Annotated in this window: 163 protein-coding genes, 3 tRNA genes and 2 pseudogenes (1 of these 168 running past the window's edge); 60 read left to right on the plus strand and 108 right to left on the minus strand. The window is 47.6% G+C overall.

Annotation, left to right across the window (positions count from 1 at the left end; genetic code table 11):
• On the plus strand, window positions 1-859 hold the 3' portion of the coding sequence (locus M1L52_RS04370; RefSeq protein ID WP_248613618.1) for a sodium-dependent transporter. Its footprint begins 503 nt before the window's first position; 859 of the gene's 1362 nt are visible here — the last part of the coding sequence; its start codon lies beyond the left edge, outside the window; the stop codon is at window positions 857-859.
• 3 nt (window positions 860-862) lie between these two features.
• Here the strand turns inward: M1L52_RS04370 and M1L52_RS04375 are convergent, their stop codons facing one another.
• The 12 genes from M1L52_RS04375 to prfB all read right to left on the minus strand — a co-directional run bounded on the left by M1L52_RS04375 (window position 863) and on the right by prfB (window position 11395).
• Window positions 863-1174: a type II toxin-antitoxin system RelE/ParE family toxin gene (locus M1L52_RS04375; RefSeq protein ID WP_248613620.1), complete on the minus strand. Its 312-nt coding sequence runs from the start codon at window positions 1172-1174 to the stop codon at window positions 863-865.
• On the minus strand, window positions 1171-1413 hold the full coding sequence (locus tag M1L52_RS04380; protein WP_248613621.1) for a hypothetical protein: 243 nt from the start codon (window positions 1411-1413) through the stop codon (window positions 1171-1173). The genes M1L52_RS04375 and M1L52_RS04380 overlap by 4 nt, the downstream gene beginning before the upstream one ends.
• Before the next feature lie 628 nt (window positions 1414-2041).
• Window positions 2042-3130 (minus strand): hypothetical protein, encoded by a 1089-nt coding sequence (locus M1L52_RS04385; RefSeq protein WP_248613623.1) that lies wholly within the window; start codon window positions 3128-3130, stop codon window positions 2042-2044.
• A gap of 36 nt (window positions 3131-3166) precedes the next feature.
• Window positions 3167-4150: a fimbrillin family protein gene (locus M1L52_RS04390; protein ID WP_248613629.1), complete on the minus strand. Its 984-nt coding sequence runs from the start codon at window positions 4148-4150 to the stop codon at window positions 3167-3169.
• Between the two features lie 204 nt (window positions 4151-4354).
• Window positions 4355-5380, minus strand: coding sequence for a fimbrillin family protein (locus M1L52_RS04395; RefSeq protein ID WP_248613631.1), 1026 nt, complete (start codon window positions 5378-5380; stop codon window positions 4355-4357).
• A 42-nt stretch (window positions 5381-5422) separates the two neighbouring features.
• Entirely contained in the window at window positions 5423-6316 is an 894-nt protein-coding gene (locus tag M1L52_RS04400) for a fimbrillin family protein (protein WP_248613632.1), read from the minus strand.
• A gap of 33 nt (window positions 6317-6349) precedes the next feature.
• Window positions 6350-7312, minus strand: coding sequence for a FimB/Mfa2 family fimbrial subunit (locus tag M1L52_RS04405; protein ID WP_248613646.1), 963 nt, complete (start codon window positions 7310-7312; stop codon window positions 6350-6352).
• A 20-nt stretch (window positions 7313-7332) separates the two neighbouring features.
• Window positions 7333-8553, minus strand: a complete 1221-nt coding sequence (locus tag M1L52_RS04410) for an OmpA family protein (RefSeq protein WP_317231471.1) — start codon at window positions 8551-8553, stop codon at window positions 7333-7335.
• A gap of 505 nt (window positions 8554-9058) precedes the next feature.
• Window positions 9059-9541: a CYTH domain-containing protein gene (locus M1L52_RS04415; RefSeq protein WP_248613648.1), complete on the minus strand. Its 483-nt coding sequence runs from the start codon at window positions 9539-9541 to the stop codon at window positions 9059-9061.
• 102 nt (window positions 9542-9643) lie between these two features.
• On the minus strand, window positions 9644-9802 hold the full coding sequence (locus M1L52_RS04420; protein WP_248613650.1) for a hypothetical protein: 159 nt from the start codon (window positions 9800-9802) through the stop codon (window positions 9644-9646).
• A 62-nt stretch (window positions 9803-9864) separates the two neighbouring features.
• The gene (locus M1L52_RS04425) at window positions 9865-10224 is read right to left on the minus strand and encodes a four helix bundle protein (RefSeq protein ID WP_248613652.1); all 360 of its coding nucleotides are present in this window, start codon (window positions 10222-10224) and stop codon (window positions 9865-9867) included.
• Window positions 10225-10276: 52 nt separating this feature from the next.
• On the minus strand, window positions 10277-11395 hold the full coding sequence (gene prfB, locus M1L52_RS04430; RefSeq protein ID WP_248613654.1) for a peptide chain release factor 2: 1119 nt from the start codon (window positions 11393-11395) through the stop codon (window positions 10277-10279).
• A gap of 606 nt (window positions 11396-12001) precedes the next feature.
• On the opposite strand from prfB, the gene nadA reads away from it, so the two are divergent.
• The 4 genes from nadA (at window position 12002) to M1L52_RS04450 (ending at window position 17208) form a co-directional block, all read left to right on the plus strand.
• A complete protein-coding gene (gene nadA, locus M1L52_RS04435; protein WP_248614570.1) occupies window positions 12002-12973 on the plus strand; it encodes a quinolinate synthase NadA in 972 nt (323 codons plus the stop codon).
• A gap of 32 nt (window positions 12974-13005) precedes the next feature.
• Window positions 13006-14106: a redox-regulated ATPase YchF gene (ychF, locus tag M1L52_RS04440; protein ID WP_248613662.1), complete on the plus strand. Its 1101-nt coding sequence runs from the start codon at window positions 13006-13008 to the stop codon at window positions 14104-14106.
• A 402-nt stretch (window positions 14107-14508) separates the two neighbouring features.
• On the plus strand, window positions 14509-15339 hold the full coding sequence (gene lgt / locus M1L52_RS04445) for a prolipoprotein diacylglyceryl transferase (RefSeq protein WP_248613664.1): 831 nt from the start codon (window positions 14509-14511) through the stop codon (window positions 15337-15339).
• Between the two features lie 39 nt (window positions 15340-15378).
• Window positions 15379-17208 (plus strand): sensor histidine kinase, encoded by a 1830-nt coding sequence (locus M1L52_RS04450; protein ID WP_248613667.1) that lies wholly within the window; start codon window positions 15379-15381, stop codon window positions 17206-17208.
• Here M1L52_RS04450 and mutS read toward each other — a convergent pair.
• Window positions 17205-19925 (minus strand): DNA mismatch repair protein MutS, encoded by a 2721-nt coding sequence (gene mutS / locus M1L52_RS04455; protein WP_248613669.1) that lies wholly within the window; start codon window positions 19923-19925, stop codon window positions 17205-17207. The genes M1L52_RS04450 and mutS overlap by 4 nt on opposite strands.
• A 135-nt stretch (window positions 19926-20060) precedes the next feature.
• Between mutS and M1L52_RS04460 the strand changes: the two genes are divergently transcribed.
• Window positions 20061-20666 carry a DUF4254 domain-containing protein gene (locus M1L52_RS04460; protein ID WP_248613671.1) on the plus strand — a complete coding sequence of 202 codons (606 nt, stop codon included), beginning with the start codon at window positions 20061-20063 and terminating at the stop codon, window positions 20664-20666.
• Window positions 20667-20768: 102 nt separating this feature from the next.
• Window positions 20769-21884 carry a glycosyltransferase family 9 protein gene (locus tag M1L52_RS04465; protein ID WP_248613673.1) on the plus strand — a complete coding sequence of 372 codons (1116 nt, stop codon included), beginning with the start codon at window positions 20769-20771 and terminating at the stop codon, window positions 21882-21884.
• Here the strand turns inward: M1L52_RS04465 and M1L52_RS04470 are convergent.
• The 3 genes from M1L52_RS04470 to M1L52_RS04480 all read right to left on the minus strand — a co-directional run bounded on the left by M1L52_RS04470 (window position 21829) and on the right by M1L52_RS04480 (window position 26011).
• The gene (locus M1L52_RS04470; RefSeq protein ID WP_248613675.1) at window positions 21829-22356 is read right to left on the minus strand and encodes an RNA methyltransferase; all 528 of its coding nucleotides are present in this window, start codon (window positions 22354-22356) and stop codon (window positions 21829-21831) included. The two genes, M1L52_RS04465 and M1L52_RS04470, sit on opposite strands and share 56 nt — an antisense overlap.
• A gap of 196 nt (window positions 22357-22552) precedes the next feature.
• Window positions 22553-24250, minus strand: a complete 1698-nt coding sequence (locus tag M1L52_RS04475; RefSeq protein WP_248613676.1) for a mechanosensitive ion channel family protein — start codon at window positions 24248-24250, stop codon at window positions 22553-22555.
• A 75-nt stretch (window positions 24251-24325) separates the two neighbouring features.
• Window positions 24326-26011, minus strand: a complete 1686-nt coding sequence (locus M1L52_RS04480; protein ID WP_248613678.1) for a hypothetical protein — start codon at window positions 26009-26011, stop codon at window positions 24326-24328.
• 221 nt (window positions 26012-26232) lie between these two features.
• On the opposite strand from M1L52_RS04480, the gene leuS reads away from it, so the two are divergent.
• The 4 genes from leuS to M1L52_RS04500 all read left to right on the plus strand — a co-directional run bounded on the left by leuS (window position 26233) and on the right by M1L52_RS04500 (window position 32959).
• Window positions 26233-29121 carry a leucine--tRNA ligase gene (gene leuS, locus M1L52_RS04485; protein ID WP_248613680.1) on the plus strand — a complete coding sequence of 963 codons (2889 nt, stop codon included), beginning with the start codon at window positions 26233-26235 and terminating at the stop codon, window positions 29119-29121.
• On the plus strand, window positions 29122-30036 hold the full coding sequence (locus M1L52_RS04490; protein WP_248613682.1) for a YitT family protein: 915 nt from the start codon (window positions 29122-29124) through the stop codon (window positions 30034-30036).
• 40 nt (window positions 30037-30076) lie between these two features.
• Window positions 30077-30736, plus strand: a complete 660-nt coding sequence (locus M1L52_RS04495; protein ID WP_248613684.1) for a non-canonical purine NTP diphosphatase — start codon at window positions 30077-30079, stop codon at window positions 30734-30736.
• A 117-nt stretch (window positions 30737-30853) separates the two neighbouring features.
• Entirely contained in the window at window positions 30854-32959 is a 2106-nt protein-coding gene (locus tag M1L52_RS04500; RefSeq protein ID WP_248613686.1) for a Por secretion system protein, read from the plus strand.
• Between the two features lie 50 nt (window positions 32960-33009).
• Here M1L52_RS04500 and M1L52_RS04505 read toward each other — a convergent pair whose 3' ends face one another.
• Both M1L52_RS04505 and polA read right to left on the minus strand, forming a co-directional pair.
• A complete protein-coding gene (locus tag M1L52_RS04505; protein ID WP_262917934.1) occupies window positions 33010-34011 on the minus strand; it encodes an acyltransferase family protein in 1002 nt (333 codons plus the stop codon).
• Between the two features lie 87 nt (window positions 34012-34098).
• Window positions 34099-36867 carry a DNA polymerase I gene (gene polA, locus M1L52_RS04510; protein WP_248613688.1) on the minus strand — a complete coding sequence of 923 codons (2769 nt, stop codon included), beginning with the start codon at window positions 36865-36867 and terminating at the stop codon, window positions 34099-34101.
• Between the two features lie 138 nt (window positions 36868-37005).
• Between polA and M1L52_RS04515 the strand changes: the two genes are divergently transcribed.
• Window positions 37006-37983 carry a polyprenyl synthetase family protein gene (locus M1L52_RS04515; protein WP_248613690.1) on the plus strand — a complete coding sequence of 326 codons (978 nt, stop codon included), beginning with the start codon at window positions 37006-37008 and terminating at the stop codon, window positions 37981-37983.
• A gap of 220 nt (window positions 37984-38203) precedes the next feature.
• On the opposite strand, the gene deoC is transcribed toward M1L52_RS04515, so the two are convergent.
• From deoC to M1L52_RS04555, 8 genes are all read right to left on the minus strand, one after another.
• The gene (gene deoC, locus M1L52_RS04520) at window positions 38204-39136 is read right to left on the minus strand and encodes a deoxyribose-phosphate aldolase (RefSeq protein WP_248613695.1); all 933 of its coding nucleotides are present in this window, start codon (window positions 39134-39136) and stop codon (window positions 38204-38206) included.
• Between the two features lie 115 nt (window positions 39137-39251).
• A complete protein-coding gene (locus M1L52_RS04525; RefSeq protein WP_248613701.1) occupies window positions 39252-39599 on the minus strand; it encodes a nucleotide pyrophosphohydrolase in 348 nt (115 codons plus the stop codon).
• Window positions 39596-39844, minus strand: coding sequence for a hypothetical protein (locus M1L52_RS04530; RefSeq protein ID WP_248613704.1), 249 nt, complete (start codon window positions 39842-39844; stop codon window positions 39596-39598). Before M1L52_RS04530 ends, M1L52_RS04525 begins: the two co-directional genes overlap by 4 nt.
• 56 nt (window positions 39845-39900) lie before the next feature.
• The gene (gene dtd, locus M1L52_RS04535; RefSeq protein ID WP_248613707.1) at window positions 39901-40353 is read right to left on the minus strand and encodes a D-aminoacyl-tRNA deacylase; all 453 of its coding nucleotides are present in this window, start codon (window positions 40351-40353) and stop codon (window positions 39901-39903) included.
• A 97-nt stretch (window positions 40354-40450) separates the two neighbouring features.
• Window positions 40451-42310, minus strand: coding sequence for an excinuclease ABC subunit UvrC (uvrC, locus tag M1L52_RS04540; RefSeq protein ID WP_248613708.1), 1860 nt, complete (start codon window positions 42308-42310; stop codon window positions 40451-40453).
• Window positions 42311-42377: 67 nt separating this feature from the next.
• Window positions 42378-42905 carry an adenine phosphoribosyltransferase gene (locus tag M1L52_RS04545; RefSeq protein WP_248613709.1) on the minus strand — a complete coding sequence of 176 codons (528 nt, stop codon included), beginning with the start codon at window positions 42903-42905 and terminating at the stop codon, window positions 42378-42380.
• A gap of 130 nt (window positions 42906-43035) precedes the next feature.
• Window positions 43036-44931, minus strand: a complete 1896-nt coding sequence (mnmG, locus tag M1L52_RS04550; protein WP_248613711.1) for a tRNA uridine-5-carboxymethylaminomethyl(34) synthesis enzyme MnmG — start codon at window positions 44929-44931, stop codon at window positions 43036-43038.
• A 126-nt stretch (window positions 44932-45057) separates the two neighbouring features.
• Entirely contained in the window at window positions 45058-45627 is a 570-nt protein-coding gene (locus M1L52_RS04555; RefSeq protein WP_248613714.1) for an NUDIX hydrolase, read from the minus strand.
• A gap of 200 nt (window positions 45628-45827) precedes the next feature.
• Here M1L52_RS04555 and M1L52_RS04560 point away from each other — a divergent pair, with 200 nt between their 5' ends.
• Window positions 45828-47933: a S46 family peptidase gene (locus tag M1L52_RS04560; protein WP_248613716.1), complete on the plus strand. Its 2106-nt coding sequence runs from the start codon at window positions 45828-45830 to the stop codon at window positions 47931-47933.
• A 38-nt stretch (window positions 47934-47971) separates the two neighbouring features.
• Window positions 47972-49141, plus strand: coding sequence for an aspartyl protease family protein (locus tag M1L52_RS04565; RefSeq protein WP_248613718.1), 1170 nt, complete (start codon window positions 47972-47974; stop codon window positions 49139-49141).
• Window positions 49142-49189: 48 nt separating this feature from the next.
• Here the strand turns inward: M1L52_RS04565 and M1L52_RS04570 are convergent, their stop codons facing one another.
• The 3 genes from M1L52_RS04570 to M1L52_RS04580 form a co-directional block, all read right to left on the minus strand.
• On the minus strand, window positions 49190-51430 hold the full coding sequence (locus M1L52_RS04570; protein WP_248613720.1) for a DUF4842 domain-containing protein: 2241 nt from the start codon (window positions 51428-51430) through the stop codon (window positions 49190-49192).
• 171 nt (window positions 51431-51601) lie between these two features.
• On the minus strand, window positions 51602-52390 hold the full coding sequence (locus M1L52_RS04575) for a CPBP family intramembrane glutamic endopeptidase (RefSeq protein ID WP_248613723.1): 789 nt from the start codon (window positions 52388-52390) through the stop codon (window positions 51602-51604).
• 34 nt (window positions 52391-52424) lie between these two features.
• Window positions 52425-53381, minus strand: coding sequence for a bifunctional riboflavin kinase/FAD synthetase (locus M1L52_RS04580; protein ID WP_248613726.1), 957 nt, complete (start codon window positions 53379-53381; stop codon window positions 52425-52427).
• A gap of 117 nt (window positions 53382-53498) precedes the next feature.
• Here M1L52_RS04580 and M1L52_RS04585 point away from each other — a divergent pair.
• Window positions 53499-53572 (plus strand) — tRNA-Ile (locus tag M1L52_RS04585).
• A 66-nt stretch (window positions 53573-53638) separates the two neighbouring features.
• Here M1L52_RS04585 and M1L52_RS04590 read toward each other — a convergent pair.
• From M1L52_RS04590 to M1L52_RS04635, 10 genes are all read right to left on the minus strand, one after another.
• Entirely contained in the window at window positions 53639-54646 is a 1008-nt protein-coding gene (locus tag M1L52_RS04590; RefSeq protein WP_248613728.1) for a type II toxin-antitoxin system HipA family toxin, read from the minus strand.
• A gap of 2 nt (window positions 54647-54648) precedes the next feature.
• On the minus strand, window positions 54649-54957 hold the full coding sequence (locus M1L52_RS04595; protein WP_248613730.1) for a HipA N-terminal domain-containing protein: 309 nt from the start codon (window positions 54955-54957) through the stop codon (window positions 54649-54651).
• The gene (locus M1L52_RS04600) at window positions 54944-55165 is read right to left on the minus strand and encodes a helix-turn-helix domain-containing protein (RefSeq protein WP_248613731.1); all 222 of its coding nucleotides are present in this window, start codon (window positions 55163-55165) and stop codon (window positions 54944-54946) included. Before M1L52_RS04600 ends, M1L52_RS04595 begins: the two co-directional genes overlap by 14 nt.
• A 378-nt stretch (window positions 55166-55543) precedes the next feature.
• Window positions 55544-56053: a DUF4252 domain-containing protein gene (locus M1L52_RS04605; RefSeq protein ID WP_248613733.1), complete on the minus strand. Its 510-nt coding sequence runs from the start codon at window positions 56051-56053 to the stop codon at window positions 55544-55546.
• A complete protein-coding gene (locus M1L52_RS04610; RefSeq protein ID WP_248613735.1) occupies window positions 56050-56604 on the minus strand; it encodes a hypothetical protein in 555 nt (184 codons plus the stop codon). The genes M1L52_RS04605 and M1L52_RS04610 overlap by 4 nt, the downstream gene beginning before the upstream one ends.
• Window positions 56594-57100, minus strand: a complete 507-nt coding sequence (locus tag M1L52_RS04615) for an RNA polymerase sigma factor (RefSeq protein ID WP_248613737.1) — start codon at window positions 57098-57100, stop codon at window positions 56594-56596. The genes M1L52_RS04610 and M1L52_RS04615 overlap by 11 nt, the downstream gene beginning before the upstream one ends.
• A 40-nt stretch (window positions 57101-57140) precedes the next feature.
• On the minus strand, window positions 57141-58079 hold the full coding sequence (locus M1L52_RS04620; protein WP_317231472.1) for a CapA family protein: 939 nt from the start codon (window positions 58077-58079) through the stop codon (window positions 57141-57143).
• Entirely contained in the window at window positions 58048-60465 is a 2418-nt protein-coding gene (locus tag M1L52_RS04625) for a DUF3160 domain-containing protein (RefSeq protein ID WP_248613739.1), read from the minus strand. The genes M1L52_RS04620 and M1L52_RS04625 overlap by 32 nt, the downstream gene beginning before the upstream one ends.
• Entirely contained in the window at window positions 60462-60989 is a 528-nt protein-coding gene (locus M1L52_RS04630; protein ID WP_262917935.1) for a hypothetical protein, read from the minus strand. The genes M1L52_RS04625 and M1L52_RS04630 overlap by 4 nt, the downstream gene beginning before the upstream one ends.
• Before the next feature lie 24 nt (window positions 60990-61013).
• Entirely contained in the window at window positions 61014-62150 is a 1137-nt protein-coding gene (locus tag M1L52_RS04635) for a TlpA disulfide reductase family protein (protein ID WP_248613741.1), read from the minus strand.
• Between the two features lie 190 nt (window positions 62151-62340).
• Here M1L52_RS04635 and M1L52_RS04640 point away from each other — a divergent pair, with 190 nt between their 5' ends.
• From M1L52_RS04640 to M1L52_RS04665, 6 genes are all read left to right on the plus strand, one after another.
• Window positions 62341-64701, plus strand: coding sequence for a polyribonucleotide nucleotidyltransferase (locus tag M1L52_RS04640; protein ID WP_248613742.1), 2361 nt, complete (start codon window positions 62341-62343; stop codon window positions 64699-64701).
• Window positions 64702-64950: 249 nt separating this feature from the next.
• Entirely contained in the window at window positions 64951-66678 is a 1728-nt protein-coding gene (locus M1L52_RS04645) for a tetratricopeptide repeat protein (protein ID WP_248613744.1), read from the plus strand.
• A gap of 224 nt (window positions 66679-66902) precedes the next feature.
• Window positions 66903-67895 (plus strand): hypothetical protein, encoded by a 993-nt coding sequence (locus tag M1L52_RS04650; protein ID WP_248613747.1) that lies wholly within the window; start codon window positions 66903-66905, stop codon window positions 67893-67895.
• A complete protein-coding gene (locus M1L52_RS04655) occupies window positions 67883-68071 on the plus strand; it encodes a hypothetical protein (RefSeq protein WP_248613749.1) in 189 nt (62 codons plus the stop codon). Before M1L52_RS04650 ends, M1L52_RS04655 begins: the two co-directional genes overlap by 13 nt.
• A gap of 261 nt (window positions 68072-68332) precedes the next feature.
• A complete protein-coding gene (locus M1L52_RS04660) occupies window positions 68333-69031 on the plus strand; it encodes a hypothetical protein (RefSeq protein ID WP_248613751.1) in 699 nt (232 codons plus the stop codon).
• 39 nt (window positions 69032-69070) lie between these two features.
• Window positions 69071-69655: a hypothetical protein gene (locus M1L52_RS04665; RefSeq protein ID WP_248613754.1), complete on the plus strand. Its 585-nt coding sequence runs from the start codon at window positions 69071-69073 to the stop codon at window positions 69653-69655.
• Between the two features lie 404 nt (window positions 69656-70059).
• Here M1L52_RS04665 and M1L52_RS04670 read toward each other — a convergent pair whose 3' ends face one another.
• A complete protein-coding gene (locus M1L52_RS04670; RefSeq protein ID WP_248613756.1) occupies window positions 70060-70863 on the minus strand; it encodes a gluconate 5-dehydrogenase in 804 nt (267 codons plus the stop codon).
• Between the two features lie 141 nt (window positions 70864-71004).
• Between M1L52_RS04670 and M1L52_RS04675 the strand changes: the two genes are divergently transcribed.
• Window positions 71005-72033, plus strand: a complete 1029-nt coding sequence (locus tag M1L52_RS04675; RefSeq protein ID WP_248613758.1) for an acyltransferase family protein — start codon at window positions 71005-71007, stop codon at window positions 72031-72033.
• 311 nt (window positions 72034-72344) lie between these two features.
• On the opposite strand, the gene secDF is transcribed toward M1L52_RS04675, so the two are convergent.
• From secDF to M1L52_RS04690, 3 genes are all read right to left on the minus strand, one after another.
• Window positions 72345-75401 carry a protein translocase subunit SecDF gene (gene secDF, locus M1L52_RS04680; RefSeq protein WP_248613759.1) on the minus strand — a complete coding sequence of 1019 codons (3057 nt, stop codon included), beginning with the start codon at window positions 75399-75401 and terminating at the stop codon, window positions 72345-72347.
• A gap of 200 nt (window positions 75402-75601) precedes the next feature.
• A complete protein-coding gene (locus tag M1L52_RS04685) occupies window positions 75602-76690 on the minus strand; it encodes an endonuclease/exonuclease/phosphatase family protein (RefSeq protein WP_248613761.1) in 1089 nt (362 codons plus the stop codon).
• 20 nt (window positions 76691-76710) lie between these two features.
• On the minus strand, window positions 76711-77559 hold the full coding sequence (locus M1L52_RS04690) for a rhomboid family intramembrane serine protease (protein WP_248613763.1): 849 nt from the start codon (window positions 77557-77559) through the stop codon (window positions 76711-76713).
• Between the two features lie 236 nt (window positions 77560-77795).
• Here M1L52_RS04690 and M1L52_RS04695 point away from each other — a divergent pair, with 236 nt between their 5' ends.
• Window positions 77796-78065, plus strand: coding sequence for an HU family DNA-binding protein (locus M1L52_RS04695; protein WP_248613764.1), 270 nt, complete (start codon window positions 77796-77798; stop codon window positions 78063-78065).
• 204 nt (window positions 78066-78269) lie between these two features.
• Here the strand turns inward: M1L52_RS04695 and M1L52_RS04700 are convergent.
• The 9 genes from M1L52_RS04700 to prmC all read right to left on the minus strand — a co-directional run bounded on the left by M1L52_RS04700 (window position 78270) and on the right by prmC (window position 84153).
• Window positions 78270-78354: transfer RNA gene (locus M1L52_RS04700), tRNA-Leu, on the minus strand.
• A 165-nt stretch (window positions 78355-78519) separates the two neighbouring features.
• Entirely contained in the window at window positions 78520-79095 is a 576-nt protein-coding gene (locus M1L52_RS04705) for a hypothetical protein (RefSeq protein WP_248613765.1), read from the minus strand.
• Window positions 79092-80423, minus strand: a complete 1332-nt coding sequence (argH, locus tag M1L52_RS04710; RefSeq protein WP_248613766.1) for an argininosuccinate lyase — start codon at window positions 80421-80423, stop codon at window positions 79092-79094. Before argH ends, M1L52_RS04705 begins: the two co-directional genes overlap by 4 nt.
• Before the next feature lie 137 nt (window positions 80424-80560).
• Window positions 80561-81052: a hypothetical protein gene (locus M1L52_RS04715; RefSeq protein WP_248613767.1), complete on the minus strand. Its 492-nt coding sequence runs from the start codon at window positions 81050-81052 to the stop codon at window positions 80561-80563.
• A gap of 44 nt (window positions 81053-81096) precedes the next feature.
• A complete protein-coding gene (locus tag M1L52_RS04720) occupies window positions 81097-81477 on the minus strand; it encodes a GxxExxY protein (protein WP_248613768.1) in 381 nt (126 codons plus the stop codon).
• A gap of 183 nt (window positions 81478-81660) precedes the next feature.
• Window positions 81661-82077, minus strand: a complete 417-nt coding sequence (locus M1L52_RS04725; protein WP_248613769.1) for an SRPBCC family protein — start codon at window positions 82075-82077, stop codon at window positions 81661-81663.
• A gap of 3 nt (window positions 82078-82080) precedes the next feature.
• Window positions 82081-82713, minus strand: a complete 633-nt coding sequence (pyrE, locus tag M1L52_RS04730) for an orotate phosphoribosyltransferase (protein WP_248613771.1) — start codon at window positions 82711-82713, stop codon at window positions 82081-82083.
• 75 nt (window positions 82714-82788) lie between these two features.
• Complete coding sequence (locus M1L52_RS04735) at window positions 82789-83253, minus strand: regulatory protein RecX (protein WP_248613773.1); 465 nt, start codon at window positions 83251-83253, stop codon at window positions 82789-82791.
• A gap of 27 nt (window positions 83254-83280) precedes the next feature.
• Entirely contained in the window at window positions 83281-84153 is an 873-nt protein-coding gene (gene prmC / locus M1L52_RS04740) for a peptide chain release factor N(5)-glutamine methyltransferase (RefSeq protein WP_248613775.1), read from the minus strand.
• Between the two features lie 230 nt (window positions 84154-84383).
• On the opposite strand from prmC, the gene M1L52_RS04745 reads away from it, so the two are divergent.
• Window positions 84384-85259, plus strand: coding sequence for a helix-turn-helix domain-containing protein (locus M1L52_RS04745; RefSeq protein WP_248613777.1), 876 nt, complete (start codon window positions 84384-84386; stop codon window positions 85257-85259).
• Between the two features lie 101 nt (window positions 85260-85360).
• On the opposite strand, the gene M1L52_RS04750 is transcribed toward M1L52_RS04745, so the two are convergent.
• The 5 genes from M1L52_RS04750 to M1L52_RS04770 form a co-directional block, all read right to left on the minus strand.
• The gene (locus M1L52_RS04750; RefSeq protein ID WP_248613785.1) at window positions 85361-87496 is read right to left on the minus strand and encodes a C10 family peptidase; all 2136 of its coding nucleotides are present in this window, start codon (window positions 87494-87496) and stop codon (window positions 85361-85363) included.
• Between the two features lie 5 nt (window positions 87497-87501).
• Entirely contained in the window at window positions 87502-88905 is a 1404-nt protein-coding gene (locus M1L52_RS04755; protein ID WP_248613786.1) for a sensor histidine kinase, read from the minus strand.
• Window positions 88906-88979: 74 nt separating this feature from the next.
• Window positions 88980-91433 (minus strand): glycoside hydrolase family 127 protein, encoded by a 2454-nt coding sequence (locus M1L52_RS04760; protein WP_248613789.1) that lies wholly within the window; start codon window positions 91431-91433, stop codon window positions 88980-88982.
• 56 nt (window positions 91434-91489) lie between these two features.
• Window positions 91490-94201, minus strand: coding sequence for a glycoside hydrolase family 97 protein (locus M1L52_RS04765; RefSeq protein ID WP_248613791.1), 2712 nt, complete (start codon window positions 94199-94201; stop codon window positions 91490-91492).
• 68 nt (window positions 94202-94269) lie between these two features.
• Window positions 94270-97218 carry a beta-L-arabinofuranosidase domain-containing protein gene (locus M1L52_RS04770; RefSeq protein WP_248613793.1) on the minus strand — a complete coding sequence of 983 codons (2949 nt, stop codon included), beginning with the start codon at window positions 97216-97218 and terminating at the stop codon, window positions 94270-94272.
• Between the two features lie 260 nt (window positions 97219-97478).
• On the opposite strand from M1L52_RS04770, the gene M1L52_RS04775 reads away from it, so the two are divergent.
• The 3 genes from M1L52_RS04775 to M1L52_RS04785 all read left to right on the plus strand — a co-directional run bounded on the left by M1L52_RS04775 (window position 97479) and on the right by M1L52_RS04785 (window position 104486).
• A complete protein-coding gene (locus M1L52_RS04775) occupies window positions 97479-99344 on the plus strand; it encodes a CotH kinase family protein (RefSeq protein ID WP_248613795.1) in 1866 nt (621 codons plus the stop codon).
• 2 nt (window positions 99345-99346) lie between these two features.
• A complete protein-coding gene (locus M1L52_RS04780; RefSeq protein WP_248613797.1) occupies window positions 99347-101536 on the plus strand; it encodes a DUF6055 domain-containing protein in 2190 nt (729 codons plus the stop codon).
• Window positions 101537-101666: 130 nt separating this feature from the next.
• Window positions 101667-104486 (plus strand): family 43 glycosylhydrolase, encoded by a 2820-nt coding sequence (locus tag M1L52_RS04785; RefSeq protein ID WP_410896775.1) that lies wholly within the window; start codon window positions 101667-101669, stop codon window positions 104484-104486.
• 746 nt (window positions 104487-105232) lie between these two features.
• Here the strand turns inward: M1L52_RS04785 and M1L52_RS04790 are convergent.
• Window positions 105233-107683 (minus strand): DUF4859 domain-containing protein, encoded by a 2451-nt coding sequence (locus M1L52_RS04790; protein WP_248613800.1) that lies wholly within the window; start codon window positions 107681-107683, stop codon window positions 105233-105235.
• 441 nt (window positions 107684-108124) lie between these two features.
• Between M1L52_RS04790 and M1L52_RS04795 the strand changes: the two genes are divergently transcribed.
• The 9 genes from M1L52_RS04795 (at window position 108125) to M1L52_RS04835 (ending at window position 129940) form a co-directional block, all read left to right on the plus strand.
• Window positions 108125-110761, plus strand: coding sequence for a fasciclin domain-containing protein (locus M1L52_RS04795; protein WP_248613801.1), 2637 nt, complete (start codon window positions 108125-108127; stop codon window positions 110759-110761).
• Between the two features lie 21 nt (window positions 110762-110782).
• Window positions 110783-114115, plus strand: coding sequence for a SusC/RagA family TonB-linked outer membrane protein (locus M1L52_RS04800; protein WP_248613802.1), 3333 nt, complete (start codon window positions 110783-110785; stop codon window positions 114113-114115).
• A 66-nt stretch (window positions 114116-114181) separates the two neighbouring features.
• Window positions 114182-115927 carry a RagB/SusD family nutrient uptake outer membrane protein gene (locus tag M1L52_RS04805; RefSeq protein WP_248613804.1) on the plus strand — a complete coding sequence of 582 codons (1746 nt, stop codon included), beginning with the start codon at window positions 114182-114184 and terminating at the stop codon, window positions 115925-115927.
• A gap of 29 nt (window positions 115928-115956) precedes the next feature.
• Window positions 115957-118014, plus strand: coding sequence for a fasciclin domain-containing protein (locus M1L52_RS04810; protein ID WP_248613806.1), 2058 nt, complete (start codon window positions 115957-115959; stop codon window positions 118012-118014).
• Between the two features lie 50 nt (window positions 118015-118064).
• A complete protein-coding gene (locus M1L52_RS04815; protein WP_248613807.1) occupies window positions 118065-119699 on the plus strand; it encodes a fasciclin domain-containing protein in 1635 nt (544 codons plus the stop codon).
• 35 nt (window positions 119700-119734) lie between these two features.
• Complete coding sequence (locus M1L52_RS04820; protein WP_248613808.1) at window positions 119735-122920, plus strand: SusC/RagA family TonB-linked outer membrane protein; 3186 nt, start codon at window positions 119735-119737, stop codon at window positions 122918-122920.
• 23 nt (window positions 122921-122943) lie between these two features.
• Window positions 122944-124698: a RagB/SusD family nutrient uptake outer membrane protein gene (locus M1L52_RS04825; RefSeq protein ID WP_248613809.1), complete on the plus strand. Its 1755-nt coding sequence runs from the start codon at window positions 122944-122946 to the stop codon at window positions 124696-124698.
• Window positions 124699-124713: 15 nt separating this feature from the next.
• Entirely contained in the window at window positions 124714-125958 is a 1245-nt protein-coding gene (locus M1L52_RS04830; protein WP_248613810.1) for a DUF6055 domain-containing protein, read from the plus strand.
• 7 nt (window positions 125959-125965) lie between these two features.
• The gene (locus tag M1L52_RS04835) at window positions 125966-129940 is read left to right on the plus strand and encodes a two-component regulator propeller domain-containing protein (protein ID WP_248613811.1); all 3975 of its coding nucleotides are present in this window, start codon (window positions 125966-125968) and stop codon (window positions 129938-129940) included.
• Here M1L52_RS04835 and M1L52_RS04840 read toward each other — a convergent pair.
• The 5 genes from M1L52_RS04840 to M1L52_RS04860 are packed head-to-tail and all read right to left on the minus strand — an operon-like array spanning window position 129937 to window position 138299.
• Window positions 129937-131310: a sodium-dependent transporter gene (locus M1L52_RS04840; RefSeq protein WP_248613812.1), complete on the minus strand. Its 1374-nt coding sequence runs from the start codon at window positions 131308-131310 to the stop codon at window positions 129937-129939. The two genes, M1L52_RS04835 and M1L52_RS04840, sit on opposite strands and share 4 nt — an antisense overlap.
• A gap of 37 nt (window positions 131311-131347) precedes the next feature.
• Window positions 131348-132637, minus strand: a complete 1290-nt coding sequence (locus M1L52_RS04845) for a DUF2264 domain-containing protein (RefSeq protein WP_248613813.1) — start codon at window positions 132635-132637, stop codon at window positions 131348-131350.
• A complete protein-coding gene (locus M1L52_RS04850; RefSeq protein ID WP_248613814.1) occupies window positions 132634-134220 on the minus strand; it encodes a DUF6055 domain-containing protein in 1587 nt (528 codons plus the stop codon). Before M1L52_RS04850 ends, M1L52_RS04845 begins: the two co-directional genes overlap by 4 nt.
• Before the next feature lie 8 nt (window positions 134221-134228).
• Complete coding sequence (locus tag M1L52_RS04855; RefSeq protein WP_248613815.1) at window positions 134229-135332, minus strand: hypothetical protein; 1104 nt, start codon at window positions 135330-135332, stop codon at window positions 134229-134231.
• A 24-nt stretch (window positions 135333-135356) separates the two neighbouring features.
• Window positions 135357-138299 carry a family 43 glycosylhydrolase gene (locus M1L52_RS04860; protein WP_248613816.1) on the minus strand — a complete coding sequence of 981 codons (2943 nt, stop codon included), beginning with the start codon at window positions 138297-138299 and terminating at the stop codon, window positions 135357-135359.
• Between the two features lie 135 nt (window positions 138300-138434).
• Here M1L52_RS04860 and M1L52_RS04865 point away from each other — a divergent pair, with 135 nt between their 5' ends.
• Window positions 138435-139739: a DUF2851 family protein gene (locus M1L52_RS04865; RefSeq protein WP_248613817.1), complete on the plus strand. Its 1305-nt coding sequence runs from the start codon at window positions 138435-138437 to the stop codon at window positions 139737-139739.
• 84 nt (window positions 139740-139823) lie between these two features.
• Complete coding sequence (coaD, locus tag M1L52_RS04870; protein WP_248613818.1) at window positions 139824-140270, plus strand: pantetheine-phosphate adenylyltransferase; 447 nt, start codon at window positions 139824-139826, stop codon at window positions 140268-140270.
• Between the two features lie 49 nt (window positions 140271-140319).
• Here coaD and M1L52_RS04875 read toward each other — a convergent pair whose 3' ends face one another.
• The 6 genes from M1L52_RS04875 to M1L52_RS04900 form a co-directional block, all read right to left on the minus strand.
• Entirely contained in the window at window positions 140320-142374 is a 2055-nt protein-coding gene (locus tag M1L52_RS04875; RefSeq protein ID WP_248613819.1) for an alpha-1,6-glucosidase domain-containing protein, read from the minus strand.
• Window positions 142375-142417: 43 nt separating this feature from the next.
• Entirely contained in the window at window positions 142418-144592 is a 2175-nt protein-coding gene (locus tag M1L52_RS04880) for a glycoside hydrolase family 97 protein (protein ID WP_248613820.1), read from the minus strand.
• Window positions 144593-144594: 2 nt separating this feature from the next.
• Window positions 144595-147063, minus strand: a complete 2469-nt coding sequence (locus M1L52_RS04885; RefSeq protein WP_248613821.1) for a 4-alpha-glucanotransferase — start codon at window positions 147061-147063, stop codon at window positions 144595-144597.
• 106 nt (window positions 147064-147169) lie between these two features.
• Entirely contained in the window at window positions 147170-148489 is a 1320-nt protein-coding gene (locus M1L52_RS04890) for an MFS transporter (protein WP_248613822.1), read from the minus strand.
• A 120-nt stretch (window positions 148490-148609) separates the two neighbouring features.
• Complete coding sequence (locus tag M1L52_RS04895) at window positions 148610-149635, minus strand: LacI family DNA-binding transcriptional regulator (protein WP_248613823.1); 1026 nt, start codon at window positions 149633-149635, stop codon at window positions 148610-148612.
• Window positions 149636-149637: 2 nt separating this feature from the next.
• Window positions 149638-150915, minus strand: a complete 1278-nt coding sequence (locus M1L52_RS04900) for a glycosyl hydrolase 53 family protein (protein WP_248613824.1) — start codon at window positions 150913-150915, stop codon at window positions 149638-149640.
• A gap of 347 nt (window positions 150916-151262) precedes the next feature.
• On the opposite strand from M1L52_RS04900, the gene M1L52_RS04905 reads away from it, so the two are divergent.
• The 4 genes from M1L52_RS04905 to M1L52_RS04920 are packed head-to-tail and all read left to right on the plus strand — an operon-like array spanning window position 151263 to window position 158719.
• Window positions 151263-154352 (plus strand): SusC/RagA family TonB-linked outer membrane protein, encoded by a 3090-nt coding sequence (locus tag M1L52_RS04905; RefSeq protein ID WP_248613825.1) that lies wholly within the window; start codon window positions 151263-151265, stop codon window positions 154350-154352.
• A gap of 24 nt (window positions 154353-154376) precedes the next feature.
• Window positions 154377-156116 carry a RagB/SusD family nutrient uptake outer membrane protein gene (locus tag M1L52_RS04910; protein ID WP_248613826.1) on the plus strand — a complete coding sequence of 580 codons (1740 nt, stop codon included), beginning with the start codon at window positions 154377-154379 and terminating at the stop codon, window positions 156114-156116.
• Window positions 156117-156151: 35 nt separating this feature from the next.
• Window positions 156152-157105, plus strand: coding sequence for a SusE domain-containing protein (locus M1L52_RS04915; protein ID WP_248613827.1), 954 nt, complete (start codon window positions 156152-156154; stop codon window positions 157103-157105).
• 33 nt (window positions 157106-157138) lie between these two features.
• Complete coding sequence (locus M1L52_RS04920) at window positions 157139-158719, plus strand: hypothetical protein (RefSeq protein ID WP_248613828.1); 1581 nt, start codon at window positions 157139-157141, stop codon at window positions 158717-158719.
• A gap of 58 nt (window positions 158720-158777) precedes the next feature.
• Here the strand turns inward: M1L52_RS04920 and M1L52_RS04925 are convergent, their stop codons facing one another.
• Entirely contained in the window at window positions 158778-158879 is a 102-nt protein-coding gene (locus tag M1L52_RS04925; RefSeq protein WP_248613829.1) for a smalltalk protein, read from the minus strand.
• 115 nt (window positions 158880-158994) lie between these two features.
• Window positions 158995-159492: a hypothetical protein gene (locus M1L52_RS04930; protein ID WP_248613830.1), complete on the minus strand. Its 498-nt coding sequence runs from the start codon at window positions 159490-159492 to the stop codon at window positions 158995-158997.
• A gap of 570 nt (window positions 159493-160062) precedes the next feature.
• On the opposite strand from M1L52_RS04930, the gene M1L52_RS04935 reads away from it, so the two are divergent.
• The 3 genes from M1L52_RS04935 (at window position 160063) to glmS (ending at window position 163689) form a co-directional block, all read left to right on the plus strand.
• Window positions 160063-160239 (plus strand): hypothetical protein, encoded by a 177-nt coding sequence (locus tag M1L52_RS04935; RefSeq protein WP_248613831.1) that lies wholly within the window; start codon window positions 160063-160065, stop codon window positions 160237-160239.
• Between the two features lie 145 nt (window positions 160240-160384).
• Complete coding sequence (locus M1L52_RS04940; protein ID WP_248613832.1) at window positions 160385-161629, plus strand: hypothetical protein; 1245 nt, start codon at window positions 160385-160387, stop codon at window positions 161627-161629.
• 215 nt (window positions 161630-161844) lie between these two features.
• Window positions 161845-163689, plus strand: a complete 1845-nt coding sequence (glmS, locus tag M1L52_RS04945) for a glutamine--fructose-6-phosphate transaminase (isomerizing) (RefSeq protein WP_248613833.1) — start codon at window positions 161845-161847, stop codon at window positions 163687-163689.
• Between the two features lie 5 nt (window positions 163690-163694).
• Here glmS and M1L52_RS04950 read toward each other — a convergent pair whose 3' ends face one another.
• The 16 genes from M1L52_RS04950 to M1L52_RS05025 all read right to left on the minus strand — a co-directional run bounded on the left by M1L52_RS04950 (window position 163695) and on the right by M1L52_RS05025 (window position 183050).
• Window positions 163695-165737: a glycosyltransferase family 2 protein gene (locus M1L52_RS04950; protein WP_248613834.1), complete on the minus strand. Its 2043-nt coding sequence runs from the start codon at window positions 165735-165737 to the stop codon at window positions 163695-163697.
• 5 nt (window positions 165738-165742) lie between these two features.
• Window positions 165743-168214: a TonB-dependent receptor domain-containing protein gene (locus M1L52_RS04955; RefSeq protein WP_248613835.1), complete on the minus strand. Its 2472-nt coding sequence runs from the start codon at window positions 168212-168214 to the stop codon at window positions 165743-165745.
• Window positions 168215-168241: 27 nt separating this feature from the next.
• Window positions 168242-168535, minus strand: coding sequence for a hypothetical protein (locus M1L52_RS04960; RefSeq protein ID WP_248613836.1), 294 nt, complete (start codon window positions 168533-168535; stop codon window positions 168242-168244).
• Window positions 168536-168583: 48 nt separating this feature from the next.
• Window positions 168584-168655: transfer RNA gene (locus tag M1L52_RS04965), tRNA-Arg, on the minus strand.
• 137 nt (window positions 168656-168792) lie between these two features.
• A complete protein-coding gene (locus M1L52_RS04970; protein ID WP_248613837.1) occupies window positions 168793-170265 on the minus strand; it encodes a DUF5723 family protein in 1473 nt (490 codons plus the stop codon).
• 55 nt (window positions 170266-170320) lie between these two features.
• Window positions 170321-172219, minus strand: coding sequence for a hypothetical protein (locus M1L52_RS04975; protein ID WP_248613838.1), 1899 nt, complete (start codon window positions 172217-172219; stop codon window positions 170321-170323).
• Window positions 172220-172396: 177 nt separating this feature from the next.
• A complete protein-coding gene (speA, locus tag M1L52_RS04980) occupies window positions 172397-174289 on the minus strand; it encodes a biosynthetic arginine decarboxylase (protein WP_248613839.1) in 1893 nt (630 codons plus the stop codon).
• A gap of 8 nt (window positions 174290-174297) precedes the next feature.
• Complete coding sequence (locus M1L52_RS04985; protein ID WP_262917936.1) at window positions 174298-174900, minus strand: shikimate kinase; 603 nt, start codon at window positions 174898-174900, stop codon at window positions 174298-174300.
• A gap of 71 nt (window positions 174901-174971) precedes the next feature.
• The gene (locus tag M1L52_RS04990; RefSeq protein WP_248613840.1) at window positions 174972-175343 is read right to left on the minus strand and encodes an endonuclease domain-containing protein; all 372 of its coding nucleotides are present in this window, start codon (window positions 175341-175343) and stop codon (window positions 174972-174974) included.
• An 89-nt stretch (window positions 175344-175432) separates the two neighbouring features.
• The gene (gene topA / locus M1L52_RS04995) at window positions 175433-177742 is read right to left on the minus strand and encodes a type I DNA topoisomerase (protein WP_248613841.1); all 2310 of its coding nucleotides are present in this window, start codon (window positions 177740-177742) and stop codon (window positions 175433-175435) included.
• Window positions 177743-178786: 1044 nt separating this feature from the next.
• Window positions 178787-179029: a membrane protein insertion efficiency factor YidD gene (gene yidD, locus M1L52_RS05000; RefSeq protein ID WP_248613842.1), complete on the minus strand. Its 243-nt coding sequence runs from the start codon at window positions 179027-179029 to the stop codon at window positions 178787-178789.
• 22 nt (window positions 179030-179051) lie between these two features.
• Window positions 179052-179483 carry a ribonuclease P protein component gene (locus M1L52_RS05005; RefSeq protein WP_248613843.1) on the minus strand — a complete coding sequence of 144 codons (432 nt, stop codon included), beginning with the start codon at window positions 179481-179483 and terminating at the stop codon, window positions 179052-179054.
• Window positions 179483-180232 carry a uroporphyrinogen-III synthase gene (locus M1L52_RS05010; protein ID WP_248613844.1) on the minus strand — a complete coding sequence of 250 codons (750 nt, stop codon included), beginning with the start codon at window positions 180230-180232 and terminating at the stop codon, window positions 179483-179485. The genes M1L52_RS05005 and M1L52_RS05010 overlap by 1 nt, the downstream gene beginning before the upstream one ends.
• A gap of 11 nt (window positions 180233-180243) precedes the next feature.
• On the minus strand, window positions 180244-181023 hold the full coding sequence (locus tag M1L52_RS05015) for a DUF4271 domain-containing protein (RefSeq protein WP_248613845.1): 780 nt from the start codon (window positions 181021-181023) through the stop codon (window positions 180244-180246).
• 49 nt (window positions 181024-181072) lie between these two features.
• Window positions 181073-182359 carry a methionine adenosyltransferase gene (gene metK, locus M1L52_RS05020; RefSeq protein ID WP_248613846.1) on the minus strand — a complete coding sequence of 429 codons (1287 nt, stop codon included), beginning with the start codon at window positions 182357-182359 and terminating at the stop codon, window positions 181073-181075.
• A gap of 508 nt (window positions 182360-182867) precedes the next feature.
• The gene (locus tag M1L52_RS05025; protein WP_248613847.1) at window positions 182868-183050 is read right to left on the minus strand and encodes a hypothetical protein; all 183 of its coding nucleotides are present in this window, start codon (window positions 183048-183050) and stop codon (window positions 182868-182870) included.
• Between the two features lie 413 nt (window positions 183051-183463).
• Here M1L52_RS05025 and M1L52_RS05030 point away from each other — a divergent pair, with 413 nt between their 5' ends.
• The 9 genes and pseudogenes from M1L52_RS05030 (at window position 183464) to M1L52_RS05070 (ending at window position 191577) form a co-directional block, all read left to right on the plus strand.
• The gene (locus tag M1L52_RS05030; protein WP_248613848.1) at window positions 183464-184903 is read left to right on the plus strand and encodes a hypothetical protein; all 1440 of its coding nucleotides are present in this window, start codon (window positions 183464-183466) and stop codon (window positions 184901-184903) included.
• Window positions 184904-184958: 55 nt separating this feature from the next.
• Complete coding sequence (locus M1L52_RS05035; protein WP_248613849.1) at window positions 184959-185681, plus strand: hypothetical protein; 723 nt, start codon at window positions 184959-184961, stop codon at window positions 185679-185681.
• A gap of 149 nt (window positions 185682-185830) precedes the next feature.
• Window positions 185831-186334, plus strand: a complete 504-nt coding sequence (locus tag M1L52_RS05040; protein WP_248613850.1) for a hypothetical protein — start codon at window positions 185831-185833, stop codon at window positions 186332-186334.
• Between the two features lie 70 nt (window positions 186335-186404).
• A complete protein-coding gene (locus tag M1L52_RS05045; protein WP_248613851.1) occupies window positions 186405-186761 on the plus strand; it encodes a hypothetical protein in 357 nt (118 codons plus the stop codon).
• 58 nt (window positions 186762-186819) lie between these two features.
• Complete coding sequence (locus M1L52_RS05050; RefSeq protein WP_248613852.1) at window positions 186820-187767, plus strand: HIRAN domain-containing protein; 948 nt, start codon at window positions 186820-186822, stop codon at window positions 187765-187767.
• A gap of 167 nt (window positions 187768-187934) precedes the next feature.
• Window positions 187935-188123, plus strand: a pseudogene (locus M1L52_RS05055) (exonuclease); the annotation flags it as partial.
• A 192-nt stretch (window positions 188124-188315) separates the two neighbouring features.
• Window positions 188316-189638: a DUF723 domain-containing protein gene (locus M1L52_RS05060; RefSeq protein ID WP_248613853.1), complete on the plus strand. Its 1323-nt coding sequence runs from the start codon at window positions 188316-188318 to the stop codon at window positions 189636-189638.
• A 21-nt stretch (window positions 189639-189659) separates the two neighbouring features.
• Entirely contained in the window at window positions 189660-190871 is a 1212-nt protein-coding gene (locus M1L52_RS05065) for an RES domain-containing protein (protein ID WP_248613854.1), read from the plus strand.
• An 88-nt stretch (window positions 190872-190959) separates the two neighbouring features.
• The gene (locus M1L52_RS05070) at window positions 190960-191577 is read left to right on the plus strand and encodes a hypothetical protein (RefSeq protein WP_248613855.1); all 618 of its coding nucleotides are present in this window, start codon (window positions 190960-190962) and stop codon (window positions 191575-191577) included.
• A 536-nt stretch (window positions 191578-192113) separates the two neighbouring features.
• On the opposite strand, the gene M1L52_RS05075 is transcribed toward M1L52_RS05070, so the two are convergent.
• From M1L52_RS05075 to M1L52_RS05095, 5 genes are all read right to left on the minus strand, one after another.
• Window positions 192114-193784 carry an RNA-binding domain-containing protein gene (locus tag M1L52_RS05075; RefSeq protein WP_248613856.1) on the minus strand — a complete coding sequence of 557 codons (1671 nt, stop codon included), beginning with the start codon at window positions 193782-193784 and terminating at the stop codon, window positions 192114-192116.
• A gap of 90 nt (window positions 193785-193874) precedes the next feature.
• Complete coding sequence (locus M1L52_RS05080) at window positions 193875-194621, minus strand: phage Gp37/Gp68 family protein (RefSeq protein WP_248613857.1); 747 nt, start codon at window positions 194619-194621, stop codon at window positions 193875-193877.
• Complete coding sequence (gene tcmP, locus M1L52_RS05085; protein WP_248613858.1) at window positions 194621-195787, minus strand: three-Cys-motif partner protein TcmP; 1167 nt, start codon at window positions 195785-195787, stop codon at window positions 194621-194623. The genes M1L52_RS05080 and tcmP overlap by 1 nt, the downstream gene beginning before the upstream one ends.
• 253 nt (window positions 195788-196040) lie before the next feature.
• Window positions 196041-197054, minus strand: coding sequence for an IS3 family transposase (locus tag M1L52_RS05090; protein WP_248613859.1), 1014 nt, complete (start codon window positions 197052-197054; stop codon window positions 196041-196043).
• Between the two features lie 35 nt (window positions 197055-197089).
• Window positions 197090-197536 carry a hypothetical protein gene (locus M1L52_RS05095; protein WP_248613860.1) on the minus strand — a complete coding sequence of 149 codons (447 nt, stop codon included), beginning with the start codon at window positions 197534-197536 and terminating at the stop codon, window positions 197090-197092.
• 198 nt (window positions 197537-197734) lie between these two features.
• Here M1L52_RS05095 and M1L52_RS05100 point away from each other — a divergent pair, with 198 nt between their 5' ends.
• Window positions 197735-198154: a hypothetical protein gene (locus M1L52_RS05100; protein WP_248613861.1), complete on the plus strand. Its 420-nt coding sequence runs from the start codon at window positions 197735-197737 to the stop codon at window positions 198152-198154.
• 89 nt (window positions 198155-198243) lie between these two features.
• Here the strand turns inward: M1L52_RS05100 and M1L52_RS05105 are convergent, their stop codons facing one another.
• The 5 genes from M1L52_RS05105 to aroQ form a co-directional block, all read right to left on the minus strand.
• Window positions 198244-201060, minus strand: coding sequence for a M16 family metallopeptidase (locus M1L52_RS05105; protein ID WP_248613862.1), 2817 nt, complete (start codon window positions 201058-201060; stop codon window positions 198244-198246).
• Window positions 201061-201225: 165 nt separating this feature from the next.
• On the minus strand, window positions 201226-201987 hold the full coding sequence (locus M1L52_RS05110) for a LytR/AlgR family response regulator transcription factor (protein WP_248613863.1): 762 nt from the start codon (window positions 201985-201987) through the stop codon (window positions 201226-201228).
• A gap of 54 nt (window positions 201988-202041) precedes the next feature.
• Window positions 202042-204192, minus strand: coding sequence for a tetratricopeptide repeat protein (locus tag M1L52_RS05115; protein ID WP_248613864.1), 2151 nt, complete (start codon window positions 204190-204192; stop codon window positions 202042-202044).
• A 16-nt stretch (window positions 204193-204208) separates the two neighbouring features.
• A complete protein-coding gene (locus tag M1L52_RS05120) occupies window positions 204209-204835 on the minus strand; it encodes an O-methyltransferase (protein ID WP_248613865.1) in 627 nt (208 codons plus the stop codon).
• Entirely contained in the window at window positions 204832-205266 is a 435-nt protein-coding gene (gene aroQ, locus M1L52_RS05125; protein ID WP_248613866.1) for a type II 3-dehydroquinate dehydratase, read from the minus strand. The genes M1L52_RS05120 and aroQ overlap by 4 nt, the downstream gene beginning before the upstream one ends.
• A gap of 49 nt (window positions 205267-205315) precedes the next feature.
• Between aroQ and xerD the strand changes: the two genes are divergently transcribed.
• Both xerD and M1L52_RS05135 read left to right on the plus strand, forming a co-directional pair.
• Complete coding sequence (gene xerD / locus M1L52_RS05130) at window positions 205316-206230, plus strand: site-specific tyrosine recombinase XerD (protein WP_248613867.1); 915 nt, start codon at window positions 205316-205318, stop codon at window positions 206228-206230.
• A 176-nt stretch (window positions 206231-206406) separates the two neighbouring features.
• On the plus strand, window positions 206407-207951 hold the full coding sequence (locus M1L52_RS05135) for an ATP-binding protein (RefSeq protein WP_248613868.1): 1545 nt from the start codon (window positions 206407-206409) through the stop codon (window positions 207949-207951).
• A gap of 98 nt (window positions 207952-208049) precedes the next feature.
• Here the strand turns inward: M1L52_RS05135 and M1L52_RS05140 are convergent, their stop codons facing one another.
• From M1L52_RS05140 to M1L52_RS05155, 4 genes and pseudogenes are all read right to left on the minus strand, one after another.
• The gene (locus M1L52_RS05140; protein ID WP_248613869.1) at window positions 208050-209627 is read right to left on the minus strand and encodes an MBG domain-containing protein; all 1578 of its coding nucleotides are present in this window, start codon (window positions 209625-209627) and stop codon (window positions 208050-208052) included.
• Between the two features lie 18 nt (window positions 209628-209645).
• Window positions 209646-213254 (minus strand): leucine-rich repeat protein, encoded by a 3609-nt coding sequence (locus M1L52_RS16515; protein WP_410896765.1) that lies wholly within the window; start codon window positions 213252-213254, stop codon window positions 209646-209648.
• A 339-nt stretch (window positions 213255-213593) separates the two neighbouring features.
• Window positions 213594-213710 (minus strand): annotated as a pseudogene (locus tag M1L52_RS16520) (hypothetical protein); the annotation flags it as partial.
• Between the two features lie 23 nt (window positions 213711-213733).
• Window positions 213734-214036 (minus strand): nucleotidyltransferase family protein, encoded by a 303-nt coding sequence (locus M1L52_RS05155; protein WP_248613872.1) that lies wholly within the window; start codon window positions 214034-214036, stop codon window positions 213734-213736.
• 119 nt (window positions 214037-214155) lie between these two features.
• Between M1L52_RS05155 and M1L52_RS05160 the strand changes: the two genes are divergently transcribed.
• Window positions 214156-215283, plus strand: a complete 1128-nt coding sequence (locus M1L52_RS05160) for an AAA family ATPase (RefSeq protein WP_410896766.1) — start codon at window positions 214156-214158, stop codon at window positions 215281-215283.
• Window positions 215284-215452: 169 nt separating this feature from the next.
• Here M1L52_RS05160 and M1L52_RS05165 read toward each other — a convergent pair whose 3' ends face one another.
• A complete protein-coding gene (locus M1L52_RS05165; RefSeq protein WP_317231474.1) occupies window positions 215453-222301 on the minus strand; it encodes a BspA family leucine-rich repeat surface protein in 6849 nt (2282 codons plus the stop codon).
• Between the two features lie 341 nt (window positions 222302-222642).
• The gene (locus M1L52_RS05170) at window positions 222643-222963 is read right to left on the minus strand and encodes a hypothetical protein (protein ID WP_248613874.1); all 321 of its coding nucleotides are present in this window, start codon (window positions 222961-222963) and stop codon (window positions 222643-222645) included.
• Between the two features lie 227 nt (window positions 222964-223190).
• Between M1L52_RS05170 and rbfA the strand changes: the two genes are divergently transcribed.
• On the plus strand, window positions 223191-223526 hold the full coding sequence (gene rbfA, locus M1L52_RS05175) for a 30S ribosome-binding factor RbfA (RefSeq protein WP_248613875.1): 336 nt from the start codon (window positions 223191-223193) through the stop codon (window positions 223524-223526).
• Between the two features lie 24 nt (window positions 223527-223550).
• Window positions 223551-224780 carry an FtsX-like permease family protein gene (locus tag M1L52_RS05180; RefSeq protein WP_248613876.1) on the plus strand — a complete coding sequence of 410 codons (1230 nt, stop codon included), beginning with the start codon at window positions 223551-223553 and terminating at the stop codon, window positions 224778-224780.
• A gap of 8 nt (window positions 224781-224788) precedes the next feature.
• Here the strand turns inward: M1L52_RS05180 and M1L52_RS05185 are convergent, their stop codons facing one another.
• The 5 genes from M1L52_RS05185 to M1L52_RS05205 all read right to left on the minus strand — a co-directional run bounded on the left by M1L52_RS05185 (window position 224789) and on the right by M1L52_RS05205 (window position 230602).
• Entirely contained in the window at window positions 224789-226801 is a 2013-nt protein-coding gene (locus tag M1L52_RS05185) for an AsmA family protein (protein ID WP_248613877.1), read from the minus strand.
• A 19-nt stretch (window positions 226802-226820) separates the two neighbouring features.
• A complete protein-coding gene (locus M1L52_RS05190) occupies window positions 226821-227585 on the minus strand; it encodes a UDP-2,3-diacylglucosamine diphosphatase (protein ID WP_248613878.1) in 765 nt (254 codons plus the stop codon).
• Window positions 227586-227624: 39 nt separating this feature from the next.
• The gene (locus M1L52_RS05195) at window positions 227625-228005 is read right to left on the minus strand and encodes a four helix bundle protein (RefSeq protein WP_248613879.1); all 381 of its coding nucleotides are present in this window, start codon (window positions 228003-228005) and stop codon (window positions 227625-227627) included.
• Window positions 228006-228099: 94 nt separating this feature from the next.
• Window positions 228100-228417: a metal-sulfur cluster assembly factor gene (locus M1L52_RS05200; protein ID WP_248613880.1), complete on the minus strand. Its 318-nt coding sequence runs from the start codon at window positions 228415-228417 to the stop codon at window positions 228100-228102.
• Between the two features lie 43 nt (window positions 228418-228460).
• Window positions 228461-230602, minus strand: a complete 2142-nt coding sequence (locus tag M1L52_RS05205; protein WP_410896767.1) for a M3 family metallopeptidase — start codon at window positions 230600-230602, stop codon at window positions 228461-228463.
• Window positions 230603-230686 lie beyond the last annotated feature (84 nt).

The raw sequence follows: 230686 nt of genomic DNA on the forward strand, positions 1-230686 counted from the left end.
TGAGCGGGCGTCAAAAGTGCTCATGCCTACCCTATTCATCCTGCTGCTCATCATCGTCGTGGCATCGTGCATGCTCCCCAACGCCGAGGCAGGCATACTTTTCATGCTGAAGCCCGACTGGTCGTCAGTAACCCACGACGTGTTCCTCTCCGCACTGGGACAGTCGTTCTACTCGCTCTCCATTGCCATGGGCTGTTTGTGCACCTATGCCAGCTATTTCACACGTAAGACCAACCTCTCTAACTCTGCCATTCAGATAAGCGTCATAGACCTTTTCATAGCCATTCTGGCAGGTCTCATGATCTTCCCCGCAGCATTCTCCGTGGGTGTAAGACCCGACAGTGGTCCGTCGCTCATCTTCATAACCCTTCCCAACGTGTTCCAGCAGGCTTTTGGAGCCTCACAGGTGCTTCAGTACAGCATGTCACTGATGTTCTACTCGCTGCTAACCCTTGCCGCCCTCACGTCGCTAATGTCGCTCGTAGAGGTAGCTACGGCATTCTGTCATGAAGAGCTGAAGATCTCGCGTCGCAATGCCACACTGCTCGTCGTAACATCGGCCTCGCTCATCGGTGTGTTCTGTTCGCTGTCACTGAGCGGCTATGACGGTCTCACGGTTCTGGGAATGTCTCTCTTCGACCTCTTTGACTTCGTCACTGGTCAGATATTCCTGCCCATCGTAGGTTTCCTCACATGCATCTTCATTGGCTGGGTGGTGCCCCGCAAGGTGGTATATGACGAGTTCACTAACGACGGTACTCTGCGCGACACGTTCTTCCGTCTCTTCCTATTCCTCGTGCGCTTCGTCTGTCCGCTCTGCATCCTCGCCATCTTCCTCCACCAGTTAGGAGTGTTCTAGGGATCACTTTGTCTGTCTGGCTTGTGCCTTTGGCTCACGTCTGGTGTCCCAGAAAGCGGCTATGTAGAGGGCATCGCCTTTGACATAATAGACAATCTTGTTGAGCCGACGTACTATGATGCTTCGGTAGCATTGTTTACGATGGGCGAAAAGAGGGTCTATCTTGCCCATCGTGGGCATGTCGGCCAAGGCATGCGTAGCCTGTTCAACCTCGTCCATGAATTCCTGACGGATGCGCTCGCCAAAATCCCGCAGGACATATTCCTCTACCTGATGCAACTGGGCGGCAGCTTGCTTGTGCCAGTGAATCTTCATACGCTTACTTTTTCCTTGTGGTGGAACACTTCGTCGTTAGTCAGGTACTCACCGGCCTCAAAGGCGGCTTCTGCCTCGTCAAGCATTTCGTCAATCTCCTGCATCGTGTAGGGGCGCAACCGCTCGTTTTCCTCTTTCTTTGCTTGCTCTATGAGGTGTTCCCCCACCCAGCGCATATTGTTCGGCGAGAGTGTGCCATAGAGATAGTCAAGAAGACTTGTTAGTGTCGCTGTACTCATAACATTTCCTTTATGTTAATTGGTTTCGATGGTGCAAATATACAACAATTTCCCGATAATCCTGCGCTTTCAGCGGTTTTTTAACGCGTCACGGGATCATGGGGACAGATACTGTTTTTGAAGTGAATTCAACGAATTCATTCAAAAACCTGTCCCCATGATCTCCGCGTTGTATTCGGGGACAAAAGTACTTTTTTTCTGAATCCCCAAAGAAAAAGCTCGAAAAAAGCTAGAAGTTGAGGGCTTCTGGCTTTGTTTTTTTTTGTATTAGAAAATGTAGTTCTGCCAATTTCGTAATCCGTTATTGGCAGTTCTGTAATCCAAATATGACTAAGCCAAAAACCAAACTCGTCGACTTTGGTCACCAAACTCGTCGACTTTGGTCACCAAACTCGACGAGTTTGTAAAATAGTATCGTCAGAACCACATCGCAATTCAGTTTTGGCTATGCTACAGTTCAGTCTAAACAATGCCATAGCGTAGTCAGTACTATGGATCATGGGGACAGGTTGTTTGAAGTGAATTCAACGAATTCATTCAAAAACCTGTCCCCATGATCTTGTTTGTTCAAAGAACGATATCGTTTACCTCACGCGGGGTACAGAACCCGAGCGGGGAGCGTTCAGTTCTACGGCTCAATGGTGAACACAAACTTGATGCCATTGCCATCACCATAAATATCTCCGATGAACGATACGCTGGAGGCATTGCCGGTCCAGGTCCTTTTTACTTCGTTGCCCGACCAGCCTGTGCCTGATACGTCACAAAACCCATTAGTCACTACTACTTCAATCTTGGTGAAGTTGCCGAGGGTGGTGGTAAATGTTCCGTTTTCCTCGAAACTCTTTTCGTCGAAGTCTATAGAGCCGGCATTTATAGTGACACCGTCCTTGGTGAAAGAATTTCCACTGCCGGTTATATCATCGTTGTTCCACGTTACGGTGATGGGGGGAGCCATCTTCAGCATGCTCTGGTAGTATTTGCCGGCAGCAAAGGTCACGCTGGCCTTAGAGCAGGTGTAGGTCTTGCTGTCGCTGCCTGTGGCAGAGAATCTGACGGCCTGATCGCTGACGGCGGGCAGGGCGACATAGAGCTCGCTCGTAGCCAAAGCGGGGGTGATGACGTAGTTCTGCGCACCAATGGTGATGGTCAGCGAATTCACGTCGATGGTAGCCGAGCCGTTGGCATTCTTGGTGGTGAACTTGAAGATAGCATTCTGTGCGACCAGCTTCGTGACGCCAGCCAGGTTGTGATTATCCTTGTCTATAGTGGCCGTGCCTACGCGCACTTCGGGGCAGTTACCGATGGTGCCGCCCTGCGCGGCCAGTGCTGTTGCGACATCAGCACCCGTGTTGGCGGCGTTGGCAGCCGATGCAGGATAGACTATCTTACATGCTGTGTTGTTGGCCAGCGATGAAGGAATGGTGAACGTGATGGTAACGGTCGAACCGTTGATGCTCGATACCGTAGCTACGCGCTTCACGTTGCTCGTTCCGTCGTTGTACAGGATGGCAAACTGATCGTCAGCTTCCCACGTCGAGGCGATGTTGCTTCCGTCGATGCTCAGGGCGCGGGTCGTGGCGTCGTCGGAGCTGACGGTTGCGGTGATGGTTATCTCGTTGTTATCGGGTTGCTGGGCGATGTCGTTGTCGTCGTTGCTGCAAGCGGCAAATGTCAGAGCCAGTGCAGCCATCATGAAAATCTTTGTTGCTTTCATTGTCGTTTCATTTTTATGGGTTCTACACTGTGTGGATTAGAATGAGAAGGGATCGCCCCCAGGTGTGTATGGATCACTGCCAGGAATGACATCACCGCTACCAGCCTGCTCCTGTGCCTGTCCGCCTGCGAGTGTCTCGCCGGTGGTCCAGTCCTGTACGGTGACGCTTGCCACCTCAATCCTGTTCTTACCCACTACGAGGTTGAAGGTGTAGCTGTTGCCTGCCTCCAGTTCGGGGATGCCCTTCACGAGGAGGGTGCTGCCTTCGCCGTCGCTCAGCTGGATGAAGCGGGCGCCGCTGTCACCATAGCCAGGCACTACGAGGGCGGTGAAGGTGGAGTTCTGACTCCAGCCCCACCCATCGTTGCTGCCCTGTGCGTATGGCTGGATTTCGGTGCTGCTGCCCGTGGGATTGCCGTCGGCAATGCCGCTGGCTTCGCTGTAGATGCGTACGTTGTCGACGGTCTTCTGGTCGTCACGGTACTGGCTACCGAAGCCGCTGATGCGTACGATGACGCGGGCCATCTTGCGCTCCAGCTGCATCTGGATGTCGCTGCCGCCCTCGGGACGTGAGATCACCTGCTGGCGGGTCATGTAGTCGGCGAGGGCTATCTTTGCCACGCTGCTCTGGTCGGTGGGCACGGTGAAGGTGGTCATCGACGTGCCGGTGGTTGCAGGATAGTAGGCCGAGAAGGTGAGCATGTTCTGTGTCCAGAGGAGGAACTTGTTGGGCACTGCCTCAGTCCATGTCTGGTCTTCGGTTGACGTACACTGGAAGAGAACGGCCTCCTGGTCGTTGGTGCTGACGGCAATCTGGTCGCCGGCGTTGAACTCGCGCTGCGTGTCGTCGGTGGCGATGGCGTTGCTGCGGGTGGTGCCCTGGAGCGAGCCTACGGAGAAATTAAGACTCACGGCATTGTCGGGACGGAAGCCTGTTGTGACCTCGTCGTCGCTCTGGCAGCTGGCGAGGGTGCCCATGAGGGCGAGGGCTGCCATGGAAAGATATTTTGTTGCTTTCATATTGTTGTTTTCTTTTGACATAAATTACTTACTTTCTTTTTTAACATGTAATTGCCATGTAATTGACCATGTAATTTCTCATATAATTCTATTCGTGAATAATTAATGGATAATTCTTCGCTCATTGCTTTCTTCTTATAGGTGCTCAGGCGAGCTAGCTCGGAGCGTGGTAATTCGTGTTAAAATAATAAATTCACGCTTCACTTACTCCGTGCCGAGGTTGTCGCCGGGCTGGTCTTCCCATGAGCTGGCGCTGAAGGCGCGGGCATTGAGGGTCACGGTGTCATAGCCTACGGTGAGGGGCAGCGTGTAGTGCTTGCCCTGCTCCAGGGTGATGGCCTCGGTGTTGGTCCATGAGAACGAGCGCGTGCCAATCTTGAACGATACGGTCAGGGCACCGGCGGCAATGGTTTGCGGCACGACGATGGCCTCGTAGGTGGCATGGCTGTGCATGTCGGCATCGGTGCCAGCGGTGAAGGCGCACTGGTTAGCGAGGATGTCGGCAGCAACGGGAGTAGCGGCGGCGGTCACGGTGCCGTAGTTCTCGTTGGCAGTCTCCATGGCATTGAACTGGTAGCCGGCGTTGGTGCCCTTGATGGTGAACTCGGTGATGTCCGAGGCGTTGTTCAGCTTCGGGGCAACCTTGTAGAACTCGTTGGCCAGGTCGAGCGTCACGTCGAGCTTGGCCAGGGCGTGGTAGAAGTTGATGACCAACTTGCCGTTCTGCATCAGCGTCTCCTCGATAGAGGGGTTGGCGATGGTCTTAGTCGGCATGGTCAGCAGGTCCTGCTGCTTCAGCTTGGCCTCGGTGCTCTGGTCGGCAGCCACGGTGAGGTCGGCACCGACGATGAATTCATAGTCGCTGAATGTCTTGCCCTGCTTGTAGGCGGCAGTCACGGTGATGCTCTGCTGGTCGTTCTGCCAGAGCATACGGTTCACGGGTGTCCACTCAGTGCCGTCAAACTGTACGGTATTGAAGTAACTGTAGGTGGCTGATGTGGGGTTGACAATCTTCACCTGGAACTGCTGACCGTTCTGGTTCACGTCGCTGCCAGTGATGCTGGCGCGGGTGGTGGCGATGGTGGGGTCAACGAGGTTGGTGGTGAAGCGCATCACGCCGTCCTCGGGGAACTGCGACTGCTGCTGTACGGTCTCGATAGCGTCGTCGCTGGAGCAAGCCGTCAGCACCATGGCTGCTGCGGCTGCGAAGAAAATGTTTTTGATTTTCATAATACTTTAATTTGATTTGATTATAAATAATGAAATAAAATGTTACTGCAATGCCTGTCCGCCGCTGATGGTAGAGCCTTCAGTCCAGTCGTTGATGCTGACGGAGCCGAACTCTATCTTGTTGCGGCCCACGATGAGGTTGACGATGGTATATTTGCCTGCCTCGAGGGGGATGTCCTCAGCGTGGGTATAGACGTAGGCCTGGCCACCGATGGTGAGCGTGACGGTGCGGAAGCCCGTCTGCGGAATCATCAGGCCGCTGAAACTGCGGGCATAGCCCTCGGCAGCATCCTTGGCAGTGAGGGCGACAGCGTCCTGCTCACCGGCAGCGTAGGTCTTAGCCAGATAGTCGATGGTGCAGCTCTTGGCAGCTGTAGCCTCACAGGAAGTCACCTCGGGGGCAGCATCCCACTGGTTGCGGAAGTTCATGTTCACGTAGAGCTTCGCCATGGCGTGGTCGAAGGTCAGCGAGACGGGGTTCTGCGTGGCAGTGAGTCCGCTGAGTTGGCGGGCCACGAGCAGGTCACTCTTCTCATAGTCGGTGTTGTCCACCGTGTAAGGGTCGGCGGTGAAGTCGCTGACCGTACGTGCCGGATAGATGCCGAGGAAGTAGTGGGCTGTCACCATGTCGGCCCAGAGCATGGGCGTGGCGGGTGTCCACTTGCCGTCGGTACCGAGGCTATTGACAACGCCGTTGACCACCTTGTCGGCGGGAACCGTCGTAGCCGAGCCTGTCCAGGCGTAGATGCTGACACCATCACCAGCGTTGAACACCGTGGTATTGCCCGTTGTCGTGGCGCGGGTCAAGTCACCGATGCTCGCCTCGATGGTGATGTTTTTTGCGGCTTGCTGACCGGCAGAAGTCGCGTCATCGCTGCTGCACGCTGCGGCCAGGAGACCGAGGGCAGCCAGAGGGATGAATCTGAGTTTTTTCATCTTGTTGTTGTTTTTATTGTGATACATTGTTTATTATTTATTGGTGGGATTCAGGATTTCACCGCTAATGGTCCAGCCCTCCGTCCAGTCGTTGATGGTCATGGCCTCGAAGCGCATGTAGGGAGCGAGGGCGGCATACTGGAAGTCGAGCGTGTAGTAACGGCCCAATTCCATGCGGGGACAGTCGGCGGTAGAGACGAGCACATTGCCGTCGGCCTCGGTGGTGGTGATGCGCAGCAGCGAACGGCTCTGGCTGGCGGCGGTGGGCATCAGGCGCTTCTCCATTCCGAAGGCGGAACCGTCAGCCACGGTGGCGAGGGTGCCGAAGTCTGCCGCTGTCTGGTTTGCCATGGGTACGCCATAGCGACCGGCGGCATCCTTCTCAGTGAGCATGACACTCTCTGCCACCTGCTCTACGGCAATCGCCACGGTGGTGCCAGCGGGAACGCCCGTCACGTTGACGGTGAGCGTGGGCAGCAGGCGCTGGAGTTTGAACTCGGCCACGGTAATCTCGTCCTCGCGGATGGTGACGTGGGTCACGGCATACCACGACTGGCGGGGCGACGAGGCGGGGGCTTTCAGCGAGACGCTGGTGGGCACGAGCATGTTCTCGCTGGGTGCGCCCGTGGCGGTGAGGATGTAGCCCGACGGCTCGTCCATGTCGGCAGTGACAAGGATGTCGTACTCGCCTACGGGCAACTGCTGTAGCCAGTCGGCACTCTCCTCAATGGATGAGAACGAGCGGGCGCGGTTCACGCCATTAGCACCCTGCACCTGAAACGAGAGGGCGTTGACGGAGCCAATGGCAGCGGCATCGGCGGGGTCTTCCCACAAGAGTTGCGGAGCGACATAGCCCACGGGCTTGCCGTCGTACTCGTTGGGGGTAAATTCATGCTTGTCGTGATAGCAGGCGCAAAGAAGCCCTCCCCCAACCCCTCCCAAGAGGAGGGGAGTCAGGATGAGGGACTTTAAAATATAAGCTATCTTCTTTATCATTGTTGTTTTCATACGCTGACTTATTTTTGTTCGTTCATAATCAGTTCCACGCGGCGGGCCTGTTGGCTGTCGGCAGCATCGTGGTCGATGCCCCTGCCCTTGACAGGCTTCAGACGACTGGCATCAATGCCACGGCGCACAAGCTGACGCTTCACGCTGTTGGCGCGACGCTGAGAGAGCTTGCGGTTGTACTGCTTGCTGCCTATGTTGGAGGCGTGGCCGACGATGCTCAGCGTCACTTCGGGCTGTGCCTTCATCATGTCGGCTACGGCATCGAGCTTCGCAGTCTCGTCGGCAGAGAGGCGGCTGCTGTTGTGGGCGAAGTAGATGACGGGCAGTTCTGCAGGAGCGGCTTCCTCTACCTCGGGTTTCTGCTCTGCCACGGCAGTGGTCTCTGCTACAGGCTGCGCCTTCTCCACAACGGGCTGCGGCTTTTCTTCCACCACTGGCTTTTCCTCAACCACGGGTTGCGGCTCAGGCTCTGCAATGACAGCGGCTTCTTCCACGACGGGAGCGGCCTTGCCCTTCTTCCCGAAGTGATACGACAGTTTCAGACCGGCCTCATACATGAGGTTGCTCTTGTGGCAGTACTTGGGGATGTTGTCGAAGCGGTCGCCCGTCAGGCAGGTGATGCCGCCGTAGAGTTGTAGGCCAACGTTCTTGGCCACACGGTAGCCCACGGCAGCCTGACCGCCCAAACCGAGGTGCCACTGGCGGTCGAACTCCTGCTCGTAGCCCGTGGCAAGATGCTTGGTGCGCGTAGTGACGGCAGATAGTTGCGGCGACAGCGTGACAGACCACTTGCAAGTCGGCTGGGTCAGCAGCGACAGCACGTCGAAGTTGGCCTGCAGCCCGAAGCGCATCCAGCGGGTCTTGGCTTCGAGGTCGCGGTAGTAGTTGCCCTGCTTGCCCAGGACGGGGGCGAAGGTGAACTCGCCGTCGGTAGCGAGCCAGAACGGGTCGCAGTCGAGCGACGTCTGCTTCTGTCCGCCCATCGTGGCGAGGGCTTCAACTGATAACAGGCGGCTGAACTGATAGCCGCCGAAGACACCGAACTGAGCACCCCAGTGGGTCTTGCTCTCGGTGATGCTGCGGAACGTGGCCTGACCGAAGGAGGTGCCGCCGCTCAGCCCGGCATACCAACCGCGATCGTAGTCGCGGCTGTCGGTTTGGGCAAAGGCCGTCTGCACCCCTGCGGCCAGCATCGCCAGCAGCATGAGGATAGAAGTTGCTTTTTTCATAATAATAAAAATTGGATTAGATATAGACAAAAAACAATGAGGCTTCCCATGGCAGAAAGCATGGAAAGCCGTATATTTACACGCGCGGGCGCGAATTTTAATAAAGGTGGACTGGCTGTTAAGTACCTGAGAGAGAGAGAGAGAGAGAGAGAGAGAGAGAGAGAGTAGCAAAATTATTGGAATGGCCAAAAGAATCGGTCATTCTTTTCACTGCGTTGGCATTATTTAACTCTCTGCGGTACATAAAAAAAAAGGAAATTACAATGTGTCTAATATTAAAGCATACCAGCTTTGCTCTGTATATTTCATACTCGTCGTTCGTTTCTTCGTGGGGCAAAAGTACGTCTTTTTTTTGAATTTCCAAAGAAAATGTTCAAAAAAAGCCAGAAGTTTGGGGCTTCTGGCTTATGTTATTGGTGTTATGTGCAGGGTGGAAAACGGGATCATGGGGACAGGTTGTTTGAAGTGAATTCGACGAATTCATTCAAAAACCTGTCCCCATGATCTAAAAAGTCGGTGTTCCCCAGTCCTTGAATGGATTTTTGCGCAGATGTGAGTTGTAGTAGCGATGGTCGCCAGTTACCTCCTGACCAATGAACGAGGGCGCGAGATATGGCTCGTCGGGTGATGACAGTTCTACCTCAGCCATGACGAGACCTTCGTTGTCGCCATAGAACTCATCTACCTCGAAGGTATGACTGCCTGATGGCACGAGATAACGGGTCTTATCGATGATGCCTGGCTCACAGAGCTGAAAGAGATGGTCGGCCTCGTCGAGCGTTATCTCTTTCTCAAACTCATAGCGGGAGAGACCGCCATCGAGTGACGGTCCCTTGATGGTAAGATAGCCTTTGTCACCACGCTGGCGCACACGTACAGTCCGCCCATGGCCACTGCATATATAGCCTTGGCGTATGCGACTATGGCTCGTGGCAAGCTGCTTGTAGCTTTCGTCGGTGACAAGGAATTTGCGTTCTATTTCAATCATTTCTTTTCAATGTTTAGAGATAATACTCTAACCTCTTGCCTCTCGCTCGGCACGAAGTGACGCTTTGCTTGCAAAGAACTTCTCACCTCTAACCTCTAATTATTACACTCCCATCATGAACATCACCCATCCGATATAGGCGATAGCCAAAAGGATAAGTGCACCGATGATAGTCTTTACTACTGTTTCAGCCTTCTTTGACTGTTTAGCTTCGTAAGCCTTCTGCTTAGCATTGAGATGCTGTTCTTCTTTCTTTGACATAATGTTAATTAGTAATTAGTAATGAGTAATTAGTAATTATGATTACCTTTGCTCATTAATTGTTATTTTGTTTTTATTGTTTTGGTAATACTTGTTAATAACTTTATTATTTCAACACAATCATCATTAATAGAATTATATTCTTTATCATTAAGAGCGTCTTCTGAATGTAAACGACCTAACCAAAACTTGGTTTCGTTAGCCTCTTTTAAAGCAATAGTCATTTTTGTAAGAAAATCGGCTCTGCTTTGTGCATATTGACTCTCTGCAGTGTTAGCACCAACACTAGTACCGCTTCTATATATTTGTCTGATAGCGTCTTTTTCTCCCTTATCTTCATCTGTGAGGTATCTGCACATACGAATAATCCTATCAGCAAATGCTTCTGTTTTTATGATAATAGTATTCTCAGGTCTTTTCATATTGCAGAACTAATCATAATTACTAATTATTCATTACTAATTACTAATTAAATTACTCCTCCGTCACTGGAAACTCCATCAAATACGCTTTTATGAACTCATCTATCTTACCGTTCATCACTCCATCAACATCGCTGGTCTGATAGTTTGTGCGATGGTCCTTCACGCGCTTGTCATCGAAGACATAAGAACGAATCTGACTACCCCACTCTATCTTCTTCTTGCCAGCCTCAATCTTTGCCTGAGCTTCGAGACGTTTCTTCATGGCGCGGTCGTAGAGCTGTGAGCGGAGCAGAGCCATAGCACGCTCCTTGTTCTTTGGCTGGTCGCGCGTCTCTGTGTTCTCGATGAGTATCTCTTCTTCTTCGCCAGTGTCAGGGTCGGTGTACCAATAGCGCAGACGCACACCCGACTCCACCTTGTTCACGTTCTGACCACCGGCACCGCTCGAGCGGAAGGTGTCCCACGACAGTTTCGCAGGATCGACATATACCTCGATGGTGTCATCGACAAGTGGTGAGACGAATACTGAAGCGAACGATGTCATGCGCTTGCCCTGAGCGTTATATGGACTGACGCGTACCAGACGGTGAACGCCGTTCTCTGACTTCAGGAAGCCATAGGCATACTCGTTGCCCTCTATCTGCATAGTTACACTCTTGATGCCTGCCTCTTCACCATCGAGAAGGTTGGAGATAGACACCTTGTAGCCATGAGCCTCGGCCCAGCGCATATACATTCGCATGAGCATCTGTGCCCAGTCCTGTGCCTCGGTGCCGCCGGCGCCAGAGTTTATCTTCAGCACACAGTCCATAGGGTCTTCCTTCTGGCGTAGCATATTCATAAGCTCAAGTTCTTCAATAGCAGCCATCGCATGCTGGTAGTCGGCATCGACCTCTTCCTCGGTTACGAGCTCGTCTTTGTAGAAGTCAAAGGCCAGCTGCAGCTCGTCGGCCTTAGCACGGCAGTCGTGATAGCAGTCTATCCATTTCTTGATAGCCTTAACCTTCTTCATCTGTTCCTCCGCGCGCAGGCGGTCATCCCAGAAGTCGGGTGCCTGTGTACGAAGTTCTTCTTCTTCATACTCCACCTGTTTCTGGTCAATCTTCAGATAGTGATAGAGTTTCTCTGTCCTATCCAGTACGTCTTTCAGTTGATCTTGTGTAATCATTATTATTAATTATGGTGCAAAGGTACAGCGAAAATAATTATCCACAAAATTTTTTCGTATTAAAGACAACTTACAATTCTTATTAAACTATGCTAGTGTTCTTACTAAACTATGGTGGTGTTCTTACTAAACTGTGGTGGTGTTCTTACTAAACTATAGTGCAGTCTAGTCAGAGCTGTGGTATAGTCTAGTCAGTACTACAGCATAGTTTAATAAGAATTGCAGCTGTTGAAAAGTGTGGATAACTCTGTGGATAAGTGTGTGGATAAACACTTAATAACTGGTGAAAACAAATGAACGGAAGGGATGGGTGTGCAAATTAACAGTGTTTTGCACGGGTTTTTCATCACTTTTCCACTCTTTTTTGATGAAAAAAGATATAAACTTATTAATTTTGCACCGAATTTCGAAACGGTGGATAAAACATGCATCGTTCTCATTTTCAAAGAATAAGAGTTAACAGTTGGTGTGGATAACATGTTGACCATGGGTTGATAACTTTCCAGGCAAGAAAAAGCCAAAGAAGTTATCAACTTATCAACGTCACATCATACTTAACATTCTATTTTAAAAAGAAAAGAAAAAAATAATTAATAAAATAATGTGATGTTGAAAACCCCTACAAACGTTTCAGATCTGAAGGCTGCCATACGTGACCTTTGTCGTGAGAAGCAGGCAATAATACTTGCACACTACTATACTACTGGAGACATTCAGGAAGTGGCCGACTTCATTGGCGACTCGCTGGCTCTTGCTCGCAAGGCTGCTGCGACCTATGCGAAGGTTATAGTGATGTGTGGCGTTCACTTCATGGCTGAAACATGTAAGCTGCTGTCGCCTGAGAAGCTGGTGCTCTGTCCTGACCCTGCAGCAGGTTGTTCGCTGGCTGACTCTTGTCGTGCCGAGGACCTGAAGAAGTTCAAGGATGAACATCCTGGCTATATGGTTGTGTCTTATGTTAACACCACAGCTGCTGTGAAAGCTCTGACCGATGTTGTTGTCACTTCTGGCAACGCGAAGAAGGTTGTTGACCAGTTGCCAAAGGACGCGAAGATTATCTTTGGTCCAGACTATAACCTCGGCTCTTATATAAATGAGGTGACAGGACGCGACATGCTGTTGTGGAATGGTGGCTGTCATGTTCACGAGCGTTTCAGCGTTGAGCAGATAGTACGCCTGAAGAAGGAGCATCCTGAGGCAGTGGTTATGGCCCATCTGGAGTGTAAGGCTCCTGTGCTGGCTGTTGCTGATGTTAAGGGTTCTACTGCCGACATGCTGAAATATGCTAAGCAGAATAGCGCCAAGCAGTATATTGTGGCTACTGAGGCAGGCATATTGCACGAGCTTCAGCGTCAGTGTCCTGACAAGGAGTTTATTCCTGTTCCGCCAGAGATTCCAAGTGAGGAGTGTGACTCTCATTCATCTTGCACTTCTTGCAACGAGTGTCAATATATGAAGATGAACACTCTGCAGAAGATATATGATGCTCTGAAGAACGGACAGCCAGCTGTAGAGGTTGACCCAGAGATAGCTGAGCTTGCAGTGAAGCCAATAGAGCGAATGCTGCAGATGAGTTAAACAATAAAGAAAAATAAATTTAGGATAAAGATATGGCATTAAAATGTGGTATTGTTGGACTTCCCAACGTAGGTAAAAGCACACTATTCAACTGTCTGTCGAGCGCTAAGGCTCAGGCAGCAAACTTCCCTTTCTGTACGATAGAACCAAATGTTGGCGTGATTACCGTGCCTGACGAGCGTTTGACAAAGCTCGCTGAGCTGGTGCATCCAGGACGCATCGTTCCTGCAACATGTGAGATAGTAGATATAGCAGGTCTTGTTAAGGGTGCCTCAAAAGGTGAGGGGCTGGGTAATAAGTTCCTTGGAAATATTCGTGAGACCGACGCCATAATCCATGTGCTTCGTTGCTTCGAAGATGATAACATCACCCATGTCGATGGCACAATCAACCCTGTGCGCGACAAGGAAATCATAGATACCGAGCTTCAGCTGAAGGACCTCGAGACGATAGAGAGCCGTCTGGCAAAGACTGAGAAGGCTGCTGCTGCTGGCAACAAGGATGCTAAGGTGGAGGTGACCGTTTTGAAGGCCTATAAAGAGGTGCTTGAGCAGGGTAAGAATGCACGCATCGTGGAGTTCGAGTCAAAGGAAGAGCAGGACTGTGCCCGCAACCTGTTCCTGCTCACAGCAAAGCCTGTGCTCTATGTATGTAACGTAGCCGAAGAGGATGCCAAGGACGGCAACGACTTCACCAAGAAGATCGAGGAGATAGCCCGTGAGGAGGGTGCCGAGACTATGGTCATCGCAGCTAAGACCGAAGAGGATATTGCTGAGCTGGAGTCTTATGAGGACAAGCAGATGTTCCTTGAGGAGCTGGGCTTGAAGGAGAGCGGCGTGAACCGTCTCATCAAGAAGGCATATGCTCTGCTGAACCTCGAGACATTCATCACAGCCGGTGAGATGGAGGTGAAGGCATGGACCTATAAGAAGGGCTGGAAGGCTCCTCAGTGCGCAGGTGTCATTCACACCGACTTTGAGAAGGGCTTTATTCGTGCCGAGGTCATAAAGTACGAGGACTATCTGAAGTATGGTTCAGAGGCTGCCGTGCGCGAGGCTGGCAAGATGGGTGTCGAGGGCAAGGACTATGTTGTTCAAGACGGAGACATCATGCACTTTAGGTTTAATGTGTAAGACCCATCCCCCTGAACCCCGTCTCCTAAAACCCACCCCCTACCCCTCCCGAGGGGAGGGGAATAAAATAGAAACGAACATAATATTTCAAGAAACGAATTTGTCTAATTAAATTTAATTTGGCCCACGAATTATACTAATTATTATCATGCAATGATAAAATATAATTATAAAAATTCGTGAAAAAAATTAGGCCTAATTAGGATAATTCGTTTCAAGAAAAAAAAGCATTCGTTTGAAAGAAAAAAACAATTTGAGAAACTTGAATAAATGATAGCATCATTATTTGATATAATAAATACAGTAATCTATATTGTTTCTACGATATCAGACACCTTACCGTCTATATCATCTCCCCTCCCCTCGGGAGGGGCAGGGGGTGGTTTTTGGGGTAGTGGGTTTTTGTTTATTAACTGGAACCCCGACCTTGAAGCCTTTAAGATAGGCAGTTTCGCCTTCCGCTGGTACTCGTTGTGCTGGCTGTTGGGCTTGCTGCTGGCATATCTTGTGGTAAGACAGCTGTTTAAAGATCAGAAGATAAAAGACGAGCTGTTTGAACCGCTGTTTCTCTACTGCTTCCTGGGCATATTGATAGGCGCCCGACTGGGCCATTGCATCTTCTATCAGCCCGACTATTTCCTCACCTCGTGGAAAGGAGTTGTAGAGATGTTCCTGCCAATACATTTCGATAGGTATGGCGACTGGCAGTTCTCTGGCTATCAAGGACTTGCGTCGCATGGCGGTACGCTCGGACTTATAATAGCGCTGGTGCTCTATGTGAAGCATACAGGCGTGGGACTGTGGCGCGTGCTTGACAATATAGCCATAGCAACAGGCACCACAGCGTGCTTCATACGCCTGGGCAACCTGATGAACTCAGAGATAATAGGTCGTCAGACCGATGTGCCCTGGGCGTTCATCTTCGAGCGTGTAGATATGGTGCCACGTCATCCAGGACAGCTCTATGAGGCCATAGCCTATGCCGTGCTGTTCGTGATAATGATAGTGCTCTACAAGAACCGCATGGCGAAATATGTTGGCACAGGCTTCTATTTTGGACTCTGTCTGACATATATCTTCACCTTCCGCTTCTTCATAGAATATACTAAGGAGGTGCAGGAATCATTCGAGGAAGCCATGCTCTTCGACATGGGACAGCTGCTGTCAGTGCCGTTCATCGTCGTTGGAGCGTGGTATATGGTTAAAGGATTCAAGAAAGGACAAAAACTGTAATTACACATACTGACTAAATTATAACTAAAACTGTTTCTTATGCTAAAAAAACCATCTCTCTACAGGACTTTTTCATTGCTGTCGCTGCTGTTTGTGATGCTGTTTGGTAGCATTACCACTGTTGCTGCGTCGGAAGATGAAGATCTTCAAAATGACTCTTTACATGCACAGCTATACCGTAAGTTCCTCGATGCCTACAACCAGATAGGCCATGAGAAGGCATTCTATAAGATTGCCAATGAGATGTGTGACTTCTACAGACAGAAGAACATGCCGTCGCGCTATTATAAGATGCAGTTGAACATTTGTCTCTACGACACAGAGAATAACCACAGCGACCTCGCCATGCAGCGTGCAAACAAGATGCTGCAGGATATGGAGGAAGAGGGATTTGATGCCTATTCCATGGTTTATATGGCGCTTGGAACAGTGTTCGAGAACCGTGGCAACTACCACATGGCGCAACACTACTACGAACAGGCTCTAAGCAACCTGCCGTCGGACGATAAGGGCAGTCGCATGGCTATATACTCTCGTATGGCCTATCTGCTTATGTTCCGTGACCCTGTAGATGCCAAATATTGGAACGACAGATACGAGGAGGAGAGTATCATATTCCCTGAATACCGTCAGGTATATCTGTTCCTCGACTGTATGATAATGTTTGCCCTCAACGATGAGTTCCACTTCAGGAAGAGCTATGCTGAATACATGAAGTATCACAGCGATAACCAGGAGCGTCTGGATAATTATGGTATGGAGACTCTGCGACTGGCTAACATGGCTATGGACAAGAATTATGACGAGGCTCTTACACAGCTGCGCCATTCGCGCACAGGCGACCTGAACCTGATTACCACCTACGACATGCGCATCACCATACTGAAGATGAAGGAAGACTTCAAGGAGGCGCTAAGAGTGACAGAGCAGCGTGCTGTGACTGTTGACTCACTAAACTCTGACATGCTCTTCGCCAATCTTAACGAGATGAGTGCCCAGGTAGGTGTGTCGCGCACGGAGTCAAAGGCTGCCCATGACCGTCTGGTGATGCTTATCATAGTTATAGTGCTGGCAGCAGCAGTCATTGGTATTCTCTTCTACTTTGTAATGTATAACCGAAAGGTAACTACTGAACTGAAAGAAAAGAATAAACAGCTGGCATCGACGCTCGCCATGGCCGAGGAGAGCCAGAAGATGAAACTTGAGTTTGTGCGCTCGGTGAGTCATGAGATACGTACGCCTCTTAATGCCATCAACGGCTTCAATGACATTCTGAATACTCCTGGACTGGACCTGCCTGAAGAAGAGCGTAAGGACCTTCTTGAGCGTATCAAGGAGAACGTGGAAGCCATTACAAAGATTGTTGATGAGATGTTGCGTGTGGCCGACAAGGAGTCTAACGAGTATGCCGACCAGAGTGAGCAGTTCTACTGCAACCAGTTCTTCTCGTCGCTGCTCTATGCTTATCGCAATCAGGTGAGTGGTGCCGTTGAGCTGAAATACACCACGAAGGTAATAAACCGCGTGCAGTTCAAGTCCAACGAGGAAGGTCTGCGCAAGATTATGGATAACCTCATACAGAATGCCATTAAGTTCACAAAGGAAGGGTTTATTCGCGTACATTGCGAACAGTCAACTGATGGTAAGCTACTGATAGTCAGCGTGGCAGACTCAGGAAAGGGTATCAGCAAGGATATGCAGGACAAGATTTTTGAAGGCTTCGTCAAGGAAGACTCCTTCCAACAGGGCATTGGTCTTGGTCTAACCCTTAGCAAGCAGATAGCAAAGAAGCTCGGTGGCGACCTTACCATCGATAAAGAATACATCGGTGGCGCACGATTCGTGCTCACCTTGCCGATGGTAGATTAACTTTTTACAATTTTCTTAATTTCGTTGAGCTTGTTAAGAGCTTCCACGGGTGTGAGGTTATTGATGTCGAGCCCTAGAATCTCGTCGCGAACCTGACAGAGCACAGGATCGTCAAGTTGGAAGAAAGAAAGCTGCATGCCCTCGCGAGAGTTAGCAATCTCCTTAGTAGGTTTGGAAACACGACCCTCCCCTCCTTCGGAGGGGCCGTGGGAGGCTTCCAGCTGTTTCAGTACCACACCTGCCCTCTTCACTATGCTACGTGGCATTCCAGCAATGTCGGCCACATGGATACCAAACGAGTGTTCTGATCCGCCACGCTCCAGTCGGCGCAGGAAGATCACCTTGCCATCAACCTCTTTAACCGATACATTATAGTTCTTTATTCGCGCAAACGACTTCTCCATCTCGTTAAGTTCATGATAGTGGGTGGCGAAGAGGGTGCGCGCACGTGCCTTAGGCTGTTCATGCAGATACTCCACTATGGCCCAGGCGATGGAGATGCCGTCATAGGTAGATGTGCCACGGCCCAGCTCGTCGAAGAGTACCAGCGAGCGTGGCGACACATTATTAAGTATGCTTGCCGCCTCGGTCATCTCTACCATGAATGTTGACTCACCAAGAGAAATGTTGTCAGAAGCTCCCACACGAGTGAAAATCTTATCCACCAGACCTATTCTCGCGCTCTCTGCGGGCACATAGCAGCCCACTTGGGCAAGTAGCACGATGAGGGCCGTCTGACGCAGCAGAGCGGATTTACCGGCCATATTCGGACCAGTGATAATCATTATCTGCTGGTGTTCGTTGTCGAGGTGTATGTCATTAGGCACATAGCTCTCGCCAAGTGGCAGCTGTGTCTCGATGACAGGATGGCGTCCCTGACGGATGTCTATCACCTCGCTCTCGTCTATGACAGGACGCACGTAGCGATGCTCCTCTGCCGTCTTAGCGAAGCCCAGAAGCACGTCGAGACGCGCCAGAAGAATGGCGTCGGACTGTATCTGACTGATATATTTCTGAATGTCGATGACGAGCTGGTTGAAGAGCTGCTGCTCAAGTGAGATGATGCGGTCTTCGGCACCGAGAATCTTCTCTTCATATTCCTTCAGCTCCTGGGTGATATAACGCTCGGCATTGGCAAGTGTCTGTTTGCGCACCCACTCCTGTGGCACTTTATCCTTATAGGTGTTACGCACCTCGAGATAGTAGCCGAAGACATTGTTATAGCCTATCTTCAAAGACTGTATGCCTGTTAGTTGTGCCTCGCGCTCCTGAATCTGCAGCAGGTAGTCCTTGCCGCTATAGGCGATGTGGCGCAGTTCATCGAGCTCAGCGTTGACACCGTCGGCGATCACCCCACCCTTCTGCATGAGCTGTGGCGGGTCGTTCTTTATCTCGCGGCGTATGCGCTCGCGAAGCTCAGAGCAGGGGTCGAGACGCGAGAGAAGCTGAGAGAGAGGGCTTTCTTTTTGATGGGCGATTTCTTTTTGATGGGCGATATGGGCAATTTGGGCGTTTTGGGTCCCATCCGGCCCATTAAGCCCATTAGACCCATTAACCCCATTAGACCCATTAACCCCATTAAGCACCCCCACTGCCTCGAGCGCTACCCTCAGCTGCACCACCTCGCGTGGTGATACGCGTCCTGTGGCCACCTTAGAGATGATGCGCTCTAGGTCGCCTACGCGCTTCAACTGCTCGTCGATGCTTTGGCGCAGGGCCGGCTCACGGAAGAACTCGTCAACCATATCGAGACGCTCTTCTATAGGTGCCTTGTCCTTCAGCGGGAACACCAGCCAGCGACGCAGCAGGCGCGAGCCCATGGGCGAGACAGTGTTATCTATCACATCGAGAAGCGAACGGCCGTCCTCCTGCATGGGTTGCAGAATCTCAAGCGAGCGCAGCGTGAACTTGTCAAGACGCACATATTTGTCTTCCTCTATGCGCGACAGGTTTGTGATATGTCCTATCTGCGTGTGCTGGGTCATCTCTAAGTAATGGAGAATGGCACCTGCAGCAACGATGCCGCTGTGCATGTGGGCCACTCCGAAGCCTTTCAGTGACTTAACACCGAAATGGCGTAACAGCTTCTGTTGGGCTGTCTCCTCGGAATAAACCCAGTCGTCGAGCTGGAAGGTACAGAAACGGTTGCCGAACAAGCGCTCAAAGTCCTGATGGCGGGAGCGTTCGAACAGCACCTCCTTCGGCTGGAAATTGCCAAGCAGCTTCTCTACATAGTCGGGTGTCCCCTCCCCTACCAGGAACTCACCGGTAGAGATGTCAAGGAAGCTAACACCATAGACGGCACGGCCGAAGTTGACCGAAGCAAGGAAGTTATTCTCTTTATAGGAAAGGACATTGTCGCTCATAGCAACACCTGGCGTCACCAGTTCGGTGATGCCTCGTTTCACGAGCTTCTTCGTCAGTTTGGGGTCTTCCAGCTGGTCGCAGATGGCGACACGCTTGCCGGCACGTATGAGTTTGGGAAGATAGGTGTCGAGAGCATGATGGGGGAAACCCGCCATCTCGTCACCTTTATTATAACCGTTGTTACGCTTGGTGAGTGTGATACCTAAGATGCGCGACGCAATGACTGCATCGTCGCAATAGGTCTCATAGAAGTCACCACAACGGAACAGCAATATTGCATCGGGATGTTTCTTCTTCAGGTCAAAAAACTGCTGCATCATGGGCGTCAGTTGCCCTTCTTTTTTTGCCATCTTTTTAGTATTTTGTCTGCAAAGATACAAACTTTTTAAGTAATAATGCTTAAATAATAGGACGTTTTGTTGCAGAATTAAAAAAGTTTGATTAGTTTTGCATACTAATTTGCTTACATGTAACAAAAAATATATATGACTTTTACAGAACATGCCAACAAAATCTTCCAACAAGTGATTGCTGATTACCACTTGACGGACAATGTGGACACACCAATACGTAACCCTTATGAGCGCGAGTCGATAGACCACAGCCTCTATCTGAAATGCTGGATAGACACCGTGCAGTGGCACTATGAGGACATCATCCGTGATCCGCACATCGACCCGACGGAAGCTCTCGCTCTGAAGCGCCGCATTGACCGTTCAAACCAGGACCGCACAGATCTCGTGGAAGAGATTGACACGTATTTCCGTACCGTTTATAGCGACGTTACTCCCCTACCCGACGCACGTCTGAACACAGAGAGTCCGGCGTGGGCTGTGGACCGTCTGTCAATACTTGCACTGAAGATCTATCACATGCAGGAGCAGGTGGACCGTAAGGATGCCGACGAGGAGCACCGTCAGCGCTGTGCTGCGAAGCTCGATGTGCTGCTGGAACAGCAGAAAGACCTGTCGCTCGCCATTGACCAGCTTCTCGACGACTATAAGGCCGGCCGCAAGGTGATGAAGGTATATCGTCAAATGAAGATGTATAACGACCCAAGCACAAACCCGATACTCTACAAGAAAAACTAGGAAAAGCTAGGAAAAACTAGTTTGAACTAGTTAAACTAGTGGAACTAGTTAAACTAGTGGAACTAGTCAGACTAGCTAAAACTAGAAAAACCAAAAACACCCGTGAAACACGAGCACATACTCATAATACGTTTTTCGGCTCTTGGCGATGTGGCCATGACGGTGCCTGTAGTGTGGGCACTGGCACGGCAGTATCCTGAGTTGCGCATAACAGTGCTAAGCCGTCCTATCTCGCGTACGTTCTTTGAGGACCTGGCACCAAACGTTAACTTCATGGCTGCCGACCTGAAGAACGAGTACCATGGACTGAAAGGACTTAACGCGCTGTTCCGCAGACTGGTAGCGAAACAGTTCACTGCCATTGCCGACCTGCATAGTGTGCTTAGGAGTGAGTATCTGCGTTTCAGGTTCAAGCTCGGCAACTACAAAGTGGCTCATCTGAACAAGCACCGTAACATGAGGCGGAATCTGGTGGCTAAACAGCCTAAAAAGGTGATGAGACCACTGCCAACACCCTTCCAGAACTATCTCGATGTGTTCGCAAAGCTGGGCTATCCCATAGATCCGAAATACCTTAATTTCCGTTCTATCTTTGACGTTATGCCAGCCCCTGCCGACGGCGATAATGCTGCCGAGTTGGTGAGAGGCACAGGTAATCTTAATATGCTGCCGAAGAGCATTGGTCAGAAGCGCTCATGGGAGCAGTGGATAGGCATAGCTCCTTTCGCCACATACGAGGGAAAGATATATCCTCTGAAGAAGATGGAGGAGGTCATAGAGAAGCTCATTGAGCGCTATCCGAAGGCTCGCATATTCTTCTTCGGAAGAGGCGAGAAGGAGGAGGCTGCATTCTCTGAGTGGACAAAGCGCTGGAAGCAGAGCCTATATGTTGGTGAAAACACAGAAAACCTCTATCAGGAGCTTATACTGATGAGCCATCTGGACGTCATGGTGTCTATGGACTCATCAAACATGCACATGGCATCGCTGACGGGCACGCCTGTAGTAAGCATCTGGGGCGCAACGCATCCCTATGCCGGCTTCCTCGGCTGGAAGCAGAGTCATGACAACATTGTGCAGTGTGCCGACCTCGACTGCCGTCCGTGCAGCATCTACGGTAAGCAGCCATGCATGCGCGGCGACTATGCATGCATGAACAACATCACACCTGAACAGGTGGTTGAGAAAATAGCAGGTCTTTTGCAAACTGATAAATGACGATACCTGTGGTGACACTGACATTCATTGAGTGTTTTGTGCCAAACTGAGGTATCTCAAGACAAGCATCTGAGGCGTCTATCACTTCCTGATGGACGCCTTTTACTTCGTTACCCATCACTACAGCGTATTTACAGCCTCGCTGAGCGTGGAAAGAGGGTAGGGAGGTGCTACCTTCCGCCTGTTCCACAGAAAAGACCGTGTAGCCCTCTTTATGCAGTTTTTCAACGGCTTCAAGTGCAGTATCATAATATTCCCAGCTGACACTGTCCTCGGCACCGAGTGCTGTCTTGTGGATCTCGGCGTGGGGCGGGGTAGAGGTGATGCCGCACAGGCATATCTTCTCTAAGCGGAACGCGTCACTGGTGCGGAACACTGATCCAACGTTATACATCGACCGCACGTCATCAAGAACGATGACAAGCGGCATCTTCTCTGCCTCCTGGTATTCCTCAACCGTGAGGCGATTCATTTCTATGGTGCGTAACTTCCGAAACCCACCTCTAACCCCTCCTGAGGGGAGGGGAATTTGGTTAGTACTTCCGTCTGTTGTTTCAAATTTATTATTCATATAATTATTTAATCTATTTCAATTTCTCTCCCTTTTACGCTTGTGACGCTTGACTAATTCAATCTCCCTCCCCTCGGGAGGGGTTAGGGGTGGGTTTTTATTGATTGACCTTTACAAAATGACTTGATGTTGGTTCGAGGTTATTCTCGCGGAACACATCTAGGATGTTCTTGTGAAGTTCGCTATAGACCTCGAAGAGACGCTGTGACTCAGTGGTGTAGGCATTAATCTGATAGCGAGTGTAGAAGTCCTCCAGCTGAGTGACAAGCACGAAGGGTGGGGGAGTCTTCATGAGCAGCTTACAGCGAGATGCAGCCTGAAGGAGCAACGGCTCTATCTGTTCGCGGAACACCTTGTAGGTGAACGTGAAGTCGCTGTGAACGATTGTGCCGCCAGCAGCACGTACCGCCGCCGTATAGTTCACCGTGGTCTGAGAGAGTATGGAGTTGTTGGGCACGGTGATGATGTTCTCCTTGATGTCGCGCAGACGAGTGATGAAGGCATTCTTCTCGATGACCGTTCCCTCGCGGTCGCCAATCTGCACGTAGTCGCCCACGAGGAACGGACGCATATAGGTGATGATGATGCCCGAGATAAGGTTGCCTATAGATGCAGTGGAACCCAGTGAGAACAGGGCAGCTACGAAGATGGAGACACCCTTGAACACACCCGAGTCAGAGCCTGGAAGCAAGGGCCAGATGACGATGAGTGTGAAGGCAATGATGAAGATGCGTATGATTTGATAGGTAGGCTGAGCCCAGTCCTGATAGAAGCTGTCTATCTTCAGTCGGCCGGAAGCTATCTCGTCGCTCATGTGTCTCACCGCACGCAGCAGCCAGCGGACGACATAGATGATGACGATAATCTTCACCAGGTTAGGGAAGTAGTTGACAAAGGAGATGAAGATGTCGCGCAGCGGTGACCACACGTAGTTGATCATGTTCCATGTGAACTTCTCCGTCTCTGGGAAGATGCTGAACAGCACTGGCAGTGAGATGGCGAGCTGAAATACGATGAGCAATACCTGAAGGATGCGCACCGTGATGAGCAGTATGCGCTTGGCGTTGTTGACATTCAACAGCTCGTAACCCTTGATGACGACAGGCTTCATGCGACCGCGCAGACCTCCCATCACCTCGTTGCGCAGCCAGTGGATGAAGCGTGTGGTGAGCACGAAGAGCACTATCTGGACAATGATGAGCAACAGTGCCCATGCCAGTCCGTGGAGCTTCGCCTTAAGGCCATATTCCTCCTGTAGCTGTTCTATCTTCACCTGGATGATACGGGCATGATTGGTGGCCAGGTCATGGCGTGACAGACCGTTCCAGAGACCATCGTAATCGCTGACACGTACCAGCACAATCTCACCACACATCACGTCGCTGGTAAGCTCGGAATCAAACACATGGATGCTGTCGGTGGTGGTGCGGAAACTCTTGCCTATCTGTACTATCTTACGCTCCATGGACTCCACACGGTGAAGGGCATCTTCGCCACCCAGCTTGGCATAGACCACGAAGAGCGTGTCACCCTCTACAATAAGGGGCACGCCAGGTGTTATCTGTCGCAGTGAGTCGATGTGTTGGCGCTGGTGTTCACGGCGCATAGAGTCGTCGCGTGCCGACTGTCCGGTGGAGTCGAGCTTGTGTTTCATCACTATCTCCTTCAGGCGCAGTTCCTGCACTTCGCGGCGCAGCGAGTCCATCATCAGCTGAACGGAGTCAACATCTTGTGCGATGCTCTTCAGTGGGAGCAACAGCAGCAGTAGTAGAAATGTTTTCAGGCTTTGTCTCATAATCAGCTGCAAATATAAAAAAACACCGCAACAGAACGCGTCTGCTGCAGTGCTTTTTTTATTTTTTTAATGCTTTTACTTCACGAAGAACTTCTTGCCGTTCATGATGTAGAGACCCTTTGAAGGAGTCATCACACGCTGGCCACGGAGGTTGTAGATAGCACCCTGGAGGCGGCTGTCAGCCTTAACAACTGCGATGCTGTTTGTGCTTTCGCCATTGATTTCCATGATAAGAGCATCCTTAGTCTCAGGAATAACATTTTTACTCTTGTCAACATACTTCTGGAGCTTGCCCTTTACAAGAACCTTATCGCCTACAGTCAGCACATCCTCAGTGAACTTCTGATTGGCAGCATTCTTTGCACGGAATACCTTTAGAGTTGCTGTAGCGTCCTTAGTGTCACCAATGTTGGCGGTGTAGTTGCCATACTGAGGATTGAATGCCTCGTCGAGAGATACTACAAAACCTTCAATCTCATAGACTGTAGTAGTTACAGCGCTGCTATCAAGAGCGGCAATAATATCAAGTGCCTGTGCTACGGTAATCTTCTCTGACTCAGGCTGTGGAGTGCCTCCGTTCTTGGTTACGCCGTTGAGAGAGTAGATATAAGCCTCCTTGTTAGATGTCTCAAGAGTACCATTATAGTTCATAAGTTTACCGTAGATGATTACTTCATCGCCAACCTTTATCTGGGTGTTGCCATCTACCCATGCTTGGTTCTCAAGATAGTAGATACCATAGCACTGGAACACATCCTGACCAGTCTGTCCGTCATCAGAGATGTTGAACGTAGCGGTGCCATATTGAGCAGAGAATGTGTACTTAACAGAACAAATTATACCCTTTACAAATACATCATTAGAAGTCTTTGCACCTTTCTCCAGAGTGCCTGCTACTATGAGAGCGTCAGCAACGGTATAGGGGCTCTCCAACGTACCATTACCGGTAGTCTCACCGCCTTCTCCACCTTGGCCTTCACCGCCTTCTCCACCTTCAGCAGCCTTAACGGTAACTTCAATTGAAACGCTCTGAGCCTCATATTCATCGTTACCGGCAAAAGAAGCGGTAAAAATGGTCTTTCCTTCAGCTTTAAGAGTGATGACACCCTCTTGACTGATGGTAGCTACACTGTCTTTGCTACTGCTGTAGGTGACAGGCAGATTGTTTTCATTTGAAAGAGTCAATGTAATTTCTTCACCAATAGTCAGAGTGGTAGAAGCCTTGCCCCAAGAGAGACCAGCGGCCTTCTTGGCTGTGCCCTGATAGAGCTTGATGTTGTCAAGACGGGCATTGTTTGTTAAAGAGTTAGAGAATGTTAGTCCAAGTGTTTCTGTTCCTTCTGGGACAGTAACTGACAATTCATAACAGGTACCTGTAACTGTGGCTTCGCTTAATGTTACATCTTTGTTAGCAGCAAGGACTTCAATATTCTTATTGCAGTAATAAGATAAATGCATAACACCAGACTTACCATTCAGACTGATAGTTGCAGTGAAAGTACCACCGTTCTTTGCAATCAAAAGTTCAGGGGCAGTGCCACCAGCAAGATTGGCATCATAGAATTTGGTGCCACTTTTTACAGTTTGATCTTCTTTTAATTCAAATCCTGTGAAAGTGTAATTACTCTTGAAATTGTTAGGATTCATGGTGAAGTCGGTAACCTCGCTCCAGTCCTCCTGCCAGATGATGTCTTCAGCATAGGCAGACATACCGAACATGACGAGCATGCTCATCAAAACGTAACGTAAATTTTTTACCATAAATGAGTTGATTTTAAGATTAAACAAATTGTAAATTTCATTAGATTGCTGCAAAATTAGGTAATTTAAATTGAAATAGCAAGCGATTTAATACAAATTATAGGCAGTGGAATAAAAAAAGTAATCAAGAGAAGAAAAATATTTGTCGGAAAATTGTAACTTTGCAACTTTAAAATGTCATTCTTAAATAAGAACAGGAAAACAAAACAATATAAAACGATATGGAATACAACTTCAGAGACATTGAGAAAAAATGGCAGAAGCGATGGGTAGAGAACGGCACCTATCGTGTTGTGGAAGACGAAACGAAGAAGAAATTCTATGTACTTAACATGTTCCCTTATCCCAGTGGAGCAGGCCTGCATGTAGGTCATCCTCTGGGATATATAGCATCAGACATATATGCACGCTATAAGCGTCTGTGTGGCTATAATGTGCTGAACCCCATGGGATATGATGCCTATGGACTGCCTGCTGAGCAGTATGCTATACAGACCGGACAGCACCCTGCCATCACTACTGAGCAAAATATCAACCGCTACCGTGAACAGCTGGACAAAATTGGCTTCTCGTTTGACTGGAGTCGTGAGGTGCGCACCTGTGAGCCAGGCTACTATAAGTGGACACAGTGGGCTTTCCAGCGCATGTTCCGCAGCTATTTCAGCACATCGTCGCAGAAGGCACAGCCCATCATAAAGCTCATTGAGCACTTTGAGCTGATGGGTACTGAGAACTGTGGCGCACTGGGCACAGAGGAACTGCATTTCACAGCTACTGAATGGGCTGCCTTCACGGAGAAGAAAAAGCAGGAGGTGCTCATGAACTACCGCATAGCCTATCTGGCAGAGACAATGGTGAACTGGTGTCCGGCACTCGGCACCGTGCTTGCCAACGACGAGGTTATCAACGGTGTCAGCGAGCGCGGCGGCTATCCTGTAGAGCAGAAGAAGATGCGTCAGTGGTGTCTGCGTGTATCAGCCTATGCAAAGCGCCTGCTCGATGGTCTCGACACCATTGACTGGAGCGACTCAATAAAGGAGGCACAGCGCAACTGGATAGGTCGTTCAGAAGGCACAGAGATGGAGTTTAAGATAGCAGGCCCTGTTCCCGAGGGTTCTCCTGAGGGCTTCACCATCTTCACCACCCGCGCCGACACCATCTTCGGCGTTACGTTCATGGTGCTGGCACCTGAGTCAGAGCTCGTTCAGCAGCTGACGACACCTGAGCAGAAGGCTGCCGTAGATGAATACTTAGCTTATGTGAAGAAGCGCACAGAGCGTGAGCGTCAGATGGACCACAGCGTCACAGGCGTGTTCTCTGGTTCGTATGCCATTAACCCATTCACTGATGAGAAAATTCCCATCTGGATTTCTGAATATGTGCTTGCCGGCTACGGCACAGGCGCCATCATGGCAGTGCCTGCTCACGACAGTCGTGACTATGCCTTTGCAAAGCACTTCAACCTGCCTATCATCCCACTTATCGAGGGTGCCGACGTCAGCGAGGAGAGCTTCGATGCGAAGGAAGGAATCGTGATGAACTCACCGAAGACCTCTCCCAACCCCTCCGAGGGAGTGGAGCCGTTTACCCTCAACGGTCTTACCGTCAAGGAGGCTATTGCCAAGACAAAGAAATATGTCACGGAGACAGGCATTGGCCGCGTGAAGGTGAACTATCGTCTGCGTGACGCTATCTTCTCACGTCAGCGTTACTGGGGCGAGCCGTTCCCTGTTTACTACAAGGACGGAATGCCTTACATGATTCCTACGGAGTGTCTGCCTCTGCAGCTGCCTGAGATCGATGACTACAAGCCAACGGCAACAGGTGAGCCACCACTCGGCCACGCAAAGAAATGGGCCTGGGACACGAAGACCGACACAGTGGTCGATTGTTCAGCAATCGACAACAAGACAGTCTTCCCACTGGAGCTGAACACCATGCCTGGCTTCGCAGGAAGCAGCGCCTACTACTTACGCTATATGGATCCGAAGAACGACAAAGCACTCACCGACAAGGCGAAGAACGAGTACTGGCGCTCAGTGGATCTCTATGTGGGCGGCTCAGAGCATGCTACAGGTCACCTCATCTACTCACGCTTCTGGGATAAGTTCCTCTATGACAGCGGCTACACCTGCGAGGACGAGCCATTCAAGAAACTTGTTAACCAGGGCATGATTCAGGGACGAAGCAACTTCGTATATAGAATAACCTCTCCCAACCCCTCCGAGGGAGGGGAGACAAAAGTCCCAACTTTTGTTAGCCTCGGGTTGAAAGACCAGTATGACGTCACTCCTATCCATGTGGATGTGAACATCGTAGCTAACGACGTGCTCGACATTGAGGCCTTCAAGGCTTGGCGTCCTGAGTATGCCAACGCAGAGTTCATTCTGGAGAACGGACAGTACATCTGCGGATGGGCTGTAGAGAAGATGTCGAAGTCGATGTACAACGTGGTGAACCCCGACAGCATCGTGGAGAAGTACGGTGCTGACACTCTCAGACTCTTTGAGATGTTCCTCGGTCCTGTGGAGCAGGCTAAGCCTTGGGATACCAACAATATTGAGGGCTCACACCGCTTCCTGAAGAAGTTCTGGAACATGGTTAGCTCAGCATGTGAGAGTGCTGACGCCAGTGCTGCAGCAACGCCAGAGGAGCTCAAGAGCCTCCACAAGCTGATAAAGAAAGTGACAGGCGACATAGAGCAGTTCTCTTACAACACTGCCATCTCGGCATTTATGATATGTAACAACGAGCTGGCACAGCTGAAGTGCAAGAACAAAGAGGTGATGAAGACTCTCGTGGTGCTCATCGCTCCATTTGCTCCTCACATGGCAGAAGAGTTGTGGGAGATGCTTGGTGGCGAAGGCAGCGTCTGCGATGCACAGTGGCCTACATGGAACGAGGAGTATCTCGTGGAGAGCCAGATGAAGATGGGTATAGCCTTCAATGGTAAGGCCCGCTTTGAACTGCAGTTCCCTGCCGATGCCGACAACGCCACCATTGAGGCTGCCGTCCGTGCCGACGAGCGCACTGCGAAATATGTGGAAGGCAAGCAGATTATGAAGGTTATCATCGTCCCTAAGCGTATGGTGAACATCGTATTCAAATAAATGACAATAGATCACAAGCTTATTCTTAAGGAGATCCAGGATTATGTTGGCATAACCCTTGGTCTCCTTCTGTATTCCTTTGGTTTCACCGTCTTCCTCATGCCCTATGAGATAGTGACGGGTGGTGTGGCAGGTATCTCGGCCATCATCTTCTATGCCACAGGATTCAACATTGAGTATAGCTATTTCCTCATCAATGCGTTGCTGCTCATAGTAGCACTGCGCATACTGGGATGGAAGTTCTTGTCGAAGACCATCTATGCCATTCTGGTGCTTTCGTTCCTACTGGGATTCTTCCAGACGCTGATGCCGCGCGACGAGGCAGGAAATTTCGTGAAGATACTGGGTGAGGGACAGAACTTCATGTCGCTCATCTTAGGCTGTACGATGACGGGATCTGCACTGGGTATAGTGTTCCTGAACAACGGCTCTACGGGCGGTACCGACATCATTGCTGCGTCGGTGAACAAGTACCATGACTTCTCCCTTGGCACGGTGCTCACATTCCTCGACTTGCTAATCATTGGCTCCTGTCTGTTGATACCTGCATTCGGAGACATGCTGCAGCGTACATACATGGTTGTGTTCGGCCTCTGCACGATGGTCATAGAGAACTTCATGCTCGACTTCCTGATGAACCGTCAGCGACAGTCGGTGCAATTCATGATATTCTCCAAAAAATGGCAGGAGATAGCTAATGCCATAGGCACACAGCTGGAACATGGCGTCACCATACTCGATGGTCACGGATGGTACACAGGACATGAACAGAAGGTGCTCTGTATCCTGGCAAAGAAGAACGAGAGTACCGTCATCTTCCGTATCATAAAGAGTATAGACCCGCAGGCGTTCGTGTCACAGAGTGCCGTAATAGGTGTCTTCGGTGAGGGTTTCGATCAGATAAAAGTGAAATAAGTGGAAGCTTCGACTTGGAACTTTGAAGGAGAAAGAAGATATGAAAATAGTTTTTGCAACGAATAATGCCCATAAGCTGTCGGAGATACGTGCCATACTGGGCGACAAAATAGAGGTGCTGTCACTGAAAGATATTGGCTGTGACGCGGATATTCCTGAGACAGGCACCACGCTGAAGGAGAACGCGCTGCAGAAGGCACGCTATGTGTGGGAACACTACCACATGAGCTGTTTTGCCGACGATACCGGCCTTGAAGTGGATGCACTGGATGGTGCTCCTGGCGTCTATAGCGCCCGCTATGCTGCCGTAAGGTACACTGCGACACTGCCGCAGTCTACAGATGAACAGCTCGCTCCCGCCTCCCACGACAGCGAGGCAAACATGACACAGCTGCTCGCCGATTTAGGAAATAATAACAACCGTAAGGCACGATTTCGTACTGTCATTGCGTTAATACTGAAGAAGGATGTGTGTCCCTGTGGCTGTACCAGCATCAAGCAGGAGCATCTCTTCGAAGGTGTCGTTGAGGGCGAGATAACTCGTGAGAGGAGTGGGGCAGAGGGCTTCGGCTACGACCCAATCTTCCGTCCCGATGGCTACGACAAGACATTTGCAGAACTGGGTGCTGACATCAAGAACCAGATAAGCCACCGCGCTCGTGCAACAGCAAAGCTCGCTGACTATCTGATGAGATTATAGAGGGTTTTAGACTATAGACTTTAGATTTAGACTTTAGACTACAGACTTTAGACTATTCTCTTACCTCTTACCTCTCACCTCTCACTTCTAACTTCTCACTTCTAAATAATGATGATTATGATGAAACAAAGTATTACAAAAAACTGGATTAAGATATTGATGGTTGTGGCGTTTTGTCTTCAATTCTCATTGCTTAGTTTTCAATCATCAGAATGTAAGGCACAGACAGGCTTGTGGCGTGCCTATATGGCCTATTCTGAGCCACAACAGATAGTAAAGGGAGGGAATAAACTCTATGTGAGAGCTTCTACAAACCTCTATAGCTATAACCTCAATGACCATAGCATCACTACTTATGACAAGATAGGTATCCTCAGCGACACACGCATCACACATATTGCATGGTCGGACGAGGCGAAGAAGCTGATCATCGTCTATGAGAATAAGAATATAGACCTATTGGCGGCCGACGACGAGGTGTTTAATCTCAGCTCCTACTACTCTCGTTCCATGACACAGGACAAGACAATAAACACCATCTATATCAATGGTCATATAGCCTATCTTTGCACCCGTTTCGGACTGGTGAAGATTGACATGCGTGAGAACGAGATAGCAGAGTCTTATATTCTGAGGCATAACATCACCGGTATGGGTATCGTAGGCTCTGCAATCTATGCAAAGGTGGAGGATGCTACGACTTATGTCATCACGGCAAATACTGGTGCAAACCTCATTGACCCGAGCAGTTGGACAACTACAACAGACTATCCTGCAAACATTTTCGACGTAAGCACTGCCGACTGGGATAACTATATAGAGATAGTGAAGACGCTGAAGCCTGGCGGACCAATGCACAACGTGTTTGAGTTCATGCGCTTTAAGAATAATACACTCTACAGCTGTGGCGGCGGCTTTAAGTCTGCACAGCTGTTGGATCTGGAGACTCCAGCCAACATTCAGATTCTCTCGAGCGACCGTGAGTGGACAATCTCCGAAGGAGAGAACGACATCCGAGGCCGTTTTGAAGATACAAAACATGAATCTTGGCAATTTATAGATATGATGGCGTTCGACGTTGATCCTGCTGACCCAACCCACATCTTTGGTGGCGCACGCTCAGGACTCTATGAATTCAAAGATGGAAAAGTTGTGAACTATTACAATCTGTCGAATTCTATTTTAGAAACGGCAGTGGCGGGTAATCCTAGCTACGTTTTGGTGGAAGGAGTAATGTATGACTCAGAAGGAAATCTGTGGATATTGCAGAGTATAACTCCTAATAACTCACTTTTGGTTATAACTAAGGACGGTGAATGGAAAAAGTTGAATCCATCAGAACTCATTTATAATGAAAAGCGTGTGCTTGGGGCTCTTCAGTTTCTCCTAATGGACAGCCGCGGACTTATATGGTTTGTCAATAACCACTATGACCGTCCGTCATTCTTCTGCTATGATCCGAAGACTAAAGAGGTTATTAATACGTTCACTAAGTTCACCAATCAGGACGGCACATCCTATGGTTCCGACACTTACTATCCTCGCTGCTTCGCAGAGGACCTCGACGGCAATATATGGATAGGTACGAGCATCGGTGCCTTCATGATTGAGGCAGCCAATATTTATACTCCTGGCACTTATCTCACACAGGTGAAGGTGCCTCGTAATGACGGTTCCGATCTTGCCGACTACCTCCTCTCGTCAGCTAATGTCACCTCGATAGTCATCGATGGTGCCGGACGTAAATGGTTCGGAACGATAGGTAGCGGAGCTTACCTTATAAGCAGGGACAACATGGAGGAGATACACCATTTCACTGCAGAGAATACACAGCTGCTATCAAACGACGTGATGTCGATAGCTGTTGATGATCGTACGGGAGAGGTGTTCTTCGGCACAGAGAAAGGACTGTGTTCATATATCAGCGATGCTACCGCTGCGGTGGATGAAATGAAGAAAGATGATGTCTATGCTTTCCCAAATCCTGTTCCATCGGGCTATAAAGGCCTTATAACGGTCCGTGGGCTGTCTTTTGATGCTGATGTGAAGATACTTACCGTCAGCGGCAAACTCGTGGCTCAGGGACGCTCTAATGGCGGCACATTCACTTGGAACGGTCGTGACCTCAAGGGACGTCGTGTTGCATCAGGTGTATATATGATTGCCACAGCAACCAGCGACGGCAAGTCGGGCGTGGTGGCAAAGGTGGCTATCGTTAACTGATGGGACAACAGATACTTTCCGTATATTGCTGGAAGAAGATAGGATATGTGTTATTTGATGCCGATACAGACTTTCAGCCATTTCCAGTTGCTTTTCTCTACTGCTTTTGTAACAAGTACTGGCAGAAATATGCCTGAAAGCACATTCAACACATAGAATAAAAGGAAGAGGTCTTCGTTGTAGAAGATTCTTTTCCACAGAAGTAATTCTACGAAAGGTTGGAAAATAAAAGACATGAGGAAAATCTGGTAGATGTACTCCCTAAAATAATGGAATAACTTGGGCTGTACCAATGCAATTTGCTGGCTGACAGCAATCATCATCAAAATACCGATCATTGATGTGAGCAATGGTATCTCCATCCAGAACGAGAGGGCATATAGAGCGATTGTGGCCAGACAGATTATGCGATTCCTAAGATACTGGTAAAGCTCATAGCGGAAGATGAAGATTCCGAAAAAGAAGTAGACTAGGTATTTGTTTAGCGTGAAGAAGAAGAAATAGTTTTCTGGAGTTAGCGGCAAAAAATCTGCGAAATAGAATGCTGCTGTCAGCAATAGGAAAGACGTCATCCTTACTATGCTTTTACTGAGCCATACGAATAGCGGATATAGCATCATGAACCAGAGCAGTACAGAAAGAAACCACAGATGAGCTGATGGGTGTTGATAGAAAATGTAGAAAGACTCCAAGTAGTTTCCAATTGAAAAGACAACTTTCGTCTTTGTAAATGGATTAAATAATAATTTGAAGAAATAGAAGAAAGTGACAAAGAAAAGAAATGGATATAGAATTCTGTTTACTTTGTCAACATACAGATCCTTGACGCTCCATCCTTTACGAATTCTGCTCAGATATAGTAATCCACCAGAACAAAAGATAAAGAGAGGCATTCTAATGGGGTTAAATGGTTCGCAAACGCTTGTGCAAAAGGTATGATTTTCCCCTGTGGACAAATCAATAAGATTTACGTGAAACATGACAACAAGGATGATGTTTAATCCGCGTAGTAACGATAGCCACTCAATCCGATTAGAAATGTGTATAGTCATGTTATACTTATAACTTTAGCTCCTTAGTTTATATTATCAATAAGTTCCTAAACAATCATGATGTAATTAACAGTGCACTCTGTTAGTTTAGTGGGCCTCTAACCAGTTCTGTCCGAAGCCTGAGTCTGCTATGAGGGGAACGCTGAGAGGGAAGGCTGCCTGCATCTCTTCCATCACGATGCGCTCCACCTGCTCTTTCTCTTCGGGATAGACTGAGAAGTTAAGTTCGTCGTGTACCTGCAGAATCATCTTTGAACGGATACCTTCCTTCTTGAAGCGTTCGAAGATGTGTATCATTGCAACTTTTATTATGTCGGCTGCCGTTCCCTGGATGGGGGCGTTGATGGCGTTGCGCTCAGCAAAGCCGCGAACGGTGGCGTTCTGAGAGTTGATGTCGGGCAGATAGCGACGACGACCGAAGAGGGTAGTGGCATAGCCTTTCTCTCGCACCATCTGTTTAGAACGTTCCATGTAGTCGTGTACCTGTGGGAAGGTCTCGAAATAGCCGTCAATGAGCTGTTTAGCCTCGTCGCGACTGATGTCAAGACGCTCTGCCAGTCCGAAGACGGTGATGCCGTAGATGATGCCGAAATTAGCGCGCTTAGACTTCGTTCGCTCGTCGCGGGTAACATCTTCTATAGGTTTCTTGTAGATGTTAGCAGCGGTGGCAGCGTGCAGGTCCTTGCCTTCACGGAAGACGCGCACCATGTTCTCGTCCTGCGACAGATGGGCCATCACACGCAGTTCTATCTGAGAGTAGTCAGCAGAGAAGAACAGACAGCCAGGCTCCGGCACGAAGGCTTTTCTTATCTCCTTGCCGTCCTCACCGCGGATAGGTATATTCTGGAGATTTGGATCGCTGCTCGATAGTCGTCCAGTGGCGGTGATGGTCTGGTTGAACGATGTATGGATATGTCCTGTACGAGGGTTGATGAGCTTCGGAAGGGCATCGATATATGTGCCGATAAGCTTTTTTAAGCCTCTGTGTTCAAGTATGTCGGCTACTATCTCATGCTTGTTCTTCAACTGCATGAGCACCTCTTCTGAGGTCACATACTGGCCGGTCTTGGTTTTCTTTGCCTTCTCAACAATCTTCAGCTTGTCGAAGAGAATCTCGCCAACCTGCTTTGGGGAGGCTATGTTGAACGACTGTCCTGCCAGCTCGTAGATACGTCGCTCTATCTCATTCATTCGGTCTGTGAACGCCTTCGATGTCTCGTTGAGTGAGGCTGTGTCAAGGCATACACCGTTCATCTCCATCTCTGCCAGCACTGGCATGAGAGGCATCTCTATGTCGTAGAACAGACGCTCGCATTCGAGACGTTTCAGCTCTGGCTCCAGCTTCTCCTTCAACTGTAGTGTGATATCGGCATCCTCGCATGCATATTCATAGACCTCGCTTGGTTGTAGGTCGCGCATAGACCGCTGATTCTTTCCCTTCGGACCAATCAGTTCGTCAATGTGGACTGTCTGATAGTTGAGATAGACCTCAGCCATATAGTCCATGTTATGATGAAGCTCGGGCTGGATGAGGTAGTGGGCTATCATGGTGTCCCACATGGGTCCAGAGAGGTGAATGTTATAATTCCTTAAAACTTCTAAATCGTATTTAATGTTCTGTCCGACCTTCAAAATTTCAGGGTCTTCATACAACGGTTTAAAGATATTAACAATTCGCAACGCTTCTTCACGATTGGCAGGAATGGGAACATAAAATGCCTCGTGAGGTGTCACTGAGAAGCTCAAACCCACCAATTCGGCATCGATTGGAGAGGTAGAAGTGGTCTCTGTATCTAAACAGAGAATATTTTTTGTCTTGAAAATCGAAAAAATTTCAAGCATTTTCTCCTCAGTATCAATGAGTTGGTAATTATGAGCCACTGTTTTAACGCTCTCAAAACTCGTGTTTTTTTCTTCAGTCTGGCTCTCGGCCGAGAAGAAATCAAAGAGAGAAAGCTCTCCGTTAGCAGGTTTTGGCTTCTTTTCAACTTTTTTAAGAACTCTGTCTTTTAAGCTCTTAAACTCCAGTTCGGTGAAAATCTTGTCGAGTTTCTCTTCATCAGGATTCTGAAGCTTCAATGAGTCGAGTGTGATGTCTGTCGGCACATCGGTTTTTATCGTTGCGAGGTAGTAGCTCAACTTGATATCGTCAATATGACTCTCTACTTTTGTCTTCAGCGCGCCTTTCAGTTCACTGGTGCGCTGAAGGAGCTGTTCCACGGAACCGAATTCATTGATAAGTTTCACGGCGGTCTTTTCGCCTACGCCAGGACAACCGGGGAAGTTGTCGGCAGAGTCGCCCATGAGTGCCAGCAAATCGATGACTTGGGCTGTTTTTTCAATTCCGTACTTCTCACACACCTCGGCAGGGCCCATTGTTTCATAGCCTCCACCATGGCGAGGACGGAAGATCTTCACGTTATCACTGACAAGCTGTCCATAATCCTTGTCGGGGGTGAGCATGAAGACTTCAAGGTCTTTTTCGTCACTTAGCTTTGTTGCCAATGTGCCGATGACATCGTCAGCTTCAAAGCCATCGACCTGTATCACTGAGATTCGATAGGCTTCAAGCAACTCTTTGATGATGGGTATGGCACGACGAATATCCTCTGGTGTTGCCTCACGTTGTGCCTTATATGCAGGGTAGGCCTCACTGCGGAATGTGGGGCCGTGAGGGTCGAAAGCTACGCCTATATGTGTGGGCTTCTCTTTTTCCAGCACTTCCTGCAGGGTGTTCACAAAACCTATAATGGCTGAGGTGTTCAAGCCCTTGGAGTTTATACGTGGGTTCTTTATGAACGCATAGTAAGAACGGTAGATGAGCGCGTAGGCATCAAGAAGAAACAGTTTGTTCATTATCTTATTATTGTTTGTTTCGGGTGTGGTAAAGTACATTGTGAATGTGCCCTACAATATAATTTTCGTGTAAAATTACTAAATTATTTCTCATATACCGAACTTTTTCACTAATTTTGTCACAAATTTTATTTTGACATGGATTACTTGCACCTTATCAAACAGCCTATTGAACAGGAATTGCTCGATTTCATCGAACTATTTAATTCGTCATTACAGCATGAGGATGGACTTCTTTCAAGTGCCCTTTCACACATTCGTCAGCGTGGTGGAAAGCGCATGCGTCCGATGCTCATACTTCTTATGGCAAAGAACTATGGTGAGGTGACACAAGTTTCACAGCATGCTGCAGTAGGTCTTGAGTTGCTTCACACGGCATCTCTCGTTCACGATGATGTTGTTGATGAGAGTCAGGAGCGTCGCGGACAGGCAAGTGTGAACGCATCCTATAACAATAAGGTAGCTGTTTTGGTTGGTGACTATATCCTTTCTACGGCTCTTCTCCATGTTGCTAAGACCGGTAATAAGCGTATAGTAGAATATCTGGCTGAGCTGGGTCGTACGCTTGCAGCAGGTGAGATTCTGCAACTGACAAACATCCGTAATCAGGAGATATCAGAAGAGGTTTATTACCAGATAATAAAGAATAAGACGGCAGCTCTTTTTGAGGCCTGCGCAGCTATTGGTGCCCTTTCCGCCGGTGCCGGTGAGGACGATGTGTTTAAGGCCGGTCAGTTTGGACAGGACCTGGGCATAATGTTCCAGATACGCGATGATATCTTTGATTATTATGACTCTCAGGAGATAGGTAAGCCAACAGGTGCCGACATGGCAGAAGGAAAGCTCACTCTTCCAGTTATCTACGCTCTGAATTCGAATAAGATGGACTCAATGATGAACCTCGCGCTGAAGGTTAAGCAGGGTGGGGTGAACGCAGATGAGATTGCCGTTCTTGTGGAATTTTCAAAGAAGGCAGGAGGCATAGAATATGCTGAGCAGCGTATGCGCGACTATCATCGGCTCTGTCAGAAATATATTGATGAAAACGTGAAGGACAAGAGCATCAGTGATGCCTTGACTGCCTATATAGACTTTGTGATTGAAAGAAAGAGCTAATATCTAAACTTTCAAGCAAGATTTTGGGAAATAAAAGAGTATCTGTCAAAACACAAGATTTCTTTTAAGAACAACGGATTTCACGGATTAAACGGATTTTCTAAGTTACTGATTATCAGTAGGGCTTAAATCCGTTTAATCCGTGAAATCCGTTGTAGTAATTTTGAAACGTTCTCTTGTCTATAAACATCCCTCCCCTCTGGAGGGCTTGGGTGGGTTTTTAGAAGAATTTTACTTCTTCACCTACAACCTCGCTCAACAGCAGGTTTGCCAGACGACTGGTACCCATACGGAACCAGTGGTTGGTAAGCCATTTCTCGCCCAGAACTTCTTTCACGATGGTGTACATGATGAGGGCGTCCATGACGCTGTTAAGACCACCGGCAGGCTTGAAACCAATCTGTATGCCTGTCTCATTGTAGTACTCCTTGATAGCCTGACACATCACATAGGCAGCCTCTGGTGTAGCAGCAGGCTCGAGCTTTCCTGTAGATGTCTTGATATAGTCGGCACCGGCATACATTGAGAGAATAGAGGCAATCTTGATGTTCTTTGCGGTCTTCAGACAGCCTGTCTCAAGGATGACCTTCATGTCATGCTCACCGCATGCTTCTTTCTGCTGCTGAATCTCATCTACAACGGTCTCGTAGTCGCCTTCAAGCATAGAACCTACAGGCAGCACGATGTCAATCTCTGTGGCACCGTCCTTAATGGCGAGCTGTGTCTCGATGGTCTTTACCTCAATGAGGCTCTGGCTGCTGGGGAACGAACCGCTGACGCAAGCAACCTCTACACCTTCTACCTCGAGGGTCTCGCTAACGGTCTTAGCGAAGCGAGGATAGACGCAGATTGTTGCCACGTGGGGCAGGGTGGGGTAAGCCTCTTCAAACTGGTTCACCTTCTCTGTGAAGGCCATAACAGAGGTCTCAGAGTCAGTGGTCTTCAGGGTGGTGAGCTCAACACTTCCCAACAGGAATTTCTTTACCTCTGGTGTATCGTTCTCATGTACTTTCTCTGCAATGATTTTCTTAACTGCTTCCTTCACTTCCTCGTCAGTGATGTCGAGGTTATACTTCTTCAGAGCCTCTTCAATGCGGCTCGTTGGCTGTGCATGATTGTGCTCATGCTCGTGATCATGATGATGTTCGCTCATAGTAAATGATTTTTTATTATATCAAGAATTAGAGAATTGGAGAATTCTTTTTTCTGGAATTATTTGAATTTGAGACTCGACCTGTGGTCGAAATATTAGCTTATATTTTGTATTTTTATTCTTTGAGTTTGGGGTTATTATGATGTCTGTCTTTATCGCGAGAGGTTTTCTTTTCTATCGATTTCTGAAGCTCTTCGGTGAGGTCTATTCCAGTTTGGTTTGCCAGGCAGAGGAGCACCCAAAGAACGTCGGCCATCTCGTCGCCTAACGCTGCCTTGCCATTATCCTTTGCACGCTCGTCGGTGGCTTTCCACGACTGTTCGCCATAGCGACAGGCAATGATCTTTGCCAGCTCGCCCACCTCCTCTGTGAGAACGGCCATGTTGGTCAGTTCAGAGAAGTAGCGCACACCATATTCGTGTATCCACTGGTCAACAGTCTGTTGTGCTTCCTGTATTGTCATCGGTTCAATAATAGTACTATGAATAACGTTACTGTGCAGACAAGCATGATGATGATGTTTTGGGTATTATCTCGTCGGTAAGCCTCCCAGTGGAATGCCTTATAGATGACTTCTGTTACCCATATTGCTATGCCAATCAGGATAACCCATGTAGCCCATGATGGTTTCCCTACGACGTAGAGAATAACACCAATCATCATAAGAATCATGCTCGATACTTCTATCTCTCTTAGATATTTCTTCATTACCGTTATTTATCTAATTTAATCCCACTCCCTTGGGGAGGGGTTAGGGGTGGGCTTCATTCTTTGTTCTTAGTATCCATGCATATTGTTACTGGACCGTCATTGATCAAGGCGACCTTCATGTCAGCTCCGAAGATGCCAGTTGCAACAGTGCGTCCCATCTCTTCACTCAAACGACCGCAAAAGAGCTCGTATAAGGGCACGGAAATCTCGTGACGGGCTGCTCTAAGCCAAGAGGGACGATTACCCTTCTTGTAGCTTGCAAATAGCGTGAATTGGCTAACGACGAGGCAGTCACCGCCCACATCCATTATGCTTCTGTTCATCACGCCATTTTCATCGTCGAAAACACGCAGGTTAACTATCTTTTTCACCAGCCACTCCACGTCGTCTTGATTGTCCTCTTCACATACGCCCAAGAGTATCATATAGCCATTGCCGATGCTGCCATGTACGTTGCCGTCAATGGTCACAGATGCTTCTGTTACGCGTTGAATTACAGCTCTCATATAGTCTTGTAAACTGGGATTATCTTATGGATTTTTACTTGTTTTGGCAAAGATAGTTATTTTTATTGTTTTCGCAAAACTATTTATGTGTTTTTGACTATTTTGCTTCTCTTTCTTTTGACTCTAGTCCTTTATCGGTGTGGAAATAATCATAGATTATCTGTGCTTTAGAAGCTCCTAAGACATCTGTAAGTGCCTGTATATCAGCCTCTTTTATGCGCTTAACACTCTTAAGTTTATTGAGAAGGAGTTCTTTCGTCTTTGGACCAATGCCATGTATATCGTCAAGTTCTGAGTGTAATGCATGTTTTGAGCGCTTGTCACGGTGGAAAGTGATGGCAAAACGATGCACCTCGTCCTGTAGTTGGGTGAGCACATGGAATAGCTCTGACTCCACTTTCAGCTGTATGGTGCGGGGAGGAAATCCATACAATAGTTCGTTAGTACGATGCTTGTCGTTTTTGGCAAGACCGGCTATAGGAATGTTGATGTTCAGTTCGTCCTGTATAACCTCACGAATGACTTCCATCTGCCCTTTACCACCATCGGCAACGATGAGGTCGGGTAGGGGTTGCTGTTCCTCAATGAGTCGCTCATAACGACGGCGTACAACCTCTTTCATCGATGCATAGTCGTCTGGTCCAACAACTGTCTTTATGTTGTAATGCTTGTAGTCTTTCTTTGAAGGCTTCATCTTTTTGAACACCACACAAGCTGCGACAGCATCCGTTCCTGAAATGTTGGAGTTGTCAAAGCACTCTATCTGATATGGCATCTTTGGTAGCCCAAGCTTCTCCTGAAGCTCTTTCATCAGACGTACTTGTTTCTGTTCAGGATTGAGCTTCTCAGCTTGTTTCAAACGGTCAAACTTATATTGTTTTCCGTTCATCTCTGAGAGCTCTAACAGCGTCTTTTTATCGCCTTGTTTAGGTATGGTGAATCTTACTCCCTCAAGCTCCATCTCTGGGTCAAAAGGCACTATAATCTCCTTTGAATTGCTCTTGAAACGCTCACGCATCTCTACTATTCCTAGCTGCAGAAGTTCCTTTTCATTCTCGGCAAGACGCTTCTTGAACTCAAAGGTAAACGACTGGTTTATGCTGCCATTCGACACATGCAGATAGTTTATGAAAGCCGTATTCTCGTCGTTGGTTATAGTGAATATGTCAACGTCTGTTATGGTGTGCGAGACCACTTCACTACGTGCAACAAACGAGTCGAGAGCCACGAATTTCTTCTTAAGTTCCTCGGCTTCTTCAAAGCGAAGATCTTCTGCGAGGGCCATCATTTCCGCTTTCATGTCACGCAAAATCTGTCGAGTGTTTCCTTTTAGAATCTCACGTGCCTGAGCAATGTTTTTTTGATAGTCTTCGTAGCTCTGTTTGTTGACGCAAGGTCCGTAGCAGTTCTTGATGTGATACTCCAAACAAACCTGATATTTGCCGCTTTCAATGCCCTCTTTTGTCATTGGCTGACGACATTTTCGCGGCTTATAGAGGTCGTTTATCAATTCAAGAATGGCATACATCGTGCCTATATGACTATATGGCCCATAGTATGTACCCCATTTTTTATTTATGTTTCTTGTCTTGAAAATACGAGGAAGATATTCGTTGGTGATACAGATGGAAGGGTAGGTCTTACCGTCTTTAAGTAAGACATTGTATCGAGGGTTGTATTTCTTTATCAACGAATTTTCGAGTAGCAAGGCGTCCTCTTCGGTGTTTACGACCGTATAGCTAATGTCCCATATCTTTGACACCAGCACTTTAGTTTTGAATCGGTCAACCTCCGTGTGAAAATATGAAGACACACGAGACTTAAGGTTCTTTGCCTTTCCTACGTATATTATCTCGTGTTTATCGTCATAGTATTGATAGCTGCCTGGCTTTTCAGGCAGACGACTTACAATACTTTTTAGATAAGCCAAGCGCTTCTCGTTTTCTTCCTTTGTCATCTTGCTTTTGTTTCACGTGAAACTTTTCAACACAAAACCCCTCTCTTTTTAAGGGAGGGGTAGGGAATTATATCTTCAAAAGTGTTGTCAGCTCGATTCCTTCGAACAGATCACGACCATGAAGTCCTTCGTCAGTAATTTCTATAATAAAGTTCATCATTACCTTCTTTGGCTTGAAGTGCTGTACGAGGTTATATGCAGCTTTTGCGGTTCCACCGGTAGCAAGCAAATCGTCATGTATTAAAACAACATCATCGTTGTCGATGGAATCGAGATGCATCTCAATTGTATCTACTCCATACTCCTTTGAGAATGATTCTTTGATGACTGCATAAGGAAGCTTTCCTGGTTTGCGTGCGAGAACAACTCCACAACCTAGTCTGCCAGCCAATGCACTTGCCATTACAAATCCTCTACTCTCGATTCCAACGATTTTTGTTATGCCCTTGTCCTTATAAAGCTCATACAATTCATCGAGCATAATTTGCATACATTCACCACTCTTGTAAAGTGTTGTTACGTCGCGGAAGTTAATTCCCTTTTTCGGAAAATCTGGTATACAACGCAGATTATCCATTAATACTTTGTTATTCATATTTATTATTTTATGTTGTTAAACACTCAAAAAGTTTCACGTGAAACAACCATGAATTGTTTCTTATAACTCTCAATTCTCACCTCTCAATTCTCACCTCTCAATTCTCACCTCTCAATTCTCACCTCTCTCATCTGCCCATTAATACAAGAAGTGCGTTGATGTCGCTCGGGCTTACGCCAGGTATGCGGCTTGCCTGGGCGAGTGACACCGGACGTATAGCTGTTAGTTTCTGTCTTGCCTCGGTAGAAAGACTGTTTATTGCATTGAAATCAAATGATGCTGGTATTCGGATATTCTCCAAGCGATGCATCTTCTCTGCAACGATTTTCTCACGTTCTATATATCCTTTATATTTAATTCGTATCTCTGCTGCTTCAGCAATTTCTTCCTGTCGTTCGGTGATATGATTAATACGTTCGTTTAATTCTGGAATTATTGTTTTCAGATTGTTGAAGTTAAGCTGTGGACGAGCGATAAGTTCTTCGAGTTTAACGCCAAACTGTAGTGGGGTGGTGCCCAGTGCTTCCAGTTTTGGATTAATCTCCTTTGCCTTGATGGGGAGGTTCTTACAAAACAGTTCCATTTCTTCGATTTCTGTCTTTTTCTTCATCCAGTAATCGTAGCGTTCTCTTGTCGCAAGACCTATTTCGTAGGCACGTTCAGTTAGTCGTGCGTCGGCATCATCCTGTCTGAGAAGTATGCGATACTCGGCTCTTGAGGTGAACATGCGGTATGGTTCGTCCACGCCTTTTGTCACGAGATCATCAATTAGAACGCCAATATAAGCTTCATCACGAGCGAGAGTAAATGTCTTTTTGTCTGAACCATCGCCGCCAATTGAACCCGCTTTCAGCGCTGCATTGATGCCTGCCACGAGTCCTTGTCCGGCAGCTTCCTCATAGCCCGTTGTGCCGTTCACCTGTCCTGCGAAGAACAATCCGCTCACCACTTTTGACTCCAGCGTATGACTCAGCTGTGTGGGATCAAAGAAATCGTATTCTATGGCATAGCCAGGACGATATACATGTGCCTGTTCCAGTCCTGGTATAAGTCGTAGAGCGGCTATCTGTACGTCCATTGGTAACGAAGAAGAAAAACCGTTAAGATACATCTCGTTGGTATCGCATCCCTCTGGCTCAAGGAAGAGCAGGTGCAGGTCACGGTCGGGGAAAGTGACAAGTTTTGTCTCTATCGATGGACAGTAGCGCGGCCCTATGGACTGTATCTGTCCGTTATATAGCGGCGAGTCCGCCAGTCCTGACCGGAGCATCTCGTGAACGGCAGTGTTTGTATAGCATTCCCAGCATGGCAGTTGGGGTAGGGGCTCTCTTTTCTCGTTTAAATAAGAGAAACGATAGGAGCGCTGTTCGCCATCCTGTTGGCGCAGTTTTGAGAAGTCCACACTACGCTTGTCAATACGTACCGGTGTGCCCGTCTTCATGCGTGCTGAGCGTATGCCGTGACGTGTGATGCTCTCGGTGAGATGCAGCGCTGCAGGCTCTGCTATACGTCCGCCAGCAACCATCTTACGACCTATGTGCATCAATCCGTTGAGGAATGTGCCGGCAGTGATGACGATGCTTGGAGCACGAAGCTCACAGCCCCAGATGGTCTTAACCCCCATCGCTTTCCCTGACTCTAGAATTAATTCATCTACTTGATCCTGCCATATGTCAAGATTGTCGGTTTCATCAAGACGGCGGCGCCACTCCCAGATGAATTTTCCACGGTCGCACTGTGCACGTGGGCTCCATACAGCGGGTCCCTTGCCCACGTTGAGCATGCGGAACTGTATGGCAGTGGCATCGGTAACAAGCCCCATCTGTCCACCCATGGCATCTATCTCGCGCACAATCTGTCCTTTGGCAATGCCGCCTACAGCAGGGTTGCATGACATCTGTGCTATTTTGTTCATGTCCATAGTCACCAGACAGGTCTTTGCTCCCATCCTTGCTGCGGCACTCGCTGCTTCACAGCCTGCGTGACCGCCACCAACAACTATTACGTCGTAATTGAATATCATTTTATCTTCTTATTGTTATATATTTAGAGGTTAGAGGTTAGAAGTGAGAGGTAAGAGGTTAGCTCTTTTACTCCTTTTTCTCTTAGTTTTCTGCGTTTATCCAACTATCCTCTCACCTCTTACCTCTCACTTCTCACCTCTTAAAAACCGTTCTCTCTCCGCTATAAATCGATGCACTCCCTGGCTTATGCTTCGCAAGCCGAAGAGTGACGGGTCAACCTTATTGAAAGGTATCCATTGCAGTTCGGCAACATCGTCGTGGGCATGTGGCTCTGCATCGGCATCCACACGTACGAGATAGAACATGTCGAGCGTATGGACGGTCATGCCGCTATATTCGTATAGATTAGGAATGGAGAAAAGATATCTCACGTCTTCCATTGTAACGGTCATGCCAGTCTCTTCAGTGATCTCGCGAAGCAGTCCTTCCTCGGCCGACTCCTCCATGTCCACGAAGCCGCCAACGATGTCGAGAGTGCCTTTAGCAGGCTCTTTTCCGCGGCGTGCCACGAGCAGTTCGTCGGGCTTGCCCTGTCCGTTCTTTGAACGTACTATGAATGCCACGGTGGCAGAGCACGCGTTGGCATAATAGACAAAACCGCATGAGCGGCAACGCTTGCTCTTGATGTTGTTCTCTTCGAACTCATGACTGCCACAGACGGGACAGTACTGAAACGTCTTTAGAGGGTGTTCCATTGAAAAACGATTACTTATGGCCTATTAAAAAATAGAAACTGTTTGCTTAGAATTTGCAATATTACTAAAAGTTAAGGGTAAAACAAAGAAATGTTTTTTCTTTTTTCACTATGACAGAGCATTTTCCCAAACTTTGATGGTATTATTGCGAAAAAAACAGTAATTTTGCAAACAACACTAACAATTTAATCTGTATTAAGATGAAGAAACTATTACTGACAGCTGTCTGCATGCTGTCGTTGGGTGCCTATGCCGATGAAGGCATGTGGACACTCTACAACCTGCCACAGGCTGTCTATGAGAAAATGAAAAGCGAGGGCTATGAGCTGCCCTATGAACAGCTCTATCAGGCTGATGATGCCATCATGAAGTCGGTTGTTAACTTCTCTGGCTATTGCTCAGGCGTGGTGGTATCGCCCGACGGTCTTGTCTTCACCAACCACCACTGCGGCTTCGAGGCTATACGCTCTCACTCTACCGTGGAACATGACTATATGCTCAATGGCTTCTGTGCGAAGTCTTACGAGGAAGAGCTGCCAAACAAGAACATGTTCGTATCGTTCATGGTGGAACAGAAAGACGTCACCGACAAGGTCATTACCAACGCTTTCAAAAAGATGACCCATGCTCAGCGTGAGACCTATCTTGATTCGCTTGAGAACGCATGGTCGAAGGATGTGAAGAAGCAGGACTCCACACTGCGCCTGGAGCTGAAGCCTTTCTACGAGGGCAACCGCTATTTCGCCACTACCTATCGTGACTTCACCGACCTGCGTCTGGTGTTCACCATTCCTAAGTCTATGGGTAAGTTTGGTGGTGAGACCGACAACTGGATGTGGCCGCGCCAGACCTGCGACTTCTCCGTGTTCCGCATCTATGCCGACCCCAAGACTAATGGTCCGGCAGAATACTCCAAGGACAATGTGCCCTATCATCCAGAGCACTGGGCTCGTGTGTCAGACGAGGGATATAAGGAAGGCACATTCTCTATGACCATCGGCTATCCTGGCTCTACGTCGCGCTATCTCTCCAGCTATGGCATCACTGAGCGCTATGCTGAGAATGCCATCCGTGCACAGGTGCGTGGCGTGAAACAGGAGGTGATGAAGCGCCACATGGATGCCTCTGAGGCAGTACGCATAAAATATGACTCGAAATATGCGCACAGCTCAAACTACTGGAAGAACTCCATTGGCATGAACAAATGTATTGACTCCATTGGCCTCATTAAGCAGAAACAGCAGTTCGAGCTTCAGCTGAAGGCGTGGATGGACTCCACTGGCCACTATAGCGGACAGCTCGACTTCGACAAGATGGCTAAGCTCTATGAGAAGCGTCTGGAGCTGAGAAAGCTGCGTATGTACTGGATGGAGACTTTCCGTGGCAATGACGAGTTGACAACACGTGCCATGGCGGTGTCTAGGGCTGTGTCTAACGGTGAGCGCTATTTCACAGTAAAAGACAATCGTGAAACGTTCGATGTCGATACCGACAAGGACATACTCGTGGCATTGCTGAAGAATTATCGTGCCAAAGTTACTGACGAGGCCTATCTGCCCGACTTCTATAAGACTATAGAGGGAAAATACAAGGGTAACTACGAGAAGTTCGTAAACCATCTGTATAAGAAGTCAAAGGTGATGAAGAGCGGTAAGGTGCTCCACACCCAGAAGCCTAATATGTACCGTGAGGTGGGTGTTGCCTATGGCCGCAGCGTGTCAAAGATTATCAGCAAGATAAACAAGGAGCTGAAGAAGCTCAACGATGACATTAACCGTCAGGAGCAGTTGCTCTGTGCTGCCAAGCTGCGCATGGAGGAAGACCTGCCACACTACAGCGATGCCAACTTCACCATGCGTCTGAGCTATGGTCAGGTAAAGGAATATAAGTTAGGTGGCTGGAAATCAGGCTATTACACCGCTGCGTCAAGCATGTACCAGAAGATGGTACTGGGTGACAAGATCGAGGACTATCGCGTGGAACCTGAGATGAAGACCCTGCTCTCTGATGCCTCTGACGCAAAGAAGGCTAACCCATACCGTGACACGAAGACGGGCGAGATGCAGCTCTGCTTCCTTACTACCAACGACATCACCGGTGGTAACTCCGGTTCACCTATGTTCGATGGTAAGAACCGTCTCATCGGACTGGCCTTCGATGGCAACTGGGACTCACTGTCGAGTGACATCTTCTTCGACTCTCAGCTTGCACGCTGCATAGGTGTTGACATACGCTACGTGCTCTTCATGATGGACCGTTGGGGACATGCCGATCGTCTGTTGAGAGAGGTGAGAGGTGAGAAGTGAGAGGTTAGAGGTTAGAAGTTAGAGGTGAGAAGTAAGAGGTGAGAAATCTAATTATTATAATGGCCGCCTGGCTGTGTGTCGTTGCTGATGCACAGTCAGGCGGTTATAATTTGGATTTCACTGTCTCTGAGCGCAATTTCGCTGACACGCTTAGCATCGAGTTCGACCACGACCGCGTGATGGTACCCGTCGTCGTAGGTGGCGACACACTGCGCTTCCTGCTCGACACCGGTGCCAGTCAGGCGGTGGTCTATGACGATAGCCCTATCAGCGGCTGCGTGCCCGACGGTTTTATTCTCTCCCACGATGCAGTAGGCCACACCGACACCGTTGCTGTGATGAAGCTCCCATCAGTATATCTCGGACGTATCACGTTTACCGGATTGCGTGCCACGTTGCAACATCGTGCCGTGAAACGTAGCGGCATCGATGGCATCCTGGGCTTTGACATCGTGAACCGCGGACTGCTGATGAAGGTTGACGTGGAGCACCGACGGCTCATCATTACCGACCGGAAGAAGTTCTTCGACAAGGAAAAAGGCTATTCTTTGCGATATAAGCTCAACTATCACGTGCCATACATCACCATAGAGCCGTTTAGAGGCTTCAAGGAGCGCGTTCTTTTCGATACTGGTAGCAGACACCTATACGCCATGAAATGGGCGAGCTACGAGGCCGCAGAGCGTTTCTGTGTGGCTCAGAACCCTAAACAGGTAGAAGGACGCACCTATGGGCGCTATGCCATAGGTCTTCATGGCACCGAACCGTCAGGACCTGTGGCATTTCTTGCTTTAGACCGTCTTGCCTTCGGAGAGTTCGGATTCTGCGATGTGCATACTCTTACCACGCAGGGCGGCTCCCATATCGGTGCTCCTCTGTTGCGATATGGTGCCGTGGTGTTCAATCCGCGCCGTAAGCGTGTCATCTTCCAGCCATATACCGACAATGACTATTGTGTTGTTGCCAATGAGCAGCTTAAGAAGGCCATTGTCAACGAAAAAGGTAAGCCTGTAGTTGGTCTCGTGTGGGACAAGAGCGAGGCCTACAAGGCAGGTCTCCGTCAGGGAGACATTATAATAAAAGCCGACGAAAGAACTATTAATTCTTTCGCCGACTATATTTCTTTCCGTCCGATAATCGGACATGTCTATCGTGTTATCGTGCGCGACAGGCGCGGTTTCCAGAAAGAGGTTTACATGGAGTGGTAACCACTCACCTCTAACCTCTCACCTCTAGCTTCTAACCTCTCACCTCTCCTAATAATTCACCACCGAACCGCTTGGTGTGCGATACCAGTCCTTATAGTTGCTTACGTTAGCGCCCCATTCACCGAAGTCTGCATAGGCAGCGGTGATGTTCACGCGCTCTGTAGGCCAGAACCACTTGCCGTTCTCGTCGCCGCTGACTACGATGACGAGTGGTGACTTACCTGTTTCCACCTTGCGTGTCACTCTGACGGTCTCGCCTTTGCTGCCTTTCACCTCGATGCCGATAGGCAGCTGGTCAACCTTTGCATTGTCGCTGATCTCGATGGTGCCCAGTATGGCGAAGTGGTTAGTATCTACCTTGTCGGTGTTGACCATCGTCTTTACTGAGCTGGCACCCATGGCGCTGTGTACTTCTGCACCTACGCGTATAGGCTCACTGCCCTCGCCATAGGTGACATAGGTCTCCATAGTACCACCTGCAGCAACAATCTCCAGTGTTGACTCGCCTTTGACAGGTGCTGACAGGCGTACAATGACGTCGTTGAAGTCGAAGTCGTCGGTAGTACCCAGGTCCTCAAATGCGTAGTAATAGTACATTGTTGGCTCCTCTATTACGATGGCGCTCTTTCCGCTGATGCCTGCGTTACACTCGGTAGCCTCTATGGTCTCGGTGATGTCGTCCTTGCTCTTCAGTGACATCTTCACGTTGTCACCCTGATCCCAGTAAGGATAGTTGCCGTTGACAGAGCTGTCATACTTGTCGCACTGCTCCCAGTGGTTGTTAGTAGCCACGATGAGGTAGTTACGGTATGTGATTGAGCGGCGCTGTGTGAGGCTTGTGGCAGTAATCTTCTTTGCCTGTACGACAGCATAGCCGTTGGCATCGGTCTCAGGACCGTAGAAGCCGAAATAGCAGCCGTCAGCATCAGCATGGCAGGTGATGGTCTCTGCTATCTTGAAGATTGACTTTCCTGTCATCTTGGTGTAGCCAATGCCGTGGAACATGTTCTTTGCCTCCACGCTTCCGTCGAGTTTGAACTCGCCCTGGTTCTGACCGAGGTTCATATAGAAGTCCTCGTCGCAAACAAGCTTACAGTTGTTGATGACGTTCCATGAGCCACCCTCATACTTGAAGTTGTTACAGTGGTAGTAACCGTTGTTAACCCATGAGTTGTTGTTGCTGTTCACAAAGGCCTGACCGCTGATCTCACACTTGCCTGTGTTGAGGAAGTGACCAGAACCTGCTGTGTGCATGCTTCCGGCAGTAATCTCGTTGTCATTGACAATGACAGATTGGTTGTTCTCTACGCTAATCTCACCGTCAACCTTCACTATGTTTGCGTTGTAAAGCAAGCTGGTGTTGTTGACGCTGAGCTTCGGAGCCTCTATGGTACCCTTGTTATACATGTGAAGACCGTTGTTGACCTTCAGTTCGCCTTTGGCAATAATCTTTGCGCCCTTGGCAAGGTAGTAGTTGTCACCGCCCTGAAGGTTACCTGCATCGCCAGCACTGATAATAAGTGTTGCACCCTCAATGAGATACACTTCGGTGTTGGAAGCAACATAGAATTGGCGGTTGCTGTAGTCGTTGTAGCCCTTGATATAGAGCTTACCGCCTGAGGTCTTCGAACCGTCCCATTTTCCCCAGATGTTCACGCCGCCAGTGTGACTCTCGTCGATATAGCTGGTGCCGATGTCATAACCCCACTGACCCACTTCGTCGTAGCTCTTCACTCCTGCAGGCACTGCGCTGAGGAAGTTCTCGTCGTCAGCCATTGATGGGAAGTTGAAGCTGCTGCTATATGACTTTGCCTTGAACACGCCGCGTGTCATGTTGCGTGCTGCTGCCTCCTCGGCATCGAAGCTTACCTTCAGGTCGCTGCCAGTAACGTTTACGGTCTCGTAGCGCATGTAGTTCTGTGAGTCATAGACAGCAACATACAGGCGTGTCACGTCGTTAGGACATGCCACGGTGATGGTCTTCTGCTCCTGCTTGGCAATCGTTCCAACATAGATTGGAGCGACATTCTGACCAACAGGGCTTGCAGCATAGACCTTAAGTGTTCCTTCAGCAATCACAGAGTTTATTGTCAACTGAACAGAACTGCTTGTGCTCCATGTCTGATTGGGGTCAACCTCGCGACCGCCAAGCACAAAGTTCTTAAAGTTTTCAGTGCTTTCCTTTTCTTTACGGCTCTGGTCGTAAAGGTCGGTTTCGTGTGAACAACTTGCAGCGGCAAAGGCTATTGCCATCACAGTCATTCCTTTTGCAAAAGAGAAATAATTCATAAATTCTATTTGATTTTCGGGGAGATGTCATAGGCTTGAATCCCCGTAATTTTTATTGTGTTAATTAATCAACCGCTGCAAAATTACTATATATTATTGTGTGAATCAACTATTTGTCAGTTAATAATATTTAAATTGTCCTATTTCTTAACATTGCAGCCCAGTTTTTGATTACCCTCTCTTCATCCAAAGGTGCAGCTGATAGAGTGATGGGAGAAGAATAAGCAGCGAGAACAGGACGGCAAGGATGACGTGATGCTGAGTAGTAAAGATGTCTATAAGACGAATGTCGTCACTGGGATAGAAGATGTAAAGCACGAACGCCACGGTGTTGTTGACCCAGTGGAACACTACGCCTGGCACGATGCTATTTGTGCGATAGTACATCCATCCAAGGAGCAAGCCGATAAAGAACGCGTGAATCATTTGCGCCGGATTGAGGTGGGCCAACGAGAATAACAACGCAGAGATGGCTATCATGATCCAGTGGCGCCTGTTCTCAGCCGCACCGTCGAGCTTTGGCTTAGATGCCAGCAGAGCACGAAGCACGGCTCCACGGAACACCAGCTCTTCAACCAATGGCACGAGCAGACACACTATAAAATATCCTCCACGGGTGCTGAATATCTGACTCATCTCATCCTCGATGAAGTTGGGTAGCTCGGGCAACTGCTCCTGGAATGCTATGGAAGGAATAACTGAGCCAAGGGCAGCCAGCACCGACCAGAAAACCACGAACCACGGACGCGAGAGAAGATAGTCGCGAGTGGGAGCGGCCCATCCCAAGCGGATGAACACCATCAGGCTGACAACTGAAAACACGAGCATTGACACTATGGGTACGTATGGAGACTTCAAAAGGCTACCGCCATCAATGAACTGTAATGCAACTGTGATGATGCCTGACACCAGCAACTGTATGCCAAGGAAGATAAGTGTATAACTAATGGCTTTTTTCATCGTATTCTATTCAATAATTTCGTAATAATACAAATCATTTGTTTAAGATAGCGCGAGCTTTTGCCACGTCGATAGTCATCTGATTGACAAGGGTTTCACGCGAACTGAAATGCTTCTCCTCACGCAGACGACTAACGAAACTCACATTGATGTGATGACCGTAGATGTCGCCCGAGAAATCAAGGATGTTCACCTCAAGTGTTTGGTTATGAATGCCGAACGTGGGACGACAGCCAATATTCATTACACCAATATAGCCTTTGCCATCAACATCGACACGCACGGCATATACACCTGATGCAGGGATGAGACGGTTCTCATCGGCAACCTCCATATTTGCAGTGGGGAAGCCCAAGCTGCTGCCTATCTGCTCACCGTGGACAACAGTTCCCATAAGACTGTAGCAGCGCCCCAAACAGACGGCAGCCTCATCGACACGCCCTTCCTGAAGCATGCGTCGCACAACCGACGAGCTGACACGCACAGAATTGCCAGCGCCATCAGAACCGGTAGTTGTTACATCGACGGCATCGGCACAAAGTACGCTGATACCTAGTTCACGGCCATAACGTACATAGTCTTCAAAACCCTCCGTACGGTCGTGGCCGAAGCGATTGTCATAACCAGTAAGCAACACGTCGGCATGGAGGTCACGGAGAAGTACCTGCTCCATGAACTGTCGGGCAGAGAGAGCCGCCATAGACTTAGTGAAACGCAGTACTACAAGCACGTCAATATCCATGGCAGACAAGAGAGCCTGCTTTTCTTCAAGCGAGGTGAGCAGTTGCGGCTGCCAGTCGGGACAGACCACCTGTCGCGGATGGTGCTCAAAGGTTATTAGCATCGACTGTTTATGCTGTTCGCGAGCCATACTTTTCAGCCGCTCCACCACATGGCAATGACCACGATGAACACCATCGAAAAAGCCAATAGTTGCCACATAGCGACCATTGGGAACAGGTGTCTCGGAAGGATAGAAAACTGTTATCATTGCACAGACGATGCTGGAAAAACGGTGCAAAGGTAGCTAAAAAGCGGCGTTTTTGAGTCTTTTTACAAAAAAAATTTGGAAGTATCAGTTTTTTGCCTTACCTTTGCACTCGAATTCGGGCTTTTAGCTCAGTTGGTTAGAGCAACAGACTCATAATCTGGAGGTCCTAGGTTCAAGCCCTAGATGGCCCACTTCAAAAACAGGGAGTTACGCAAACAGCGCAACTCCTTTTTTCGTATCGAAAACGATTTTACGAATCAGTCAAAAGTCAATGAAGCCCGTCGATAGTTGTACGAGAGCCAATAACTTCGTTTCAGTGATTCAGAAAGGAAAGAACGATCAATAAGTTCCTTTGCCAGAAGATGTTCCGTGGCAAAAAAGTCCAGTTCTCGCTTTATCAGTCTGTCTGACAATCCAATACGATGAGCGAACTCTTCAAAGTCCTTTCGTCCGACGGTTCTTGTATCGGATAGCTGCATACCCTCTTTGAACAATCCCTTGTCAAGAGCGAAGATGCGAGGCATGCTTAGATGCAGACTGGTATTTATGAGGTCATAAGCGGGAGCAAGGTGATATTCCCCATCACCACGATTGATAAGTGAGAAGTTTTTCAAGTGTGCATCATCGTTTAGTGTAAGATAATTGAACACTATAATGCGGAAGAACTTAAGTATTTCTACAGGTGCTGCTTTGACGAATTTACGGATGATGTCAGCGCATTCCTCGTAACTCAGATTGTTGTATTTGTAGTCGCTGCCACCATTGGCATTTGTCAGTCCTGCAAGAGAAGCAAAATCTTCCTGACTGTATTTCTGTCCATTTGGCCCAACGTCAAATCGCCGACAAAGATAGGCAGCTTCACCGTCTCGGAAAAAGCAAAGGGCATTAGCCGCAGTTTCAATATGATATATTTGTGAGGCCAATTGCATAGTCAGGTGCTCGTTGGACGGACAGTACATGCGGTTGAGCAAGGCATAAGACGATGGAGCAGGTTTTAAGATGTATGTGCCTCGCTCATCTTCGGTGGGCTTCACCAAACGACCTTCTTCATTTACCACTAAACTGGCCTTGGGTTGTACACCAGATAGCGAAATGCGCCCTACATTTTTCAGGTAGGCTTCATTGTCGGCACTGTCGTTATTAGGACTGTCAAAGTCAAGTATATGAGAAACATCTTTTCCGTCAAACAGTAGTTTTCGAGCTGCAGGAGAATAAGTTGTAAAACCTTCCTGCAAGGTAGATGGACATATGTTTATCTCTATCATAATTAAAAGGGCTTAACTGTTACGGCTCCAATGGCATCGTGCTGAGCGGTTGCCAGCATTATACCAAAGTCATCGTTTTCATCGATGTGAAGCAACATAGACTGAACTTGACGGTTAGAACCTTCAGACAGCATATTATAAAAATATGGGAAAAGATGATCGGAGCGATATGACTCTTTCCGTAAGGGCATGGCCAAACATACAGGATCACCATGGTAGTCCTCGCTATAAGTGAACACGTATTCTCTTGCGTCCGTCTCTTGCAGAATGCCAGCTTCTACATCGTGAACATAAACCTTACATTGTCTCATAATCCAGCTGTTTTATGTTAATATCTGCCTGCAGGCCCAAAGTGTCTAATATCGTAAGCAAGGTAGCAAGTTGTGGATTGCCGTCTCCTCTCTCTATAGCTACAACAGTATTGATAGCCACATTAGTCAAATCAGCCAATGTCCGTTGGTTTATTCCGAGTTTTTTACGTCGTTCTTTAATTGCATTGCCAATTTCTTTTCGTGTCATACCTTTTCCCAATATATTGCGATTTTGGCTACAAAGATAGAAATTATTTTTCAAACACAAAGCAAAAATCGCAATAAAATGGGATTTTTTGCTATGTGTTTTACTCGGAAAGCTACTAGACCATAGTAAAATACCAATATATTGCGATTTTTATCTGTCTGTTCTCGCGTTGTTCTGACTAACCTATGGTGTAGTACTGACTAAGCTATGGTGCAGTACTGACTAAACTGTACCACAGTTCTGACTATACTGCACCACAGCTCTGACTATACTACACCATAGTTCTGACTAAATAAAAAAAGACCATTCGCAAATCGGTGGAATGGTCTTTTTTGTTCAGGATGGAGTCTTCACAGACACTCCTGATAGATGATTGTTTTAATTTTTGAATGTTTTATTATTATAGAGAAAGCATAGAAATTCCTCGTCAATATCGCCTGTCAGATTGATTATCGTGAACAGTTTTTTCTCTGGTTCGGCATAGAGCATTATCAGCTCCACCGTCTGTCCCTTCTTGTCTTTTCTTGTGTAGAAGGCACCCCGTTGCTCTTCCGTCTGGTAGTCCTGCCCTGGCAGAAAGCGTTTGTTGTTTTTTATCAGCAGCTGTTCGGCCTTTTCGTAGTAGTCGGCTTTGCCGGTGACTATACGTGCGCTTTTCAGCTTTGATATGGCCTGGAGAATGTTTTCCGGGCGCTTCTCGTCACAGTCTTTCTCGTCGTTTTTCTTGACGAGCTGCATCATCATCTTCGGACTTATGGTGACGCATGCCAGTGTCGAGTCGTTGTTATATATGCTCATGAACTTTTCTGCAAAGTCTGGCGAGTGTTGTGCGAATGCTGTCAGCTGCATGAACACTGCCACGAGCGTCATTATCACCTTTGTCTTCATTTCAGCTCTGTGTAGAGTGAGTCAGTGCTCATGGAGTCTGCCCTGTGTGCGTGGCTGAACCCTTCTGATATCAGCTCCAGTGCGTTCTCCATCTTCTCGTATGCCACGGCAGGATCGTTATATGTATCCTTGTATTCGGCATAGTTGATGTCGTCGCTCTGCTGCTGTTGCTGCATGGTGATGTTCATCGCGTTGCTCAGCGTGAGCACTATTGCCACAGCGGCGGCGGCGCGGAATAGTGGCTGCAGACGGTCTCTCATGGTGATGACGCGGGCTTTCACCACTTTCTGCTCTGCTTTCTCGTCAGAGCCGATGGCCGTTGCCGTCTTCTCCTCGCTCTCTTCTATGAGTGCAAGGATGCTCTCATCGAAGTCGCTGCCCAGTGCTGGTTCTTGCTCCATGGCTGCGAAGAGCGGCTTATACTGGCTTAGCTCCTGAGGCAGTTCGTTCTCATCCTGTGAGAAGAACGTCTTCAGTATCTGCTCTTCGTTCAGCGTTGTCTCGCCTTCGAAGTAGCGTTCCAGCAGTTGTTCTATATACTTATAGTCCATATTTCTCTGTTTCGATGAATTTCTGTTTTATTGCTTGTCGCGCTCGGAAGATGTTTATCTTCACCTGTTGTTCGTTAATGCCCATCACCTCGGCTATCTCTTTGTAGCTTTTCCCCTCAATGTCGCGCAGTTGCATGCAAGAGCGTTGTTTCTCGGGCAGTGTGTCAATGAGTTGTCTCACCAGTGCCACCCGGTCTCGCTGTACGGCTTGTTCTTCCGGGTTTGAGGCGTATGAACTGTCAGGTGGGTCGTGGGTGTCGTTGAGCTGTTCGTTCTGGTTCTCCGCGCGCCTTGTCTTGTCGAGTGCCAAGTTGCGGCAGATTGTCAGGCAGAAAGCCTCTATCGACTCTATCTTGTCCCATTGCTCCCGCTTTTTCCACACCTTTATCATGGTGTCTTGCACGACATCTTCTGCCTCCGCAGGATTGAGAGTGATGCGGAGTGCCAGTCTGTATAGCTCGTTTTTGAGTGGCAGTATGTCGGTGCGGAAGTCCATTATCTTTTCATCCTCTCTAAATATAGAGACGTTTGTGATTTTAAAAAGTTACAGTTGTCGAAAAATTTTTATCTATTACCTGTGGCGCACATCTTCTTATTTCTATAGGCACCGTCTCTACCGCAATGCAGTCTTCGCCCACTTGAAGCTTCACCACACACGCCTCGGTGTTCATAGGTTTCTGTTGGTCGAAGATGAAGTTGCCTATGCTGTAGTATATCATGCGTCCGTGGTATTCCTCTACTGTCTGCAGGGTGTGTGTGTGATGACACACCAGCAGGTCGGCACCGGCATCAATGAGTCTGTGAGCATCTATGCGCTGACTGGGCACAGGTTTCAGCGTATGTTCGCCTCCCCAGTGGAGCGACACTATTATCACGGCAGTGGGGTCGCTCTTCCTCAACTGTTTTATGCGCGACAGCAGTCTTTCGAAAGGCTCCTGACTCACCGTTGGTCTATTATCCAGATAAGCCCAGTTTTCCAGTGCCAGTCTTAGCGACGCTATGAGCCACACGTTGCGCGGACTCCTTGTTAGCAGCACCGGTTGGGCAGCCTGTTCCATTGTGGTGCCTGCCCCTACGGGCGTCATACCAGCCAGGGCAATGTTCTTCCAAGTGTCAGCGAGACCGCCGCGTCCCTGGTCTATGGAGTGGTTGTTGGCAAGGTTAAGATGCGTTATGCCATGCCTCTTCAGTGCATAGAGCCACTCAGGTTCGGCGCGGAAGATGAAACGCTTCTGCACAGGCGACTCAATCTTTGTGGCAGGACACTCCAGGTTGCCCACCACGACATCAGCCTCACGGAAAAGGGAGTCGATGCTCCTTGAGAAAAGAGCATCCACTCCCCGGTGGTCTATCACCTGGCGCACACCGCGGTCAAGCAGTATGTCGCCAGTCATTACTATGGTGCATTGGGCGTTGGCACAAACCATCCATGCCCCAATGACGCTAACAGCCAGAGCTGTAAAAAACCTCTTCATTATCTACAGGTGCTTCTTCCATTGGCACTATTATCTCCTTCATCCATTCAGGAATGCCCAGTCGTGGCTCTGTCTCCAGTTTCTTCTGCCATTCCTCGTCGTTCATGCGCTGTTCACCGTAGGGACGGGTAAACTCTCTGTAGGAGAACACACCTCCGCGCATGAGGTAGAGATAGCCCTGCAGTTCGATGATGACATATATCTCATCGGCATTGCCCACACCCTCGTAGAGTATGGTCTTCTGAGGGTTGTTGTCGGCATTGGCAGTATATACATCGGCAACGAGAGCCACGCTTCGCTCAGGACCTTGCACAGCACTCCATTCCCAAAGCTGCTGATCGTCGTTTTTTATCAGTTCGAGCGATATGTTCTCAAACGAGGCACCTATGTATTTCAATTGGTCATATTCCTCCTCGCTGAGCAGTTTGCCTTTCAGTTCCTTCTCGCTTGCTTGCAAGAGAAACTCTGCCATCTCCTTGATGCGTGTTGTGATGGTCTTTGAGCGCTCTGTGGTGAGACCGTAGGTGTTGAGCAGTGTCTCGGTAGATTCCAGCAGACTTATGGCGCGCTGCCAGAACTTAACGTTTGGCTCCACATAGCCCCTTACCACAGGGTTGGGAGGTCCGGCACCGCCACACTCGGCACCCATGGGCTGTTTGGCATAGAGAATGGCATCGTGCTTGAGTTCTGTCCATGAGGCAAGAGCGGCATTAAGACTCTTCTTCTCCCACTGTGGAGTGAGCATGAAATAGGGTGCCGACGTTTCCTGCTGGTTCAGTAGTTTTAGCGCAGAGAGCCACACGTTGCACACATTGTCGTTCCAGTTTATGGAGTCCATGCGCAGCTTCATCTTCTTCAGCGCATCCTTATATCCCTTCCATCGCTGAGGCTCGTTCTGCTCGTCGAGGAGAATCTTCTCTGCCTTGCTCACGCCCATAGCGGCAAAGACATCGAGACCTGTGGGTGTGGGACGTTTAGAGGTCTCCGATTTGTAGTCAACCATCTCCTGCAGCACCTCGGCATCGGGCTGATAGCGCTGAGGCATGAGGCGCACCTTGTTACGGCTGGTATGCGCGAACTTTGGGCGTATGCGTGTTTGTTTCTCCGCTATCTCGTCAATCTTTTTACCCAAAAGGTTGGGGTCAACATCACATGTCTCCATGATGTCGAGCTTGCTCACCTGCATCACGCTCACGTCGTCGGGCTGTCCCATGAGGAAGTCCATGGGCTCGGTGAGCTTTCTATATAGGTCTTTTAGCAATGGGTTGTTGTTTAGCTTAGAGGCAAGAACAGTCACCTTGAGCATGTCCATAGGCACATCGGTGCTGAAAGGCACTGTCTGCAGCCACATCATAGTGCGGAAGTAACGCTTCAGAGTGTCGTTGCGAGTATAGTGTCCGCGCGGACGAAACAGACTATATTCAAAAGGAACACTCTCGTAGCCAAGGAACTTCGAATAGCCGTTCTCGCTCTTCATCACGCGCTCATATTCCGTCAGAGCATCGGCATCGCCGTTAGGTGCCTTTTCGTGGAGCAGGGCTCTCGCCACTGTGAAGTAGGTATTGAGCCAGTCCTTAGCAGCCTTCGTGTCGTAAGCACTGTCGTCGGGCGTTTGGTCGTTGGTGATTACCTGCTGTGTAAGTTTGCAGAACTTGTCAAGCAATGGGAAGAACCTATGCTCCTCTACATTGCGCAGCATGGCGTCGAAGTAGAGGTGATAGAGTTGCAGGTAGAGGTCGGTGGTGACAAATGCAGGAAACTGATGGTAGTCGTTCTGCTCATATACATGAAACAGTTGCTGGTGCTTTGTAGGAACAATGGCAAAGCCGTTGCGTGCCAGCTGTTGCTGTAGCAGTGGGTCGAAAGTCTTTAGTAGTCCGGGATTGATGATGTTCTGCACGTTGACACGCTTGTCGGCACCAGCGTTGAAGTTATCCTTCAGCAGCTCGTCTTCGCGCTCCTTCACGCGCTTCATGAAGTCAAGCTCCTCCTGGGTGTAGTCGAGCAGATGCAACTCGTCGCCTATCCTGTAGTAGTTGTCGCGCCATGTCTCGTCGTCCTTCTTCTCAAATTTCTCATAGTTCTCTTCTATCTTACCATCGAAGAGCCACACCAGTGAGTCGTACCACGTTGTCTGGGAGTAGGTGCTTCTCAAGTAGGAGTCGCGGAAAGGATAGCCGCGCTTGGCAGCCGGAGCATTGCGCAGTATGCGCAGTTCGCTTACCGACAGATTGGTAATGTCCATCTGTAGGTCCAGACTGTCTTTCAGCTTTTCCACTTCAAGCACCGCAGGCTTCACTATGGCTTCTGCTTCTGTGGTAGTGGTTTGCTTGCATGCAGAAGTGACGAGCAGTGATAATAGTGCTAATAGAACAGTTTTTTTCATTGGTAAAATTTGATTTGGTTTTGGAATATCCTGGTAGCCGTTGCTTTGTCGGTGCGATGAATAAGGAATCGTTCAAACTTAAGACCGAAGTCGCTCCATTGCCAGTCTGCCACGGAGTAGAGACTGTCCGACGAGGCTTCAAGACTTCTCACACGTCCGTTAACATATCGGAAATCCTTCAGTATGCCTCCGAGCTTAGAGCCCAACCACAGCGGACGAACTTTCTTGCCGTTTACAAGTTTGAAGATGAATATGCGTCGCGCTTTCTCTGGATAGAACCGAGTGCTTTTTATCACACCAACCAGAGCTTCGGCTTTGCCGTCGCCGTTCACGTCGCCTGTGCAGAAGCGGTAAACGGGGTAGGGCAGGCGCCAGTCATTGAGGAAATAGAGAGAGTCGTGGGTCTTGGTGAGAGTGAAACCATTGTCCGCCTGCAAGTCCGTCAGAATCTCTTCCGGCACAGTCCCACGGCATATTTCTGTGTTTAGAAAGAGAGCAAACAGAAAAAGAACGAATCTAATCATATCTTTCATCTTTCATCTTTCACCTCACAGCATCGCCTTTATCTCCTCTTCCAGGTCTTTCATCTGGCTGCTGCGTTTCTGCAGCTGACAGTTGCGGTCTATGGTGAAGAACTCCGGCAGCGATGAGACGTTATATTTGATTGCGCTCTCTCCATCGGCATCGCGCACGCAGATCCATGGCAGGTGCTGAGTCTTCTGGCGCCAGAAGTGTTCGTCCTGGTCGAGTGCTATCTGATAGATCTCCAGTCCGCGGTCGTGGTATTTGTTGTAGAGGTCGCGCAGCATCAGTATGCGCTGTGTTGACTCTTTCATAGTGAACGTGTGGAAGTCGAGCAATACCACCTTTCCCCTCAGCGAGCTGAGCTGCTGAGGCGTGCCGTGGTTGTCGTCATACACAAGGTCTATGATGCCCAGCTCTGTTATCTGTGTGTTGTTGCTGTTCATCATGCGGGCAATGGCTTTGCGGCGCTCTGTCTGCTTCTCAACAACTATGTTGTGAAGGTTCTGTGCGCGCTCTGAACCAGGGTAGAACGTGTCCCACGATGTGGCAACGGCGGCAAAGGTGCGCAGGTCGTCATAGTTCGTCTGAGGGTCGAAGATAAGCCAGCGGCCGAGTGTCTGGAACAGGGCGAAATAAGAGTAGGTCTTGTTAGGCTCCTGATAGATGAACTGCTCGGTGACCATCTGCTTATAGACATTGATGAGGCGTGTTAGAGAGTCCTGTGCCACGCTTGGAGCCAGATAGCGGTTCTCGTCGATGGCTATCGCCTTGCGCAGCAGCTCCTGCTGAAGCAGCGACAGCTGACGTATCTTCTCACAGTTGTCAGAGCCTTCCACCTCATAGTCGGCTGCCATGTTGGGGTAGTGGGCTTTCACCGTAACCGTCTCCGTGGAGTCTATTGAGATGTTGATGATCTGGTTGTCTATGCGCAGACGGTAGAACTCCGGCGCGGCGGTGGTGTCGGCCTTGAAACAGAAGGCACCGTCTTCGCTAAGCTTAACGCTGTCAAGCAGTTTCATGCCCGACAGGGCCATGTGCTCAAAGTAGAGCATTGAGTCCTTGGCACCTTCCACGGTGCCTTCCACAGTGAACTTCACACTATTGTTGTCGCAGGCTCCAAGTGTCAGCAGACAGAGTGCGGCTAAAATGATTTTTCTCATGTCTTTTCTTGTTTTTGCAGGCAAAAGTACTAAAAACCACACTATTTCTTGCACAAAGAAGGGTTTAAAATCATAAAAAACTGAAATAATTGGTTTATATTTCGTTGATTTATATATTAATGTGTAACTTTGCCCGACTTTTTGCGCCAAAAGCGCACATTTTATTTATTTTTTAGATGTTTTAAACAAGATGAACGTAATTACAAAGACCCTTCAATTGGCTGATGGACGTACCATCACCATTGAGACCGGGAAAGTGGCAAAGCAGACCGATGGTGCTGTCATGCTGAAGATGAACAACACTGTACTTCTGGCCACTGTTTGTGCCGCAAAAGATGCAGTTCCCGGAACAGATTTCATGCCTCTGCAGGTAGATTATCGTGAGCAGTACAGTGCTGCCGGCCGTTTCCCCGGTGGATTCACCAAGCGCGAAGGCAAAGCCTCAGACAATGAAATCCTTACATCGCGACTCGTGGACCGCGTTCTTCGTCCACTCTTCCCCAGTAACTATCACGCAGAAGTTTTTGTCAATGTCATGCTGCTCTCAGCCGACGGCGTTGACCAGCCCGATGCACTGGCTGGATTTGCCGCTTCAGCAGCTTTGGCATGTTCAGATATCCCCTTCGAGTGCCCCATCAGTGAGGTGCGTGTGGCTCGCATAAACGGCGAGTATGTCATCGATCCTACCTTCGAGCAGATGAAGCAGGCCGACATGGACATCATGGTTGGTGCTTCTGCTGAGAACATCATGATGGTGGAAGGTGAGATGAACGAGGTCTCTGAGCAGGACCTGCTCGGTGCCCTGAAGGCTGCCATGGAGGCTATCAAGCCTATGTGCGAACTCCAGAAGGAGCTGTCAAAGGAGCTTGGCAAGGACGTTAAGCGTGAGTACAACCACGAGGTTAACGATGAGGCTCTGCGCGAGCGCATGAACAAGGAGCTCTATCAGCCCGCCTACGACATCACAAAGCAGGCTCTGCCAAAGCAGGACCGTGCCGATGCATTCGAGAAGCTTCTCGAGGACTTCAAGGAGAAGTTCTTCGCAGAGCGCGCTGAGCTGGCTGAGGACGCTAAGGGCGAGATTAGCGACGACGAATACAGCGCAATGATGGACCGCTACTACCACGACGTTGAGCGCGACGCTATGCGCCGTTGCATCCTCGACGAGGGCATACGTCTCGATGGTCGTAAGACTACCGACATACGTCCTATCTGGTGCGAGGTGTCTGCTCTGCCAATGCCTCACGGAAGTGCTATCTTCACACGTGGTGAGACACAGAGCCTTTCTACATGTACTCTCGGTACAAAGCTCGACGAGAAGATGGTTGACGATGTGCTCGACAAGAGCTATCAGCGCTTCCTCCTCCACTATAACTTCCCTCCATTCTGCACAGGCGAGGCTAAGGCTCAGCGCGGCGTAGGCCGTCGTGAGATTGGTCACGGCCACCTGGCATGGCGCGGATTGAAGGGTCAGATTCCTGCTGACTTCCCTTACACTGTGCGTCTCGTTAGCCAGATTCTTGAGTCTAACGGCTCTTCATCAATGGCTACCGTTTGTGCCGGCACACTGGCTCTGATGGACGCAGGTGTTCCTATGAAGAAGCCTGTCTCTGGTATCGCAATGGGTCTTATCAAGAACCCTGGCGAGGACAAGTACGCTGTATTGAGCGACATCCTTGGCGACGAGGATCACTTGGGCGACATGGACTTCAAGACCACTGGTACAAAGGACGGTCTGACAGCTACACAGATGGATATCAAGTGCGACGGTCTGTCGTTCGACATCCTTGAGAAGGCTCTCATGCAGGCAAAGGCTGGTCGTGAGCACATCCTGAAGTGCCTCACCGACACCATCGCTGAGCCACGCGCCGACTTCAAGCCACAGGTTCCACGCATCGTACAGATCGAGATTCCTAAGGAGTTCATCGGTGCTGTCATAGGCCCTGGCGGTAAGATCATCCAGCAGATGCAGGAGGACACCAAGACCACTATCACCATCGACGAAGAGGAAGGTGTAGGCAAGGTACAGGTGTCTGGTCCAGACAAGGAGTCTATCGACGCTGCTCTGGCAAAGATCAAGGCTATCGTTGCCATTCCTGAAGTAGGCGAGATCTATGAGGGCACCGTACGCTCTATCATGCCTTACGGATGCTTCGTAGAGATCATGCCTGGCAAGGATGGTCTGCTCCATATCTCTGAGATCGACTGGAAGCGCCTCGAGACCGTTGAGGAGGCTGGCATCAAGGAAGGCGACAAGATTAAGGTTAAGCTCCTTGAGATTGATCCAAAGACTGGCAAGTACAAGCTCTCTCACCGTGTGCTCATCGATAAGCCAGAGGGCTATGTAGAGCGTCCTGCACGCCGCGAGCGTGGTGAACGTCCTGAGCGCGGCGAGCGCCGTCCACGTCCTGAGCGTGGTGAGCGTCGTCCACGTCCTGAGCATGGCGACCGCCATCAGCATCACGACCACGGACAGGAGGAGTATCGTGAGCCACAGGCCGACCGCGAGCCAAAGGACTTCAGCGATGCCCTGGATCACATGGACTTCTAAAAAGCCGACCCCTAAAAACCCACCCCTAACCAATTCTTGGACAAGCCAAGCGTCGCAAGCGCCGAGCGCCCGAGGGGAGGGGGATTGAAATAGCAAAGCTTTGCAAGCAACAAGTGCTATAGTGGAGATTCAATAATAATGAGGATACATCGAAAGGTGTGTCCTCATTTTTTGTGTTTCGTGTGTTTTCTGGTAATTATTTTATATCTTTGCATCGCAATTGGATTATTGATAATTCGAAATTAATATATGTTGAAACGCAGTCTATTACCTATTATTATATTATTAGCATTTATCTCGTGTGGAGAAAAGCGTTATCCGTCAGAATTAGTCATGGCAGATAGTGCCTATATGCGTGGTGACTATAAACGTGCAGACAGTCTGTTGGACGTCTATATTGTGAATTCTTCTGTAAATAACGACGAAGATTCTTATGCATATTCGCGTCTGCTGTGCCTTTGTAAAAAATTTGTTAGGTCGGGAATAACAGGTAGTGATTTGCCATTAGCGGACTCCCTCAGTTCGTATTTCAAAAACCGTGGTGCTATACGGAAATATGGTTTATCCTGCATTTTTCTTGGAAATGCATTCCAAAATGGTGAGGACTATCCGTCGGCAATGGAATGTTATTTGACATCAAGGCAGATTTCTATGGAACTAAACGATAGCGTTATGTTAGGATGGGTAGAGAAAGCTATAGGTAATCTCTATTTTGATCAACGAATGTTAGATAAGTGTATTCCGTATTATCAGCATTGCTATGAAATCGCTCATGCGATGAAAGATACACTTCGTATGGCCCAGACTTCTTATAAGATGGCTTTTGTTAGTACGATAAAGAACGATGCTGATAGTGCTATATATTTTTATGAAAAGGCGATTGACCTTGGACAAAATTCGCAACTTGCAAGCCTAATATTGCCTGCTGCCAAGCAGCAAATAAGTGATATTTATATACAGATTGAGGAATATGGCAATGCACTTAAATATATGTCACGCGACTCTATGAATAGTGCTAATTGGGGCTATTTCCATTATGGTCAGCATCATTTGGATTCAGCTGCGTTCTATTTTAAAGAAGTCTATGAAAACGAGAAGTTGCGTGGACGTGCAGATATGCTATTTATGCTTAGCGCTATTGAAGAGGAAAAGGGTAACGTTGTCAATGCTATAGATTACTTGCATAGGTATGTCTCTACATTGGATTCTTTGCAAGCTCAAACACGAACTGAAGAAACTATGCGCGTACAGGCTCAATTTAATTATAACAACATTAATACAAAGTTACAAAAGACTGTTCATGAAAATGAAAAGTTGACAAATACGCTAATTATAATTCTATTTGTAATAATTGTATTGTCGTTGATTTCTTTAATTGTTTTTAAAGAATATCATCATAAGAAATCAAGCGAACTGGAACGTGAGCGGCTGTTTCGTATGGAGGAGCAGAGAAAATATATGCAGAGCGTTGATAGAATAGAAGAGAACAATAAACGTATTGCCGTATTAGAAAAGCAGTTGTCTGAAGCACTTGATAATCATGACTTAAATGCAATAGAACGTATAAAGCTTGATAAAGCATGGTTATATTCCGAGAATGAGTCTATTCAGAAAATACAGGAGCGAAATATAGCACTTCGAAATCTTCTTTTGAATTCCAATGTATATTGTAATATCACGAGAAGCAAAGATAATTGTGATATTCGAATGAGTGATAATGACTGGAAAGAATTAGAACGTCTTATAGATGATGTGTATGATGGTTTTACAAGTCGTCTGTTAACTATTTGCAATCTAAGTGAGATAGAATTGCGGACGTGCTATCTAATAAAGGTTGGTGTTCCTTTGAAAAATATTGCACAAATCCTGTGTTTGTCGTTACAAGGAGTTAGTATGACTCGTTCACGTCTTTATGAGAAGATACTGAAAAAGAAAGGTAGTGCCCCAGAATTTGATAACTTTATAAAGAACTTCTAATATTTTATAGTTGTATTAATTGTCTCCTTACTGGTTCTTCTCGATGGAATCGGCAATATTGAATTGTGAAGTTTTTGTGAAGTTAATTGTTTGCAAGAATTTGGTAACGAGAGTAATTTTGCAGATGTGTTTTTGTTAACTTCAAAATTCAAAATTCTTACAAATTTGCAAAATAATAACTATAGTTACTACGTTGTTAAAATAGTTAATGAGGAGATGAAATTATGAAATATTTGTTTTTAATAATGTTTTCAATGTTGTGGTCTTATGGTAGTAGAGCACAGAATATTATTGGTGAATATGAAGATGGAAGCTCATATTTAGAATCAGATACATTAACGGAAGGTGTGAAATGCACCTTCCGTTATGCAGATAACAGACACGCTTCATGGAAGATTATGATTGATCCGAACGGAGAACCATTGAATGCTGTGGAAGACAGTTGCTGTATCGACTTACATGTAAAATCACCATCAAATATCGAATTGTGGCATACTTGGCGTTATTCGGAAAAGTTTATTAAAGGTGATGCAAAATATATAATAGGGCATGTTTATGCAGAAGATAAAGCCGGAAATAGAGACACAGTGAGGCTCGTTTTTGATGTACTTCCACGAAAGCCTAAACTAATAAGAGGAACAGTGGAAAATTTGGATATAGAGCGTGGAGAAGCTAATGGCATTCCATATTTTGCAGCAGGCGGTGATACAAAAATAGAGTTTGACCTTGTAAATACCCATGATGTTGCATTCCACGTGTATGAAGATTATAGAGAGTATAGAATAATTTTTGATGGACAGTATATCTTTCCAATAAATGATTTTACGGGACCGTTTACATTTAATCTTTTGTTTTTGGATTTTGCCTATGTTGTTGCAGAACCAGAAAATCGGTTTGGCAGAGGCGTTCCTTCAGATACCATTGATACGATGGACTTTATAGAAGATGAAGAACTTAGGGAGTCATTAAGAAATGGCTATCGTTTAACATCGGTTGAGTCTAACGTTGTCAAAGATGTAAAATTCAGAAGAGACGGACAATATATATGTGTCGATGATGAAGAGGTAAATGAAATACTCTTAATTAATATGCATGGCATTGTAATTGCAAAAGCCTGTGGTAATAGATTACAGCTGCCTGTCAATGTTGCGCATGGATGTTACATCGTTGAAGTAAGAATGCCTGATAGAAAGATTACTAAAAAATGGAAATTGTAATATCAGAAATCATTTACGAAGCGAGCACCGATGATACTGACAAGAAAGCTGGCGTAGAGGTAACGCAGATGGACGAGGAATTCGCCGACATGGACAAGGAGTTGTACACACCCGAGGAGGCCTACGAAATGACGATGAAGGATGTTAAGGCTATCTACGACGATGCAACAATATAACCTTTATTAAGAGAAGAATAAGATCTCTTTAAGAGAAGTGTAAGATCTCTTGGAGAGAAGTTAAACTTTACTCCGAGAGAAGTTAAACATCTCTATAGATGTAGTTTTTAATACAATTGAAAGTTGTATAAGCAGAAAATATCGTTCGATGAAATCGGGCAGAATCTGTTCTGTGTAATCTTGTGAACTTTTTGTGAACCAAATTGCTTGCTTCTTATTTTCTTTTTCTTTATCTTTGCAACATCCCAAACTACAAAACCTATGAAGCGAATCGTCATATTTGTAGCGTTTTTGGTCATAGCGATTACAGCAATGGCTCAATGGACATACCATCCTTTTGCAAAGGAAGGAAAGGTTTTTGCTGGCGGTGAATGGACATATAAGATGGAAGGTGACACCATTATCGGTAACAATAGCTATAAGCGCGTGTTCATTACGGAAAAAGGTAAGGAGACTCACTATTGGGGAGCAACACGTGATGAAGGCATGCAAGTATATATGATAAAGGCGGGCGAAATCATGGAGAAATTATACTATGACTTTGGTAAAGACAACAAATATGTTGATACGATAGGAAACAGAAAAGTTACAATAGAAGAATGCTTTTTCGGTGCCACTGATGCAGGTGATTATCGTAAAGTTCGTTGGGTGTTTCCTGAACAAGGAACAGGTATCATAACAACTGAAGATTATATATGGGTTGACGGAATTGGGAACATTGGCGATCCATTTAATCTTATTAGTGGATGGGGCTGCGTAGATTGTTACGAAGATGGCGTTTGTGTCTTTAATACAGATTTGATAGCACAAATATTCCTAAATCATTCAACTTTCATAAAAGCACCCTCTTTTTCTCATTCTATTAAAAATGCACTCTTCGACCTTCAAGGTCGCCGCATCACAAGCACACCTTCGCGAGGTGTGTATATTAAGGACGGAAAGAAATATGTGAAGAAATAAAACTACAGAGCAAGTATTATTAATTTAAAAGTATTGTTTATGAAAGTATCTTCTTTTTTGTTGACATGCTTTATTGCGATAGCATTAACTGCATGCGGTGATGATGACAATGAAACGAAACCAGTTGAGCCATCGAAGAAAGCGGAGACCGTTCTGCCTATAGTGAAGGAATACTCTCAGGAAGAGTTTAGTGCACTGTTCGTGGGCGGACTATGGCAGAGAACAGCTATCCATGATGTTTATGCTGATGGAAAAACTGGTGATAACATTCTTTCTTGGCTTGATGGTATGGGAGCTATAGCTTTCTATGCAAAAAGTGCCAACGAGCTTCGCTATCATGTTTCTATAATAGACCCGACCGTACCTGATGTTAACACTGACGTAACCTTCTCCTACGCTAATCAGAACGCCCTGACTATTGACCGTAACATTATAAATGGAGATAAAGGAGCTACGGCATATACCGTTCTTGAGGTTAACGACAGCATTATGCGTCTGTTAGGTCCTGCGTATCCTCAGAAGAGAGAACCAGAAGCTGTGAATGGTCTCTATATCTTCCATCGCTTAAGCAAAGACGAGGCAGAAACGACTTTGGACAAATGGGACAAAGGAGAAAAATGGTGATATAGAAACGAGATAAAAGAAAAGAGGACGTGTCATAATTAACCACAACGGATTTCACGGATTAAACGGATTTTCTAAGTTACTGATTATCAGTAGGGCTTAAATCCGTAAAATCCGTGAAATCCGTTGTTTTTATAAAAAACATAAACATAGGTATTTAAAATGGGACTGAAGGTTACAGAATTGCGATGTGTTATAGTCAGGGGTGCGATGTGGTTCTGACAATACCATTTTACAAACTCGTCGAGTTTGGTGACCAAAGTCGACGAGTTTGGTCACCAAAGTCGACGACTTTGGTTTTCAGGGTAGTAAAAACAAGAATACGAGGATGTCAAAACTATATTATAGAACTGTCAGAAAAGAGGGTGTATCAAAATTGACACACCCTCATTTTTTTGTGGATCTTACTTCGGCTGCTTTCCGATGTAAGCCAGAATACCGCCGTCAACGTAAAGCACGTGGCCGTTTACAGCGTCAGAGGCGTGTGATGCCAGGAACACAGCGGGACCACCAAGCTCAGAAGGCTCGAGCCAGCGTCCGGCAGGAGTCTTGGCACAGATAAATGAGTCAAACGGATGGCGGCTGCCGTCGGGCTGACGCTCGCGCAGAGGAGCCGTCTGAGGTGTTGCGATGTAGCCCGGGCCAATGCCGTTGCACTGGATGTTATACTCGCCATACTCTGAGCAGATGTTACGTGTGAGCATCTTCAGGCCGCCCTTCGCAGCAGCGTAAGCACTTACTGTCTCACGGCCGAGCTCAGACATCATTGAGCAGATGTTGATGATCTTACCTTCCTTGCGCTCCATCATCTCGGGGATGACAGCTGAAGAGCAGATGAACGGACCAACGAGGTCAATGTCGATGACCTGCTGGAACTCGGCACGCTTCATCTCGTGCATTGGAATGCGCTTGATGATACCGGCATTGTTGACCAGGATGTCAATCTGACCTACCTCAGCGTGAATCTTCTCTACAAGAGCCTTTACAGCATTCTCGTCGGTAACGTCGCACACGTAGCCCTTCACGTTGTCTATGCCAGCCTCTTTATAGTTAGCCAGACCGCGCTCAAGAGCAGCCTCATTGATGTCGTTGAAGATGATGTTCTTTGCACCTGCTGCCACGAAAGCCTTTGCGATGTTGAAACCGATACCGTAGGAAGCGCCAGTAATCCAGGCGTTCTTTCCCTCAAGTGAAAACATGTTTGTCATAATAATTTTTTTTATTAGTATAGTAAATTAATTTCACTGGCAAAGATAGCCATTTTGAAATGATTATCAACAAAGAATTATCATAAAAAAAGGAAAAAAGTTGGCTTTTCTATTTCTTTTCCATAACTTTGCCCTGATAATATGAGAGAAAGACTATCCTGGATTGACATGTTGCGTGGTTTTTCCATGCTTGCCATACTGTGGTGGCACACCGACATGTACTATACTGAGCTACCGCTCGTCGCCTATGAGTATTATGTGGGCGACGTGCTGGCAGTGTTCTTCTTTCTCTCAGGCTATCTGTTCTATAGTGACAAACCACTTGACGTGCGCCATAGGCTGTGGAGCATCTTCCGCTGGCTTGTCGTTCCCTACTTCGTATTTACTTCGGTCATAGCCCTGCCAAAAGCATTGGCACACGACGCCTTTGAGGGCGTCATGCCCCTTGTCATTGTCATCGTGAGTGGCAACGCGTCGTGGTTCGTGGCCGCCCTTATATTGGCAGAGCTGCTCTTCGTAGCGGTGTTGAGGCTTAGCCAGCGTTCTCTTCTTGCTGTTTGTGTCTTGGCAATCTTCTCGCTTACCTTTGCCATGACCATCGGCATGACAGGCTTTCCATATTATAACCAGTTGAACCTGTGGCACGTTAATGAAGCCGCTCTGGGCGTTTTTCTCATGGCGCTTGGGTATGTGTTCCATCGCTGGCAGGAAGTGGCTGAGAAGTGGCTGAAAAGCCCTGTGGCGATTCTTCTGTTGATAGCAGCATTTGTTGGCATGAAGATAGAGATATGGTTCAGCGGTGCTCAGCTCATATTCTGTCCGATAGTTGTCTCTGACCGGCAGCTGTTCATTGCCGACCTCCTTGTGGCTGTGGCATTTCTTGTGGCGCTGTTCTTACGGTTGTCGCAGTCGCCATTGTTCATGCGCACTCGTCTTTCCAAGGCCATGACGTGGGTGGGCCGTCATTCCATAGTCTATTATTTTATTTGTGGCGGTGTGCCGTTAGTCACAGCCCGTCTGCTTTCTGTTGCAGGCCTGCCTTTTGTTGCCGATTCTTCAGCCATCTCCTTCGCCGCATTCTGGCAAATGCCGCTTGCCTTCCTCCTTGTATGCCTGTTCTCCACCGCCATCGTCTGGGCCGTCTATCGGTTCACAAGGATTGTGAAATAGCTACCTTATTTGACTTTCGAATGCAAAATAGCGACCGCGAATTGAACGAATTTTACGAATTGTAGCTTCGCTTGGATTATGATAATAATTCCGAATTTCTCAAATTGAGGAATCACAGTGATTCCTTTTCGTGAAATTAGTCACAATTTAGATGTTAACTACGTAGAAAATTCGTATTATTCGTTCAATTCGTGGTCAAAAGAACAAGCGAAAGTTGAGTTAAATAATAATAACTTTTGTAGATACAAAAAAATAGGCGATGCCGTTGTGGCACCGCCTATTATTATATAAAGATGTGTGTTATCTTTGGCTTAAGCCTGAGCGCTTACGTCTTCCTTGATGGTCTTACCCATTGTGAGGAATGCTACAGGAGCAGCGATGAAGATAGACGAGAGTGTACCGAAGACAACACCCAGAATCATTGCGAACGAGAAGCTGCGGATGCTATCACCACCGAGGATGAAGATACAGAGCAACACGATCAATGTTGTTGCAGAGGTGTTGATGGTACGAGAAAGCGTCTGGTTCAGTGACTCGTTGAACACGAGCTGGCGGTCGCGCTTAGCATAGAGCTGGAAGTTCTCACGGATACGGTCGAACACCACCACCTTATCGTTGATAGAGTAACCGATCACGGTCAGGATAGCACCGATGAAGGTCTGGTCAATCTCAAGTGACATAGGAACATTGTTCCAGAGCACAGAGTAGAAGCCGAGAACGATGAGTGCGTCAAGAGCCAGAGCTATGGTAGCACCTGTAGAGTAAGCCAGGTTGCGGAAACGCAGCAGGATGTAGAGGAAGATGGCGAAGAGAGCAATGATGACTGAGATGATAGCACCATTGGTGATGGTCTTAGCCACTGAAGGTCCAACCTTTGCAGAAGAGATGATTGAACCACCCTCGCGAACGTCAGGATTCTTGAAGTCCTGGATGTTTGCCTGGCTGATGAATCCGCCCTTTGTCAGTGCCTCATAGAGGATGTCCTCTGCCTGGTCGTCGGTCTCAGGATTGTTTGACTCGATGTCCCAGTTGGTAGAGATACGTACTGTCTTGCCGTCGGTACCCAGAGCGATAACATTGGTGTTGGCAGCCTGACCAGCCTTCTCGCCAACAGTGTTTACGAATACGCCCTGCAGTGCTGTGCGCACATCCTCAACGTTAACCTCCTTGTCGAGTGTAACAACATAGTTACGACCACCAGTGAAGTCGATGCTCTGGCTGAGTCCGCGTGTGAAGAGGAAGCCGAGGAACACCACTGCTGCAACGCCCCAGATGGTGAATGTGGTCTTCCACTTACCCATGAAGTTATACTTGCTGTTGGTGAATAAGTTCAGGAACTTAACACCCTGGAAGTTGAGGTTCTGCCACTTGTCTTTCTTCATGCGGTTCTCGTAAACCAGACGTGTCATGAACACAGCGGTGAAGAACGATACAACGATACCGATGATCCATGTTGTAGCGAAGCCCTTGACAGGACCTGTACCAAAGTAGAGCAGGATGATACCAGTGATGAGTGATGTGAAGTTAGAGTCGAAGATAGCTGAGAAAGCGTTAGAGTAACCCTTTGTGATAGCTTCCTTGACGTTCAGACCGCGACGGAGCTCTTCCTTGGTACGCTCGTAGATGAGCACGTTAGCATCGACGGCAGTACCCAGCGTAAGCACGATACCTGCGATACCAGGCATTGTCAGTGCGGCCTGGAACGAGGTGAGGATGCCAAGTGTGAAGAACAGGTTGAAGAGAAGTGCGATATCAGAAATGATACCTGGGATGAAGCCATAGAGGCAGATCATGTAGATCATCAGCAGCACGAAGGCGATGACGAACGACATTATACCCTGGTTGATTGACTGCTGTCCGAGTGAAGGACCAACAACCTCTTCCTGTACGATGCGGGTAGGAGCTGGCATCTTACCAGAGTTAAGAGTGTTTGCAAGGTCTTTGGTATCCTCGATGGTGAAGTTACCGGTGATCTGTGAGCGACCGCCATCAATCTGTGTGAGGATACGTGGAGCTGAATAAACAGCGTCGTCAAGAACGATAGCAACAGCCTTGTTGATGTTCATCTTGGTGATCTGTGACCAACGACGAGCACCGTCGCTGTTCATCTCCATAGATACGCATGGGTGACCCATCTGGTCGAAGTCGTCCTTTGAAGAGGTGATAACATCACCCTCCAGTGGAGCGCGACCGTTAGGCTCGGTGATCTTCAGTGCATAGAGAGCGAACACGTCACCGCTTGTGCCTGTGCCGAAGTCCTCAGCCTTAGCACCCCACCGGAGCTTCAGCTCTGCGGGCAGCACCTGGTTTGCTACTTCAGAGTAGATGACCTTGTTCACGTCGGCAGTATCGCGTGCAAGAGCGTAGCCAACGATGGCAAGACCCTGTGGGATTGGCTGGAACACAGCGAAGAGAGGATTCTCCTTCAGACGCTCAGCCTTGGCAGCAGCGTCAACCTTCTTGCCAGCCTTTACAGCGAGGTTCAGCAGGTTTGACTCAGCAGCAGTGGTGTCAGCAGCAACAGTGTCTGCTACCTCTGCTTTTGCCTCAGCCACCTCAGCAGTAGCTGTTGTGTCAGCAGCCTCGTTGCTCATAGCTGCGAGATAGCGTCTCTCGAGCTGTGACAGCAGAGGATAGATCTCCTGTGAGTTATAGGTCTCCCAGAACTCGAGGTTTGCTGAGCCCTGGAGGAGCTTACGTACACGCTCGGGCTCTTTCACACCAGGCATCTCAACCATGATGCGTGACTGACCCTCGAGGCGCTGGATGTTTGGCTGAACGACACCGAACTTGTCAACACGCTGACGAACAACGTTCTCGGCATTGTCAATGGCTGACTGAACCTCAGCACGGAGAACAGACTCGATCTCAGCGTCGGTTGACTGTGTGCTAACCTTGCCCTTCATCTGCTGTGTAGCGAAGATCTCTGCCAGGTTGCGGCCCTGAGCATTCTGCTTCCAGCGGTTGATGAACAGTGAGATGAAGTCGTCCTGACTTGTCTCTTCGTCTTTCTTTGCCTCGGCAAGTGACTTCAGGTAGGCAGGATCCTGCTTGTGGTCAGCGAGAACGTCAACAACATCGGGTACAGAAACCTCCATGATAACGTTCATACCGCCCTTCAGGTCCAGACCGAGACCGATTTCCATCTCCTGGCACTGCTTGTAAGTGTACCAGCTGAAGATACCATCACCGGGGAAGGGGAACACTTTTGTGTTCTTGATTGAATCGAGAAACTCCTGTCCTGCCTCTTCGCCCATGGCCGCTGCCTTGTCATTGTAGTGCTTGGTCACGAAACCGAAGGACAGATAGAAGCAGCAGATGAGCACTAGTGCCACTGCAATTGTCTTAACTAATCCTTTGTTTTGCATTGTTTTTATTATGTTATTTAATTAATTTTATGCTGTTATTTTGGTTATATAGCGCATTTTAGCCTGCAAATATAGCTATTTTTCTGCTTTTCGGAAAATTTCTCACCTATTATTGCACATTTTTTAAGGTTTTTCGCTCACTTTCCTTATAAATAAGGTGAAAAAGTATGTTTTTTACACACAAACAGCGCATTTTTGAGCTATTCTTTGCTTGTCATTTTCAGCCAACAGAGTAGTGGGTAATGGTCGCTGGCATCCATGTTGTCATCAACGGTGCATTGATAGGGTGTGAAATGTGATGAACACATCATGTAATCAATGCGGAAACTGAAGCCTTTTCTGTTGAAGGAGATGCCAAAACCGCATCCCGACTTCACGAAGCAGTCGGTGAGACCGCGCGCCATGGTATGGCGTGTGTAGGAGATAGGGGTGTCGTTGAAGTCACCGCAGGAGATGATGGGGTACTGGCTGTGGTCCTCAATATACTTGTGGATTATTTCTGCATGCTTGGCACGTATGCTCATGCCGATAGTAAGCTTCTTCACGATGCCAACGGTCTCGGTCTCCATGGTGTCGCGTGCCACTTCGCCACTGATCATCTCGCTGTAGCGGCTGCGCTCTTTGGTGTTGAGGTGTATGTGCTCCAGGTGGTTGTTGATGACAATAACCGTGTCGTCGTTGATTTTCAGATAGTAAGCCACTGAGCCGTTGTATTCCGACTCATAGGGTATCTCTTCCTTGAAGAGTATAGGGTATCGCGAGTGAATGCCCACGCTGTTTAACGTGCCTTTGGGACTTTTGCTTATGCGCGTTGTGTCGTTGTAAGGGAAATATTCTTCGTAGCGTTTCTGTGTGTCGAGCCATTTTGAAGACATATCTTCTTGAATGCACACAATGTCGGCCTGTTGTGCCTTAAAGTAGTTGAATATGGTGTCAAAGGCCTGCTCATACTTGAAGTTGCCGCCATAGCCGCATACATTGTAGGAGATGACACGTAAGGAACCTTCTGGCACAGTGCTCTTTCCGTGAAGGGGCACATAGACCCTTATGGCAGGGTAGGCAAGGAGAAACCCGATGATGGGTATGAGGAGGCGGCGCCAGCTTAGCAGCACCCATACCGGTATGAACAGCAGGTTTGCCAATAACGTTATGGGAAACACCATGCCCATGCAGGCAAACAGCGGATACTTCTCAGGGGAGATATGGTCACTGTAGCCAACGATGAGCATCAGCGCGATGGTCACAATGTTGGCACCGGAGATGAGGCCGAACAGGAACTTCTTGATCATTTCGTGACAGCAGGCATCAATTATTTGTCGTTGCTGGCATCGAACAGGAACTTCTTCTCTGCTTTCGTCAGACTGTCATAGCCGCTCATGCGTATCTTGTCGAGAATGCGGTCCACCTCGGCCTGACGCTTCTGTTTGCGCTCGTTATACTCCATATCGGTCTCTGGACGTCCTTGGCGTTGCTGTTGCTGCTGGCGCTTCTGATGCTCAAAGGGGTCTGATTTCTTCTTGAAAATGTTGTTTAAGAAGTCGCGACCGGCATTGATGTCAAACTGCTTGTAAGGGTGGCGCTGCCAGTAGCGTATTATCAGGAAGCCAAAGAGCATGCCGCCAAGGTGAGCCATGTGGGCCACACCGTCGCCAGGCATGTTGACTGCCGAGAACAGTTCGATGGCTACATAGCCCATAACGAACCATTTCGCCTTGATGGGTATAGGCAGCGGGAAGATAAACATGCGCTCATCGGGGAAGGTAAGGCCAAAGGCAAGGAGGATGGCATAGACAGCACCCGACGCTCCTATCGTGAGGCTTATGCTTCCCGTAAGGAACTGCACAAGCTCCTGACAGAGTCCGGCACCTATTCCGCACGCGAGATAGTAAAAGAGGTATTTCTTGGACCCCCACACACGCTCAATGACACATCCGAACATCCATAGTGCGAACATGTTGAAGAATAGATGAGTGAACGAACCATGAAGGAACAGATAGGTCACAAACTGATAAAAATGGAAATAGGGAGAGGCAAAAAAATGCAGTCCACCGAGAACCTCAAGGTAAATGCCCTGCTGTTCTAAAATCAGTGTGGCAACAAATGCCAAGAGGTTTATCAACAGCAGATTTTTTGTTACTGTGGGAATGTTCTGAAACACGTCTTTATGATGTTTATAGCGTTAAACGATTAAATAACGGCTAAGTGCCATTTTCAGCCGCAAAATTACGAAAAAATCCCATTTTTAAGCAGAAAACAGCATTTTATACACTTTTTTTCAAGAAAAATCGCAAATTTTCGCCATTTTTGTTTGTTTAATGAAGACTTTCTCTTATATTTGCGTCATATTTTTGGTAAACAACCTATTTTTCACACATTTAAAACATTTTTTCTATTATGAACAAGACAGAATTAGTTGAGAAGATTGCAGCTGGTGCTGGTCTCTCTAAGGTTGACGCAAAGAAGGCTCTCGACGCTACATTGGCAGCTATTAAGGGTGCTCTTGCAGAAGGTGACAAGGTTGCTCTCGTTGGCTTCGGTACATTCGCTGTTAACGAGCGTCCAGCTCGTGAGGGTATCAACCCATCAACAAAGCAGAAGATCAATATCGCTGCTAAGAAGGTTGCTAAGTTCAAGGCAGGTGCTGAGCTGAACGCTGCTCTCTAAAATCTTCTAACTTAAGAAAAAATAAAAGCACTCCTTCATCCGAGGGAGTGTTTTTATTTTGTGTATCTATTAAATACAACTATTATGCAAGTGTTGTGCCGCGAGCGGTCTTGATGACCGCTGGCGCCATTTCTTGCTTTGCAAGTGTTGTGCCGCGAGCGGTCTTGACGACCGCTGGCGCCATTTCTTGCTTTGCAAGTGTTGTGCCGCGAGCGGGACTCGAACCCGCACAACCGTTTCGGGTCAAGGGATTTTAAGTCCCTCGTGTCTACCATTCCACCATCGCGGCCACTCAGTCTTCCGGGTAGCGCGGCCTAAAAAAGGCACAGCGGCACAAAGACGGCTGCAAAGGTAATACAAAAAAATGAGAAATGCAAAATAGAACAGATTTTTTTTCATTTCTAATTTTTTCATTTCTCCACTCTGAGCGAAGCGGCGTTGTTGCTTGGAACAATCAGTTCCCTACGCTAAGCCTCACTTCGTCAAGGCTTACTTTGTATCGCAGAAGAGCGTCTCCGCCATTTCCCTCAACAATGGCACCTGTCTCAAGCTCATAGACACGTTTGCAGTTGCTGCATTCCACTCGTTGGCGGTTAGTGGCGACCCATGTCAGTGGGAAATAGCCAGTGCAGTTAGGACAGATGCGGTCGTAGGCAACGGGTCCGTTGAAGTTAGTGCAGCCTATGATGAGGCCTATCTCGTTGTTGGCACCAAGCACGTAGGGCACGTTGCTCTCCACCTGTGTCTCTATGCGGTTGCGCTCCAGAGGGGTCTTGCCGTCATTGCTCTGCACGCAGATGTAGCGGAACACTACTCCACGCTCGGGATCGTTCTCCATCTTCTGATACACATAGACGTAGTTGCCCGGACTGCGATAGGCAGAGAACACGAGGCTTGTGGGGTGCATCTGATAGTAGAAATAGAAACGGCACGGATAGCGGTGGCTGACGACATCGTCTTCCTTACAGCTCGTGGTAAGCATCGTCATCAACAGAGCCACTAACGACAGCAGACAAACGACTCTCTTCATGCAAGCAGCGATTTCTCTGCAGCCTCGGCACGTTCGAAGCCAAAGCCGTTCAGGACCTGTGTCATCTGCTGACAGATGCGGTCGTTACACAGGTTACCGATAGAGCCTTCGTGAGTGTGGTGGATATTCTTGTTGGGGGTGAAGTTGCCTGCCTCTATGTCCAGCCCCACCTTCTTGTAAGCATCGCGGAAAGGCATGCCCTCAGCAGCCAGGCGGTTCACCTCTTCTACCGAGAACATTGGGTCGTAGCGCGTGTCATCGAGTATATGGTCGTTCACCTCTATCTTATTAATAATATAAGCGGTCATGTGCAGGCAGTCGCGCAGCTCGTCGAAAGCGGGAAGGAAGACCTCCTTGATGATCTGCAGGTCACGGAAATAGCCCACGGGCAGGTTGTTCATCATCATCGTTATCTGATAGGGTAGCGACTGCAGCTTGTTAGACTTCGAGCGGATGAGCTCAAACACATCTGGGTTCTTCTTGTGAGGCATGATGCTCGAGCCGGTGGTGCACTCCTTTGGCAGTTTCACGAATCCGAAGTTCTGCGAGTTGAACATGCAGGCGTCAAAGGCGAGCTTAGCCATGGTGCCGGCTATCGATGCCAGTGCAAAGGCCACGTTGCGCTCGGTCTTGCCGCGTCCCATCTGGGCATATACCACGTTATAGTCCATGGAGTCGAAGCCCAGCAGGTCGGTGGTCATCTGACGGTTAAGAGGGAACGAGCTGCCATAGCCTGCTGCCGAACCCAGTGGGTTGCGGTTGGTCATCTTATAGGCTGCCTGAAGGAAGAGCATATCGTCGGCAAGACTCTCTGCATAGGCGCCGAACCACAGTCCGAAGCTTGAAGGCATGGCTACCTGCAGGTGGGTGTAGCCGGGCATGAGCACCTCTTTATACTGGTTGCTCTTGGCTATGAGCTGGTCGAAGAGGTCTTTCACATCGTCGGCCACTAGTCGCAGCTGATGGCGTGTGAAGAGCTTCAGATCTACTAGCACCTGGTCGTTGCGTGAGCGGCCCGAATGAATCTTCTTACCCATATCGCCGAGCTTACGGGTGAGCATCAGCTCCACCTGTGAGTGTACATCCTCGATGCCGTCTTCGATTATGAACTCGCCCTTCTGTGTCAGGGCGTAGATATTCTTCAGCTCCGACAGCAGCTGTGGCAGTTCGTCCTTGCCCAGCAGGCCAATGCTCTCAAGCATGGTTATATGTGCCATCGACCCCAGCACGTCGTATGGTGCCAAGTAAAGGTCCATCTCGCGGTCACGACCAACGGTGAAGCGGTCTATCTCCGCATTTACCTCGTAGTTTTTTTCCCAGAGTTTCATATTTTGACTTTAGAATTTTTTGACTTCAGACTTCAGATTTTTTACTTTAGACTACAGGGTTTTGACTTTAGACTTCAGACTATAGATTTTTGACTTTAGACTTCAGACTATAGATTTTTGACTTTAGACTATAGACTTTAGACAGCATTCGTAGCTCTTGTGTTATAGCTATTAAGTTTTTCATTTAGCAAATCGTAAATTTCTTTTGGTTTTGTGTCAAGACTTGTTGTGTCAAGCACGTCATGCTCTTCCAACGCATTTTCTTTTACTTTTATAGTTATAAATGTGCTATTTTCTATGCTTCCTTTCCACTCGGTAAATGAAAATTTCTTTATATCACTAAAATAAAAAATTTTGTCTTCTCTTAATACGGCTCCATTTCTATAGCTGAAAAATTCGTCAGTTATCGTTATATAGGGTATACCGCAAAGCCTTTCGGCCAGTTCAACAAAATGGCATACAAACATATAAAAAAAGAAAATCTCAATGCACGACAAGAAAATAAATGCTAATGGATGTGATTCGAAACTCCAGCTAATCAACCCAATTGGTAAAGGAACCGATACCAATAGCCATATCATCGCATATAGCAAGTATTTCCACAAACTGTGCTTTATGTAAATAGTCATCTATATTGTTTTTGTTAAGCAAGAAACAAGTCTCAAGAAAGATGTTACTGTTTTCTTTTGTAAAGGCGAGTCCTGTGTCTGATTTCTATTTTTTCTGAACCGAAGTTGATGAGAATGCCGTCGTCAATGCCTGTAGCGGTGAGGTAGTTGACTAGCTGCACTTCGTTTATAGGCACAAGTGCATTTGTGGCTTTGAGCTCGATAATAACTTTCCTGTTAGCAATGATATCTGCTTTATAAGAGCCGACGACATGTTCCTTATAGTACACATTAAAGGGAACTTCGGTTTCAACCTCTATACCACAATCCCGAAGCTCTATGAACATAGCGTTCTTATAGACTTTTTCCTCGAAACCAGGTGTCAGTTGACCTCTAACCCTCTTTGCGCATTCTATAATTGTCTCTATCAGCTCCTTAGTATCCATTCTTATACTCTATTATTTAGGTTCATCTATAGTCTACAGTCTGTAGTCATAAATCTATAGTCTACAGTCTTCGTCTATAGTCTACAGTCTGTAGTCATAAATCTATAGTCTACAGTCTTCGTCTATAGTCTACAGTCTGTAGTCATAAATCTATAGTCTACAGTCTTCGTCTATAGTCAAAGCCTATAGTCGATAAGGAATCATCGCCAGCGCGTCGGCAATCTTCTCGACGCCGTCCTGAAGAGGACCAGAGACCATGCCCTTGAGCATGAAGGGGATGTCGGCATCTACGGTTACCTTCATCTTTGAAGACTCTGCAGTCACTGGAAGAACCTGAATCCACAGATGGAAAGGCATGGGAGAGTCAACACTCTCGAACTTAACGCATTTCGGTTCCTCGCGGTCACAGATGCGGATGGTGATCTTGCCTATGGGAGGCACGCTTACCGACACCGTGTCCTTGTCGAACGAGAAGTCCTGGAGCTTGTCTTCGGGCACGCGGTCGCGTACCTTCTCCAGATTTGTCAGGTCACTAAGATTATTATATACCGCCTCCTGAGGATACGGCACCTGCTTTATCGTACTTTCAAATTTTGCCATTGTCTATACCCCCCATTCACTCGGATTCTTTCTCCACTCAGCCAGCACGGCCTTGTCTTCTTCCTTGATATATCCTGTCTCGGCAGCCTGCTCTACTACAGCGTTGTAGTCAGAGAGTGTCACCAAACGTACGCCTGCCTCGCGGAATGCCTCCTCGGCAACAGGGAAGCCGTAGGTGAACGATGCCACCATGCCGATGACCTCCACGCCATATTCGCGCAGTGCGGCAACAGCCTTCAGCGAAGAGCCGCCAGTAGAGATGAGGTCTTCTACTACGATAACCTTGGCACCCTTCTTCAGCTCACCTTCCACCTGGTTGCCCATGCCGTGATCTTTCGGCTTCGGACGCACATAGCAGTAGGGCAGTCCGAGCTGGTCTGCCACAAGGGCACCTTGTGCTATGGCACCTGTTGCGACTCCTGCCACAGCCTCGGCCTCGGGGAACTCGCTCTGGATGATGTGACACAGCTCCAGTTTCACGAACGAGCGCACGTCGGTATAGCCCAGTGTCTTGCGGTTGTCAGTATAGATAGGTGATTTCCATCCACTTGCCCATGTGAAGGGCTCGTTTGGCTGAAGTTTGATGGCCTTCACGTCCATCAGTTTCTGTGCGAAAAGCTTCTTAATAGAGTTCATGTGTAAATTATAATTGTTAAAACTGCGTGCAAAGGTAGTGCAAACCAACCGAAAGGCAAAATTTTTTTTGCTTTTTCAGTCATTTTCAAAGCCATCGGTATCCATGCACTGGCGAATGATGTCAAAAGTAAAGCCGCGGCCGGCAGCCCACTGCATCAGCTTCATGCGACGCTCATAGTCGGAACGGCCTTTCACGCTCTTCTCTTTCTGTCGGAGCAGTGGTCGCAGTGCGTTGATGTAGTCCTCGTCATCAACATCGTCGAGCACTGCCTTGACAATGTCGCCATCCACATGTTTCAGCCATAGCGCCTGTTCTATCTTCCTGCGTCCCCACTGGTTGTAGGCTATCTTGTCGTGTACGAAGGCACGCGTGTAGCGTTCGTCATCTATATAGCGACCCTTTATGAGGCGCTCCATTACGGCTGCCTGTGTCTCCTCGTCCACCTCCCAGCGCTTCATCTTTTCCGTCATGTCGTGCTGACAGTGTTCACCGCGTGCACATAAGGCGGAGAGTCGTTGAAAAACAATATCTTCAATCATAGTAATTCGTTATTATTGCAGCTTCCATCATCTCTTCACAGCCTTCATCATTCTTGGCTTGCCGAACTGGTCGTTACGCAGTTCCACATCGGTGAACCCTATGTCGCGAAGCATCTGTCTTGTCTCTTCGGCATAGAGGGCATTAAGCTCGAAGAAGAGTTTTCCTCCAGGCATCAGGGCACTACAAGCATATTGCGCTATCGCCCTGTAGAACAGTAGCGGGTCGTCATCGGGCACGAAGAGCGCCAACGATGGCTCGTGGTCTAACACGTTGCGCTCCATGTCTTTTGCCTCCTTATTACATATATAAGGTGGATTGCTTACGATGATATGAAGACCCAACTCAGGCAGACCCACCCCCGACCCCTCCCTGTGAAGGAGGGGAGGATTAAGCGCATCCACCTTCTCGAACGACACGCTAACATTAGTGCGTTTGGCATTCTCAGCAGCTATGCGCAGGGCATCGTCGGAGATGTCCCATGCCGTCACCTCTGCCTCAGGCAGTTCTGCTGCCAGCGTACAGGCAATACATCCGCTGCCGGTGCCGATGTCGAGAACACGCAGTGGCTTTTTACGACTCTTGTCGTCAGCTTTTTCCGCTTCACTCTCCACTATCCATTGACAGAGTTCGTAGGTCTCGGGTCTCGGTATCAGCACTCCTGGCTCCACATGGAAGGTTCTGCCGCCAAACTCCGCTTCGCCCAGCACATATTGTACCGGTTCTGCCGCCAGCAGGCGCTGCTGCAACACCAGCATCTCTGTTTCATCCCCCGTTTTTCCGCAAACCACATCCGTCATTGACAGTCCGAAGCGTATCTCCATCACCAAACGTGCAACAGCCTTCGCCTCGCCCGTCTCATATATTGCCGTCAATGGTTCCCAGAATTCTTTGAAGGTCATCTTTCTTTTTTTTCGAAACCTCGAAATCTCGAGAAAATGATATTTTTTCTCTTGCAAAGATAAATATTATACCCCAAAAAAGCAAAGGGAAATGCAAAAAAGAACCTATAAAGAACAAATAATTCAAAAATTTGGTCAAAAAATTACATTTCGATTGTCCTGTTTTTCTTTTTTTATGTACCTTTGCAGTTGAAAAACTGCTTGTTTAACTTTGAATTTAACTAACTAATATGGATAGATCAATAGTAGAGACAAACTTTGAAAAAGTGAAAGGATGGAACAGCTGCATCCCTCTTGGTGATGACATGCTGATGATAGATAATTTGACAGGTGTACCGTTCCCCACAGATGCTCGTCGCATGAATTTTATTCTGATGTGCCTGTGTACACGAGGCTCTGTTAGTTTCACGCTTGATGAGAATCCACTGAAGCTGACCGCACACCACCTGTTTGTAGTGTCAGAGCGTCATGTGCTTGATAAATATGAAGCCACTCCCGACTTCGAGGGTCTCTGCCTCATGGTTTCACTACCTTTTTATAATGAGATAATCCGTAGTGTGAGCGACATATCAGCTTTGTTCCTCTTTGCTCACAACCACCCAATCTTCAATCTCTCTGAGCATGATGAGAAGATTTTCAGTGACTACTATCAGCTGGTGAAGAAGAAGATTGTTAATACTGAAAGCCATTTCCGTCGTGACCTTGTGCGCACTCTTATGCTTGCTATGTTCTACGACCTTGGCGATGTAATCTATCGTTTCAAACAAGTAAAGAAGGTTCGTGTCACTCGTGGTGATATCATCTTTACTCAATTCATAAAGCTCGTTGAGGATAACTGCAAGAGGGAGCGTCGCGTAAGCTGGTATGCCCAGCAGATAGGCATCACTCCGAAATATCTCTCTGAGATGGTTAAGCAGGTGAGCTGTAAGACTCCTAACGAATGGATTGACAACTATGTGACACTTGAGCTTCGTGTCATTCTTAAGAACACAACACGCAACATAAAGGAAATTGCCAAGGAGATGAACTTCCCCAACCAGTCGTTCCTCGGCAAGTACTTCAAGGAGCATGTCGGCATGAGTCCTTCGCGTTATCGCAAGTCATAAGCCGCAATTTAGTTTAGTCTAAACACCACCACAGTTTAGTCTAAACACCAGCAGAGTTTAATAAGAATAACAGGTATAGTTTAATAAGAACAGCAAAAGCCTTAATACCGGGTGATGCTGCGGAGTATGGGTGAGCATTTGTCGCACGCTACTCCTTTTGTTTGCATTTTAGCGGGGGCAAGGACTTTTTCCAATGAGGTGCAGTTGAGGAAAGCCTTCTTGCCGAGAGTCTCCGTCTTTTGTGGTATTGTTATTTTCTTCAGGGAGATGCATCGCATGAAAGCATAGTCGCCAATCTCTGTTGTGGATTGTGGAAGAATGATGCTGTGGAGTGATGAACAGCGAGCGAACATGTTTTCTCCGATGACATTCTTCTGGCTTGTGTAGTGAGTCCAGTAGCTGTTATCGTTGGAACGTGTATAGAAGCGGCCTTCCTGTTTGTCGCCAATGTCTCTTTTGAAGCCTTTCCATTCCTTCTCGGTCATTGTGGCGAAGCTGTATTTAACGGTTTTGCTCTTGCCGGAATTGTCGGTCTCCCAGTGAGTCCATACGCCTGTGGCACGCTCGGTGAGATATGGCTCTTTATCGTTGACAATGGTGGCCTCCTTTAGATTCAGGTGTTTTAGTGAGCCGCCGTCCCAGTCTGCTGCTGATGCCTCTTCGTCAAAGGCGCCTGCCATCCTGCGGAGCAGTCTTATGTCGGCACTGTTCAGTGGACCGCTGATGGTGAGCTGCGTTATGCTGCGTTGTCCCTCTGCGGTAAGCAGTTGTGCGAGTGTGCCGGCTTTTTGGAGTGTCACCTCGCGTTTTATCTCTCCTTTCTGTGGGATGATGTCGGCAACGAGATATTTCACGAGTAATAGATTCTTGTTGGCAGGCTTGTCATAGTTGCCGAGCTTCATGCGGTAGTAGCCGTTGAAGTTGCCGAACCATCCAAGGTTATAGTGGAGAAAGTCGTCCTTATATCCGTCGCATACGAAGACATGGCCATCGTTTGATACGAGGCATGGCTGATGGTTGTCAAGATTGCGGTAAATGACAGCCGCGATGTCTTCCTCGGAGCATCCTCTCTCATAGAATGTGGCGCGTCCGGAATAGCCGAGGTTGTTGCACAGCACTGGCTTAACGTTCCCCAGGTTTGCCGATGTGCTTCCTTCACGGAATGTTGCATCAATGGCGAGCCCGAGCATCACGAGCGTCTTTGACAGGTTGGCTATGTCGGCTGTGCTGTCCCTGTTGTTATAGCTGTCCTTGAAGGTTTCCCATTGTGGCTTGAAGGTGGTGTAGTCAACGTTATAGACCTTGTCGCTGTTGGTCTGATAGTACACGTTTGACTGTCCTGTCTCTGGCCAGCGGTGATAGTCGAGCACCAATGCCAGTGCCAATGGCACACAGCCAACGAGTGTTTTCTTGTTGTCGTATGTAGGGCTCATCATGTTGTAAGGCCCGAGCTGACCCCATCGTCTGTTTCTGAGCAGAGGCTCCACGGCATGGTGTTTGGGCTCATAGACCTTTTTTGTTGACGACGCGAAGTTCTTTGGTGTGTTCTTCAGCGCTTCTATCTGCTGACGGAAGTGCAGTATGATGCTGTTGTAGTTGCGGTCTGTGCCATTGATTGAGATGGCGTTGTCAGTGCCGTATGCCATCACTGGCTGTCCTATGAGCGGCCATATCTGTTTTCTGCCGATGATGCAGAACGCTTGGTTACGCTTGTCGGCAAACAGCAGGAAGTCTTTATCGGCATTGTCCATAGTGAGACAAAGCGAGTCGGGGTTCTTGCCTTCTTTCAGCAGCCACTGGTGGGCAGCCATCATCTCTTCGCCATAGTCGGCATTGGGAACGATGTTGACGGTTTTTCTCTCTGATGTGTAGATGGAGTCGCCCACCTGTATTGACATGCCTGGCAGTTCCTGTTCTCCGCTGAGCGATGTGACGTAGGTCACCTTTGTGTTCAGCTGCATGAACGGTTTGCTTCTAATGGTGACATAATCGACATCCTTTATCTGGAAGCCCTTGCCTTGCCGCGGCCTGTGTCCTCCCTTCCATGAGTTGGCTGAAAGGGTATAGACAACGGTAAACGGCTCGCCCTGACGTGCTGTGCCGTTTACCGTTGTTGTGAAACTCTCTACTTTTGGTTTTACCCTTACCACACCTGCACTCCCACCTGTTTGTGCCATCGTCTCTATAGTGAATGAGAATATGGCAGCGAGCAGGATGGTGAGGTGTAGTCTTCTCATATCTACTATCCGTGTAGCTCGAGCACGAAACGTGTGCCCTTGGTGAACTGTGGGTCTATGTCGAGGTCGCCCTTCATCTTCAGTGCCATCTGTTTGCAGATGGGCAGTCCGAGGCCGTCGCCCTGTGTGAGGTCGCGAATCTCGAGGAATGGCTTGAACACATCCTCGCGCTTCTCCTCGGGTATGCCCTCTCCGTTGTCTGAAACGAGGAACTGGCATGTGTGAGGACCGCGCTTCTTGAAGTCGAGTGTTATGGTGCCTTCGTTGGGCGAATGCTCTGCAGCGTTCTGCAGGAGGTGGCGCAGGATATGACTTACGTATTCCTTGTTGATGTTTGCGCTCATCTTTGGAGCGTTGACTACGAGTGATACGCTTGTGCTCACCTTTCCTCTTATCTCGTTCATTATCTCCTCGCAGAAAGGCTGGATAGACGTTTCTTCAAGCTCTACCTCCTCTTCGCTGTTCTCGAGATCGGAGAGAGTCTGTATGTGGGCTGCGAAGTCGAGCAGGGCCTGCACCTCTGGCTGCTTGTTGTCGAGCTTACGGAACGTGGGTTCGAGCTGTGCCGAGATGTTGCTTATGAACTTTGCCTTCAGCGCATTGCTGTCGTTGGCCAGACGTATGGTCTTCTTCTGCTTGCGAGTGAGCAGTATGAAGCGCAGCAAAATTACGGCACCTACGACCAGCACCACTGCCAGCACTAATGTAAGCAGGCATAGTGCTACGATGATGGCTTTGCGTGTGGATAGCGACGAGTCTTTCTCTTCTATTGTCGTCTCGAGGTCGCTGATCTGCTGTTTCAGCTCTCCTGTGACATCGGCCAATTTCTGTGCGTGGGCAGAGTCTTTCCATGCAATGTAGTTGTCGTAGGACTGTGCCACGAGCTGTGCGTTGCCTGAGTTTCGTCCGCTCTTGATAAGGGTCTTATAGACCTCTTCCACCTTGTCGTAGCTCTTCTTTGCCATCATGCGGTTGGCCATCTCGTGGAAGACAGCATTACCCTTGGTGGTTTCTCCGAAGGTGTAATGTAGGATGGCTTTGTTGTAGAGCAGGTCATCGATGATGTTGTCGTCGCCGCTATTATTGGCGTGTTTCTCCATGCGCTCCATCTGGTCGTTGGCCTGCTGGCTGCGGCGCATGCGCATATACATCTGCATGCGGAGCTTGGCTGTCTGGTAGTAGAGTGATGCCTTTTCCTTGTCGCTTGCACTAGAGGCAGCAACATTGTGGTCAGCATCGCGCAACATGTCGAAAGCGCCGTTATAGTTGTTGCCGATATAGGCCTGTTCGGCTGACTTGATGATTTTCTCAGTGCTCTGTCTTATAGCAGACTGAGTCTCAGCAGTCTGTGCCTTGACGACAAAAACTGTAAGAGTCAGTAAGAGAATCGTGATGGTCTTTTTAGTCATTTTGCATAGTCATATTTATTCAAAAAGTATTATTTTCGGTTGCAAAGATAATATTTTTTATTGAACCACCAAATTTATTTTACACTCCATTCGAATAAACCGGCAGAATCATGGTCTGAAAGGGTCACTTCCAGGCGTAAAGCCTTAGTTTTCACCGGAGTGAAGTTGACAGTATTGGCAACACCGGCATGGGTGGTATATGCGTCAGCACCCTCTACGGCTTTCCACTGTCCGTCAGCAGTCTTGTAGAGCAGTCGCCATGACTTCGGCACATCACATCCGCCCCAAGGCTTGTCAGAGAACCAATAGACTGTCGTTGTGCTCACCGTGCTCTCCTGTGGCAGCTCATAGGCTATCCACTCCGTTGAGGCTTTCTTTGGCCACCAGTGGGTGTAGGGAACAGAACGGTCGTTCTCGCCCTTTGGCACCAGACGGTCGTTGACTGCTGACAGTGCTTGCATGCGTGTCGATGAGCTTACCTTGCTCTCTGATGCCAGTGTGGCAGGCTGTGCAGGTGTGGTTGCACTGAGATCCTGTGGCAGCCATACGCGCATCTTACCGCTGCCGCGATGACACCATGCGTAGTAGGGGATGAGGGTTAGGGTGCGATCCTGTGCAACGAGCTTTCCCTGTTTGTTGAAGTCGAGGGTCTGTGCATCGGTTTTCAGCGTGACTATAGACGTACCGGCTATTTCGGTCTTGCCCAACTGGAACTGCGGTTCCTGGTTGACAAGTGCCGAGAATACATCAAACTGATTGTCGGGGTGCTCGGCGCAGTAGACCAGTGGTCCGCGCTCTATGGCCACCATACCGCGGTCGGCCTCTACCTTGTTGTTTGCACGTACGGTGCGCGGCTCCATATCGAAATGAATCTGAATCTTGTCGCCCTTCTTCCACTTGCGTGATATAGTGTAGTAGCCGTCGGGTGAGAACTGAGAACTGAGAGTGGAGAACTGAGAGGTATGATTAGAACTAGTGACCGCATTTCCATTCACCGTCACGGTGTAGCCGAGGCGCTTGTTGTCAGTATAGCGATAGAGGTCGGATGGCACAGCTTGGTTCTTCAGCCAGCCGGGGATGCGGATTTTTAGGGCAAACTCGCCCGCCGTGCTTTTGTCAATAGTGATAGTAATGTCGCCGTCCCATGGGTAGTTGGTACTTTGGCTGAGCTGAACCTTCTTGCCACCTACCTTTAACGTAGAGCTGTTTGAGAGGAACAGGTTTACATAGACATTCTTGTCCTTCACTGCATAGACATAGCCTGGCAGTGAGGGGATGAATCGGCAGATGTTGCTTGGACAGCAGGCGCAGCCGAACCAAGCCTGACGTTGGTGCTGTCCCATCGACTCCAGTGGGTTGGGGTAGAAGAATCCATTGCCTTCGAGTGACACGCCGCTGATGAGGCCGTTGTAGAGTGTGCGCTCCAGCACATCGTAGTATTTCGACTCGCCATGGAGCAGGAACAGACGGTAGTTCACATAGACATTGCCAATGGCGGCACATGTCTCGCAATAAGCGCTCATGTTGGGCAGCTCATAGTTCTTGCCGAAGGCCTCACCATTACTTGTTGCACCAATGCCGCCAGTGATATACAGCTTCTTCGTTACGATGTTGTTCCAGATATTGTCAATGGCTTTGACATAGTTCTTATCGCCTGTCAGCGCAGCCACGTCAGCCATGCCGGCATACATATAGGCAGCACGTACGGCATGACCCACGGCCTCGTCCTGACTAACCACGGGCTTGTGGCTCTGTGAATACTCCTGCTTGATATTGGTCTTGCCACGGTAGTCGAGCAGGAACTTGCCGAAGTCCAGATATTTCTTCTCGCCAGTAGCCAGATAGAGGCGAGCCATAGCCATCTCAGCAATCTGATGACCGGGCACGACAGTCATCTGGCCTGCATTGGGGCCTACCTCTTTCAGACACACGTCGGCATAGCGACAGGCAACGTCAAGGAACTTACGTTTGCCAGTAGCCTGCCAGTAGGCAACGGCACCCTCTACCATGTGACCGAGATTATATAGCTCGTGAGAGAGGTCTTCCTCCTTCACCCAGCGGCGGTCGCCAGCCCAGTGGTGAGGGTCAGCAGGGTTCTGCGTACGTGCAGTGTACAGATAGCCATCGGGCTCCTGTGCCGAAGCAATGATGTCTATCACCGAGTCACAGTAGGCTTCGAGCTTCTTGTCGGGATAAGTCTGGAGAATATAGGCAGCACCCTCAATGGTTTTATAGGGGTCTGTATCGTCAAAAGAAAAGCCCACACCATTAACCTTGAACACCTTTGACGGGTCTTTGAGATGGGCTGCAGCATTTTCAAAGTTCTTGTAACGTCCCTCGCTCTCGCACTTCGAGAAAGCCAGAGGCACGGTGGTGTTGCGACTTGCTTCCAGACGTTGTCCCCAGAACGTGCCAGGTGTTACCTTCACCTGTGTGAAAGGTACTGGAGTGATTGGATAGCCTGTTTGCGCTACGCTAAATGATAAATGATAAATGATGAATGAAGAAATAATAGCTATTTTTTTCATATTGTTTTGGTTATTGGAGTTATTCATTAATGATTATTGTGAAGGAACCCTCGTTTCTATTCATGTACGATATTCCTTATTGGTATATCTATTTCAGGGAAATATTCCTTGAGAAGATTGTACATCATTGGGTCGTAGGCCTTAAGTTTCTCGCGACGGTTCACATCGTTGTGAACACCATTGGTCGGACTAACATATTTGTTACAGTTGAAAAAAGACTGTGTGCACTCGGCGAAATATTCATAGCGGTCGGTCAGTACATAAGTGCCTTTCCATAAGCCGTTGTCTTTGGCATGCTGCATGATGGCATCGAGCCTGCGGTCGAAGTCGGGCTCTACACCACGTATGCCAATGGTATGGATTAGGTGTGAGAACTCGTGAATAAGAATGTTCTCGCCCTCATATTTGTCGCCAGGGAGAGCCTGCAGGTTTTCCTCACCGCAGCTGGCTGACAGATCGTCCTCGGGTGCACCACCAAAGCCGCGTGCCCTTTTGTTCCAGTAAGCAATATGCTCTGGAGTATCGCAGATATTGGCAAACTCAGGCAGGTCGCATGTATTCTCTTTCTGTCCGATTATCATTACATGACAGCCGCGATCCACCATGTGTTGCTTCACGTCAGGACGTTTCGCAAGCATGAGCAACATTATGTTGCAAGCCATGCTGATAGCCTCGTCGCTCACCTTGTCGGAAGCGGTGACATAGAGTCCATCGACCTCCGCATATTTCTTATAGAAATCTGGAATACCCTTGCCTTGGGGCACGGCGGTAACCTCGCTTTTGACAAGATAAGGTCGGAGCGTCATCAAGAAGCCGCCACCAGATGCCAGGTGAACAGGCATCTTACTATTGGCATCAACAAGACTCACCTTGCGGTGGTAGTCCTCAGCGTTATGGTTGGCATTGATGCCGTCACACAGCAGTGTGCAGGTATAGCGCTGTCCAGCAGGCAGGAAGTTGAGGGCAATGGTCACGTCGCGAGCATCCCAGTTGGTCTGTCCGCCAACATACCAAGTGTCGCCTTTGCGACGAGCTGTTACAATATATTTGCCCAGTTCGCCTTGAAGTATGCGTGTCTCATCCCATTCGTTGGGAATAGCAGCTATAAACGATGTATATTCTGGTTCTTGTTCATAGCTTGTCGGGGCATCGCAGAGCATGGTGAAAGGACTGTCGTGTACCACATAGCAGGCAGCCTGATGACAGCGTGTGCCCATTGATATAGGGTTTTGATAACACTCCACCCAGTTTTCCTTCGTGCCGTTGCGCATGGCACCTGGCGTGAAGTCAACACTGCCAGCCATCATACGTATGAAGGGGAAGGTAACGTCGTAGAGCGGCATGTCGGTCTCCTTCTTTGCCCAGCGACATTCCTCCATGCCGAACACACCTTCGTAGTTCATGATGTTAGGATAGGTGCGGCTCATGCCGGTAGGAGCGAAATAGCCATGGTAGTCGAGCATCAGATGATTGTCGGCACAGGCCTTTGCTATTCGCTCTGCCATCTCCACTGCCGTCTGGTCGTTACGGTCCAAGAAGTCCACCTTGAAGCCCTTGACTCCCATCTTGGCATATTTCTCACAGGCCTCCTGCAGGTGCTCGTCGAGCACGTTGAACACTGTCCATAGCACTATATCCACACCTTTCTCTTTGCCGTATTCAATGAGCTGTTGCAGGTCGATGTCCTTGATAGGGTTCATTATGTCGCCTTTGCTGGAGTTATACCAGCCCTCGTCGAGTACTACGTAGTGCAGATTGTTCTTGGCAGCAAAGTCAATATAATATTTGTAAGTGCGTGTATTGATGCCCGCTTTGAAATTTACGCCACGCAGGTTCCAGTCGTTCCACCAGTCCCATGCCACCTTACCCGGTTTCAGCCACGATGTGTCGCCAATCATGTTTGGAGTGGCCAGCGCATATACAAGGTTGTTCGTGGGCATCTCCGTGTCCTTCTCAGTTATGGCCATCACACGCCATGGATAGGTGCGCTGTCCTTCCGTTTTGGCAATGTAGTTCTCAGTCTCTGCCACATAGCTCATGCCGCGCCAGCGATAGTACTCCATCTTCTTGGGATAGAGAGGGAAGAAGGCTTTCAGAGTATTCTGATTTTTCTGAGTTTTCAGAAACATGCCTGGGTAGGATCTCAGGTCGCTTTCAAGGATGGTCACCTTCACATTGCCGCTCTGTACTGTTGTCGGTAGGAAAGCATATTTGTTCTGTGCCTTACTGAGTAGCGTCTCATCGTAGGTGTTCTGGAAAGCCATTGCGAATGGCTTTTTATCGTTGGTGGAGTAGGAAAGCCATGCCTTACTGTCTTCAGGGAAGCTGAACTCTGCTTTCTCGTCGGCTATGACGGTCCCTCCTTTCTCGGCAGTGCGGAAGCGGTATGCCACGCCATCGTTATAGGCGCGTACCTCCATAAGCAGTCTTCCTGCAAGTTCCACGTCGGCCTGACGGTATTCGGTGTCGAACTCAGCTTGTCTATAGAATGGACTCACTATGTGCTCTTTGATGGTTCTCGTGGTGTGCACACCGATGAGTTTAATGTCGCCAAGCTTACCGTCGTTGTCAAGGAACTTGCTGTCGCCATTGTTCAGCGCAGCTTTTACCGTCACAATCTCTTTCCCTTCGCGGCTCACGTATAGAGTAACTCCCTTATCAATTGTCACCGTTGTGCGACCGTCGGGCGAGGTCAGCGTGTAGTCTTTTGCAGAAACAGTGCAGCTGAGAGCCATAATCATGGCAGCAAGGGTCAGTAGCTTTTTCATTTTGTTGTTTCTTTCGATGTTTCGATATTTCGTTTTATCGTTATAACGTTTTAACGATTAAACGATAATTATTCTTTATTAGTCTCTTTCAATTGTCTCTCGGCCCTGTCAATCATGTCGAGTGTGCCGCTGCCGTTGCTGACATAGCGGATTACCATTCCAGCAAAGTCCACGGCCTCTGCTGTGGCTGCATTGCTGCGATAGTCGGGTTGCTTTTTTGTCTTGTCGAGCAGCTGCATCAGCTCTTGCATGTCCTCCAGTTCGGCGAGGTTGCCTGGACGCATATTGTTTATAACAGCATTCAGCTGACCGGCAGTCTTGTCAATCTCTTCCTGTGAATACTCTCCTTCAGCAGCATTTAGCACCGTCTGTGCTTTGACGGTCTGCTCTAAAAGTCTGGCGAAACCATGTTTTGCCCATGGTGCATATTCAGGCACTTTAACTGTCATGGCGTTCCATGCCTTCTGCTCGTCACTGCGCTTTTTGGCTATGAGGAGTAACTCATACAACTGTGAACGATCGATATTGGCGGCAGCACTTCCTAAAGCACTGATGGCTGCAGGGTCTGCAGGTATGTTCATGCGGAAGTAATGGGTGGTGTGTTCATCGCTGGCATAGTCGGGGAAGAACATGCGTCCGTTCCATTCCATTGTGTAGAGATTGGCATCATAGCCCTTGCCTTGTTTTGCTCCATTAAGTGTCACGTCGCTCAGGTCGGGTTTTACGTTGATGGTTGCCTCGTCCCAGTTGTTAATTCCTGTGGTGGCCATCACCAGTGGTCCATACATGAAAGCACCAGTCCACATCGGGGTGTATTCTGTTTTGCCATCAGGTTCATATGCAGGTGCAGTCTCCATCTTGTCGGGTCCGAAGTCCAAGTGTTTGGTAAATGGCATCACTACCTCGATGACATCTTTATCTTTCCATTTGCGTGCAGGAATCTCCACGTAGCTTGACGGCTGATAGTGTTTGGCGATGCTTTTACCGTTTAGCTTCACGTCAAAGCCATCGGTAGCCCAATAAGGAACACGGAGCTTGACTATAATCTTGGAGTTCTGATTATTCTGAACAATCTTTATCTTGCTCTTCTCGGCCGGCCACTCGCACTCCTGTTTGATGGTCACACCCTGTGCAGCCCAATGAGCTGTTGTAGGCATATATAGAGTCACCCATAACGTTGGGGTCTCCCCTTCCTCGGAGGGGCTTGGGGAAGTAAAATAAGCTGCCTCCTGATATTTTACATGGTTTTCCACACCAGTGCCGCCACAGCAGGTAGCCTGCGGTGTCTCGTTGCCCCAAGGCTTTGAAGCGTTGAGTCCTACAGCATACTGATAGACCGTCTGATAGCGTCGGGGGTTCACCGAACCGACAATCTGGTTGTAGAGCACCCGTTCATAGTAGTCCATGTAGCGTGCATCATCGGGGTTGAAACCGTTAAGGTCTTTTGTCAGCTTCGCCAGGTTATAGGCACAGCAAGTCTCGTTGATGGTCGATTCCGGCGTGATGTGTCCGCCCCATGTGCTGACATTGTTTGCCATCGATGTAATCTGTGAATAAGGCTGACGGAACATCTCGCCGTTGCCCACACCACCCATGGCATAGCGGTAGCGACCTTGAATCATTGTCCAGAAGTTCTCTGCGAGGTTGTAATAGTAGGGATTGTTGTTACCACGGAAAGCACGCAGAGCTCCCGTCACCATCGGTATGTGCTGGTTGGCATGTCGTGTGCGGATAGCATCTATATTTTTTGCCAAAGGGTCGAAGAAGGCTGGGCTGTCGAAGTAGGTGGCGGCCTCCAGCAGACGGGTGCGCTCTTCCTTCGTGCCAGTCATCTCCGACAGACGTGCCAGCGACTCAGCCATACCGCCCACTTCACCGGCAATGTACATGTTCCACATCTCATAACGGTTACCCGGTTTCTCACGTCGTTCTCCCTGGTTTCCGTCGCTCTTTACGAATGTGCGGTAGTGCAGTCTGTTCCAAACCCACAGCCCCATGTCTTTAGCTATTAGCAGCGCCTTCTCTGCTGTAGCCTTATCATCGATATAAGTAGCAATGTCGATGAGGCCTGCCAGCTGCTTATGCACGGAATAATAAGGTGCCCACACCCAGTCTTCATTGTTATAGGCACGATACATCTCTATCAGTGCGCAGTGCTGTGCGGGTATAGCGTTAAGATAGCCGTAGCCATAGAGTTCCGGATGCTGCTTGTAGCGGTTGAAGTCTGCCCATGTGCCTTTCATCTGGCGTAGCTCCTCCTCTGGTGCGAAGTCACGAGCCTCCCAATAGCGACCCAGCTTGTCGTTCCATACGAAGGTCTTCTCCTGACAGTGGCGCAGTTCGTTCACCATCTCCGTGATGTTCCTTTTCAGGATATCTTTCTTCTTCTGGTCCTGACAGCTGGCGAAGGCAAATGCCATGGCACTCATGTAGTGACCTGAGCCGTGACCTTTCAGCTTCGTCGTGGGTGAGTCCCATCCGTCGGCCTCAGGATAGCCGTCGGTAGAGAAACCATAGGTGTCGCGATAGTTATAGAGTTGCTGTTTCACCGGCAGGCTTATAAGCTGGTCGATGTCGAGGTCGCGGTTCCACGTCAGACGGTTATCGCCGTTCAGACTAACGCTGTTCAATGGCAGAGTCTCTGCCTTGGGCATGTTTGATGGCACCTTGAAGCTTCCGTTTGTTACAGTCACCTTTGCAGATACAGGGTAGCCATTAGGCGTGCTGTTGTCACCAATGATAAAACCGCGAACGTTATAGCTCTTGCCTACTGGATTCATCTCAGGGTTGGCCTCAGCCTGTTCGGTGGCTTCCCATGAGTTAACCCATTTCACCTGTCTGTATTCTCCCTTGCCGTCGTTGTATTCCACCCATAGCTGATAGGGCAGTCGGGGGGCATTACCCACAGGCACCTCCACGTTCACCTTCTCCACACTCTTCACTGTGTGGTCATCTTTGGCCATAGCTGTGGCCATCAGTCCTGAGGTGAGAAAGGCGATAAGGATCAGTTTCTTCATAAGTGTAGTTATTTTCATTTTTTTCTGTGTGCAAATGTAGTCATTATTTGGTGTTTTATATATAAGTACCGTCTAAACAACTCGTAAAATCGTCTAAATCGACACGTTTTTCACTATTTGTGGACGATATTTTCAAAAACTAAGACTTTCGTTTTATTCAATATGGTATAAAATATGTATTTTTGCAATCGAAATAAAAATGCTACACCATGCGTTGGGACTTTCTTTATCAATTAAAAACCTTTATCTTAGCCATTTGCATGGCACTTATTTCCGCTGTGCAATCTTTCTCTCAGGATTTCTCACGAATCTACACCCATCAGCAGGGCACCACATGGTGTCAGCCGCTGGTGACCACTAATACTGACAATATTACTGGTAGTAGTGACCGTAAGCAGTTGTTGTTCAATATGACTGACGGCATGACCGTTCCCTTCGATATTGCTTCTATTGACAGCGTCGTCTTTTCCGATGCCATTGCAGATGAGTTGGAGTCGAAGAACCATTACAAAGTATTCCAGCTGTTTGTCAATACCGCCGATGGCACCGACATCACATCGCGTGAAGAGTATAAGCAGTGCTATATGTCGCTTAATGCCGATGGAGCCTATGCCGACTTCTCTGCATCAGCCCAGATTCGTGGCCGTGGTAACAGTTCTTTTCTTTGGTATGATAAGAAGCCGTTGCGCCTGAAGCTCGACAGCAAGCACAAGATGCTGGGTGTGGCGAAGGCAAAGAATTGGGTGTTGCTGGCTAACTACCGTGATGTCACCGATCTTATGAACACGTTTGTCTTCGAGATGGGACGCGCCCTTGGACTGCCTTTCACTAACAACACGCGTTATGTAGAGCTGTTTGTCAATGGCGACTACCGAGGCATCTATCAGCTAACTGAGCAGATACAGCAGAACAAGAACCGTGTGGCTGTCAGCGATGAGCGCGGCATATTGCTATCGCTTGATGTTGACGACGGTCCCGGCGAGAATCCTAATTCTGACGACAATTTCTGGAGTGAGGTCTATCAGATGCCTTGCTGCGTGAAATATCCCGATGATGAGGCATTCACAGCAAACACCGTTGACAGCGTGCGCACCGTCTTTGCCGAACTCGAACAAGCCATCAAGTCTAAGAACTACGCTGTGGTGGAACAGTTGCTCGACATTCCCTCGTTCATCAAGTATCTTCAGATTCAGGAGTTTATATATAATGTAGAGCTCTCCGCTCCCCGTTCCATATATCTCCATAAAGATGGCGACGGCAAGTGGGTGATGGGTCCGTTGTGGGACTTCGATGCCGGCTATGACTTCGACTGGAGCACGATGACCACAGGACATAACTATTTCTCTCGTTTCGACGAGACGGTCATGGGTAGTAATCCCTACAAGCGCAATGGCAACTACAACTATGTGCCACAGTTCTTTACCGACCTCTTCGGATGTAAAGAGTTTGTTGAGCAGTATAAGGCGCAGTGGGCAGCCTGCAAGGACACTATCGTTACTCATGCCTGGGCAGAGTGTATGAAGTATGTCGAAGAGATGCGCTCCTCTGGTGCTATAGACCGTGAGTTCAAACGCTGGCCAATTGCCGGTAAGACGTTCGATACCGAGGTGGAGAAGATGCACGAGTGGCTGAAGAACCGTCTTGTCCACATGAACTATCTCATTGCTGCTATCCCTGAACCTGCTGATGTTGTTCCCACAACCAATGAGAAGCTATGCGGCACCATTAAGACCAGTGTTGATATGAACTGGTTCAGCGGCTTCTCTCAGGCAAATAAGGTGACGGTCAACAAGCAGCGAGTGGCTCATCTCATGGGTATCAATGCCAATCAGTTGCAGGATTCTGAACTGTCTATCGTACCGCTTAACAGCGACGGCTCCGAGGGGCAGAACCATACCAACGGCACCTTTGGCGGATGGTTCGATGAAGACGGCAATCCCGGTTATTTCGTTGACGGCCATGTATATATTGAGGTGTTCGAAGATTTGTGGAAATGGTCGTGCGGTCTCTATCAGTACAACTGCTACGACGACAGCCACACCGTTACTATGCAGTATCAGTATTCCTACGAAGGCACGCTGCTTAAGGTTAACATCGAAGTAAATGTAAACATTAAAATGCAATAACAATGAAAAAGCTATTTACCCTTGTGATGCTTCTCTGCTCATTTGCAGTGAGCACCTTTGCACAGAAGACCGTGTACATCCCCAACGAGTGGCGCAACCCATGGCCAAGCGACTCGCTGCTCTATGCTGAGAGCGACCCCGAAGGCAAGTACACCTGGTCGAAGACACGCTCTATGGAGAGCGACAACGTCATCCTCTTCTGGGACAAGTACTACACCAAGAACCCAAAAGAACTGTCTAAGAGCGACTTCTACTATGTCGATATGGACTATCTGCTGAGCCAGTGTGAAGAGTACTACCAGTTGGAGAGCACCCGACTGGGCTTCGTGGATCCTGAGACATCCAATGTGAAGAAATACAAGATCATGGTGCTTATGAACCACACCCAAACGTGGACATGCTACGGTGGCGGCTACGACTTCATGGTGCCCGCGTTGTGGCTGAACCCTTCAACATGTAAGCCCGTAGGCTCTGCTGTTGCTCATGAGGTAGGCCACTCGTTCCACTATATGTGTTTCGCTGAGCATAGCGGTCACAAGGACTCTGACAGCGACAACACCGGCTTCCACCTCTCTAATGGCAACGGACAGACCATTTGGGAGACAACAGCCAACTGGCAATCGCTCCATAGTTTCCCTCAGGAGTTCTTCGACATGAGTTATATGTCGTCGATTTACAACCGCAGCCATAACTACGCTTTCTCCCACGAGTGGCATCGCTATCAGGCTTTCCCGTTCCTCACCTATCTTTGTGAGAAATACAACGACATCACCACCGTGGCACAGGTGTGGAACACCCCTATGACGGGTCAGAGCCGTGGCAAGGGCTCCGACTTCAATCAGGCTCTGATGAAATGTAAGAATTTGTCTGTCAGCGACATCTACAAGCTCCACTTCGACTTCGCATGCCATGCCGTGACATGGGACATGGAGTTCTGCAAGCCCTATCGTCAGTCTTATCACATCGGTAACTATGTCTATCGTTGTGTGCTCAACGATAACGACGAATATCAAGTGGCACTGGCCAGCTGTCCACAGAGCACAGGCTATAATGTCATTCCTCTACAGACACCTGCTGTTGGCACAGAGGTGAAGGTCAACCTCACCGGTCTGGCTCCCGGAGCTGAACTCCTTGACATCGACCCAGGCGAATATCTCAATGGCGAGTCAAACTATGTGAAGCTCGAAGCTGACGCAAACGGTAAGCGCTGCTATCAGACAGCTAAGGCTGGCAGCCCCGCATGGCGCGGCTTCCGCATGGGCTATGTTGCACTGATGGCCGACGGCACTACTCAGTATTTCTCTGAAGACAAGATCTATTGTCAGGGACGTGGTGTGAAGACCGAGTCTTATGCTATGACCGTTCCCGAGGGTGTGAGCCGTCTGTGGCTCGTCGTTGCTCCAGCCCTCACTAATTATATCACTCACCGCTGGGACGATAAGATTGCCGATGATGACATGTGGCCCTACAGCTTCACACTTGAAGGCACCGACCTCGGCACTGATGCCACCATCTATGCCGCTCCAACGCTCGATGGTCGCGATGTAGCCGACATCACTTTTACCTATGATGTCACCTTCCCTGCCGATGCCAGCAACTACAGCGGCACCACCTTCTCTGTCAACGGTCGTCCAGGAGCTGCTCTCGGCACCGCTTTCCAGTATGACATGTCCAAGCTCACCAGTAAGATGCAGGCGTGGGACGAGCGTGGACCTCAGACAGGAAAGATAATGTTCTATGCCCTTACCCCCAATGGCGAACTGGCAAGCAGCGGCTCTACCGCCAACGGCTATGGTCACTGGTTCAGTGCTGGCGGCAATGTCACTTCCTATGGCTCCGGCTATATCTTCTCAGAGTTCGTTCCTTCACTACTTGCGTTTACCATCGGTCAGAAACCTGGCGCCTGCAGGACTGGTGACAAATACACCATCCGTCAGGCACTGCGCTATCAGTCGAAGCGAAACAAGTTCAACAACGCCACTTTCATCTTCAATGTCACCATTGGCGGTACTACCGGCTCGGCAACACTGCGTTCAATGGATTATACCGACCCGAGAATTCAGGGCGTCAGCACACTCTCAACAGCAGGCAACGGTGAGACTCCCACCATCTATAACATCAAGGGACAGCGTCTGATTGCTCCTCAGCAGGGGCTGAACATCATCAATGGACAGAAATTTCTCGTAAGATAAGTTTATAGGTTAATAGATATCACGCCATTTTTATTAGAGAAAAGTTAGTAATAAGAATATCAAGGTAGTCTGTATCATGAGAAACCATTTTCTTTGTTCGCTGCTGTTATGTGCCGTTCTGTCAGTACAGATGCAGGCAGCTGATAACGATAGCCCGCGCTGGAATACTCCTGGTGCGGGCAATCCGTTTATACCCGGCTATTTCGCCGACCCGACAATCCGTAAGTTCACCGTCAACGACGCTAATGGTAAGCCTCGCGACGTATTTTTCCTATATGCTACTACTGACGGTACTGGCAACGGCTACGGACCGGCACAGGTATGGGCCTCCTACGACTTCCGTAACTGGCAGAACATAGTAATGAACTGGCCTGTGACGGAAGTGGTGTGGGCACCCGATGTAGTACAACAGCCTGACGGCTCCTTCCGTTACTACTACTGTCGTCCCTGCGAGGTTATAGTAGGCGAGAGCAAGTCGCCTATCGGACCTTGGCGCAACATCTTGGGTACAAAGCCCGATGCCGTGTTTGTGCCCGACCGCTTTGTCCACAACGCCATCACCCTTGACCCACAGTTGTTTCGCGACGATGACGGCCAAGAGTATCTCTACTTCTGCACTTGGGGCATCTACAAGGACTTCGGCTGTGGCGTTGCGAAGGTCAACGGCAAGACACTGGGTGAGAAGAAACTCATACTCAATACCGAGCTGAAGGACATCTTTGAGGCTCCATACGTATTCAAGCGTAACGGCATTTATTATTTTACTTATAGCAGCGGATCCTGTCACGATGACACCTACCGCGTACAGTATGCCACATCAAAGGTGGGACCGATGGGTCCCTTCGAATATAAGGGCTGCATACTCAAGACCAATGCCGACCAGACCGTCCATGGTCCCGGCCACCACAGCATCTTGAAGGAGGGTGACCGCTACTACATTGTCTATCACCGCCACAATCTCCCTCGCTCTGTACATGGCTTCAACCGTCAGGTATGCATTGACGAGATGAAGTTCGATGCCGAAGGTAACATCCTACCGATTGAGCCAACCCATACTGGTCTTAGTTTAAACTCTCCACTAGAAAGGGACCTTTCTTTCGGTGCCAAGGTCACTGCCTCTTCTTATTACGACGAGTGGTTCAAACCCGAATATGCTGTCGATGACAACAATGCAACGCTATGGAAAGCCCGCGGCACCAACTGGGGACAGGGCGGTCGTGGCGGTAAGCCCGAGTGGTTGCAGATAGACCTTGGCAAGAAGCATACATTTACCGAGATTTGGACTCAGTTTGAATATCCCACCTTCTTCTATCAGTATAAGATAGAGACCTCGCTCGATGATAAGCAGTGGACGCTCTTCTCCGACCGCACACAGAACACCACGCAGGGTTCGCCGATGATTGATTACCTCCCCCTAACCCCCTCCGAAGGAGTGGGGACTGGTAAGACAAAGAAGCGTAATGTGAAGGCCCGATATATCCGCATCACGATTACTGACACGCAGAAGAACGGTCATATTCCCGCCATTTGGAACGTAAGGGTATGGAAGGAGGCACCTGAGCTCCCTTATAGCGAGGAGACAGCTCGTGGCAACGCTTCTTATCCAGGTATGCACAAAAAAGATGTGGAGACCGAGGAGCGAATGAACGCCCATCGTGCCGCTTATCTGCTTAACATAAGTGATGCCGCTCGTCATGAGATGTCTCCTTTCGATGTGGACCATCTCACCACGCCTGCTGGCATCACCTTCCACGCAAACAAGTCACTTCGTGCCCGCATCAAGGACGGACGCTGGGCGCTGTTCTTCAATGGTTCGCAACATCTCAGCAGCGACCAGCCATTGTCGCGTCTCTATAGCTATAACGCGGCTTATACCATCAGCCTCTGGGCATTGCAGACAGAGCCTGACGCTGTAGAGACCGTAGTCTCATTGTCATCGTCGCGTGCCGACCTTGCCACCACGGAGCTGCGTCTTGGCACCGATCCGCGCACAGGTCTTGTCAACCATAACGGCTCCTTCGAGAGCTATGGTGCGCCTGAGACTGTCAGAAGCGCTGTCGGTCAGTGGCACCATTGGTTGCTCACCTTCGATGGTTGGATGGAGCGCGTCTATCGTGATGGTGAGCTCGTTCACGAGCAGAACAACTTCATAATGGTTCGTCCCGAGGGCAGGATAACCATCGGTGGCGATGCCGACGGAGCCAACCATTTTAAGGGCTATATAAGCGAAGTGCGCATACTGCCTCGTGCTACAACAGCCGAGGAAGCGAAAGAGAACTTCGAGCGTAGTAAGGACGCCTCACTGCCTTCGCTCGGCGATGACGACTTCGACGAGAGCGATCCTGACAGTCGCTTCACGCTCTCTCCCACGATGAAGAAGGTGTTTAGTCAGGATGAGGCTCGCCTCTCTGCCCAGACCGCCGACTTCAATAATGACCCGCTCCACAATGGCGCAACAATCCTCAAGGAGGTTGAGGGCGACTTCGTCCTCATGGCCCACCTCTCTGACATGGAGGGCCTCCAGACCCATAGCGTCAAAGGCTACAACGAAGCAGGCATCTTCTTAAGAGAAGAGTTGGCTACCGCTACAGATTCTGTTCAGGCATCCAATGCTGTAGCAAACTCTAAACTCTCCACTCTAAACTCTCCACTAATCCATCTCGGAGTCTTCCCTCTCTACAATTGTGGTAACATGCTAACGGTTCTATCTCCACAGGGCCGTCCGCAGTTCCCTAATTCCAAGGGCTACGACTTCGACCCAATACTGCAGTTTGAGCGACGCGGCAACCAACTCTTCGCCCGCACCAGTCGTGATGGCGTGAAGTGGACCAACATGCCCGGTTCGCCCATCGAGGTGAGCAGCAAGAAGCTGTCGCTCGGCATTTATCAGACCACCTATACTCCCACCACGTCGTGGGCCATACTCAAAGATATCGTTATCTATCAATAATTCAAGTTTCGGATGTAAACAACTTGTTGTCTGTCAAGTAATTCTTGATCAATAAAAAACACATCCGAAAGTTCAGTCAGATAAGTTTTCCACTAATTCCGTTACCCTTTCAGGTATCTAATCTCTTTAATGGCAAAAACATAAAAAATAATCTTAACGATAACTGTTTCAAGTTTTTGTCAAACAACAAACACTGGGAGGGATTACTGTTTAGACTGAATTGTAACATAGTGGAAACAAAGTTGCGATGTGGTTTTGACTGTACTATCTTACAAAGTCGACGACTTTGATGACCAAACTCGTCGACTTTGGTCACCAAACTCGTCGACTTTGGTCACCAAACTCGTCGAGTTTGGTTTTCAGCTTACTCAGAACTGGATTACAAAACTTCTAGTAGCGGATTACAAGATAGACAGAACTACTCAGCTTCGGAAGTTGAAATTACTCAACTTTCGCATATATAAAAATCTTTTCCGCACCAGTGAATTACTATTTTGTGTAACTACAAAAAATAGCCGCTCTATTGGAAAAAACTAAAAATCCAATAGGGAAATTATTTTTTCCCAATAGGGAAATTAAAATCGGGGTATTTTTCATGTCATTCCAATAGAAAAAGGAAAAAGCCATTTCCAAACTCATTTTCGAGTTAAGAAATGGCTTTTTCTTTGCTTTTAGAGGGTATTCAACTTACAGATTGAAAGTTGTTATGTTGTGAATTTGCATTTTAACACACCCTCGTGGGTCTTTTATTTCACCATCTTCTTTCCATCGATGATGTAGAGACCACGCTGAGCGTTTACTACGCGGCGACCCTGCAGGTCATAGATTGCACCATCAGTTTTTGCAGTATTCACTGTAGCGATGCCAGTCTCATAGACCTGTGGTGAAACGAACTTCACAGCATATACATACTGGCGGTTGTTCACCTCGAAGCAGAACTGAGCGTCAACGCTGAAGTCTTCAGCAACAGCATTGTTGGCACCAACATTGATGACTTGTTTTGTACCATCTTCATCAATATAGATGTAGATGTCGCCATAGCCGTCGTAACCGCCGTCAAGACCGAAGGCGAGTCCGGTAGTGCAGTTCTGACCCTCGCCGTAAGCGCCGTCCTTCATGCCGCGGAGGTAGTAGTTGTCGCTGTTGAGCAGGTCGGCAACAGTGACAGGAGCAGCCTCGGTGCTGAGTGCAGTAGCAGCCTTTGAAAGGTCTATCTCGAAGCCAGCTTCATTGGTGCTTACAGGCAGAACGATGTTCTCTGTGCCAACTACTTCCTTCTGTTCGAGTGTCTCCACGAAGCTAATCTGGAACTTGAAGGTGATCATCTTCTCAGTCTCTTCGTTCACGAGGAACAGTGTGCTCTTGAATACATCGCCCACGGCAGGCTGGCTAGGCATCTGACAACCACGGAACTTACCATCGGCATATACGATTCCCATGTAGCAGCTGTTGCCCCATGTGGTGCGGAAGCCTTCCTTAGACAGCCAGAAGCCAGGCTTCGGGTCGCAGCTCCACTTCTTGGTGTACTGACCTTCAACGGCAGCGATTGAATCGACGTTCAAACCATAAAGCACAGGGCTGGCCGTGCCGATGAGGGCCTCGAGGTCTTCGCCGCTGATGGTGCCGAGATCGTTCATCGTAAAGTTGTTGTCGAGCAGCTGCTGCAAAATGAAGTTACGTGTAGCAACGCTCTCGAAGTTGTATTCTTTCTTCTCAGCCTCTGCGATAGTGATGTGGAGGTTGTACTGGTAGTAGTTCTGACCACCGATGAAATAGAGGGTGATGTTACCTTCGTCGCCCACCTTCAGGTGGTCAGGAAAATGGCCGAGGTTCAGTGTGCCATACTTGCTGGTCTCTGCAGGCTCAATGAAGAAGTCGGCATTGTCGCCCCATGAAGTCACATCGCCATTTCTTGTGAACCACCAGCCACCATTATTGGCTGTAGAGCTGGCGAAATTATCCTTGTCGTCAAGGGCAACGAGCTGGAGTGTAGAAGTTTCAACGCCTAACAGGGCGGCTATAGAATCGACATTTACTGTGATAGCGTCAGAGGAGTAGTCTTCGCGTGGCTCCTGTTTCCATTCCTTTGTCTCCTCGCCTACCTTTGTGTAGTCGGCCATACCGTTACCGGCTTCCACTTCCTCGATGTTAACGTTAACCTTTAGCTTATAGGCTTTCTCGCCATAGAGGAAATAGAGGCTTGCAAAAAGCTTCTCGCCACCCTTCAGTGTACCGGGATACTGACCTAAGCTAGCTGTTAGTGTGTCGGTTGCTACGTCAAACTTAATACTTTCAATATAGAAGCAGTCATTATTGTTGTAACCTGTAGCAGATACTTCACCAGTTAGATCACCGTCTTCGTTCTTGATTTGGCGGAACCACCAGCTGGGAGCTTCGCCGGCAGTACTCTTGTTGGTCAGAGAGTCCTTCTTCAAACCAGCGTTGTCACCGTCAGTGATATACTGAGTGGTGTACAGAATGGCATCCAAATTCTCGGCATCGGTCAGCACTTCGGTGTTGGTGATACCCAGCAGGTTAGCCAGACCTTCGAGCTTCACAGCAATGATGTCTGGATCATAGCCGGTGCGAGGCTTCTGTGTGACGGTGAGCTCAGTCTCACCCACGAAGCTTGTCAGCTCGCTCTCCAAGATCGTCTTAGGAGCAAGAATCTCTACCTCGGGCTTAGCAATGACGTTGAGAGTCAGAGCGAATGTTGCCTCCTTGCTGTTGAACTTCAACTTCAGGGTAGCAGTAGCTGTTTCACCGCCCTGCATCTTCTCTGGCATCTGACCAACATAAAAAGCGAAGACATCGCCTTCCACATCAGGACTTGCAAAGAACTTTGCGTTGTCGCCCCAGCCAACAGGGTTACCTGTAGCGTCCATCCAGAAGCCGTGGTTGTCGGCCTCAGTAGCAGCAGTCCAAGCCACATCCTGGCCATCTACCACAGAATAGAGCAGAATGGGATCGGGGGTTTCAGCATTGATGTAAGCGCGGATGGCCGGAGCCAGCGTTGCGGTGTCAGTGCCAAGTGCCGTAGCTACTTCTGTTAAGTTGAACTCGTAGGCAATAGCCTCATAACCCTTTGTGGGATACTGCTCATGAGCCAGACTGAACTGTGCCTGTGCGCTCACGCCTGTAAACAGACATGCTGCCGCAACGAGCACTTTTCTTAAATAAGTAGAAAGTCTTAACATAAGAAAAATTAATTAGTTAGTGAATAAAATAATTATAGGTTGTATTTAAAAATTTAGGTTGCGTTTTAAAACAGTGACAAATGTAGGAAGATTATTTTTATCTTGCAAGAAAAACCACGTAAAACAGGCGCTTTTAGACGATTTTTTTATTCTTTTAGACGGTATTTTTACGCGCGAAAAATATTTTAGAAAAAAACGAAAAAATTATTGAAAAATGTTTGTTTGAACTCTTTTTTTAACCTAACTTTGTTGCACAATAACTAATTGAAACCATGACCCAATCTTTTTTCTCAGTATTTTGCATCGCCACAGCAATTGTCTTTGGAATGGCAAATGAATCGAAAGCTCAGGAAGTGAAGAACCTGTAACTTTCTGCAACAACTGTAGAGATTGCTTTCACGTGTGTATGTATATAATAATAAAGATAAAAACAAGAGAATTATGAGGAAAATTAAGCACTACGGCTTAGTGATCGCGCTTAGTCTTACTTTGGGAGAGGTGGGGACGCTCACTTCCTGCTCGGAGAAAGACGAGCTGATGGACGAACCGTCGTGGCTGGGTAACAGCATCTACGACTGGCTGAAAGATCAGGGCAACTACAGCTACACCATGCGGCTTATTGATGACCTGGGACAGAAGCAGGTGCTCAGTCAGACGGGTTCGAAGACCCTCTTCGTGGCCAACGACGATGTCTATAACCAGTTCTTCCAGCAGAACGACTGGAAAGTGAGCGGCTATGATCAGCTGACCGATGCTCAGAAGAAACTGCTCTTCAACAGCAGTATGGTTAATAACGCCTACCTCATTGAGCTGCTCAGCAGCGTCAGTGGTCCGAAGCCGTTGAAGGGACAGTGTATGCGCCGTCCGACGGCAGCCTCTGTCTTCGACTCGGTGTCAACGATGAAACCGGCTGAGATGCCGCAGACGATTTTCTGGAAGGAGCTGCGTGATGCCGGACAGCCAATCATTCTGCTGCGTGACAACACCACGAAGCCAATGATTCACTTCCTGCCAGTGTTCATGCAGAACAATAAGATTACAGATGAGGACTTGGCTATTCTCACCAATGGCGTGTCAACATCGGCAAGTGACTCATGGGTGAACGGCAAGAAACTGACAGATATCGACATCACATGTAAGAACGGCTATATACACAAGGTTGACGGACTGCCTACAGCAGCCGACAACATGGCGGAGATAGTGCACAAGCACCAAAATATGTCGCGCTTTGCATCGTTGATGGATCGCTTCTCGGCTCCTTACTATGACGATGGCGCCACAAAGGAATATAATGCGCTGAACAATACTCAGGAGAAGGTTTATACGCTGAAATATTTCTCGCAGACAAGCAACACAAAAGAATATCCTGGCTCGGAAGGTGGGGCACTGGACAAAGACCCCAGCGGACAGACCGTTGAGGCAACGCTGGCCTTCGACCCGGGCTGGAACCAGTATATGTACATTAATACAGCCGGTCGCGACCTCCACTATGACTGTGGCGCTCTGCTCGTTCCCTCGAACGACGCACTTGACTACTGGTGGAATCACGACGGAAAGGCATTGCAGGACATGTATGGATCTTGGGAGAACGTGCCTATGAACGTGCTCGTGAAGCTGCTTGACATCAACTTCATACGCTCATTCATTGAGACCGTGCCATCAAAGTTCAAGAACATCCTGGACAACACGAACAAGGTACCAATCGGCATCACCCGTAATCATGTGGACTCATGCTTCATGGGATGCAACGGTGTGGTCTATCTGCTGAATCGCGTGTTCACACCATCGGCCTACTCCAGTGTGTCGTTTCCTGCACTGGTCAACGAGAACACGATGAAGGTTATATCGAAAGCTATAGAGAAACTGGAGTTTGAACCATATCTTAACTCTATGGACTCTTATTATAGCTTCATAATCCCGTCTAACACCGCACTGCTCACCTATGTGGACCCCTGCACCTATGGCAGCACAACGAGTGTGCTCTATGAATTCTTCTGGGATGAACAGAAGAAGGCACTCGGTGCACACCGCTTCCTCTACGACCTGGCCACAGAGACAAAGGTGGAAGGTGACCTCGCCGATGCTTCTGACGAACAGGTGAGAAACCGTCTCAATGATATTCTTGATAACCTGATCATCGTTGACTCACTGAAGCCAGAGCAGAAATACTACCGCACAAAGGGTGGCAGCACACTGAAGATTGAGAATGTGGATAAGGAAGGCACGATGACCGTCAGCGCCGGACTGCAGATAGAACAGGGCAAGAGCGTCACAGTGAACACCATCTATGACATGACCAAGACAGGTAATGGTAAGAGCTATGTCGTTGACAATATGCCACTCGGCAGCCGCAAGTCACTCTATGCCATGTTGAAGGAACAGAGCGACACGCTGTTCTATCACTTTTATGCCAAGGGTGACAGCGCCAACACGCTCACCAAAAGCATGCTCGGAAAGAGCAGAGGCTGTCTGGACTATAACTGCTCGCTCTTCGACCGCTATGACTATACTGCCTATATGCCTACAGATGCCAGCATCAAGCCATACGTAGATGCTGGTCTGCTGCCCACATGGAACGACTTTTATAAGGTGAAGGCAGAGCTGGAGGCAATGGAAGGCTTCAACGCCTCTACTGCCAAGGGAAGGACAAAGCGCTTCAAGGTGCTTGACATCATCTCGAGTCGCATCATGAACTTCGTGAAGTACCACATACAGGATAACTCTATCTATGTGGGCGGAAAGCCTGTCAGCGGTGTGAAGTATGAGACATCGGCTCTTAACCCTACTAACAAACGCTTCTTCAGCGTCACCGTCACGGCAGATGCTACACAACTCACCATTGAGGACCAGTTGGGCAACAAGAGTCATGTAATCACTAGTGGCAGTCACAACCTAATGGGACGTGAGTACTGGATTGACAATCCTGGTAGCGACGGCTACGGTGAGAATATCTATAATGCCAGCGACGTGGTGCTCCACACCGTCGATGCTCCACTGTTCTTCGAAGACCTCAATAAGAAAGGAACATGGAGAGCCGAGGTGGATGCAAAGATTGCAGAGCTGAAGGATCAAAATTAATTGATGGGAAAGGAACGCAATATGAAGATAATGTCACGTTTACTGTTTATCATTTTTGCATTGGCATTCAGCATAGGTGCATCTGCTCAGATAAAGAACGTCCACGGCTATGTGGGTGATAACTTTGGTGAGCTGATGGGTGCTTCCGTATGTGAGGTGGATGCCAGCGGCCGTATCATAGAAGCTACCGTAACCGACATGAATGGTAACTTCTCCATGCAGATACGCAACCCGAAGAACAAGCTGCGCTTTAGCTATGTAGGCTGCAAGACGAAGACGCTACCAATTGATCGCGAGACCTATCGCATCAAGATGGAGTCGCAAACCACTCTGAAAGAGGTCACCGTGACCTCAAAGAAGCGTCTGAACAGCGGCGGTCTTGCCATTCCTGATCGTGAGATATCATACGCCACACAGACCATAGACATGAAAGAGTTTGAGGGTCTGGGCGTAACTACTGTTGATGAAGCCCTGCAAGGACGTATCGCTGGTCTGGATATCATTGCTAACTCCGGTAACCTGGGTGCGGGAACAACCATGCGTCTGCGTGGTGCCTCGTCAATCTCAACGCTAACTAACTCTAACCCGCTCATCGTGGTCAACGGCAACACATGGAACGTAGATATGAATAACTTTGACGTCTCGAATGCCAACGACGAGCAGTTCGCACAGTTGCTGAACGTCAATCCTGAAGACATAGCCTCTATCACTGTGCTGAAGGATGCTGCTGCTACGGCCATCTATGGCTCGCAGGGTGCCAACGGTGTCATCGAGATTACTACAAAGCGCGGCTCACGCGGCAATCCGAAGATTACTTACTCACTGCGACTGACAGGCACCTATCAGCCTAAGGGTTACGAGATGCTCAGCGGTGACGACTATACCATGCTGCTCAAAGAGAGCTACTTCAACCCGCAGCAGAGTGATGCCGCATCGAACATACGTGAGCTGAATTACGACCCGACGTTCTCGGAGTATGAGCAGTATAACAACAACACAGACTGGGTGGATGCCGTGACGCAGTTCGGTCTGCGCCAGAACCACTACCTCTCTGTTACCGGTGGCGGTGAAAAGGCTACTTTCCGCATCTCTGGCGGCTATGACCACGAGACCGGCTCGGTCATCGAACAGAAGCAGGATCGCTTCTCAACACGTGTGGCACTGGACTACTATGTCTCTGACCGTATCAAGATCTCTACGAACTTCGCGTTGACATATACTGACACGAAGCGTAACTATGACGACCTGCTGGCCATTGCCTATAAGAAGATGCCTAACATGGGCATCTACGAACAGTATCCTGTAGGCCACCCGATGCAGGGACAGGATACAAACAAATACTACACAATGCTGCAGTCGGGCAACTCTGTCTTCGATGGCGACCAGAAAGGCTATGTCAACCCTGTTGCCTCGGCTAAGCTGGCGAAGTTTGATGACCGCACCTACGACATAACCCCTGAGTTGGAAATGGAATATAATCTGCTCGGCATGGATGATGAGCACACACGACTGAAATGGAACGGACGTGTCTATATGAACATCTTCAATGAGTATGTGGATAAGTTCTATCCGAAGGAGCTGAAGACAGTGTCATGGAACAACGGCGTCAACGATGCTCACACTGCCAGTACGAAGAGTGTGGCTTTCAACACGAAGCAGACGCTGACCTTCATACCCCATTTCAGCAATAGGGATCATTCACTCATGGCGATGGGACGTTTTGAACTGACCAGCGGCTCGAGCAACGGACAGGGTACCGATGCCACGAAGCTGCCTTCAGGCGGCATCACCAACCCTGTGGGTGGCGGACGAGTGACGGGCATGAGCTCGAACTTCAGTGAGTGGCGCTCGATGTACTACACCTTCTCTACCCACTATGCATATAAGAGCCGTTACATGTTCGACTTCTCACTACGTGCTGACGGAACGACGAAGTTCGGTCCTGATCGTCAGTGGGGCTACTTCCCCGCTGTTTCGCTACGCTGGAACATCGTTGATGAGTCGTTCATGAAATGGGCAGATAAGTGGCTGTCGATGCTGTCTATCCGTCCATCATGGGGACGCGTGGGTAACCAGCCTAACCGTGACTACCTCTATGAGAGTATCTACAGCAGCGACACGAAATATATCAACATGGGTGCGATGAAGCCCGACAATATCCGTCTGACGAACCTCAGATGGGAGACAACCACCACATGGGACGTTGGTCTGGACCTCGGACTCTTCAATGACCGCATTAACCTGACAGCAGAGTGGTATCACTCTACACGCCGCGACATGCTCATGCCTGATGTGAGCATACCGTCAAGTGTCGGCTATTACACACTGGCTTATCGCAACGTAGGCTCGATGCGTAACATCGGTTGGGAGTTGAACCTCAATACCGACAAACTTATTAAGAAAGGAAAGTTCTTTGCTGACGTGAACTTCACATTCGGCAACAACAGCAACGAGATTATCGAACTGGACCAGACGGTGCTCAACTCACTGAACTCGGAGTTTCATTATGACAACCGTGAGGTGCTACAGCGTGTGCAGCTGCACAATCCGTTCGGTGCCATCTATGGCTTTCGCTTCAAAGGCGTTTACCAGTATCAGTTTGATACTTTCGTGAACATGACACCTGAGCAGCGCTTAGACTTCGTGAAGCAGGGACATACTGCTCCGTTCGTGCTCAGCGAGACAGGTGAGATAGTTGTTGACGAGGAGAACAAGCCCGTGCGTATGATGTATAACTACTCACATGACGGAACAGGTAAGAACTATGAGTTCCAGGGTGGTGACGCTATCTATGAGGACGTGAACCATGACGGACAGATTAACGCATTGGATATTGTCTATCTCGGCTCTTCACTGCCTAAGCTGACTGGTGGCTTCGGTGTTACTCTGAACTATGGTCGCTGGAAGCTGAACACACAGTTCAACTATCGCGTAGGTAACAAAATCCTGAACATGGCACGTCTCGATACAGAGGCAATGACCTCTAACAACAACCAAAGCAAGACCGTGAACTGGCGCTGGCGTAAGGAAGGCAACGAGACAAGCATTCCTCGTGCTATGTATGGTGCTTCGACCAACTATAACTCCCTCGTCAGCGACCGTTATGTAGAAGATGGATCGTTCATCCGATTGAACTACATGCAGCTCAGCTATAACTTCGATCCGAAGATCATCAAGAGGGTGCTGGGCATCAACCGACTGAGCATGTATGCCAGTGCCAACAACCTCTTCGTCATCACGAAATACAAGGGAGTGGACCCGGAAGTAGGATATGGAGGCTATGGTGCTGCCGTTGACGGCGGACAGACACCGAGAGCCAAGTCCTATACGTTGGGTGTGACGGTGGACTTCTAATATAATTGAGAATTGAGAATTGATAATTGAGAATTGAAAATTATGATTACCAAGATAAACAATAATATGAAAAGATTTTTGAAGTTGATGAAATGGCTCGTAGCAGTCTTATTCTTCACTCTTCATTCTTCACTCTTCACTTCCTGTAGTGACTTTCTGGAGATAGAGCCTCAGGAGCTCATCGTCCTTGACAAGTACTGGGATGAAGAGGCCGATGTGGAGGCCGTCATCGCTGGTTGCTACTCAAAGATGCAGTCACAAGAAGTCATCTCACGTATGATGGTGTGGGGTGAGTTCCGTTCCGACAATATTGTTGGTGGTAAGAACTTTGAGAATGATGTTCAGATAGCAAACATCTTTAAGGAGAATATCAACGCTAGCAACACCTATGCAAAGTGGGGTGATTTCTATAACATCATAAACCGGTGCAACACCATTATTAAATATGCACCGCAGGTAGCAGAGAAAGATCCAGCCTACACACAGAGCAAGCTCAATGCTCACGTCGCTGAGGCTGCAGCACTGCGCGACCTGATGTATTTCTACCTCATTCGTTCGTTCTGTAATGTGCCCTTTACGATGGAGGCCTATCTCGATGATAATCAGGACCTGGAACTGGCTGCCACACCGTTTGATGAAGTGTTAAACAAACTCATTGCTGATCTGGAGGAGAAACAATCATGGGCAGTAAAACGCTATCCGACTTCACAGACTTACTATCAGCGTGGACGCATTACTCAGGATGCAATACATGCTATGCTTTGTGAGATGTATCTCTGGAAGAGAGACTATGCCAATGCAGTGCGCTATGCAGACATGGTCATACAAGCAAAGAAGGATGAATATAAGAGTTCAAAGAAAAGTCTTGGCAGCTCAATGTCATTGTCGGGCAGCGATAACCTTATCGATGGCTTTCCACTCATCAATGACATTGCCACGGTGGGTAACATGGCTGGCGCTTCTTTCACTGATATCTTTGGACTCAACAATAGCAGTGAGAGCATCTTTGAACTCATATACATGAAAGACGACGAGACGATGATGGCCAATGGTGCCGTGAGTAACTTCTATGGAAACGCCTCTACGTTCCCCGGACTGGTGAAGCCTGCCGACTTCATCTGCACCGACATCAACGACGGTACATTCTCGGTGTTTCTTACTGAGGAAGACACCCGCTTCTATGAGAACTTCGGAAAGGTGGATGGACAGAACAATAACTATGGCATTGCCAAGTATGTGTTCTCCTCAGCTTCAATCAACCTGGGCAAAGCCACATTGGAGGGAGTACACACGACAGCCTATGCTGAAGGTAAGAACCGCTCAAATTGGATTATTTATCGTTTGACCGACATCATGCTTCTCAAGGCTGAGGCTCTCGTAGAACAAGCTGCCGATGGAGCCGTAATGGTAACAACTGACGGTGACCTGCTCTATGAAGCATTCAAGATTGTCAATGCAGTCAACAAACGTAGCAACTGCAGCAAGACGACGAAAGACATTGACGCTACGAAATATACCACCAAGTCACTCATGCGCGAGCTGGTGCTTGGCGAGCGTCAGCGCGAACTGATGTTCGAAGGTAAGCGTTGGTACGACTTGGTGCGCCGTTCTCAGCGCGAGGGTAACACTGGATTCCTCTCAGGCACAGCCTCACGAAAAGGCAATGGCGGTGGCTCGGGTGCTACCAGCAAGCTCTCCCGCATGGAAGCTATCTACTGGCCCTACCACATTGATGAACTGAAGGTGAACAGCAAACTAATTCAGAACCCTGCCTTCGGTAGCGGTGAGAATAGCTCGATAGTTAAAAATTAATAACCAGATATTTATCATTCGCAATTATTATGATCAAGATAAGTAATACCGTGAAGTGGCTGTGCGCAGCCTTATTCTTCACTCTTCACTCTTCACTCTTTACTTCGTGTAGTGATGACCCAGATACATCGAACTATTACACTTTCAAGGGTCAGATGATGAGCGATTACCTAAAAAGCCACGAGAACTATAGCCAGTTTGCAGCTCTTGTGGAGCGTACAGGTATGAACAAACTGCTCTCAACCTATGGTGAGTTTACTTGTTTCGTTCCCACGAACGAGGCTATGAACGCCTATCTTGTAAAGAAAGGACTCAACAGCTTCGACGAACTAAGCAAGGAGGACTGTGACACATTGGTCCGAACTCATTTAGTGAAAGATATGTACACCACCTCTGACATGAACGACGGCGTGCTCTCTACTTCCAACATGAACCGTCGCTATATTGAGGTGAGTCATGGAATAGACCAAGACGGCAATGGTGTGGTTTTCCTCAACGGAACGTCACACATCATCTTTGAACTGCAGGACGACTCTGTTGAGAACGGTTTCGTGCAGCCCATCACGGAGGTGTTGGAGAGCTCTAATCGCATGATTCTAGATATTGTGGACATGAACCCTAATATCAAGCTCTTCGCACAGGCACTCCGTAGCTGCGGCTTTGATGAGAAACTCTATGCCTATCGCGATGAGTCATGGGACGTGGATCGTCTGAACTATCCACGCATCCGTTATGTGTCTCACGTCAACAAGGAGACTGCTACAGTGCCAGATGAGAAGCGCACTGGTTTTACTCTTTTTATTCCTACTGACTCAGTACTGAGGGAGAAATATGGCATAACCACATTGCAGCAGCTCTACAATAAAGCTTGCGAGATTTACGATATGCAGTATCCTGAAGACAAGAGCCAGCCTTATCATTCGTTTGAGAATATCAAGAACGAGAAGAACCCGCTATACCGCTTCCTTGCTTATCACATCCTGACTCGCGACGTAAAGGGTTGGAACTATCTCACACCTTATAACGATATAGGCATAGAGACTGAGGTGATGAATCCTGTTGACTGGTATGAAACCATGTTGCCCCACACGATGATGAAGTTCGAGCGACTCACCGTGCGTAAGTGGAGAGGACCGAGCACAGTAGGTCAGCGTTATGCAAACCGCCGTTGGGACGATGAGTTCCAGATTCCAGGAACATATATCTATCCGAAGGTAGAGAGCGACTATAAGAACGATGCCATCAACGGACGCTACTTCTACGTAGATGATATCCTCGCCTTTGATGACCAGACACGCAACCAGGTATTCAACGGACTCATACGCATGGACTTCTCCACTATCTTCCCGGAACTGATGACTAACGACATACGTCTGAACTCGCGTAATAATGGTACGAAGTGTCCCAATAACGACCCCGAATACGATGAGACGGGTAAGTTTGGACGTAACTACTATTTTCCCAACGGCTATTTGGAAGGAGTGACCCTCAACGAGGGAACGAAGTTCGTCTATCGCCGTCCCCACGACTGGTATGACAGCTATGAAGGTGATGAGATGAACCTCTTTGGCGACTTCGACATCACATTCCGTGTTCCTCCTGTGCCATTCGACGGACAGTGGCAGATTCGTCTCGGTTTTGCTGCAGAGCCTTCTCGTGGTGTGGCACAGATATATCTCGATGACAAACCGCAGGGCATCCCCATTGATATGACAAAGAACTTGAACCACTCATCGATCATCGGTGCTAACTGGGTCAGCGACTATCGTAACATGGATGTACTGACGCTCTCAACAGACCAAAAGGAGTTGAAGAATAAAGGCTATTACCGTGGCGCTACCGGTGGCTACCATTATGAATATGGTGCAGGCAACACGAACCGCATCTACTTTGCCAGCCAGCCCCACACTTATCGCATCGTGCTCTGTACGACAAACATGAATGCCGGTGAGGAACATTTCCTTCGTATCCGTAGCGTCTCGACCAAGCAGGGTAACGACAATGAGTTTATGCTCGACTACCTCGAACTGGTGCCACGCAGTGTCTTCGGTGTTACTGATGAGGGCAGCATGGAGCCGATGTTGTAATTGAAAATTGAAAATTGAAAATTATGATTATCAATATAAACAATAATAATATGAAAAGAAGCCTGAAGAAGACAACGAAGTGGCTGTCTACAGCCTTACTCTTCACTCTTCATTCTTCACTCTTCACTTCATGTAGTGACCAGTGGAACGACCACTACGAGAGCACATCACAGGCTGAGGCTAAAGGCTCGTTGTGGACTGCCATCTCTGAGAATAGCAATCTGAGTAACTTTGCCCGTGTTGCCAAGGTATGCGGCTACGACCGCATTCTCAGCGGTAACCAGACCTATACGGTCTTCGCTCCTACGAATGCTCATTTCACCGATGCTGAGGCCGACGTCCTTGTCGACAGTTATAACGAACAGGTGGCTAAGGGCGTGGAAGACAAAAATAACACTGTGGTGCTCCGTTTCTTGCAGAACCACATCGCCATGTATCGTCATCCTGTCTCATCGATGACCAACGACACCATCTCGATGATGAATCATAAATACATGCCGCTGACCTTTGACGGTATTTACGGAAAGCTCTTTACGATGAAGAACAGTCTCTGTGCCAACGGACTGCTGTTCACGATAGATGAGAAGCTTGACTATATCGCTAACGTTTTTGAGAGCCTCGATATTGAAGAGGGGCTCGACAGCGTCTATGCTTTCCTCAACAGCCACAGCATCTATGAGTTCAGTGAGTCAGAGAGTGTGCCAGGTGAGATTATCGATGGCGTGACCCACTATCTCGACTCCGTCACACACCTGCGTAATGATCTTCTTGAGAGATTTGGCTACATCAGCTCAGAGGATAGCTCATATATCATGGTGGCACCAGTCAACAGCGAGTGGGAGCGTCTGGTAAACGAATACGCACCTTACTTCGTCTATGCTAAGAACATTGAAGGAGCTGACTCTATGGCTTATACCAACACACGTCTGGCCATCGTGGGCGGCTCTATATTCAGCCGCAACACAAACAAAGCGCTTCAGGATTCAGCTGTCTCTACACAAGCCTATTCATATCAGATACGTCAGATGATGGGTATGGATGAAAGCTACTACATCTTCCAAAAACCTTATGGAGAAGGTGGTATCTTTAATGGCACAAAAAACATCACTTGCAGTAACGGACAGACACTGAAGGCCACTTCTTTCGCCATCCCTAAAACAAAGACTTTCCTTCAGGCTGTGAGAGTGGAGGCTGAGAACCACATTGATACTATCCTCAATGCCAACAGCATAGTAAGGACACCACAGGTGGTTTCAAACAATCCTTTCTATGGACAAGTGTCAGACAACTGCTTTATTGTGGCACGTCCCGACAAAGATGATTCGAAGGTTATCCTGGGCTTCCGCGTGCCACGTCTGTTGGCAAGTGCAAAATATAACGTATATGCCGTCTTTGCACCCGCTACGGCTGCTGACATACGCGATGTGGAAGAGACAACGAAACCATTGACAGTGGTCAGTGGCATCAGCCAGACCGACAAGAATGGTAAGATGGTTCAGGCACGACTGCGCAACCCCAAAACCGTTGATTGTACCAAGGTTGACACGCTGCTGTTGCAGAGTAATGTGACAATCAATACCTGTGGCTATGACCTCTCAACGCCTAATGTGCGACTTGACATACAGTCCAACACCCCCGGCGCTACGCTCCGCATCGACTGCATTAAGTTTGTTCCCACAGAGTAGTTACCTCAAACGACTAATCCCCCAAATGACCAAATATGAATAAGTTAAGAAACATAATAGTATCTGTTGCCTTTCTCATGACGGGTCTGCTGTCAGCCTCTGCGCAAGACTTGCGCCAGGTGAAAGGTCGTGTCCTCGATGCAACAACAGGACTGCCTCTTAGCGGTGTTCTTGTAGGAGCATCAGAGAGACAAGACTATAGCACCATTACCGAGTCTGATGGCACATACACGCTGAAAGTGCCCACTATCGTCACTTCGTTGAAGTTTACCTTACCTGGTTACAATATGGTGAAAAGCGGATTGCCCCATGAAGACAGTTTGCGTGACATCATGCTCTATCCAGCGACCTTCAGTGACAACTATTCCACAGAGACTAATGTCAATGCCAAGGCTGAAGCCACAGGCTTCCAGTTCTCTAACTCTGTGGCTATAGAAGACGAAATCCAAAAACAGCTGGGGGCGCAGGTGCGAACCATCCCCCGAAGTGGTACGCCCGGCATCGGCAGCGTAATGTTCATTGGTGGCATCAGCTCTATCAATGCCAATGCTCAGCCGCTCATCGTCATCGACGGTGTCATCTACGACCAGCAGTATGGTCGCACCATGCTCCACGACGGTTTCTATAATGACATCCTTGCAAACATCTCGCCTACGGATATAGAGAAGGTTGAGGTGCTGCAGAACGGTACTGCCCTCTATGGTGCCAAAGGCGCTAATGGCGTTATACTCATCAACACTCGCCGCAATCACTCTATGGCTACACGCATTACTGCCAGCATTTCAGGTGGAGTGACTTTCGAGCCAAAGACCTTTGACGTGATGAATGCGTCGCAGTATCGCAGCTATGCCAGCGATTTGCTGCAGACCACTAACACTACACTCACCAAGTTCAAGTTCCTCGATGACTCACCATCTAACTACTACTGGCCACAGTACAACAACAATACCAACTGGCGTGACCACGTTTATCGCACTGCCTTCACTCAGAACTACAGCATCAATATCGAGGGTGGTGACGAAGTCGCTGATTACAATCTTTCTCTTGGTTACATCGATCAGCAATCCACACTTGATAAGAACAAGATGAACCGCATCAACATTCGTTTCAACTCCGATATCCATATAACCAAGAAGTTGGATATACGTTTCGATGCATCATTTGCTAACCAAACACGTAATCTGCGTAACGACGGCGCACCAGAGAACTATACCGAAGGCACTCCCACATCAGCCGCCTTCCTCGCCTATGCCAAGTCACCTATCATCAGCCCATGGACGTTCTCCGCCGGCAAGATTCGTGAAGGCTTTGTCGATGTGTCAGATGAGACCTATCTTGATGAGGCACTCTCAGGCTATAGTAACTACAACTATAAACTCGCCAATCCACTCGCACTCAATCAGTACAGCGATGCCGAAAACAAGAACCACTTCGAGAACTCCATGGTCAATCTCGCCATTCGTCCGAAGTTCCAGTTTAACTCCCATCTCTCACTCAGCGAGCACTTCAGTTATAACCTCGTCAACACTAATGAGAAACTGTATATTCCCCACAATGGCGTACCCAGCTACTATGTGGCTAGTGTGAACAAAACTGTGCAGAACGAGGTGCGTTCCATGGCTGCTAAACAGAACTCCATCATGAGTGACACCCGTCTCGCCTGGAACAACCGCTATGATGCTCATAACATAAGACTCTTTGCAGGTGCTCGCTTCAACTGGGAAGACTACACACAGACAGCACAATTGGGCTATAACACCACTAATGACAAGATGCCTGCCATCAGCTCTTCGCTTGACAATGCCACACCTTCTGGCTATTCTAACAAGTGGAAGAATATTGCATGCTATCTGCACGCACAGTATGACTACATGCAGCGCTACTACCTGCAGCTGAATATGGCCGCTGAGACCTCCTCACGTTTCGGCCGCGATGCTGACCACTCTGTGAAACTCTTCCAAGTGCCTTGGGGCATATTCCACGGCGCTCAGGCCTCATGGGTCGTTACCAACGAACCATGCTTTGCCGCTGTAAATGGTATTGACTACCTCAAGTTGTCAGTCGGCTACGACGTGAGCGGTAACGACGATATCGATTACTTCGCTGCACGTAGCTACTTCGCCTCCCAGAACTTCATGCAAGACGTGTCAGGTCTGTCATTTGCCAACATTGGCAATACCCATCTGCAGTGGGAGACAACCACACGTTTCAATGCCGGTCTCGAGGCCAACTTCCTCGCTAACCGCCTCAATGTGCGTCTGAACTATTTCCGCAGCAAGGTGGATAACATGCTCATGTATCAGCCTCTGCACTTCACGACCGGTCTGAGAAACAACTGGTCTAACGACGGAGCAATGAAAAATGAAGGCTTCGACATCTCGTTCAATGCCAAACTGCTTGCCCTGAAAGACTTCCAGTGGGAGCTCGGCGCCAGCATGGGCCACTATAAGAATAAGGTCACTCAGCTGCCCGATGGAGACAAGGCCGTAGAGACCAGCGTCTATGGCGCAACCATACGCACTGCCGTGGGACAGACAGCAAACCTCTTCTATGGCTATCGCACACAGGGAGTGTTCTCTACCAGTGAGGAAGCTGCCGCTGCCAACCTTTATACCATGGCTGCCGACGGCGTCACACGACAGTATTTCGCTGCCGGTGACGTTCACTTCACCGATATCAACCTTGATGGACAGATTTCTGATGCTGACCGTATGGTTATTGGCGATCCTAATCCAGATATCTATGGTAACATATTTACCTCTCTGGCTTACAAGCGCTTCAAGCTCGACGTGCGCTTCAACTACTCGCTCGGCAATGATGTATATAACTACATGCGTCAGCAGATGGAGAGCGGCTCCCGCTTCATGAACCAGACAACAGCTATTACAAGCCGGTGGCAGACTGAAGGACAGCAGACCGACATACCACGTGTTACCTTCCAAGACCCCTTGGGCAACAGTCGCTTTAGCGACCGCTGGATAGAGAATGGCAGCTATCTCAAACTCAAGACAGTCACACTCTCATATACCTTGCCTATGAACACCCAGTTCATTCAGGGATTGCAGTTCTGGATTCAGTGCGACAATGTGTTCACACTGACGAAATACTTAGGCAGTGACCCTGAGTTTGCAATGACCAACAACATTATTGGTCAGGGCATCGATGTCGGTCGTCTGCCACAGAGCCGTACACTTGTGGCTGGTGTGAAGATTAATTTGTAATTTCGAATTGAAAATTGAAAAATATGATTACCAAGATAAACAACATTTTCAAAGGCTGTCTCGTAGGCTGTGCCCTTAGCTTAGTACTTACCTCCTGTAGCGACTTCCTTTACGACGATTCCGATATCGTGGTTTATGCCGACCGCGATCACCTCACAAGTGATGGTGACACACTGTGGTCTGTCGCAGGCATTATCAACAAGATGCAGGCAGTGGCCGACCGCACCATCCTTCTTGGTGAGCTGCGTGGTGACCTCGTCAGTGTGACAGCTAACACGGAGAATGATCTGCGCGACATCGCTTCGTTCACCACAAAGAGTGGCAACAAGTATAACTCACCCTCTGACTACTATGCGGTCATCAACAACTGCAACTACTTCATAGCCAAAGCCGACACAGCTTTGAAGAACAACCGAAATGAGCATATCTTCATGAAGGAATATGCAGCAGTGAAAGCCTTCCGTGCATGGACCTACCTGCAACTGGTGACTATCTACGGACAGGTTCCACTCGTTACTGAGCCTATACTCTCTAAAGAACAGTCGGAACAAAACTTCCGTCAGTGTGGCATTCAGGAGATTTGTCAGTATTTCATTGATGACATTGCGCCTTATGCTGAGGTGGAGACACCGGACTACGGCACCATTCGCAACACCGAGTCACGTCTCTTCTTCTTCCCTGTCTATGTACTTCTTGGCGACCTGAACCTTTGGGCAGGCAACTATCGTGCTGCAGCTGAGAACTACTACAAGTATCTTACTAAGCGTAACGGACGCAACTCGGCATTCACCACAGGTCTCAACAGCGTGCGCTTCCTGCAGAACGACAATCACTGGACTAGTACTTCCGACGCTTGGTCCTCACAGTTCTCTATGACAGCGGAGCAATATACTGCTGCTTCGGAGATCATCACCATGATTCCAGGCGACTCTATCCCTTCTGAGGGTAACTATAGTCAGTTGCGTAATCTGTTCAACTCCAACGATGCAAATGACTACAAAGAGAGCATTGTTGCTTCACAGACCCTCTATGACCTTTCAGCAGCACAGAAGTATTGTCACTACAGCTCTGGTGGAGAGTATGTCATCGCTCCCTCTAACCTTATAGAGAACCGCAATGGAGATTTGCGTCTTCAGGCTTGCTTCCAGATCAGAAATAACATGAACGTGAAGCTTCTCAATGGCAACACGGTGACTAGCATGGTGACAAACAGTAAATATATGTCACGCAATATCCATGTGTATCGTCGCGCGGTAGTCTATCTGCGTCTGGCTGAAGCTCTTAATCGTGCCGGTTTTCCACGCTTTGCGTTCCAGATTCTGAAGTCAGGTGTAAACAACACCGTAATAGCGAACGAAGTGCTGCCTTACTATCCTGCTGATGCTGTCTGGCTGTCAACCTTTGACTTCCGTGATGATCTTTATGTCCTTGAGACCAAAGATCACGCTTTAGGTGAGAATACAATGGGCGTCCACTCTCGCGGTTGCGGCTTCTCTACAGCCAACACTGAGTACGTCATGCCTACCGATGCTACACTCTCGGGACAAGCTCTCACCGACTATGAAATGGAGAAGGTGGAAGATCTCATCATTGATGAGGAAGCACTTGAGCTGGCCTTCGAGGGCTACCGCTTCAGCGATCTTATGCGCGTGGCGCTACGTCGTGGCGATAATTCCTATCTCTCTGATCGCATAGCGAAGCGTAGCGGTACTGTCGATGCAGCCTTGAAGTCACGCCTCGATGACAAGAGCAACTGGTATCTTCAGATTGAGAAATGAGAGTAAAGAATTGATATGATACGATTTATTTTTTCTATAGTTCTTGGTATTTCTGTCTGTTCACTTTCTGCACAAAAGAAAATCTATATTCCTAAGGACCTGCAGAAGATGAACATGGAGAGCGACACAGCTCAGTGGAGCTTCAAGCGCTCTGCCGAGACGCGCGACCTTGTGTTCTTCTGGGAGCGTGGTTTCGGTCATGACCTGCAAGATGTTCCCCAACTGGAGGGTAAGCCGATGAACATTAATCTGTCTGTACTAATGGAGCGCCTACAGTCGTTCTATACATTTTTCCGCGACACTCTCGGCTTCGGCAATTCCAACAGTCATGCTGACCATTATAAGATGATGGTCATGCTGATGTATTCTCTCGACGGCACTGCCTATGGCGGCACCTACGATGACTTTATTGGCGGACTATGGGTCGCACCAAACCGCATCCAAGATAAGACAATGAACTGCATGGCTCATGAGCTGGGTCACTCTTTCCAACTGCAGATACCAGCCGACAAAGCCGGCGATGCATGGGGCGGTAGCGGCTTCTATGAGATGACATCGCAGTGGATGCTATGGCAGGTAAATCCATGGTGGTTGCGTGATGAGAACTATCATTTCGAGGCTTTCAAACGTCTCACACACAAGGCCTATCTCGCTATGGAGAATATATACCATTCGCCATATGTCATACAGTGGTGGAGCGATCTTCGTGGACGTAAGACCATAGCTGAGCTCTATCGTCAGGGACGTCGTGGCGATGATCCGGTAATCACGTATAAGCGCATGTTCAACTTGTCTCAGCAGCAGTTCTGCTATGAGATGCTTCGCGGCTATCAGCATCTGGTAGATTTCGACTTCAAGCATGCCCGTAAGGAGACTCGTCCCTATGCTCAGACATGGTCCACACGCTTAGACACTTTGTGTACTGGCTGGTTCGTTCCTAAGGACACGCTTGAAGACTATGGCTTCCACATCATCCCGCTCACAATAGGAAAAAAGATGCCTCGGCCGCGTGTTGTGACGACCGGTAAGACTGCCGAAAGCTCTGTGATGTGGGCGCTTGTAGGCATTGATAATAAGGGATGTCCCGTCTATGGGGAACCCGGGCAGAACCGCCTTGCAGATAAAGATCTGCAGAAGCTCTATCTCGTCGTGATGGGGGCTCCCAAGGAACACAGGCCACTTTACCAGCCTTTTAACGAGGAAGATAAGAGTGCTGGGGACGATGCTCCACGTCATTATCTCTACAGACTGAAATACTGAAATGCTGATGAAGAAAGTACTGATTTTTTTATGTTTGCTGTTAGTTACAGTCTCTGTAGCAGCCCGCGATGACTATCGCTACCGAAAACTGACCATGAGCGAGGGTCTGGCATCCAATACTGTTCGCAACATTGTGCAGGATGACTACGGCTATCTGTGGTTCGGTACAGATAATGGCCTCTGCCGATATGACGGTCATCGCATCCAGACCTACCGTATCACAACAAATATAATTAATCAATATGTGTCATCGCTGGTCATCAGCGGTGACATACTCTTTGTTGGTACTGATGAAGGTGTGTTCAGTTTCTCGCTTAAGGACAGCCGCTTTGAGCGCCTCTCAGCTGATATCATGTCAACAGTTACTCACCTTGCCATTGATCACGACCAGCAGCTCTGGGTGGCAACGGCCAACAATGGCGTTTATTGTCACTCGATGAAGACCGGACAGACGCGTCACTATGCTCGTGCTGCAACAAATAATCATGTTGACTTTATCATGGCTGACAGTGAGAACCGTATATGGACTATCAGCAATGCCAATCCTATGTCAGTGCAACGGCTAAACCGTCTGCATGATGCTTTCGAAGCCGTAGCCTTACAGTCTGATGTGCCTTACAATGGTCTGTGTATGCTCGAGAGCCGTGATCGCCACATCTATCTCGGTACATGGACTAATGGACTGATGCAGATGCATGCTGATGGTAGTCTGAAGCAGGTTATCAATCCGCAGCTCAGTGGTGAGGGCTTCCACATTCATACGCTTTTCCAGTTTGCTGATGACCAGATCTATATTGGGTGCGACGACGGCCTCTTGTGCTACAATCCCATAACAGGCGAAACAGTAAACATGTTCCGTAAACAAGGCATTAGCGACCGCTTTGTCTATTCTATAGCCACTGACAAGGAACGAGGCCTATGGGTAGGCACGTTCTATGGCGGTGTGAACTATTTCTCGCCTGTTGGTGACCGCTTCATGTCCTACACTAAGCAGGATGGACTCTCTGGCAATGTCATCTCGCGTTTCTGTGAGGATGGTGAAGGAACGGTCTGGATGGCCAGTGACGACGGTGGTCTTATGCGTTTCCTGCCTGCCGAGAAGCGCTTTGTCAGTTATCCTCACCAAAAGGAGTTGTCTGCTCTCAATGTCCATGCCCTCGCACTCAAAGGCAATCAGCTCTGGATAGGTACTTACTCTAGTGGTGTATATGTCTTGAACATCGCTACCGGACAGTTGCGCCACTATGGGCATGACGGCAAACCGAACAGCATCAGTGATTACAGCTCCTATGCAATACATCACGACAGTCATGGCCGTACATGGATTGGTGGTATGCGTGTTTTCACGCTCTATAGGCAAGATACTGACGACTTTAAAAAAGTAATAGATATAAACTCCATAATCATTGACATCGATGAAGATGCTGATGGATCGCTTTGGATGTCAACACAAGGCGAAGGCCTGTGGCACTATTCGCCCGACAAACATCAGCAGAAGGTCTATCATCACAGCGCAGACGACCCCCATTCACTGCCAGATGATCAGGTCAACTGTGCACTGATTGATGCCGCAGGCCGGTTGTGGGTGGGCACCATGAATGGGCTTTGCTATTATGATGTAACCCATGACAGCTTCGAAATAGTCGAGCTGGACGATCAGCCAGTCAATGTGATGGGCATTGTCGAGCAGTCAGGCTCGTTATGGCTCTCTACTGAGCACGGACTGTTGCGCTATGAACCCAAAGAAACTAAATTGGCTGTACACCATTTCACGCTTGGGGATGGGCTTGTCAGTGAACAGTTCATTCAGAACTCTTGTATGAAGGCAAGCGATGACCGTCTCTATTTCGGTGCTACTAACGGCTTCAACACATTCTACCCTTATAATATTAAGGTCAATAATTCTGAGACACCAGTATATATTACTTCCCTTGAGGTGCTCAACCGTCAGGAGCGAACGGTTGAAGGCTATCCGCTCGATCTTTCGTTCATCAGTAATATAGATTTCGACTATGCAGATGCGCGTATGCTCAGCTTCTCATTTGTGTCACTGAGCTACTGCTCACCAGGGAAGAATCACTATGCCTACAAACTTGAAGGCTTTGATACCGAATGGAACTATGTTGGCACACAGCATAAGGCAACCTATACCAACCTTCCCGCTGGCACCTATACGCTGCGAGTAAAGGCAACGAATAACGATGGCGTATGGTCGTCTAAAGAGGCACAGCTGAAGATTACTGTCTATCCACCGTTGTGGTGGAGCTGGTGGGCGCGTCTGCTCTATCTGCTGATCATTGCTGCACTCATCTGGTATTACGTCCATATGCGCCTATTGCGTGCCGAGAACCGCCATCAGCGAGAACTGCAGAGAGTGAGAGAGCAGAATGAAAACGAGAGCCGTGAAGCACGCCTGAATTATTTCACCATGATTGCTCATGAGATCCGCACACCAGTATCCCTCATAATTGCACCTCTCGAGAAACTTAAGAACAATCTTTCCACATCCATACAGGGCAGCGACAACAGCCTCTCACAGCTCGACATCATCGACCGTAATGCACACCGCCTACTCGATCTCGTCAACCAGCTCCTCGACTTCCGTAAGGTGGAACAACAGAGCCTCATCATGCATTTTGCCTCACATAACGTCAGTTCGCTGATACACAGCGTCAGCGAACGTTTCGAACCTACGTTCGAACAAGGCGGAAAACAGTTTACCACCGTCTATCCACCAGAGCGCCTCTCAGCCATTATTGATCGTGAGAGTATCATTAAGGTTATTAGCAATCTGCTCACCAATGCCAACAAATATTCAAAGTCTAAGGTAGAGCTACGATGTACCATAGACCCTGACGAGACACACTTCCGTATAGAGGTAACAGACGATGGTATAGGCATACGTCCTGAAGACCGCCAGCGAATTTTCGCACCGTTTTATCAGGCAGAGGGCAACAAACCTGGAACAGGAATCGGACTTAGCATAGTCAAACGCATTGTCGACCTCCATCACGGAACGATTGATGTTGATTCGGAGTTGGGTAAGGGCTCCACCTTCCGAATTATGCTCCCCATTCAGCAAGAAGTGGATCTGACAGAAGAGAAAGTTGTGAACACTTTGCCGATTGGCGATACTGAGGTCTCTTCAGTCAACACTGCCAATGACGCTGCTCTGCAATCAGCTGATGACGGACAGACCGACAAAGAGTCTGCCAGTGCTACTTCCTATATGCTCATCGTCGATGACAATGAAGACATGGTTAAGTTCCTCTACGACCATTTCAGCCATTATTACCGTGTGCTCACTGCCCTCGACGGTGTAGAAGCACTATCACTGCTCAGCAAGCATGAGATAAGCATAATCGTTAGCGACTGGATGATGCCCCGCATGGATGGTCAGGAATTGTGCCGAAGAGTGCGCCTTAATCCACTCACCAGCCACATACCGTTCCTTATGCTAACAGCTAAGACAGACAATAAGTCGAAGATAGAAGGCATGAATATCGGGGCCGATGTGTATATAGAGAAACCGTTCTCTGTGGAATATCTTGAGGCATGCATTGCTAACATCTTGCTTATGCGCCGCCGACTCATGCAGAAGGTCAGCTCTGAACCATTGGAAGGTTTGGCTCAGATAGGTACCACACAGGTGGACAGCGAGCTGCTGACGAAGATGAACGAGATTATTGAGGAGAACGTGGCAAACGCAAACCTCAATGTTAATTTCCTTGCTGAGCAACTTGGTATAAGTCGCAGCGGACTCTTCGCCAAGATAAAGTCGCTCACAGACATAACACCCAACGAGATGATTACTGTTGTACGTCTCAAGCGTGCCGCCATCCTCCTTCAGGAGGGAAAATACCTTGTGAGCGAGGTCGGTTACATGGTAGGCTTCTCCAGTCCGTCTTATTTCTCCAAGTGTTTCCAAAAACAGTTCGGCGTTAAGCCGGGAGACTATGTGAAAAAGTCGTCTCTTGCTTAAATGATGCCCAGCTGATGCAGGAATACCAGCACTATGCCGATAGGACATATGTAGCGCACGGTAAAGACAAACAGCAAGAACAGATTGGCGTTAATCGAGCCTTGGTTGGTAAATTCCTCGAAGACAATCTTGCGGGGAATGAACCATCCTACGAAGATGCATGTCAACATGCCGCCAAGTGGAAGAAGAATGTTTGCCGTGAGCCGGTCGCAGAAGTCCATCAGCGACAGTCCCATAATCTTCAAACTATCCCATGCTCCAACAGACCATGCGCAGAACACGCTGATACATGATGCCGTGAGTGTGATGACAAAGGAAGCATTACGACGTTTCATGTGCATCTCCTCGGTGAAGAAGGCTGTGCCTATCTCGTGCATGGAGATGGTGCTGGTCAGTGCGGCAAAGACCAGAAGGGCATAGAACATGATGCTTACTACATACTCCACAACGGGTATCGCACCGAATGCCTGCTGGAAGACGTTTGGCAGGGTGATGAATATGAGTGAAGGACCACTGTCAGGGTTGATGCCTACCGATGCCGCTGCAGGGAAGATCATGAGTCCCGAGAGTATGGCAATTAACGTGTCGAGCACTGAAATCTGGGCTGCGGAGCCGAGCAGATTGGTGTCGCGCTTGAAGTAGCTTGCATAGGTGCACAGACAGGCAGTGCCTAACGATAGTGAGAAGAATGCTTGTCCTAACGCTTCAAGGAAAACATGACTGTTTAGTTTTGAAAAGTCGGGCTTGAAAAGAAACTCCACACCTTTCCAAGCATTAGGTAGTGAACAAGAGGCGATGACAAGTATGACGAGCAATATGAGCAGTATGGGCATCAAGAATTTCGATGCTCGCTCAATGCCTTTCCTCACGCCGCGCACCACTACCATATGGGTGATGATGATGAAAGCTAATGCCCACATGACAGGTTTCACTGGATGGGAAGCAAATTGCTGGAAGTAGGTCTGGGCATAGTCTGCCGACCCTTGAACGTGACCCAACAATGAGGCATAAAGATACTGCAGACACCAACCAGCCACCACTGCATAGAAGCCGAGGATTATCGTGGCAGTGAAAATGCCGAGATAGCCAACAAAACGCCATGGACGTTCTCCTGAAAGATTATCGTAGGCGCGCGCAGCATTTGCTTGTGCGCGACGGCCTACGATGAATTCACTTATCATGCCTGGCAACCCAAGCAGGAGTATGCAGGCAATGTAAACCAAGAGGAAAGCGGCTCCGCCGTTCTCTCCCGTCATATAAGGGAAACGCCACACATTGCCCAAGCCTACGGCTGAGCCTGCTGTGGCAAGTATGATGCCTATCTTACTGCCGAAGCCTGTGCGTTCGGCTTTTGTGTTGTTGTGTGTCAAAGTCTATAGTTTTTGTTAATCGTTTTTCATTCCCAGCTCACCAACGGTCTTTTGTGGTGATGTCGTCACCCCAGCGGTGATCTTTGGGGAAGGGCTGACCTCCCCACGCCTTCACCTGTGTCCAGGGCTCAGCCTTGTCGGTCCAGAAGGGATGGTCGGCAGGCAGTCCGAGTGGCATCAGTGACAATGATGTCATGTATAGTGAGCCGTTGTTGGTGTACCAGTCGGCTGTCTCTGGCTGGTGTCCACAGAATCCAATGGTGAGGAAGCCGCCGTCGTTGTAGTTGTTCTGCTCGTCATACATGCGGTGCATGACCTTTGTAAGAGCTGCACGCACCTGTCCGTTTGACAGGTCTTTTGGCAGTTTCTGATACCAAGCCATGAGTGCAAGTGGCTGCAAGGCTGCCATGCGATAAGGCGTAGAGCGTCCGATGACGGGGAAGGTGCCTTCAGGGGAGATGAATCGCTCGAGGATGATGGCGAACTTCTGTGCTCGCTTTAAGGCGCGCTGGTAATATTTGGGGTATTCGAGTCGTGTGTTGGCACGTGCGTCGAGCATGTTCTGCAGTGTTTCGAGATACATGGCATGGAACACGTAGCTGGAGTAGTAGTCGAAGGCGAAAACAGGTCCATCGGCATACCATCCGTCGCCTACGTACCACTCTTCTACCTTGCGCACGGTGGTCATGACGCGGTAGTCGTCATATTCATTGAGACCGGCGGCCTTGGCGATGAAGCTCTCTATGACTGAGGAGAAGAGGAACCAGTTGGTGTAAGGTGGCTCTATCTTGCGGAGCTTCTTAAACTCTGTCAGATAGCGCTGTTTAGTCACATTGTCGAGCGGCATCCATAGTGCATCGTAGGCGCGGATGAAGGACTCAGCGATATATGCTGCATCGACGAGGTTCTGGCCTGAGGCTCCCCACACGAGGTAGTCGGGTGACTGGGGATCGACGCTATTCTTATAGGAGGCAAGTGCCCACTGTCGCAACTGTTGGCGCTTCTCCAACTCATCCTTGTCGGCAGCAGTGGCGTTCAAGGGCAATGTGTCGGGCAGAGCGAGCCAGGGAGCTATGCCTGCCATGAGTCGTCCGAAGGTCTCCATATAGACGACCTTACGGTTGCGGTTGTCGAAAGAGGGCGAGAACTCGGTCTTCATGTTTTTCTGAAGCTCGCCCTTAGCCATGTTCTCTAACACAGGCTGTGCCATCTTCCATGCCTGCTCGCACCAATACTGACGGTCGGTGGGCTGTGGCGCAGTTTTCTTCTTTGCTGAGAGAGGTAGCAAGAAGAATACTGTTGCAATAATGATTGTCAGTCTTTTCATTTTGGATTAGTTTTTTCGAATTTCACTTGGTATGGCCACTGTTCGTCGTTCTGTGGCCAGTCTGTTGATGCTTTGCCTGATGTCCAGGGGTGAGACCAGTGCTCTGTAGGTGCTCCCATGACGACGAAGAAGAGGTTAGTGCAGTTTTCGGGAATGGTGAGCTCTGCCACACCTTCTTTGTCGGACTTCACCTCACCATAGGTGCGTGTGCCGTTGCTCTGCAGTGCTACGAAGGCGTAGCGCCATCCTGCCTTGTCTTTGTTTACATAGCGATAGCCGGTGGCATCGGTGAGTCCGGTGAAGGTGGCTTTTACAGTGGTGCCGGCAACGGGCAGTGACATATTGGTGATGTGGTAGCCGTAGTTCTGGATGCAGGTTGCGGGCGAGGTGGTGTAGGTGCCTGACTGTCCGCTTACTGCCGAGATGTATTTCTTGTGCTGTCCGATGCGGTGCTTGGCGCGGTCGCGAACACCATCTATATCCCATGTTGCCATGCGCATATAGCCTTCCATCAGTTCGTTGTTGAACTGCTCTTGTGAGAGGTTGTTGATGCGCTTATATACCTGTATGGGGTCTTCGTAGGGCTGTGACTCGCGCCACATCAGGCCGATGAATCTGCGTCCGTGGAGCATAGCCCACCAGTCGTGGATATAGCAGCAGGCATAGCGCCAGTCTTCGTGAAGGAGGTTGAGATAGTGTTTGGCAAGATGCTGCTCAAAATATTCGCCATCGGTAAACTGACGGTCGGGGAATATCTGGTATGCCTGCCAGTCGGCACAGCTCTCCCACCATCCGTTGTCGTTGCCTCCGCCCCAGCCCCATCGCCATCCGCGGTCGTAGTGGTTGTTAGCATCTGTACCGAGGTCGGCAGAAACAAGATACTGGAAGGTGTGGCCTACCTCATGGGCGACGGTGTGGCCACCGCGTGCCGTGGCTGCCCAGGGGTTGAAATGACCTATGCCTGTAAAGCCCCATGTGCCGTTGGCATCCTGTCCGTTGTCGCCGGCGGCATCGGCTCGCCAATCTGACTGATAGGGTATATACAGCTGAATTTTCAGTCGGTCAGTTGTTGATGTTCCGGGAACGACGAACCCGAGGTCGGTGACATAGCAGTCCCAGCACTTCTCGGCTATTGCCAGCACGTCGTAGGCGTTGGCTATGCTGCCATTGTCGGGGTGCTTGATGTTTTTGGGGTCGTTACCGTAGCGCACATCCCAGAACACAGCGAAGTGCTCGCTCTCCACATGATGGGCGAAATTATAGCCTGTGGTTGCCTTGTCGTTTTGATAGTCTGTGCCGCTGTAGGTCTGAGGCTTCAGCAGATAGCGGTCTTTTGAGAACATGAGGTTCGCCTCGTCGTTGCTGAATAGTGTGGAGTAGGTGCGTGTTGATGCACTGCCGTTAGTATAGACCTTGAATGCCGATACTGTGACCTCTACGGAGTCGGAGCCTTTGATTGATATTGAGTTGAACGGCTTGAAGCGGTTGTCGTAGCTAACCCACAGCGTGTCGCTGCTCTGCGCCAAGGCACCGAGGACTGTCGTTTGAAGTAGTGAGAGAAGTAGTATTATTCTTGTTTTCATGATGCGTCCTATTTAACTATCTGTTTTCTTCCGTTAACAATATAGATACCTTTTCTCAGTGATGACAGTTGAGCAGCTGAGGCTACGCGACGTCCGCGAAGGTCATAGACGCTGTCGTCGGCCTTGGGCTTACGGGCTATCAATGCGCTTATCCCAGATGTGTCGAGCATGTCGTCATCTACTCCGTCGAGATAGAAGTGGAAGGTCGTCGTCATTTTGCTGAGATCTTGGAACCATGACACAAAGCCGTTGACAGCTGTTGAGTCAGTATGTTGCTCTACGAGTCCCTCGTTGTTGAAGAAGTAGCATCCAGGGGCTACGCGCTTGTTGAGGATATATGAGGTTGAGCGCTCGCTGTCGTCAAGACGGTTGAATGTGCCTGTTATATATACATGGAAAGAACGGTCGGCGCTCCACAGATTTTGTGGTGAGGGCTTCTGCTTTGTTTCCATCGACGTCAGTGGCAGCATGTAAATAGGTCCGTATGCTCTGGTGGCATTCCATCCTGTACTTATGCGTTTGCTGGAATCAAAGTCCGGCTCGCGTGTGGGCATGATGATGTAGTGGCTTCCTGCAACGATGGCATCGCCATTGGTGTTGAGGTCTATTGACTGTAGCTCTATGGCAGCCTCTTCGCCTTCGCGCATCTTGCTAACCTTTGCCAGTCGGGCATCGTCGCCGAAGCACTTGCGTACCTGTTTGCCTGTCATGCTGAATGGCACGCAGAGTGAGTTCCATTTGTTTGTGTTCAGTGTCTTCCTGAAGGCTAACAGACCATGGTTAACAGCATATTTGCCGCTATACGACGTGCTGTCCTCGTCGAGCAGGTAATGAGGCATGCTCTGGAATCGCAGTGCTTTCACTTTACTAAGCATGAAGGTATCACCCTCTACCACGATGCTGCCTTGGAGACGATGGATCATCGGTGTGTCGTAGCTGCTGACGAGATAATGGAATGTAGTACCGTCGGTAGTGCTTATGACCAGTTGCTTTCCGGTCAATATGAGTGCCTGACCCTGTGAGACGGCTTTTGCCGGGGCGTTGTCATGCTCGACGGCTGAAGCACCGAGTGTGCCAGCAATCATTGCAAAAACTATTAATAGTGTCTTCATAAGCAGTTGAAGGTAAAAGGGGTATTATTTTATAATGAACTTTCTGCCATTGCAGACATATACGCCGCTCTTCAGTGATGACATGCAGTCGGCCTTTGTGCCCATGCAGCGACCACTGAGGTCATAGACAGCATTGTTTGTGCAGTTAATGTCGTTGCCAGCAGTTGTCTCGGTGATGCCCGTGACATACTTGTTGAAGTCGAAGGCAAGGTTCGTCACATTATTGTAGAAAGCTGCAATATCGCTATATTTGAGTTCGCGTTCATAGACCACCACATCGTCGAAACGAGCGTTTGCTGAGCCCCAGAACGAGCCCTTGCCCAAGCAGATGGTGCTGCACTGGCTGATGTGCTTCTTTACGTCCTCGTATTTGAAGTCCTGGCGTCGGGTTATGTCGGCTCCGTCCTGCTGTCCGTTGGCAACATCATTAGTCTGAGTGCTCTGTCCGTCAACATAGATGCGTATGCCGGTAGTATCATATTGTCCGAACAGTATTATTACATGATGCCAGCGGTTGTTGCCAAGCTCTGTGCGAGTGATCTTTGTTGGGTGGTTTATGTCAATCCATGTACCGGCATTGTTGTTGTAACCGGTATAGAGGTTGCCTGTCAGATAGAGCGTTGCCTGAGTGTCAGGATTGTAGAATCCGCAGAGTGTTCCGTAGAGGTCGTCGGTGTTAAGGCGCTGTACCCAGAATGAAAGTGTAGCTCCTGTAGATGTGATATCCTTACCGTAGAGTGGGTTGGGAATCTCAACATAGCTCTCCTTGTTCTTGTCTGCAGCAGCCGTCTCCACCACATTCTCGTTTCGCAGCTGTAAATCGTCAGCCTTTACTGTGGGTAGAGTGCTGCTGGTAGATGCACGTTTCAGCTGAGCTTTCTCCTCACTTTTGAGTATGTTGGCATAGTCGCTATTGTCAAAGCTATAGTAAGCCAGCATTCCTGTCTCCCAGTCGCCTGCCGTGGATGGCTTCTTGGCTTTCAGGTTGGCATATTCCTTCTGCCAGAAGTAGTTGCCTGAAGAAACACGGTAGGTCAGATGGAACAGCGTGTTGTTTTCGGTGAACGCTTCTGGATTGAAGCGTCCGTATTCGCTGAATATCTCAGGCTCTGAAGACGTCCATTTACGCACAATGTTTGTAGTGAAGTCATCTTGAGCATAGAGGTCAACAGACGAAGAAATGGATTGTCCGGCACGTACTGGTTCTTTCTGGTTGTTCACCTGCCATGCAATTGAATATTTAGGGAGGTACTTATAGCCCCATATGTTCACACCGCTGTTTGCCATTACCGTAAATGCCGCAGCCTTAATAGTCTTTGTGTCGATCTGCTCCTCAATGAGTACGCCGTTATAATCGGTGCTGCCCAACCTGATAGTGAGATAGCTGGTGCCTTCGTCGAGTTTCCATGTGCCGGTATAAGCGCCAGTTATTCTGCCGTCGGCAGTAAAGGTGACCTTTACAGGTGTCACCTCTTCCATATTCTCATAGTTCATCTTGTACTTGTGTACGAGGATTTCGTATATGCCAGGTATGTCTTCTGTGGCAACAAGCTGTTTTGTGGCAATGTCGTTGTCGGTAGTCGTCTCGCCGTTATATTCGAACGGTGCTGCTACGAGCCATCCGTTCTTGTTGAGGAACACCTGATGTGTTCGCACGCTGTGGAATCCTGCCTGTGGATTGCCATCGTTGAACTTGGTGTGGTAGATGAGATATGTGCGGCCGTCGTTGGCTGCGATGATTGAGTTATGTCCCTGAGCACACTCACCTGTGGTCATGAATCCCCACTTTCCGTATGCGCCCATGATTTTCTCGCCACGTGTGTCAGTGCCAGCACCATAGTTCTTTACCCATGACGTGAAGATGGCCGAACGGCCGGAGGCATCCTTGTAAGGACCGTCGGGCTTCTCAGAACGGAACACACGCATCTCGTAGCCGCCGTCAGGTGCAAAGCCACCGTAGCTCATAAACAGGTAATAGTACTGACCAATGTGCTCAATATATGAACCCTCGCCCGAAACGTATAGTCCACCAGCAATCTTCTTGCCGAAGTAGGGGTCTGCTGAAACGGTATTAGCCACATCTGTCGTGTTATCGATAGTAGCATAGTTCACATCATAGTCACGCAGTCCATTTTCTTTATTAAGCTTCAGCATCCATATGCCGCCGCTCCATGAGCCATAGGCCATCCATAGTTCGCCTTCTTCGTCATAGAACACGCATGGATCGATGGCATGCGGCCAACGGTCGCCCCATTTCTGTCCGTTTGTGTTGCTGGGGCGGTTGTAACGCTTTGGAAGGGTTGATGTTTCACCCACCACAAGCTCGAGGTCTGTCTGGTGGAAGTCGATGGATGTGCTGCGGAATCCCGTGACGACCACTGGTCCTTGATACTCGTATGGACCGGTAATCTGATCGGCAGTGAGCAGCACGATGCTTGACAGCCATGCTTCTCCATTCACGCTGAAGTACATGCACCACTTCTGCATCGTCTCGTTCCAGATGATGTCAGGTGCCCACAGGTTGCCGGAGATGTCCCAGTTGGCAACTGATGCGTTCGACCATGCATAAGCGTTGAAAGCGGGGAAGGATACGTCAACGCCGCCCTTCTTGACCGTACTGACTGCAGGTGTGGAGAAAGCATTCTTACTGACGGCATTGGTGTTGGTGCCAGCCTTCCAGGGCACACCCACGTTCCATGTGTTGCCGGCCAGACCACTCTCTATGCCGAGCTCTACGGCAGTCCAATTCTGCATATCTTTGCTCTTCGCCACACCACGCATGGTGCCGAAGATATAGTAGTAATCTGATGCTGAATCATATACAACAGAGGGGTCGTGGACGCTTACTCTGGTCTTTGAAACGTCCTTATACATCGCTTTGGCCTGAGCGGTGGTTACCTCATTCTCCTGGGCATTCATTCCAAGCAAAGGCATCAATGCTAATGCTAAAGTAAAAATCTTTTTCATGCTTTTTGATTCTGTAATAATATGTAATTTAGTTATGGTTCTCGGTGCAAAGATATGGAAAAATATTCAAACAAGCCAATTTTCTTGCTTTTTTATGCCTTTTTATAATAATAATGTCTATCTTTGTCGTCAACTATGGAACAACTTCTGCATTACGTTTGGAAACACAAGCTGTGGCCACTGCATGCCCTGACCACTACCGACGACCGATTGGTAGAGGTTATAGACCCCGGCTTGTATAATCGTAGGAATGCCGGCCCCGACTTCTTCAATGCTAAGGTACGTATCGGCAGTACCCTTTGGGTAGGCAATGTTGAGATACATACCAATGCCAGCGACTGGTATGCTCATGGTCATGACCGTGACAGCGCCTATGATAATGTGGTGCTACATGTCGTGGGCAATGCCGATGTCAACGTTAAGAACTCTCGTGGCGACTATCTGCCGCAGATAGTGCTTGAGGTGCCGTCAGCGGTTAAGGAACACTACGAAGAGCTGCTACATACAGACCAGTATCCGCCATGTTATAGCATCATTCCAAACCTCTCACGATTGCTTGTCCATTCCTGGATGGCAGCACTGCAGACCGAGCGTCTGGAGAAGAAGACCGAAGCGATACGCCAAAGGGCGGAGCGCGCTGGCGGTTCATGGGAAGATGCCTATTTCGTGACGCTTGCGCGTAACTATGGCTTCGGCATCAACAGCGATGCTTTCGAGGAGTGGGCTCAGCGTGTGCCGTTAAGCGCTGTGGGCAAACATCGTGACGACTTGTTCCAGATTGAAGCGATGTTCTTCGGACAGGCAGGACTTCTCAATCCTGATGCTATGAGTACTCAACATCGTGCTGATGCCCTTGCCGATGACTATTTCTGTCGTCTTCGCAATGAGTATCAGTATCTTGCACACAAGTTCTCTATGGAGCCTATGGATGCCAAGATGTGGCGTTTCCTACGCTTGCGTCCACAGAACTTCCCTTATATCCGCATATCGCAGTTGGCCAACCTCTACTATGAGCGGCGTAGTGGGTTGAGCAGCCTCATAGAATGTAAAACCATTGAGGACATACAGCAGTTGCTCGCCACACAGGTTACACCTTACTGGCAGACGCACTATACCTTTGGTGCTGAGAGCCGTCACTCCGAGAAGCGCATGTCGGCAGCATCGCTCAATCTGATAATTATAAACACGGCCATCCCGATGCTCTTTGCCGTTGGACGTCATAGACAGAAAGAGGAACTCTGTGACCGTGCCTTTGACCTTTTGGAGCAGTTGAAGGCTGAGAACAACCACATTGTATCAACATGGCAGGAGTGTGGCTTGGAGGCACACTCTGCAGGCGATTCTCAGGCTCTTATCCAGCTTAAAAACGAGTATTGCGACCGCCGCGATTGTCTGCGTTGCCGCTTCGGCTACGAGTATCTGTCTAGAGGTGAGAAGTAAGAGGTGAGAGGTAAGAGGTGAGAGGTAAGAGGTGAGAGGTAAGAAGTAAGATAAATAAAAATGATAATATAAAAAGAGAAAACAATGCGTACAGGAATTTTTGTAGGAAGCTTTAATCCGTTTACTATAGGTCATGACAGCATAGTCCGTAGGGCTCTGCCGCTTTTCGATAGATTGGTCATAGGTGTCGTTGGCGATAATGTCCAAAAACCCGACATGCTGCCTGCAGAGGAGCGCATGAAAGCTATTAAGGCTCTGTATGTCAACGAACCGGCTATAGAGGTGAAGCCTTATTTTGGTCTTGCCGTTGATTTCGCCCGTGCGGAAAACGCCCGTTTCATTGTTAAGGGCGTACGCTCTGCCAAGGATTTTGAGTACGAGCGGGAACAGGCTGAAATCAACCGTATGATAACAAACGGTGAGGTGGAGACCATCCTTCTATATGCTGAGCCTCAACTCTCAAGCATCTCCTCGTCAATGGTTCGTGAGTTGCAGCATTTCGGCATTGATGTGTCGAAGTTCCTTCCCTGACTCTAATTCAACAACAAATCATTTTAAATGAAAGGCTTTCGCACAAGTGTTAGTCGTGCATGATGAGGGCTGAGCGCGGCGCCACGGTGACCTTGTTGCCGGTGAACTGGTCCAGTCCGCGGTTGCGAAGGGTGATGATGCCGTTGGCACACGCCACGGTGTAGGCGGCATGGGGAACAGCGATTTGCTGTTCCTTTGTTGTGGAGTTGAGCACAACAATGATGTCGCGCCAACTGTCACGACCAGCATAGTTCTTAAGCCTGAAAGCAACAACACCCTCGGGAGCGTCGAGGAACTCCAGATGCTTGCGCACAAGGTCGGCATTGCCGAGACGGAATGCTGGGTGCATGCGGCGCAGCTGTATGAGTCCCTGATAATACTGGAACACCTGTGGATAGCGCTGTTTGTTCTGCCAGTCGAACTGGTTGATGCTGTCGGGTGAGTTGTAAGAGTTGTGCACACCCTTCTTGTCGCGTAATAGCTCCTCACCGGCAAGGATGAACGGTACACCCTGAGAGGTGAACACGGCAGTCTGCGCCAGCAGGTCGAGACGAATGAGGTCGTCTTTTAATTGAGAATGGAGAATTCTTTCTGAGGAAAGCGTCCCATTGGGCCGAGCGGAGAGTTGAGAGGTGGGATTACCTTTGTGATTCTCTTTGTCAATAATAGAGGTTTTTAGACGGTCCACGAGACACATGTCGTCGTGACAGCTGACATAGGCAATCATCTGTGTTGGCTCCAAGGCATAGGGTTTGTCGGAGTAGTTAACCTTAGAATAGTCTATCTGCGGATGGGCTATCATGCCTACGATGCCAGCCTTCAGACTCTCCGTCTCCTTGTTGTCATAAGAGCCGCCCAGCCATCCGCATTTAGTATCGTCGGAGAACGGACCGCGCAGAGCGTCGCGCATGTCATCGCAGAAGGCGGCAATGCCTGGCATCTGCGGGATGTTGGCCTTCATGGCAAGCAGCTCGTTTGGCATGGCGCATGCTCCTGCGCTCCAGCCCTCGCCATAGATGAAGATGGTGGGGTCTATGGCATCGACAGCCTTGCGTATCTCGTTCATAGTCTGTATGTCGTGGATGCCCATGAGGTCGAAGCGGAACCCGTCGATATGATACTCGTTGATCCAGTATTTCACGCTCTCAATCATGAACCGCCGCATCATAGGCCTCTCAGAAGCCGTCTCGTTGCCGCAGCCGGAGCCGTTGCTGTAGCCCGACGGAGAGCCGTCGGGAACGGTGGCACGCTCGGCCGAAGGACGCTTGCAAGGCAAGAACTCTCCACTCTCAGTTCTCCACTCTCCACTCTTCCTATAGTAGTAGTCAGGAAAAGTCCTTTGGAAGTTGGAACGGTCTATGTCGTAGGTGTGGTTATAGACCACGTCGAGGATGACGCGGATGCCAGCCTTGTGAAGAGCCTGAACCATCTGCTTGAACTCACGTATGCGCACCTCGGGCTTATAGGGGTCGGTGGAGTAACTGCCCTCGGGCACGTTATAGTTCACTGGGTCATAGCCCCAGTTGAACTGCGGCTCGTTGAGGCGTGTCTCATCGACAGAGCCATAGTCATAGCTCGGAAGGATGTGGACGGCGTTTATGCCTAGCGCCTTCAGGTGGTTTATGGCCCACGGCTCGGTGAGGGCGAGGAACTTACCGGGATACTTCGCCTCACTGCGTGAGATGGAGAAGTCGCGATGGTGCATCTCGTAAATGACGAGGTCGGCAGGCGTTTTCAGCACTGGCCGCCGGTCGTTCTCCCATCCTTCGGGGTTCGTCGTCGCGAGATCAATGACGTATGCCTGCTGTCCGTTGACGCCCACTGCCTTGGCAAAGACTCCCGGGGTGTCACCGTGGCCTGTGTTGAACACGTAAGGCTGTCCTTTCAGGTCACCTTTCACGGTGGCTGTCCACAGACAATCGGCAGTCTTGGTCATCTTCACCTTCTTCTTGCCAACCTTCACCGTGCATTTGGCATCGTTGGGCGCAAAGAGTTTGAAGGTGGTCTGTTCCGGCGAGTAGGTCATCTCGTCAAAATGAAAGTCCTGTGCAAAGACTGTTGCAGACATCATCATCGTTATTGCTGTTAAATACAACTTCTTCATATTCCTCTATCTTTTTATACACCTGGAAAGTCGTTTTTGAACGTCACTTTGCCATCAGGGAGATGGCGAAACCGCCGCCGGGGGCTTCCGTCATCTTCAGCACGTCGCCCGCTTTCACGGTCTTTCGGGTGATGGTATAAGCCTTCGGATTTGTCTCGTAGTGAGCATCCTTAGCATCGGCGTAGATGGTGCAGTCGTATTTGCGACCCTTATCAAGGAAGTCGAGGCGTATGACAGACTTATGGCCATTCTCGTCGCACTTACCGCCTATGAACCAATTGTCGGTGCCCTTCGCCTTGCGTGCCACGGTGATATAGTCGGCAGGCTCTGCTTCCAGATAGCGTGAGTCGTCCCAGTCGCATGCTACGTCGCGTATGAACTGGAACGCATCGTCGAAGCGCTCGTAGTTCTCAGGCAGGTCGGCAGCCATCTGTAGCGGTGAGTACATCGTCAGGTAGAGTGCCAGCTGACCGCAGAGGGTGGTGTGAACCCACGACGTGTTATCGCTCCATGTAGAGAGCTTCGTCTCAAGGATGCCCGGGGTGAAGTCCATGGGACCGCCCTGCAGTCGGGTGAACGGCAGTATGCAGGTGTGGTCGGGACGGCTTCCACCAAATGCTTCATACTCTGTGCCGCGTGCCGACTCGCCGCCTACAAGGTTCGGATAGGTGCGGCAGAGGCCTGTAGGACGTGTCGCCTCGTGAGAGTTCACCATGATATGATGTTTGGCGGCCTCCTTGATGACATAGAGGTAGTGGTTGTTCATGGACTGTGAGTAGTGGTGGTCGCCACGCGGGATGATGTCGCCCACATAACCTGTCTTCACTGCGTCATAGCCGTAGCGGTTCATGAGCTCGAACGCCTCCTTGATGTGGCGCTCATAGTTCTGTGTAGAGCTTGACGTCTCGTGGTGCATCATCAGCTTAACACCCTTGGAGTGGGCGTAGTCGTTGAGCATCTTGATGTCGAAGTCGGGATAGGGGGTGACGAAGTCGAAGACATCACGCTTCCACATGTTGGCCCAGTCCTCCCAGCCAATGTTCCATCCCTCTACCAGCACCTGGTCGAGGCCGTTCTTTGCGGCGAAGTCGATGTAACGCTTCACCGTCTCGTTGTTGGCACAGTGCCTGCCGTTGGGCTTTGACTTCGTGTAGTCGAAGGTAGAGATGTCTACTGAGAGCACGTCGTCGGTGTAGTGCCAGCTTCCGCGGCCAACAATCATCTCCCACCACACACCGCAGTATTTCGTGGGGTGTATCCATGAGGTGTCTTCAATCTTACATGGCTCGTTGAGGTTCAGTATGAGGTTGCTCGACAGCATGTCGCGAGCGTCGTCGCTGACCATCACCGTGCGCCATGGGGTGGTGCATGGTGTCTGCATGCAGCCCTTCAGCCCGGTGGCATCAGGGGTGAGGTGGCTCACGAAGGTGAAGTCATCACAAAGCTCGAGGTGCATTGTGGCATAGTCGAGACAGGCTGCCTCGTGGATGTTGATATAAAGGCCGTCAGCACTCTTCATCTGGAGCGATGTTTGCACACCTGTATCAGAGAACACAGCAACGCTTGAGTTGCCCCAGTTCACGGCGTCGTGCATGCGACTGCTTATCTCTGACAGCTTGCTCTCCTGTGTCTCCTGCTCCTGTGTGTCGTAGTCGCCAGGGATCCACCATGCGGTATGGTCGCCTGTCATGGCAAATTCGGTGCGCTCCTCCTTTATGATAAAGTAGTTCAGGTCGGGCTGCTGTGGAAACTCATAGCGCAGGCCGATGCCGTCGTCATAGACGCGGAAGCGAATGATGATATGACGGTGATGGCGTCGTGGCTGTAGCTGCATGCCAGGGCGTGACGACTTCACGTTCTCGCGCCACTGCTGCATGAGGGTGACGGCATACTCGTTATAGTGGTTACGTATGTCGCGAGTCTCACCCCATACGGGCTGCCATGTCTCGTCGAACGATGATGTCTCTTCCTTCTCGATGGTGAAGCCATCCATGAGGTCGCGCTCGCCGAGTCCGAGTGAGGCATGCTTGTCCTTTGCCAGCTCCAGTCCGAGGTGTGACGGCAGCACCACGTCCTTTCCCTTGTAGGTCATGGAGTAGGTGGGGCGTCCGTCCTTCAAGCTGAATTTCAGCACTATGTTCCCATTGGGTGACTTTACTTCTGCCGCCCATGTTACGACTGACAACAACAAACCTATTATAATAGAACAAATTCTCATATTCATTTTCTGCCGCTTTGAATTATCATTGTGCTTACCTCAGCGTTGAAGTCATCGGCAGCAAGCAGCTGCTCAATGGTGAGATGCATGCGATAGCGCCAGTAGTGACGCGGATTTGCAGGGATGTTGATGCGCTCGGCATTCTGGTCAGGCAAGCGCAGGTGCTCGTTGATGGACAGCCAGTCCTGAAGAGAGAGCAGGCATAGCATCGACGGTGACGTGAGGTGACGCGACACGATGTCCTTGGCAAGCCATCCTGGCAGTGGGTGAGGAGCAGGATCCTCGCGGCGTAGACGTGACGTGTAGTAGTCCTGGGTGCGCTCTTCGTCCTCGTCCCACCACTGACGGAGTGTAGCCATGTCATGAGTGGAGATCGTGCATACCGAACGGTAGGGGTTGTGTGACAGCTTGCCGAAGCGTATGCCCTGTTCTTTAGGCATGGACTGTATCTCGAGTGACAGGATGCGCAGCTCGTTCATCACCCAGGGCACGCAGTCAGGCACCATGCCCAGGTCCTCGGCACAGCAGAGCATGCGTGTGGCCTGTGTCAGACGTGGCAGCTTCTTCATGGCCTCCTCATACCAGAACTGGTTGTTGCGACGATAGAAATAGTCGTTGTAGAGGTTCCAGAAGTGCCACTGCTCGTCAGTAGAGAGCGTCTGGAACTCCGGCATCTTTGTAGCGTTGATGCGGGGGTGCCATAATAGAGGTGAGAGGTGAGAGGTTAGAGGTGAGAGGTTAGAGGTGAGAGATGAGAGTGACTTATGGTCTTTGAGGAAGAACTCTTCGCGGAAAGTGACGCCATAGGCCTCTATCTCTTCCTTGGTCATGCCGAGGGCAGGCTGGAACTGTCCCCACAGACCACTCTTGTGAGGCATTGGTATCTCCCATATGCGGAAGAAGCCGAGCACATGGTCTATGCGATAGGCATCGAAGAACTCCGCCATCTTACGGAAGCGGCGTACCCACCACTGACAGCCGTCACTGAGCATCTCGTCCCAGTTGTATGTGGGGAATCCCCAGTTCTGTCCGTCTTCGGCAAAGGCATCGGGTGGTGCACCTGCCTGTCCGTTGAGGTTGAAATAGCGAGGCTCTACCCATGCCTCTACACCGTCGCGGCTAATGCCGATGGGTATGTCGCCTTTCAGCACCACGCGCTGCTTGCGGGCATGCTCATGGGCGGAATGCATCTGCTGGTCGAGGTTGAACTGTACGAAGCACCAGAAATCCAGAATCTTCTGGTCGGGCTTTGCCAACGGCTGTGGCCACTCCGAGAACGTTGCCGTTCCATAGAGGTCACGATAGAAGCAGAAGCGTGCGTATGGCTCCAGCCAGTCGCGGTTCTGTTCTACGAAGCGTTTATAGGCCGCCTTACGCTTTATGGATGCTCCTTCCTGCTTGAAGATGGCACGCAGATAGTCCATCTTTGCACTGAACATGCGCTCATAGTCTATCTGGGGTAGGGCGTTAAGCTCCTGACGCACCTGCTCGAACTGTTGGCGCAGCTTCTCGTCTTTCAGCTCAGGCAGCTGACGGAAGTCGGTGTATTGAGGATGCAGCGCATAGATACTTATGGAGTTGTAGGGATAGGAGTCCTGCCACGTGCCAGTCATGTTGGTGTCGTTGATGGGCAGTATCTGTAATATGCGCTGCTTGGTCTTCGCACACCAGTCAACCATCATCTTAAGGTCGCCGAAGTCGCCAACGCCGAAGCTACCCTCACTACGCAGTGAGAAGACGGGGATGACTGTGCCTGCTCCTTTCCATGGATAGACATTGAAGAATGCCTGTGGCAGCTCATATACCACCACATCGCCCGTCTCCATCTCGGGTAGGTTGATGGTGCGGTTCTGTGTGTTCTCCCATGACTCTATGCCCTCGTCGTCATTATTGATGATGACGAACTTGAACTCGAAGAATCCCGGCAAACGGTCGGCATCGAGGCTTATGACCCATTCGTTATATTCGTGCTCTGTCATAGGCAGCACACGGTTGGGCTCCCATGCACCGAGATATTCCGGCGCGCCAACGATGGCCAGACGCTGGTTGGCACGCAACTGGGGAGCACGAACCTTGATGCGCACAGTGCGCAGGAAGTTGCTCGTGTCGCTCATCTTACGTTCGCGGGCCATGATACACTCGGTAAATGCTGATGAATACATCGGGGCATCATCGGGAGTGTCTATCCAGTGGTCGTAGATGGTGTAGATGGTGCCCTGCTTAGCAGCAAGCTCCACACGGTGGGGAACGGTATGCCACTCGTGGCGTTTCTCCTCATCGCCATTTACAACGCTGTAATAATAGTCAAGATGGGTTGTGGTTTCTACTGAGGGCGAAAGCTCAACTTTCCAATGCAGACCATCATTTGTCTGCATTGGAAAATGAGTAACGTCCTGTTTTTCATTCATCAAGTTCAGTACAAGCTGTTCACCGAATGTAGTCTTGTACTCAAGGTTAAATAGTAACTTCATGGAGTATTTTTGTAATTTTTGGTCAAAAATACAGCTTTTGAAGTACAAATGCCACTAAAATTGTCTAATAATGAACTATAAACAGGTGCAAACGTTTGCACATTGGTTATTTCGTTTTGTTCTTTATGGCACCTACACATAGGGCACCAATGGCGAGGCAGACACCTGCCACAATCATCATGTTATACTGATGACTGCCTACAAGAGAGAGGATAACACCTCCCAGCAGTGCAGCGATGATCTGTGGTATGCAGATGGTACAATTGAACAATCCGAGATAAGTGCCCATGTGCTTGTTGCCTTCCAGAGCGTTGGTAACCAGTGTGAACGGCATTGACAGCATGGCAGCCCACGCTGTGCCGATGAGGAAGTAAGGCACGAAGAGCAGGTATTGGTCGCTAATATACGGTACCATGGCGAAGCCGGCACCGCCAATGAGCAGCGACAGGGCATAGGCCATCTTAACGCTCTTGAAACGAGGCAGCATGACGGCCCACGCCATGGAGCCTACGGCCTGAACGGCAAACAGCACTCCTACCCAGTCGCCGGCTGCCTGATACTCTGGTGAAGCAGCAAACTCAGTATTGCCCATGTCAACACCGAAAGCAGTCTCGGCAATGGCACCGTTGGTATAGGTCCACATGAACAGGAACGCTGCCCAGCAGAAGAACTGAACGAGGCCTACCTGCAGGAACACCTGAAGCGCGTTGCCTGATGAACTGCCCGTCGTTTCCAACTGATTCTCAGCCTGTGCGCTGGCGCGGAACTCTGCCATCTCCTCAGGTGTGTATTCCTTCACCTTCGCGGTGGTATAGATGACGCAGAGTATTAGGATGGTGGCACCGAGATAGAACGACCACTTCACCGAGTCGGGAATGATGCCTGGGGCTGCCACACTGGCAATGCCGATGGCAGTAAGAATGTAAGGGAAGAGGAAGCCCATGAGGCTGCCAGCGTTGCACAGGAACGACTGTATGCTATAGGCCTTGGCTTTCTGCTTCTCGTTGACCATGTCGCCAACCATCATCTTGAACGGCTGCATTGCCATGTTGATGGATGTGTCGAGAAACATCAGCGAGATGAGGCCAAAGGTCATGGCGCTGATGAACGTGAACTCCAGATTACCTGCGTTAGGCAGCATGACCATCACCAGCACGGCGAAGGCGGCTCCTACGAACAGGTAGGGTATGCGGCGACCGAAGCGTGTCCAGGTCTTGTCGCTGAACAGTCCTACGAGTGGCTGCACAATCATTCCCATGAGTGGTGGCAGGATCCAGAAGTAGCTCAGGTCGTGGGGGTCGGCACCGAGTGTTGCAAAGATGCGCGAGATGTTTGCGCTCTGCAGGGCGTAGGCTATCTGCACACCGAAAAAACCGAAGCTCAAGTTCCAGAGCTTCCAAAAGGATAAATCAGGTTTCTGTTTCATACTATATTTTTTTATTTTAGAGGCTAGAGGCTAGAGGTTAGTGGTTAGAGGTTAGTCTTCTCGCTACCAGTATTTCCTTTCCATTTACCAACTATTCTCTTACCTCTTACCTCTCACTTCTCACCTTGTAGTTCCTCTTATTATTAGGCGCGTGCGCACGACACGCTTCTCTACCTTTGTCAGCGGTATGCGTCCCTCGACATGGTCTAACAACACATCGACAGCCTCTTCACCAACCTTGATGCCCGCCTGCTCAACAGTGGTGAGCATGGGGTCGCATGACACAGCACGCACACCATTGGTAAACCCGCAGATGCTGATGTCCTCGGGCACACGAAGACCCATGCTTTTCACCGTATAGAGGATGCCTATGGCAGTGTCGTCGTTAACGGCAAAGAAAGCATCGGGATAATAGTCGCCATCGAACAGCTCCGGAGTAATCATCTCAGCATCATGACGGTTGTCGCAGATGCGTGTCAACGACTCGTCAAACGGCAGACCATTCTTCAGCAAGGCATCCTTGTAACCATTGAAACGGTTTTTCGCTATCTCAAGATTCATCTTGGAGCCGAAGAAAGCTATGCGCCGGCAGCCTGTCTGTATGAGATAGTTTACCGCATTGAAAGCAGCCATATAGTCATCGACGACAACCATGCTCGCGTTGACACCGGTACAGATGCGGTCGTAGAACACGAGAGGAACACCCTCGTCGAGCAGCTTCTGGAAGTGTTCGTAGTGTTGAGTCTCCTTCGCCTGCGACACGATGATGCCACACACCTTGTTCTCATAGAACGACTGGCACAGCTGCACCTCACGCTCGTAGTCCTCATTGCTCTGTGCCACCATGATGCGATAGCCATGGGCAGACGCCTTTTCCTCAATGCCACGAAGGATAGTTGAGAAATAATAGTGTACGAACTCAGGCATGATGACACCTATCACCTTCATAGGCTTCACCTTGCTGTTTCGTAGCGACTCTGCCAGTACGTTGGGTGTGAAGTTATGTTCACGAGCATACTGCTGAATCATGCGCTTGCGGTCTTCAGATATGCGTGGCGAGTTCTGTAAGGCTCGTGATACTGTTGCTACCGACACGCCCAGCTCGCGGGCTATGTCTTTCATGGTGAGGTTATTATGACCAGTCATGATCAGAGAGTTTTTATTCGCCGTCCGTCTTTTGCTTCATGGATATAGATGCCGCCTAAGCGTGGTTCACCATTCAGACGACGGCCTTGTAAGTCGTAATATTTAGATTCATGTTTGGTGTCTGTGCTATTCATCTTGTGCTGCTCAACGCCACTGCTTTCGCGGTTAAGAAACTCCTTCAGCTCATAGAGTGCTGAATGAGCCTTGTGCGAGGTGTTGTTCCACAGTCCGCGGTTCACCCAATCGTTGAGGACGGAATTGTTAGGTCCGTTGCCATTCTCTTCAGGGAACCACCAGTAGAGGGCAGTAACATTGGTATGTTTTTTCAGTTCGGTGATAAGGTCCTGAGTGAAAGCCTTCTGTCCGGCAGCAGAGATGGGCCATGTCGAAGAGAAGTCGTAGTCAATGCCTTCGCCTACAGCAGGCTGATATTGATAGTAATAGGCTGTCTCTACGATATGCACTTTCTTGTTGGGGAAACTCGTTGCCAGCTGCGTAAGCGATGAGGCAAGCGTAGCCAGGTTGTTGTGCCAGAAAGAATAATAGCTCAGACCTATGATGTCGTAATCGACCGATGCCAGCTTCTGATAGATGCCTTTCAGCACGCTGGGCTTACCAGCTCGCTCGGTGTGTATGATGATTTTGGCGTCGGGGCATACTTCGCGGCATGCCTTGCCTGCCTGTTTCAATAATGCTATGAAACGCGGCCAGTTGGCATTGCTACCAGTATAGCATCGGTTGGCCGTCGTTCCTTTCTGTCCCCACAGCATGCCATAGGATATCTCGTTGCCCGTCTGGATATAGTCGGGGGTGGCACCTGAATCGACGAGCACCTGCAGACAGTCTTTCGTATAGTCGTATATCTTCTCCTTCAGCTGCTCGTCGTTGAGGCCAAGCCACGATGCCGGTGTCCACTGCTTAGCGGGGTCGGCCCATGTGTCACTATAGTGGAAGTCTAACAGCAGCTTAAAGCCTTCTGCCTTTATGCGCTTAGCCAACGGCACCACATAGTTCAGGTCCTGGCACACCTGTGGGTCGCTGTCGCCGCTGGGATCAACAAAAAGACGAACCCTCAGCGCGTTCCATCCCACAGCATCGCTCTTCAGATACTGCATGACATCGGTAATCTTCTTGCCTTGTTGGTCGTAGTAGCTCACTTTTTTGGCTTCATACCTTGGCAACACAGAGATGTCGCCACCAACGAGGAGTTCCTCTTGGGCGTTTGCATTGAGTAACATGCCAAATACAGCAATAACGGCAGAGAGTAGTGTCTTTTTCATTTGTTCTTTTTTTAGAGGTTAGTTTATAGAGGTTAGAGGTTAGAAGTAAGAGGTTAGAGGTTAGTTTTGTTTTTACTTGAAATTTACTAAAAGTCTTATAGTTTATAAAGCTATTCTCTCACCTCTCACCTCTCGCCACTATCTCATTTGGTGTGCAAAAATAAATAAAAGGTTGGATAAATGCAAACGTTTGCATCCGCAATTTTATATTTTTTTATATAAAATACCTCATCGGCTATTAAAAGAAACATATCTTTGCACTTGAAATTGCCAATAACCGCTTTATAATACCCCCAAACGACCAATTCCCAAACGACCAATTAATAACTCAATAACTCAAAAACTCAATGAAAAAAATGAATCGATTACCTGTCAGAATGCTTGCCCTCATAGTGGGCTTGTTCATGACATTAGGAGCCGTAGCACAGATTAATGTGCGAGGCCATGTGAAGGATTCAACGGGTGAGCCCGTCATTGGCGCTACTGTAAGAGTTGTGGGCACACAGACTGCTACAGTATCCGATTTTGACGGAAACTTCCAATTGACAGCCAAGCAGGGAGCAGACATCTCTGTTTCCTATGTAGGCTATCAGACAGCCGTTGTAAAGGCAGCCGCAAATGTTGTAGTAACCATGAAGGACGATGCTGCCGTGCTTGAGAACGTCGTAGTCATTGGCTATGGACGTGTAAAGAAGAACGACCTTACAGGTTCTGTCACAGCACTTAAGCCCGATGAGAAGAACCACGGTCTGCAAGTAAGTGCACAAGACATGATTCAGGGCAAAATAGCAGGTGTCAATGTCAACTCTGCTTCTGGTGCTCCTGGTGACGGTGCCCAGATTCGTATCCGTGGCGGTGCATCACTTAATGCAAGTAATGATCCTCTTATCGTTATTGATGGTATGCCCATGGATAACAATGCTACCAAGGGAACAAGTAACCCACTTTCGCTGGTGAACCCTAACGACATCGAGTCGTTCACAGTGCTGAAGGATGCTTCAGCAACAGCTATTTATGGTAGCCGTGGTTCTAACGGTGTTATCATCATTACAACAAAAAAGGGAAGGCGCAATCAAGCTCCTAAAGTTTCCTATAATGGTACTTTCTCAATCAGTAGTGTTGCAAAAAAACTGGACGTGATGAACGCCAGCGAATATGTAAATTTCATGAAAGAGAAATATGGAGAAGGCTCAACGCAGTATGATGGACTTGGTTGGAAAGAATTTAATGCTGACGGTACCCCAAATTATGCTGCTGGTACATATGATACAGACTGGCAGAATGAGATTTACCGTAATTCATTCAGCCACGACCAGAATATCACCGTCACAGGAGGTGTTGGAAATACAAGCTGGGCAATGCCATACCGTGTTAGCGCAGGTTACACAAATCAACAGGGCGTACTCAAGAAATCAAGCTATAGCCGTTTCACATCAGGCTTCACTTTGAACCCTTCATTATTAGATGATCACCTGAATCTGAATATCAATGGTAAATACGCATATTCAAAGACACAGCCAGGAGGTACTGATGCCATAGGTCTGGCAACCAGTATGGATCCTACTCGTCCTGTTATGAGTAGTGACTCGAAGTATGCTAACTGGGGTGGTTATTGGCAGTGGACAAAAGAAACCGATGTTTACGATTCAACATTCCCTTATACGCTTCTTGACAATTCTCCTGCCAACCCCATGGAGAAGATTGACCATTACACATGGTATAAGAAAGCTAACGTACTGCTAGGTAACTTCGAGATGGACTATAAGATTCATGGGTTAGAAGATATTCATCTCCACATGAACTTTGCCGGAGAGTATGCTGATGGTGGTGAATACACTAACAACAATCGCTATAGCACATATGGATTCTATTATGGTGGAGAAGGCAAGAACCAGGAAAAGAAGTACAACTTGATTTATACCTCTTATGCTCAATATTTAAAAGATTTCAACGAAAATCACCATTTTGATGTCATGGCTGGTTATGAATACAGCCGTATGCGTTATTGGGGTACAAACAACTACGAATCATACTATCCTTCTACTTATACTGGATTGGATGATGATGGCAATCCCAAGGCTAATACTATTTATGGCAAGTCAGAAGACAAATGGAAAGGTCAGACAGTCCTCGTAAGCTGGTATGGACGTATGAACTATACGCTGATGGATCGTTACCTCCTCACTTTCACTGCCCGTTATGACGGCTCAAGCCGATTTGCAGATGGTCATCGTTGGGGTTTCTTCCCCTCTGCAGCCTTCGCATGGAAATTGAAGGAGGAAAAATTCTTGAAGGATATAAATGTAATCAGCGATGCCAAGATTCGTGCAGGTTGGGGTAAGACAGGTCAGCAAGACACAGGTAGAGAGTATTACACACCTATCTACAAGGTAACAAGAGATGTTGCCAACAGCCATTATCTTTATCCCATGTCGGTTAATCCAACAGGTGTCCTTTATCAGCCTCTCGTCTATAATAACGATCTGACATGGGAAACCACTACGACTTGGAACTTAGGTCTTGATCTTGGATTGTTCAAAGAGAGACTTACACTGACCCTCGATGCATACTATCGTAAAACTACAGACTTGCTCTGTACACCTACTATCCCAGGTGGTATGAACTTCGATAATGCTATGATGCTCAATGCCGGTTCTCTGAAGAATAAAGGTATAGAGTTGTCTATTACAGGCAAACCTATCCAGACTAAAGACATGTTTGTTGAGATAGGTGTTAATATGGCCTATAACAAAAACAAAATCAGCGAACTCTATGGTGGCCGCGACATGATTGAGGCTGGTATGACTGCCGGTACAGATCAAACAGTGACTTATCACAAGGTAGGACAGCCAGCCAACTCTTTCTGGGTATTCCAGCAGGTATATGATGCCAGCGGACGACCAATTCAAGGTGTCTATGTTGATCGCAATGCCGATGGCGTTATTGATGATAATGACCGTTACTTCTATAAGAGCATCACAGCTCCTTGGACTGGAGGCTTCTTCTTTAAGGTCGCTTATAAGAACTGGGATTTGGGTACCAATTTCCGCTTCAGCATAGACAATTATGTCTATAACGATATTGTACAGGGTAAGATGAATTCTTCTGTATTGGCTAATGGCGCAGGCTATTATGTAAACAGCACTCCTGACATTGTCGCACTGAAATGGAGCTCCTATAACTATCCATTGAGTGATTATTTTGTACAGAATGCTTCTTTCTTAAAGTGTGACAATATTACGTTAGGCTACAACTTTGAGGATCTGTTTAAGATGGGTAAATATAATGGTATTTCAGGACGCGTGTATGCTTCATGTACCAATGCATTTACTATCACGAAATATAAAGGGTTGGACCCTGAGCAGACTAGCGGAAAGGAAAGTAGCGTCTATCCTCGTTGCCGTACTTTCTTACTTGGCGTTAACTTGAACTTCTAATCGACAACCCTAAAAGATATTATTATGAAACTCAATAAAATCAAAGCAATGATTCCGGTGGCAACCATTTTGTTTGCTACCAGTATCACTTCCTGCATGGATGACCTTAACGATGGCAATCTCGATCCGAACGTCACTGCAGAAGCAGACATCAACGCACTTTATTCAAAGTGCTATGCAGGCCTGATTATGGAAGGTAATGATGGCTCAGCCGATTTTACCATTCAGGATGCAGGACGCTCTACACTGTTACGTAACATTTTCAACTTCAACGTGTTACCTACTGATGAAGCTATCTGTTGGTGGAGTGACGGTGGTATTGTTGACATCTGTTACAATCAATGTGTTCCCAGTACCCCAACTCTTAAGTTTCTATATTATCGCTTAGTGTCAAACATCGGATTCTGTAATCACTTCTTGGAAATTGCTGAGAGCAAAGGTGCAGATGCCACTTTAATAGCTGAAGTCCGTCTGTTGCGTGCATACAATAATTATCTGATGCTTGACTTCTTTGGCGACCCATCATTCACAACTTCTATATCAGCAGAAGCTCCCAAGCAGGCCCATGCATATAATTCTAAATATGTTGAAGGTCAGTCTTATTCTCGTGCAGAATTGTTGGCTATGGGACGTGAGTACATGTTCAATTGGGTGAAGAGTGAGATAGAAGCAGCAGAACCCAACCTGTTGCCAGCACAACCCAAAAATGATACAGAGGCAGACTATGGACGCGTTGACAAAGCTGCTGCTTGGTTACTGCTGAGTCGTTTGTATCTGAACGCTGGTGTATATTTGAACAACGATGGCCAGAACAACCCATATTGGGCAGAAGCGCTCAACTATGCTGAGAAAGTTATCGGCTCTGGCTATTCACTCTTTGATGACAGCAAGATTTCAGCTGCAGCAACCTCAAACGGATACAAGCCTTATGACTTGCTATTCATGGGTGATAATGGCTCTAACGGTGCTAGCTGTGAGGCAATTCTTCCACTCAAGCAAGATGGCGTTACCACACGTGGTTGGGGAGGTTCGCGCTTCTTCATTGCTGCCATGTGGGGCGAATCAGATGGTAAGTACACTACAAAGACCGTTACCAACTTAGGCCCTGGTACAACAGATGGTTCTTGGTCGGGCATGCGTTGTCGTCCTGAGTTCCTGGAAGTATTTACATCTTCTCCTGCAACATATGTGGGTAAAACTTCTGCAGAGATTCGTGCTGCCAGTAGCGACGACCGTGCAATCTTCTATGGTAAAGGACGTACACTAGACTTAGCAACTAACACTTCTTATCCTCAGGGTATTGCCACTCCTAAGTGGAACAACAACTACTCTACAGGTGCAACTCCGCATGACCCAACAGACGTAGATATTGACTTCTTCCTTTTCCGTGCAGCTGAGGCTTATTTGAATGCTGCAGAGGCTGAGATTCATATCAATGGAGCAACCTCTACAAAGGCCAAGCAATATATGGACGCTATCCGTAATCGTGCCCACGCTGGAGTCAAGAGCACCTATTCGTTGAGTGACGTTCTGGACGAGCGTGCCCGCGAGTTTTACTTTGAAGGCTATCGCCGTGTTGACCTCATCCGATTCAATAAATTTGGAGGTCAGGATAGCTACAACTGGTCTTATAAGAACGGTGTAGCTGATGGTAGCAATAAAATAAAGTTTGACAAGAGCCGAAACTTATTCCCTCTGCCTTCTTCAGAAATCATGGCCAACAGTAATCTTATTCAAATTGACGGCTACTCTGAGATTGAATAAATGGAGTTTTAATCAGCAACAAAGAAATACGCAATATGAAGAACAAATTATTGCTTGGCGCTCTGCTCATTTGCATCGCAGGCATATTTACATCTTGTGAGGATGATCGTGATGACAATCCGACGTTTATAACGCCTACGTCATTCACGCTTAATACTCCAGCAATGACTGATCAATACATTCAATTATCGGCTACTAATACCGTTCACTTAACTTGGTCACAGCCTAACTTTGGTTATAATGCCTATGCTACATACAGCATTCAGGTTGGTGTGGTACAAGCCGATGGTGGTATCACATGGTGCCAGAAGAACGTAAAGGATGGAAATGGTAACGTTATTGGTCGTGAAGATGACTATCTGAGCACGAACCTCTATACTTGTAGTTCTGACATCAACGGTGAGGAGATTGCTCAATGTATTAATCAGGCCGATGGTATTACGAAGCCTGAGGATTATGTGGACAAAGGCTTCCGCAAGATTGCATTCCGTGTGCGAGCTGCACTTTTTGAGGCACTGACTGACCTTGTACCAGGATCTACCATTATTTCCAATACGGTCTTCTTTAATTACATGGCTGCCTACGAAGCCATCAAGGCTCCTGCCTACATCTATCTTGTCGGTAGTCCTAATGACTGGATTGCACCTCAACCTGCCAATGCAGCTGCTTTAGAGCCATGGAAACTTATTGAGACAGAAATAGGCAGTAAGGTATTTGAAGGTACCTTCGTTATTCCTGCTGGCGACCTCCAGTTCCGCTTCTATACCTATCTTGACGACTGGGGTAGCGACGATGACCCAATGGGTTCTGTAGGTCCGCAGGCGAAAGACGCACCTATCTCGGGCTGTGAGTGGGATGAGAAGAATTCTTACTCGGACGATCTTTTACAGCCTGGTAAGGGAACTTGGAAGTTTGCAGGCTTTGCTGGTGGTTCTGTCACCTTTACAGTTGACATGAACACAAACAAGGTGAAGTTTACTGTCAATTAATGCAATGTTTAATTTCGTAAAATAGAAGAAAACATGAAAAGATTCAGTTTCTATATAATGGTTCTCCTGACGACAATTCTCACCGCATGCGATGAAGATTATTCGGCTTCGATTCCACCACAGTCGAATCCACAGGAGAGTGCGCTTCAATCTGGCGATATTACATTTAATACCAATGAGTTGAGCAGCATCAATCTCGCTCAGCTTATAAGCAGCGATACTCCAATAGAATTAGGTACTGTTTCCATAACCGAAGGTGTTATGCCGTCCAATACTATTATTAAGGCGAGGGTTGACATTGCTAAAGCTTCAGATTTTAGCGATGCTTATACATTGGATGCCGAGAGTATGGCAGCATCTAATATTGTTAGTTTGCTTCCGAGTAATTTACAGGCAGCTTATTATAATAAGTTTACACACAACCCAAATCAAACTAAGCTCTATCTACGTATTCACCTTTACACAGTTACCAACGAAACCAGCGAAGCTGTTGTAGGAACTCCTGGCAGCAACTATTACGGTAACTATTGTGTCACGTTTACACCTGCCAACGAACAAGGAACATACATCTCAACAGGTTATTATGCTGTTGTCAAGGGACTTGATAGTAAGTGGACAGAGACAAAATTCTCACATAGTGAAGATGATATTTATGATGATCCTGTATTCACCGTTACTATAGATGCAATTAAGAATGATGTCGATGTTCGTCAGGACACTGAGTTTATGATTGTGGCTGAAGAAGACCTTGCTAAGTTCTTGGCAGGTGACATGAGTGTTGCTTTTGGACAAGGTGAAGGAGAAGGTATGTTGAAAGGCGGACCTGCCTTTGTTGGTCCTGCCAATGACGGTGCCGTCAGATACGAACTGACAATGAACATGGAGAAGCAATCCGTTGTTATTGAACCAGTAATACAGTTCTACTGTTACTATCTATATACCAATACTGGTGGTAACATGAAGGTGGAGGCTCCTGAAACGAGTCGCAACTATATGTTCTACAAGACTGCGCCCACAACCTTCACTTATACTACTTTCTGGCCAAATAACAATGGTGGCAAGTCGGTTTATAACGCGAAAGTTTGGGAGCGTGAGGCTATGTTGGCAAATGCTACCACCAAGACATGGGGCTTCGAAGGTAAGGCTACCGGTGCTCGTAAGGAGAGTGGTACGTTCGCTCAGCCTGGTCAGTGGCTTGGTCCTCTTACAGAGGGATGGTTCACGCTGACAATTGAGATGGATGAGGAAAAGAATATCCGCACCTATCAATGGACAGCTGCAGAAGCACCAACAGTAGAATATACCAACATCAGTCTTATAGGTACTATCAATGGCACCAACTGGGATTCAGACTTTGATCTGACTCAATGTGCCAAGGCTCCTCACAACTGGTGCTTATTAGGTTTCGAATTATCAGGTGATGCCAAGCTGAAATTCCGTGCTAACCACAATTGGGATACCAAAGATTGGGGTGGAGATGGTTCGCAACCTATTTCTCAGACGGTTTATACACTGTCTAATGGTAGCTCAGACATTACCGTACCAGCAGGAACTTATGACTTCTATCTAAACGATATAACAGGTAACTGGACTATATTAAAAGTGGCAAAATAAATATTGTTACTATATATAAAAAGAGAGGGTATGTCACATGACACACCCTCTTTTTGTATTACATCATCGTCATGCAGCTCTGCACTCCGAGGCTTGTTGCTATCGCGGTAAGTATTGCCGCAAGTGTCTGCAAAATAAATTTCCACGTTTCTTTCTTCATAGCTTTTCTTTTTTAACAACGGATTTCACGGATTTTACGGATTTTTTTCTCGCGTTCTTTTCTAACTCATCCCCCTCCCCTCGGGAGGGAAGGGGTGGGTTTTAGGTTTTAGGTTTTAAGGCTCTTCCTCCACTGCCCCTGGGTTCGGCGTCTCATTGCCGTTGTCGCTTGCGCTTCCGTCGACCAGATGTCCGCCCTCGAGACCAATCTTCGTGGTGAGCGTGTTGCTCTGTCGCATCACCCTTGCGGTGTAGATGCTGTTCTTGCTCTGGTCGGCGAGGAACTTCACGCCTATGCGTGTGATGTTCTTCGAGATGTCGAAGTCTTCGGAGCTGTCGGCACCTGTGGAGCTGGCGCCGAGGTAGAGCGTGCCTATTCCGTCGAGCTTCACCTTGTAGCCCTCTGCCAGCTGCTCTGCTATGCAGTGCATCAGCTTGCGGGTCACGCCCAGCACCACGTCGTCGGTATACACAGAGCCGTGCTTCATGATGTGGTTGGCCAGCTCATCGGTGCCCATCGTGCCGCGGTGTAGCACCTTGCCATACCACTTGCCGTAACACTTCGTCAGCTTCTCGTTTGTGTTCTGATACTTCTTAATTGTAATTGTTCCCATAGTTTTAAATAGTTTAAAGGTTTAAAAGGTTTAAGTTGTTTAAGTAGTTTGAGGTCTCTCGTGAGCGTTCTTCCTGATTGCTGGCGGTGTTCTTTCTGTTCGCCGCGTGCGTTCTTTCTAAACGCTCGTTGTGTGTCTTTGTGATGCATCCTAAACACAGTACAAAGGTACTAAATTTTGAGGTGCCAAACAAGGATTCTTTTCATTTATCTCAGATTTATTTCAAATGTTAAAATTGAGATGTCGCATGATGTATTAGAGGAAAAGTAAACTTATTCAGGAAAGTAGTCTACATTCACAGGAGCAATAGTCAACAGAATCCGTACGACTCACCGGCGTACCGGCGTACCGACTCACCATTAGGATTTTTACTTGCTGCATACCATAGACCTTGAAAATATGTTTATATATTATATAGATTATATTAATATATAATATATATAATATATAAAAGTTAATTTCACTATTTTACTACTTCATTTGAATTATGCAAATGGTACGGCGGTACGCCGGTGAGTCGGTACGCCGTCCCAAAGTCCCAACGTCCCGTCGTGTACTATGAGCGTACACATGATTTATTATAAGGATGGGGCGAAGATGATGCGCCCCGTCCTCACGAGAGAGGAATATCTTGGTTTGAGAAACGGTGGCGAACAGAAGCAGCTGGTGACTGCCATACGCAGTGGAAATGATGGTTTGAAATCGAAGTCAAAGGCACATCCTCTTTTTTTTAGGAAACCCACTTAATGTAATCGTTTGCACACAAACTTTTTACATTTTTACATGCGCACATGAATACTCTATTATAAAAACAATTATCTTTGCACAGAATAACTGACGAAACTATACAAAATCTTAAAACATTATTATAAACTCTAAAAACCAAATGATTATGAAGAAAATCTTTACTTTATTATTTATGTGTGTACTGGCAATCGCAGCTCAGGCAAAGATTACTATTTACGTACAAAGCGAAACCGCTCCATTTCTTTGGACATGGGGTGCTGTAGGTGGTACATTCGATAACGTTGGAGATTGGCCAGGTACATTGCAGTTTACAGAGACTTATACTCATCCTGATACTGGCGATAGCTTCTGGATGTATTCATTCCCTGAGGAAATCACTCAAATCAGTTTCCTCTTTAATAATGGCGATCCTGCTGATACCAAGCAGACAAGTGATGTTAAGGATGTTTCCTCAGACCGCTATTTCATCCTCTCATGGGATGATGGAGAAGGTAGCGTAAGCCTTCAAGATGTTACTGAAGACTACACAGAAATTCCCGATGCTCAAGTCAGCACATTGGGCGTTTCTGGCAGCCATGTAGGTTGGGATGATCCTACAGTCTTTGCAGAAATTCTCGAAGCAGGCAAAAAATTTAAGTACACACTTGTACCTACAGAAGGCGATGCTTCTGTACAGTTTAAATTCCGTCCCAATGGCGCTTCATGGATGGGCTACTGGGATGTTTACTATAATGCAGATGGCGATGCAGTAGAGGGCAAGACTTCTAATAGCGAAGCACCAAAGTGGTTAGAGTATACTAATGATGGCAACTTCAAGATTGACTATAGTAAATTCAAAGCAGATGCTTTCATTTTCACAATGACTTGGAACGGTGGCAAGAGTGCAACATCGAACTGGACAATTGTGGCTGAAGCAACTAATCTTGAAGAACTCAACCCAGAGCCTGTAACAATTGATAATTGGACTATTGCCGGTGAGGAAGCTCTCTGTGGTGTGAATTGGGATCCCACATACACAAATAACGACATGGTAAAGGGTGATGATGGTATCTTCCGTCTGACTCGTACTGATGTTGCTTTGGAGGCACTTACTTATGAGTTCAAGGTTGTTGCAGATCATAGTTGGGATAATGAGAACTATGGAGCTGCAGAAGGAGGTAATCAGACCATTACTATTGATGTAGCTGGCAATTATGACGTAACCTTCGTATTTAACCCAGAGAGCAAGGAGCTCTATGCAACAGCACAGGATCATGATGCTGCAAGCGTAAATGCAGTTAAGACCTCTCTCGTTCAGAAGAGCGTTATCTACAACCTGCAGGGACAGCGCGTAAAGGATGGCTATCGTGGCATCGCTATCAAGAACGGCCACAAGGTTGTGATTAAGTAAGGTTTTAAATATTAATACTAGAATTCCAAAGCCTAATATCTAACTAAAACGCGATTGGCAGGCATCTCAGAGTGGGTGTCTGCCTTTTTTTGTAAAAAAATGAATGTAAGAATGAATTTTTTTGTATGAAAAGAGTGTTTTTCGAGCGATTTAAGTACTTTTGCAGCGTAAAACTAAACGAATGACTTTTATATAGATTTAATAATACATAGACTATGTGTGGAATAGTTGGTTACATAGGAAAGCAGGAGGCTTATCCTATCCTTATCAAGGGACTTCGCAGACTCGAATATCGTGGTTATGACTCGGCAGGCGTGGCACTCATCAATGCCGACGGCAGCCTGAACGTTTATAAGGCAAAGGGAAAGGTGGATAACCTTACGGAGTACTGCAGTGACAAGGACGTGAGCGGATGCATTGGCATAGCTCACACACGATGGGCTACTCACGGTGAGCCTTCGGCACGCAACGCACATCCTCACTATTCGCAGAGCCATAACCTGGCAATAATCCATAACGGCATCATTGAGAACTACGCCGATATTAAGCTGAAGCTTAAAGAGAAGGGTGTGGAGTTTAAGAGCGACACCGATACCGAGGTGCTCGTACAGCTCGTTGAGTATATCATGGTGAAGAAGAAGCTGTCACTGCTCGAGGCTGTGCAGGTGGCTCTCTATCAGGTGATAGGTGCCTACGCCATAGCCATCGTTGACAAGCGCGACCCAAGCCAGATCATTGCTGCACGTAAGCAGAGTCCGCTGGTGGTGGGCATAGGCGATGGTGAGTTCTTCCTCGGTTCTGATGCCAGCCCAATCATTGAATATACGAACAAGGTGGTGTATCTTGAGGATGGTAACATTGCTGTAATACGCCTAGGCGAGGAGCTGAAGGTGCTCAGCCTGCTTGGCGAGGAACAGGAACTGAAAGTGAAGAAGGTTGACATTGACCTCGGACAGATAGAGAAGGGTGGCTATGACCATTTCATGCTGAAGGAGATATTTGAACAGCCTGAATGTCTTACCAACTGCATGCGTGGACGAATAAACATCGAGGCCGACCACGTGACACTATCGGCACTCATAGACTATCGCCGTCAGCTGCTTGATGCGAAGCGTATAGTCATCGTGGCATGCGGCACATCATGGCACGCAGGTCTGATAGGCAAGCAGCTCATAGAGAGCTTCTGCCGTATCCCTTGCGAGGTGGAGTATGCTTCTGAGTTCCGCTATCGTAACCCTGTAGTAGGCAAGGGCGATGTGGTCATTGCCATCTCACAGAGTGGTGAGACGGCCGACACACTGGCTGCCATACAGCTGGCAAAGGAAAAGGGTGCTTTCATCTATGGCATCTGTAACGCCATTGGCTCAAGCATTCCGCGTGCTACCGACACTGGCACATATATCCATGTGGGACCAGAGATTGGTGTAGCTTCAACAAAGGCGTTCACAGGTCAGGTGACTGTGCTCACCATGTTTGCACTGGCACTGGGTGAGGCAAAGGGCACAATAAAGCGTGACGAGTATCTGAAGGTGGTGAGTGAGCTGAACCGAATACCAGAGATAATGAAGGAGGTGCTGACGACCAACGAGAAGGTGCGCGACCTTGCACGTACGTTCACCTATGCCCACAACTTCCTGTATCTTGGTCGCGGCTATTCTTATCCTGTGGCTCTTGAGGGCGCACTGAAGCTGAAGGAGATCTCGTATATCCATGCTGAGGGCTATCCTGCTGCAGAGATGAAGCACGGACCTATCGCCCTTATTGACTCTGATATGCCTGTGGTGGTCATTGCCACTCACAACGCTATGTATGAGAAGGTGCTGTCAAACATTCAGGAGATAAAGGCCCGTCAGGGTCGTGTCATTGCTCTTGTGTCTAAAGGCGACGACACCATTGCGCGTATTGCCGACGAGGTGATAGAGCTGCCCGATGTCATAGAGTGTCTTGAGCCGCTTGTGGCTACCATTCCTCTGCAGCTGTTGGCATACCATGTCGCTGTGTGCAAGGGCAAGAACGTGGATCAGCCCCGTAACCTCGCAAAATCAGTCACCGTAGAGTGATGTCTTTAGAAAACGACGACCTCACAAGTCTTTCCACCGAGTAGGGCAGCAGCCTGAGGGAAGTTGCTGCGATACATGCCAGGACCCTTGAGAAGGAATACAGCATCGGCACGGGCAATAGTAAAGAAGTCGAGGAAAGTCTTTTCGTAGTATTCGTAGGAACGGATGGTATCGTTGCCGATATGCGACACGGTACCATCTATTATATACGCCCCTATGGCCTCACGGCTGCGCTCAAGGAACGTGGTGCTGTCGGAACACACAACAATACGTTTGTCAGCATGTTGCTGCTTCAGGGCCATGAGCTGCTCAATACTGCTGTTGAGCAACTGCTGCTGTTCTGCTGCGGGCAACGGCTCGTTATACACCTCTTCGTTGAAGTCGCCAAGGAGGTTGCAGAAGCGCGCTGACACAGTTATGTAGGGCGCAGCTATGTCGTCGCTTATCTCTTTAAGATGCTGTGACAGTCGGTCGGAAGGACGGAACAGTTTCTTGAAGCTGTCGGCAAAGCCATCAATAAAGCTGATGGGCGAGTTGGTGTAGCAGTGTATCTGCTTGTCGCTATTGGCGGTGAACTCCTTATAGAAGAGCTTGCGGTGCTGACGCCGCTCTATTTGTGATGTCGTCTGTGTGTCACAGATGACCACGTGTGCCTTCTCAGTGTTCCATATGATGTCGTTTCTGTCTATCTGCCAGTCATACTCCGCAGGCACGAGATAGTCTGTCAAGGGGAACGGATAGTCAAAGAACAGGCGGAAGTCACGTCCTGTCCTGAGACACTGCTGGAAGACACTCACAGCACCACGCAAACGATCGACAAGACCACCGTCGGCAGTGCCACGGGTGTGTATGCACACCACGGCAGTGGCACTCTTGGCATCTTCCCTACTTTTCATAGCCGTCTCATTGCCATCTTTGTATAAGGGAGCTATGCGTTTCAGTATCTCTTTCTCCGTACGTCTCCTTATGATGGTCAATCTGTAAAGTATAGGATAATAGCGCTGTAACAGTTTTTCGAAGATAATCCGGGGGTTATACTTCAGAGCGAAAAGCATGAACAGCAGCTTGTAGTCCGTGAGCCACAGGAAATGCATGCGCTGCCTTATGGTAAGACGTTGGAAGCTGATGCGCTGGAACAGCTGTTGTAGTTTTGCCTCGATGGCATCGTTGGCTCCTGTCAGGTTTCCATAGTTGTGGGCATAGCATGCCATCATGCTTCGCCATCCGTAGAATAGACAGCTGTGAAGACGTGACACCTCTATACTGTCAGGCGCAAAGTTCTGTTCAATGACATCGGCAAGCTGTAGGCGTGTCATTGTCTTGTAATGGAAGAACTTCGGTGTCACCCTTATGGTGTAGGAGTTGTCGTTGTTCTGATAGAAATAGACGGCATCGGAAAATGCCACACGTTCTGCTGCAAGCAAGAAGAGACGCTCATCGACCTCGTCGGAGGTGACGGCAGGCTTTTCTTTTTGTGGAGGGTAGCTTAAGTTCAGCCACGCCTTTCGCCGATAGAGGCCGCCGTTACAACCTATAGACCAGTCGGGCATGGTCTCTTTCACAAGCTCACGGCCGTTATAAACGAGTGAAGCATCAAAGCCTTCCACAGGGAGTGTCCGTGTGCATCTGTCCTGAAGAGAGCTGCTTTGAGTGTTGTCGGCTGTCAGCATGTCTATGAACTTCATGACTGGATAGACAATGTCGGCATTGGTTTGTTGTTGTCTGAGGAGCATCTTCTCCATATAGTGCTCCTCTATGCGGTCGTCAACGTCGAGCTGTATGAGCATGTCGCCGCGCGACTCATAGACGGCATGGTCGCGGGCCGCCTTTGCCGAACCGCTGTTATGCTGAGAGAAGCATCTCACGCGCTCGTCACCACGAGCTATCTCCGTCAGCGTCAGCCATGTTTCATCGGTAGAGCCGTCGTCAACGACCACCCATTCCCAGTTGGCATACGTCTGGTCGCAAAGGCATTTGTAGATGCTTTTGAGAAAGTCATTGCCGTTGAACACGGGCGTAACAACAGATATGAGTGTGCTGTTCTCCATAATGATTATTGTTCGAAGCTGCTATAGCTATTGTCCTCGTCGGATTCTTGCTGATTGTCCTCGCGCTGAGGCTTCTTCTGACTCGTCATGTTACCGAAGTTCCAGGTCAGCTGTACGTTGAAGCGAGGCTTGCGCCAGCTCTTCTGGTGACGCCAGAAGGTAGGGCTCTCGGTGTAGTTCTCAAACTTGCGAGTGCCGAACACGTCACGCCAGTTGATGGCAAGGGCAAACATCTTGTTTAAGAAGGTCTTACGAAGGCCGAGGTCAAGAGAACCGTTGGGCTTACGGTAACCCTGTGTGATCACTGAGCGTGAGCGATAGTTGCCTGTTGCCTGAAGGGTGATGCTATAGGGCAGTATGACGGATGCCAGCAGTCTGCCGTCCCAAGCAAAGCTCTCGTCGCTTTCGCCTGTCACGAGTTGGTTCTCCACCATGGTCTGGAATCCGTTAAGCTTGTAGTAGTAGGCGTTGAGCGTGGTGGTAAGGTCGAGTATTCGCCACAACTTGTTCTTCAAGATAAGTTCTGCACCCGAGCTCTGACTCTTTGCCACATTGAGGTTTGTCATAAACATTGATGGCTGTCCGTTGTAGGTGCCCTGATAGCGTATGCGCTGCATGACATCGGTCGTAGGACGGTAGTAGGTGCCTATTGACAGGGTGTGTCCTTCCCATGTCTTCATGAAGTTGAGCGAGAACGAGTTGGTGTATTCTGGCGTCAACTCTGGGTTACCGAACTCAATCATCGACGCGTCGCGGGTGTTCTTGAATGAGTTGAGCTGTCCGCCCCATGGCCTGCGCAGACGACGTGTGTAGTTAAGCTGCAACTGGGCAGTCTCGGTCAGCGAATAGTTGAGAAACAGTGATGGGAAGAGTTGGAAGTAGTCTTTCTTAAATGGACTCTCGTTCTGGTAATAGTCTATGCTCTTTGTGTCAACCTTCCAGTATTCACCGCGCATTCCTGCCATCACGCCGAACTTTCCGAAGTTCATGTTGGCTGTGACATAGAGTGCATGTATGTCTATATCATAGATGAAGCGATTGAAGAAGAAGGCTTCATCATCATATTTGTTTGTCGTCTGGTTCCATATCTGCGACTCCTGTGGAGTGTTCTCATGAGACATACGCCCGTTGTAACCTGCTTCGAGCTTCGTCTTCTCGCTTATCTGGTTGGTATAGTCTATCTTTGCTTCCCATGCGTGGTTGTTCATGTTCATGGGGCGGTTTTGAAGACTCCATGTGGCAGGAGAGCCGTTGGTATATGTGGTGTCGTTGCGATAGATAGTGGAGCTGTTCATCTTCCACTTGTTGAACGACAGTGATGCGTCGAGGGTGTGTGTGCCTTTCTCGTTGAACTTATGTGTGAAGGAAAGTTCAGCGTTGTACATGCGGTGCTTGCCTTCAGGCGATGTGGTGGAACGTGTCATGTGTTTCAGTACCTCGCCAGTTGAGAGCACACCGTAGTCATATTCACTGACATTATCGTTTGATGGCTTTCCTCTGAGGAACATGCCTTGTAGCGAGAGGTCGTCGTTGTCAGAGAGGTGGAATGTCAGTCCGGCACGTCCGAAAAGACCACGTCCTTTGTTGCTGTTGTCGCCGTGGCTGTTCATGAAAGTGTCCTGCAAAGGATAATGCTGCTCACTCTCGTTGCCACCGTTGCCGCGACGACGGCGCAGACCTAAGTTGATGTTCGCATCAAGAGTCTTTGACGAGTAGTTGATGTTACCACCCACGTTCCATCCTTTCTGGTTGTTGGCACCTGCTTGCATTGAGCCGTAGTAGCCAGCCTTGCGGTCGCGCTTGAGGATGATGTTGATGATGCCTGCCGTGCCCTCTGGCGAGTATTTCGCTGATGGGTTGTCTATGACCTCTATGCGTTCTATGCTTTCAGCGGGAATCTGCTGAAGGATCTCAGCGCGATTGTCGGCTGTAAGTCCGCTTGCCTTACCGTTGATCCAAACCTCTACGCTGGAATTGCCGCGAAGAGATATCTCTCCGTCAGTGGTTACCTCTACTGAAGGGATGTTCTCTAACAGGTCGGTGACTGAGCCACCTGCTGCTGCCAGGACCTCGTCAACGGTGAATGTCTTGCGGTCAACCTCGAGCTTCATCTGCGAGCGCTGTCCTACGACCTGCACTTCTTTCAACGTCTGTTGATCCTCGGCGATATAGATGGCGTTATAGTGTACGCGACGTTGCTGGGGAGTAATCTGGAACTTGCGTGTCACTGTCTTGTAGCCCACGAAGGTAACCTGCAGCGTGTAACTGCCGTCTTTCAGGTTGCCTATCTGGAAGGAGCCTTTCACATCGGTCATGGCACCGCCGACGTGCTTGTTGTTGCTGTCTGTGATGCGTATGTTCACGAACTGCATAACCTCGTCGGTCTGGCGGTCCAGGATTCGTCCTTTTACAAGTCCTTGAGCTTGAATGCCAACGGCAGTAAAAAGAAGTAATATGACTAATAATAATCTGTTCATGGTTTGTGGCTCGTTTTTGTGTTGTATTTATCGTGCGAGATAGTAGAATATGGCGGCAATAACTATAATCAAGTATGAACAGCCTCTCCATATCTTGCCGAAGACATAGCATGCGAGAATTACCAGGAGAATAGTTATTACGTCTGAAATATTAATGTCTATCTGCTGATACTCGAGCAAGTCATCTATACTTTCTTCGCTTGAATCAATCTGTCGCCTTCCTGTCATGTCATCATTCTCGACATTGCCTTGTGCCCACGATTGCAACCACATAATAGCAGTACAAAGAAGGACATAAAGACGCAGGGAGATTTTTTCCATTGTTTTTTAGCAGTATCGTTTCAGTTGAAAGTAGGATGTGTTTGGTTGTACTCCAACCGAGAATCGAACTCGGATCTACTCTTTAGGAGAGAGTTGTTCTATCCATTGAACTATTAGAGCCCTTTTTACAGGGCGCAAAGGTACAAAGAAAAAGGGAGAAACAAAAACTTTTCTCCCTTTTTATCAGAGTTGTATCAATTATTAGAGGTTAGAGGTTAGAGGTGAGAGGTGAGAGGTTAGAGGTAAGAGGTGAGAGGTTAGAATGTGAGCAGGTACAGATTGCGTGATGATTTTTTCTTGCCACCCCATGCCACATTCAGACCAAGGTTGAAGCTGGCATTGGAGTCGAGGGGAATAGATGATGCTCCTGTCTTGCCTATCATGTGGTCCATGCCGATGAACAAGTTCATTCCTGACGGATGGAAGTTAACCACCCATCCCATGGTAGTGCAGAAAGACGTGAATGCCACGTTGATGCCACCGTCAACCCATTTCAGCGGACGTATGTTGGCGCTGATGCGTTCCTCAGTCCACGAATACTTGCCATCGAAACGATGAGAGAGCAGTGAGCCGAAGGTGAGCTTGTCGTAATAAGGCAGAGGATACTCCAGACCAAAGCGAAGGGTAGCTGCCAGTGCGTGTGTGCTGCCACCATTGTCGCCTTTGTTCTCAAGGTTTGCGAAGTCCTTGAATCGGTCGGCGTAATTGTCTTTCTCGTCATCGAAGGTCTTCTTGCCTTCTCCGCTGCTCATGTCCATGTCGTTGAAGCCGTCGAAACGGAATGTCTTGCCTGACGATTCAGCCACAATGCCATTGCTCCAGCTGATGAAGCCGAGGTCGGTCAGGGCGAGGCTTACCTTCAGTTTGTTAAGCCAGTCAACAGAGCAGTCCTTGAACTCATAGACACCACCGAGGTCAACTCCGATGCCGAAGCCGCTAATACCAGCACCATCGGTGTCAATGCCGTCAACACGCTTGTATTTTCCTGGCTGTGTCTTATACTCTTCTTCCTTCTCTTTAAAAGAGGCTCCTTTCATGTTTATCTCACCACGAGCTTTTCCGTCGATGAGCCAGTGGTCGCCTGTCAGGTTGGCATGAACACCTTCCATGCTGAAGTCTGCGTAGGCAGTACCGAACAGCAGCTTGAACTTTGCACCAACACGCAGGTTCTCGTAGAGCTGGCGAGAGTGTCCGAATGCCAGTTCGGTGTAGCTCCATCCGCGTGCTCCGAGATCATCGAAGGAGTAGTCCTGGTTTTTCAGGTCCTTAGCGAACTTGAAGAAGTCATAGGGCATGGAGAGACCGAAATGCATGCGCTCTTTCAGTTCGATGGTGTTATAGCCGTCGAAGCCTGCGAAACCTACAGATACGACTGGCAGGTCCATGTCGAAGAGAACGGTGTTGGCACCTTTGTCAAAACCGCTCAATGCCTCGTCAACAGAGATGCCCGGATGCATGAATGTAGTGGTCTTCTTTGCACCGCTCTTTATTCCGTAGTCGGGGTTCTTGAAGAAGAAGTCGCCAACGCCTAAGCTACCCTGTAGCCTCATGTTGAGGTTTCCAAGTACAGGAATAGCTACATAGCTCTGCTCGTTGGCCAAGGCCGGGTTCATGATGTGCCTGTATTTATAGTCGTCGACGAAATATGCCGAGTTCAGCTCTTGAGCCATCATGGTTACTGCCTGTGAAATCAGTGTCACGGCAAGTATATATCTCTTAATTGTCTTCATGTGCTTATATTTTTTGGGAAAGTATTAATGATTGTATTGCTGTCACACTGAACGTTTATTTGTCAAGGTCAAGTGATATGCGTCCGTTCAGGTTTATCTTAATATTTTCCAGCTGAACCCTGTGTTTGCTAGCATTGAGGGTTTCTGCCGTAGGCTGTTTCGCACTGGCCATCACTTCAAGCACTATGCCGTCGAAGTTCTTAAGGTTACCAGAAACCTTCAGGCGCAGTTTCTTGTTCTTGGGGTCTCCCTTCTTGTAAACGGTGAGGCCGCCGTTAAGCACATTACCATTGTTGTCGATAAGCTCCACCTTGCAGTCGGTAATTACAGGGGCGTTGCCGTTGTTGTCCTTTACACCGATAGCCTTTGGTGAGGTGATGAGCAGTTCAAGCGGTGTGCTGTTGTGGATGTCGGCTTCTATGAGGACATGGCTGCCTTCGTAAAGGTTTATGTCCTGGTCCTTCAGATCTTTGTTGATGTTATCCAGGGTGTCTGTATAGACGATGAGGGAACCATTCTCCAGAGCCAGCGGTGCCGTAAACTCATATGAAGGCTTTATCTCATATCCCAGTCCGCGCTTCACTGTGGTGGTATCATTGGCATAGAGGTCAATTGTTGTTGCTGGGTTGGCCACAGGATTAGATGTGTCGTGGTTTGCCTCGGCAGTGAATGTGAAGTCTAAGCTCTCAGGAATCTTTGTTATGATAGAGTCCATGTCGAACACCTCATAGAGGTTTCCGCCAAGTGGGGTGATGCCTGGAGTGTTCACCTGTATGTAGGATGTTGTAGCATCGTCAGTTCCACCCTTGCGGTTGATATATATGGTGGTCTTGGGGGTAATGCTTTGACGTTTCATCACAATGTCCTTGTTCTTTGTAAGGTTTAGCTTGCGTTTTGTGCCGTCCTTGTAGTTGGCAGTGAGCACACCCTTAAGCATTGCCTCCATATCCACGTTGTTCTCTATCTCAATCTTGATTGTGGGGTTCTCAAGCATTATGTGCACGCGCTCGTCAGTGAGGAAGCCGGGTACAGAGCTTATTTGGGTATTCTTGTCGTCAATGTTGATGTCGGGGTTGAACCAACCTTCAGCACGGGTGATGACGAACTCGTGGTTGGCATTACCGAGGTTCATGTTGGCAATGGTGATATCTTTTGAGCCTGGTGTCGTTGTTATGATGTCATTGGTGGTGAAATGCATCAAGACCTTTATAAGTCCATGCATGTTAATGGTGTTGGGATTTACCACCACGTAGCTCTCTTTGGCAGGCGTCTCTGTGTCAATGTTCTCAATGTTTGTCAGTGACAATGCGAGATGATATGCCGTCGAAGTGTTGTGGTTAGTTATCTTCACTATGTTGTAGTTAGCGTCGGATGTCTTGTCTATGACCTTACCCGTTTCGTCGAAAGCGAAGAATTTAGGGATATACACGTCCATCGACATTTTGTTTACCATATTGGCAATGTCGGGGAAGTTGATGTCAAGACTAATGCCTCCATTGATGTCGGCCTTGTTGATCTTTACTATCTGACTATTGCCTGCTGGATCGGAGAAGTTGAATGTGGCAATGGTTGTTGGAACACCTGTCTCGGGCAGGGTGTAACTGTTCACAATGCTATTTGCCTTGTCATAAGCCATAGCAGCGGTGATACCGAATGGAATGTTTTGGGCGGTAAGGTTGTCCTGTACGAAGGAAACCTCTTTCACCTTAGGAGTGGCTGGCGAGATGTTGTCGCTCTTTACGAATTGATAGTCACCATTGGCGAGCGTGTCAATACAGTCATCTTCCTCGAATTTCAGAAGATCGCCAAGAGGGCTGTTCTTCGTGGAACTTGTCGGTAGCGTAAAGCCGTCGGAACCTATACCGATAGTGGTATCGAGGTCACTGAGGTCGATGTTTTCATCGGTAGAACATGAGAAGAACATCGTGCCGGAGAACAATACTCCAAGTGCCATTAAGGCATGGTTTAAACCAGTAATTTTCCTCATATTGAAAATGTTATTAGGTTAGTTAATATTCATAAAAAAAACAGCAGTTATTGGGACTAAGCCACATAACTGCTGCAAATATATTTATAAAAATTCAAAAATGCAAATAAATCACAGAGAAAATAACCAAATTAATGGAAATTTTTACTCAAGATAGGTATAGCCGTAGAGTCCTGAGCGGTAGTTGCTGAGGAATTCCTTGCCTTCTTCGAGAGTGATGCGTCCTTCTTTGACGCTCTTCGTTACCCATATCTCCAGCTGGCGTACAAGTTTCTTTGGGTTGTACTGCACATATTCGAGCACCTCTTCTACTGTCTCGCCGTCAATAATCTGGTCGATGTGATAGTGACCGTCCTTCACTGATACGTGTACGGCAGTGGTGTCGCCAAACAGGTTGTGCATGTCGCCAAGAATCTCCTGATAGGCGCCAACGAGGAACACTCCGAGGTAGTAGTTCTCGTTTTTCTTAAGTGCATGTACGGGCAGTGAATGGGAATTGTGGCGGTTGGTCACGAAGTTGGCAATCTTACCGTCAGAGTCGCATGTGATGTCCTGTATGGTCGCATTGCGTGTAGGACGCTCGTCGAGACGCTGTATAGGCATGATGGGGAATATCTGGTCGATAGCCCATGAGTCGGGCAGCGACTGGAACAGTGAGAAGTTGCAGAAGTACTTGTCTGCCAGCAGTTTGTCGATGCTCTTCAGCTCTTCTGGCACATGCTTCATATTCTTGGCAAGAGCGTTTATCTCGTGGCATACGCTCCAGTACATGGCTTCAATCTCGGCGCGTGTCTTCAGGTCAACGATGCCGTGAGAGAAGAGGTTGAGCACCTCTTCGCGTATCTGCTCAGCGTCGTGCCAGTCCTCAAGCACATTGCGAGGTGATAGGTTGTCCCAAATCTCGTAGAGGTCCTTTACCAGCTGGTGAGAGTTCTCATCGGGCTCAAACTCTTCGGGCATCTCGGGCAGTGAAGCTGTCTCCAGCACGTCAATGACGAGCACAGAGTGGTGAGCTGCCAGCGAGCGTCCGCTCTCAGTGATTATGTTGGGGTGGGGCAGTCCGTTCTTGTTTGCTGCATCGACGAAGGTGTAGATACAGTCATTGACATACTCTTGGATGGAGTAGTTGACGGAGCTTTCGCTCGATGGTGAGCGTGTGCCGTCGTAATCGACGCCCAGTCCGCCACCACAGTCAACAAACTCTACGTTGTAGCCCAGCTTGTGCAACTGGATATAGAACTGTGAAGCCTCGCGCAGTGCCGTTTGTATGCGGCGTATCTTTGTTATCTGTGAACCGATATGGAAATGTATGAGCTTCAGACAGTCGCGCATGCCTCGCTTGTCGAGCTGTTCCAGCGCGTCGAGAAGCTCGGCACTTGTCAGTCCGAACTTTGAGGCATCGCCGCCACTCTCTTCCCACTTGCCGCTGCCACTTGAAGCCAGCTTTATTCGGATGCCGATGTTGGGCTTCACGTTGAGCTTCTTTGCCTCACGGGCAATGATGTCAAGCTCATTTAGCTTCTCAACGACGATGAAGATGCGCTTGCCCATCTTCTGGGCAAGGAGGGCGAGCTCAATATATGACTGGTCTTTGTAGCCGTTGCAGATGATGATAGAGTCGCTCTGGCACTGTACGGCTATGACGGCATGGAGCTCAGGCTTAGAGCCGGCCTCGATGCCAAGGTTGAACTTGCGTCCATGAGAGATGATTTCTTCCACCACAGGCTGCATCTGGTTCACCTTGATGGGGAACACCACGTAGTTCTCAGCCTTGTAGTCGTATTCCTTAGCAGCTTTCTTGAAGCAGCTCCATGTCTTCTCGATACGGTTGTCGAGAATGTCGGGGAAGCGTAACAGCACTGGCGACGTGACATCTCGCAGCGACAGCTCGTCCATCACTTCGCGAATGTCTATCTGAGTATCGTCCTTGCAGGGCGTAACATAGACATTGCCTTTGTCGTTGATACCGAAGTAGCTTGTGCCCCAGCCGTTGATGTTATACAGCTCACGGGCATCGTCAATGGTCCATTTCTTCATGTTCTCTGTTAGGGGACTAGTGATAGAAGTTCTTTAAGTTTCTCTATTGTTATCTTTATCTTGTCATAGTTGTCCATGAGGCTGACATCGAGGGTGTAGCGCGCCTTGTTATAGAACTGCTCGCGATAGTCAAGCTGTTCGCGTATGAAGGCTGTCAGCTCCTCAGCGTTCTTGCCTTTTATCAGCGGGCGTTCCACCTTTCCCATGCGCAGGTGCTTCTCCAGTACGTCGGGCTCGCAGCGCAGATAGACCACCTGTCCCTGCTGGTTCATATAGTCCATGTTGTCAAAGAAACAGGGTGTTCCGCCTCCGCAGCTGATGATGACATCTTCAAACTCTGCCACCTCGTGGAGCATGTTACGCTCTATATTGCGGAAACCTTCCTCACCCAGCTCGGCAAAGATCTGGGGGATGGTCTTGCGACGGCGGCTCTCGATATACCAGTCGAGGTCATAGAACGGCATTCCCAGTTCTTTTGAAAGTGCCTTGCCGACAGTGGTCTTGCCGGCTCCCATGTAGCCGATAAGAATAATGCGTCGAAAAAGACTCTCCCCCTGCCCCTCCCTGTGAGGGAGGGGAGTGGTTAGACCGCTCTCAGTGATATTATTCATGTTCTAAATCAATGTCTTTTCTATATTAAAATCAACATCTCAATCGATATCATAATTATTATTTAAATATCTCAATCAATATTGAAATAATGTTCTATTTGAGTCAAGACTGAATCAGGGTCGTTAAGGACTTCTTCATTTGTGAATCGCATTACGTGGTAGCCAATGCTTTCTAAATAGTCCTCGCGTATTGCATCGTTTTCGGTCTGACGTGGTTCTGAATGATATCCTCCATCCACTTCTACGATGAGGCCTCCGTGTCTTGAAACGAAATCTGCTATATAGTCGCCTATAACATGCTGCCTTAGAAATTTCTCTCCTGCAACACCTTTTCTCAGATATTCCCAGAGAATGGTTTCTGCCAAAGTTGCTTCTTTTCTGTTTTTCCGTGCAAATTCCTTAAGGAGTCCGTATCGGTCGGGAGCAGCTGTCTTATAGCTCATATATTGAATAAAACGTATCTAAGCCTCGTTTTCCGTAGTAAGTCTATCTACTCCCCTCCCTCACAGGGAGGGGCAGGGGGAGAGTCTTTTTACTTATTAATCACCTTCATGCACTCATCATATGTAAGCTGCTTTGCGCGGTCGTGCATAGACTTAGGCATGCGGTAGTTCTTTCCGTCGTAAACAATATAGGGACCGTAGCGGCCATTCATTATCTCCAGCTTCGGATCTTCCTCAAAGGTCTTAATGTGCTTCTGTACTTCTGCCTGGCGCTTCGCGTCAATGAGCTTCACTGCGTCAACGATGGTGAACGCTAATGGATTGGCATCCTTGGGCAGTGATGTGTATTTGCCTGCATGGTAAACATAAGGTCCGAAACGGCCTGAGCCAATGGTTACAGGCTCACCTTCATATTCGCCAAGCATGCGGGGCAGCTTGAACAGTTCAAGAGCCTGCTCAAGGGTGATGGTCTCCATGCTCATCTCCTTGGGCAGATGGGCAAACTGAGGCTTGTCCTTGTCGTCGGCAGTGCCTATCTGTACCACAGGTCCGAAACGGCCAATCTTGACAAACACAGGCTTCTTAGTGCGTGGGTCCTTACCCAGTTCGCGCTCTCCTGCCTTATGCTCTGAGCGTGCGTTGATGGTCTTCTCAACAATGGGCTCGAACTCTTTGTAGAAGTCTCTCATCATCTTCTTCCACTGCTCCTTACCATCGGCAATCTGGTCGAAGTCCTGCTCCACCTTGGCAGTGAAGTTATAGTCCATGATAGAGGGGAAGTTCTCCATGAGGAAGTCGTTGACCACGATACCAATGTCCGTGGGCAGCAGCTTGCCTTTGTCGGAACCACTCATCTCTACGCGGAACTTATCGGTGATGAGCTTACCCTTCAGGATCAGCACGTTGTACTTGCGCTCCTCGCCTTTCTTGTCACCCTTTACAACATATTCACGCTGCTGGATGGTAGAGATGGTTGGCGCGTAGGTAGAAGGACGACCGATGCCCAGCTCCTCAAGCTTGTGAACGAGCGATGCTTCAGTATAGCGCTGAGGTCCCTGGCTGTAGCGCTCAGTGGCACTTATCTCGCGGCGTGTCAGCTCCTGACCTTCGTTCAGCGGCGGGAGCACGGCTATGAATGTGTCCTGATTGTTGTCTTCGTCATCGTTAGACTCGTGGTAAACCTTGATGAAACCATCGAACTTCACTACCTCGCCCTGAGCAACAAACTGACTGTCGAGAGGGCTCTGCTTGCTTTCAACGGTGATGTTGACCGTAGTCTTCTCAATCTCGGCATCTGCCATCTGGCTGGCAATGGTGCGCTTCCAGATGAGCTCATAGAGACGGCGCTCCTGAAGGGTGCCTTCTATGCTCTTCATGTTCATGTTTGTTGGGCGGATAGCCTCGTGGGCTTCTTGGGCACCCTTTGTACTGGTGTGATACTGGCGCACTTTGCTGTACTCCTCGCCATAGAGGGTGGTTATCTCATCCTTTGAGGCATTGATGCACAGACCTGAGAGGTTCACCGAGTCAGTACGCATGTAGGTTATCTGTCCGTTCTCGTAAAGATGCTGTGCAATCATCATCGTCTGACTGACAGTATAGCCCAGTTTGCGGGCAGCTTCCTGCTGAAGTGTTGATGTGGTGAATGGGGGAGCAGGAGTACGCTTCATTGGCTTCTTGCTGACACTCTCTACTGTGAAGACTGCATCCTTACACAGCTCCAGAAACTGGCGTGCCTCGTCCTCGGTCTTCATGCGCTGAGAGAGAACAGCCTTCACCTCTGACTGTGAGCCGTCGGCATTGGTAACGGCGAAGATGCCGTTTACGCTGTAGTAGCTCTCGCTGTTGAAAGCCTGCACCTCGCGCTCGCGCTCAACGATGAGACGCACGGCAACGCTCTGTACACGACCTGCTGAGAGGGATGGCTTCACCTTTCTCCAAAGCACCGGTGAAAGCTTAAAGCCTACCAAGCGGTCAAGCACGCGACGGGCCTGCTGTGCGTTGACAAGGTTCATGTCCAGATGACGTGGATGCTGAAGGGCTTCGAGAATGGCAGGTTTGGTAATCTCGTGGAAGACAATACGGCTGGTCTTCGCCTCGTCAAGACCGAGAACTTCGCACAGGTGCCATGAAATAGCTTCTCCCTCGCGGTCCTCATCACTTGCCAGCCACACCTTCTCGGCGTTCTTGGCTTGGGTCTTCAGTTCGCTTACCAACTTCTTCTTCTCTTCGGGGATTTCATATTCGGGTTCCAGAGTATCATTGTCGATACTTATCTCCTTCTTCTTCAAGTCGCGGATGTGACCGTAGCTTGACATCACTTTGTAGTCCTTACCAAGAAACTTCTCAATAGTCTTTGCCTTGGCAGGAGACTCCACAATGACAAGATTTTTTTCCATTCTTCTTATCTTATTTGATTATTTTGGGCTGCAAAAGTAAGCAAAAAGTTTGCTTTCACCTTATTTATATAAAGAAATTTAATATTCTTAACGATTCAGCGCTTCTTTGTAACAACTCCGAATTATTAACGAAGCACTTCATAAGGTCTAAGTAATAGACAAATATTACTCGCAAGTATATACCTGTATTTGCATGCAAATCGTTATAAAGAAAAAAACAGAAACAACACTTTTCGATGTTTGTAGCTCCTGCAGAGCTCCTGTGATAAGGGCTATAGCCTTGTCTTTAAGAGCAAGCTCTTCAGCCAAAGCCATAGCCATTATCACATAACTATCGTTATTACAAACATCGAAAAGAAAAAACACCGGCTTTTCAAGCCTAAAAAAACGTTGCACATCAACGATTCAAACATTAGCAAAACCTAGAATACGTACATATGGCCAGTGCTTTTGTCCAAATAATATCTCTCACACTGGTCACGGATAGGGACCTTGTAACACTTGTTTTTGAGTTCCGTAGCAAGATTGGGGTTGCTATCTACCAGTTTTGAAATGTTGTAATTCATAACTATAAAGATGTTTTATTGACAGAACGATGAATCAAGTATATTATTGCACTAATCTTTGTTTTTTAGATTGTGATAACAATCGGTGTTTTTGCTTTTTGAGGTTTGTAATAACGAAGTTATGTGCTTAGTGCTATGGCCTGGTCGTAAGAGCTCGCTCTTAAAGACAAGACCATAGCACTAAGCGCAATAGTTACATGTAACTACAAACCTCAAAAAGGGTTTTTGTGGTTTTTGTGAAAATAGTAGCTAATGGCTTTGCAAATACCACCGAAGAATGGCTTACATTGTCACTTGAGCTGATGGAAAAAATTAAATCTGCGTCACAGATTTAATAAACTGCGTCACAGAATACATAATCTGCGTCGTGGATTTAATAATCTGTGTCGCAGATTTAATAATTTCTGACTGTTTTACCCGCTATGTCAAATAGAAAGAATCGTCTTTTCTGTCGCTCTAATTCTGTTTGTTTAACAGTTTAGGGCACTGGGTCGTAGCCTGAGCCTCCCCATGGATTACAACGCAGTATGCGCCATATGGCGAGAGCCAGTCCTTTAAAAGGACCATGCTTGACAATAGCCTGGCGGGCATACTCTGAACATGTGGGAGTGAAACGGCATGACGCAGGAGTAAAAGGAGTGATGAAGTGTTGATAGAACAGTATGGGTAGTAGCAACAACCACTTCAGGGGCAGACAAATATAATACCAAAGGGAGCGCAAGGTGAGAGATGACGGAAAAGGGTTATTCGCTTATTTTCTTTGATATACGGTTCAGTGCTGACTTCATGCGTGAAGCAATCAGATGCGTGGGTTGCAGAGTGTCGGAGACCCATACCACGGCAACAACCACTTGTTTGTCAGTGGGAACCATGTCGGAGAGGATGTGGCGGTTGAGCCTATAGGCCTCGCGAAGCTGACGCTTGGTGCGGTTACGGTCAACAGCATGGTGCAGACGGCGCTTGGGTACGCTGAAAAGTACTTGAACGGCCGGATGGGCAGCCTCTGTCGTCTGTTTGGCATCCTCGGCAGAGACCGTTGTTTCTTTCTGGCGAACCATAAAAACCACTCGCAGCGGGAAAATCACCATTGAGTGAGATTCTCCGCTGCCGAATATTTCGTTTTCCAGCTTGGTGCTGGTGATACGTTCGTTTTTATGGAAATGATAGTCTGCCATCAATCTTCTTGTATAGCGAGGAAGTGCTGCAGGGCACTGGTCATGGAAGGATACTTCTCGCTTGGCGCTTCAAGGTCGAGACGCAGTCCTGCATCATGAACAGCCTTCGCTGTAGAAGGACCAAAGGTGCCGATGGCTATCTTGCCCTGATTGAAGTTGGGGAAGTTCTTTGTGAGCGACTCGATACCTGAGGGTGAGAAGAAGATGAGCATGTCGTAGTCGAACGAGTCAATCTCTTCCTGTGTGAAGTCGTTGCTGACGGTCTTGTACATCACGCACTCCTTGTGGTTGAGTTTCTTTGAGTCAAGAAGATTGGTGAGTGTGTCATTGTGAACATCGCTCATGGGCACGAGGTATTTCTCGGTCTTGTGCTTCACCATTGTGGGAATCAGGTCGTCAACCTTGCCAGTGCTGCCGAAGAACACCTTGCGCTTGCGATACTGTACGTATTTCTGGATATAGAGGGCAATGGTCTCGGTCACACAGAAGTATTTCATGTCTTCTGGAATGTTGATACGAAGCTCTTTTGCCAATGTGAAATAATGATCAATGGCGTGGCGTGAAGTGAAGACTACTGCTGTGTAGTCGAGTATGTTCACCTTCTGTGCGCGGAAATCGCGGCTTGAGATACCTTCAACTTTGATGAATGGGCGGAATACAAGTTCGACGTTGAATTTCTCCGCAATGTCATAATAGGGCGACTTTTCGCTTGTTGGTTTTGGCTGCGAAACCAAAATTTTCTTAATCATCTCTCTTTATCCTAAAAAATGAGTTTCAAATTGTTAATCAGTGCCACATATACGCCTGCCAAACAGATTTGGGGCACGATTTCGAGGGCGCAAAGGTACAAAATTATTTGAAAAAATAGCTTATTTTGTTGGAAAAAGATACTCCAAGTCTTGTAAAAGGACAAAATTTTTGAGAAAATGAATAAAATTGCGAAAAAATATACACTTTTTGAGAGCGGAATGTTGAAATATATGACAATTAGAACAGCGGGGAAAAGCAGTATTGACTGTGCTGCATAGATGAATAACAGGCTCCTCAGAAAGACGATATTTTGTCGTTTTGTGAAGAACACTCGGTTGACAACTGTGTAGAGGAAAACTCTGAACAAATGATATGCCATGAGGATGGCAAAAGCCATTGACAGCAATTCCAACTCGTTTTCTATCCAATAGGCATCTGGCACCATGACCATGGTATATTGAAAGCCTACAGTTACTGAAAGCAATACTGCGAGGACTGACAGGAAGGTCTGGAAATGAACTTCCGATGTTGTCTCGCTGCTTAGGAACGGCTCGTTGAACGATGCGAACAAGAAGTTCTTTGCCTGTCTCTTTAAGAACCTGTGGGAGTGGGCTATTGACACGATGAATACCACAAAGCAAATCAGCAGCAGCGAGGTTATGAAGTCGTCGTTGCTAACAGAGTAGGGTATAAGCTCACCTTCCACACCTTGCTCCGTATGATAACGGCTGGTGTGGAAGGTGGTTGTGTCATTATAAAATGCGCTTTGATTATAAAAAGGATTTTGCATAATCATGTGGCACACGCCCCGAGGGGTAGCTTACAAATGATGAGGACTGTTACAATCCGAACTCACGGCGTATGTCGTCAACACGGTCGAGCTTCTCCCAGGTGAACAGCTCCACGTCGATGGTCTTTGTCTCGTGGTAGTGGCTGGTAAAGGTCTTGCTGATAACCTCGTTCTTGCGTCCCATGTGTCCGTAGGCTGCTGTCTCGAGATACATGGGCTGGCGCAGCTTCAGTGAGCGCTCAATAGCTTTTGGACGCAGGTCGAAGAGTTTCTCAATCTTGCGTGCTATCTCACTGTCGCTCATCTGTACGTTGCTGCGACCGTAGGTGTTGACATAGATGTTCATTGGCTTTGCCACGCCTATGGCATAGCTTATCTGTACCAGCATCTCGTCGGCCACGCCTGCTGCAACCATGTTCTTTGCAATGTGGCGAGCGGCATAGGCTGCAGAACGGTCCACCTTCGATGAGTCCTTGCCAGAGAAGGCACCACCGCCGTGGGCTCCCTTGCCTCCGTAGGTGTCAACAATGATCTTACGACCTGTAAGACCGGTGTCGCCGTGAGGTCCGCCAATGACGAACTTACCCGTAGGATTGACATAGTATTTGATGTCGAGACCGAAGAGGTCGAGCACCTTCTGTGAGTGGATCTGCTGTTTTACTCGTGGGATGAGGATGTTGATGACATCGTCCTTGATCTTTGCCAGCATAGCCTCGTCGTTGGCTTCGCCAAACTCGCTGTTGCCGCCTGCGAGGAACTCGTCGTGCTGAGTAGAGACAACGATGGTATCTATGCGTTCGGGGATGCCGTTGTCACTATACTGGATGGTTACCTGACTCTTAGAGTCGGGACGCAGATAGGTCATCTGCTTACCCTCGCGACGTATGTCGGCAAGTGTTTTTACAATGAGGTGAGCAAGGTCGAGGCTTACAGGCATGTAGTTCTCGGTCTCATTGGTGGCATAGCCGAACATCATTCCCTGGTCGCCGGCACCCTGGTTCTCGTCTTCCTCACGGTCAACACCGCGGTTTATGTCGGCACTCTGCTCATGAATGGCAGTTAAAATGCCGCATGAGTCACCGTCGAACTGATATTCTGCCTTTGTGTAGCCGATTTTCTTTATGATCTTGCGAGCAATGGTCTGCAGGTCGATATATACATCGCTGCGCACCTCACCCATGATGACAACCTGACCTGTCGTAACAAACGATTCGCATGCCACACGAGCCTTGTCGTCATAGGCTAGGAACTGGTCGAGAATAGCGTCGCTTATCTGGTCGGCAACTTTGTCGGGATGTCCCTCCGACACCGACTCTGATGAAAATAGATATGACATAAAAAGAATCTTATTTTTGTTTGTACAAATAAAATAAACTCTAAAGCGGGTGCAAAGTTACGAAAAGTCGAGAGAAGAACAAAACAAACGCGTTTGTTTTTTCTTCCGAGACGAAGTAAATTCGCGACTTTGTCGCAAAGTTACGAAAAAACGAGAGAAGAGCGAAAGAAAAGTTTATTTTTCTTTCCTATTCCGAGTGCTAAGTAACTTCGACGGAGTCAAAGTTACGAAAAAAGCTTGTAAAAGCGAAGCTATTTTGGAAATTCTTTGCAAGCAAAGCGTCCTTTTAGGCCGAGCGAACGCAATTCGACCTGTAATAAAGGCAATACGGGGATTTAGAGCCCCTTGATAAGGGGCGGCTATAATGCAGGGATATGCAAATTTGGGAGGAATAAAGAAGTAGTTAGGTTTTTTATCCGTAACCCAACCAGCACAAGAATCCGGTACGAATCAGTTTTCAAATCATCCATGACTTGATTACTAATGCTAACTCACTATCCTACTGACTCTACAATTGCCAAATGGGGGCCTGTCTCCAATTAGACGGGAACTCCATCATGGTCGGATCTCGGAAGTAACTGATAGCATCAAGAGCTTGTCCTGCCTTATTGGTATCAGCAATCATCAGACCTCTGCCTTGCAGTGTCAGAATCTGCTGTGCCAGTGTCATTGCTTGTTTGGTATATCTCATGTCTATATACAAAAAATGTCCCGCTGGGTACGCTGTTCTTATGGGAAGCGGGCGGGATTTGTCAGTGTGAAGATAGTGCATTTTCTTAAATATACAAACAATTCTGAAGATTTTTTGTTGAAATACGAGTAAAAAGTATTTAAAATCGAAAACTTTTCGTAATTTTGTAACGTGTTTTCGAAAGAGGCACAAGACATATTGGCAATGAATTAGCGTTCGCTATATCTTCTTGTCTCCGAAACGTGGAAAATTTCAACAGACAAGTTGCTTAGGCAACACAGAAGAAAGATGAAGTGAGCGCTCACGTGATAGCGTGGGCGGACTTAATCTTGTGTTGCAGGCAATTTCCACGGCCTCGGAGAGGATGAAGTAAGTTCACGCTTCTTTCATTCCAAGCTGATACGAAAAAAAATATGAGATACTTAGCTACTTTCCTATTGTTCTGCGTAGCCTGCTTGTCTTATTCACAGGAGGTGAGTTATGATAGTTTACAGAACATCAACAAGAACAATTACACACATTTGGTTGGGCAGACTCTGTATGCGCCCAAGGGTGAATTGATTGTTAGAAACCTGTTTTGGTCAAACAAGTCTGGGAAAATTTACAAGCCACACCCAGATTGGGCTCTGTATCCTAAATACAGTACTCCCGATGATGTCCTGAACAAGCATTACCTGATAGAGAAAGTCATTACGAAATCTACACCGCTACTAAAGACTCGATTAACAGAGACTGATGACGTAGTGTATATCAACCTTGATGCTCTTCTCAACTACACGACTTCCCCTGTGATGTTTGTTGATGGCTACATACAGAAATGCAGGCAGCAGTTCCTTAATAGACATTTATATATTGACAAGACCAAATATAAGAGGACTTTGCCTTCTTCATTTAACACAAAGGTTCCTAATCTTGCTTCTTTCTACTGTAACAATATTCGCGTAACCACAACAACAAGTCAGAATCATGGTGGTCTGTTGCTATTATCTGGTAGAGTGACATCAAGCACCCCAACAGAAATCAACGTGGTTGATTATCTGCGATCCCAAGTTAGCAAGAGCAAAGCAGACGAGATGATTCGCCAAAAAGAAATTGAATTGGCGCAAAAAGCAAGAGAAGATTCTATACGTAAGGCAAAAGAGGATTCAATAGCCAGACAAAAGAAATTGGACTATTGCAGAACCCATGAATTCAGCATTGTGCCAACGGATTTAGGTAGTCTTTATTGCAAATACTGTGAAAAATTTGTTGATATCCCTGAGAATCTTATTTGCCTTGGAGCAAACAACGATACCATTATATGGATGGAGGAATTAAAAGGGAAGATAGGTCTCTATTACCCCCATCTCCATAAGGCTGAAATTCCTAAGAGCCTGAAGGATTACGATCAATATAAATATCATTATATGGCTTTTGAGGATAGTTTGAAACAAAAATTCAAAACGACTTCAAAAGTTATAGAAATATACAATTCTAAGAAATACATTGATCATTTGAGTGCAGTAGAGAAAACTGCTCCTTATGGCTTTGTTGGTAAGAGGTCTTGGAGACTTGATTATCGCAATTTATCCCTTTCAATGGAATATGTTAATACCAATAAGAAGACCATAAAATACATAGAGTTATTTTGGCAAACCAAAAACGCAGTAGGCGATGTTCGCAATAGAGGCTCTTTCAAAGGAACTGGACCAGTTAAACAATGGGAATCAGGCTCATGGGATTGGGACAACACATCATATTATGTCGCTCGTGATGTCACTTCTTTTTGGGTGACAAAAATGGTTATCACCTATATGGATGGTACAAAGAAAATCCTGACAGAGAAACAAATTGTATATGACAGCAGGGAATAGATTTTTTATCATGTTATCCTGCGATTCTATATAATTATTGTAAGAAATAATGAATATGGTTAAGAAAATCATCCTCATCATAATCGCAATAGCAGCGGTATCAGCTGGTGGTTATTATGCATATCTCAATGTGTTTAACAACCAATATGTTTTGCAATACGAGAAGAAAACCAATCCAAACTATGACCCATGGAAGCGAACTTACAAGTTCGTTGCTAAGAACGACTCTGTTGCAGCCGAAAAAGCTGTAGAATGGCTGTTATATCAATTTATATTCGACAACCCTGAACTTGAAAAGAGTAAATACCGTTACCAGTATGATAACCTTAGGCTGGATAACGTGACAAAAGACAAATTGGTTCGTGTGCCTGCAGCCCTTATCAGGAAAACATTCTTAGAAGATAGCTCCAGCAAGTATAGCAAATTCGACATACGTGATGTCGATTGGCTAATGTTTGCCGACAAAATGCCTTTTTATACTTACGACATGACAATATGGCTTGACAATCCCTATGAAGATAAACATCTTAGGATAATCGCTGATAACGATTATGACGCAGCGAATAATGCGATTGATACCCTGGCATATTATATAGGTAATAGATGGTATTATGAGAACAGACCTGTTGATGACGTATTGGTTGCCAACACTCTCACTTTGGAGTTTGTACGCTCAAATGCGTGGTTGGCCTGGAATCGCCTAAGAAGTCACCCTTATTGTGAAGGAATTAACTTCAATAGGTATTCTGTTAGAATAAGAGGCTTGGTTGAAGAATGAAAGTAGGTTTTTGCTGATTGACAAAGGAATTTGCAATAAAAACTATCCCTTTCCCCTTCACTATGACGGTTGACAGTATTCAAAATGGCGTATTTCCACCGAGGTGGTGCTGGCATGATTTTTGCAAGAAGAACTATAAGAAATGACAAATGAAACATAAGAACCCTATACATGCCTACAAACGGCTGTTGGCAAATGACCAAGACTGGAGCTATGCCTATCTGATCGCCCTGGAGAAGAAGAAACTCCAAAGAATGCGTGACTGCATCAAGAGCGAGGGGCATCTGGCGAATAATGCTGTCGTGGTGCGCGACATCGGCATCTGCATCCGTCTCATTGACATTTTCATGGAGGAGGATGCCGTTTTCAATACCTGGCTCCACCAATCCTTCTCTGGTGAAATGAAGTTCCGCAAACTGGAGGATGGGAATTACGAACTTGACGATACGAACAGAAAGCCTATTGCCGACTACCCTGTTTATGTGAATGTGAGGAATGAGCGGCGCTTTTTCCGTTCCGCTCCCATCAGGGATGCACAGCTGGAGGGCAATAGGGACAAGGCCATCCTCTCAATAGTGAGTCTGCGCCAGCAGAAAGCCCTTCACCTTTATCACCTAATCAGAGAATATAATATGTTTTCGTGGTGGGACTGAAAATGGATCTTTGGCCACATTGCGAAAATCACATATCTCTAAACCAAGAAGAATTAAAGACAGCAACACAATGAAAGAGATAAGAATAAGTCCTACCAGCATACTTCAGAAGCTGGAAAATATTGAGAACGAGTTGAGGGAGGTGCGCGAATATCTCGCTCAAAACATGATTACATTTATCAATGCCGACAATAGAACTAAAGACTTAAAGTTGGAATACACGTTGGAAGATTTGTACGAGGCATTTGGTCCAAGCAAGCAGTCTTACGCTACTCGACTACGCACCTCACTTGAAAAGCGAGGCGTAAATACTTTGGGCGAGTTCCTTGCCCTGACACCAGGCCAATTACTCGATTTGGATGGTGTGGGAAACGGAACCTTACAGTACACCCACAAGGCATTAAAGAAACTAGGCATTCAGTGGTAGCGCCAGAATAATCAATAGAAGAAAAGATGTTTTTCTCAATTACCTAAACATTATTAATATGTGGCACGAGCATAATTCAAGCATTATTAATGCAGATCTTTTAGAAGAACGTGAGATAAACATAGTCTTCGAACACCATTATCTTGGGCCTTTATTGCCATCCAATAAAGAGTTTAAACGAGACTTCGCTATTGAGAGAAAGGAATCTTTTGAGATAGCAGGTATAAATTTTCACTATTATAGGAACGACTTATACCTTTTGGGGGATAATCATTATAATGGCTTTCAGTTGGATTTGAAAGAAGAGCCATGGAATGAGTATGACCCTAACGCTATAGCAATTTATCTTTTAGGGCACAAACTTGGTTATATAGGGCGAGATGATACAGGTGATGTGTGGCGCATTATGAATGTTTACAAACGATATTGGGCTACTTTAGATTGTACTTGCATGGGATGGGAGAGAATAAATATATCATATTTACAGAGTTACCATAATACATACACTCTTCCTTACCAAACAGATGTTATACTAAAAGGCAAATATCTCCGCTATGATTTTCGAGAAGCGGCAGATTTCATTAAAGGCAATATTGGTCATTCGGTGACATTTTATAAATCTACCGAAAACAATCTTGTTGCCATCTATACTGATATGCACTCTGTTATGGGGTATATAGACGATTCGTTTATAGCTAACCAATACAAAAAAACAGAAGTTGCTGGATTCGTCGAAGACGTTATTGTTGATGAGAAATCCTGGACTATTGAAGTAAAGTTACGTTTTCTAATGGAGAAAAGTAATATCAATAAAAACTATTTAAATTCATATGAGGCATTAAGCAAATACTTCGACCAATTTTCTGATGCCGGAACATACCGCATATCTTTGGCAGACTTGGCAAAGTTGTTGCCGCGAAAAACTTCACGTAGTCTTTCAGCCTATGAGCCTTTAGTGAAATATCTTAAAGAGTATCATGCTATTACTCTTCAGATAACAGATTGATGCTCTCCCGATATTATTTGTCTATAGATTACCCTCAAGCTTTAACTTGTAACGTGGGGGATTCGGTATTCTAAAAAAGTGACAAGGGGTGACCCTCGTCACATTAAAAGATTAAACATTGAATTGCGGGAGTGAAACAGTACCTGTCCCTGCGTTCCAGTTGTGCCTATCAAATGGAATATCCTAATTATGAGTTTTATGACACCCTCATCGCCTCGAAACAAAAGTTCCCCGATTTACCATACCATCAGCTGTACACCGTTGCTGCTGCCTGTGGTTATCAATCCGAGAACTACCAAAATGCGTTGTCATATGCAGAAGCATGTGCTTGGATAGCAAGAAAGATATTTGAATGACCTGTCCCTTGACATAATGTCGGATTTTGGTGTCATACATAGTTGATTATAATTTTGCACAAGAAAATATTGATACAAAACAATGAGAAAGAATTTAAATTTGGATGGAATTTTTCAACGAAAGACATCCTAAATTGAACCATATCACAATGGTTTTCAAGTATAAACAAACATTCCCTAAATAGATGCCCTATGCCTAAGAAATTAACCACAGAAGAGTTTATTAGTCGTGCTATTGCAAAGCACGGCGAAGGTAGATATTGTTACGATAATGTTATATACGAAAGAGGTGATTTAAATGTTGAGATTATATGTCCTGTCCATGGGGCTTATTATCAGAGAGCCTCAATACATTTAGCAGGACATGGTTGTCCACGATGCGCTATAGATAGTAGAAATGAATCAAATAGAAAAACTACTGAAGATTTTATAAAAAAAGCAAAACTTATTCATGGAGAATCATACTGTTATGATTCAGTCAAGTATAACGGTTGTGATTCTCACGTTGAAATTATTTGTCCTTTGCATGGGCCGTTCTTACAAACACCGACAAAACATTTGCAGGGTAGCGGATGCCCTATGTGTAATAAAACGCATAAAAAGACTACAGAAGAGTTTATTATTGAGGCTCAAAAGGTTCATGGTAACAAATATGACTATTCACTTGTAGATTATGTCAATGATCGAACTAATGTAAAAATCATATGCCCGAAACATGGCATTTTCGAGCAATTACCCACTCATCATTTAAAAAAAAGTGGATGCAGAAAATGTTATGATGAAAAGAATAGTCGTAGGAGATTATTTGATCAATCATTATTTATCCAAAGAGCTAAAGATACTCATGGAGATTCGTTTGATTATTCGAAATCCATTTATAAAGGGATGAGAAGGAAATTAGAAATAATATGTCGCAAGCATGGAAGTTTTTGGCAAACTCCACACATGCATTTACAAGGCCATGGTTGTCCAAAGTGTATTGGTAAATTCAGAACAACTGAAGAATTTATAAAAATGGCTAAAGAAGTTCATGGTGACAGATACGATTATTCGAAGACTGAATACAAAGGGTTCAATGAGAAAGTTCATATAACTTGTCCTAAACATGGGGACTTTCAACAAAATAGTTATGTACACCTAACAGGTAGCGGATGTCCTTATTGTAAGAACTCTAAAGGAGAAGATGCAATTGCTCATTTTTTAAAGAAGCATGGTATTAAGTATATTCCTCAATATCGTTTTACAAATAATTATTCTTTCTGCGAGAATAAATACATCTACGTCGATTTCTTTTTGCCAAATGATTCTATTATAATTGAATTTAATGGCCTACAGCACTATGGGGCTGTAGATTTTTGGGGTGGAGAAAAAGTTTTTCAGAAACAAAAGAATCGAGACGAAACAGTAAGAATGTATTGTAAAGACAATAATATAAGGCTATTGGAAATCCCATATACAAAGATGGGTGACATAAATATATTGATTGAAGATTTCTTGAAAGTCATTAGTCACTAATGACATATAATAACTATTTATATGAAACAGTTTATAGAACTTCTTGATAGAGTTATTGGTGATTCCAAAACTCTTAACAAAACCGAGTTTGAAAACAAGTATAAGGGTAAGGTTATACCGATTATCCTAAACGCTCCGTGTGTTTTCAATGGCTCAACGTACCTTTTTCGTGGTCGACTTGCAGAGGACGTCGGCTTAGATGAGGATTTGTCAAGTCCTGCAACATTTTCCTATGTTCCCCTATTTTTGAACAAATACGGAAAGCCCAAAATAGGGAGGGCAAACTATGAAGGTCAGTCCATCTTCTATGCTTCTGAACATATAAAGACCAACTTCAAGGAGATAAGCAAAGACAGCAACATCGGTGACGAAGCATACATGGCGAAATGGAGAATCAAGCCCAACTCGAACATGCATCTGTATCGCACAACACCAGCATGGGGGATAAGTACAACAAATGATGCTCATAGCACTTTTACGATAACAGACCCATGCATCGTGAATTGCGAGTTGGGACTGTATTTGAAGCGGTTGGGCTATTTAATGATGTCAGACGAGGATGCTGGGAAATATTTAGGTTCTTCGTTCATTGCCAATTGTATATATTCAGCCAATGGTTCTATTAAAGACTCTGTTGGAAACAAAATTGAGGCCCATTATGACGGCATTGCCTATCCAAGTGTTGCAGCAGGTGGATCAGATGAAGTAAACATCGCTCTAAAACCTGAATTTGTTGACAAGCATCTCGAATTGGAATGTGTCATCAAAGGGCGATTGGCACCAGATATGCGGTCAGTGAAATATGAGAAGATAGGAATCAATGAGGGTGGTAGAATCGTTTGGTATTCATCCTTTATAGACGAGAGTTCCATCATTGACATTGTGCCGACGTATTTCAACACTACAGGGCGCAGTGTTGATTTGGCGGACGGAAAGATTCTTGATGCCAATAATAAGATGGTAAGCTCAGAGATGGTGCCATTTACCCAAGCCGTCAATTTTCATCGCGACGAGTTGTTTAACGGATTGGCTGAATTTATGAACACCCAGGTTAAGGAGAACCAAATAGACGATATTACAGCATTAGATAAGACTGTCCGAATAGGTGTCATAAGAGAATTCTCAGGCTGGAAGTTGGTCAATGGCGACCAAACCATCCTACTAAGTAGGGTCTTATTCTCCATTACCTTGAAGAACCAACTAAGAAAACTTTCTCCAGATGAAGTAAGGTGATGGTTAGATTAAGATTGGCGATGCCAGATGTGTTCTTACGACATCGCCAATCTCTAATGCATAACATAACTAATGAGCCCCAAATACTATGAGTTACTTCTCCAAAGAAACGCTCAACAACCTACGTCTACAACAAGGCATGTCTGCCCATCGTCGCCAGAGAAGCCTTGACATTACGCTGGCCTGCAAGCTGACGTTGACGTATGTCAAGTATCACCTGATGATGGATTACAGACAGTTGGCTATGAGCATGCACCAAATGACGTATCAGGAGGCAGAGCGGCAGGCAGAGATGATGAATCAGATAACTATCGTCCACCATTCGGCTGCGGACTTCCTCGACACACCAGATGACAGGGTGAACGACTCCATCGATACCTACAGGGCATATAAGCGGCTGCTGGAAGAGTACAGCGACGAGGTGTTTGTGCTTGCCGTCGTGGAGGAGTTCTGCAAGAGGGTGTATGAGGACGATGAGCATTTCATCTTTTTCAAGCCTTTCTGCAACCTGTACTACTCCGTCTATGCCGATGCGCTGCTATGGTATCAACAGGGCAGGATTGACTACTACACATTCTGCATAGAATTCCAGGAACTCAGTTGGATGGACGGCAGTCGCACACCTCTCGACGGTAAGAGGCTCAAAATGTACATCATGTCAATGCGAGAAGTGGTGGACTTTTATAAACAACAGATGAATAAATAGTAAAAGGAAAGGCTGTAGATAATAAAAAAGAACAGGCCCAGGAAAAAAGATGTGAATAGATTTTGTTCTTTCAGAAAGAATGATTAGCTTTGCACCCGATGATGGGCCATAAAACGGCTGGTGACACATCATCGGGTGTTCATTGAGTGCATTTCATAGCAGAATGTGGAATTGAGTACAGTTGCAAAACAGTAGAACTCCTATTATTGATTTGAATATCAGTGAGTTACATTTGAATAAGAAAGAGACTGGTAACACTTTAGAAACGAGAGGACTTACATATTCCTACACATTTCTCACCAAACCAAAGAACGCTCATCTTGGTTGCAAAGGTACAAAACATTTCCCAAATAGTCAAAAGGTTTCGACTACTTTTAGCGATCTTTTGTACATAAACACCACATAACTTCGACTTAAATCCAAGTCATAAGTTCGACTAAATGGGGGCATATAGTGATGCGTCGATTTTCCTTTGTTTTCAGCATTTCAGCCATGTTGAAGCTGTTAGTTCGACTAAACTCCGACTAAAAGTTCGACTAAACTTCGACTAAAACCCACTTCTTCTTTTCTACTAGTTTAATGACTCCCTGTTTCTTCAGTGCAGACAGCATATTACCAATCTTCCTTATCTTTTGTTCCTCGGTGAGCACATCAGACAACTTGGATTGCAACAGCGTATTAAGTTCTGCTCTTGTGGCTCCGCCAAATGAGCGCAGATACTGAATTATCATGTCTTTGAAGTGGAGGTCATTGAAACTCTTGTTCCGAATATACTCTGTCTTTAATTCCTTGTCATCGACAGTTTTGGCGGTATAAGCAGATAGGAACAGCTTTGGATATCGCCCTTCTACAAGATGTAGTTTGCGCAAACGTGAAGCAATATCCTTGTCAATCTTTTCATGCTTTTGCACCATGTCAAGTGCAATACAGTCGTACAGCGACAGATCTGGATTGGCTTTCAACAAGCGGTAATACTGCTCATTGATAAGTTTGCCGTATATCTTAACCGTTACCTCTTTCTTGGCTTGGTCTATCTGATAGTCAGGCATGGGGAAGAAACGTTTCTGCTGTTCAGTGAACACTTTCCGTATTCCACGACCGATAGTGTCGATCATATTGAAGTTCACCATTCCTTGGCAAAGTGCATAGTTGCGGTAATACTTCTGTGGTCCCGTCTGTTCAATGGCATTGCGTACAGAACCAGGCAGGAAGTAACCGCCATTAGAGAATGTCACAGAGTCAGGAGTCTCAACCATCGTCACCTTTTCCTGCATGGTATAGTCCTGATGAGCGATAGCATTATGTAAGATTTCACGGATGCTATACTCGTCATATTGTTTTACAATGTCTGGGAATAGTGTTCCACCAGGCAATATCCGCTGATTAAGATTTCGGATTTTGGCAAGGGCTTCATCTACTGTCAAAAGGAACGGAATAGTGAAATGCTCATAATCCCTCTTCTCATATTGCCCATCAATCAGTACCCATGTAATAGTGGCAACGGATGGGGCCAGATAATGGACGGCTGTAGGCTTACCAAGAAGCAAGATGGCAGCCCTCGTCAGTTTGCCCTTAACCGCAACACCAGCCCTGCCAAGCAGTTCCATATCATCCCAAGTATCAACCTCGGTTGCTAACTTCGGATGAACAGACTTATATTCTTCACGAGCTTTTTGCAGAGCCATTGGCTCCAAATCATCAAGTGTAGCCTCTGCGACGATTTCTGCAGACCAGTCGTATGTTGGACTTGTTTCCTCCAAAATAGCATTCAGACGTTCCGGTGTCAGTTCCACCAGCGAGTCCTCTATCCGTTGCCATGCTTTGTTATGGGCATAGACAGGTAACTTCGGCAGATGTTTTGGAATATGAATCACCCAAACTTTCTTATGGGTGTCCTCCGTGATGAACTCCTCTATATCCAGACCTTCGCTTGACAGGTTGGCACACAGATTAGTCAGTCGAAGTGTCGCTTGCTGAGTTGTATAGTTGTATGTATCCGTCCCAACTATTTTCAAAGTCTTATCTTCAACACCAACAACCAGATGCCCACCCTCCATGTTAGCCAGTGCTGACACGTAGGAGATGACATCATCCTTCTCATGACCGCTGAAGTCATTCTTCAAGTTCTTGAACTCCTTCCACTCACAACCCTCGTCCTCTTTGGGGTATTGCTTGATGAGATATTGTTGTAATGCTTGCTCTGTCATATCTTGTACGTTTGTTAATCCGACTTATATATAACGCTTGTTGCCTGCTAAATATGATTCCTTTGCTTGTTAATTCTACAGAATCACATATTAATCAGTGGCGATTGTCTTTATTTCTGGCATCTGCTGTATAATTTCTCCTTGTAGCAATTTCCCATTCGCTTTTTTATTTCGCTTAGTTCCATCCTGTCCCCAAGTACCCCATTGTTTAAAAAAGAATGGTATATTATGCTGGCTTGCTTGCTCTCTAATATTTAATATCCATTCTTCTTTCATTGGTCTTGCCAGAAAACCGCTTTCACCTCCAACGATAATCCATTGGATATTTTCAAGGTTTAATTCCCCGATATCTTCTAATAAAGGCTCACAGGACAAAAAATGGATTCTTGCATCTATCATGGACAAATGATTCACACGATATTTCGTCTTTTTATTCTCGACAGTAACACCTAACCATGCATTATTTGGAACCTTTCTGTTTTTAAAATACTCTTCCATTCGCTCAGCTCTTTTAGTTAGTATCTGATAACGATGTTGTGGAGTATCCCTTATTACATCCATCACTTTGTCTATAAACTCAAAAGGAACATCTTTATGAAAGATGTCTGCCATAGAACACACAAACACATTATGGCTTCCCTTCCATTTATATGGTTCATCCAAATCGTCTTCATGTATTGTTAGTTGAAACCCATTTATGTATTTTTTTTGTCCCATTGCTTTTAATCGCCTTGCCATCACTTCCGCATAGCAATGAGCACAACCATCTGATTGTTTAGTACAGCCAGTAACAGGATTCCATGTTTTATCTGTCCACTCTATTTTTGTTTCTGCCATCACTTAAAATTTAATATACATTCCTTTATTAACAAAACACTAACCGTGTGTTGTTTGTTGTCCTGATAAACAGAGGACAATCTGCCTTCACTATGTAGTCTTCTTAATGCTTCTGTATAATGACTACGACAATAAAGTTCTTTCTTTTGATGCTCTTCGAAAACATCTAATGCAGATATTCTTCTCCCTTTATAAGCAGCAAACAATTTGTCTTTAAGCGCATCAATGTTCTCAGATGCGATATCAAACAAATCTTCAACAGGATTGAGTATTTTCTTTACATCAAAAGTATAGGTGTTTACACCGTCAAAAATAGTTCCTACATTAGCAAAGTCATTATAAATTTGCTTGATTAGATCAAACCCTCTTTTTGATTTTGTCAAATGAAGGATGAAATGACTTGTCGTTTCTACGTCTTCTTCTTGAAACTTAAATGCTGTGTAATAGACGTTACCTCCAAGTATTTTATCATATTCTTTACCTAGATTGTCAATAATAAATTGCAATCTTTCAGCAACCCTAGTTTTATTTCTTACAAGAACCTTAAGGCTATCAAAACTATGCGGAAACAGACAACGCATCAGAGGCTCAAACTTTTCATTTTCTAACGCAGGGTTTATCCTTTTGGTATTTATGAAAATGAAAAGTTCGTTCCCCCAATAATTCAAGAATTGAGACAAAATACTCGTATCAATTCCTTTATATCCAAATGGATCAATAAATAATACTGACGGGCATTCATTCTTACCATTTCTCATGGGATTACGAGTGATAAATTCATTTATCGCTTCGCATTCTCCTACTGCACTATGTCCAAAATGGGGTTTATAGTAAAACGTCCCTTCTGGATATAGTTTTAAAAAGTTCTCTTTCAATTGTTCTGAATATTCTTTATCATTAAAGACCATCCACACTTTTTGCTTAAGCATATTGTCATTATTGCATTTTTTTGCAATCAACAATGGTGTTGACACATTTCCATCTTCATATCTTCCAGGTCCTGCAAATAAATCAAAATAGCCAATACGCTCTGGCACATGTCTTTTGACAATTATTTTGCAATATTTGGGAAAATACTCAGACACAATGCTTGCCTTTACTCTTGATGAAAGAGTCTGTTTCTCAAAAAAACACTTTTCTATTTTTTCTGTGAATTTACCATACATATACTTTTTACTAAATTTGCACATTTGCTTAGGTGTACAATGATTGGTATTCTATTTCATCTTTCATCTTAACTATCAGGAAATCCACCCATTTTTGAGTATATCCATAGTTGTGATTCATATAATCATAAACACAATAATCCGCTTTTGTATGTTCAGGATGTTCTGCACCATTATGTACTACCCTAGAAAAAGTTGAATGGTTTTTACCTTAACCCTGCCATAGGTTGAATGCCTGTTGGGTACCTTAATTCTAACCCCTGGCAGAAGTTGAATGATTCTCCCTTAACCCTTGTTTTTGTTGAATAGGCTCCGCGGAAAGCCGTTCAATCATATTCAGGGTTTGCGGTGCAAAGGTACATGCCCCTTCTTGAATTTCCAAATTTTCGAGGTACTTTTCTCTGTAACTGATCCATTTTTTCTGTATTTTACCCGTACAAGATGCTGCCTGACGAGGCGTCATGTTGTTCAGCGACATGTGTGGACGTTCATTGTTATAGAAGGCCACAGCCTTTTCCATAGCCCTCCTCACTTCGCCTATAGAGTGGAATTTGATGTCCTTGAGCAGTTCGTTCTTGACGGTGTTGTTCTGGCGCTCTGCCACTGCATTGTCCTTGGGATCGCCGCTCTCCGTCATGCTAATCTTGATACCAGCCTCGATAAGCAGTGATGTATATGCAGCACTGACATACTGTACGCCTCTGTCTGAGTGATGGATGAGATTAACAACCTCGTCTACGGGTAGCTTCTCAAGAGCTTTCATGAGGCATTCTACGCTACACCAGGCTCCCATCGTCTCGCCAACATACCAGCTGATGATCTCCTTGGTATAGCTGTCCGTTATCATCGACAGGTAGCAGAAATCATAGCTGCCGTCATAATTCCAAATAGGGATATAGGTGATGTCTGTCACCCACACCTGATTCTTGCGTATCGGTATGAAATCCTTTACCAGATTCGGATACGTAGGCAGCCCGTGAGTGGAGTCTGTCGTGCGGGGATGGCGTCTGGGGAGCCTCACGTTCAATCCGTTACGGGCTATTATCGCTTCCATCTTATCACGTCCCACCATATATTCATAATCAGCTCCAAAGCGCTCGCGATACATGTAGTGAAGTTTCTCACCACCAAGTCCGGGGTCGAGCTCGCGTATATCCTTAATGAACTGGATGACCATTTCCTCCGTCAGTCGTTGCTTGCCTAACGTCTCCTTGTGCTGGTAATATGCCTGCCAGCTCTTGCCAAACAGCCGGCAGAGAAGGCCCATGGTTTGGCCTTTGACCTTCTCTGCGGCAAGCGTCTTTACTGTTTGGCACCAGATTTTTTTCTGATCGGAATATTGAATGTCTTTTCGGCCTCATCGATCATTACGTCCTTAGCGTGATTCATCCACTCAGACATCTTCAATGCTTCCGCCAGACGCTTGTTCTCTTCCCTGAGACGGATCAGTTCCTCGGCCTCCGTCTCCACTGCTTTCTGACTCTTCTTAGACATACTAGACGGATTTGGTTTGACTTCTGGAGTGCCTTCACTTCTTCTAATAGGCACCTTTCCGTCTGCAAAGGTACGAATCCATCTGTAAATTGTCACCTTGTTGACACCAAAATTAGCACTTAGTTGACTAATTGGTACATGATTTAACAGATGGGAACTGACTATCATCCGTTTTTCTTCCAATGTCTTCTGTCGTGTACTCACTCGCTTGTTAAACGCTAGTTCTTGTAACTTTAAATCTTCTGTTTTCTCCATTTTAAAACGTTGTTTTTTCATTCAACGTTTTTCAGGGCAAGACGGAGTCAAAGTTACGAAAAAACGCTGAATTATTATTCTATGAGAATAAAAAATGAAACTTTTTATGGAAAGTATTCACTATTTTTGAAAAAATACCTATTTTTGCACGATAGAAAATGAAATCTATAAATTTATTAATTTAAAACAGTTATTTTTATGAAAAAGAACATTATGAGTTGGATGACCATCATGTTGATGGCAGTTTTGTGTGTTGGTTTGGTCTCTTGCAGTAAGGATGATGACGATGACAGCGTAGCTATTCCAAGTGGCCTTGTTGGAACATGGTATAAGACATCAGGCGCAAGTAAGTATTCCATGAGCTTTAGTTTCACTTCCGCAGGTACAGGTACGGGTAATGTAAGTCATAACAACATCATCAGTAAGAGTGCATTCGCTTTCAAATTCTCTTACAAGTCAAATGGTGAAGTAGTATGCGAGGGTACTCGTGTAATGTCTGATGAAGACAAGACGGAGACAACATCAGCAAACTTGAAGTTCCGTTACAGCAGTGGTAAGCTTACGTTTACAGATGCTCCAAACACAGCTTGGGTTGGTGCAGTATTCGAAAAGGACTAAGATTTATAGATCACATAAAACAATAAAAGAAAGCCACCAAAACCGAGAAGTAACGGTTTTGGTGGCTTTCTTTTGTATTTGTTTCTTACTTACTCTTCTGGAAGCATTGTCACCTCAGCTTTGTTGTTGCTCTTGAGCAGCTCCTTAACAAAGGCAGCGATGGTAGCAGGAGTCTGAGCCTCTACAACCTTCTTGAAGTCTGTGTGAGTGTCAATGCCCCACTCGCGGAAGCGATTGATCTGGCGAATCCAGTAGTTGTTGGTCTTTGCCTGGTCATCGATAGCCTTCAGCATGTACTCCTTGACCTTGGCGAGCTTCTCTGCGTCAACGGTCTTGGCGAGGTTCTGAACTTCTTCGTCCATAATCTTAACGGCGATGTCACCCTTCTCAGGCTTCATTGGGCAGTAAACGAGCACCTGACCAGTAGTGCGGTAGTCGTCGCGCTGCAGACCAGCCTGTGCCATCACGCTGTAGGCTGCTGATGCCTCTTCGCGAATCTTCTCAGTGTAGATCATTGTGAGAATCTGACCAACCATGTCGGCACGGATGATGTTGTCGAGAGAGTATTTCATCTTTTCGTTGTACCACACCATGACAGAGAAAGCCTTCGGTGTCTCCATCTTGCGTGTGAAGATGTTCTTCACCTGACCCTTGAAGTTCTCGTCAACATCCTTGCCCTTCACAACCTTCTTCTGTGCAGGCAGTGAAGCCAGATACTGCTCGATGAGCGGACGGATGGTCTCCTCATCATAGTTACCGATGATGGTGAAGGTGTAGGCGGCAGCGTTTGCAGTCTGTTCCTTAGCCATCTCGAGTATGCGGTCATAGCTTACATTCTTCAGACCGTCCATTGTCAACGGAGCAAAGCGCTTGCTGTGGTTCTGGAAAGTGAGAGTCAGTGAGTCGCTGAACACAGCCTCTGGCTGTAGCAGCTTGTTCTTCAGCATGAGCTCTGTGGTCTTCATCATGTTGTCGTAGCTCTCCTGATCCTTCTTGATGTTGGTGAAGTAGAGATATACGAGCTGCAACATTGTCTCCACGTCGGTAGGTGTTGATGAGCCGGTGATGTTTGCACGTGTAGTGCCAAGCATCATGCTTGCGCTGGCAATCTTTCCTGCGAGAGCCTTCTCGAGCTCAGTGTGAGAGAAGTTGCCAAGTCCGCTGGCCTCGATGGCATCGTCGAACATCTTGATGTTTGCAAAGTCCTTCTCTCCATAGAGTGAAGAGCCGCCGAAGCCCTCACTGGTGATGATGACCTGGTCTTTCTTCAGGTCGGTGTGCTTCAGCAATACCTTTGCGCCGTTAGAGAGTGTCAGCTCCTTATAGTCGAACTTCTTGCCTGCAACCTCCTTCACGATCTTGCCTGGCTTTGGAAGCTTTGCAATCAGTGGCTCGTTCTTAACATTGTCCACGTAGGCCTCGAGCGTTGTGGCGCGTGCCTCGTCAATGGCTTTCTTCAGTGAAGCCTCTGTAGGATATACGGCACCGTCCTTCTCCTGGTTCATGTTCAGCACAACCATGTTTGAGTCGGTGTCCTCGAACATCTGCTTCATAAGCTCGTTGACAGCTTCAACGGGCAGTGCAGGAACGAGCTGCTTCATCACCTGATAGTAGTCGTCGAGTGATGGGATAGGCTCGTTGTCGAGGTAGTGTTTAACATACTCGCGGCAGAACTGGTTGTTGTAGCGCTTGTCTTTGTTAGAATACTGCTTGTCCAGTGCGCTGGTGAAGTTCTGCTGATAGCGCTTGTACTCTGTGGCGGTGAAGCCGAACTCGCGTGCGCGGCGAGCCTCAATGAGAGCAGCCTTCAGTGCATCCTCGGTCTGGCCTTCCTTTGGCAGAACGCTTACCTCAAAGGCATCCTTGGTCTTTGACAGAAGGTAGTTGCCGTAGCCTACAGAACCCTGAAGGTATGGGCAGTCGGCTTTCTGTGCCAGCTCAGCGAGACGGTCGTTAAGCATGCCGATGGCAGCATCCTTCATATAGTCGATAACAAGATACTGCATGTTGCTCTTCATCTCTGTGGGGATAGGATCGCTCTTGAACATCAGCTCAACGATAGAGTACTGCATCTCCTTGTCCTTATCGACAACGATGATTGCTTCATTGTTGTCGGGCACTGCTTCAGCCACAACAGGTGCTGGGTCCTTAGGCATCTTGATAGGAGCGAAGAGGTCCTTAATCTTCTGCTCAACCTTGTCAACGTCGAAGTCGCCTACGACGATGATTGCCTGATTGTCGGGACGGTACCACTTCTCATAGTAGTCGCGCAGGAACTGTGGCTTGAAGTTGTCGATGATCTCCATCAGACCGATAGGCATGCGGTGACCATACTTTGAGTTAGGGTAGAGGCGTGGCAGGTCGCGCTCCAGCATACGCATCTGTGCGCTGGTACGCATGCGCCATTCCTCGTGGATGACACCACGCTCTTTCTGAATCTCCTCTGGCTCGAGCAGCAGACCGTCGGCCCAGTCGTGGAGGATGAGCAGACATGAGTCTATGATACCCTCGCGTGTTGTTGGCACGTTAGAGATGTTATAGACTGTCTGGTCGATAGAGGTGTAGGCGTTGAGGTCGCGTCCGAACTTCACGCCGATGGTCTCACACCACTTCACGATGTCGTTGCCCTTGAAGTGCTCTGTGCCGTTGAAGCACATGTGCTCAAGGAAGTGAGCAAGACCGCGCTGCTGGTCGTTCTCCTGAATAGAGCCTACGCGCTGTGCGATGTAGAACTCGGCGCGGTTCTCCGGCCAGTTGTTGAAACGGATGTAGTAAGTCAGTCCATTGTCCAGTTTACCCATTCTCACGTCTTTATCTACAGGAATGGGAGGCATCTGCTGTGCCATTGCAGCTGTTGCTCCTATGAGGAGTGTTGCTGCAATCATGAATAAACGAAAATGTTTCATGCGTTTTAATTATAATAAGGGTTTGTTTGGTCTTGAAATGCAAGTGTTCAGTTGATGTCAGTCGGGGAAAAAGCCCGAAAACCCGACAAAGTTACCTACTTTTTACAGTAACAGTATAAAAAAAGGCTAAATATTAAAGATTTTTTGTATTTCTGCCCAGTTTTCCTACATGGCATAGAATGTTGCCATGAATTGACGGCGGTAGTTCTTGCTTATGTGTAGTTCACGGATGTTGTCTAACGGTGGCTGCATGACACACAGGTTGTCAAGCACCTTACTGATTTTGCGCACGTTGACTATATAGCGTTTGTGTATCTGAACGAAATAACTGGAATATGCTATTATTATGTCTGCCGTGGTGCGATGACGCAGCTGGTGGCATTCGCCCTGCGAGGTGACCACCTCCCAGATGCGACGGTCACTGTCGAAGCGAAAGAATGCAATGTCGTCGAAGCGTAGTACGGTATGCTCATTGAAGGCGTTGACTACCATCACGTGCTGGGTGTTGCTTATGTTCTCCTGTACTGCTTGTTGCAGTGTGCTGAGGCGTGACTCGTAGTAGCGGGTCATCACGACTGACAGCTCTTCGCGAGTCGTTGGTTTGAGCATGAAGTCAAAGGCTTGCCGTCTCAGTGCATCAATCATGTACTTGTCGTAGCCTGTATAGAACACCACTTTCATGTCGGGGTTTACCAGTGGCCGTAGTTCGCTGTAGAACTCGAGACCTGTCATTGACGGCATTTCTACGTCGAGGAACAGCATGTCTGGCTGTTCGTTGATGATTTGCGTCATCGTCTCTTCTGTGGCATCATAGGCTTTTCCCACCACGCTGACAGAGTAACTCTGCAACAGCTTTTCCAGCAGATTTATGGAGTTGGCATCATCGGCAACGATGAATACGCGTACCAGTCTTTGGTTTTGTGTCATCTCAGAATTAGTTTTGTGTTTCAGTTATTGGTAGTTGTTCAAAGTCATTCTTGACTATTGCGGGAGTGAGTAGTTGTTAAACGTATATTTGAAGTTGTCGGGCAGTAGCAGCCATGCACGGCAACCGGTGTCACCGTCTGTATGGGTGTAGTTGCCTATGCCGTAGTCCATGAGAGGCTGTGCTTTTGCTCCTGCTGCCTGCAGGTGTTGCTCGTTGAGCAGCATAATGGTCTGGCGTACGACCTTCAGTCCGGTGTGCTCCTTCGGTTTTGATCCCGATGGCAGTCCTATGCCGTTGTCTATCACTTCTATAAGCACCGCATCGCAGACTTTGGTACCTTTTACCACTACTCGGCGCAGCTTGCCTTCCTGTGGTTTCTTAGCTTTTAAGCCATGCTTTATGGCGTTCTCCACCATTATCTGTATTGCCATCGATGGTAGCATGACCTTGTCGGTATCGATGTCTTTTCCAAGGTCAATATCAAGACGGAAGTCGCTGCCCACAGAGCGTTTCTCCACCTCGCAGTAGAAGCGTATGAACGCCAGCTCGTCATTCAGCGTTGACTCTTCCACGTCAGTCAGCTCTATTCCGCGATGGAGCAACTGAACCAGCGAGTCGAGCGAGGTCTCTTTACCTTCCATCTGGGCATTAATCTCTACTGTCAGTGCATTGCTTATGAAGTGTGGCGTTATGCGATTACGAATGGTCTCCATGCGCAGCCGGGCAATGCTGTTTCTTACCTCTCGCTCGCGGAACTTGCGTTCACGATTCTGCATATAGAAGATGATGACAAGCATTACCAGTATCGTAACCGTTGCCACGAGCAGTGCCAGCGCCCATCTGAAACTGAGGTCTTTGGCTTCCAGCTCACGCTGTTTGTTGAGCATCTGCTTCTCGTGTTCGTAGCTCATAATCTTCTCTGAGAAGCGCATCTTCATGTTGCCGTTGGAGATGCTGTCGTAGAGTTCTGTATAATCGTTGACTACGTCGGCATATTCTTTCCACATGCCAGCTTCCTTGTAGAGGCGCAGAAGCACTAAACGGCGTAACTGCTTTTGCTCGGGAATAATCCATTCGGGTATAGGATTCTCTTTGACGAGTCGTTTCGCTTCGGCAAGATTGCCGCTGATTATGGCCAGCTCTATGCGCTGAGTGGCGAGGTAGAAAAGTGGCAGGTGCTGTTGCTGATTGGTAAAGAACTCTTCCGTTTGCTTTAGAAGTGGCAGGGCTTTCTCTATCTGTCCTAACTTGATATACACATCGCTAAGATTAGTTCGCTCAAACATCATCTCCCACACCATGTTCTTTTCCGTTGAGAGCATAGAGTCGAGTTCAAGGAAACACTGAAGACTCTCCTCATATTTGCTTTGCAGGTAATAGTCATTGCCGCGGTTGTTCAGATAGTGGAACAATTCAACAGGTTGCATATCATCCTTTAGTTCTTCGGCTTTCTTCCACCAGTCAGCACTCTGGCAGAAGCTGCCCATCGAAGCGTAGGCCGATGCTATGCCTATGGCTACGTTTATGCGTGTGGCGCTGCTCATGCCGAGTGAGTCACCCAGCAGAAGCGCTTCCTTGTAATAGTTTACGCTCTTGTCATATTGTCCCAGCTGTTTATATACGTCGGCAAGGTTAGTAAGAGCCAGCAGACGATAGTCGGGCAGCTCGGGGAACTCTTCCGATAGCTCCAGTGTGGTGATATCGTGCGTTAGGGCAGAATCCATGCGTCCGGTCATCTTAGCCTCATAGACACCTTTCTGCATCTCGCAGTCCAGTTTAAGAAGCTTAAGCTCTCTCGTTGCTATGCTGTTTGAATCGTCTTTCTGCTTCTTGTCGGTGCCATTGCTGATAGCTTCTTCACAACGCCTGATATATTGGCACAACTTATGGTTTGACTTCAGAAAAGAGTCAACCTGCATGGTATAAAAGAAATATTTCGCCTGAAGTATTTCGTATCGGTAGTATTCGTTGCTGTCCTTTGCCGATGCCTTTCCCTTCGTTATTGTCTTGAGTGCCTCGTCAATGTTTCCGTTTTTCAGGCTGTGTTCGCCGTCTTGATAGAGGCTTGGCAGTCTTATTGCCTTCACGTCTGAACAGCTGTTCAGGGTCAGTAGTGTCGTGAGTGTGTTGCTCGGAGGCAGCAACGTGAGGAATATGGCTATAATAGCTATTGACGTAATGATAAAAACTAGTAATTTTTTCATAGTTTTGATCTATGCTTTATTTTTTCCTTATCAGTGTGAGCCCGTCGCGAAGAGGCAGTATGACTCGCTCCACCCGCTCGTCGGCTGCTACGAAGTCATTAAAGTGCACTATGCCCTGCGTCTGCTGGTCTCGGCTGTAGGCTTCGTCCACCACATGTCCGTCCCAAAGGGTGTTGTCTGCCAAGATAAAGCCGCCCGGACGTAGCACTGAGAGCACCATCTCGTAGGTCTCCATGTATGTGCGCTTGTTGCCATCGATGAATGCCATGTCGAACGTGATGCCCAGTCGTGGTGCCTCGGTGATGGCATCGCCGATGATGAACTCTATCTTGTCGGCTACTGGCGACTGCTCTATCCACGGACGTGTGAAGTCTTCCTGCTCGTCGTTTATCTCAAACGTGTAGAGCCGTCCGTCATCTTCCAGTCCCTCTGCCATGCTTATGGCGGAATAACCGCTGAATGTGCCCACCTCGAGTATGTTCTTCGGGCGTATCATCTTCACCAGCATCTTCAGCAGACGCCCTTGCAGATGACCGCTTGCCATACGCCCATGCAGCAGGTGTATGTTCGTAGCACGGTAGAGCCGGTAGAGATAGTCAGGCTCCGGGTCAATGTGGTCTTCTATGTATCTGTCTAAGTTCATTTGGTGCTGAGGAAACTGTCTATTGCTAAGCGATAGCTGTCGAGCCCGAAGCCGCATATGACACCTCGGCACACTGCTGACAGGTAACTGTGATGGCGGAAGTCCTCGCGCGTGTGTACATTAGATATATGTACCTCCACCACTGGCGACTTCAGCGAGCGTATGCAGTCGTGCAGTGCTATACTCGTGTGGGTGTAGGCACCGGCATTAAGTACTATGCCGTCGCATACAGGACAGCTTGTAAAACCAGCTTCCTGCAACTTGTTGATAAGCTCACCCTCAATGTTGCTCTGGAAATAGTCTATCTCCACATCAGGATAAGCCTGACGCAGTTTCTTAAGATAGTCATCAAACGATGAGCTTCCATAGATGCCAGGCTCGCGTTGTCCTAATAAGTTTAGGTTTGGACCATTAATAATTAGAATTTTCATCTATTAATTATTTTTTTTCGTAATTTTGTGGCAAAATTACGAAAAAATAATGGAAGTGACCCAAAAAAACATAGAGAATATTCGAAAACGCTATCTGCGCTACCTCAAACTGCAGCGTGGCATGTCTCCGAACACGCTCGATGCATATGCGCGTGACCTTGACAAACTGCTCAACTATCTCGACGGCATAGGGTTGCATGTCCTCGATGTGGAGCTGTCGGACCTGCAGCATTTTGCCGCCGGACTCCATGACATAGGCATAGGCCCACGGTCGCAGTGCCGCATACTAAGCGGTGTGCGCACATTCTATAAGTTTCTCGTTCTTGACGGTTATATTGAGCAGGACCCCGCTGAACTGCTGGAGTCGCCAGTGCTTGGTGAACATCTGCCCGAGTTCCTCACCCCTGCTGAGGTGGACCAGTTGAAAGACAGCATAGACGTGTCGAAGCCCGAGGGCCATCGTAACCGTGCAATCATCGAGGTGCTCTTCTCATGTGGGTTGCGTGTGTCGGAACTGGTGAACCTGAAGCTGTCGGATATCTATCGTGACGAACAGTTCGTGCGCGTCTTCGGTAAAGGTTCGAAGGAGCGTCTCGTGCCCATCTCATCTACCGCCCTTCGCGAGATAGACAACTACTGGTCGTGGCGTGAGGAATTGAAAATAAAGCCTGGTGAGGAAGACTATCTCTTCCTAAACCGCCGTGGTGCCCACCTCACTCGCACCATGATTCTCATCATGTTGAAACAACAGGCAGAGGAGGCGGGCATCCAGAAGACCATCTCTCCCCATACCCTTCGCCACTCCTTTGCCACCGCTCTTCTCGAGGGAGGTGCCGACCTGCGCGTCATCCAGGCCCTCCTCGGTCACGAGTCAATAGCCACCACCGAGATCTACACCCACATCTCCAGCCAGACCCTTCGCCAGACTATCCTCGAGCATCATCCGCGAAACATGAGAAAGTAGAACTCGAAGGTACTTACACTCGGAAATAAAAAGAAAAACGCGTTTTCCTTTTGTATTTCGCTCGCTTAATCGTACCTCTGACCTTTGGTCGAAGGTACTACGTTCGGAAAAATGCAAATATATTTGCTTTTTTCCTCACTTAATCGTACCTTTGCCGGTAGAAAACTGAAAATATTATGAAGTACCCTATTGGCATACAGAATTTTGAGAAGATTCGTCGCGATGGCTATGTCTATGTTGACAAGACGCCATGGATGTGGAAGATGATATCAGAAGGTAGCTACTACTTTCTTTCTCGTCCGCGTCGCTTTGGCAAATCGCTGATGGTCAGTACGCTTGAGGCCTTCTTCTCAGGCAAACGCGAATTGTTCAAAGGCCTGTATGCTGATACGGTGGAGTGGGACTGGCAACAGTACCCCATCTTTCATCTTGACCTGAACGTTAAGAAATACGAGACGAAGGCTGATCTTGAAAAGGTGCTTAACAGACATCTTGAACAATGGGAAACAGCATACGACAGCCCCTATGGTGAGCGTGATTTGGAAGAGCGTTTCCTACAGGTTGTGCGTCTTGCATACGAAAAAACTGGCAGGCAGGTGGTAATTCTGGTTGATGAGTACGACAAGCCATTATTGCAAGCCATTGGTAATGATGAGCTGCAGTCAGAATATCGCTCAACGCTTAAGGCTTTTTATGGAGTCTTAAAGTCCTGTGACCGCTATATCAAGTTTGCCTTCCTAACGGGTGTCACAAAGTTTGGGAAGATTAGTGTATTCTCAGATTTAAATAATCTGATAGACATATCAATGCTACCACAGTTTACTGCTGTCTGTGGAATCACTGAAAAAGAATTGCACACCTGCTTTGACGAAGGTATAGCAGAACTTGCTGATGCTAACAGTTTGACCAAGGAAGAAACCTACGAGCGTCTTCGTCGTGACTTTGACGGATATCGTTTCAACGAATATATCAATGAAGGGATTTACAATCCATTCAGTGTGTTGAACACTCTTTCCTACAAGATTTTCAAGGACTACTGGTTCGAGACAGGGACGCCCTCATTCCTTGTCTATCAATTACAGAAAACTAACTTTCCCCTGGAGTCTATAACCACTGCTGAACTGACAACTGATGTTTTGAACAGTATCGACATCATGGATACTAACCCGCTACCGTTACTTTTCCAGAGTGGCTATCTTACCATTAAGGACTATGATAAAGAGTTCAACACCTATCTGTTAGGTTTCCCCAATCGAGAGGTAGAGGTTGGTTTTGTGAAATATCTTGTACCATTCTATAGTCCCAGCAAAGCTGACCAGCCGCTGACATATATTGGCAACTTCGTGAAAGAAATAAGGAGTGGCAATGCCGAGGCATTCATGCAGCGCGTGGAACGTTTCTTTGACGGTGGCGATTATCAGGTGGCAGGAAAGGCAGAACTTTATTTCCAGAACACCCTGTGGGCACTGTTTAAGTTGCTTGGACTGTATGTTGATGTCGAACGCCACACTACTGATGGTCGTATGGATATCCTTATGCAAACCAAGGATTTTATTTATATTCTCGAAATAAAGATAGACCAAAGTGCAGATGTTGCCCTTCAGCAGATTGAAGAAAAGCAATACGCCAAGGCTTTTGATGGCGATGAGCGTTCCATCATAAAAATTGGTATCAACTTCTCTTCTGACACCCGTCGCTTGACAGAGTGGAAGATTGGCTGATAGGAAAGAATTTATAAAAAGGATAATAGTAAGTAAACAAATATGGACAAAGCGAAAAAAAACTGCTTTGTCCATGTTTTGTTTGAGAATGTGATGGTTCACTTCACCACTTTCCTGCCTCCTACGATGTAGAGTCCCTTTTTCATGTTGGTTACCTTGCGCCCTTGCAAGTCATAAACAGTTTTACTATCTTTCTTCTTGTTCATACTTGCAGCGTCACCGATGTCTGTGGTCTTTGTTACTGTCAGTACGCCGTTGACATAGTTGAACTCATAATTCTGTGCCTCACCGCCGCTCACGATAATGGGATATTCACCTATGGGTGATTCCTTTGTGGCTGTTGTTGTGGCAACAGGTTTCGCAATGAGTACGCTTTCGTCCTCGCCGTTTTTCCAACCGCTGTAATTAATTACAAACTCGGGATCCTTCTGTTTATACTCTCGTGAGTAATTTCCTACTGAAGCTGTTAGCGGCGCTTTTGTAATGGTCAGTGTACCTTTCGCGTAGGTCACGTTGTAGTTTGTTACTGTTCCCTGCTTCACTATAATATCGTAGGTGCCTACAGGAGTAGTGGCCGTGGCTTCGCAAGTGATCTCTGGTACGCCTTCAAGTGTTGCGCCCTCTGTTGTGAACTCGAACGCAGGATTGGTTTCACCATACTCGCGGGTGTAACTCTTAGCTTTAATCATGATGAGGTCTGCTTCCGTCACTATCAGCTTACCATTGGTATAGTTGATGTTATAGTTCTGTGCCTCAGCACCTGATACCGTCACAGGATACTCGCCTGGGGCGCTGGCTACTGTTGCCTCACAACTTACCGTTGGCAGTTTTGTCAGTACGTCTTTCGTCTCGTTGTTCTTAAAACCTTCATAGCTCAGAGTAAATTCAGGCATAGCCTCACCCTGCTTCTTCGTGTAAGTACAAGCAGCAATCGTCAATGGTGCCTTGGTGATGGTCAACGTACCATTAACGTAAGTGACTCGCTTGTTCTCTACCGTTCCTTTTGATACGACGATTGGATAAGTACCAACAGGCGAAGTCTTTGTTGCCTCGCACGACAACTGTGGTGTTCCCACTAACTCAGCACCTTCTGTTGTAAATGTCAGTTCAGGAACCTCATCACCATACGTCATCGTCAGGTTATTTGCCTTAATCGTTATGGGATCAGGCAATTTCACAACAATATTTTCTGTTACATCTGCTGATGTATAACGAACGGCCTGCGGATCGGTCAGCACTATGTTCTTCAGACTGACAGGATAACTTCCCACTTCCACATTTGTAGCAACTGACAGCGTTAGGCTGAGCACTGTGCCGCTATTACCTGTAAATGTGGCGTTTGACATTGAACTGCACAGAATACGCAGACAACCATTATCAAGGATACGAGTATCCAGATTATGCCGTCTGGTAGTGGTGCGGCTCATCTCAATAAGATAGTCTCCATACGTGTCGGTTGCTACAGAGAAGCCCGTTGGCAAGTAAAGGTCGCATTGAAATCCCGTTATATTATTCTCATTTTCCAATTGCACGGGAACGACGACCTCTGTAGTACCAGTCTCGATGGTTATTTCTTGCTGCAACGCCAGCCGGTTAGGCTCGTTCGCGGCAAGCGCTTGACTGTGGGAGATGACTCCCACAGCAAGCATCATGATACCAATTATTCGTTTTAGCATAGTCGTCTCTTTTTATATTTAACGAACCACGACCTTCTTTCCGTTCACCATATAAATACCCTTCTTCACGGCATTCACGCGACGACCTTGCATATCGTAAACGTTTTTCAGCTGCTTGGCAGTCTCAATAGAAACGATACCAGTAGCCTCATCGCCAATCATCAGCTGAGCGCCAGCATTAGCTGCCTCGTGTCTCTGAGCATTGACATCAGAGAGAACCACATTGCCAGCCTGCACACGATAGGCTCCCTGCATGTCGTTTGCAGCCTTCACTTGCAGACGCATCACAGCACCCTCGTTCAGTTCATCGTTCATCATCGAAGAGCAGATAACACGGTAATATCCATCTGCATGCTTCTGAGCCCAAACACCATGATGGCGGTCTGTTGCCTCGGCAGTCTCGGTATTCAGCTGGATACCCTCTGGCAGATACAAATCGAACTGCAAGCCCGTGTAGCTTCTATCTTTATTAATAAGGTTTACAATCAGTTCGCCCTCGCCATTTGCATTTACTGTCATATCAGAGAGACTGATGATGTTTGGATACATCTCCATTTGACCAAACATACGACTACCGGCAGGAGCATTCTGTGCAAGGATCACATTCACCAGTGCGGCATAGTCGTTCACCTCTACAACTCCGTTTCCATCCATATCGGCGGCATTGAACACGAGGCTGGCATCAGCATTCTCAAGGATAAAGAGAACCACACCCGTCAGGTCGGCCACGTCAATATGTGTATCATTGTTTACATCACCCATCGTATAGGCAGAAACAGTAATCACACTCTTCATGTCAGCCGCAGCATAGCGAGTGGCCTGCGGATCAGTGAGCACGATATTCTTCAGTTCCACATCATAGTCGCCAGCTTCCATTGTGGTCTGCGGGAAGAGAACCAATGAAAGCAGGGTACCGCTATTGCCTGTAAAGGTGGCATTCTGAGTGGATGAAACAACCACACGCAGTGCGCCATCGCTCATCACGCGAGAAGACACAGAGTGACGGCGAGTAGTAGTACGGTCGCCCAGCTCTATCTGATAGTCACCATATTCATCGGTGCTCAGCAGCATGCCCTCTGGCAGATACAAGTCGAACTGAACTGCACTAATTTCATTCACGTTGTTCATCTCGATAGGCAGACGGAACTCCGCACCACGTGAAGCCTTCAAGCTGCTGGCAAAAGCCAGTGTGTTGTCGGTCTGATACTCGTTCTTCACCTGCTTGTTCTTAAACGAGCGGATAGCGGTGTTCAGCAGTTCGGTACAGTCTTCTACATCCTCTTTGAGCATGTTGTCAACGATGCGTGCGCTTACCTCATTGATTACAGCCTTCAAAGCAGCCTTGGCACCTGGGCGATAGTTACCTGGTTCAGTACCTTCCACAGCAGCATTGTAGAGTGCCTGAGCCTCACCGAGCAGAGTCTCAAGGGCGGCAATCTCCTCAGCAGTAGCCTTCGGTTCGCTGCCAATAGCCACCACGTTCGTAAACTGCTTCCAGTTGTCAGCCTTCGTATAGGCAGTCTTAGCAGAAGAAGGAACATGCAAAGTGGGAGTAGTATAGTCAGTGAAAGTGTTTGCTTGAATGGTTGGAGGAGTGGTAGCGTTCATATAAATATTTGAAAGAACTGAGCAACCCGCAAAGGAATTCGAGCCAATTGAAGTTACAGATGAAGGAAACGCAATCTTCTTTAGACTACGGCAATTTTTGAAAGTATTTTCACCGATTGTATTTAGTACATTACTATTAATAACAACATCGACTAATTTTACGCAATCTTCAAAGCATCCCTTACTATTGGATGTTTTTATAGAATTAAGCCCAGTACCTATTATAACCTTTTTCAAAGATGAACATCCTTTAAAAACTGAAGTCATAGTCTCGACGCTATTTGGAATGTCAATACTTTCCAACTTAACGCAATTTTGAAAAGCGCCATTATCAATAGAAGTAACCTTTCCCAATTCAACATTTTTTAGATTTGTGCAATTATCGAACGTATTACTCTGAATGGTCAATACAGAATTGTCAAATACTACAGACTCCAAACCTATGCAATCAGAAAAAGCATAATTGCCTAAACTCGTTACATATTCAGGGATAAACACATCCGTTAAAGAAGTACACCCAGAAAATGCTCTACTGCCGATAGCAGACAATGATGGGGGCAAATTTATTGTCTGTAATTTTGAACATCCTTCAAATGCACGGCCACCTATTGATTGCAAAGTATTTGGTAAAGCAATTAATTTCAAATTGTTGCATCTCCCAAAAGCACTTTCACCAATAGATATTAATGTATTAGGAAGTGATATGCTTTCCAAACTAGAACAGCCAGAGAATGTCATACCAGGAAGATCTGTAATTGTATTTGGAAGATGGACAGACGTAAGTTTTACACAATTCTCAAAACACCCGTGAGTAGAGCTTAACCAAAATGTATTAAGAACAACTAACGAATTCCCTAAGTCAACTTCTTCCAATGAAGAACAACCAAAGAAAGGAGCTTTTAGCGTTACATTCGCATCTTCAACTTTAACTTTCTTCAGGCTTTCGCAGTTTCCAAAACAGCCATCATCCATATTAGTAACAGAAGCAGGAATAATAACTTCTTTCAACGAAGTTTGAGCAAAGGAATGACCTCCAATAATTTTTAATGAAGAAGGAAATGTTATTGAAGACAAAGGATTATTGCTAAATGCAGACACTCCGATACTTGTCAAAGAAGAAGGTAGCTCGATTTCTGTAATAGCACAACTAGAAAAAGCGTTGTCCTCAATCTCTGTCATCGTATTAGGTAATTTTACGTCATACAACTTAGTACAACCTTCAAATGTATATTTTCCTGTTTTTAGAAGTGATGAAGGCAGTGTTATGGTTTTTAACGATTTACAACCATAGAAAACACGGCCAGGATCGCCTGATCTGGTTATTATAGTGCCTAAGTCATAGACAGCATTACCCAAATCAACTTCTTCCAAAAGTCCACATTGAAAAAATGAATATGCGCCGATTGCTGCGGAAGCATTATTAATAACTAGTGATTTTAGTTTTGAATTATTTTGGAAAGCTCCAGCTCCGATTGTTTTAACAGAATTCGGAATCAATACATTTTCAACACCAGCATTCTCAAACGCGTTTTTTTCGATAGAGACTGTCTGATTTCCAAAAGACACAGTGTTCAAATTAGAACAGCCATAAAAAGAGTATTCTGCAACATCTTTCAGTGCATCTGGTAACACAATACCCTGTAAATTCTTACACTCACGGAATGCGCTAGCGCCCAAGCTACTCAACGTAGAAGGCAGGCTGACAGTCTTTACTCCTGACTGATAGAAGGCCTGATTACCAATTATGATTAGTCCTTCAGGAAGTGTAACACTTTCCAAGTTTGCAGCAGACTTAAAGGCATTCTCGCCAATAGCCGTTACGAGATAGGTCTTACCGCTCAGTCCTACGGCTTGCGGAATTGTAACATCACCATCATAAGCATAATCGCCACTAACTACACTCACGGTGTTGGAACCCGTAATGGTGTAATAAATACCATCTGACTCGAAGTCGTAAGCCAACACGTTGAGGCTACTCAACACCGTTAGCATACAAAGTAGAAAAGATCTCTGTTTCATAAGCGTTAATAATTTTTAAGTTATTGATATCTTATATTCTCTTATTGCTTCGCAGCAACACACAGCAGAAGCGCGGGACTGTCTTTGCCAGTTCCGAGATGAAGGTCCTAGGAAAACCCTGAATAAAGAAAATGGAGATACAGCCCCACGCGTAACGCGTGAAACAGTCGTGCCCTCCTGCTTTATTCAGCCTTGCTTTTTGAAAATTTCCTAGGTTCTCATCTCGCAAGTTTGGAGCATAACGCTTCTTCTGCCGAGCGAATCCTTTTCGCTCTCGGTGGCAAAGATAGAACAAAAAATCCGAACCGCCAAGCGATTCGGAGAAAAAGTCTAATTATTTCAGTCTGTATAGGCGACTATTTCATAAAGATGCTCTATGAAATAATCTATTGCATCTCTGAGTGCAGGCAAATCATTCTTTACAACATCCCATACCAAATCAGTGTTGATGTCAAAATAACCATGAGTGGTGTACGATTCTAAGCTGCTGTAAAGATATCGATGCCATCTTTTTCAATTTGTTCTTTGAAGAAAGGACGTAAACCACTATGGTCTTGTACAAGATCTACCTTACATCCAAGCAGATATTCCAAAAATTGAGCAGCAAAGATATGATTATAAAATTTCGCAGGCATCCTTACAAATAGATCGACATCGCTTCCTTCATGATTCTCACCACGAGCAACAGATCCAAACAGGCGCATATAAGTTATTCCGAATCGCTTCTGCAGTTCGGTGGCATTCTTGCGAATGATGCTTATGTACTCTTCCGTTGTCTTCATAATGTTTAGATCGGCAGCAAAGATAAGGATTATTTGTGAAACGGCAAAGGAAACATTGCAAATAATTTGCTTTTTTCCTCACTTAATCGTACCTTTGCCGGTAGAAAACTGAAAATATTATGAAGTACCCTATTGGCATACAGAATTTTGAGAAGATTCGTCGCGATGGCTATGTCTATGTTGACAAGACGCCATGGATGTGGAAGATGATATCAGAAGGTAGCTACTACTTTCTTTCTCGTCCGCGTCGCTTTGGCAAGTCACTGATGGTAAGCACGCTTGAAGCGTTCTTCTCTGGTCAGCGCGAATTGTTCAAAGGATTGTACGCCGATACCGTGGAGTGGGACTGGCAACAGTACCCCATCTTTCATCTTGACCTGAACGTTAAGAAATACGAGACGAAGGCTGATCTTGAAAAGGTGCTCAATAGACATCTTGAGCTGTGGGAGAAGACATACGAAAGCCCCTATGGTGAGCGTGACCTAGAAGAACGTTTTTTGCAAGTTTTGCGTTTGGCCTATGAGAAGACTGGTCGCCAGGTCGTAATTCTCGTCGATGAATATGACAAACCATTGTTACAGGTGATAGGTAACGATACATTGCAGTCAGAATATCGCTCAACGCTTAAGGCTTTTTATGGAGTCTTAAAGTCCTGTGACCGCTATATCAAGTTTGCCTTCCTTACGGGTGTCACAAAGTTTGGGAAGATTAGTGTATTCTCAGATTTAAATAATCTGATAGACATATCAATGCTACCACGGTTTACAGCTGTCTGTGGAATCACTGAAAAAGAATTGCATGACAACTTCGATGCTGATGTCAAGGCTTTAGCAGAAGCCAATGGCATGACTGTTGACGAATGTTATGAGCGGCTACGCCAGGACTTCGATGGTTACCATTTCGATGTGGATGCACCTGGAATGTACAACCCGTTCAGCGTGTTGAATACCCTGTCCAGCCAGCGTTTCAAGGATTATTGGTTTGAAACAGGTATGACTAATCATATCTTTAGACAAATGAAATCCCAAAACTATTCATTGGACATGGTTGCCAACGAGCCGCTTTTCTATTTCCAACTTCATATCCTCGAAAAAGGGCACGATAGTATTGTTCAGCAGCTCTATCAAAGTGGTTACTTGACCATTAAGGAGTATGACAATGAGTTTAAGACTTTTTTTCTCGACTTTCCCAACCATATAGTTAAAGAAGGTCTGGAAAATAGATATATGAACTATATTCAACATTAAACAATATGCCAAGGCCTTTGATGGCGATGAGCGTAACATCATAAAAATTGGTATCAACTTCTCTTCTGACACCCGTCGCTTGACAGAGTGGAAGATTGGCTGATTCTTCAGGAAAATGGTGATACATAAAAAGAATGCTGTCCGTTGAAAAAACGGACAGCATTCTTTTTTACTTCACAATTATCTTTTTTCCCTTCACCATATAAATGCCCTTGGGTAATCCTTTAAGCGACGTTTCGTGACTGCGAATCATATGTCCGTTTATGGTATAGACATCGAAGGGTTCGTCATTGGCAAGAATGTTGGTAATACCTATCAAATTATATTCCGTAAAATAGCCAGGAGCTTTCGAACCACCATCAATACGGGCGTAGGTTGCATCGGTATGAGCACTGGAATATACTGTTCCCATGCCGCCAACCAATTTCTTGCAGCCTGTAAACATATCCTCACTATTAGTCAAATTCTTAGTGTTCCATTCCTCACTGACGTAGATTGTTTTCAGAGTCGAACTTCCATAGAACATCCAGCCCATGTTGGTCACATTAAAAGTATTAAAGCTACTCAAGTTAAGACTCGTCAGAGAAGAGCAACTAGCGAACATTGACTGCATGTTGGTCACATTCGAGGTATTAAAGCCACTCACATCAAGACTCGTCAGAGATGAGCAGCCATAGAACATTGCATACATGTTGGTCACATTCGAGGTATTAAAGCTACTCACATCAAGACTCGTCAGAGAAGAGCAGCCATCAAACATACTCCACATGTCGGTCACATTCATAGTATTAAAGCTACTCACATCAAGATTCGACAGAGAAGTGCAACCAGAGAACATCGCATTCATATACTCCACATTCGAAGTATTAAAGTTACTCACATCAAGACTCGTCAGAGAAGAACAACCTTCGAACATCCAGAACATGTCGGTCACATTCGAGGTATTAAAGCCACTCACATCAAGACTCGTCAGAGAAGAGCAGTTTTCAAACATCCCAGACATTTCGATCACATTCGAAGTATTAAAGCTACTCAAGTCAAGACTCGTCAGAGAAGAGCAGCCTTCAAACATCCAGCTCATATACGTCACATTCGAAGTATTAAAGCTACTCAAGTCAAGACTCTTCAAAGAAGTGCAATCAGAGAACATAGAAGTCATATAGGTCACATTCGAAGTATTAAAGCCACTCAAGTCAAGACTCTTCAACGAAGTGCAACCAGAGAACATAGTATTCATATCGGTCACATTCGAAGTATTAAAGCTACTCAAGTCAAGTCTCGCCAGTGAAGAGCACCCACGGAACATACAGGACATATCGATCACATTCGAAGTGTTCAGGTTTACTATACCATTAATAGTGGTAAGTTTTTCACAACCATCGAACCATAATACTGTGCTTGTCACACCTTTATACTCAGCGAATGTCTCGTCGAAGACTACACGCTTAATGAGTGAGGCAACATCGTTCCATCCTCGTTCATCATCCCAACCAAACGCGTCATGGTTAAACGGGCCGATGTTCATACCGTCTCGTTCTGCCTTCTTCTTATCATAGTAGAAAGTCAGCACGGTATTGCCATTGCTTAGTGCGGCGTAAGGCTCTGGACCCTCTAACACAGTCAGTTTTCCGTTTGTATAGCTGATGTCGTAGTTCTGAGCCTTGGCACCAGACACTGTAACAGGGTACTCACCAGGTACACTCCCCACTGTTGCCTCACAACTCACCGTCGGCTGTTTGATCAGCACATCTTCCGTCTCATTGTTCTTGAAGCCCGTGTAGGTCAGGGTGAACTCGGGCATCTCCTCCCACTGCTCCTTCGTATAGGTGCCTGCGGCAATAGTCAGAGGAGCCTTGGTGATGGTTAGCGTACCCATCACGCACTTCACATTATAATAATTTTCAACAGTTCCCTTTCTCAGAATGATGTCATAGGTACCTACTGGAGATGTAGCTGTTGCTTCACAGAAAATCTCAGGGGTTCCCTCAAGCGTGATGCCCTCAGTTGTAAACTCAAACACAGGATTGACATCGCCATACTCACGGGTGTAATTCTTGCCTGTGATGGTTCCCAATGGCATGGGATCGTCTAAATCTATCGTTAGCCATCGTTTTGTCGCTTCATCTGAGAATTCCAGGTATGCCTGACAGGCTTTCTGTACATAACCATTGTCCGCATGTCTCATTATACCACGACCAGCCATATAATAAATACCATTATTAACCAGCGTGTCAACACTGAAAGCATCATAGTTACCAACAAACTTCACATTGCCCATTGCGTAACTGAGGTGGCTACCTTCTTTAGAGGAGATGACGACGTTCGAAAATTCAGGATTCACGATATCCTCGCCTTCATCCCATTTTACAAAATATGGCACACCGGCTTGAATATATGTCAACGAGTCACTGAAAGTCATAGTCACACAAGAAGCGTCCATGGTAGCTTTGTTAAGCGTCTTAGCCACAGCGCCATCTAAACTACTCCCCTCTAGTGTCAAGTTAAAAGGTAAGGTAATCGTATTCCAATTTTTGTCTTTCTTTAGCGTACGTCCCGCAAGGGTTACGTGAGCCTTCCTTCCCTGATTATTGATAATCACCTTGCTGTTTACACCCTCGTCACGAAGGGTAATCAAAGCGAATTCCCCACTCTCGGTCCATTCGCCTGGTTCTCCGTCTACAATACTGCGTATGCGATATTCGTATCCATTATTAGTCGGCAGGCCGCTCAGCGTAGCTACTGTATCGGTGACAGTAATTTCTTGCCACTCCCCAGCGGGAGCAGATGATGTTCCGTAAAGACCGAAATTATCAACATTTAGGCGGAATTGATCTGTGCTATTAAAGTGACGGATGGCAATATATCCCTGCTGTCCGGCATAAGCGCTCAGGTCTGCGGTATATGCCACATAGTTGCTAGTAGCAGTAGTTTCTGGCACCAGTTCTGTAGAAAAATCCTCAACAGAAGTACCCGAAGTAGAGAGGTATATGGCAAAATTTTCGACTGGCCATTCTGGGTCCTGCGATCTCAGATATACACGCATAGTCCCCTGAAGATGGAGGAGCGGCGTAATGAGCCAGTTGTCTGGCGTAAGAGCAGATTTATTGTAACTGGCCGATGTGACACAACTCCTACCCATAACAGTAGGAACACCTTTAATATCATTAATATCACTCGGCGTGAAAAGGAACCAGTTATTCCCGTCACCATCATTATCTATTGTAGTCCAACCTTCTGGAAGAGAAGAGCTCTTGAGTTCCTCAAAACCTTCGAAGAAGAGCACATCATCATTAGCCGTTGTCCGGTATTGCACGTTATAACTGTCGCCATAACCCGTCCATCTCAGTGTCGCACCATCGGCCATTAAGTCTGAGCGAATATTGGCGGGCTGAGGATTCTTGACCATGGTGGTGAAATAATGCATATCCGTCCATTTTGAATCACCTTCTGAGTTAACTGCCTGCATCTGAAATTCGTATGTAGTCTCAGGAGAAAGCCCAGTCAATTCTATGCTCGTTTCTTCAGTTGACGCATTCGTCCATTCTACCGTATCGGGCTCGCCATATATGGCAAAATCATCTATTTCAAGACTATAGCAGTTGCTACTCACATGGTGAATGGCAATGTATCCCTGCTGTCCGGAATAACGACTAAGGTCTATATTAATTTCTGTCCAGTCGTTGTTATCCGATGCCGCACACATTGCCCGTAATGTATCTGTAAAGTTCTCTATGACATTGCCCCTAGTAGAAAGAAGGACCTCACAACTATCAGGATAAGCCATCCTTGTACGCACCCAGAATCTCAGTTCATTTCCAAAAGCCACCTGTGGCGTGACAAGCCAGTTGTCCGCATTATATGCACTTGAGCTTTTCCAACTCCATGCTATGGCAGAATGGGTTCCGCTATGCGCAGAGGATGAAGAATTCGACACCCATCCATCTGTTTGCGGAGCCCCGCCCTCAGTATATATTGTCCAATGATCAAGTCCATTCTCAAAGTCATCACTGAAGACGACAGGTACAGAAGTAGCCCTTCTATAACGCACATTGTAAACATCACCTTTGCCAGTCCAGTAAATAGTAGCCTTTGTCGGGGCTGGAGTTACGTCAACAATGATGGGGATTGGACATATAACTTCTGTAGTAAAAATGACCAAATCACTCCATTTTTCCACCTCATCCGTAGCTGGTTTCACCTTAACCATGTACGTTGTCTCATCCTTTAGACCTTCCAACGTAAAAGGATTATTACTGGTTGTGACTTCTGCATAGCTATCCATGCTATCGGTCTTATAGGCCACCACCCATTCGGTGGCAGGAACAAGACTGTTTTCAGTCCATTCTATCACCACACTGTGCGAACCAATCTCCTTTATATTGAGATTTGAGGGCCTTCTCCACGGTGTTAGCGTACAATCGACATGATAAGTAAACAAAATATCACCAGTATTTAACGACTTGGAACCATTTCCTGAAAAGAGAACCTCATCATTGACATCGGAGACAGACCACATACATTCAGATGGATAACTTCCTGCTACCCATAGGAACTGAATGTCCCTACCGCTGGGTACCCGCACTAAATGAATATTCTGCTCATTCTCAGAAGACCCCTTGGTCTCATTAAGGTTCTCATTGGTATATGTGCCAATTTCAATACCACTCAACGCATCCACAATTTTGATGGCGTTACCACTCCATCCATCGCCATACGTATCAGTAAGCATTAACGTAATCTGACAATATTCTTCAGCCAGTTCTGTGTTGAATCTCACAGGTATTGACCATCGGCTAGTCTCATCATCCGTTCTTCCACGCACCTTTACTATATATCTCGTGGCATATTCAAGACCTGTGAGTACATAGGGGCTGCTGACGTTTTCTATCAAGGAGTCGTTTATACAGATGTCGCATGTGGCGACATCGCACGTCCATGTCACAGTTGCCTCCTGTCCCCCAACATAGTCAATAGTGATATCCGTGGCGAAGCCAACTGGAGCAACGTCAGGAGTAGTGTCGAAAACGACAGTAGGCAAAAAATTATATATCCGGATATTCGACTCACGCCCGCCCAGAGAGGCACCTATGGCACTCGTACCATACCATTTACTTGGGGCATAATCACCCGATTTTGTTTGTCTGATACCTACCAAGAGGTTTTCGCCCATATATTGATAAGGCACATCAAAGTCAATTTTCATCTGGTAATCATTAACAATAAGATTACCGGCATAGACTCTCTCTAATAAAGACCAATCATAGGAGATAGTGTCAGAAAAGAATGTATCGCCCACTTCACTCAGATATACATCGAATTCAGCTTCCCCCCAGCTGACAGCCGACAGTGAAGAAGAAAACGTCAAGCCATTGATTTGCGCATAAAGAATATCTTTCAAATTCTCAGCAGGAACAATGAATTGACTTTTTATATATTCATCACAATACGAGCCATACACCGGTACATAGCTGTTTGTCTCTCTCTTAACGACTGTAAGTGTGGCTGCAACTTCCCCATCAGTAGTATAAGAGCCTATAGTATTGGGCAAAAAAAACACAAAATTCATGACACCATACGTTTCAGGCCGATATGTAAAGACACAATCTTTCGTCTGTCCAGCAGGAATAGTGAAGTCACTGCCTTCTAATAAAGAGTATCTGGACTGTCCGTTATAATTTGTTTTTAGGCCTATATATATATCACCATCATAGTCGTCTGTGCTATTATTGGTGATATTCAGTGTGATAGACACCAACTCGCCCATAAAAATGGTATCGCTGCTTAGATTCATGGCATTCAATGTGAGGTCAAGGACATTTGGTGAGATGTTTGCCACCGTACCGCCATCAGAAGGTTTCTGAATACCAATAACGGCATCCTGTCCATAATGAAAGCCATCTGCTGACGTACTACCACCAATTCCCTGCTTTTCGGGGTCTAAGGCTGAAAGCACAAAATAGTCATCGCTCACGCCACCCCATCCCCAGTTGATGTGAAAAAAGTCTGTACCGTCCTCATAAACATAGCCATCGCAGACGAACTCATGACCACCGCCAGACGACTGTCCGCCATAGACTACTGGACGTCTGTTTTTCAGTTCATGATAAATCAAGTCAACCCACTTGGAATAAGTGTAGTAACTGCGGGAGATATATTGTGTCGTAATAGAATCATAATCAAAATAATTCTTGAGCGCATCAGCTACAAGGTCGGTGTAGGAACCAGACTGTGGACCATAATCCGTCATTACGGACCAGCCGCAGTATTTCATCAGCGTAGCAACGGCATCAGCCTCTTCCGTGGTATAGTCTTCGGAATAACTGTCTCTCATATTTTCCCAGTTGAAGGTTGTAGCCGTGAGGGAAGATAAACTCATGTTATATGACGAGGTCGTGTATCCAGGAATGATTGCGGTTTCAGACTGTGGCCATTGATGGAACTTCATGACTTGTGCCATTGCCGTAGCCACACAACCTGTAGCCGACCTATAGTAGTAGCTGCCGCTCTTATACTGGGGCGTTTTATTATTATACGGCACTCCTTGATTCCATGTCGTTGCCACAAGGGGAGCAATGGGAAGTCTCTCCGAATCAGAAATCTGATTGGAGACTGTGACCATAGCAAACCGCCCATCCTCGTCTTGCCGCTGCAACCATGAGATTTCGTCAGCGTAGCCCTGTAGCCAAGCATACATATTGGCTGGCATTGCGGTCGCATCGAAGATTCCACTTTCACTAAAGCCTAATATAGACCTGGTACGACTGTCGCCCGAAACGACTACAAAACCACCATTAGACTCATCATTGAATATATAATAAGCATCACTACTCAAAGCAGTCACCATCCGCGGATCCTTTCGGGGTGCTTTCTTTTTTCCTTTACTTAATGTTGATGACTTTGTAAAAAACTGCAATGCGCGCTGTTTCGCATCATCCATAGAAATTTTCTGCGCCCAGAGATTTCCTCCTATCATCAGAAATGTAATGGACAAACATAAAAATAAAAAAAACTTTCTCATAAACTTGTAATAATAATCGTTATTCCAATAGTTTGTATATAGGTTATTAGCCTTGCTTTTAAAATTTCCTAGGTTCTCATCTCGCAAGTTTGGAGCATAACGCTTCTTCTGCCGAGCGAATCCTTTTCGCTCTCGGTGGCAAAGATAGAACAAAAAATCCGAACCGCCAAGCGATTCGGAGAAAAAGTCTAATTATTTCAGTCTGTTCCTTAATGATATCGGATTCATTTTCGTATCCCAAACATCTCGGATATATACGGTATCTGACTTATCACCATATTCTATTCTGGCATGATCCACATATTGATTAAACAGAGACCATGCTTGCTTCCGCCATTTGATTACAGCCATGGATGTTCCTTTCTCATAGCAGCCCAAAAATCATCAATCTGAATCCATTTCTTGGGGTCTTCTATACCTGCATCTATCTCATCCATATCGGCCTCCATCTCCGCAACTCTTTGCTCAAAAACCTCTGGGTCATCGGTATAGAAACCAAACATACCGAGAGGTGTTCTGTCAATATTCTCGGTTTCCTCATCCATATATTCGATATCAGAAGAATTCTTGTCTTGCGTAGCATACGCCACCGCAGGCTCAGAGGCAGTCATGCAACTGCCGTCCTCTTCTTCAATTATGGGATATTTCTTTTCTTCCATCATAAATGTTAAATAAAATGTCCGTGCACCAAGATGGTGCGCGGTAAAGATAAGGATTATTTGTGAAACGGCAAAGGAAACATTGCAAATAATTTGCTTTTTTCCTCACTTAATCGTACCTCTGACTTCGTCTAAGGTACTCTCGCTCGAAAAAGCTCAAAAAACTTTTTGGCTTTTTGCTCGCTTATTCGTACCTTTGCAGCTGATTTATAAATAGATAGAAGAATAATATGCAGGAAACAAGACAAAACAAGATAGCAAGGCTGCTACAGAAGGAGCTGAGCATGATATTCCAGGAGCAGACGCGCAGCATGCACGGAGTGATGGTTAGCGTAACCCGCGCAAAGGTGTCGCCCGACCTCAGCATCTGCACTGCCTACCTTAGCATTTTCCCGTCAGAACGTGGTGAAGAGTTGCTGAAGAACATTGAGCGTAGCACACAGCAGATACGCTTCGCACTGGGACAACGCGTGCGCCATCAGCTGCGTATAGTGCCCGAACTGCGATTCTTCATTGACGACTCGCTCGACTATATTGACCGCATAGACGAACTGTTGGGAAAATAACCTCTCACCTTTTACCTCTGGAAGATGAACTTCCCGTTTTTCATAGCACGACGATACCTCTTCTCAAAGAAGTCGACAAACGTTATCAATGTCATCAGCGGCATCAGCGTCATTGGCGTTGCTGTGGCTACCATGGCACTGGTGGTGACGCTGTCGGTGTTCAATGGTTTCAGCGACCTTGTGGCATCGCTCTTTACCGCCTTTGACCCACAGATAGAGGTAACACCGTGTGAGGGCAAGACCGTGGCTGCCGACGATTCCACGTTGACGGTTATACGTGAGCTGCCCGAGGTGGAAGTGTCAACAGAGTGTGTGGAGGATATGGCTTTGGTGGCCTTTCACGGTCGTCAGGCGGTGGTGACGCTGAAAGGTGTTGATGATAACTTTGACCAGCTGACACATATCCGTGAGATTCTCTATGGCGATGGCACGTTTGAGCTTCATGCTGCCGACCTCAGCTACGGCATTCTTGGCATTGGACTGGCTGAGAGACTGGGTACTGGCTACCGATTCAATGAGCCGCTCATGGTCTATGCTCCGCGTCGCGAAGGACAGCTGGCTATGGGTGACCCTGCCGACGGTTTTATCTCTGATGAGCTTTATTCGCCAGGAGTGCTCTTCTCTGTGATGCAGGCGAAGTATGACCGTAACTATGTCATAGCCCCGATAGCCTTTGCGCGTCAGCTGTTCGACCAGCAGGGCATGGTGTCGTCGTTGGAGCTCCGACTGAAGAGCGGCAGTAACTTCGATGCCGTGAAGCGAAAGATTGAGGAAATTGCTGCAGGACGGTTTTATGTCAAGGATCGCTACGAGCAGCAAGACGACACGTTCCGCATAATGAAGATTGAGAAGCTGATGGCTTACATCTTCCTTACATTTATTCTTGTGGTGGCTTGTTTCAATATCATCGGTTCGCTGTCTATGCTTATCGTTGACAAGCGCGATGATGTGGTGACGCTGCGTAACCTCGGTGCCACGGAGAAACAGATAACCCAGGTGTTTCTCTTTGAGGGCAGACTGATATCGATGATGGGAGCAGTCATCGGCATAGCCGTAGGATTGTTGCTATGCTGGATGCAGCAGACGTTTGGCATCATTGCCCTTGGCAGCAGTGCAGGCTCGTTCATCGTTGACTCCTATCCGGTGAGCGTTCATCCCACTGACGTGATACTGGTGTTCTTCACCGTAGTGGTGGTAGGATTCCTCTCGGTGTGGTATCCTGTGCGCTACTTCTCGCGCCGATTGCTGAAATAACAGACTTTTTAAGCAGCTTTTTGAGCTGCTTTCTCCTCTGCCTTTTTGCGCTTGCGCTCTTCTTTCTCCTGTTTGCGCAGGGCTTTAGCCTCGGCTTTCTCCTGTTTCTTCTTTGCCTTTGCCTCAGCCTTTGCCTGCTTATCTTCCTCGGAGAGTCCGTGGAACCTTATGCCAGGCCTTACCTTCAGCTTGTTCTTCACCGAGTCAGTGCTCATGTATGAGAAGTTACAGATGATGTCGGTATGACGACCTTTCAGCGTCAGCTTACCATCAGCCACGGCACCGTCGCTCTGTATGTCGGCAAGCAGATTCTTTACTTTGAGCTTCTTGTAGCTGCCTTCGTTGACTGTTGCCTTCACCTGTCCTATAGGCAGCTTGCCGCCTTTCTGCTTACGCATGAGTGCTGTTCGCGGCTTGGAGATGTCGAAGTTAAAGTCCGCTTCGCATCCTACAGGCCCCAGATCATCCACGGCAAACACATGACCGAGCTCGAGACTGTTTGTCTTCAGCGTGCCATTGAGGTATTTGTTGGCTTCGTCGATAGCAAAATTGAAGTCCACGTTGCCTTGCTCAGTGTATAGCTTTCCGTTGAACGCCTCCTTCTTCCATAGTACAGCCATGTCGCCCTGATAGTTTATAGTGCCAAGGGTGTGCAGCTGTTTCATCATGAGCTTCTTGACGGGGAACTGGTTTATTATTTCTTCCTTGACACTACCTTTTGCCGTCATGTTACTGATATGGAAGCGCACCTGCAGTTTATATTTGTCTCTCAGGTTGATGATGCCGCCATAGGCAGCAATCTTCAGCTTCTTGTCAAGTGTGGCTATTATGATGTCTGAGAAAGCCATTGAGTCGTCGTTGCCGCGCATCTTCGCGTTGAGGGTCAGTGGGACATCGAACTTTGAGAGCACAGGTGCAAACGGCTTGGCGATATCCTTAAGCATCACATATCCGTTGAAGGTCGATGTTGAATAGGTCAGCTCCCTTCCTTCTTTCTTGCTTGGCAGCTGTATGGAGGCTTTCGGTATCTCGAGTACTGTGCTGTCGAGCTTAACTATGATGTCGGTAAGGTGGGCCTGTTTCTTGTTTGTGTTTACTTTGAACGACAGGTCGGTGATGTTTATGCCGGCTATGGAGTCAGTGCCCTTGAAATTCCTTACCGTGGCAATGATGGAGTCTTTCTGTAGCATGTCAATGAACACCTGCAGGTCGGCAGTCATGTCTATATGTCCTACATCAAACGCCCCTCGCTTCGGTCTGCCAGTATTCTTACGTGGCAGGTGATTGTCGTTGGCGAAGTGCAGTCCGTGGACAAAGGCCTCATGCTTGTCGCCTCTCTGTGTATAGTTCACGAGGTCTATGCTTGCCTCGCAGTCTTCCATTCCCTTCTTCGTCTGTCGCTTCCATGTGGTCTTCAGTCCGCGCAGCACACCTTTCTTCTCGCCATTTAGCTGAGTGTGATAGTCCAGCTTTTCGAACTGTGCCTCCAGGTCGTTGTATTTCACCTTTATGTTGCTGAGGTCCAGTTCGTCGATGTCGAGTTCGAGCTTTTTGTTTTTCTTCATCTCTTCCTCTATCTCTGCGGCAGCCTTCTCGTTCTTCTTGTCTTTCTTGAAGGCATCAATGATGAACTGTAGGTTCAGCGGGTCGTCGGGCGAGAGCTTGTAAAGCTCAGCTTCCAGACCCGAGATCTTTGCCGACTGTACCTTCACCTTGTTCTGAGCCAGTTGGAACAGGTCAAGGCTCACCTTCATCTCGTCTATCTGTAGCATCTTGTACTGTTGCTGGTCTTCAATATACACGCCGTTGAAGTGGATGTCCTGTGTCAGCAGGTCTATGCTCACACTGTCTATGTCAACGGCAGTGTTGAGCTTCTCCGACAGCATGGCGGTAGATTTCTTCAGCAGCTTGTTCTGTATAGACTGGGTGTTGAGCAACAGTCCGCCCACCACAACGATTATGATCACTGTTGTGGCAATGGCGCCTATGATGGCAAAGATGCGTACGACGATTTTCCTCATAGAAGATGTGCCTTTATTTTTATAACTTTGTCTCGCCTTCGATATATTGTGACATGAACAGATGCTGTCCGTCCCATACCACATAGCTGAAGTGACTTATCCAGTCGCCGAGTATTATCATGCGCGACTTCTTCGAGAGCTGCAGGTCTACCTCTATGTGGCGATGTCCGTAGATGAAATAGTCAATGTCGTTGTGTGACTCGATATACTTCTTTGTATAGAGCACCAGATGTTCGCGGTTCTCGCCCATGTAGGGAGGCTCCTCGCCGTCAGGACGCTTCATGCGTGAGTGCTTGGCCCAGTTCAGCCCGAACCACATGGCCCATCGTGGGTGCAGTGCAGAGAAGAGCACCTGGCATGTCTTGTTGTGGAAGATGCTTTTAATGATTTTGAAGCTCTTGTTCGGGTCGCCGAGTCCGTCGCCGTGGGCGAGATAGAACACTTTTCCGTAGAGCTCTACCGTCTCTGGCTTCTTGTGGAGCGTGACGCCACATTCGTCTGCCAGATACGAGTATGCCCATATGTCATGGTTGCCAGTGAAGTAGTGCACCTCCACACCCATGTCGGTAAGCTCCGACAGCTTACCTAAGAATCGGGTGAAGCCTTTCGGCACCACATATTTATATTCGTACCAGAAGTCGAACATGTCGCCGAGCAGATACACTGCCTGCGCCTTGTCTTTTATGTCGTCAAGGAAGCGCACCAGGCGTCGCTCCTGCATCCTGCGGTGCTGAATGGCAAGTGAGCCAAGGTGAGCGTCGGAAAGGAAAAAAATCGGTTTCATAAAATTTTTTAGATGATAGATGAAAGATGATAGATATGATTAGTTCTGGAGTTCTGTTATTCCCATTTTTCTTTTCAAGGTCTTCACTGAAGTTACCAGCATTTTTACTAACTCAGTACAGTCTTGGTTGATGGAATTATACTCTTTATCATTCAAGTACCCCCCTTCGTAAAGCTTTTTAAGCCAAAAGAGAGTTTCATCGGCTTCTTTAAGAGCAATATTCTGTTTGCTCAAATAGTCAGGAGTACTCTGTGCATTTTTGCTTTCAGAAAGATTTGCACCTATACTCGTTCCGCTTCTTAACACTTGTTTGGACATAATACTCTCTCTTTTATAATCTTTCAGATATTGATACATTTTTATTATTCTAGCAGAAAAAGCGTCAGATTTCTCTAATAATATATTTGGCTCTCTTTTCATGCTATTTATATAATAATTTGTTTATCATATTTTATCTTGATAAAAGCAGAACTAATCATATCTTTCATCTTTCATCTCTCATCTTGAATTAGGCTCAAAAGCCTAATTCAATTCTTGCTTCTTCGCTCATCATGCTTTGATCCCATGCTGGTTCGAAGACGAGGTTGATGTTAGCTGTCTTGACGCCATCCACGCTCTCCACCTTCGTATGCACGTCTTCGAGGATGAAGTCGGCAGCGGGACAGTTGGGGGCAGTGAATGTCATGTCTATGTCAACGGTGGCATCGTCCTTGACATCTATTTTGTATATCATGCCAAGCTCGTAGATGTCAACAGGTATCTCAGGGTCGTAAACCGTCTTCAGCACATCAACGATGCGCTCTTCTATCAGTGTTTTCTCTTCTTGTGTCATAACACAACTATTATATTAATTCTTCACTTTTCACTCTTCACTTTCACAGTCCTCTTGCCTTGAGCAGACCTGTGGCGTCTGGCTGTTGCATGCCTGTGAAGTCAGTGAACATCTGCATCAGGTCGCCCGTATTACCGCGGCTGAGAATCTTGTCGCGCATGTCCTGACCTGTCTGAGGGTTCAGTGCTCCGCGCTGTGCGAATACATCGGCAATGTTTACTGCCAGCACCTCCGTCCACAGATAGCTATAGTAGCCGGCAGCATAGCCACCGCCCCACACATGGTTGAAATAGCTGGTGCTGTAGCGTGGTGGAATCTGGTTGTTCAGCAGTCCAATCTTGCGTAGGGCCTCAGTCTCGAACTTTGCGGCATCCTCTGCTGATGGCACCTCTTTCGATGACAGCATGTGCCATGCCAGGTCAAGGCATGTGGCTGCAAGGTTCTCACCAAGAGCATAGGCAGAGTGGAAGTTTATGCTGTTGAGCATGCGCTCCTTCAGGTCGGCTGGCATGGCCTCGCCTGTCTCGCAGTGGCGTGCGTAGTTATCGAAGATCTCTGGTATAGAAGCAAACGACTCGTTGAACTGTGATGGCATCTCCACGAAGTCGCGGGCTACGTTAGTACCTGCGAGCTTCTGATACTTACAGTTGGAGAGGATGCTGTGCAAGGCATGACCGAACTCATGGAACATTGTTGTCACCTCGTCCCATGTGAGTAGCGATGGCTTTCCTTCAGGTGCCTTTGCACTGTTGCATACATTGAAGACTATTGGCATCTGGTTCCAGTAGTTGCTCTGCTCAATGAAATTGTCCATCCATGCGCCGCCTCGCTTAGTTGGGCGACGGAAGTAGTCGGTGTAGAACAGCGCCTTTGTCTTGCCGTCCTTGTCTATAACCTCAAAGACCTTCATGTCAGGATGATAGGTGGGAATATCGGTGCGCTCCTTGAACGAGAGTCCATAGACGCGGTTGGCAGCATAGAACACACCGTTGATGAGCACGCTGTCCACATTGAAGTAAGGCTTCACCTCATCCTCAGAGATGTTCAGTTTCTCTTTCTTCATCTTTGCAGAATAGTAGAAGCGGTCGTAGGGTTCGAGGCTCGAGGTGAGAGGCAAGGGGTTAGAGGTTAGAGAAGCATCATGGGCAAAGGCCTCGATGGCTTTTGTCTCAGCATCGGCCTTCGGGGTGTATTGCGCAATGAGGTTCTTCAGGAAAGCATAGACATTCTCTGGAGTCTTCGCCATGGTGTTGTCCAGTGAGTAGGCGGCGTATGTGGGGAATCCCATGATTTCTGCCTTCTCAGCACGCAGTTTCGCCATCTCGCTGACAATGGCAAAGGTGTTGTGATTGTTTGTTCCGTCGGCGCGGTGTATTGATGACTCGAACACCTTTTTTCTCAACTCGCGGTTGTCGAGGCTTGCCAGTATGGCCTGCTGTGTGGTGTTTACTATCACTATGGCGTATGGTGCCTTGCTTCCACGGCTCTCTGCATCCTTCTGGCACTGGGCAATGTCAGCCTCTGAGAGTCCTGCGAGGTCCTCCTTCTTATCAACCCACACCACGGCATCGTTGGTAGCAGCAGGCAGCTGGTCGCCCCACTGTTGCTGCAGCTCAGAGATTCGCATGTTTATCTCCTTCATGCGAGCCATCTTGTTTTCTGGCAGGAGGGCACCATTGCGTACGAACTCCTTGTATATCTCCTCTGTCAGCTTTTTTTCTTCGCCCTGCAGCGACTCATATTCGTTGTCATATACCTTCTTTATGCGCTCGAAGAGAGACATGTTGAAGGCAATCTCGTTCTCAAGGTCGGTAAGCATGGGCTGCACTTTCTTCTCTATCTCGCCAATCTCAGGAGTCTTGTCGGCCTCAACAATGGAGAAGAACACACGGCTTACGCGGTCGAGCAGTCGTCCGCTCTCCTCGTAGGCGAGGATGGTGTTTTCAAACGTAGCTGAGTCAGCTGATTCGGTAATCTTCTTTATGCCTTCGCGTCTCTGCTCTATGGCAGCCTCGAAGGCAGGCAGATAGTCCTCTGTCTTTATCTGGCTGAAGTCTGGAGCACCATAGGGTAGGGCGCTCTCTTGCAACAGTGGGTTCTCGCGCTGTTCTTTCTGACAGGCGCTAAACGGCATCATCATGGCTGATGTGATAACAAGTGTCATAATGTTTTTTGTCAACTTCATATTTCTTATTATTATAGTTTTATTTTCTAACCTCTAACCTCTTGCCTCTTATACGGCTTTACAATAGCGTTCTTACCAAACACT

The sequence above is a fragment of the Prevotella sp. E13-27 genome, from assembly GCF_023217965.1.
Classification (GTDB): domain Bacteria; phylum Bacteroidota; class Bacteroidia; order Bacteroidales; family Bacteroidaceae; genus Prevotella.

Bases quoted from the DNA above. Each gene is read 5' to 3' on its own strand.
- M1L52_RS04650 (WP_248613747.1), top strand. From the start codon at position 66,903: ATGAAATATTTGTTTTTAATAATGTTTTCAATGTTGTGGTCTTATGGT.
- M1L52_RS04495 (WP_248613684.1), top strand. From the start codon at position 30,077: ATGAAAATAGTTTTTGCAACGAATAATGCCCATAAGCTGTCGGAGATA.
- M1L52_RS05140 (WP_248613869.1), bottom strand. From the start codon at position 209,627: ATGCTAAAACGAATAATTGGTATCATGATGCTTGCTGTGGGAGTCATC.
- M1L52_RS04845 (WP_248613813.1), bottom strand. From the start codon at position 132,637: ATGAAAAGACTGACAATCATTATTGCAACAGTATTCTTCTTGCTACCT.
- M1L52_RS04775 (WP_248613795.1), top strand. From the start codon at position 97,479: ATGGCACTTATTTCCGCTGTGCAATCTTTCTCTCAGGATTTCTCACGA.
- M1L52_RS04560 (WP_248613716.1), top strand. From the start codon at position 45,828: ATGAAGAAACTATTACTGACAGCTGTCTGCATGCTGTCGTTGGGTGCC.
- M1L52_RS04955 (WP_248613835.1), bottom strand. From the start codon at position 168,214: ATGAACAGATTATTATTAGTCATATTACTTCTTTTTACTGCCGTTGGC.
- M1L52_RS04600 (WP_248613731.1), bottom strand. From the start codon at position 55,165: ATGACACGAAAAGAAATTGGCAATGCAATTAAAGAACGACGTAAAAAA.
- mutS (WP_248613669.1), bottom strand. From the start codon at position 19,925: ATGGCAAAAAAAGAAGGGCAACTGACGCCCATGATGCAGCAGTTTTTT.
- M1L52_RS04620 (WP_317231472.1), bottom strand. From the start codon at position 58,079: ATGAAGAGGTTTTTTACAGCTCTGGCTGTTAGCGTCATTGGGGCATGG.
- leuS (WP_248613680.1), top strand. From the start codon at position 26,233: ATGGAATACAACTTCAGAGACATTGAGAAAAAATGGCAGAAGCGATGG.
- argH (WP_248613766.1), bottom strand. From the start codon at position 80,423: ATGAAACTCTGGGAAAAAAACTACGAGGTAAATGCGGAGATAGACCGC.
- M1L52_RS04605 (WP_248613733.1), bottom strand. From the start codon at position 56,053: ATGAAGACAAAGGTGATAATGACGCTCGTGGCAGTGTTCATGCAGCTG.
- M1L52_RS04525 (WP_248613701.1), bottom strand. From the start codon at position 39,599: ATGACAATACAGGAAGCACAACAGACTGTTGACCAGTGGATACACGAA.
- prfB (WP_248613654.1), bottom strand. From the start codon at position 11,395: ATGATTACACAAGATCAACTGAAAGACGTACTGGATAGGACAGAGAAA.
- M1L52_RS04785 (WP_410896775.1), top strand. From the start codon at position 101,667: ATGCAGGCAGCTGATAACGATAGCCCGCGCTGGAATACTCCTGGTGCG.
- M1L52_RS16515 (WP_410896765.1), bottom strand. From the start codon at position 213,254: ATGAAACAGAGATCTTTTCTACTTTGTATGCTAACGGTGTTGAGTAGC.
- xerD (WP_248613867.1), top strand. From the start codon at position 205,316: ATGGAAGTGACCCAAAAAAACATAGAGAATATTCGAAAACGCTATCTG.
- secDF (WP_248613759.1), bottom strand. From the start codon at position 75,401: ATGCAAAACAAAGGATTAGTTAAGACAATTGCAGTGGCACTAGTGCTC.
- M1L52_RS04410 (WP_317231471.1), bottom strand. From the start codon at position 8,553: ATGAAAAAAGCAACTTCTATCCTCATGCTGCTGGCGATGCTGGCCGCA.
- M1L52_RS04415 (WP_248613648.1), bottom strand. From the start codon at position 9,541: ATGATTGAAATAGAACGCAAATTCCTTGTCACCGACGAAAGCTACAAG.
- M1L52_RS05090 (WP_248613859.1), bottom strand. From the start codon at position 197,054: ATGGGCCTTCTCTGCCGGCTGTTTGGCAAGAGCTGGCAGGCATATTAC.
- M1L52_RS04850 (WP_248613814.1), bottom strand. From the start codon at position 134,220: ATGAAAACAAGAATAATACTACTTCTCTCACTACTTCAAACGACAGTC.
- uvrC (WP_248613708.1), bottom strand. From the start codon at position 42,310: ATGACAAAGGAAGAAAACGAGAAGCGCTTGGCTTATCTAAAAAGTATT.
- M1L52_RS04835 (WP_248613811.1), top strand. From the start codon at position 125,966: ATGAAGAAAGTACTGATTTTTTTATGTTTGCTGTTAGTTACAGTCTCT.
- M1L52_RS05165 (WP_317231474.1), bottom strand. From the start codon at position 222,301: ATGAGAAAGTTTTTTTTATTTTTATGTTTGTCCATTACATTTCTGATG.
- M1L52_RS05100 (WP_248613861.1), top strand. From the start codon at position 197,735: ATGAAAAAGAACATTATGAGTTGGATGACCATCATGTTGATGGCAGTT.
- M1L52_RS05065 (WP_248613854.1), top strand. From the start codon at position 189,660: ATGAAACAGTTTATAGAACTTCTTGATAGAGTTATTGGTGATTCCAAA.
- M1L52_RS04610 (WP_248613735.1), bottom strand. From the start codon at position 56,604: ATGGACTATAAGTATATAGAACAACTGCTGGAACGCTACTTCGAAGGC.
- M1L52_RS04990 (WP_248613840.1), bottom strand. From the start codon at position 175,343: ATGAGCTATAAGACAGCTGCTCCCGACCGATACGGACTCCTTAAGGAA.
- M1L52_RS04695 (WP_248613764.1), top strand. From the start codon at position 77,796: ATGAACAAGACAGAATTAGTTGAGAAGATTGCAGCTGGTGCTGGTCTC.
- M1L52_RS04400 (WP_248613632.1), bottom strand. From the start codon at position 6,316: ATGAAAAAACTCAGATTCATCCCTCTGGCTGCCCTCGGTCTCCTGGCC.
- nadA (WP_248614570.1), top strand. From the start codon at position 12,002: ATGTTGAAAACCCCTACAAACGTTTCAGATCTGAAGGCTGCCATACGT.
- M1L52_RS04805 (WP_248613804.1), top strand. From the start codon at position 114,182: ATGAAAAGATTTTTGAAGTTGATGAAATGGCTCGTAGCAGTCTTATTC.
- M1L52_RS04480 (WP_248613678.1), bottom strand. From the start codon at position 26,011: ATGGTAAAAAATTTACGTTACGTTTTGATGAGCATGCTCGTCATGTTC.
- M1L52_RS04570 (WP_248613720.1), bottom strand. From the start codon at position 51,430: ATGAATTATTTCTCTTTTGCAAAAGGAATGACTGTGATGGCAATAGCC.
- deoC (WP_248613695.1), bottom strand. From the start codon at position 39,136: ATGAGCGAACATCATCATGATCACGAGCATGAGCACAATCATGCACAG.
- M1L52_RS05095 (WP_248613860.1), bottom strand. From the start codon at position 197,536: ATGGAGAAAACAGAAGATTTAAAGTTACAAGAACTAGCGTTTAACAAG.
- coaD (WP_248613818.1), top strand. From the start codon at position 139,824: ATGCGTACAGGAATTTTTGTAGGAAGCTTTAATCCGTTTACTATAGGT.
- M1L52_RS04385 (WP_248613623.1), bottom strand. From the start codon at position 3,130: ATGAAAGCAACAAAGATTTTCATGATGGCTGCACTGGCTCTGACATTT.
- M1L52_RS04580 (WP_248613726.1), bottom strand. From the start codon at position 53,381: ATGATAACAGTTTTCTATCCTTCCGAGACACCTGTTCCCAATGGTCGC.
- M1L52_RS05190 (WP_248613878.1), bottom strand. From the start codon at position 227,585: ATGAAACCGATTTTTTTCCTTTCCGACGCTCACCTTGGCTCACTTGCC.
- M1L52_RS05115 (WP_248613864.1), bottom strand. From the start codon at position 204,192: ATGAAAAAATTACTAGTTTTTATCATTACGTCAATAGCTATTATAGCC.
- M1L52_RS04475 (WP_248613676.1), bottom strand. From the start codon at position 24,250: ATGAGACAAAGCCTGAAAACATTTCTACTACTGCTGCTGTTGCTCCCA.
- M1L52_RS05060 (WP_248613853.1), top strand. From the start codon at position 188,316: ATGCCTAAGAAATTAACCACAGAAGAGTTTATTAGTCGTGCTATTGCA.
- dtd (WP_248613707.1), bottom strand. From the start codon at position 40,353: ATGAGAGCTGTAATTCAACGCGTAACAGAAGCATCTGTGACCATTGAC.
- M1L52_RS04545 (WP_248613709.1), bottom strand. From the start codon at position 42,905: ATGAATAACAAAGTATTAATGGATAATCTGCGTTGTATACCAGATTTT.
- M1L52_RS04395 (WP_248613631.1), bottom strand. From the start codon at position 5,380: ATGAAAATCAAAAACATTTTCTTCGCAGCCGCAGCAGCCATGGTGCTG.
- M1L52_RS04810 (WP_248613806.1), top strand. From the start codon at position 115,957: ATGATCAAGATAAGTAATACCGTGAAGTGGCTGTGCGCAGCCTTATTC.
- M1L52_RS04905 (WP_248613825.1), top strand. From the start codon at position 151,263: ATGAAAAAAATGAATCGATTACCTGTCAGAATGCTTGCCCTCATAGTG.
- M1L52_RS04950 (WP_248613834.1), bottom strand. From the start codon at position 165,737: ATGGAGAACAGCACACTCATATCTGTTGTTACGCCCGTGTTCAACGGC.
- M1L52_RS04795 (WP_248613801.1), top strand. From the start codon at position 108,125: ATGAGGAAAATTAAGCACTACGGCTTAGTGATCGCGCTTAGTCTTACT.
- M1L52_RS04420 (WP_248613650.1), bottom strand. From the start codon at position 9,802: ATGTCAAAGAAAGAAGAACAGCATCTCAATGCTAAGCAGAAGGCTTAC.
- M1L52_RS05040 (WP_248613850.1), top strand. From the start codon at position 185,831: ATGAAACATAAGAACCCTATACATGCCTACAAACGGCTGTTGGCAAAT.
- M1L52_RS05025 (WP_248613847.1), bottom strand. From the start codon at position 183,050: ATGAGATATACCAAACAAGCAATGACACTGGCACAGCAGATTCTGACA.
- M1L52_RS04925 (WP_248613829.1), bottom strand. From the start codon at position 158,879: ATGAAGAAAGAAACGTGGAAATTTATTTTGCAGACACTTGCGGCAATA.
- M1L52_RS04860 (WP_248613816.1), bottom strand. From the start codon at position 138,299: ATGAAAAAGATTTTTACTTTAGCATTAGCATTGATGCCTTTGCTTGGA.
- M1L52_RS04825 (WP_248613809.1), top strand. From the start codon at position 122,944: ATGATTACCAAGATAAACAACATTTTCAAAGGCTGTCTCGTAGGCTGT.
- M1L52_RS05080 (WP_248613857.1), bottom strand. From the start codon at position 194,621: ATGGCAGAAACAAAAATAGAGTGGACAGATAAAACATGGAATCCTGTT.
- M1L52_RS04390 (WP_248613629.1), bottom strand. From the start codon at position 4,150: ATGAAAGCAACAAAATATCTTTCCATGGCAGCCCTCGCCCTCATGGGC.
- M1L52_RS05170 (WP_248613874.1), bottom strand. From the start codon at position 222,963: ATGATGGAAGAAAAGAAATATCCCATAATTGAAGAAGAGGACGGCAGT.
- M1L52_RS04515 (WP_248613690.1), top strand. From the start codon at position 37,006: ATGGATTACTTGCACCTTATCAAACAGCCTATTGAACAGGAATTGCTC.
- M1L52_RS04800 (WP_248613802.1), top strand. From the start codon at position 110,783: ATGAAGATAATGTCACGTTTACTGTTTATCATTTTTGCATTGGCATTC.
- tcmP (WP_248613858.1), bottom strand. From the start codon at position 195,787: ATGTATGGTAAATTCACAGAAAAAATAGAAAAGTGTTTTTTTGAGAAA.
- M1L52_RS05045 (WP_248613851.1), top strand. From the start codon at position 186,405: ATGAAAGAGATAAGAATAAGTCCTACCAGCATACTTCAGAAGCTGGAA.
- M1L52_RS05120 (WP_248613865.1), bottom strand. From the start codon at position 204,835: ATGAACTTAGACAGATACATAGAAGACCACATTGACCCGGAGCCTGAC.
- M1L52_RS04970 (WP_248613837.1), bottom strand. From the start codon at position 170,265: ATGAAGACAATTAAGAGATATATACTTGCCGTGACACTGATTTCACAG.
- topA (WP_248613841.1), bottom strand. From the start codon at position 177,742: ATGGAAAAAAATCTTGTCATTGTGGAGTCTCCTGCCAAGGCAAAGACT.
- aroQ (WP_248613866.1), bottom strand. From the start codon at position 205,266: ATGAAAATTCTAATTATTAATGGTCCAAACCTAAACTTATTAGGACAA.
- M1L52_RS04660 (WP_248613751.1), top strand. From the start codon at position 68,333: ATGAAGCGAATCGTCATATTTGTAGCGTTTTTGGTCATAGCGATTACA.
- speA (WP_248613839.1), bottom strand. From the start codon at position 174,289: ATGAAGAAATGGACCATTGACGATGCCCGTGAGCTGTATAACATCAAC.
- M1L52_RS05185 (WP_248613877.1), bottom strand. From the start codon at position 226,801: ATGAGGAAAATCGTCGTACGCATCTTTGCCATCATAGGCGCCATTGCC.
- M1L52_RS04655 (WP_248613749.1), top strand. From the start codon at position 67,883: ATGGAAATTGTAATATCAGAAATCATTTACGAAGCGAGCACCGATGAT.
- M1L52_RS04500 (WP_248613686.1), top strand. From the start codon at position 30,854: ATGATGAAACAAAGTATTACAAAAAACTGGATTAAGATATTGATGGTT.
- M1L52_RS05075 (WP_248613856.1), bottom strand. From the start codon at position 193,784: ATGACAGAGCAAGCATTACAACAATATCTCATCAAGCAATACCCCAAA.
- M1L52_RS04920 (WP_248613828.1), top strand. From the start codon at position 157,139: ATGAAAAGATTCAGTTTCTATATAATGGTTCTCCTGACGACAATTCTC.
- M1L52_RS04720 (WP_248613768.1), bottom strand. From the start codon at position 81,477: ATGGATACTAAGGAGCTGATAGAGACAATTATAGAATGCGCAAAGAGG.
- M1L52_RS05135 (WP_248613868.1), top strand. From the start codon at position 206,407: ATGAAGTACCCTATTGGCATACAGAATTTTGAGAAGATTCGTCGCGAT.
- M1L52_RS05050 (WP_248613852.1), top strand. From the start codon at position 186,820: ATGTGGCACGAGCATAATTCAAGCATTATTAATGCAGATCTTTTAGAA.
- M1L52_RS04770 (WP_248613793.1), bottom strand. From the start codon at position 97,218: ATGAAGAAACTGATCCTTATCGCCTTTCTCACCTCAGGACTGATGGCC.
- M1L52_RS04675 (WP_248613758.1), top strand. From the start codon at position 71,005: ATGAGAGAAAGACTATCCTGGATTGACATGTTGCGTGGTTTTTCCATG.
- M1L52_RS04405 (WP_248613646.1), bottom strand. From the start codon at position 7,312: ATGATAAAGAAGATAGCTTATATTTTAAAGTCCCTCATCCTGACTCCC.
- M1L52_RS04790 (WP_248613800.1), bottom strand. From the start codon at position 107,683: ATGTTAAGACTTTCTACTTATTTAAGAAAAGTGCTCGTTGCGGCAGCA.
- M1L52_RS05005 (WP_248613843.1), bottom strand. From the start codon at position 179,483: ATGGCAGACTATCATTTCCATAAAAACGAACGTATCACCAGCACCAAG.
- M1L52_RS04530 (WP_248613704.1), bottom strand. From the start codon at position 39,844: ATGAAGAAATATCTAAGAGAGATAGAAGTATCGAGCATGATTCTTATG.
- M1L52_RS05105 (WP_248613862.1), bottom strand. From the start codon at position 201,060: ATGAAACATTTTCGTTTATTCATGATTGCAGCAACACTCCTCATAGGA.
- M1L52_RS04470 (WP_248613675.1), bottom strand. From the start codon at position 22,356: ATGAATCGCCTCACGGTTGAGGAATACCAGGAGGCAGAGAAGATGCCG.
- M1L52_RS04940 (WP_248613832.1), top strand. From the start codon at position 160,385: ATGAAGAAAATCTTTACTTTATTATTTATGTGTGTACTGGCAATCGCA.
- M1L52_RS05160 (WP_410896766.1), top strand. From the start codon at position 214,156: ATGAAGTACCCTATTGGCATACAGAATTTTGAGAAGATTCGTCGCGAT.
- M1L52_RS04875 (WP_248613819.1), bottom strand. From the start codon at position 142,374: ATGAAGAAGTTGTATTTAACAGCAATAACGATGATGATGTCTGCAACA.
- M1L52_RS04665 (WP_248613754.1), top strand. From the start codon at position 69,071: ATGAAAGTATCTTCTTTTTTGTTGACATGCTTTATTGCGATAGCATTA.
- M1L52_RS04630 (WP_262917935.1), bottom strand. From the start codon at position 60,989: ATGATTAGATTCGTTCTTTTTCTGTTTGCTCTCTTTCTAAACACAGAA.
- M1L52_RS04635 (WP_248613741.1), bottom strand. From the start codon at position 62,150: ATGAGAAAAATCATTTTAGCCGCACTCTGTCTGCTGACACTTGGAGCC.
- M1L52_RS04505 (WP_262917934.1), bottom strand. From the start codon at position 34,011: ATGACTATACACATTTCTAATCGGATTGAGTGGCTATCGTTACTACGC.
- M1L52_RS04595 (WP_248613730.1), bottom strand. From the start codon at position 54,957: ATGAGACAATGTAAGGTTTATGTTCACGATGTAGAAGCTGGCATTCTG.
- polA (WP_248613688.1), bottom strand. From the start codon at position 36,867: ATGAACAAACTGTTTCTTCTTGATGCCTACGCGCTCATCTACCGTTCT.
- M1L52_RS04590 (WP_248613728.1), bottom strand. From the start codon at position 54,646: ATGATAGAGATAAACATATGTCCATCTACCTTGCAGGAAGGTTTTACA.
- M1L52_RS04670 (WP_248613756.1), bottom strand. From the start codon at position 70,863: ATGACAAACATGTTTTCACTTGAGGGAAAGAACGCCTGGATTACTGGC.
- M1L52_RS04750 (WP_248613785.1), bottom strand. From the start codon at position 87,496: ATGAGAAGACTACACCTCACCATCCTGCTCGCTGCCATATTCTCATTC.
- M1L52_RS04375 (WP_248613620.1), bottom strand. From the start codon at position 1,174: ATGAAGATTCACTGGCACAAGCAAGCTGCCGCCCAGTTGCATCAGGTA.
- M1L52_RS04555 (WP_248613714.1), bottom strand. From the start codon at position 45,627: ATGGAACACCCTCTAAAGACGTTTCAGTACTGTCCCGTCTGTGGCAGT.
- M1L52_RS04685 (WP_248613761.1), bottom strand. From the start codon at position 76,690: ATGATCAAGAAGTTCCTGTTCGGCCTCATCTCCGGTGCCAACATTGTG.
- M1L52_RS04490 (WP_248613682.1), top strand. From the start codon at position 29,122: ATGACAATAGATCACAAGCTTATTCTTAAGGAGATCCAGGATTATGTT.
- M1L52_RS04910 (WP_248613826.1), top strand. From the start codon at position 154,377: ATGAAACTCAATAAAATCAAAGCAATGATTCCGGTGGCAACCATTTTG.
- M1L52_RS04895 (WP_248613823.1), bottom strand. From the start codon at position 149,635: ATGACTGGTCATAATAACCTCACCATGAAAGACATAGCCCGCGAGCTG.
- M1L52_RS04780 (WP_248613797.1), top strand. From the start codon at position 99,347: ATGAAAAAGCTATTTACCCTTGTGATGCTTCTCTGCTCATTTGCAGTG.
- pyrE (WP_248613771.1), bottom strand. From the start codon at position 82,713: ATGAACTCTATTAAGAAGCTTTTCGCACAGAAACTGATGGACGTGAAG.
- M1L52_RS04820 (WP_248613808.1), top strand. From the start codon at position 119,735: ATGAATAAGTTAAGAAACATAATAGTATCTGTTGCCTTTCTCATGACG.
- rbfA (WP_248613875.1), top strand. From the start codon at position 223,191: ATGCAGGAAACAAGACAAAACAAGATAGCAAGGCTGCTACAGAAGGAG.
- ychF (WP_248613662.1), top strand. From the start codon at position 13,006: ATGGCATTAAAATGTGGTATTGTTGGACTTCCCAACGTAGGTAAAAGC.
- M1L52_RS05015 (WP_248613845.1), bottom strand. From the start codon at position 181,023: ATGCAAAATCCTTTTTATAATCAAAGCGCATTTTATAATGACACAACC.
- M1L52_RS04715 (WP_248613767.1), bottom strand. From the start codon at position 81,052: ATGACTATTTACATAAAGCACAGTTTGTGGAAATACTTGCTATATGCG.
- mnmG (WP_248613711.1), bottom strand. From the start codon at position 44,931: ATGATATTCAATTACGACGTAATAGTTGTTGGTGGCGGTCACGCAGGC.
- M1L52_RS04765 (WP_248613791.1), bottom strand. From the start codon at position 94,201: ATGAAAAAGCTACTGACCCTTGCTGCCATGATTATGGCTCTCAGCTGC.
- M1L52_RS04900 (WP_248613824.1), bottom strand. From the start codon at position 150,915: ATGAAAAAGACACTACTCTCTGCCGTTATTGCTGTATTTGGCATGTTA.
- M1L52_RS04645 (WP_248613744.1), top strand. From the start codon at position 64,951: ATGTTGAAACGCAGTCTATTACCTATTATTATATTATTAGCATTTATC.
- M1L52_RS04975 (WP_248613838.1), bottom strand. From the start codon at position 172,219: ATGGCACTTGGAGTATTGTTCTCCGGCACGATGTTCTTCTCATGTTCT.
- M1L52_RS04890 (WP_248613822.1), bottom strand. From the start codon at position 148,489: ATGAAACAGAAACCTGATTTATCCTTTTGGAAGCTCTGGAACTTGAGC.
- M1L52_RS04705 (WP_248613765.1), bottom strand. From the start codon at position 79,095: ATGAAGAGAGTCGTTTGTCTGCTGTCGTTAGTGGCTCTGTTGATGACG.
- M1L52_RS04915 (WP_248613827.1), top strand. From the start codon at position 156,152: ATGAAGAACAAATTATTGCTTGGCGCTCTGCTCATTTGCATCGCAGGC.
- prmC (WP_248613775.1), bottom strand. From the start codon at position 84,153: ATGACCTTCAAAGAATTCTGGGAACCATTGACGGCAATATATGAGACG.
- M1L52_RS04745 (WP_248613777.1), top strand. From the start codon at position 84,384: ATGGATAGATCAATAGTAGAGACAAACTTTGAAAAAGTGAAAGGATGG.
- M1L52_RS05195 (WP_248613879.1), bottom strand. From the start codon at position 228,005: ATGAAAAGAGAGCCAAATATATTATTAGAGAAATCTGACGCTTTTTCT.
- M1L52_RS04725 (WP_248613769.1), bottom strand. From the start codon at position 82,077: ATGGCAAAATTTGAAAGTACGATAAAGCAGGTGCCGTATCCTCAGGAG.
- M1L52_RS05200 (WP_248613880.1), bottom strand. From the start codon at position 228,417: ATGACACAAGAAGAGAAAACACTGATAGAAGAGCGCATCGTTGATGTG.
- M1L52_RS04425 (WP_248613652.1), bottom strand. From the start codon at position 10,224: ATGAAAAGACCTGAGAATACTATTATCATAAAAACAGAAGCATTTGCT.
- M1L52_RS05205 (WP_410896767.1), bottom strand. From the start codon at position 230,602: ATGAAGTTGACAAAAAACATTATGACACTTGTTATCACATCAGCCATG.
- M1L52_RS04985 (WP_262917936.1), bottom strand. From the start codon at position 174,900: ATGAATAATATCACTGAGAGCGGTCTAACCACTCCCCTCCCTCACAGG.
- M1L52_RS05180 (WP_248613876.1), top strand. From the start codon at position 223,551: ATGAACTTCCCGTTTTTCATAGCACGACGATACCTCTTCTCAAAGAAG.
- M1L52_RS04380 (WP_248613621.1), bottom strand. From the start codon at position 1,413: ATGAGTACAGCGACACTAACAAGTCTTCTTGACTATCTCTATGGCACA.
- M1L52_RS04885 (WP_248613821.1), bottom strand. From the start codon at position 147,063: ATGAAGTTACTATTTAACCTTGAGTACAAGACTACATTCGGTGAACAG.
- M1L52_RS04960 (WP_248613836.1), bottom strand. From the start codon at position 168,535: ATGGAAAAAATCTCCCTGCGTCTTTATGTCCTTCTTTGTACTGCTATT.
- M1L52_RS05155 (WP_248613872.1), bottom strand. From the start codon at position 214,036: ATGAAGACAACGGAAGAGTACATAAGCATCATTCGCAAGAATGCCACC.
- M1L52_RS04760 (WP_248613789.1), bottom strand. From the start codon at position 91,433: ATGAAAAAAATAGCTATTATTTCTTCATTCATCATTTATCATTTATCA.
- glmS (WP_248613833.1), top strand. From the start codon at position 161,845: ATGTGTGGAATAGTTGGTTACATAGGAAAGCAGGAGGCTTATCCTATC.
- M1L52_RS04575 (WP_248613723.1), bottom strand. From the start codon at position 52,390: ATGAAAAAAGCCATTAGTTATACACTTATCTTCCTTGGCATACAGTTG.
- M1L52_RS04880 (WP_248613820.1), bottom strand. From the start codon at position 144,592: ATGAGAATTTGTTCTATTATAATAGGTTTGTTGTTGTCAGTCGTAACA.
- M1L52_RS04640 (WP_248613742.1), top strand. From the start codon at position 62,341: ATGAACGTAATTACAAAGACCCTTCAATTGGCTGATGGACGTACCATC.
- M1L52_RS05070 (WP_248613855.1), top strand. From the start codon at position 190,960: ATGAGTTACTTCTCCAAAGAAACGCTCAACAACCTACGTCTACAACAA.
- M1L52_RS04930 (WP_248613830.1), bottom strand. From the start codon at position 159,492: ATGGGAACAATTACAATTAAGAAGTATCAGAACACAAACGAGAAGCTG.
- M1L52_RS04615 (WP_248613737.1), bottom strand. From the start codon at position 57,100: ATGGACTTCCGCACCGACATACTGCCACTCAAAAACGAGCTATACAGA.
- M1L52_RS04815 (WP_248613807.1), top strand. From the start codon at position 118,065: ATGAAAAGAAGCCTGAAGAAGACAACGAAGTGGCTGTCTACAGCCTTA.
- M1L52_RS04865 (WP_248613817.1), top strand. From the start codon at position 138,435: ATGGAACAACTTCTGCATTACGTTTGGAAACACAAGCTGTGGCCACTG.
- M1L52_RS04460 (WP_248613671.1), top strand. From the start codon at position 20,061: ATGACTTTTACAGAACATGCCAACAAAATCTTCCAACAAGTGATTGCT.
- M1L52_RS05010 (WP_248613844.1), bottom strand. From the start codon at position 180,232: ATGATTAAGAAAATTTTGGTTTCGCAGCCAAAACCAACAAGCGAAAAG.
- M1L52_RS05030 (WP_248613848.1), top strand. From the start codon at position 183,464: ATGAGATACTTAGCTACTTTCCTATTGTTCTGCGTAGCCTGCTTGTCT.
- M1L52_RS04855 (WP_248613815.1), bottom strand. From the start codon at position 135,332: ATGAAGACACTATTAATAGTTTTTGCAATGATTGCTGGCACACTCGGT.
- M1L52_RS04755 (WP_248613786.1), bottom strand. From the start codon at position 88,905: ATGACTAAAAAGACCATCACGATTCTCTTACTGACTCTTACAGTTTTT.
- M1L52_RS05110 (WP_248613863.1), bottom strand. From the start codon at position 201,987: ATGACACAAAACCAAAGACTGGTACGCGTATTCATCGTTGCCGATGAT.
- metK (WP_248613846.1), bottom strand. From the start codon at position 182,359: ATGTCATATCTATTTTCATCAGAGTCGGTGTCGGAGGGACATCCCGAC.
- M1L52_RS04735 (WP_248613773.1), bottom strand. From the start codon at position 83,253: ATGATTGAAGATATTGTTTTTCAACGACTCTCCGCCTTATGTGCACGC.
- M1L52_RS04935 (WP_248613831.1), top strand. From the start codon at position 160,063: ATGATTTATTATAAGGATGGGGCGAAGATGATGCGCCCCGTCCTCACG.
- M1L52_RS04450 (WP_248613667.1), top strand. From the start codon at position 15,379: ATGCTAAAAAAACCATCTCTCTACAGGACTTTTTCATTGCTGTCGCTG.
- M1L52_RS04830 (WP_248613810.1), top strand. From the start codon at position 124,714: ATGATACGATTTATTTTTTCTATAGTTCTTGGTATTTCTGTCTGTTCA.
- M1L52_RS05035 (WP_248613849.1), top strand. From the start codon at position 184,959: ATGGTTAAGAAAATCATCCTCATCATAATCGCAATAGCAGCGGTATCA.
- M1L52_RS04625 (WP_248613739.1), bottom strand. From the start codon at position 60,465: ATGAAAAAAACTGTTCTATTAGCACTATTATCACTGCTCGTCACTTCT.